Genomic DNA, 225,158 nt, shown 5'->3' with positions numbered 1-225,158 from the left:
GTCGATATCGGCGGCAAGATCGATGTCATGGAAGCCGATCTGCTCCAGCGCTTCCACCGCGAAGTCGCCGCGCTGCGAACCGACCCTGAGCTCCCGTGCCTTGACGATGGTGAGGTCGTCATAGACGGCATGCTGCCGTTTGAGCATGACCATCTGGTCCTTCAGCAGCGGCTTGATCCAGAGGAAACGGGTGGCACGGTCGCGATTGTATCCCGTCGTGAAGACACAATGCATCGGCTGTTTTTCGGCGAGGGTAAAGGCGCGCGCCCAGGGCATGATCTCCAGCGTGTAGTCGATGCCGGCGCGCTCTGCGACGAGCGTCATCTGGTCGACCGAGATGCCGGTGATCGCGCCGGCTTTTGTATAGTTGAAGGGCGCATATTCCTCGGTGAGGAGATGGATGGTCTGGCCGCAGGCGGACGAGAGCGGTGCGAGTGAGAGGCCGAGCAGCAGAAAGAGTGTCTTCATCATCCTGTTCCCGGCTGCTTCCTCAGGAGGCTACTTTTTGCGTGTGTGCGTCCGATGGCGGCAGTTCGTCCAGTTTGGCGAGAAGCGCTTCGAGCGGCAAGGGCCGGCTGAAAAGGTAGCCCTGGCCGAACTCGACATTCATGGCCTGGAGCATGAACCATTGCTCCTCGGTCTCGATGCCCTCGGCGACGACTGCGCAGCCCATCTGGTGCGATATGGTGCGGATGCCCTCCACGAGCATGCGGCTCTTGCGGCGCACGTCCTGCTGCTCGCTTGTCAGCGAGCGCGTGAAGGACTGGTCGATCTTCACGATATCGACCGGGAAGCGGTTGAGATAGCTCAGCGACGAGAAGCCCGTGCCGAAATCGTCGAGTGCGATGCGGCAGCCCAGGCCGGAGAGCGCATCGAGCACGGAGCGCACGACGGGATTGTCGAGCATCAGCACCGCCTCGGTGATTTCGACGACGATGCGCGAGGGCGGGAGGCCGGCCTCCATCAGGAGCGCTGCGACGCGCGACGGCAGCGCCGGTTCGAACTGCAGCGGAGAGAAGTTCACCGCGAGATAGCTTTCGCCCAGCCCTTCCAGCTTCGAGATGGCGGACAGATGGGCAATGGCCCTGGAAAGAATGCGGTCGCCGATCCGGCCGATCGAACCGTTTTCCTCCGCGATGCCGATGATGTCGGCAGGGGAGAGCAGGCCACGTTCGGGATGGTTGAGGCGCATCAGCGCCTCGAAACCGGCGACGCGCCCGTCCGATAGCGCGACGATGGGCTGGAGGTAAGCGTCGAACCAGTCCTCGCGCAGGCCCTGCTCGATGAACTGTTCGGTTTCCAGCCGCTTGCGGGCGATATCCACCATGTCGTTGTCGAAGAGCTGGACGCCGTTCTTGCCGCCGCGCTTGCGGGCATACATGGCCATGTCCGACTTCTGCAGGAGGCAGGCGGCCGTCGTGGCGTGATCGGGATAGACGGCGATGCCGATGCTCGCGCTGACATTCAGCTCCGCGCCGTTGATGATGAGTGGCGCGCGCATGCCTTCGACCAGCCGTTCGCTTATGTCGGTGGCGAGCCGGCAGGCGTCGGGCGCGCAGAGCAGGATGGCGAACTCGTCGCCGCCGAGGCGGGCGATGACGTCGTTGCCGCGCAACTGGCCCCGCAGGCGCTCCGCCATTTCGCGCAGCACCGCATCGCCTGTCGCATGGCCGAGATTGTCGTTGATCGACTTGAAGCGGTCGAGATCGACGAAGATGCAGGCGAGTTGCTGGCCCAGCCTGTCGGCATCGCCGATCAGGTCGTCCAGCACGATTTCGAAGCCCTGGCGGTTGAGCAGGCCGGTCAGATGGTCGGTGATGGCCTGCCGGTGATTGCGGTTTTCGGCGTCCTTCAGGCTGGTCACATCGGTCATGACGGAAAGCGACAGCGACGGCCGTTCGTCGCCTGTCGCCATGTCCGTTTCCAGGATGAGAACGTCGATCACGCTGCGGTCAGCGCGCCGGAAGCGCAGGGTGACCTCGCAGATGCCATTTCCTTCCGTCTGCGCGAGATGGCGCTGGTTATAGGTGTCGCGGCAATCCTCGACGAGGAAATCGGTGAAGGCGCGGCCGATCACGTCGTCGCGGGTATAACCGGTGGCCGTCAGCCAATAGTCGCTCACGGCGGTGATGCGGCCTGTCGCATCGATGGAGAACAGCATGGCCGGGGTAAGATTGTAGATTTCTGTCGTCCGTGCGTGGGCAAGCTTCAGCTCGGCGTCCTCACGTTCGAGTTGGCTCTGCATCTCGTTGAAGTTATGCGCGAGTGCCCCCATCTCGTCCTTCGAGGTCCAGTCGACATGATGGCGCGAGCCAAGGCGGCGCGTCGCTTCGATTGCCGCCGTCAGGCGCATGAGCGGGCGTATGATGGTGATCCGGTTGCCGATGATGGCGGCGGTGAAGAGCGTCGCGACGGCGAAGAAGAAGATGGCGAAGATCGCCATTTCGTCCTTGCTGAAGCGGGAAAGCAGGCCCTGCTTTTCCAGCCAGATTTCCGCCGTGCCGACCTTCTTGATGCCGTCGCTGGCCCGGTAGAGGATGTCCGCATTGACGACGGAGCGCGCGTCCTCGATGGCGGGACGGTCCGCGGGCCGGCTGATGTCGATCATCTCGCCGGTGTCGCGCACGCGCACGAAGCTGATGTCGGTATTGCCTTCCAGGGATGCGACGATCTGGGCAACGCTGTCGAGATCGAAATCCCACACCGGCTTTCCGAGCGTTTCGACATTGGCCCTGAGCAGGGCTTCGGTGCTTTCCGTTCGTTCGCGGGCGACGCGGTCGGACGACAGGATGAGAAAGAGGACGAAAAGCGGTGCGACGAAAACCAGGAGCGCACCGATAACGATGGCAATGAACCGGCTCTCCACCGAATGCATCTTCATGCCGGTTGCTCCCCCGCCGGTCTGCGAAGCCCGCCCGTTATGTCTTTGGCTTTCGTCATGCCGGTCAGCGTTTCACCAAAAACTTAAAGGTTGCTGAAATATCCGTCAGTAAAAGTGCCGATAATTCAAACTTGCCAGATGTTTGGGCCAAAGAAAAACCCCGCCTCCTGGGAGACGGGGTTTTCTATTAGAGGCTGCTTCCGAGAAAAGCTTATTCCTCGGTCGCTTCCACTTCTTCTTCTTCTTCAACGCCGGCAGCCGGGACAGCGATCGTCGCGATCGTGAAGTCACGGTCGGTGATGACGGGGCTCGTGCCCTTCGGCAGCTTGATGTTGGAGATGTGGATGCCATCGCCGACCTTGAGGCCGGTGAGGTCTGCCGTCAGCGAATCCGGAATGTTGCCGGCCAGAGCATGCAGCTCGACAGCGTGGCGAACGATGTTCAGGACGCCGCCGGCCTTGATGCCCGGGGACTTCTCTTCGTTGATGAAGTGAACCGGAACTTCAACGACGACGTGGGTGTTGCCCGAGACGCGCAGGAAGTCGACATGCATGGTGAAGTCGCGGACCGGATCGAGCTGGTAGTCCTTCGGGAGAACCTTGATCTTCTCGCCGTTGACGTCGATCGTGGCGACGGTCGTCTTGAAGCCGCCGGCGTAGATGCGCTGGGTGACTTCCTTCGTGGAGATGGCGATAGCGAGGGGGGCCTGCTTCTCACCATAGATGACTGCCGGGATGAGACCGTTGCGGCGAAGTTCACGGGAGGACCCCTTACCAACCCGTTCGCGCGTTTCGGCCTTAAGCTCGTAGGTATCGTTGCTCATGGCAAAACCTTTCATGTGTTACTGGAGAGTTTTCCCCGGCAGGCGTCTTCGCCGGCCGCGCAAAACTTGAGGATTTCGTGAAAGCCTCATCCGCGTTGCCTCCAAGGGTGTCTACGCGGACGGGGGCTCGATAAACGAGAATCCCCGGAAATGCAAGGCCGCGACCGGATTGACACATCCCCGCAGTATATGGAAGTTCCGCCCAGTTCGTTTTTGGCAAGGAGACCATGATGATAAGACAGACCCTGATGGCTTCGGCCGCCGTTGCGCTCGTTTGCGCAGGCACGGTCCATGCCCAGGAGGTTTCGGTGTCCGAGGCCGCAAACATCCAGAAGCGCCTGACGCATTACCTGCCGAAGGACCTGGTCGATGCCGGCATGGTCACGGTCCGGGCCGCGACGTCTTTCTACGAATTGCGCTTCGATCCCGCGCCGCTTTTGGCAAAGGCGAAGAACGGGGCGCTCAATGTCGAAGGCCTGAAGCCGATGGTTTCCCATCTGCGGCCGATGCCCGAGGGGACCTACCGCATCGAGTCGAACGACAGCCTCGACATCAAGGGCACGATCGACACGCCGGCGGACGCCACGTCCTTTTCCTACGTGATCGACTCCATGAAGCTCGACGGGATCTATGACCCGGAGATCCTCTACTTCACCTCGGCCGACTGGTCGGCCAACAAGATCGCCTTCTCCAGCATCACGCCCAAGGAAAGCGTTTCGGCGACCTTCGGCCAGTCGGTGATGTCGGTGGCGACGGAGAAGAAGACTGCCGATACGCTCGACATTTCCACGAAGGGCGTCATGCAGGCCTTTGCGGAGACCATCACCAGCAAGGATTCCGGCAAGGTGGATATCAGCGCCGACAAGGTGGATATCGACGTCAGCATGGACGGTGCACGCTACAAGACGGTGCAGGACATTGTCTTCTTCATCCTCGACAACATCGACAAGCCTCAGCTCGACCCGCCTGAAACCGCGCGTCTCAAGCAGCTCCTTCGCGATTCCCTTCCGGTCTTCGACAATCTGAAAGAGACGATCCACGCTTCCAATGTTGCCATCGGCACGGACAAGGGAAATTTCGGCGCCGATGGTCTCGTCTATAACATCGACATGAACGGCGTCGCGCATTCGACGCGTGTCGGCTTCGGCATCGATATCGACAAGCCGAAGCTTCCCGCCGGTGTGGTGCCCGCGGCCTTCGAGAGCGCGGTGCCGGAACACGCGACCTTCAAGATGGCCGTCGCCAATCTCGATCTTGCCGGCGCCGTCACCTACATGCTCGACCATGGCGACTTCTCCAAGAAGGAGCCGTTCACCCCTGAGCAAAATGCCGAACTCGGCCGCATCGTGCTGCCCGACGGCATGATGACGTTCGAGCTCGAGGATGTCTCGGCCGTTTCGCCGATCTATGACGTGCGCCTCACCGGGACGATGCAGGTCCATATCGAGGACAAGGACCGCCGCAAGGCCGACCTGACGCTGACGATGCGCAAGTTCGACGAGACGGTTGCCTACCTCCAGAAGAATGCGGCGATCGTTCCGGAATTCGGCCAGGCCTCCTTCGGGCTCCTGATGATGAAGGGTCTGGCGCGCGATGCGGGCGACGGGGCGCAGGCCTGGGATGTCACGGTCGGCGAGGACGGCAAGGTGCTGATCAACGGCCGCCCGTTGCCGTTCCAGCCGTAATTAGCGCCGGCGCCGGGCCATGAGATGGGCGAGGCCGAGCATCAGCCCGCCCGCCAGCAGGCCCCAGAAGGCGCCGGAAATGCCGAGGAACGACACGCCGGAGGCGGTGACGAGGAACGTCACCGCCGCGGCTTCGCGGCCCTCCGGCTCGCGGAAGGCGTTGAGCGCGGAAGCGGCAAAGGCGCTGATCAGCGCAAGGCCGGCGACGGCCTGGATGAGGATCGGCGGGGCCAGCGCGACGAAGGCCGTGACCGCACCGGCCGCCAGCCCGAAGATCACATAGAAGACACCGGCATTGATCGCCGCCCAGTAGCGTTTCGCCGGGTCCGGGTGCGCATCGCTGCCCGCGCACATGGCGGCGGTGATGGCGGCGAGATTGACGGCATGGCCGCCGAAGGGGGCGGACAGCAGCGAGAACGCACCCGTCACGGCAAAGAGCGGCCCGGGTTTCGGCTCGTAGCCGTTGACCTTCAGCACGGCGATGCCGGGAATATTCTGCGAGGCCATGGTGACGATGAAGAGCGGCAGGGCGATGCCGACCAGCCCGGCCATGGTGAAGGATGGCGCGACGAGTTCGGGTTTCGGCAGCAGCGATGCGGCAAGGCCGCTCAAGGCGCCGTCCGGGATGTCGACGCCGAAGGCCAGCACCGCGATGAAGGCGACGAGCGCGGCCGGCACGGCGTAAAGCCGGTTGATGCTGCCGACGATCGCCCAGGCGAGCACGATCGGCAGGCCGAGCAGCGGATCGAAGGCGATGGCCTTCACCGGGGCGAAGCACAGGCCGATCAGCACGCCCGCCAGCATCGCATTGGCGAGCGTTGCGGGAATGGCGGCGACCATGCGGCCGAGCGGCTTCCACAGGCCGGCGATGACGATCAGCAACGCACAGATGATGAACCCGCCCACCGCCGTCGAGAAACCGCCTTCGATGGCGCCTGACGTCGCGAGCAAAGCGGCGCCGGGCGTCGACCAGGCGATGGATACGGGCAGCCTCGTCGCGACGCTGAGCACGATGGCGCACAGGCCCATCGAGACGGAGAGCGCCATCAGGCCGGAGGCGGCTTGCGCCTCGGTGGCGCCGACCCCGGTGAGACCATGCAAAACGACGGCGAAGGAACTGGCGAAACCGACAAAGGCAGTGAGAAGGCCCATGAAAAGGGCTTGGGCGGAAAAATCGCGAAACATGGCAGGATCGATGCTGGAAAAGGATATGCACTGGTAACAGGCGGCGGGACGGTTGGAAACAGCCTTGTTGTGCGGGTCCCCGCTGCCCATATCCGTGTTGAACCTTCGTTCCGCTGGACCTTTCGCTGCGAACGGTTCTATAGTTCGCGGCATTGTATTCCAGTGCGACGGTCGGTCGGAAGCTTTCGGGAGGAGAGCCGATGCCTGTGCGTTTCGATCACGCGGATCATGTCCAGACCGTGGTGGCCCATGCCTCGGCGGCTGCCAATTCACCCGTTGCGGCGTCCTGGCGGCGTTGCCTGACGCTGCATGGACTGTCGCCGGAAGAGGCGCGCGTACCTTGGCGGCTGACCGAGAGCGAGTTCCGGCAGGCCCGGTCCCGCTCCAGCGATCTCATCGAGGAAGCGCGCGGCGAAATCGACCGCCTGTTCGCCACCGTCGGCAAGGCCGGCTGCTGCCTGCTCCTGACCGACGAGAACGGCATTGCGCTGGAACGGCGCGGTGCCGCCGGGGACGACCGCGATTTCCGCGGCGTCGGCCTCTGGTCCGGCACGGTGTGGAGCGAGGCGAGCGTCGGCACCAACGGCATCGGCACGGCCCTTGCCGACGAGCGCGCGGTCCTCATCCTGCGCGACCAGCATTTTCTGTCGCAGAACACCCGGCTTTCCTGCACCACGGCGCCGATCCGCGACCACACGGGCCGCATTGCAGCCGCCATCGATATTTCCACCTGCCGCGACGACGCCAATGAGATGACCATGTCGATCCTCTCGCAGGCCGTGCGCGATGCCGCCGCACGCATCGAGGCCGGGCTGTTCCGGCGCGCCTTCTCCGCGGCCCGCATCCTGCTCGTGCCCGTGGAGGGCAGGGCCTCGCCGGCGCTCCTGGCCGTCGACCGCGACGATCTGGTGCTCGGCGCGACACGCGCGGCCCGCCAGGTGCTCGGGCTCGACGACCGGCGCATCGCCACCGGCATTGCCGCCTCCGACCTTCTGAAAGAGGATCGCGTGGAGGAGGGCCGGGATCTCGACGATGCCGAGCGCGCGGCGCTTCGCCGCGTGCTGACGCGTGCCGGCGGCAATGTCAGCCATGCGGCCGATCTGCTTGGCATCAGCCGGGCGACGCTCTACCGGAAGATGAAGAAGCTCTCGATCAACTGATGCTGCGGCGCAGCACAGCCTGCCGCATTGCCCTGTCTCAATTCTGAAACAGTCGCGCCGGCCATCGGCGCCGTCTCCCTATCGCGAAAGGGCAAAGCACCGCACCATTCCTCCCACGGCCCATCCGGGCCCTTCATGGGAGGAATGACAATGCTGCATCAGAAGATCGTCGAGAATCCGTACAAGGCGAAGTACGGCAATTTCATCGGTGGCGAGTGGAAGGAGCCCGTCGCGGGCCGCTACTTCGACAACATCACGCCGATCACCGGCGGCAAGCTCTGCGAAGTCGCACGCTCCGACGCCGCCGATATCGAGCTGGCGCTCGACGCCGCCCACGCCGTCAAGGACAAGTGGGGCCGCACCTCTTCGACGGAGCGCGCCAATATCCTGATGAAGATCGCGCAGCGCATGGAGGACAACCTCGATCTGCTTGCCCGCGCCGAGACCTGGGACAACGGCAAGCCGCTGCGTGAAACCATGGCCGCCGACATTCCGCTCGCCATCGACCACTTCCGCTATTTTGCCTCGTGTGTACGTGCGCAGGAAGGCACGATCGGCGAAGTCGACCACGACACGATCGCCTATCACTTCCACGAGCCGCTCGGCGTCGTCGGCCAGATCATTCCCTGGAACTTCCCGATCCTGATGGCCGCCTGGAAGCTCGCGCCGGCGCTTGCCGCGGGCAATTGCGTGGTGCTGAAGCCCGCCGAGCAGACGCCGTCCTCGATCCTCGTCTGGGCCGAGCTGATCGGCGATCTCCTGCCGGCCGGCGTGCTCAACATCGTCAACGGCTTCGGCCTTGAGGCCGGCAAGCCGCTCGCCTCCAACCCGCGCATCGCCAAGATCGCCTTCACCGGCGAGACGACGACCGGCCGCCTGATCATGCAATATGCCAGCCAGAACCTCATTCCGGTCACGCTGGAGCTGGGCGGCAAGTCGCCGAACATCTTCTTCGCCGACGTGATGAACGAGGACGACGACTATCTCGACAAGGCGCTGGAAGGCTTTGCGATGTTCGCGCTCAACCAGGGTGAGGTCTGCACCTGCCCGAGCCGCGCGCTCGTGCATGAAAAGATCTACGACCGCTTCATGGAAAAGGCCATCAAGCGCGTCGAGAAGATCGTGCAGGGCAATCCGCTCGACACGGCGACGATGATCGGCGCGCAGGCGTCGTCCGAGCAGCTGGAGAAGATCCTGTCCTATATCGACATCGGCCGGCAGGAAGGCGCGGAAGTGCTGACCGGCGGCGGCCGCAACGATCTCGGCGGCGATCTGGCCGGCGGCTACTACGTGAAGCCGACCGTCTTCCGCGGCAACAACAAGATGCGCATCTTCCAGGAGGAAATCTTCGGGCCGGTCGTATCGGTGACGACCTTCAAGGACGATGCGGACGCGCTCGCCATCGCCAACGACACGCTCTACGGCCTCGGCGCCGGCGTGTGGAGCCGCGATGCCAACCGTTGCTATCACTTCGGCCGCGACATCCAGGCCGGCCGCGTGTGGACCAACTGCTACCACGCCTATCCGGCGCATGCCGCGTTCGGCGGCTACAAGCAGTCGGGCATCGGCCGCGAGACGCACAAGATGATGCTCGACCACTACCAGCAGACCAAGAACATGCTGGTCAGCTATTCTCCCAAGGCGCTCGGCTTCTTCTGAGCCGCCGCCGGCCTTCTCCTATCCCCCCGGGGAAGGCAACCGCAGGGCAGGGCGCTTTCTCCGTAACCTGCCTTCTCCCTCTCTCCGGGTTTCCGGAGGGAGGGAAACCTGTTTCGGGAGGTCACGATGACAGACATGCCAGAAGCCATCACGCAGCCGCGGGTCGTTGCGACCGACGCGGCGCTTGCGCTCATCCGGGAAATCCAGGCGGATTATCCCGATATCCTCTTCCACCAGTCGGGCGGCTGCTGCGACGGCTCGTCCCCCATGTGCTATCCGGCTGACGACTACATCGTCGGCGACCGCGACGTGAAGCTGGGGGAGATCGGCGGCGTGCCCGTCTATATCAGCGAGAGCCAGTTCGACGTGTGGAAGCACACGCAGCTCATCATCGATGTCGTGCCCGGGCGCGGCGGCATGTTCTCGCTCGATAACGGACGGGAGAAACGCTTCCTCACCCGCTCGCGCCTGTTCGACGGTGGCGAGGCCTGCCCGCTGCCGCCGCGCTGAACACAAGAAAAAGCCCCGCCTTGCGGGCGGGGCGTGCTGTCTGTCGCGTCAGGTCGTGATCAGTAAGCCTGGCATTCGCCGGGCCGGACCACGCGATAACCTGCGGCATCGGCCGAGCAGGAATTGCCGAAGGTCTTCAGGTCGCGGCCGCGCTGAGCGCAGACCGGATTGTATTCCATCGTGCACATGCGCTGGCCGCCGCCGACATTGCCACCGCCCCAGTCGTTGTCACGATCGCGGTCACGGTCACGATCGCGGCCCGGGCGGTCGCGTCCGCCGCCGTCGCCCCGCTGGTCGCCCGGCCGGCCGAACTGGCATTCGCCGCGGCCCATGATGTCATAGCCGCTCTTGCGCGCCTCGCAGGCGTTGGCGAAGGTCTGGCGATCGCGTCCGCGCGCGCCGCAGACCGGTGCATATTCGCGCGTGCAGGCACGATCCGGATCGGGATAGGGCTCCGGACGGCCGCCATCGCGACGGCACTCGCCGGGGCCGGCGACGCGGTAGCCGCTTTCACGTGCTTCGCAGGCATTGGCGAAGGTCTGGAGATCGCCGCCGCGTGCGCCGCAGACCGGGCGGTACTCCCGCGTGCAGGCCTGCGGGCCGGGGCGGTAACCCCCGCCGCCCTGATCGACGTCGACCTGGCAGGCTGCGAGCGTGCCGGCCGCAAGAAGAATGGCGATGCGTCCGGCAAGCCGGCGAAGGAAAGGCGACGTCACGGTCATGGACTCCTCCTGTGAGACTGATGGAACCTAGCGCAGATTCGGCGGACGCAAAATCGGGTTCTGCGCGCAAAGACGCCGGAGACGAAAAGGCCCGCGCAACCGGATGCCGGTGCGCAGGCCTGAAGGGGAGAGGGGAACCGTATCAGTCGAAGAGGCTGGAAACGGATTCTTCAGCGCTCGTGCGGTTGATCGCCTCGCCAAGCAGGTTGGCGGTCGAGATGACGCGGATATTGTGCGCGGACTGCACGGCCGTGGTCGGCTGGATCGAGTCGGTGATCACGAGCTCCTTGAGCTTCGACGAGGTGACGCGGGCAACCGCGCCGCCCGAGAGCACGCCATGTGTGATATAGGCGGTGACGCTGGTCGCACCGTTCTTCAGCAGCGCTTCGGCCGCGTTGCAGAGCGTGCCGCCGGAATCGACGATATCGTCGATCAGCAGACAGTCCTTGCCGGTCACGTCGCCGATGACGTTCATGACCTCGGACTCGCCGGCGCGCTCGCGGCGCTTGTCGACGATCGCCAGCTGGCAATCGAGCCGCTTGGCGAGCGCACGCGCACGCACCACGCCGCCGACGTCGGGCGAGACGACCATGACGTTTTCGAGATTGTAGTTTTCCTTCACGTCGCGCGCCAGGATCGGCACGGCGTAGAGGTTGTCGGTCGGGATATCGAAGAAGCCCTGGATCTGGCCGGCATGCAGGTCCAGCGTGAGCACGCGGTCGGCGCCGGCTTCGGTGATCAGGTTGGCGACGAGCTTGGCGGAGATCGGCGTGCGCGGACCCGGCTTGCGGTCCTGGCGGGCATAGCCGAAATAGGGGATCACGGCCGTGATGCGGCGCGCCGAGGAGCGGCGCATGGCATCGATCATGATCAGCAGTTCCATCAGGTGGTCGTTGGTCGGGAAGGAGGTGGACTGGACGACGAAGACGTCCTCGCCGCGCACGTTCTCCTGGATTTCAACGAAGATTTCCTGGTCTGCGAAGCGTCTGACCGTGGCGCGGCCAAGCGGAACATTCAGATAATTGCAGATCGCTTCGGCCAGAAGCCGGTTCGAATTGCCCGCGAAAACCTTCATTTATGGTCCGCCTGTTATTCTGCTGATGGGGGGCCTTTAAGCGGCAAAAACTGCGAATGCAAGGCCCCAAGCGGCTTGAAAAAGCGATTCTTCGCATTTCGCTGTGATTTACCGTTTCGAGGGTCTTAACCGGGCGCGGCGTTGCGCCAGTCGAGATACTGGCGAATGGTTTTCTGCGCGATGGCCTCCATCGTCCGCGGGGGGACAGCCGCCCAGGGATCGGATTGCGTGCCATCGACGCTTTCCTGGCCCTGGATGCGATGCAGCCGCGCGCCGGAGCCGTCCAGTACGTCCCAGACATAGATGACGGTGGTCTTGCCGGCGTCGTTCATCGCCGAGAAATAGCCCTTGAGGATATGGTTTGCGGAAGTGTCGGAGGCGCTGCGGATCGTCAGCCCGCTGGAACGGGCTTCCGTCCCCAGCCGTTTGGAGAGCGGCGTCACGGCCTGCACCGGTGCGCCGATGATCGGCAGGAAACGGATCGTCTCGCCGCCCGCGGCCTTGGCCGGCGGAAGCGCCGCAAGCTCTTCCGCGCCTTCGGATGTCTCCGCCGCGAGCGAACGCTGCGCGGCCGTGCGGCTCAGTTCCGCTTCCGTCGTCGAGACGCTTGCGCCGCCCTGGTTGCGCGCAAGCGCATCGGCCTGGCCCTGAAGGGTGCCGGCGGTATCCGCGCCGGTCGAGCCGCCGCCGATGCCGGGCGAGGCGAACGCCGTTTCCGCGGATGTGCCCGCCACCGGGCCGGTATCGGCGCTCATCCGGTCGAGATCGCTCTGGGTGACCGGCGGCGAATTGAAGTTTCCCCCGACATCGGCGCGCGGGATCAGCGCATCGGTGCTGTTGCAGCCGGCCAGGATTGCCATGAGGCCGATCAGTGCCAGCCGCTTGTTCAGCTTCTGCATCGTCATCGTCCGTGTCCTGCGGAGGTGGTGCCCTCCGTTCCCCGCATCGAGTTATGCGGGATGGCTCCGGGCCCTGTCAATTACAGGATGTTGCCGGTGAAAACCCCGTCAGACCTCGATGAAGTCGAGCCCGTAGCGCGACAGGGCCTTCGGCGTGTCGGTCGTCGTCAGGTATGTCTGGCCGAGCGTCATCGCGGTGCCGCTGTCGGAATCGAACAGCAGCGTGTGCACGAACAGCGACATGTTCGGCTCGATCTCCTGCGGATTGCCGAGCAGGAAGGACTGATGGTCCATCCAGGAGGGGGCAAAACGCGCGCCGACGGAGTAACCGCACGTGTTGAGCCGGTGGCGCGCAAGGCCGCGCTCGTCGATGAGCCGGGTGAAGGTCTCGAAGACCGTGCCGAAGGTGTTGCCGGGCCTGAGCACCATTTCCATCGCCTGCAAGGCCTCGCGGCAGGCGCTGTAGAGTTCGCGGTGGCGGCTCGTCGGCTCGCCGACGATGGCGGTGCGCATCATCGGCGCATGGTAGCGTGCGCTCACACCGGACCATTCGAGCGTCAGCTGGTCCTGCGCATCCAGCCGGCGCCGGCCGGATTTCGACCGGCAGAGCAGGGCGTCGGCGCCCGAGCCGATGACGAATTCGTTGGCGGCATAATCGCCGCCGCCGGCCAGCACCGCATTCTGCAGGGCGGCGAGGATCGCCGCCTCGTCGGCGCCGGCGGCGATCAGCGGGCGCGCGGCATCGAGCGCATCGTCGGAGAGGGCTGCGGCGCGCTCGACATAGGCGATCTCCGCCGGGCTCTTGATGAGACGCAGGCGGCTGACGATGCCGGACGCATCGACGATCTCGCCGAAGCTCTGGAGCTGGTTGTCGAGCAGGCGGGTGTTGCGGCCCGTCAGCCCGTGCGTGTCGTATTCGATGCCGATGCGGCAGCCGAGCAGGTCGAGATCCGAAAGCAGGTTCTTCAGGTCCATCGTCGGGTCCGCATTGACGCGGTCGACCCAGATCTCGATCTTTTCGATATTGGAGGTGTGGCGGGCCTGGCGCAGGTCGGCCGAGCGCGTCAGCAGCACCATGCTGCCATCGGCCTTCACGACGAGCGTCTGGAAGAAGCAGTAGCCGAAGGTGTCGTAGCCCGTCAGCCAGTACATGCTCTCCTGCGCAAAAAGCAGGACGGCGTCGAGCTTGTCCTCCCGCATGCGTGCGGTGAGCCGCTGGAGCCGGTTGGCGTATTCCTCGCTGTCGAAGTGAAGTGCCATGGCGGTGTCTCCCTCGTCTTCGTCTGTTGTTTGCGCTTCAGCCCGCGATCATGATCGCCGAAATCTGGCGGCCGTAATCGGGCTCCTGCCGGTGCGTGGTGCGCCGATAGGAGAAGAAGCGATCTTCGTCGGGATAGGTGCAGATGTCGAGATTTTCGGCCGTCACGCCGGCGTCGTTAAGGCGCTGCGTGGTGAAGGCCGGCAGGTCGAACATGCTGTGGCCGGGTTTCTCCGAAGGCGTGAAGTAGCGGCCGTATGCCGGATCGACGGCCAGGAAGCGCTCCACGAATTCCGGGCCGACCTCGTAGTTTTGCCGGCCGATCGAGGGGCCGAGGCTGGCGACGATGGCGTCACGGCGTGCGCCGAGCGCCTCCATGGCGGCGATGGTGTTTTCCAGCACGCCGAAGAGCGCGCCCTTCCAGCCCGCATGCGCGGCGCCCACGATGCGGGCCTCCGGATCGCAGAACAGGATCGGGCCGCAATCGGCTGCGAGAACGCCGAGCACGACGCCTGGCGTGGCCGTGACGAGCGCATCGGCTTGCGGGCGGCTGCCATCATAGCCGGCATCGACGGTCACGACATCCGGCGAGTGGACCTGGTGCACCGTCGCGAGCCGGTCTGGTTCGACGCCGAACCAGCGGGCGACACGGGCGCGATTCTCCTGGACGTTCTCTCGCGCGTCGTTCGAGCCGAGGCCGACATTGAGGCCGCGATAGATGCCTTCCGAGACGCCGCCGGCGCGCGTGAAGAAGCCGTGGCGCACCAGGTCTCCGGCGCGTTCGGCGATCAGCGGGCTCTGGATCGGGGAGGGAAGCGCTTGGTCCTTCATGGTCTCTCGGCTGGGCTTGGAGGGGCCGCCAGGCAAGGAACTCGGCCGGGGCATGCGGGGTGCAAATCGGGCCGGATGTTGTCCGCCCGAGGCCGGCCTGTCAATCCGGCTGGCGGAACGGAAACAGTGCAAGCGGTTCGCTGCCGACCGCCAGGACCTTGAAAAGATCGCCCATTCGGCCTGCGCCGGAACCGGCGAGACGAGCAACATCGTTCAGAATCTGCTGCTGCGCCGCCTCGTCGCGATTGCGCCCGAGCGCGGAGGCGCGCTCGCCGATGCCGAGGCCGACGAGGAAATCCCCCTGGTGCAACATGCCGTGAATGTGGAGGCCGGAGGCCGCCGCGGCAGCCGCCAGACGCTCGAAATCCACGTGGCTCGTCAGGTCCGCCTCGCCGGGATGGGCAAGCGGCGGATCGAAATCGTGCTTGAGGACAGCCTGCAGCGTATCGCCGAATCCGCTGACGAAGTGACCGTAGTCGATGATGAGGGCGGTGCCGCCGAAGCGGGCGATGCGCTCGCCGATCGTCGCCATCACCGCCTCGCGCGCCGGGGCGATCTCGAAGATCGTGCCGTTCGCGACCGTCTTGTGATTGTCCGGCAGCAGCGCGGGGTCGATGCCCGCGACGCCAGCGGCAAAGGTGAGTTCGTCTTCGGCATCGAGCCCGACCAGGCGTTCGCGGAAGCCGGTGGGCGTCTTGACGAACTGGCGGATGGGAATGGCGTCGAACAGCTCGTTGGCCGCGAGCAGAACGAAGCCGTCGGGCAACTCCTCGAAACTGTCGTGCCAGCTGACGCGGCCGGCATGAAGCCCAAGCGTCTCCTGCTGGATTTCGCGCAGCCTGGGGCTCGTCTCCACGAGGTGGAAGGTCGCGCTCTCGTAGAGCTGCGGCGCCAGCTTGGCGACGACGCGCAGCATGTCGGACATCATGGTGCCGCGGCCGGGGCCGATCTCGGCGATGCGCACCCGTTCCGGCCCGCCATGCTTCTGCCAGGCATGCACGAGGAAGATGCCGAGCATTTCGCCGAAGAGCTGGCTGATTTCAGGCGCGGTGACGAAATCACCGGCGCGGCCGAACGGGTCCCGGGTGCGATAGTAGCCATAGTCCGGGTCGGCGAGGCACAGCGCGAAATAGTCCGTGATGCTGATCGGACCGTTGGTGTGGATCAGCGCCTTGATCTTGCGGGCGAGCGGTGTCGGCATGGTGTTGATCCGTTCAGGCGCTGGCCGGCTCGGCCGGGCGCGCGCGCAGGATGGCCCAGATGCCGAGCGCCAGCATGGGCAGCGACAGCACCATGCCCATGGTCAGCCAGCCGCCGAAGAGATAGCCGAGCTGCGGATCCGGCTCGCGGAAGAATTCGACCGTGATGCGCGACAGGGCATAGCCCGAGACGAAGATGCCGGTCACGAGGCCCGGCCGCTTCAGCGCGCCGAAGCGATAGATCGCAACGGCGATCACGGTAAGCAGCACGATGCCCTCCAGCCCGGCTTCGTAAAGCTGGCTCGGATGGCGGGCGAAGGGACCGGCCTCCGGAAAGATCACCGCCCAGGGCGCATCCGACAGCCGCCCCCAGAGCTCGCCGTTGACGAAGTTGGCGATGCGGCCGAAGAACAGGCCGATCGGCACGACGGCGGCGACGATATCGAACAGGCTCCACAGCGGGATCTTGTGACGCCGTGCGAAGAGGATCATGGCAAGCGTCGTGCCGGCGAAGCCGCCATGGAACGACATGCCGCCTTTCCACACCTGAAGGGCGCGCAAAGGGTCGGCCGCGACATTCGGGAAATCGTAGAACACGATATAGCCGATGCGCCCGCCCAGAATGATGCCGACGGCGGCCCAGACGAGGAAGTCGTCTAGCTGGACGCGGGTGATCGGCGCTTCGCCCGCCCACAGGCGCGGCGTTTCGATCAGCCTGCGGGCATAGAGCCAACCCAGCATGATGCCCACGACGTAGGCGATGCCGTACCAGTGCACGTCGACCGGGCCGATGGAGAAGGCGATCGGGTCGATTTCGGGATAGGGCATGATGGCAAAGAGCTGCGCGATATTGGTCAAGCGTGGAACATCCTCGTTTCGGGCGGAAGATGGCGAGGCGTTGCGGCAGGGTCAAGGCGGGAAATGGCGATTGCCGGCGCCCGTCCCGTCCCTGGCAGAGCGATCCACCGGAATCCGCTTGCAAGCGGCGGTCCAAGACCCTACCTCAAAGACAGAATGCGGGCGCGAGCGCCTGCCGCAACCATCGACACCCGAGGAGGGAAGGCCCATGACCACCGGTGCGAACCGCATTTTCGACGATTTCGCCAAGCTGATGACCGATGCCGCTGGAGCCGCCCAGGGCATGCGCAAGGAAGCCGAAACGATGTTCCGCGCGCAGGCCGAACGCTTCATCAACGGGCTCGACCTCGTCAAGCGCGAGGAGTTCGAGGCGGTGCGCGAAATGGCCATCAAGGCACGCGATGAAAACGACGCGCTTTTGAAGCGGCTCGAAGCCCTGGAAGCGCGCCTCAACGCGGGCAACTGAACCGTTTCGCGACAGGTTTCGACAGCACGGACTCGGTTGGCGTGATTCACATCGCGCCAACCGTTTTTTTTAATAAAATTTTTACCCCTGTGGACACTTGCGAAAAGCCCTTTTGGCAGAGTCTCTTAAGCGCTCGACCTGAATCTTTTTCGGAGCCGCTTTCCACAACCGTCCGGGGAAAACAGGTGCTCAGGGGCTGGCGTCGTGACTCCGCCGTTATACACTGATTTTAAATGATGATTCGAAACAGGCGGCGCAAGCTTCGGACAGGGTAGGTCGTCCAGTCTGCGTGCAGTGCCTAGCAATCATTCAGTGTTGTATCCGGAGTAAGGTTTGCCGCGTCGTGTGTGTGAGCGCGATGATGCATGCCTGCCGGCCTTGAAGGTGACGCATGAGCCTTATGGAATTGGATATCGGGCGCCAGTCCAACCCGGTCGACATGATCGAATTCGTCGCGGCGAACAACGACTGGACGTTCGAGCGGTCGGGCGAAGACGAGATCGCGATGACCGTCGAAGGCAAGTGGACGGACTACCACGTCTCCTTCTCCTGGATGGAGGAATTCGAGGCGCTGCACCTGGCCTGCGCCTTCGACATCAAGGTTCCCGAGAGCCGGGTCAACGAGGTCATGTGCCTTCTCTCCCATGTCAACGGACAGGTGCTGATGGGGCATTTCGACCTCTGGCGTCGCGAGGACGTGGTGATCTTCCGCCAGTCGCTGCTGCTTGCCGGCGGCGCGGAGCCCACCAACCAGCAGGTCGAGGTGCTGCTCTCCAGCGCGCTCGAATCCTGCGAAGCCTATTTCCAGGCCTTCCAGTTCGTCGTGTGGTCGGGCATGGATGCCCAGTCCGCCGTCGACGCCGTGCTGTTCGAGACGGTCGGGGAGGCCTGATCATGAGCGTGGCCGCGAGCGGACCGATCGTTCTCATCGGCGCCGGCAATATGGGCGGCGCCATGCTCGCGGGCTGGCTGAAGAGCGGTATTTCCGGCGCGTCGGTCATCGTCATCGATCCCGGCCCGCAGCCGGCCATGGCCAAGCTGATTGCCGATAACGGCGTGCGCCACGAGACCGCGGCCCCCGGGGGCGTCAAGGCCGGTGTCGTCTTCGTCGCGGTCAAGCCGCAGGTCATCGATCAGGTTCTGCCGCCGCTCAAGGGATTGGTCGGCCCCGAGACGGTCATCGTCTCCGTGGCCGCCGGCAAGACCATCGCCAATCTCGAAAGCCATCTCGGCGAGGCCGCCACCGTGCGCGCCATGCCGAACACGCCGGCCATGATCGGCCGCGGCGTGACGGGCGCCTACGCCAATGCGCGCGTGACCGATGTGCAGCGCGATTTCGTGCATGCCCTGCTCAAGGTCAGCGGCCCGGTCGAATGGGTCGCCAGCGAGGGCGATATCGACGCCGTCACGGCGGTTTCGGGCAGCGGCCCGGCTTATGTCTTTTATCTCGTCGAGTGCATGGCAGAGGCAGGCCGCAAGGCGGGCCTGCCGGCGGACCTCGCCATGCGCCTCGCACGGGAAACGGTCGCGGGGGCTGGTGAACTGCTTCACCAGTCCCCCGACGACGCCAGCCGCCTGCGCCAGAACGTGACCTCGCCGGGCGGCACCACCGCTGCCGCCCTTTCGGTGCTCATGGCAGACGACGGCATGCAGCCGCTGTTCGACAAGGCGATTGCGGCGGCGCGCAGGCGCGCGGAGGAACTGGCGGGTTAAGCCGTTTTCCTGAATCGCGGGAATCGGTTAGTCCGTTCTTTTCATCCGGTTCCTTGCGGACTTCATGTTCCCCGGGAATTGCACTGAACGATTGCAGGATCTTTCTCCATGACCGAGACCATTGCCTATGCCGATTTCGAGCGGGTCGATATTCGCGTCGGCACCATCATCGAGGCGCTGCCGTTTCCCGAGGCGCGCAAGCCCGCCTACAAGCTGACCATCGACTTCGGCCCTGAAATCGGCACGAAGAAATCGTCGGCCCAGATCACCGTGCATTACACGCTGGAACAGCTGGTCGGACGCCAGGTGCTTGCCGTCGTCAATTTCCCGCCGCGCCAGATCGGGCCCGTCCGTTCGGAGGTCCTGACACTCGGTTTCGAGGATGAAGCCGGCGCGATCGTTCTGGCCGGCGTGGACCAGCCGGTGCCGAACGGCAAGAAGATGTGCTGACACCGTTTTAGTGAATGTCGCGTGAGAGCGGCGGGCCCAGCCGGAAATCCGTGAACGCGGCTTCGAAGCCCTCGCGCTGCGGCGAGCAGGCCGTGACGCCGACCGAGAGATCGGCATATTCCACCGGGAAATAGGCGAGGCGGGCCATCCGCCATTCCACCATCGCGTCGGTCCTGTACTGGATGAAGAGCGCATCGCCATTGCGCGTGACGCGGACGGAAATCAGGTCGAAATCATCTTCGATGCGGAAGGCCGACCAGTCGGAATGGCCGCGCGTGACGACGACGCTGAAATGCTTCGCGCCATCGGTGAACTCGATGCCGCATTTCACCCAGGCCGTTTCATCGTGGCGGATCATCAGGCCGGCCTGGTCGTAGAGCGTTTCGTAGCGGCCGCGAAAGGTTGTTTCCAGGGTGAAGTCGCCGGACCATCGGCGGTGCAGGAAATGGCCGCTGTCGGGCTGGAATCCGTAGTAGGTGCGCTGCCAGAAGTCCGTCTTGAGGCCGGTGCGTACATGCAGGCTGCCCTCCCGCACGTCCGCGGCGGGCGGCGGATTGAGCCAGACGAGATCATCGAACGGGGCTTTGCTCATCGGGTCTTCCTGTCAAACGGGAACGCGGATCGTCACGCGCAGCCCGCCCAACGGGCTGTCCGAGAGCGTGACATTGCCGCCGTGGCTGCGGGCGATATCGAGCGCGATGGCAAGGCCGAGACCGGTGCCGGAGGCATCGAGGTTGCGGGCCTCATCGAGGCGGAAGAACGGCTTGAAGACGTCCTCGCGGACGTTTTCCGGAATGCCGGGGCCATCGTCGTCGACGGTGATCGTCAGCCATTTCGCGCGATGGCGCGCCTCGACATGCACGGTCTTCGCATAGCGCAGCGCGTTGGAAACGACGTTGCCGACGAGGCGCGTGAAGGCATTGGGCCGCACCATGATCTCGTCGTCGCCGTCGATCGCGCTGGAGAAGGCCCGCTCATGCAGTTCGGCTTCGAGCGATAGCCGATCTATGAGGTCGGAGAGGCGCAATTTGCCGACATCCTCCTCCGCGTCGCCGCGCGCGAAGGAGAGGTAGCCTTCCAGCATGGTCTGCATGTCCTCGACATCCTTGCCCATCCCCTGAAGCTCGGGTTTGTCGCCGGCCAGCGCCAGTTGCAGCTTGAAGCGCGTGAGGATCGTGCGCAGGTCGTGGCTGACGCCCGTCAGCATGGCGGTGCGCTGTTCGATCTGGCGCTCGATGCGTTCGCGCATGAGAATGAAGGCGAGGCCGGCGCGGCGCACTTCGTCGGCGCCGCGCGGCGCGAAACTCTCCGGCATCCTCTGCCCCTTGCCGAAGCTTTCGGCCGCCTGCGCCAGGGCGAGGATGGGACGGATCTGGCCGCGCAGGAAGAGGATGGAGATGAGGATCAGCACCAGCGACGCCCCGACCATCCAGAGAAGAAAGATATGGGTGTTCGACGCGTAGGCCTGGTTTCGCCGCGCATAGACGCGCAGTATCTTGTTGTCGAGCAGGATGCGGATCTCGACGACCTTGCTTTCGCCGACGGTGTCGATCCAGAACGGACGCCGGATCTGGCGGACGATCTCCTCGCTCAGGATCTCGTCGAGGATGTTGAAGAAGGGCTTGCTGCGCGGCGGCGGCAGCGTCGTGCCCTGCTCGACGGAGATGATCAGCTCCAGTCGCTCGCGGGCGATGCGGGTGATCTCGGCATAGTCGTCGTCCTGCGGATAGGTCTCGATCAGGTCGATGATCGCGGCAATGTCGCGGGTGACGGCCATGGAGAGGCGCTGCGTGACGAGCTGCCAGTGGCGTTCCATGAACACGAAGGCGACGACCGCCTGGAGAAGCACCATCGGCAGGATGATGATGAGCAGCGAGCGGGCGTAGAGGCCGGTCGGCATCTGGTGGCGCAGCCAGCGCGTGAAGCGCTTCCAGCCGGCGGACGGCGCACGCTCGATATCCCGCCGGAAAGCCGAAAACAGGGTCATGTGGCCACACTCCCCGACGGACCGCGCACGGTCAACCCTGCTCCACGCTCAGGCGATAGCCGATGCCGCGCACGGTCTGGAGCCAGACCGGATTGGACGGGTCTTCCTCGATCTTGCGGCGCAGGCGGTTGATCTGTACGTCGATGGTGCGCTCGCCCACCTCCGTCTCCTCGCCGATCAGCTCGTGGCGCGGGATCGTTTCGCCGGCGCGCTGGGCAAAGAGCAGCATGATGTCCTGCTCGCGGTCGGTGAGGCGGATGGGGTCGCCGCCGCGCTTCAGTTCCTTGCGCACGATGGAGAAGGTGTAGGGGCCGAACATGACCTGCTCGATCTTCGGCCCGGCGGGGGCCGCATTGCGCTTGAGGATGTTGTTGATGCGCAGCACGAGTTCGCGCGGCTCGAAGGGTTTGGACAGGTAGTCGTCCGCGCCGGCTTCCAGACCCTCGATGCGCGCGCGGGATTCGGCGAGCGCCGTCAGCATGAGGATCGGCACGGGCCGGATCTCCCGCAGGCTCTTGGTGAGCGACAGGCCGCTTTCGCCGGGCATCATCACGTCCATGATGATGAGGTCGAAGTCGAGGCCGCGCAGCTTGCGTCGCGCCTCGTCGGCATCTGCCGCCACGGTGACGCGGAAACCCTGCTCCACGAGGTAGCGGCCGAGAAGGTCGCGGATGCGGGTGTCGTCATCGACGACGAGAAGGTGGGAAGCATCGTCGGAAGGCGCGCCGGCAGCCGTCATCGTCTTCAATCTCCTGAAACCGGTCAGTCGCTCTTGGCATTCTGCATGCCGGCGAGGAACCGGATTACGGTGCGCCGATCGTCCGGCCCCATTTTCTCGAATGCACGGGCGATGCGGCGGGATTGCGGCTCGGCCAGTGCCAGCGCCAGTTCCCGCCCGGTGCGGGTGGGGTAGAGCTTGCGCTGGCGGCGGTCCTCGGGGCCTGCCACCTGGTGGATATAGCCGGAATCCACGAGCTGCTTCAAGACGCGGGCCAGGCTCTGCTTGGTGATCTTCAGCGTGTCGAGGAGATCGGCGACGGTCATGCCGGGCTCGCGGTTGACGAAGTGCACGACGCGGTGATGGGCGCGCCCGAAGCCGCTCTTCTCGAGAATGGCGTCTGGATCGGAAACGAAGTCGCGATAGGCGAAGAACAGGCCTTCGATGATCTCCATGTCGATGCGGCCGTCGCCGGTCATCGCGTCCTCGTGCAGCTCGTTCTTGCCGTCTTTGTCCGGCATCTGTCGGGCCACGGTGTCATTTCCTTTCATGTCGCCTCACCCTTGCGTAATATTCGGCAAGATATGTCAGCTTTGTTGACATATTTTTCCGCGATTGCTAAGGGTTCCCATCGTTTTTGCGGTCCCGGGGCACCGTTGCGCGGTGTTTGCCCGATTCTCAATCTGGACTACCTTTCCACTCAGGTAATCCCGCCGTTTCTGGTTAGACCGCAATTGGCGAAACAATCAACAGAAAGAATGGCGTGAGAGCGCCGGAGGATGACACGATGGCAGTTCCCTTCGATCAACTGGATGGACAAATCTGGTTCAACGGTGAGTTCGTCGACTGGAAGGATGCAAAGATCCATGTGCTGACGCATGGCCTGCACTATGCAAGCGCCGTGTTCGAGGGCGAGCGCGCCTATGGCGGGCGCATCTTCAAGCTGACCGAACATAACCAGCGCCTGCACGCCTCCGCCGAAATTCTCGGCTTCAAGATTCCCTATTCCGTCGAGGAGCTCGATGCCGCAAGCGTGGAACTCCTGAAGCGCCAGGGTTTCTCCGAGGCCTATGTCCGCCCGATCGCCTGGCGCGGATCGGAAATGATGGGCGTTTCGGCGCAGAACAACCGCATCAACGTCGCCATCGCCATCTGGCAGTGGGGCAGCTACTTCAATCCGGCCGAAAAGCTGAAGGGCATCCGTCTGGACATCGCCGAGTACCGCCGTCCCGACCCGCGGACCGCGCCGTCGAAGTCGAAGGCGGCCGGCCTCTACATGATCTGCACCATCTCCAAGCATGCCGCCGAGGCCAAGGGCTATGCGGATGCGATGATGCTGGATTATCGCGGCCAGGTGGCCGAGGCGACCGGCGCCAATATCTTCTTCGTCAAGGATGGCGTCATCCACACGCCGACACCGGACTGCTTCCTCGACGGTATCACGCGCCGCACGGTCATCGGACTGGCCAAGCGCCGGGGCTATCAGGTCGTCGAGAGGGCGATCATGCCGGAAGAGCTGTCGGACTTCTCCGAATGCTTCCTGACCGGTTCGGCCGCCGAAGTGACGCCGGTTTCCGAAATCGGCCCCTATCGCTTCACGCCTGGCACGATCTGCGAAACGCTGATGAACGACTATATGAAGGAAGTCTATCCGGTCGCTGCGGCTGCCGAGTAATCTTTCAGCCAGTCATCGCATGCAAGTCGGCGGCCCCTGCGGGCCGCCGTTTTCTGTTCTGCGCTCAGGCCGCTTTCTTGCCGAGAACCGCGCCGACGATCGCGGTGAGCACGCCACCCCCGACCAGGCCGCCGATACCGTTGGCGACCAGGCCGCTCAGACCTGCTTCGCCGCCGAGCAACTGCAGCAGCATACCGCCGCCGACGCCGCCGATGGCGCCGACAATGGTGCGAACGATAACGCTGACGGCCGCCTGCTTCAGGGCCGCACCGGCGGCGTTACCTCCGACGGCGCCGGCAATGAGCTGCGTGATAATGGGCATCAATGCTTCCATGGAATTCCCCTCCTGATCGTCCGCCGAGGGTTACCCCAGGCGGACAGGTTGCCCTCGGACCGCAGCCCCCTCGGGACGCGCCCCGCGCCGATAGACTCGGCAGTCGAAAGGTGCGGCCAATTTTGCGGCCTGTCAATTTATCCGTGTGAGCTGCATGGCGCATTCGCCGTGAGGTGCAGGGAAGATCCCCTGTATCCGCAGGAACAGGCACGTTTTGCGCATCGTCGTAAAGGACGGTGGAACAAAGATGCCGCACGGCTATTTCCTGAGCACAATCAAGGAGACGGACAATGCTTTCCAAGACAACGACGCCGCAGGATACGGTTGCCCGGGGGCTGCGGCCGGTGGTTTTCCTTTATGCCATGCTCAATATCGTTGTCGCCACGGTTCTGCTCTCGACCGTCTCGCTTTCGCCCGTCGCCGGCCCCGCCGAAGAAATGGCAAGCCTGCGCTGACGTCCCGCTTGGTGTGAAGCGCCCCTTCCAGCTATAGGTGGGGCAAGCGGCAACCAAGCGAGGACCCCATGGGCATGCTTCAGGCGGGCATCATTCCCGTCACCCCCTTTCAGCAAAACTGCACCATCCTGTTCGATACGGAGACCAAGCAGGGCGTCGTCGTCGATCCGGGCGGCGATGTCGATGCCATTCTGCGAACGGTCGAGGAGAACGGCATCACGCTGACGGCGATCTGGCTGACGCATGGCCATATCGACCATGCGGGCAGTGCGAAGGAACTCAAGGAAGCGCTCGGCCTCGACATCATCGGCCCGCACAAGGACGACCTGCCGTTGCTGCAGGCGCTGGAGACGCAGGCGCAGCGCTTCGGTGTGGAAATGAAGGTCTCGAACGTCGTTCCCGACCGCTGGCTGGAAGACGGCGACACCGTTTCCCTCGGGGAACACGAATTCGAGGTGTCCCACACGCCCGGCCATGCGCCGGGACACGTCATCTACTTCAACCGCAAGCAGCGCTTTGCCCATCTCGGCGACGTGCTGTTCCAAGGATCGATCGGCCGGACGGACCTGCCGGGCGGCAACCATGAGCAGCTGCTCCAGTCGATCCGCGACAAGGTGCTCCCGCTCGGAGACGACGTCGGGTTCATGTGCGGACACGGACCGGGCGGCCGTATCGGCGAGGAACGACGGACCAACCCGTTCCTGCGCGGGCTCTGAAACGAAAACGGGCGCCGTCAGGCGCCCGTTTTTCTTCATGTGCGTGATGTCAGCCCGCGGTGCAGAAATGCTCGCGGCCGTCATAGCCGACGAAGGTGCCGCTCTGCGGGTCGAACGAGCGATAGCGGCGTGCGCAGTAATCGTACCAGGACCGGGTCCAGGGCTCGTAGCTCGGGGCCGGACGGTAGATCACGCGGCGCTCGGGTTCCGGATAGTATTCCGGCTCGACATAGCGGCGCTCGATGTAACGCGGTTCGTCGTAGCGGGGCTGGGAGGCGATCGCGCCGCCGATGATGACGCCGGTGGCAAGACCGAGCGCGCCGCCGATGAGGGCGTCGCGGTCACGGTGGCGGCGGTGTTCACGATAGCCGCCGTCGCGCCAGTAGCCGTCGCGGTCGCGCGCCTGGGAAACGCCGGCAGTTGCGGTCAGCGCCGTCGCGGCGACGGCAACGGACAGGACCAGGGCCTTCATTGTGTTCTTCATGGCATCGTTCCTTTGGACGCCGGCTTTTGCCGGTCGATGACAATACCAAACTAGACGATTTTGGCTGAACGCAGGCTGAACGAAAAAACCCGGCATCACTGCCGGGCTCCAACTCAAAAATCCTGAAATAACCGGTTCAGCCGGCAATCTCGAGGTTGACCGCCTTCGGGCCTTTGCCGCGGCGATCAGGTTCCGTGTCGAAGCTTACCTTCTGGTTTTCGGAAAGGCCGTTCAGGCCGGAAGCCTGTACAGCAGAGATGTGTACGAAAATATCCGCACCACCATTGTCGGGCTTGATGAAACCAAAGCCCTTCTCAGTGTTGAAGAATTTTACAATGCCAGTTTCGGCCATGCGTCAGGTCCTTTTCTCTCTGCCCGTATATTGGCGGCGGGCAGAACGTCAGTTTTGCCCCGAAGGGCGTTAGGCAGGCAGTTCTCGAGGTTGAGGAAAGGGTCCTGTTTTCACCGCAGCCAGCCAACCATATGACCCTGGGATCATCCAGATGTTGACTGCCCGGAATTATTTCGCGTCTCCGGCGCGCTTTTATTAAAGGTCTTCCCGTGTCCGCAAATTGCCCGAACAAAGGAAGATTGATGTGTTTGTGGCAAATTGGCAAGCAAAAGTTTTGGCGGGCATTTGACATGCCTCACTTTGGTCAAATTGCGGGCGATTGCCGAAAAAGTCGCCGCCTTCCATGATGGGGCAGGTTCCCGGCCAAATCTATATTGTGCGGCTGCGGGAAACCGCCGCCTCATACTTCGGCGGGCATGTCCCGGCGACGGTCGCGCAGAAGTTCCGGCACCAGTTCCACAGCAAGCATGGCGAGGAAGATGATGCCGCAGCCAATATAACCCGCCGTGCTGATGGTCTCGCCGAGCAACAGGACGCCGAAGAGCGCCGCGAAGAGCGCCTCGCTGGACAGGAAGATCGCCGCCTGCGGCGCGGTCGTGTAGCGCTGGGCAATGTTCTGCACGATGAAGGCGAGGCCGCTGGAGAACAGGCCGGCATACAGGATTTCCGGCAGCGCGCCCGTGATGGCGGCGAGGCTGATGGGCTCGAACAGCGCACCGACGGCGCAGCCCAGCGCCCCGCAGATGGCGAACTGGACGAGCGATAGCGCCAGCGGCCGCCCGGAGCGCCCGGCGAAGACGCCCACGCAGATCATCTGGACCGACCAGAGAACCGCGCACAGGATGGTCAGCATGTCGCCGACCGTCAATGCCGCAAGGGTGCCTCCCGACAACAGGAAGATGCCGACGGACGCCATGACGGCGGCCGGCCAGATGACCCAGTGCGGCCGGCGGCGCAGTATCAGCACGGTGAGAATGGGCGTGAAGACCACATAGAGCCCGGTGAGGAAGCCGGAATTGGTGACCGTCGTCGTGAGCAGGCCGACCTGCTGGGAGCTGGCGGCGGCGAAAAGCGCAAGGCCCGTCAGCACGAAGCCGGCCATGTCCCTGCGGCTGACGGGGGTCTCGGCGCGCATCTGTTCCCATCGGGCGAAGGGCAGGGCGACGAGGGTTGCCACCGCAAAGCGCAGGCCGATGAACCAGATCGGCCCCAGCGTCTGCATCGCGGTCGACTGGGCGATGAAGCCCGCGCCCCAGATGGCGCCGGCCAGCAACAGGAGAAGGTTCGCCTGAACGCGCGTCATGTCATTCCACCCTGATGGAGGTAACCGGCGCGGAAGGCGCCCTTCATCCTGCTAGCAGGCGCCCGTTTTTTGGGCAAGGGTGGTGGTTCAGTCCGTGGCTGCGGCTCGTGACACGCGCAGCAGGGCTCCGTCATCCTCGTCGGTCAGAAGGAGAAGGGCTCCATCCGGCGCGACGACGACATCGCGGATGCGGCCGAACTCCCCGCCGAACATGCGCTCCTCCGAGAGGATCGCGCCGTTTTCGTCGCGCTCCAGCCGGGCGACCAGCTGATAGGTGAGGGCGGCGACGATCAGGTTGCCGTCCCATTCGGGGAACATCGCGCCGCGATAGACGGCGATGGCGCCGGGTGCGATGGAAGGGTCCCAGTAATAGAGTGGCGGCTCGTAGCCGTTGGCCGTCGAGCCGAGCTCGAATTCCGCGCCGGAATAGTGCCGGCCGTAGGAGACGCGCGGCCAGCCATAATTGTATCCGGGCCGCGGATTGTTGATCTCGTCGCCGCCGCGCGCACCGTGTTCGGCGGTCAGCAGCGTGCCGTCCCTGGGATCGATGGCGATGCCCTGCGGGTTGCGGTGGCCCTTCGACCAGATTTCCGCCAGCCCGTCCGAGCTTCCGAGGAAGGGATTGTCCGCGTGGGGTGTGCCATCGGGATTGATATGCAGGATGGCGCCGGCATGGTCACGCGGATCCTGGGCGCGTTCGCCTTCGCCACGGTCTCCGATGCCGAAGAAGAGGCTGCCGTCGCCGGCAACCGCGATGCGCGAGCCGAAATGCTGGCCGCGCGTCGTCAGGCGGCTCATCTGGAAAATGCGGGTCGTGCCTTCGAGCCGGGTTGCGTCTTCCGACAGCCGCGCCCGGGCGACCGCGGTGCCGGTGCCGCCATCGCCGCGCGTGCTATAGGTAAGGAAGAGAATGCGGCTGGTCTCGAAATCGCGCGCAAGGGCAATATCGAGCAACCCGCCCTGGCCGTTCGTCGCCACGTCCGGCACGCCGGATATGGGAGGGGAAATCCTGCCGGACTGCACCCGCCGCAGCGCGCCGCCCTTTTCGGAAACCAGATAGCTGCCGTCCGGCAGCACTTCGACGGACCAGGGATGATTGAGGCCGCTTGCGATGGTTTCGACGGCGAGCGGCGCCTTCTTGCTGGGAATGATGCGGGGCTCGGCCGAGGCCGGCGCGAGAGACAAGGGCAGCGCGGCCACAAGGGCGAAGGCCGCCCCACCCCATATGCCTATCCTGCGTCCCTGCCGTGCCTGCATAGCCATCTCCCGCGTCTCGCCGTTACCTGACCCAGAGCCGTGCGGCTTGCAAGAGCGGCGGCAGCCGGCGTGTCACTTTTGCGCGGGCTGGACCTGCTGGGACGCTGCATTGCCGATGCCCGAGGTCTTGATCGTGTCGAGGGCGACGGCGGGCGGCGACATCAGGCTGACCACCATGAGCACGCACGCGGCCAGCGCCGTCATGGCGATGAGGAACATGGCGCGCGATTCGCGAAGCTTTGGCGACTTGGCCGGCTTGTCTTCATCCAGAAACATGGTTGTCCCCTGTCTTTGCTTTTTCCTTGAACGGCGTCCAAAAGGCCTGCCGAAATCGGCGCGACAAGGACCGAATTGCGGCAAGGCCCGACATTTATTGTGGCGGAAAAAAGGCATGGTAAAAATGTCACGTTTCCAAATGCTTCAGGCGAATAGAAGAACTGTCTGCGCCGTCTTAGACACCCCTTCTGCCGAAGTGCCGCACGGGCCTTGCGATACGGTTTTCAACGGGCATGACGGCGTCGGAAATGGCGGCGGGCTGGTCCGCCGCGGGGCGGTCCTCGCCGATATCAGGGAAGGTCGTGTTGAAGTGCGTCGGGGCCAGCTCCGGCCTGGCGAGCAGGAAGCCCTGCATCAGCGGGCCGCCCATCTCGCGGCAGAGCGCCATGGTCTCCGGCGTCTCGATGCCGCCGACAATGGCCTCGATGTTCCTGTCGGCGAACTGGCTTATCATGACGCGCAGGAGCGCCAGGCCGGCGGAGTTTTCCGCAAATTCGTGGAGCCATGACGTGTCGAAGGCCACGAATTGCGGCTTCAGGCGCTCAAGGCGGGCAAGATCACGGTCATCGCCGGTATATTCGTCGATGGCGATGGAGAAACCGGCCTCGTGCAGCCGGTCGGCAAAAAGCGCAAGGGCCTCGGCATCGTCGCCAGGCAACTGACGGATCTCGCAGGCGATCCGTTCGGGTGCGATGCCCGCCTCATGGGCGGCAAGCCGCAGCCACTCCACCTCCTGGCGCATGGCGTGCGGCGCACGATAGAGTCCGGAATGGACGCTCATGATGAGGGCGGCGTCACGCCGGCCGATCAGGCCGGCATTGAGAATGTGAAGGCTGCGGCACAGACCGTCGACGGCGGTGCGCTCCTCCTCCGGCACGCCCTGGAAGAATTCTCCGGGAGACGTCGGCGTGCCGCCGGCGCTGGCGCGGATCAGCCCCTTGAAGGCCGCGATCTGCAGCCGCCCGTCCGGATGTTCGCGGAAGATCGGCTGGAGCGCCGATTGCAGGAGATACGGGCCGTAGACGGCGCTGTAAGCACCGTCGGCCTGCCGCACGAGATTGGTGAAGATGCTTCTTTCGCCCATGCACAGCACCATCAACAGGAGGGCCATCGACCGGCGGAGGATAGGGCCAATCCGTTAAGGCCTGCTTAATCCTTCGCGTCAAAATCTCATCCTTTTCCGTCGTCTCAACCTTTTGGTGTTTGCACTTTCCCGCTTGCGGGCGATCCATTCGCTTTTGTGATGAGGTGCATGAAATTTTACGCGAAAGCCCGGTTTTCCTGCTTTTTTTCGATCGCGTGCTTGCAAGACCGGCGCAGTTTCGACATAGACCTAACCGCTATGGAGCCCGGCGCTCCGGGTCCATGGCGTCAAGCCGTCTTTGAACCCGATGAGGACATCTCCATCATGGCCTTTCTTGCCGACGCCCTTTCCCGTGTGAAGCCCTCCGCCACCATCGCCGTTTCCCAGAAAGCGCGCGAGCTGAAAGCGAAAGGCCGCGATGTCATCGGGCTTGGCGCAGGCGAGCCGGATTTCGACACGCCTGACAATATCAAGCAGGCCGCCATCGACGCGATCAACCGCGGCGAGACGAAGTACACGCCGGTTTCCGGCATCCCGGAATTGCGCGACGCCATCGCAAAGAAGTTCAAGCGGGAAAACAACCTCGACTACACCGCCGCGCAGACGATCGTCGGCACCGGTGGAAAGCAGATTCTTTTCAACGCCTTCATGGCCACCATGAATGCGGGCGATGAAGTCGTTATCCCGACACCTTACTGGGTTTCCTACCCGGAAATGGTGTCGCTTTGTGGCGGCACGCCGGTCTTCGTCGCGACGACCCAGGAAAACAAGTTCAAGCTGAAGGCGGAAGACCTGGAAAAGGCGATCACGCCCAAGACCAAGTGGTTCATCTTCAACTCGCCGTCCAACCCGTCGGGCGCCGCCTATAGCCACGACGAGCTGAAGGCGCTGACCGACGTGCTGATGCGCCACCCGCATGTCTGGGTGCTGACCGACGACATGTACGAGCACCTGACCTATGGCGACTTCAAGTTCGCCACCCCGGTCGAGGTCGAGCCCGGCCTTTATGACCGCACGCTCACCATGAACGGCGTCTCGAAGGCCTATGCGATGACCGGCTGGCGTATCGGCTATGCGGCCGGCCCGCTCAACCTCATCAAGGCCATGGACATGATCCAGGGCCAGCAGACCTCCGGCGCGTGCTCGATTGCACAGTGGGCGGCCGTCGAGGCGCTGAACGGCACGCAGGACTTCATTCCCGAGAACAAGAAGATCTTCGAAGGCCGCCGCGATCTCATCGTCTCCATGCTCAACCAGGCCACGGGCATCGAGTGCCCCTCGCCGGAAGGCGCCTTCTATGTCTATCCGTCCTGCAAGGGGCTGATCGGCAAGACCGCGCCGTCGGGCAAGGTCATCGAGACGGACGAAGACTTCGTGTCCGAACTGCTGGAAGCGGAAGGCGTCGCCGTCGTGCACGGTTCGGCCTTCGGCCTCGGCCCGAACTTCCGCATCTCCTACGCGACGTCGGAAGCCCTGCTCGAGGAAGCCGGCAAGCGCATCCAGCGCTTCTGCGCAGCCTGCAAGTAAGCCTCCAAGGCCGTCAACCTATCCTCCGTCATCCTCGGGCTTGACCCGAGGATCCATCCACATCCACTGAGTTTGCCGCGTGGATCCTCGGGTCAAGCCCGAGGATGACGGGTGGTGGGAAGGCAACGGCGTCATGTCCAGGGTTCCCATTGTTGCGGCCCCTTTTCATAGCCCGATCAGCGTCAGCATGACGAAGGTGGCGAAGAGGATGAAATGCGTCATCCCCTCGATGGCGTTCGTCTCTCCATCGTTGAGGTTGATGGCGGCGGCGATGAGCGTGATGGTCACCATCACCGTCTGGACCGGCGACATCGCCATGATGAAGGGCTGGCCGGTATAGAGCGCGATGGCCTCCATCACGGGCACCGTGAGGATGACCGTCGACAGCGAGGCGCCCATGGCGATGTTGACGACGGACTGCATGCGATTGGCCAGCGCCGCGCGCAGCGCCGTCAGGATTTCCGGCGCGGCCGAAATCGCGGCGACGATCACCGCCATCAGCGCCGGCGGCGCGCCGGTGCCCTTGAGTCCGGCGCCGAGCAGCACGGACATCACTTCCGCCATGGCGCCGATCAGCACCACGCCCGCGATGATGACGAGGATGGAGACGGTCGCGGATTCCTCTTCCTCCGGCGGGCCGCTTTCGGGGTGCTCCTTCCGCTCGGCGCGCGGATAGGCATAGCTGAAGAAGTAACTGTGCGCGCCCACCTGCATGCGCAGGAACACGGCATAGAGCGTGATCATCGCGCCGATGGTGAAGAGGGAATAGAGGTGCCAGCTTTCGCGCGGCACGAATTCCGGCACCACCATGGAGATGCCCATGGCCGTCAGGATCATCACGCCGTAGGTCTTGCCGGAATCGTCATTATAGGGTTGCTCGCCGTGGCGGATGCCGCCGAGCAGGGCGGCAAGCCCGAGAATGCCGTTGATGTCGAGCATCACGGCGGCGTAGATCGTGTCGCGCACGAGCGTGGGGGAGGTCTCGCCCTGCATCATGATGGCGAGGATCACCACTTCCACCAGAACCGCCGACAGCGTGAGGATCATCGTGCCGTAGGGATCGCCCACCTTCGAGGCGAGGATTTCGGCGTGATGGGCCACGCGGGTGGAGACCAGCACGATGACCGCGATCAGCGCGAAGGCGGCCGCCAGCATCGCCGGACGTCCCATCTCCAGCAGGCTGTGTTCCGTCGCATAGGCAAGGATCGCCGCGGCGAGGCCGGCAAAGAGGAAACGTTCCTTGGTGAGGCTGGAAAGCATGGGCGGACGGCTCCGTGGCAGATGATCCATCGGTAGATGTAGCCGTGCCGCGCGAAAAGAAAACGCCCGCGTGCTGCGACGCGGGCGTTTTCTCGTGAGTAAATGACGGGCCAGAGGACGTTGGCCCTCAGGTTATGGCCTCAACCGGTCAGGCGACGTTTTCCAGCGCCGGATAGTCGGTGTAGCCCTTCGCGCCGCCACCGTAGAAGGTATCCTTGTCCGGCGCGTTGAGAACCGTGTCGTTCTTCAGGCGCGTCACGAGGTCGGGGTTGGAGATGAAGAGCTTGCCGAAAGCGACGAGGTCTGCCTTGCCCTCCTCGATCGCATCGATGGCCATTTCGCGGTTATAGCCGTTGTTGACCATCCAGGCCGCCGTGCCCCCTGCGGCCCGGTAGGCGGCGCGCAGCGCGTCGTAATCGAACGGGGCGTCACCCTGCTGGAAATCGCGCGGACCGCCCGTGGCGCCTTCGATGACGTGGATATAGGCGAGGCCGTGGCGCGCGAGCCCTTCGACGACATGGGTGAAGAGCGTCTGCGGCGCCGGATCGAAGACGTCGTTGGCGGGCGTCACCGGCGAGATGCGGATGGCGGTGCGCCCGGCGCCGATTTCGGAGGCGATGGCATCGACCACCTCGAAGAGGAAGCGGGCACGGTTTTCGATCGAGCCGCCGTAGTCGTCGCCGCGCTGGTTGCTGCCCGAGCGCAGGAACTGATCGATCAGGTAGCCGTTGGCGGCGTGGATCTCGACGCCGTCGAAGCCGGCTTCGATCGAGGCGCGGGCGGCGCGGCGGTAGTCTTCCACGATGCCGGCGATCTCCTCGCGGGCAAGCGCCCGGGGCTCGGATGTCTCGGCGAAGGAGCCGCTGCCGTCGGCATTGATGAGGTAGGTCTTCGACTTGGCCTGGATGGCGGAGGGGGCGACCGGCTTGCCGCCGTTCGGCTGCAGGCTGTCATGGGAGACGCGACCGACATGCCACATCTGCACGACGATCTTGCCGCCGGACTTGTGCACGGCATCCGTGACCTGGCGCCAACCGGCAAGCGCTTCCGGCGTGTAGAGGCCCGGCACGTCGGCGTAACCCTGGCCCTGCTGGCTGATCGGCGTGCCTTCGGTGATGATGAGGCCTGCCGATGCGCGCTGCTCGTAATAGGCGGCGTTGAGCGTGTTCGGCACCGCGCCCGGAGAGCGGTTGCGCGTCAGCGGCGCCATGACGATACGGTTGGCAAGCTGGATGTCGCCGATCTTGATAGGGTCGAAGAGCGAGGTCATGGAGTATCCTTCTTCTGGCTGGATGCCGGCTCGAGAGTGCTGTTGATGTGGTGGAGAAACGCCGCGATCTTGTCTTCGTCGCGTCTGAAGAACACCCACTGGCCGACCTTGCGCGTCGTCACGAGACCGGCGCGCTGCAATGTGGCGAGATGGGCGGAAACGGTGGATTGCGAAAGATCGCAGCGCTTTTCGATCTGTCCGGCGCAGACGCCGAAATCCAGCGGATGCTCCTGACCGGCGAAATAGGCCTGCGGCTCCTTCAGCCAGGCAAGGATCTCCAGCCGCGTGGGATGGGCAAGCGCCTTCAGGATCTCGTCTGTGTCGGTTTCGGGGGCGGTCATGCCTGTTGCGTCCGATCGGTGTATATCGCTTTTATCCGATATTGGGATCGTGTTTGCGCGATACAAGGGGCAGGGCAAAAAAAGAGGGCCACAAGCATAAGCCTGGGCCCTGCAAAGTTTGAAGGTCAAGAACCTCCAGAGGGGAACAGCCAGCGCGCGGTACTGGGAGGAGAAAGACCGCAAGTGCGTTGGCTGAGATGAATATGGGGCAGCGCTTGCGTTTCTTCAAGGCAAACGCGTGCCAAGTTTTGCGAGAAACTTGGAAATTCCAACTTGGTTAACGAAAGGCAAAAAAAGAGGGCCACAAGATCAACTTGGGCCCTTTATAGTTTTGAAGGTAATAAAACCTCCAGAGGGGAACAGCTGGTGCGGTGGCACTGGGAGGAAAAAGCCACCGAAATGCATCAGCTGGGCGCGATATGATGGTTTTTTGAGCAAGCGGCAACCATTTTATGTGCATGCCAGCCATGCATGAGGCGCAGGTCTTGCTCAGAAGTTCCAGTTGCGCGCCTTGGCGACGATGAAATCCCTGAAAACCTTGAGTTTCGCCGAGTTCTTCATTTCACTTGGATAGCAGAAATAGGTGTCGAAGGAGGGAATATCCGCGCTCAGCGGAAGCTGAAGCAGCCCCGGGTCGCGTCCGACGATGTAATCGGGAAGCATTGCGACGCCTATACCCAGCAGGCAGGCGCGCTTGATCGAGGTCTGGCTGTTGATTTGCAGGATGGAGGGGCGGGGATTGTCCGAATCACGCCCGGCGATCTCCAGCCAGTTGACGTCGAGCAGGTAGTTGGGCGCCGGCTCCCCGAAGGTGATGATCCTGTGATTGTCGAGGTCGTCGATCGACTGCGGTTCGCCGTAGCGGTTGATGTAGGACGGCGCGGCATAGATATGCATGTGCACCGTGAAGAGCCGCCGCTGGATGAGATCCGACTGCTGCGGTTCGCGCAGGCGGATGGCGCAGTCGGCGTGGCGCATGTTCACGTCCAGCTCCTCGTTGTCGAGGATGAGCTGGACCTGCATGTCGGGATAGAGGGCGAGGAATTCCTGCACCTTGTCGGTCAGCCAGCCCTGACCGAGGCCGACGGTCGTGGTGATGCGCAGCTTGCCGCTCGGCTTTTCGGTGTTTTCCGTCAGCTGGACGCGCACGCCTTCGAGCTTCATCAGCACGTCATGTGCGGTGCGATAGAGGATTTCGCCCTGCTCGGTGAGGATCAGCCCGCGCGCATGGCGGTGGAACAGCTTGATGCCGACATCCTGCTCCAGCGCACTGACCTGCCGGCTGATGGCCGATTGAGACAGGTGCAGCTTGTCCGCCGCATGCGTGAACGAGCCGGCCTCGGCCGCGGCGTGAAATATCCGCAGCTTGTCCCAATCGAGCGGCATTCTATCCCCCATAAGTCCCTCCTGCGGGCAGACGACGTCTCCCGCTCGGTCGCTGATTCAACTGTTCCCACGTGGGAGGTCGGATGGTGCCCGCCTCCCTTGGTTGGCGGCTTCTACTCGGCCGCAATTGCGACAGGCATATGACCTGCAAGGTACTTTTCGGTTTCCAGGGCGGCCATGCAGCCCATCCCGGCGGCCGTCACGGCCTGGCGATAGATGTCGTCGGTGACGTCGCCTGCGGCAAAAACGCCCGGCACGTCCGTCGCCGTGGAATCGGGTGCGGTCCACAGGTAGCCGTTCGGCTTCAGGCGCAGCTTGCCCTTGAAGAGTTCGACGGCCGGCGCATGGCCGATCGCCACGAAGACGCCGTCGGTCGCCATGTCACTGATGTCGCCCGTCTTGACGTTGCGCAGGCGCACGCCGTTGACGGAGGCCGGCATCGGCGGCTTGGGGTCCGCGCCGAGATATTCCAGAACCTCGTGGTCCCAGACGATCCTGACGTTCTCCTTGGCGAAGAGGCGCTCCTGCAGGATGCGCTCGGCCCGGAAGGTGTCGCGGCGGTGCACGACGGTCACGGTTTTTGCGAGGTTGGCGAGGTAGAGCGCTTCTTCCACGGCCGAGTTGCCGCCGCCCACGACGATGACGTCCTTGTTGCGGTAGAAGAAGCCGTCGCAGGTCGCGCAGGCCGAAACGCCGAAGCCCATGAACTTGTGTTCGGTCTCGATGCCCAGCCACTTGGCCTTGGCGCCGGTGGCGATGATCAGCGCGTCGGCGGTCCATTGGGTGCCGCTGTCGGTGGAGATGCGGAAGGGGCGCACGTCGAGGTCGACATTGGTCACGAGGTCGTTGACGATCTCGGCGCCGACATGGCTCGCCTGCTTAAGCATCTGCTCCATCATCCACGGGCCCTGCACCGGATCGGCATAGCCGGGATAGTTTTCGACATCCGTGGTGATCATCAGCTGGCCGCCCTGTTCCATGCCGGCGATCAGCACGGGTTCCAGCATGGCGCGGGCCGTGTAGATGGCGGCGGTGTAGCCGGCGGGGCCGGAGCCGATGATCAGCACCTTGACGTGGCGCGAATTCGCGGTGGCGGCGGACATGGTCGTTCCTTCCGGGGCATTCTGCCCCAATCGGCCCGCCGCGCGGCGTCGTCGCGCAGGCCAAGGCCAGCATTATCGATGTTCAGCTCTCATTTATGAGGGGACTGCCGCGAGTTTCAAGTGCGCGCGGGCCGTTGCCAACAAGCAAGCGGACCCCCGTGACATATTTGTGCCTCTTGCAGTAACAATGTTGCGCTGTTGCGCCGATTCGGATCACTTCCGGTCGCCCTCCCGAAAGGTCTGTAAATTTCCATGTTTCGTGCCGAACTCGATGCCATCGACATCCGTATCCTGAAGGAGCTTCAGGCGGATGGCCGGATGACCAATGTGGAGCTTGCCGCGCGCGCCGGCATTTCCGCGCCGCCCTGCCTGCGCCGCGTGCGCAAGCTGGAGGAGGCGGGTATCATCGAGGGCTATACGGCACTCCTGAACGCGCCGGCGCTCGGCTACGATCTCGTCGCCTTCTGCATGGTCGGGCTCAAGCACCAGTCGGAAGCCAATCTCAAGGCCTTCGCGGCGGCCACCGGCGAATGGCCGATGGTGCGGCAGGCCTGGATGGTGTCCGGCGACAGCGATTACCTGCTGCACTGCGTGGCGGAAAACCTCACCCGCTTCCAGGATTTCGTTATCGAGGAACTGACCGCCAATGCGCAGGTCGATACGGTGCGCACCATGCTGACGATTCGCCAGGTCAAGAAGGTCGGGCTGGTTGCGCTTTAAGCCGGCTCAACGGCCGATCGCGCGGGCATAGACCTCGCCCAGCCGCCGGGCTTCGTTCTCGATCGCAAAATGGGTCGCGACATGGCGCCGTGCCCGTTCGCCGGCGGCCTCACAGCGGGCATCGTCGTCCAGCAGGGCCGCAGCCGCCGAGGTCATCGCCGACAGATCATTTGCGGCGATGAGCGTGCCGGTCTCTTCCGCGCCGCGCACGATCTGCTCGCTGAAGGCCCCCACATCCGTCGCGACGACGGGAACGCCGCTTGCCATCGCCTCGAGCGGGGTGAGGCCGAACCCTTCCCATCGCTGTGGCGCGATGAACAGATCCAGCGCCCGGTACCAGTCATTGATATTGGTGTGCTCGCCGACGAAGAGGATGCGGTCGGACAGGCCGGCATTCTCGACCTTGCGCTTCAGTTCCGCCTCGAAGGCGACGTGCTGCGGCGTGGTCCGGCCCGCGACGATGGCCGACCAGGCTGGCCGTTGCGGCAGCAGCGCGATCATCGCATCGACGAAGAGGTCGGTGCCCTTCTGGTGGCGCACGCGGCCGAAGCAGCCGACGAATTTCCGGCTTCCATCCAGTCCGCAGGCCTTCTTTGCCGCGGCCTTGTCGGCCGGCGGCGAGAAACGGGCGATATCGATGCCGTGCAGGACGACGGTATTGGGGACACGCAGATAGGATGCCGTCTTTTCGCTGGTCGCGACGACCGCATCCATCTTCGAGACGAGGAAACGGGTCCAGCCGCTATGGGCACGCTGCGAGGCGGAAGTGAAGACCAGCCTGAGCTTCATGCGCAACAGATCGCGCATCAGAATGCCCGGCAGCATTTCGAGATTGCGCCGGGCGTGCCAGACACGGAATGGCTTCTGCGCCGGCGCCTTCCAGAGGGAAAGAAGGTGGCGCCAGCGCATCGACGGCAGGCTGGCGGGCAAGCCAGGCCCGAGGGTGGAAACCTTCTGGCCGAGCCGGTTCTGTACGGGGACAAGCTGGATGATCGTGGACGTCACGCCGGACAGCCGCCGCTTGAAATTCGGCGCGATGACCTCGACGTCCTGCATGTCCTTTATGTATGCCATGGAAGGAGGGTTCAGCCCCAGGTCACGGCGAGGATTTCGTAGGCCTTGGCGCCGCCGGGAGCGTTCACCTCGATCGAGTCGCCGACTTCCTTGCCGATGAGGGCGCGGGCGATGGGCGAGGAGATGGAAATGCGGCCCTGCTTCACATCGGCTTCCTGGTCGCCGACGATCTGGTAGACCTTTTCCTCCTCGGTGTCCTCGTCGACCAGCTTCACCCGTGCGCCGAACTTGATCTTGTCGCCGGACATCTTGGAGAGGTCGATGACCTCGGCGCGGGCGACGAAATCCTCCAGCTCCGTGATGCGGCCTTCATTGTGGCTCTGGGCTTCCTTGGCCGCGTGGTACTCGGCGTTTTCCGACAGGTCGCCATGGGCGCGCGCCTCGGCAATCGCTTCAATGATTCGCGGACGCTCTTCCTGCTGACGCCAGCGCAGTTCCTCCTGCAGCTTGACGAAACCGCCCTGAGTCATCGGCACCTTTTCAACCATCTTTATCCCGTCCTTCAGAGTGCGCCACGCGGATTTCGACCCGCGTGAACGCAAAAGAAAACGGTCTCCGGAGAAGAATCCCCGGAACCGTCTGAAACATTCGAACGCCCCTTATAACAGATTGACTGTTCCGAAAGCCAGTTTTTTTGCCGCAGGGGGAAGACGTTCACCGGTCGGAACATTCGCGCAGGGCTTCCGTTAGCCGTTCAGGCAGGAGGCGACAATGGCCATTGACGACACGATTCATCTGGAAGGCAGGATCAACGCACACAGGCGCCTGCTGGTGGAACTCATCTCCGTCATGGCCGCCATTCCCGCGGCGCGCGAGGCGCTTGTCGCCATGGCGCGCGACAATGAAACGGTCATCGACCACGAGGAAGATCCGGGCAGCGACCCCGATCCGGCCTTCGCCGCCCAGCAGATCGCCGATGACGAACTGCGCGCGATCCTCAAGGCGGCGATGGCGCGTCTCGAAACCAGATTGTGAGGAAAGACCATGAGCGTGATGCACAAGATATCCGGTTATTTCAAGCAGCTCGCCGGCGAGGTTTCCGGCAGTCAGGCGCTGCATGACGAAGGCCGCCGCGAAGCGGGCTACCGGGAAAAGGATGAGCAGGTGGTTCCCGTCGCGCCCGTCGCCGTTGCCGGTTCCGGCGATGTGGTATCCGCGCAGACGGGGCGCAGGACGATGGTCGAGGCCGATGCCGCTCCGCAGTTCGCCGTTTCGCAGGCGGGCAGCACCAATGACGGCGTTGTAAGCGCCAAGCCGCGCGTCATCACCGGCAGCGACGATGCCACGGCGCATCGCACGCCGCCCGGAACGCCGGCGCCGGATGCGGATTGGTCGGCCGGCTTCGACGAAAACGCACCGCGGCAGGATAGGCAAGCACCGGTTGCGGATTATTCCGATGTCGAGCAGCTGAAGCTCTACCGGCTCGTTCCGGTCGCGGCGGCTTCCGATACCAACTGGGACAACGCGCCCAACCAGGGTGAAGTCGTGGTGCGCGCCCGTTCCAGCGGCGATGCGCGTGTCGTGGCGGCGGAAGCGGAGCTGGATTTCACAGAAATCGATGCGCTTCCCGGCGACGGCAATTCCACGACGTCGTCGAGCGCCTTCCGCAACGAGAAGCTCTACACCGTCATCGACGAGACGAACCCGTCCTATTCGGTCGACGGTCCGCGCGGGGTCGTCGACGGCACCGTTCGCGTCGACAATATCCGCCCCACCCAGCTTTGAGGAGGCTGTCATGACGCCCCACCAATCCGCAAGAACGGCTGCCAAGCAGCGCGATATCCAGGAGGATGTGGCCAAGGCCGACCGCAAGGGCGGCAGCCAGGAGCCGGAGGCCATGCAGGCCGGCGCGCGCCTTTATCCCGTGCCGCCTTTTCCCGGGCAGCACCAGCCGAAACCCGGCGTGGAGGCGGAGCTCGATCCGCCACCGATGTATGATGCGCCCTTCTACAAGGGATCGGGCAAGCTGGAAGGGAAGGTCGCGCTCATCACGGGCGGTGATTCCGGCATCGGCCGGTCTGTCGCCGTGCTCTATGCGCGGGAAGGGGCTGATATCGCCATCTGCCATCTCGCCGAGGGCCGGGATGCGAAAGACACCATCGCCGCCGTGGAAGCCGAAGGGCGCCGTTGCATCGCCTTTGCCGGCGACGTCAAGGACAAGGCGTTCTGCGTTCAGACGGTGAAATGCGTGGTGCGCGATCTCGGCCGGCTCGATGTGCTCGTCAACAATGCCGCCTTCCAGGTCCACAGCAAGGATATCCTTGACCTCACCGAGGAGCATTTCGACGAGACCCTGAAGACCAATCTCTACGGCTACTTCTATATGGCGCAGGCCGCCATTCCCCATATGGAGCCGGGCTCGGCGATCATCAACACGGGCTCCGTCACCGGGCTTGAAGGGTCGAAGGACCTCATCGACTACTCGACGACGAAGGGCGGCATTCACGCCTTTACCCGTTCGCTTGCCAGCCAGCTGGTGCCGCGCGGCATTCGCGTGAACGCGGTCGCGCCGGGACCGGTCTGGACGCCGCTCAACCCCTCCGACAAGGAAGCCGAGGATGTCTCGAAATTCGGTGCGCAGACGCCGATGAAGCGGCCCGCCCAGCCGGAGGAGCTTGCGCCCGCCTATGTCTTCCTCGCGTCGCCGCAGTGCTCCAGTTACATCACCGGCGAGGTGCTCCCCATCGTCGGCGGCTATTGAGCCGCCGACCCCGCCGTTTTCCGTTGACTCACTTCATTAGAACATATAGTGAACAAATATGAAGAAATCGCTGCAGGAACGTTTGGCCATTCTTTCGGATGCCGCCAAATACGATGCCTCTTGCGCATCGAGCGGAACGGAAAAACGCGACTCCGTGAAGTCGGGAGGCCTCGGCTCCACGGAGGGGGCGGGGATCTGCCATGCTTATGCGCCGGACGGACGGTGCATTTCGCTCTTGAAGATCCTGCTCACCAATTTCTGCGTTTTCGATTGCGCCTATTGCATCAACCGCTCCTCCAGCAATGTGGAGCGCGCGCGCTTCACGCCGGACGAGGTGGTCTGGCTGACGCTGGAATTCTACCGGCGCAATTATATCGAGGGGCTGTTCCTGTCGTCGGGCATCATCCGCTCGCCCGATCATACGATGGGGGAAATGGTGCGGGTGGTGCGTGACCTGCGCACCGTGCACGGCTTTCGCGGTTACATCCACCTCAAGTCCATTCCCGATGCCGCGCCTGAGCTCATCGAGGAGGCGGGGCTCTATGCCGATCGTTTGTCGCTCAATATCGAGCTGCCGACGGATGCCGGAATCGGGCGTTTCGCGCCGGAAAAGCGGCCAGACGGCATTCGGCGTGCCATGGGCGACCTGCGCCGCAAGATCGAGGCGGCCGGCGAACCGACGCTGCGCACGAAGCAGCGCAAGCGGTTCGTGCCCGGCGGCCAGAGCACGCAGATGATTGTCGGTGCCGACGGCGCCGATGATGCGACCATTCTCAAGACCAGCGCGCGGCTTTACGGCAGCTACGGGCTGAAACGGGTCTATTATTCCGCCTTCAGCCCCATTCCCGATGCCTCGCGTGCGCTGCCTCTGATCAAGCCGCCGCTGGTGCGCGAGCATCGGCTGTACCAGGCGGACTGGCTCTATCGCTTCTACGGCTTCGGGGTAGACGAGATCACCTCGGCAACCGGCGGCATGCTCGATCTCGACATGGATCCCAAGCTTGCCTGGGCGCTCGCCAACCGTGCGCGCTTTCCCGTCGATGTGAACCGGGCGGAGCGCGAGATGCTTTTGCGGGTTCCAGGCATGGGCACCAAGACGGTGACGGCCATCCTGTCCAGCCGGCGTTTCCGGCGCCTGCGGATGGAGGACCTGGCACGGCTCGGCGTTTCGCTGCGCAAGGTGCGCGCCTTCATCGAGGCGGAAGGCTGGACGCCGCGGCACCTTGCAGACCGCGCGGACCTGAAGACGCTGTTTGCGCGCAAACCGGAACAGCTTTCGTTGCTCTGATGCACACGATCCCTCTCCTTGGCCGGGGTGATTTTTCCGAATGGCGCGATGCCGCGCGCGCACTCGCTGCCGCCGGCATCTCGCCGCGCGAGGTCGACTGGCGGGTCAACGGATCGGAAGAGCTGTTCGAGGTCGCGGCCCCCGAATTGCCCGCGCCTTCAGCCACGGCGCCGCCGCTCACCGTGCCGCCGGCCTTCCTGCCGCTGGCCGAGGCGGTCGTCTGTCATACGGAGCCGGGCCGGTTCCATCTGCTCTACCGGCTGCTCTGGCGGCTGCAATCCGACAAGCGGCTGCTGGAGCTTTCGGCCGACAAGGATGTCGCCTGGGTGCGGATCCTGGCCAAGAACATCCATCGCGACAGCCACAAGATGACGGCCTTCGTGCGTTTCAAGGAAATCCCCGGCGGGGTGGAGGGGCGGCGGCGCTTCTTCGCCTGGTTCGAACCGTCGCATTTCATCGTGGCCCGCACCGCCCCCTTCTTCCGGCGGCGCTTTGCCGACATGGACTGGATCATCGCCACGCCCAAGGGGACGGCGAGCTGGGATGGCGAGAGCCTGATCTTCGATACACGTCCGGGCGACAATCCCGGCCATGGCGACCCGACGGACGATCTGTGGCGAACCTATTATGCCAGCATCTTCAACCCGGCGCGGCTGAAGCTGAAGGCCATGCAGGCGGAGATGCCGAAGAAATACTGGCGTCATCTGCCGGAAGCCGACCTGATCCCGGAACTCATCGCCAATGCCGAGGCGAATGTGCGCGCCATGGCCGAGCGCGCGGCAAGCGACCCGCCGCTCTTCCACTATCGCCTGCGCGAGAATGCGCCGGCGCTGCCGCAGATCGTGCCGGCCGAGGCCGACACCATCGAGGGGCTACGCGAGGAGGCGCGCCGCTGCCAGCGTTGTCCATTGCATTGTACGGCCACCCAGACCGTGTTCGGGGAGGGGCCGCCCGATGCCCGCATCATGATGGTCGGCGAGCAGCCGGGCGACCAGGAGGACCTGGCCGGCCGCCCCTTCGTCGGCCCGGCGGGCAAGGTGTTCGACGCCGTGTTGAAAGAGGCCGACATCGCGCGCGATACGCTTTACCTCACCAATGCGGTGAAACACTTCAAATACGAGCCGCGCGGCAAGCGCCGTATCCACCAGAAGCCCGACCGCAACGAAATCGAACATTGCCGCTGGTGGCTGGCCAAGGAGGTGGAGCTCGTCAAGCCGAAGCTCATCGTGGCGCTCGGCGCCACCGCCGTCTTTGCGCTCAGCGGCGAACGCAAGCCGCTCAGCCAGTTGCGCGGCAAGCCGATCACCATGCAGGGCGAGGTCGTGCTCTACCCGACCATCCACCCATCCTTCCTGCTGCGCCTGCCGGATGAAGCCGAACGCAAACGGCAACACAGCCTCTTCATCGAGGACATGCAGATGGTGCGGCATCTCTCGGAGACGATGGCGGCCTAGGTGGCCGATCCATATCGTTGTGGCAGTTATCCTTGGGAGGCGCTTACCCCCTCATCCGGCCTTTCGGCCACCTTCTCCCCACGGGGAGAAGGGGAAATGAGACGTAGCATCCTTCTCCCCGGCGGGGAGAAGGTGCCGGAAGGCGGATGAGGGGCCGGTTCGGCCCGCCTTGTTGTCAGAAATACGCCTGCAACGGACGCACTTCGAGCTGGCCCTGCTTGAGGGCCTGGATGGCCTGGGCGGCGGCAAGCGCGCCGGCCATGGTCGTGTAGTAGGGCACCTTCTGCATCAGCGCGGCGCGGCGCAGCGACTTCGAATCGGAAATCGCCTTGTTGCCGTCGGTCGTGTTGATGACCAGCTGGACCTGGCGGTTGCGGATGGCATCCTCGATATGCGGACGGCCTTCCTGCACCTTGTTGATCTTGATGGCCTCGATGCCCTTTTCGGCGAGGAAGCGGGCGGTGCCCGACGTTGCCATCACCTTGAAGCCGATGCCCGTCAGGATGTTGATGGCGGCGAGCACGCGGTCCTTGTCCTCGTCGCGCACCGACACGAAGACCGTGCCTTCGCGCGGCAGGTCGACGCCGGCGCCGAGCTGCGACTTGGCGAAGGCCAGCGCGAAGTCGGTGTCGAGGCCGATGACCTCGCCGGTCGAGCGCATTTCCGGGCCGAGCAGCGTGTCGACGCCCGGGAAGCGGGCGAACGGGAACACGGCTTCCTTGACGGCGATGTGCTTGAGGTTGCGCGGGTCCGGCTTCTTGCCATAGGCGGCAATCGCCGCGTCGAGGCCTTCACCGGCCATGACGCGGGCGGCGATCTTGGCGATCGGCGCACCGATGGTCTTGGCGACGAAGGGCACGGTGCGCGAGGCGCGCGGGTTGACTTCCAGAACGTAGATCGTGCCGTCCTTGATGGCATATTGCACGTTCATCAGGCCGCCGACATTGAGCGCCTTTGCAAGGGCTTTCGTCTGGCGCTCCAGCTCGTCGACGATCTCGTTGGAGAGCGTGTGGACCGGCAGCGAGCAGGCCGAGTCGCCCGAATGGATGCCGGCTTCCTCGATATGCTCCATGATGCCGGAGACGAAAACGTCCTTGCCGTCACAAAGCGCGTCGACGTCGACTTCCACGGCATTCGACAGGTAGCTGTCGAAGAGCAGCGGGTTCTTGCCGAGCAGCGTGTTGATCTGGCCGGTCTTGTCGTTCGGGTAACGCTGCTTGATGTCCTCGGGCACCAGTTCCGGCACCGTGTCGAGCAGGTAGGTCTGCAACATCGATTCCGAATGGATGATCTGCATGGCGCGGCCGCCGAGCACGTAGGACGGGCGCACGACCAGCGGGAAGCCGATCTCGCCTGCGATCAGGCGGGCCTGCTCGACCGAGTAGGCGATGCCGTTGTTCGGTTGGGTCAGGTCGAGCTTCTGGAGCAGCTTCTGGAAGCGATCGCGGTCTTCGGCCAGGTCGATCATGTCGGGTGCGGTGCCGAGGATCGGGATGCCGTTCTTTTCCAGCGCTTCGGCGAGCTTCAGTGGGGTCTGGCCGCCGAACTGCACGATGACACCGACGAGTTCGCCATTGGTCTGCTCGGCCTTCAGGATCTCGATCACGTCTTCGGCCGTCAGCGGCTCGAAGTAGAGACGGTCCGACGTGTCGTAGTCGGTTGAGACGGTTTCCGGGTTGCAGTTGACCATGATCGCCTCATAGCCGGCATCCTTCAGCGCGAAGGCGGCGTGGCAGCAGCAATAGTCGAACTCGATGCCCTGGCCGATGCGGTTCGGGCCGCCGCCGAGGATGACGACCTTCTTGCGGTCGGAAATGCCGGCTTCCGAGCGCGTGGCGCCGGCGAATGGCGTCTCGTAGGTCGAGTACATATAGGCGGTCGGCGAGGCGAATTCGGCGGCGCAGGTGTCGATGCGCTTGAAGACCGGGCGTACGTCGAGGCCGTTGCGGAGTTCCGCGACTTCCTTCGGACGCTTGCCCGAGAGCGTGGCGAGGCGGGCGTCGGAGAAGCCCATGGCTTTCAGCATGCGCAGGTTTTCGGCGTCCGCGGGCAGTCCGTGCTCGCGGATGCGCGCTTCCATGTCGACGATGGCCTTGAACTGCTCGAGGAACCACGGGTCGATCTTGGAGCCTTCGTGCACTTCCTCGAGCGACAGGCCGAGGCGCAGCGCCTGGGCGACCATGCGCAGGCGGTCCGGCGTCGGCGTGGAGATGGCGGCGCGGATGGCGTTCTTGTCGTTGCCGTCGCCGAGGCCGGGGATCTCGATCTCGTCCAGGCCGGTCAGGCCGGTTTCGAGCCCGCGCAGCGCCTTTTGCAGCGATTCGGCGAAGGTACGGCCGATGGCCATGACCTCACCGACCGACTTCATGGCGGTGGTCAGCGTCGGCTCGGCGCCGGGGAACTTTTCGAAGGCGAAGCGCGGGATCTTCGTCACGACATAGTCGATCGACGGTTCGAAGGAGGCCGGGGTCGCGCCGCCGGTGATGTCGTTCTCCAGCTCGTCGAGCGTGTAGCCGATGGCGAGCTTGGCCGCGATCTTGGCGATGGGAAAGCCGGTGGCCTTGGAGGCCAGCGCCGACGAGCGCGAAACGCGCGGGTTCATTTCGATGACGACGAGGCGGCCGTTCTTCGGGTTGACGGCGAACTGCACGTTCGAGCCGCCGGTCTCCACGCCGATCTCGCGCAGAACCGCAATCGAGGCGTTGCGCATGATCTGGTATTCCTTGTCCGTCAGGGTCAAGGCCGGCGCGACGGTGATACTATCGCCCGTGTGCACGCCCATCGGGTCGATGTTCTCGATGGAGCAGATGATGATGCAGTTGTCCGCCTTGTCGCGGACGACCTCCATCTCATACTCCTTCCAGCCGAGCACGGATTCTTCGATCAGCACTTCGGTGGTCGGCGAGGCGTCGAGGCCGGAATTGACGATCTCGAAGAATTCCGAGCGGTTGTAGGCGATGCCGCCGCCGGTGCCGCCGAGCGTGAAGGACGGGCGGATGATGGCGGGCAGGCCGATCTCGTCGAGCGCCTGAGCGCCGATCGCCATGGCGTGGCTCATATAGCGCTGCTTGCGGTCGGTCTCGCCGAGGTTCCACTGGTTTTCCAGCTCGTCCAGCGCCTTGTCGAGCGCATCGCCGGACAGTTCGGCCTTGAGCTTGGCGCGCTCGGCCTCATGAACCTTGCGGTCCTGGTCCTTGATCTCGGTGGCGTTGGCGAGCAGCGACTTCGGCGTTTCCAGGCCGATGCGGGCCATGGCTTCGCGGAAGAGCGCGCGGTCCTCGGCCATGTCGATGGCGGCGGGCTTGGCGCCGATCATCTCGACATTGTAGCGGTCGAGAACGCCCATGCGCTTCAAGGAGAGCGCGGTGTTGAGCGCCGTCTGGCCGCCCATGGTGGGCAGCAGCGCGTCCGGCCGTTCCTTGGCGATGATCTTGGCGACGACCTCGGGCGTGATCGGCTCGACGTAAGTGGCGTCGGCCAGGCCCGGATCGGTCATGATCGTTGCCGGGTTGGAGTTCACGAGGATGACCCGGTAGCCTTCCTCTTTCAGCGCCTTGCAGGCCTGCGTGCCGGAATAATCGAATTCACAGGCCTGACCGATGACGATCGGCCCCGCGCCGATGATGAGGATCGATTTCAAATCTTGGCGCTTGGGCATATCTCTATCCGTTCTTCCGCTTTGCCGCGTGCGCGAAAAACCGGCATGGCGATGGGTTCACCGGGCCGGGCGCGCAAAAGTGGTCTTTCAAGGCTAGAAGCGGCTTATAGGCAAATGCAGGGGCGAGCGGAACCCCGAAAATTGCCCCGTCGACAGGAAAAATGCGGCGCGCCGGATCAGCCGCTCGGGGCGGCGGCGGGAGGGCGCGCGCTCCCCGCGCCGGAGCGGGGAGCGGCTGGCCTCAATTCTTCGCCAGAATGGCCGGCAGTTCGGCGAGGATGCCGTCGCGGGCGCGCAGGCTGGTGCGCGGTTCCTCCTTCTTCTCGTCCTGCAACAGACGGGCGAAAACGACGGTGCGGTCGTCGCGCCGCGCCCAGCCGACATACCAGCCCCAGGGCCTCGCATAATCGAAATTGCCGTCCGCCTTGCGGGGATAGGCCATGCCGGTCTTGCCCTGCACGCGCCAGCCGTCGGCAATGTCCTTTCCTTCGACGATCTCCATGGCCGCGTCCATGGCATCGGCGGAGACGGGCAGTTCGTGATTGACGAGCTTGGCCAGGAACGCGACCTGCTCGCGCGGCGATATTTTCAAAGAGGACGCGATCCAGGCCCGCTCCAGCCCGTTGTCCTTGCCGGGATCGCCCGTCATGTCGCCATTGCCGTAGCCGAAGGCATCCGCATAGTCGCGCAGCTGCTCGTAGCCGAGGAATTCGGTAATGCGCTGCGAATACCAGACGACCGAAAATTCCATCCAGCGCTTCGGCGTTGTCGGCTGGCGCCAGTTGTCGCCGCCCCAGTCCGGATAGCCCTTCATGAAGGGCAGGACCGGTTCCTCCGCATTTTCCAGAAAGCCGGCGTCGTAGCCCATCACGGCGAGCGGCACCTTGAAGGTGGAGGCGGGCGTCACGCGCGTCTTGCAGTCGCCCTTCTCCAGAATCACCGCGCCGTCTGCGGCATCGGTCACGATGGTACAAATAATGCGGGCTTCGGCCGGCGTGCAGAGGCTTGCAGCCAGCAGGGCGCTGGCCGCGAAAAGACGGATATCCATCACGGTTTCCTTGAATTCTGAATGACTTGCGTATTGTGGATAGCAATGATCTGATGCCGGGACAAAAGATCAATACTGGTCTTAGCCATTAGGAAAATTGGGGCATTGCCATGGTTCGGCCCTATCTGCCGCTGAACGCCTTCCGCGCCTTCGAGGCGTCGGCGCGCCATCTGTCCTTCACGCGCGCCGCCATCGAGCTGAACGTGACGCAGGCGGCGGTCAGCCACCAGGTGAAGAGCCTGGAGGAACAGCTGAACGTCGTGCTCTTCAAGCGGCTGCCGCGCGGGCTGATGATCACCGCGGAGGGCGAGAGCCTGTTGCCGGTGCTGCGCGACAGTTTCGATCGCATGGCCGATGTCGTGGAGCGGTTCCGGGGCGGTCATGTGCGGGAAATCCTGACGGTCGGCGCGGTCGGCACCTTCGCCGTCGGCTGGCTTCTGCCGCGCCTTGCTGCATTTCGCGAGCGCCATCCCTTCGTGGAAATCAGGCTTTCGACCAACAACAACCGTGTCGACCTCGCGGCCGAAGGGCTCGATTTCGCCATCCGCTTCGGGGCGGGCGCGTGGCACGGCACGGATGCCGTCAGGCTGTTCGATGCGCCGCTTTCCGTGCTCGCCATCCCCGCCATCGCGCGCGGGCTGAAAACGCCGGAGGATCTGCTCGGCCTGACGCTGCTGCGCTCCTATCGGCGGGACGAGTGGACACGCTGGTTCGAGGCCGCCGGCCTGCCGCGCACCCCGCCGCCGCAGAACGCCATCGTCTTCGACACCTCGCTTGCCATGATGGAGGCGGTGCTGCAGGGGGAGGGCGTGGGCCTTGCTCCGCCGCTGATGTTTTCCCGGCTGCTTTCGGCCGGCACCGTCGTCCAGCCCTTCGACACCAGCGTCGCGCTCGGCAGCTACTGGCTGACCCGCCTGCAATCGCGCAGCCTCACCCCCGCCATGTCGGCTTTCGCGGCATGGCTGGAGGAGACCGTGGCGGCCGAGGCGCTTGCCTAGGCTCGACGTCCTGGCATGACCAGCACCTTCACCTCTCCCGGCCGCGGCGGGTTCGCCAAAGCGTCCGGCAGGGCATCGAGGCCGATGCGGCGCGAGATCAGCGGCTCGACCCGGATCGTTCCCTCCGCGATCAGGGCGGCGGCGCGGGCATGGGTATCGGGATTGAGGAAGGCGGTCAGCACGCGCACTTCCCGGAACAGCAGGTCGAAAGGCTCGATGGCGACCGCCTCGCCCTGCGGCATCACGCCGAGAATGACGACGGTGCCGCCGTTGCGCGCCAGTTTCGGCGCGTCCGCCATGGTCTCCGCCACGCCGGCGCATTCGATGACGACATCCGCGCCGCCGGGAAGCAGGCCATCGGGACCGCCGATACCCTCGATGACATGGCCGCTGCCGGGATCGAAGGACGCGGTTGCCCCGGTTGCTTCCGCCAGCTGACGGCGTGCGGCCTGGCGGGTGACGAGGACGACGGATGTCGCGCCCGCCAGCCTTGCGAGCTGCACCACCAACATACCGATGACGCCGCCACCCAGCACTATAACGGAACCGCCCGGCCGGATGCCGGCCATGTCGATGCCGTGCAGGCAGCAGGCCAGCGGCTCGCAGAACGCGCCATGTTCCGGCGGCAGGGACAGCGGCAGTTCATGGGCCTGCCTTTGCGGCACCAGCACATAGTCCGCAAAGCCGCCGTCGCGGTGGATGCCGATGGCCTCCAGGTTCTCGCACAGATTGATGCGGCCGCGCCGGCACTGCACGCATCGCCCGCAATGGATGTTGGGATTGCCGGTGATGCGCATGCCGGGGCGGAAATCGATGACGGCCTCGCCGACGGCCTCCACGATGCCGGAGAATTCGTGGCCGAGCGTCACCGGAGGCCTGCAGGGGAACGTGCCGTGCAGGAGGTGGCGGTCGGTGCCGCAGATGCCGGCGGCTTCGACCCGCACGAGCAGTTCGTCCGGGCCGGGTGAGGGCGTTTCCACCGCGCGCACGTGAAATTCGCCGATCGCTTCGAGCCGCGCCGCCTTCATGCCGTCCTCCCTTTTCCTCGCCGCCGATTGGATCGGGGAAGGCGCGCGCGGTCAAGTCATGTCAGGTTGCGGCGGCGCTCCAGTTCGGCCTCGGTCGGCGTGTCGAACTCGAAGGAGCCGGTCGCGACATCGCCGGCGCGGGTATAGCGGCTGATGACGATGCCGTTCTGGCTCGTCCTGGAGCTTTCAAGGGTGAGGGCGCGCGGGAAGGAGGCATCCCCGAAGAGGCGCTTGCCCTTGCCGAGGATGACGGGGAAGACGAAGACGTTGATCTCGTCGACAAGGTCGTTTTCGAACAGGGTCCTAAGGAAATCGGCCGAGCCCTGCGTGAGGAGATCCGGCCCGTCGCCGCCCTTGAGCGCCTTCACGGCCGCGACGGCATCGGCGCCGAGCGTCCGGCTGTTCTGCCAGGTCGTGCGGAAGGCCGGGTTGCGGGTCGCGACATATTTGGTCACACGGTCGAAGAGCGGGCCGATCGGGTCGTTCGCATCCGCATAGGGCCAATGGGCCGCGAAGATGTCGTAGGTCTTTCGGCCGAGCAGCAGGTCGAAGGGGCGGGCGAACAGCTCGTCGATGACGGCGCCCGCCGTCTCGTCGAAATAGGGCGCGACCCAGCCCCCGAAGCGGAAGCCGCCGATGGGATCCTCCTGCGGCCCGCCCGGCGCCTGCATGACGCCATCGAGACTGATGAATGCACTGACGATGAGCTTTCGCATGGGGTTACTCCTGGCCCTGATCGATGGATGATATCCAAAGACGATCGATGCGGCGACTGGCCGACAGGGTCGACGAAAAATCTTTGCAGTGCCGCTTCGGAGACGGCGCCGGGCGCTCGCTTTTCGTTTTGCAAGCGGGCCCGGCACGCCCTATAAGCTGTTGCTGAGGAACGAATTCGTGTCGTGAACGTTCGTCGCCAATTCAATGCGGGGAAATGCGCCATGGAATGGAAAGGTCGTCGCCAGTCGGACAATATCGAGGACCAGCGCGGAGCCGGGCCTTCCATGGGTGGCGGCAACCCGTTCGGCCGCGGCGGCGGGTTCCGCATTCCCATGGGCGGCGGGCGTCGTGCCGGCGGCGGCATGAGCATCGGCACGATCATCTTCCTCGTGGTGATCTATTTCATCTTCAAGGCCATGGGCATCGACCTGCTGCAGGTCATGGGCAATGGCGGCCAGGTCAGCGTGCCGGGTGTCGAGCAGACGGAAAGCGCCAACCGGCGCACCTCGCCGCAGGAAGAGGAAACCAAGGCCTTCATGGCGACGGTTCTGGCCGAGACGGAAGATACCTGGAACGGCATCTTCCAGGCGGCCGGCGAGCGCTACGAGGAGCCCAAGATGGTGCTCTTCTCCGGTTCGGTCCAGTCAGCCTGCGGCTTTGCGTCGGCGGCATCCGGCCCGTTCTATTGCCCCGGCGACCGCAAGGTCTATCTCGACATGAGCTTCTTCGACGAGCTTGCCAGCAAGTTCGATGCGGCCGGCGATTTCGCCCAGGCCTATGTCGTCGCCCATGAGGTCGGCCATCACGTGCAGAACCTCACCGGCGTGCTGCCGCGCTTCAACCAGCAGCGCCAGCGCATGAGCCAGGAGGAAGCCAACCAGATGTCGGTCCGCGTCGAGCTTCAGGCGGATTGCTATGCCGGCATCTGGGGCAAGTACACGCAGCAGAAGGGCCTGCTGGATGCGGGCGACCTCGACGAGGCGCTGAACGCCGCCACCCAGATCGGCGACGATACGATCCAGAAGCGCATGCAGGGCTATGTCGTGCCCGAGAGCTTCAACCACGGCACGTCCGAACAACGCCGCCGCTGGTTCAAGCGCGGCTTCGATACCGGCCGCGTCGATCAGTGCGACACCTTCAAGGGCGACGTCTGATCCCGTCGATCCATCGTCAACGAAAACCCTCCGGTCTGCCTGGCCGGAGGGTTTTTTCGTTGGAGCGGCCGGCGATTTGCGATGTTCATGGATTGTTTCGCCCGGAAAACTGAAATAGAAGTCGCGGCCTGACATTTCCGCGCCCGATGGCGGGTGTTTTCGTTCGAGGTCTCTTCATGGTCGATGCCAGGTCCACCCGGCGCGGGCTCTTTCTCGTCTTCATGATCATGTTCCTCGACGTGATCGGCATCGCCATCGTCGTGCCGGTGCTGCCCACCTATCTGCATGAACTGACCGGCGACGATATCAGCCAGGCGGCCATCGACGGCGGGTGGCTGCTGCTCGTCTATGCCGGCATGCAGTTCCTCTTCGCGCCGCTCATCGGCAATCTCTCGGATCGCTTCGGGCGCCGGCCGGTGCTTTTGGCCTGCATCCTGACCTTCGCCGTCGACAACCTGATCTGCGCGCTGGCGACGAGCTACTGGATGCTGTTTGCCGGCCGCGTGCTGGCGGGCATCAGCGGAGCGAGCTTCTCGACGGCCGCCGCCTTCATCGCCGATGTCTCCGACGACGAGACGCGGGCGAAGAATTTCGGCCTGATGGGCATCGCATTCGGAACCGGCTTCGTGATCGGACCCGTGATCGGCGGCGTGCTCGGGGAATTCGGCCCGCGCATCCCCTTCTACGGCGCCGCCGCGATCGCCTTCCTCAATTTCGTCGCCGCCTGCATCCTGCTGCCGGAAAGCCTCGCGCCGAAGAACCGCCGCCGGTTCGAACTCGCCCGCGCCAATCCGCTCGGCGCGCTGCTTCAGATGCGCAACCATCCCGGCGTGCTGTGGGTGGGCGTCGTGCTGTTCTGCTACGGGCTGGCGCATGCCGTCTATCCGGCCGTCTGGCCCTTCGTCGCCGCCTTGCGCTACGGCTGGAGCGAAGGCCAGATCGGCCTGTCGCTCGGCGTCTTCGGCATCGGCGGGGCGCTGGTCATGGGCTTCGTGCTGCCGCGCATCGTGCCGCGCATCGGCGAATACCGCACGGCGGTCGTCGGCATCTGCTTTTCCGTCCTCGGCCTTTGCGGCTATGCCGCGGCCTGGCAGGGCTGGATGGTCTATGTGGTGATCGTGCTGACGGCGCTCGAAAGCCTCGCCGACCCGCCGCTGCGCTCGATAGCGGCGGCACGCGTTCCGCCATCCGCGCAGGGCGAGTTGCAGGGTGCGCTCACCAGCATATCCAGCATCACCACCGTCATCGGTCCGCTGCTCTTCACCCAGGCCTTCAGCTACTTCACCGGCCCGAAGGCGCCGGTCACCTTTGCCGGCGCGCCCTATGCGCTGGCGGCAGCGATCCTGTTCATCGGGCTCATCGTCTTCATCACGACGTTGCGCGGCGCGGGCGCGGGCCCAAAGGCGAAAACGGCGCCGGAAACGGCTTGAAGGCGCTTTCAATCGTGACATTTCGACGAAAACCGTGCGGAAGCGGCCTGTTTCGGGCCGCTTTTCGTCTTTTTGATCAAAGCATCAATTCTATTCGATTGATCGCGGGCGGGACTTGTGATCGGAAGCGATGCGAAAGTGAGAACCATCATGGACACCGCATCGCATCATGCCGACAACAGCTGGCGCGCGCATTTCCGCGCAACCTTGACGCTTGGCGTGCCGCTGATCGGCGCCCAGCTCGCGCAGCTCGGCATCCACACGACCGATGTTGTGATCCTCGGCCGGCTGGGTGCCGCGCATCTCGCGGCCATCGTGCTGGGAAGCCAGTTCTTCTTCACGCTGTTCATTCTGGGTTCGGGCTTCGCCAATGCCGTCATGCCCATGGTGGCGCAGGCCTATGGCCGGGGTGACACCGTGTCGGTGCGCCGTGCCGTGCGCATGGGCATGTGGGTGGTGCTGATCTATGCCGCACTGATGATACCCATCTTCTACAATGCGGAGCGCATCCTGCTCTATGCCGGCCAGAAGCCCGAAGTGGCGGCGCTCGCCGGCAGCTACCTGAAGATCGCCCATTGGGGCATGGCGCCGGCACTGCTCTTCATGACGCTGCGCGGGCTTGTCAGCGCGCACGGCCGTGCCGGCATCGTGCTCTATGTCACGATCGTCATCCTCACGGTCAACGCCTTCTTCGCCTATGCGCTGGTGCTCGGCCATTTCGGCTTTCCGGCCTGGGGCATCGAGGGAGCGGCCGTGGTCTCCTTCGGCGTCAACCTTCTCAGCTTCGTGCTGATTACCGCCTATATCCAGTCGCGGCCCGCCATGCGGCGCTACGAGCTCTTCGTGCGCTTCTGGCGGCCCGACTGGGCCGCATTCCGGGAGGTCGTGCAACTGGGGCTGCCGATCGGCCTGACCATGCTGGCGGAAGTAAGCCTCTTCACCGGCGCCTCGCTTTTGATGGGCCGTCTCGGCACGCTGGAGCTTGCCGCCCACGGTATCGCGCTTCAGCTCGCCTCGCTCGCCTTCATGATCCCGCTCGGACTGGCGCAGGCCGGCACGGTGCGTGTCGGCGTGGCCCATGGGCGCGGCGATCGTCTGGGTGTGGTGCGTGCGTCCTGGGCGGTGCTCGCCGTCGCCGCGACCATCGCTGTCTTCGGCGGCCTGCTCTTCGCGCTCGTTCCGCGCGAACTCGCCGCTGTCTTCCTCGACAAGGCCGGCAAGGATTCGGCGGCGGTGCTGGCGATCGCCGGCCCCTTCGTGGTGGTCGCCGGCCTCTTCCAGCTGGTCGACGGCCTCCAGGCCATCGCCGCCGGCCTGCTGCGCGGTCTCAAGGACACGCGGATACCCATGGTTCTGGCGCTCATTTCCTACTGGCCGATCGGCTTCCTCTGCGCATGGTTCCTGGCCTTCCCGGCGGGCTTCGGCGGGGTCGGCATATGGTTCGGCTTCGTCAGCGGGCTGGCCGCTGCCGCCGTGCTGCTCAACTGGCGCTTCTACCGCCTCGTGCGACAGCGGGTCTGATGGACGGCGCGCACTGACGGGTATTCACAAACTGAAAAGGCCCCGGACATGTCCGGGGCCTTCCTGTTTCCGTAGGTCGGAACCTTACGCGCGTTCCGGCAGGGCTTCCTCGCCCTTCTTCGCGCGCACCAGATTGATGAAGCGGCGGAAGAGGTAGTGGCTGTCCTGCGGGCCGGGGGAGGCTTCCGGGTGGTGCTGCACGGAGAAGACCGGCTTGCCGACGAGGCGCAGGCCGCAATTCGTGCCGTCGAACAGCGAGACGTGGGTTTCCTCCACGCCGTCGGGCAGCGACGACGAGGCGACGGCGAAGCCGTGGTTCATCGAGACGATCTCCACCTTGCCGGTCGTGTGGTCCTTGACCGGGTGGTTCGCGCCATGGTGGCCCTGGTGCATCTTCTCGGTGGTGGCGCCGACGGCGAGGCCGAGCATCTGGTGGCCGAGGCAGATGCCGAAGATCGGCAGGTCGGTTTCGATCAGTTTCTTGATGACCGGCACGGCGTATTCGCCCGTCGCGGCCGGGTCGCCCGGGCCGTTGGACAGGAAGATGCCGTCGGGCTTCTGCGCCAGGACGTCATCGGCGCTGGAGGTGGCGGGCATGACGGTGACCTTGCAGCCGAGGCCGGCGAAGAGGCGCAGGATGTTGCGCTTGACGCCGTAGTCGAGGGCCACGATGTGGTACTTCACGTCGCTGTCGGCGAGGTTTTCATAGCCTTCGTTCCACACCCACGGCTTCTCGCTCCAGCGCGAGGACTGGCCGGAGGAGGCGACCTTGGCGAGGTCGAGACCGACAAGGCCGCTCCATGCCTTGGCTTCGGCCTTCAGCGTCTCGATGTCGAAGACGCCGTTCGGGTCATGGGCGATGACGGCGTTCGGCGCGCCGTTCTCGCGGATCCAGGCCGTCAGCGCGCGGGTGTCGATGCCCGAGAGGCCGATGATGCCGCGGGCCTTCAGCCAGGCGTCGAGGTCCTTGGCCGAGCGGTAGTTCGAGGGATCGGTGATGTCGGCCTTGAAGATGGTGCCGACGGCGCCGTGGCGGGCGGCCGGCGTCAGGTCCTCGATATCCTCGTCATTGGCGCCGATATTGCCGATATGCGGGAAGGTGAAGGTGACGATCTGCCCGAGATAGGAAGGATCGGTCAGGATTTCCTGGTAGCCCGTCAGCGCCGTGTTGAAGCAGACTTCCGCGGTCACCTTGCCGGTGGCGCCGATGCCCTTGCCTTCGATGACGGTGCCGTCGGCCAGCACGAGCAGGGCGGTCGGCTTTTCAGAGGTCCATGCGGGGGTCGAGGTCATGTTCATCCCGTTTCCGGCACCGGACGCCGCCGGCTTGAAAGCCGCGGGGCCAGGCACCATTTGAGGTCGCAGGCAAGGGCGCGCGGAAACCCGCGTTGGTTCGCCCTGATTGCCAAATTTCGTGCAGGTGCCGGAAAATAGACAAAGCGGATGGCGGGGTCAACCGCCGCCTGTGGATTGCGTGGAATTATAAAGCGTTTTGAATCATGCGCTTACGCAATCCGTTTGCGGTCGGGCCCGTTGCCGGTCTATGAGCATGCACAATCGAACGACGACAAGGGCCTGTCGCGCATCCGGCGCCGGCGGCCTTTCATGGAGAAAATGATGCGCGAAATCTTCGCAAACGACCTGAAGGAAGCCCTCAAGGCAAAGGACGCCTGCCGTGTCTCCACGCTGCGCCTGATCCAGGCGACGCTGAAGGACCGCGACATTGCCAACCGCGGCGCGGGCAAGGGCCCGGTCGAGGACGACGAAGTGTTGCAGATCCTCGCCAAGATGATCAAGCAGCGCGAGGAATCGTCCAGGATCTTCGCCGATAACGGCCGCCCCGAACTCGCCGCGCAGGAACAGCAGGAAATCGCCGTCATCAAGGGTTTCCTGCCCGAGCAGCTTTCCGACGAGAAGGTGCGCGAACTGATATCGGGCGTCATCACCGAGATCGGCGCGCAGGGCCTGCGCGACATGGGCAAGGTCATGGCCGTGCTCAAGGAGCGCTATCCGGGCCAGATGGACTTCGCCAAGGCCTCCGGCGTGGTGAAGGACCTGCTGAAGTAAGACGGGAAGGGCGGCTTGGGCCGCCCTTTTCCTTTGTGCCGCCGCCTGTGGATTGCTGTGGGTGACGGACTATCGCTGGCGGCGGGGCGTCCGCGTGGTTATATGAACCTCGACCGAGGTAACCATGCGCTTTTCCAATGCCTTCCTAGACGAGATCCGTGACCGCGTTCCCATTTCGGACGTGATCGGCCGGCGCGTGACCTGGGATCGCAAGAAGACCAATGTTTCGCGCGGCGATTACTGGGCCTGCTGCCCGTTCCACGGCGAGAAATCGCCGAGCTTCCACTGCGAGGATCGCAAGGGCCGCTATCATTGCTTCGGCTGCGGCGTGTCGGGCGATCATTTCCGCTTTCTCACCGATCTCGACGGGCTGTCCTTCCCGGAGGCCGTCCAGCAGATCGCCGACCTCGCCGGCGTGCCCATGCCCCAGCCCGACCCGCAGGCGGAGCAGCGGGAAAAGGAGCGCATGGGCCTCGTCGAGGTCATGGAGATGGCGACGCGCTTCTTCGAGGACCAGTTGCAGACCCCGGCCGGCGCCAAGGCGCGCGCCTATCTGCGCGACCGCGGCCTGACGGGGCGCACCATCGAGACGTTCCGCCTTGGCTATGCGCCGGAAAGCCGCAATGCGCTGAAGGAGCATCTGGCGCGCAAGGGCGTGCCGAAGGAGGCGATCGAGGCCTGCGGGCTCGTCGTGCACGGGCCCGAAATCCCCGTTTCCTACGACCGTTTCCGCGACCGCATCATGTTTCCCATCCATTCGGTGCGCGAGAAGGTCATCGCCTTCGGCGGCCGCGCCATGTCGCCGGATGCGCCGGCCAAGTATCTCAATTCCAACGAGACCGAGCTCTTCCACAAGGGCAGCGTGCTCTACAACCATGCCCGCGCCCGAAAGGCCGCGCAGGGGGCCGGCCGCGTCGGCAATGCCGGCCAGGACGACCGGGCGACCGGCACGATCATCGCCGTCGAAGGCTATATGGATGTGATCGCGCTCCATCAGGCCGGCATCGAGAATGCGGTGGCGCCGCTCGGTACGGCGCTGACCGAAAACCAGCTCGACCTTCTGTGGCGCATGACGCCGGAGCCCGTGCTGTGCTTCGATGGCGACGGGGCGGGCATCCGTGCGGCCAACCGCGCCGCCGATCTCGCCCTGCCGCTCATCAAGCCGGAGCGCACCGTGCGCTTCGCGCTTTTGCCCGACGGCAAGGACCCGGACGATCTGGTGCGCCATGAAGGCCGCGCGCCCTTCGACAAGGTCATGGCCAGCGCAAGGCCGCTCGCCGACATGATCTGGAACCGCGAGGTGCAGGGCGCGAATTTCGACACGCCGGAAAGCCGCGCGGCACTGGAGGCGCGGCTGCGCCAGGTCACGGCCGTCATCGCCGACGAGGACGTGCGCCGCCATTACCAGCAGGCGATGCGCGATCGGCTGAACAGCTTCTTCCGCCCAGTGCCGCGGCAGGGCGGCGGCAATTTCGGCGGCAACCGCCAGCAGAGGGGCGGCGCGCGTGGCGGCCAGCAGCGCAATGCGGTTGCGACGGGTATTTCCGACCGGCTTGCCCGCTCGGCGCTGGTGCGCGGCGCGCAGGAACTGCCGGCGCTGCGCGAGAGCGTTCTGGCGCTCACCGTCGTCAACCATCCCGGCCTGCTGTTCAGCGATTACGACGATATCGCCAGCATCGAGTACGACAACCGCGATCTCCAGCGCCTGTGGTCGGCGCTGCTCGGCATTGCCGGCTCCGTCGGCGCGCGGCTGGAGCGCGACCGGCTGATCGAGGATCTCGAAACGGCGGGCTTCGAGGCGCTGCTCAAGGGGCTGGAACAGCAGATCCGCAATTCACGCCTGTGGACCGCGACGGCCGAGGCCGCGCCGGAAGATGCGCGCGAAGGCTATCTCCAGGCGCTCGCCCTGCACAAGCGCACCCGCGCGCTGCTCTGGCAGCGCCGCGAACTGGAGCGGGAACTGGCCGTTTCCACCGAGGAGGGCGACGACGAGCGCGTGCCCCAGATCCTGCGCGCCCTTCAGGAGGTGCAGCTGGAGACCGTGCGCATGGAGAACCAGGAAGCCATCATCGAAGGCTTCGGCGTGCTCTCCGGCCGCGTGAAGGGGCCGGCCGGCAAGTAGGGGTAAACGACCTCGCAAAGGTTGCCTCCCCACGCTGCAAACCCCATAGTCCGCCGTGAACGAAACGGGATTCGCATGCTCGACACCTCCACCGCAACCGCCCGCCCATCTCCCCTCGACGTGTTGAAGCGCGTCTATGGCTACGATGCCTTCCGCGGCAAGCAGCAGGCGGTGGTGGAGCATGTCACGGATGGCGGCGATGCGGTCGTGCTCTTCCCCACCGGTGCTGGCAAGTCCCTGTGTTTCCAGATCCCGGCGCTGTGCCGCGATGGTGTGGGGATCGTCATCTCGCCGCTGATTGCGCTGATGCGCGATCAGGTGGAGGCGCTGAAGCAGCTTGGCGTCAGGGCGGCGGCGCTCAATTCCTCGCTGTCGCGCGAGGAGTTTTTCGCCGTGCGAGATGCCATGCGCGCCGGCGAGCTCGACATGCTCTACGTCACGCCGGAGCGCATCGTCACGGATGGTTTCAGCGACCTTGTGGCGGGCGCCCGCATCGCGCTCTTCGCCATCGACGAGGCGCATTGCGTCTCGCAGTGGGGGCATGACTTCCGGCCGGAATACCGCACGCTCGGCATGCTCGGCGAACGTTATCCCGGCGTGCCGCGCATCGCGCTGACGGCGACCGCCGATCCGCATACGCGCGAGGACATCATCGAGCGCCTGGGCCTCGACAGCGCGGAGGTCTTCACCACCAGCTTCGACCGGCCGAACATCTCCTACGAGATCGCCGAGCGCGACCAGCCACGCCAGCAGCTCCTGCGGTTCCTTTCCAAGCATCAGGGCGAGAGCGGCATCGTCTATTGCCTGTCGCGCGCCAAGGTCGAGGACACGGCGGAGTGGCTGAACACGCAGGGCGTGCGCGCGCTACCCTATCACGCGGGCTTCGACCGGGCGGTGCGCGATGCCAACCAGGATGCGTTCCTGAAGGAGGAAAACCTCTGCCTCGTGGCGACCGTCGCCTTCGGCATGGGCATCGACAAGCCGGATGTGCGCTATGTCGCGCATCTCGACCTGCCCGGCTCGGTGGAGGCGTACTACCAGGAGACCGGCCGTGCGGGGCGTGACGGCCTGCCGTCGGATGTCTGGATGGCCTATGGCATGGCCGATGTCGTGCAGCGCCGCAAGATGATCGACGAGGGCGGGGCGGCCGAGGAGATCAAGCGCATCGAGCGCGCCAAGCTGATGTCGCTGCTGGCGATCTGCGAGACGGCCGGTTGCCGCCGGCAGGCGATCCTTGCGCATTTCGGCGAGAGCCATGCGGGCCGCTGCGGCAATTGCGATACCTGCCGCAATCCGGTCGAGACCTGGGACGGCACCGAGGCGGCCATCAAGGCGCTGGCCGCGGTCTACCGCACCGGCGAGCGTTTCGGCGCTGCCCATGTCATCGATGTGCTGGTGGGCGCCGTCAACGAAAAGACGGAGCGTTTCGGCCATACCGAAATGCCGGTTTTCGGCGCGGGCAAGGACGTTGCCAAAAGCGTCTGGCAATCGATCTTCCGCCAGCTCATGGCCATGGGGCTGGTCAGTGTCGACCATTCGGCCTTCGGCGCGCTGAAGCTGGAACCGGAGGCGCGTGCCGTCTTCCGTCGGGAGCGGGAGGTGCTTTTGCGCAAGGACCGGCCGCAGACCGGCCGAAAGGCCCGGGCGGGGGGATCGCCCGCGTCGCGCGAACGCTCCAACCTCAGCGGTTCCGACCTGGCGCTGTTCGAGGCACTGCGCGCCGAGCGCCTGGCCATCGCCAAGGATCTCGATGTTCCGCCTTACGTCGTCTTCCCCGACACGACGCTGATCGCGCTCGCCCGCGAACGTCCGGCCGATCTGGAGGAGCTTCTGGATATTCCGGGCATCGGCGTCTCCAAGCGCGATCGCTTCGGCGAGGCCTTCCTGGCCGTCATCGAGGATTTCGCCGGTTAGAGCATTTACAGCCGAAGCGGGATCGCTTCGGCGTCGGACAATGCGGCAAAGAAGCTACATCCTGACCGTCATGCCGCCATCGATGACGAGCACATGGCCGTTGACGAAGGAGGCGGCGTCGCTGGCAAGGAACAGGGCGGCGCCGGTAATCTCGTCGGGGCGGGCCCAGCGCTGGACGGGAATGCGCTGGCGCACGAAGGGCATCAGCTCCTCGTTGGCGGCCATCGCCGCGTTGGTCTCGGTCGCGAACCAGCCGGGCGCGATGGCATTGCTGGTGATGCCCAAGGGGCCGTAATCCACGGCCATGCTGCGCATGAGACCGGTCAGGCCCTGCTTGGCGGCGGGATAGACCCCGTCATTGGGCATGGCGACATGCCCGCCGATGGAGGTGACGGCGATGAGCCGGCCGTGGCCGTTCTTCTTCATCAGCGCGGCGGCGTCGCGCGAAAGGCTGATGGCGGCCGAGAGGTCGGTGAGGATGAGGTCGTCGATGGCGGCGTCGTCCATGTCCGCGAGGGCGCGCCGGTCGCGCGCGCCGACATTGTTGACCAGCACGTCCAGCCGGCCATGCCTGGTCTCGATGTCAGCGAGCGCCCTGCGCTGGGCCGCCCGGTCGGCGATGTCGAAAGCCGCAGCGGAGGCCTGGCCGCCGCCGGCGGCGATCCGGGCGACGGCCTCCTCCAGTGTCGCGGCGGTGCGTCCGCTCACGACGACATGCGCGCCGGCCTGCGCCAGCCCCAGCGCGATCTCGAAGCCGAGCCCGCGGCCGCCGCCGGTGACGAGCGCCACACGACCCTTCTGGGAAAACCGGTCCAGTATCGTCATCGCCCCAACCCCCGTTGTTCCCGCCACCGGACAATGGGAATGCCGGGCTGTCAAGCCTGCTCTGGTCACCGGCCCGCCATGGTGACTGCCGTCACCCCTCGCTTTTCCGCATGTCGAAAACGCGTTATGTCCTTTCTCTGAAAGGATCCGCGATGGCTCAGAACATCTATGACCAGCCTGCTTTCTTTGAGGGATACAGCAATCTGCCCCGTTCGCTTTACGGACTTGCGGGTGCGGCAGAATGGGGCTCGGTGCGGGCGATGCTGCCGGACCTCGCGGGCAAGCGTATCGTCGATCTCGGCTGTGGCTTCGGTTGGTTTGCGCGTCATGCGGCGGGCGAGGGCGCGCAGAGCGTGCTGGGCCTCGATCTCTCGCAGAACATGATCGCCCGCGCGCGCGCCGAAACCACTTCACCGGTCGTGCGCTACGAGATCGCCGATCTCGACCGGCTCGACCTGCCGGCGCAGGCTTTCGATCTGGCCTATTCGTCGCTCGCCTTCCACTATACCGCGGATTTCGAGCGGCTGGTTCGCACGATCCATGCCGCGCTGGTGCCGGGCTCGGATTTTGTCTTCACCATCGAGCATCCCATCTTCATGGCGCCGTCCGCGCCCGATTGGGCCGAGGTCGGTGGGAAAACGATCTGGCCGGTCGATGGCTACCTTGTCGAAGGCCAACGCACGACAGATTGGCTCGCCGAGGGGGTCGTCAAATATCATCGCACGCTGGGCACGACGCTGAACGCGTTGATCGCGGCGGGCTTCACGCTTCGCCATGTCGAGGAATGGCGGCCGAGTGCCGCGCAGCTCGCCGAGCATCTGGAATGGCGGGTCGAGCTTAACCGACCGATGTTCCTGCTGATCGCCTGCGGGCGTCCCTAAGCATCCATCCTGAGAGGACCGAGCCATGAAAAGACTGAAATTGCCGCTCGATGGTGCCTGCCGTTGCGGGCGGGTCAAAATTCGCGTGAGTGCACCGCCGCTGATCACAATGGCCTGCCATTGCACAGGCTGCCAGCGCATGTCGGCCAGCGCCTACTCGCTGAGCGCAGCGATCCCGACTGAAGGGTTTGCCGTTATTGCCGGCGAACCCGTCGTTGCCGGTGCCAGTCCGCATATCGGGCATCATTTCTGTCCGGATTGCATGACATGGATGTTCACGCGGATGCCCGGGCTGGATTTCTTCGTCAACGTTCGGCCGACCATGCTGAACGATGTGGCGTGGTACAGTCCCTTCGTGGAAACCTACACGAGCGAGAAACTGGCCTGGGCAACGGTCCCTGCCGTGCATAGCTATACGAAATTTCCTGAAATGAGCGAGATGGAGCCTCTGATCGCCGCCTATGCGGCCAGCGTCGCCTGATCCGCCGAATGTCCTTTCCAGCCGTGAGTGCGCGACCATGACGTCCACCTTTATCACCCATCTGCAATCCGAGATCGAGGGCCTCAAGGCTGGCGGCCTTTACAAGTCCGAGCGTGTCATCACCTCCAAGCAGGCCGGCGAGATCGCGGTCCAGTCGGGCGAGCGGGTGCTGAACTTCTGCGCCAACAACTATCTCGGCCTCGCCGACAACGCGGAACTGGCCGAAGCCGGCAAGGCGGCGCTCGACCGCTACGGCTACGGCATGGCCTCGGTGCGCTTCATCTGCGGCACGCAGGAAGAGCATAAGCAGCTGGAGGCACGCATTTCCTCCTTCCTCGGGCTGGAAGACACGATCCTCTATTCCTCCTGCTTCGATGCCAATGGCGGCCTGTTCGAGACCCTGCTCGGTGAAGAGGACGCGATCATCTCGGATGCGCTGAATCACGCCTCGATCATCGATGGCGTGCGGCTCTCCAAGGCGAAGCGATTCCGTTACGCCAACAACGACATGGGGAGCCTTGAAGAGGAACTGAAGAAGGCGGAGGGCAGCCGCTTCAAGATGATCGCCACCGACGGCGTCTTCTCCATGGACGGCATCATCGCCAATCTCGGCGGCGTCTGCGACCTCGCCGAAAAATACGGCGCGATGGTCATGGTCGATGACAGCCATGCCGTCGGTTTCGTCGGCAAGCATGGGCGCGGCTCGGCCGAACATTGCGGTGTTGAAGGCCGCGTCGATATCATGACCGGCACGCTCGGCAAGGCGCTGGGCGGGGCCTCGGGCGGCTATACGTCCGGCAAGCGCGAGGTGGTCGAATGGCTGCGCCAGCGCTCGCGGCCCTATCTCTTTTCCAACACGCTCGCCCCGGTCATTGCCGCCGCCTCGCTCAAGGTCTTCGATCTCATCGACCACGGCGATGCGCTGCGCGCGCGCCTCAATGCCAATGCGGACCTCTTCCGCAGCGAGATGACGAAGCTCGGCTTCACGCTGGCGGGCGAGGGGCATCCCATCATTCCCGTCATGCTCGGCGACGCCGCGCTGGCGCAGGAAATGGCGAGCCGCATGCTGGCGAAGGGCGTCTACGTCATCGGCTTCTCCTTCCCCGTCGTGCCGCGCGGGCAGGCCCGCATCCGCACCCAGATGTCGGCCGCGCACAGCGAGGCGGATGTCCGCAAGGCTATCGACGTCTTCGCTGAGGTGGGACGCGAACTCGGCATTATTTGAACTGTCTTCTGAATCCCTTGCGGAGGTTTCGTCATGTCGAACATGATGCGTGCGCTGGTTAAGGCAAAGCCCGAGGTCGGCCTGTGGATGGAGCACGTGCCCGTGCCCGAGGTCGGCCCGAACGATGTGCTGATCCGGGTCAAGAAGTCGGCGATCTGCGGCACGGACGTGCATATCTGGAACTGGGATCACTGGGCGCAGAAGACCATTCCGGTGCCCATGGTCGTCGGCCACGAATTCGTCGGCGAGATCGCCGAGATCGGCTCGTCCGTCACCAAGTACAAGGTCGGCGAGCGCGTCTCGGGCGAAGGGCATATCGTCTGCGGCAAGTGTCGCAACTGCCGCGCCGGGCGCGGGCATCTGTGCCATTACACGAAGGGTGTGGGCGTCAACCGGCCGGGCTCGTTCGGCGAATTCGTCTGCCTGCCGGAATACAATGTCGTGCCGATCCCCGATGACGTGCCCGACGAGGTGGCGGCGATCTTCGATCCGTTCGGCAATGCCGTGCACACCGCGCTTTCCTTCGATCTCGTTGGCGAGGACGTGCTCGTCACCGGCGCCGGCCCGATCGGCATCATGGGCGCGATGGTCGCCAAGCGGTCGGGCGCGCGCAAGGTCGTCATCACCGACATCAATCCCGTCCGCCTCGAACTCGCCCGCAAGGTCGGCATCGATTACGTCGTGGATGCATCCAGCCAGGACCTCGCGGACGTCATGACGCAGATCGGCATGACCGAGGGCTTCGACGTGGGGCTGGAAATGTCGGGCGCGCCGCCGGCCTTCCGCTCCATGATCGACACGATGAACAATGGCGGCAAGATCGCCATCCTCGGCATCGCGCCTGAAGGTTTCGGCATCGACTGGAACAAGGTCATCTTCAAGATGCTGACGCTCAAGGGCATCTATGGGCGCGAAATGTTCGAAACGTGGTACAAGATGATCGCTTTCGTGCAGGGCGGCCTCGACCTTGCCCCGATCATCACGCACAGGATCGGGATCGACGACTTCCGCGACGGCTTCGAGGCGATGTGCTCGGGCAATTCCGGCAAGGTCGTCATGGACTGGTATTGAGGCTTGCCACGCGGGCGGCGAACACAGGCAGGGAGGAGACGCGATGAGGTATGAGGGAAGCTGCCATTGCGGCAACATCGCCTTCGAGGTGGAGGGCACGTTCGACAGCGGGCTCGACTGCAACTGTTCCCTGTGCCGGCGGCGTGGCGGGCTGCTGGCCTTCGTTCCGGCGGAAAACCTGCGGCTGACGACGCCGCGCGAGAACCTGTCGACCTATACGTTCAACCGCCACGTCATCCAGCATCACTTCTGTGCCAATTGCGGTATCGCGCCCTATGGCGAGGGCACCGACCCCAAGGGAAACCGCATGGCGGCGGTCAATCTGCGCTGTCTTCCGGCAATCGACATCGAGGCGCTGACGATCACAAAGGTGGATGGGCGTTCCTTCTGACCTTCTGAAGCGAATCGCCTTGGCCGGATCGCCGGACATCAGGCGTTGGCAGGCCCTTGTCTTTGGGCGAAGAGCGCCTACATGAGGGACAATCACCCTGCTATGCCGGCTTTCCCGCCTAGAAACCCGAATCGTAGGCTTTTACGGGTTTTTTGCCGGAAAAGCTTGACGCAACCGAAAATTCTGGGAATCACCATTGTTGGCGAGCAAGGAATGGGTACGGCTATCGGGAAGTCATGCAGTCGTGTCGCCTCGGCGGCGCGTTCACAAGCCCGCAGGCCGGGCGTGGTTAATCGGGATTTAATTGTCCATCCGTTAGGTCAGGGATGCTGATTCGCGGTAACGCACGCCGAAGGGCGATCGGCTGCGGACCCCCAACCGCTTGGAAACGGATATTCAGGAAAGCGACAGAGTAAATGGCGACGAAGGTCAAAGAGAACGAGGAAGTCGAAAACGAACGCGAAGGCGCATCCGACGGCCCTCTTCTCGATCTTTCCGATGATGCCGTCAAGAAGATGATCAAGGCCGCCAAGAAGCGCGGCTATGTCACGATGGATGAGCTGAATTCCGTTCTGCCCTCCGAGGAAGTCACTTCGGAGCAGATCGAGGACACCATGTCCATGCTCTCCGACATGGGCATCAACGTCATCGAGGATGAGGACGCCGAAGAGGCGGCCCAGGGCGGCGACGACGAGGCGAGCGACGACGACAACGACGGCGAGGGCGGCGAGCTTGCCCCTTCCGGCGGCACCGCGCTTGCGACTGCCAAGAAGAAGGAGCCGACGGACCGTACCGACGACCCGGTGCGCATGTATCTGCGCGAGATGGGTTCGGTGGAGCTCCTGTCGCGCGAAGGCGAAATCGCCATCGCCAAGCGCATCGAAGCCGGCCGCGAGACCATGATCGCCGGCCTCTGTGAGAGCCCGCTGACGTTCCAGGCCATCATCATCTGGCGGGATGAACTCAACGAAGGCCAGACGCTGCTGCGCGAGATCATCGATCTCGAAACCACCTATTCCGGTCCGGAGGCGAAGGCCGCCCCGCAGTTCCAGTCTCCTGAAAAGATCGAGGCGGACCGCAAGGCCGCCGAGGAGAAGGAAAAGAACCGCAAGCCGCGCGCGGCAAACGATGACGACATCACCAATGTCGGCGGCGAGGGCCAGCCGGCGGAAGAAGAGGAAGAGGACGACGACGAGTCGAACCTTTCGCTCGCCGCCATGGAAGCGGAACTGCGTCCGCAGGTCATGGAAACGCTCGACACGATCGCCGAGACCTACAAGAAGCTGCGCAAGCTGCAGGACCAGCAGGTGGAAGCCCGCCTGCAGGCCACCGGCACGCTCTCGCCTGCCCAGGAGCGCCGCTACAAGGAACTCAAGGACGAGCTGATCACGGCCGTCAAGTCGCTGTCGCTCAACCAGAACCGCGTCGACAGCCTTGTCGAGCAGCTCTACGACATCTCCAAGCGCCTGATGCAGAACGAAGGCCGCCTGCTGCGCCTGGCCGAAAGCTACGGCGTCAAGCGTGACTCGTTCCTCGAGCAGTATTCCGGCGCGGAACTCGATCCGAACTGGATGAAGTCGATCGCCAACCTGTCGGCCCGCGGCTGGAAGGAATTCGCCAAGAGCGAGAACACGACGATCCGCGACATCCGCCAGGAGATCCAGAACCTCGCCACCGAGACCGGCATTTCGATCGCCGAATTCCGCCGCATCGTCTCGATGGTGCAGAAGGGCGAGCGCGAAGCCCGCATCGCCAAGAAGGAGATGGTGGAAGCCAACCTCCGTCTCGTGATCTCGATCGCCAAGAAGTACACGAACCGCGGCCTGCAGTTCCTCGATCTCATCCAGGAAGGCAATATCGGCCTCATGAAAGCGGTCGACAAGTTCGAGTATCGCCGCGGCTACAAGTTCTCCACCTACGCGACGTGGTGGATCCGTCAGGCGATCACCCGTTCGATCGCCGACCAGGCCCGCACGATCCGCATTCCGGTGCACATGATCGAGACGATCAACAAGATCGTCCGCACCTCGCGCCAGATGCTGCACGAGATCGGCCGCGAGCCGACCCCGGAAGAACTGGCCGAGAAGCTCGCCATGCCGCTCGAAAAGGTCCGCAAGGTTCTGAAGATCGCCAAGGAGCCGATCTCGCTGGAAACGCCTGTCGGCGACGAAGAAGATTCGCACCTCGGCGACTTCATTGAGGACAAGAACGCGCTGCTGCCGATCGACGCTGCCATCCAGGCGAACCTGCGCGAGACGACGACGCGCGTTCTGGCCTCGCTCACGCCGCGCGAAGAGCGCGTGCTGCGCATGCGCTTCGGCATCGGCATGAACACCGACCACACGCTGGAAGAAGTCGGCCAGCAGTTCTCGGTGACGCGCGAACGTATCCGCCAGATCGAGGCGAAGGCGCTGCGCAAGCTCAAGCACCCGAGCCGCTCCAGAAAGCTCCGCTCGTTCCTCGACAGCTGAGCCTGTCCTGAACCGTTCAAGGGCCCGGTCGTTCTCGCGACCGGGCCTTTTTCGTTTCCGGATCGGGCCGGGCGGACAAGAGGCATGCTTTCATGCCCAAAGCATGGGCAAAAAACCTGCCTGCGGTTGCCTCGGGGCGGTCGCCGTGCAAGGTTCCCTGTGACTGCGAAGGAGGTGCGGATGCGCGATCGGTTGTGGTCTTTTCTCTTGTCGTTCTCCGTGGTCGGCCTCCTGCTCGGCACGCTGTTCTTCGCGGTTTCGCTGACACCGAGCCTTTTGCCGCGCACCTATGTCACGCAGGGCATTCTTTCCGGCGTCGCCATGGCCTGCGGCTATGGACTGGGCGTCGCGCTTGCCGCGCTCTGGCGCTGGTTCGAGCTGCCGGTGACGCAGGGGCCGGTGCGGCTGTGGCTTCGGGTCGCGGCCGGCGCGTTCTGCGCCATCGTCGTGCTCGTCTTCCTCTGGCGGGCGGCCGAGTGGCAGAATTCCATCCGCACGCTGATGCATCTGCCGCCGATCGAGACGGCGCATCCGTTCTATGTCGGTGCCATCGCGCTCGGCATCTTCCTGCTCCTGCTTGCCGTCGGCAAGCTCTTCGCCCTCGTCGTGCGGCTCATTGCCAGCACGTCGCGTGTCGCCGCGCCGCGGCGGCTCTCCTACGTCATCGGCACGGCGCTTGCCGCCACGCTGTTCTGGACCATGGCCGACGGGTTGCTGCTGCGCTTCGTGCTGCACACGGCGGATTCGTCCTTCCGGCGGCTCGACCAGGTCATCGAGCCCGATACGGAGGAGCCGTCCGATCCGCTGAAATCGGGAAGTGCCGCCTCGCTGGTGCGCTGGGACGCGCTTGGCCGCATGGGGCGCTCCTTCGTGGCAAGCGGTCCCTCGGCGCAGGACATCGCCTCCTTTACCGGCAAGCCGGCCGTCGAGCCGCTGCGCGTCTATGCCGGGCTCAATGCAGCGGAGACGCCGGAGGCGCGTGCGAAGATCGCGCTCGACGAGCTGATCCGCGTCGGCGGCTTCGAGCGCTCGACGCTGCTGGTCGTGATGCCGACCGGCACCGGCTGGATCGATCCCGAGGCTCTGGATACGGTCGAGTACCTGCATCACGGCGATATCGCGAGCGTCGCCATCCAGTACTCCTATCTCGCAAGCTGGCTGTCGCTGATCGCCGAGCCGGATTATGGCGCGGAGGCGGCCCGCGCGCTGTTCCGCGCCGTCTACAATCACTGGACGACGCTGCCGAAGGGCAGCCGTCCGAAGCTTTATCTCTACGGTCTCAGTCTGGGTGCGCTGTCGTCGGAGCAGTCGGCCGAACTGTTCGAGGTGATCGGCGATCCCTATCAGGGGGCGTTGTGGGCGGGACCGCCGTTTCCAAGCCGCATCTGGCGCAAGATGACCGCCGACCGCAATCCCGGCACGCCGGCCTGGCTGCCGCGCTTCCGCGACGGTTCCTATGTGCGCTTCACCAGCCAGAAGAACGTGCTGCCCGAGGCCGGCGACCATTGGGGGCCGATGCGCATCGTCTACCTGCAATATGCCAGCGATCCCGTGACCTTCTACGATCCCTATTCGCTCTACCGCCAGCCCGCCTGGATGGCCGTGCCGCGCGGGCCGGATGTCTCGCCCGACTTCCAGTGGTATCCCGTCGTCACCTTCCTGCAACTGACGCTCGACATGGCGATGGCCACCACGGCACCGATGGGTCTGGGCCATGTCTATGCCGGCGAGCACTATATCGACCCTTGGATCGCCGTCACCGATGTGCAGGACTGGAGCGATGCCGATATCGCACGCCTGAAGGAGAAGTTCCGCGCCGGGCGATAAACGCTTCAAGGGATGAGGGGCAGCATCCTCTTCACAAACAAAAACGCCGGGGCAGGGCCCCGGCGTTCGCATCTCCAGATCGCGCCGCTTACTCAGCGGAGACGATCTTGCCGTCTTCCCACTTGAAGAGCGAGAAGCTCTGCGAGGTGAGGTCGCCGGTTTCGCCGTAGGTCAGCTTGCCGATGGCGGTCGGGATCTCTTCGCCCGACTTCAGCGCGGTCGCGACAGCGGCCGGGTCATCGGCACTGCCGGCCTTCTCGATGCCGGCCTTCAGCACTTCCACGGCGGCATAGGCATTGAGCGTGAAGGCTTCCGGCGGGATGCCCTTTTCCTTGAGCGCGGCGACGGCGGCCGAGGAGTCGGGGTTCTTCAGCGCATCGGATGCGTTGGTAAAGATCGTACCGGCAGCGGCTTCGTTGCCGATCGCCCAATATTCGCTGTTCGACAGGCCTTCGCCGCCGATGATGGTGGCGTTGACCGAGAGGTCCTTCAGCTGGCGTGCGAGCAGGCCGCCTTCCGGGTGGTAGCCGCCGAAATAGATGACTTCGACGCCATCGGCCTTGAGGCGGGTGAGCAGCGAGGAGAAGTCCTTCTCGCCCGGCGTGACGGAATCATAGAGCGCCTCGGTGATGCCGCCGGCATTGATCGCGGCCTTGAACGCATCGGCAAGGCCCTTGCCGTAGGCGCCCTTGTCGTGGATCACGGCGACCTTCTTGTCCTTCAGGTTCTTCAGGACATAGGCGGCGGCGACTTCGGCCTGCTGGTCGTCGCGGCCGCAGGTGCGCAGCACGTTGGTGAGGCCGCGGGCCGTAAGATCCGGAGCGGTGGCGGTCGGCGTGACCATCAGGATGCCGTTTTCGGCCAGCACGTCGGAGGCCGGGATGGCGACGCCCGAGGTGACCGGGCCGACCACGAAGCGGATGCCTTCGCCGACGATCTGGTTGGCGGCCGAAACGCCCTGCTTGGGCTCGCCGCCGTCATCGGCCAGTTTCAGCACGACCTGTTCGCCGAGGATGCCGCCGTTCTTGTTGATCTCGGCGACGGCTGCTTCCGCACCGTTCTTGACCTGGTCGCCATAGGCCGCGACGGGGCCCGTCAGCGGGGCGATGAGGCCGATGACGATATCGGCGTGCGCAAGCGGTGCGAAGGCGACGGAAGCGGCGAGCAAGGCTCCGGCGAAAATGGGCTTCTTCATGATTTTCTCCTCAACGGGGGCCATTGGGGCCCGGTTGCAAGCGCCCGTGCGAACGGATGGCGTTGGCCGAAAATCCGGTTGCAGGGCCGTGTTCAGCGGGTCCGGAACAATCGTGCGCGAGAGGCCGGCTAGCTATGGATTGATTAGGCCGCGAGGGCAAAAAGAGCAACAAAATAATGCATTTGCATCTTTGATGGGCGGATCAGCCGCGTAGATGGAACGGATATGCGGCAATTGAATCAAAACGAATTGTTAAGATTTACGATTTATAAATATCCGCGATTTTTGAGGAACTGCGATGCGTTGCGTATTGATCGTCGTTCTCCTGCTGCTTGCCGGTTGTGCGTCTGTCCCCAGGCAGACACAGAATGCCTGCGCGATCTTCGAGCAGCGCGATGGACTTTTCGATAACTGGCGGAAAGCCGCCTATGGCGCCCAGCGGGAATACGGCGTGCCCGTGCCCGTGCTGATGGCGACGATCTATGCCGAATCCGGTTTCCGGCACAATGCGCGCCCGCCGCGCACCAAGCTCTTCGGCTTCATTCCGTGGAAACGCCAGTCGACGGCGCTCGGCTTCTCGCAGGCGCTCGACGGCACCTGGAAGCGCTACCAGCGCGAGACGGGCCGCTGGTCGGCCAAGCGCACCAACTTCAACGACGCGATCCGCTTCATCGGCTGGTATCACACCGAGAGCAACCGCCGGAACGGCATTGCGCTCAACGACACCTACCGCCTCTACATCGCCTATTACCACGGACATGCCGGCTATCAGCGCGGCAACTGGAGCGGCACGGCGAAGGCCGGCGCGAAACGGGCCTCGACCATGGCGTCGAACTACGCCCGCCAGCTGAGATCCTGCGGCGGCTGGTAGGCCGCCGTCGCAAGGCGCCAGAAAAAATTCATTCTCCTGTCGGATCGGGGTCCGGCCCGACGTCCTTGTTCTGTGTGAACAGAAGGAGAGACGCGCATGACCTATATTGACGGTTTCGTGCTGGCCGTGCCGAAGGCCAATATCGAGGCATACAAGGAGATGGCCCGAACCGCCGGCGATGTCTGGAAGGAACTCGGCGCCGTCGACTATGTGGAATGCATCGGCGACGACGTGCCCTATGGCGAGCTGACCTCGTTTCCCCGCGCCGTGCAGGCGCGCGACGACGAGGTGGTGATCTTCTCGTGGATCACCTACGCCTCCCGGGAAAAGCGCGATGAGATCAATGCGAAAGTGATGAAGGATCCGCGCATGCAGGGGGACGCATGGAAGGAGGTCTTCGACGGCAAGCGCATGATCTATGGCGGCTTCCGGCCCTTCCTCGAATTGTGAAGACCTGCGGGCTGCGCTACTATCGTGCCAACAGGCAGAAAGGACGCAGCATGAACCTCTATTACGCGATCGTCGGCGAAACGACGGATACCAATATGGGTCTCGCCCGCTTCATGGGCGTGATCGTGGTGTTCATCGTGCTGGGCGGCGGGCTGTCCTGGCTCATCGGCTGAGGCTGCGTTCGTCGTGCCGCAACGGCTGATCGAGATATCCACGCGCGGGCAGGGGCTCTACGAGTTCACCCGCGAGGTCGAGGCTTTCGTTCGTGAGGCCGGCGTAACGGAGGGTCTTCTGACCGTCTTCGTGCGCCACACCTCCTGCTCGCTGCTGGTCCAGGAGAATGCCGATCCCGACGTGCGGCACGATCTCGACCGGTTCTTCCGCCGGCTCGTGCCGCCGTCCGACGATCCCTCCATGCGCTGGGTCGTCCATACGATGGAAGGGCCGGACGACATGCCGGCGCATATCAAGGCGGCGCTCACGCAGGTCTCCATCTGCATTCCCGTCATGGCCGGGCGGCTTGCGCTCGGCGCCTGGCAGGGGTTTTATCTCTTCGAGCACCGTGACCGCCCGCACCGGCGCGAGATCGTGCTGCATCTCAGCACCTGACGGGAACCCTTTTCGGGCTCGTCCGTTTGGCGCCTTGCCCACCGGAGAGGAGACCCCCATGGCCGATATGACAGACCTTGCCCGCACCGTCATCGCCGCGCTGAACGCCCGTGATTTCGCCACGCTTTCCGCCCGCGTGCAGGAGGATGTCGTGCTCTCCGGCATCGGCGAGGGCAGCGACAACGGCCGCGAGGCGCTGCGCGACCGCTTCGCCCGCTATTTCCAGTCATCGGACGAGACCTATGCCGACGCGCTCGTCATGAGCGATGCCGGCGGCCAGGCCGTGGCCATCCGCGTGACGGCGCATGGCAAGACGGCGGGCGGCAGCGCCTATTCGCGCGAAAAGATCGTGTTCCTGGAGGTCGATGAGGGCGCGATCACCCGCATTGCCCTGTTCAACGGTTCATGAAGTTGAACGCAAGCTGAACGGACGATTCCATTTGCGTTCAGCATCGCCGCCATAAGGTGTTCTCAATCGCCGGCGAGAAAAGGTTCTGCCGGAGCCAACAGGAGCCTCTCATGAAGACCTTTCTGACCAAGACCATTGTCGCCGCCGTCCTCGGCCTCGGTGCGCTGACCGCTTCTGTTCCGGCCGCCTCGGCTGCCGGCCTCAGCGTGACCATCGACAACGTCGGCTACCGTAACGGTTTCCTCCAGGTCCAGCAGGGCTGGGGCGATGATGGCGACTGGGATCGCCGTGACCGGGGCGATCGCTGGGATCGCCGCGACGACCGCCGTCATGGCGATGGCTGGGGCCGTGGCCGCGGCCGCTGCGCGCCGGGCCTTGCAATCGAGAAGGCGCGCGATTTCGGTATGCGTCGCGCCAGCATCGCCGACATGTCGCCGCGCCGCGTCGTGGTCGAAGGCTTCCGCCGTGGCGAATACACCCGCATGGTCTTCGCCAACGAGCGTGGTTGCCCCGCCATGTGGCGCCGCTGAACAGCTGCGGGGCCGGCGTGACGCCGGCTCCCGCGAGGAAAGCTGTTCGCCTCGTCACCCCCGGCCGGCGGACGGCCTGCCCTCCCGACACCGTCGGGAGGGCTTTTGCGTTTGCACGCACCTGATATGCGCCCCGATTCTTCCGACAACGAAAAAGGGCCGGTTTCCCGGCCCTTCCGTCATGTCTGCAAGCCTGTGAGGCCTCAGTTGTTCAGCGCGAAGGTCACGTTGACGGTGACCGAGTAGCTGTTTTCGCCGGCCGCGATCGGCACGGCGCCGGCGGCGGCGAAATCCTTGGCCATGGTGCGGGCGATCGGCATCGCCTCGGCGCGGTAGGAGGTTTCGGAAATCTCGATCACGCGGCCGAGGCCCACGCCGGCGGCTTCCGTCAGTTCCTTCGCCTTGGCGACGGCGTTCTCGACGGCCTTCTTGCGGGCGGCGCTCACGGTTGCTTCCGGCTTGTCGTTGACGAAGCGGATGCCGCTGCCCTGGTTGGCGCCGAGCGTCACGGTCTTGTCGACGATCTCGCCGAGCTTGGACAGGTCGCGCACGCGCAGCGTCACCGTGTTGGTGACCTGGAAGCCGATCAGCACCGGCGGCGGGTTTTCGCCCGTCGAGCTCTGCGGATACTGGTACTGCGGGTTGATCATGAAGCCGGAGGTCTGCACGTCGCGTTCCTCGATGCCGGCTTCCTTCAGCGCGGCGAGAATCTCGGCCATTGCCTTGTTGTTGGCGTCGAGCGCCTCGCGCGCCGTCTTGGCGTCCTTGACGACGCCGAGATCGACCACGGCCATGTCAGGGGCCACTTCCGCGCTGCCTTCACCTGTCACGATGATGGTCGCCTCGCGCGGCTTCGAGGCGGCGTCCTGGGCCCACGCGGCGAGCGGGAGCGCGGTGGCGGCAGCAAGCGAAAGGGCGAACAGGCTGGCAGCCGTGCGACGGCCGGTGATTGCATGGAACATGCTCGAATATCTCCTGATGATTGTGTCCCTTGCCGTGTTCATCGTCGTTCATTGTGTAGAGATTACGGCAGTGCTTGTGAGAAAAGACTATTTCGTCTAGACGGTTAACACCGTCGGCCGCCATTGACCGACGAACCCCCGCCCACATGGCCGGGAAGGGCCTGTAGCTCAATGGTTAGAGCCGGCGGCTCATAACCGCTTGGTTGGGGGTTCGAGTCCCTCCGGGCCCACCATTTCCCATTATCCAATGTCGTCCAAGTGGTCTCCGAGCACCATTTCAGGAATATCATAGAGAAGTCCCCGCCGCCGACGGCTACAAGACCAGGTTCGGCTTCGGCGACCGGTTTTTTCTTCACGATGAAAACCACAGGACGGTCCACGCCTCTCTCATCAGCCTGGGGATCGAGTTCGCCATTCCGCAGGCCTTCCGCCGTTTCCTCCGTCAGCGCGCCTGAGCCAGCGCGACGGCGTCGGCTCCTGCGGGGAATCGAAGCTGCTTGCCGGTCTCGTGGACGGCCTGCCAGATCGCTTCTGCAACATCGTTTTCCGTCGTGGTCAGGGACGGATTGGCGAATGCTTCTAGGATCGGCCGGGCGAAATCTGCATAGCCGCCGGGAAGGAGGTCCGAGACGGGAACGATGGCATTCGCCCCGAACCGGGTGGTCGGCGCATAACCGGGCTCGACGAGCTTCACCCGCACGTCGAAATAGCCGAGCTCATGCGCAAGCGAAGCCGAGAAGCCTTCGATGGCCTGTTTCGTTGCGGTATAGGCCGCCGCGAGCGGGAATTCTCCCAAAGCGACGCTCGACGTGACGTTGATGATGGTGCCGGACCGACGCTCGCGCATCTGCGGGATGACCGCCTGGCACATGGCCATGACGCCGATCGTGTTGGTCTCGATGAGCTGCCGGACGAGGGACATCGGCATCGCCTCGAATGCCCCGACACCGCCAAGCCCGGCATTGTTCACGAGAACGTCGATTGGACCGGCGGATTCGAAAAGGCTGGCGATGCTGTCGGGGCAGGTCACATCGAGCGGCAGCAGGCGCAGCCGTTCGTTTGCCGCAAAAAGCGATGGGTCCGGGCGCCGCATGGTCGCCAGGACATTCCACCCGCGGGACAGGAAGTGTTCGGCGGTGGCCTTGCCGTAGCCGGATGATGTGCCGGTAATGAGGATGGTCTTCGTCATGTCGGTCTCCTTGGTTTCGGTGAGACAGCAATAGACAATCGCGGGAAGACAATCTATAATTCTACGTCTAGGAAATTTTACGGATCGTCCAGATGGACCCGCTCAGTGATATCGTCGCTCTCCTGCGGCCCAGGGCCGCGATCGCGAAGCCCATTTCCGGGCGCGGCCGATGGGGCGTTCGTTACAGGGCCTATGACGCGCCCGGATTCACGCTCGTGCTCACCGGGGAAGCCTGGGTCGCGTTGGGCGACCGGGAGCCGCTTCGCATTGCCGAAGGCGACTTTCTGCTTTTGCCGACGACGCCGGCGTTTTCCCTGTACAGTGAACCCGGCGTCGCCTGCATTCCCGCCGAACCTCTGGCGGAAGCTGTCCGCCATGGCGAGCAGGACGGTGCGCCGGACTTCGCGGCGCTGGGCGGGAGCTTTTCGATCGAGAGCGTCAACGCACAGCTGCTGCTCACGCTGCTGCCCGACGCGATCTTTATCCCTGCTTCGGCGGGGCGGGGGACGCGGTTCGGCCGCATGATCGAACTCTTGTCCGAGGAGTGCATGGCTGATCATCCGGGCAAGGAACTGGTTATCCAGCGCTTGCTGGAAATGCTGCTGGTCGAGGCGCTGCGGTGGGACGTCGGCGGCGACACCGCGGCATCGGCGAACCTGTTGAACGGGCTGCGCGATCCCGCCATGGCCCGTGCCCTGCGCGCCATCCACGAGGATGTCCGCACGCGATGGACGGTCGCCGAACTCGCTGGAATAGCCGGCATGTCGAGATCGGGTTTCGCCGCGCGATTCAACGAGGTTGTCGGTTGCGCGCCGATTGAATATCTCGCGCGCTGGCGCATCGCTATCGCCAAGCAGGCACTGTTGAGCGGCGCAAAGTCGCTCGACAGGATCGCGGATGAAATAGGTTACGAATCCGCCAGCGCGTTCAGCACGGCGTTCAGCAAGCGGCTCGGCTGCTCTCCGGGCCGGTTCGCGAGACGGCATGCCGTCAATGCGGGCGGCGGCATGCCGGCGGCCTCGTAACGCTGCCGCCTGGCGGAGAGGGACCACCGGCTGTTGCCGGTGGTCGAGAGTTTACAGGCAATCTGCCGAGCGACGACCGTTGCCGGTTTTATCGTACCGACAGCCAGTACCGGTGAAGATCATCGATCCGTTCGCTGGTCATGATCGGCATCGCTTGCTTCAGGCGGTCCTCCGGCCAGTCCCACCACCGCATCTCCAGGAGCAGCGCGATCTCCCGTTCGGCGAAACGCTTCCGGATCACCTTGGCGGGATTTCCGCCGACGATGGCGTAGGGTTCCACGTCCTTCGTCACGAGGGCCCGTGTCCCGATCACAGCGCCATCACCGACCTTGACGCCGGGCATGATGATCGCTTCGGAGCCGATCCAGACATCGTTGCCGATAACGGTGTCTCCGGCGGGAAGATAACCATTTGCCGCGCCTTCGAATGCCGCCACCTCCGACATGAAGAAGAAGGGGAAGGTGCTGATCCATTCGTGTCGGTGGCCCTGGTTGCCCGCCATGATGAAGGCTGCGCCGGAACCGATCGAGCAGAAGCTCCCGATGATCAGCTTGTCCGCGCCCTCGTCAGGCAGGAGAAAGCGTGCGCAGTCATCGAAGCTGTGGCCGTGGTAGTAGCCGGAATAGTAGCTGTATCGTCCGACGATCAGGTTGGGATTGGTGACCTGCTTGTCGAGCGTCACGCCTCGAAAGGGGCTTTCGAAAAAGTTTTCCATCTGTGTATCTCTGCATATGAACCTTCGTTTCCGCTTGCCTGGGCAAGCGGATGCGAGACGCGAACCCTGCAGGGTTCGCGTCGAAGCTCCTCGCGTTCAGCGGGAGCTAGATGCAGGGAATACTCGCGGCCTTGATCATGGGGTTTTCTACCGCACATTTTCATGCCAGCCAAGGGCGCTCTTGCCGCGATGCGCTTCCAGAGGGATGTCGTCTTTCAGCGCGTACCGATCAGGACACCGGTCAAGGCCCAGGTTGATCTTGTTTGCCATTCGCGAAATCCCGTGCAGCCTTGATGAAGGCCGTGAAAGCAGCCGGCGGATTCTTCCTTCCGGGATAGTAAAGGGCCAGAGGCGCCAGGGCCGGGGTCCAGTCCTCGAGGACGCGGACAAGCCGCCCGGCTGCAATGTCCTCGCGCACGTCCGCCTCCATGACATATCCGAGGCCGATGCCGTTCTGGGCCGCGATCCTGACGAGGCTTGACTCGTCGAGGGTGATCGCGCCCTGCACATCGATCTGGACGGCTTCTCCATCCTTCTCAAATCGCCATCGGAACAAGGCATTGTTCGGCAGGCGCGCCCGGATGCAGCGAAACCGGTACAGGTCCGCCGGAACGGTCGGCGCGCCGTGCATGCGGAGGAACGCGGGGGACGCCACGACCGCATTGCTGCGCTTCAATCCGAGCGGCACGGCAATCATGTCGTTCGGCACCAGGTCCGCGGGCCTCAGTCCGAGGTCGAACCCGGCCGCGACGATGTCGACCAGCCGCCCCTCCGTGACCAGGTCGATATGCACCCGGGGATGGCGCTGCAGGAACGAGAGGATGAGCGGCTCCATCACCTCCCGGGCTGCCGTGGCGAACGCATTGATGCGCAGTGTCCCGGTCGGAACCTCCTGGAGCGACTGGGCAGCCAGCATGGCGTCGTGGATGTCGGTCATCGCCGGACCGACCCGTTCGACGAAGGTCTTTCCCGCATCGGTCAGCGAAACGCTTCGCGTTGTCCGGTTGAAGAGGCGGATGCCGAGGCGTTGTTCGAGTTTTGCGATGGAATTGCTCAATGCTGTAGTCGATATGCCGAGATCGAGGGCGGCCGCTCTGAAAGAGCCCAGGCGGGCGATGCTGAGAACGGCATCGAGTTCGGCAAGAACGGATCGGGTCATTGTCCCTCTTTTCGCAACGTCTCATCCTCCTTTGTCCCGCTTATCCTGTCAATGAGGGTGGTCTACCTTTGGGCCAGTCGATCTCAAACGGAGGTCGAACGGGAGCCGAAGCGCTCAGACGGGACCAGGAGAAATCGCATGACAATCAAATTACCCAAAGCCATCGAAGCCTATTTCGAGGCGGACCGGACAGGTAGCCCGGATGCGATCGCCGCCACATTCACCGAAAACGGTGTCGTGAAGGATAAGGGCAAGACCCATAAGGGACGTGAGGCCATCCGCGCGTGGATGGCCGACGAGGCCCAGCAGTACAGCTACACCGTCGAGCCCTTCCTGATCACCACCGAGAACGGAAAGACCCAGGTAACGGCGCACGCGGCTGGCGACTTCCCCGGCAGCCCGATCGACCTGCGGTTTTTCTTCGTCCTCGCGGGCGACAAGGTATCGGAACTGGAGATCACCGTATGAGCGATTTTCTCTCCCTGGAGGGCCGCAGGGCCCTCATCACCGGCGGCACCTCGGGGGCAGGCGCGGCAACCGTGTCGCTGTTCAAGGAACTCGGCGCGCGCGTGCTGACCACTGCTCGTTCGAAGCCGAAGAACTTCTCCGGTGCGGTATTCGTCGAAGCCGACCTGACGACCAAGGACGGTGTCCGAACGGTCGTCGATGCCGTGGCTCGGGAGCTTGGCGGGCTCGACATCCTCGTGAATGTGCTGGGCGGTTCGTCCGCGCCTTCAGGTGGCTTTGCCTCGCTGAGCGACGAGGAGTGGGACAAGGAATTCAACCTCAATTTCTTCCCGGCGGTCCGGTTGGATCGCGCGCTCATTCCCGGAATGATCGCGCAGGGACACGGCGTCGTCATCCATGTCACATCGATCCAGAACCGGCTGCCTTTGCCGCAGGCGACGACGGGTTATGCTTCGGCCAAGGGCGCTCTCAACACCTACAGCAAAAGCATCTCGAAAGAGGTTTCGCCGAAGGGCGTGCGCGTCGTGCGGGTGTCTCCCGGCTGGATCGCCGATCCGGGCTCCAATGGCCTGGCTCTGCGCATAGCCGAGGAAGCGGGCATCAGCTATGACGAGGCGGTTCAGGTGATCATGAACACCCTTGGCGGCATCCCGCTGGGAAGGCCCGCCGCACCCGAAGAGGTCGCCGACCTGATCGCCTTCCTTGCCTCGGACCGCGCATCGTCCATCACCGGGACGGAGCATGTGATCGACGGTGGCACCGTTCCCACGGCTTGAAGACAGGGGATTTGCGGCAGCCGCAACTCCACGTCCCGACGGAATGTAACGGGATCAGCAGCGGCCGGGGAGGGCACTCCGCCCCGGCCGCCCATCCGACGCCCGAACTCGCTGCGGCGCTAAAAAGGATGGCCGAGCAGTGGAACCGATTGGTTTATGCGATAAGGTGCCGACAGCGGCCGGCAGGCCGGTGTCATGAGGAGAGCATTGCATGAAGGATAGACAGTTCGGGCGCACGGGCCGCGTGGTCTCGGAGATCGGGTTCGGAGCCTGGGCCATCGGTGGCGCCTGGGGGGACGTTTCGGAGGAGGAGGCGCGGGGCGCGTTGCATGCGGCGCTCGATGCCGGCACGACCTTCATCGATACGGCCGACGTCTATGGCGACGGCCGCTCGGAGCGCATCATCGCGGACGTGCTGAAGGCGCGCGGCGGCGAGCGGCCCTATGTGGCGACCAAGGCCGGGCGTCGCGCCGTGCCCCATGTCGCGGACGAATATAACCGCAAGAACCTGACCGCCTTCGTCGACCGTTCGCTGCAGAACCTTTCGACGGATTGCCTCGATCTCGTGCAGCTGCATTGCCCGCCGACCGAGGTCTATTACCGACCCGAGGTGTTCGGCATCCTCGACGACCTCGTGCAGGCGGGCAAGATCCGCAATTACGGCGTCTCGGTCGAGAAGGTCGAGGAAGCGCTGAAGGCGATGGAATATCCCGGCGTCGTCTCGGTGCAGATCATCTACAACATCTTCCGCCAGCGCCCGGCCGGCCTGTTCTTCCGCGAGGCGAAGGCGAGGGACGTGGCCGTCATCGTGCGCGTACCGCTCGCCTCGGGCCTGCTGACGGGCAAGATGAACGCCGCCACGCAGTTCGCAGCCGACGACCATCGTGCCTTCAACCGGAACGGCGAGGCCTTCGACAAGGGCGAGACCTTCTCGGGCGTGCCCTATGATGTTGCGCTGGACGCCGTCGAGGCGGTGCGCAAGCTGGTGCCCGACAATGTCACGATGGCGCAGTTCGCCTTGCGCTGGATCCTCATGGAGGAGGCGGTGAGCGTGGTCATTCCGGGCGCGAAGAATGCTGCCCAGGCGAAGGCCAACAGTGCGGCGAGCGACGTGGCGGCGCTGCCGGCCGAGACGATGGAGGCGCTGCGTGCGCTCTATCGCGAGCGGATTGCGCCGCACGTGCACCAGCTCTGGTAGGCATCGGGCAAGACGGGCGGCGGCCGGAGAGCGCCGCTGCCTGACCTGCTCCGCCGGTCCTGTCGCGGCTCAGAAGTTGAGGAACTGCCTGGGGTCCTGCCGCGCGCGCATCAGGAGGTCGAGCTCCCGCTTGGACGGGCCGAACTTTTCGAAAAGCCGTTCGGCTTCCGTGTGCGAAAGCCCGTAGGCCGTTCGAAAACTGTCGAGTGTATAGCGTTCTCCCGAAAGCCGCCGGTGATCGGGAAAGAGTTTAGACTGTTCCTGCATTTGCCATCGTGCCCAAACAAGGTTGCGTGCCCTTTCAACCGGTTGGGGCAGCGATTGTTCCGGGCGTCCGCCGCAAAATCGCGGGCCGATACGGGGCGCGTGGCCGCACGGCGAAGGTTGCCGCGCCGCATCGCGATTCGGCCGCAATCGGACCGGAGAATTGCCGCATGAACCGTCGCCTCGTGACGGCTCCGACCGCACGACGGCCGCCGCCGAGCGGCGCCATTGCCCGCGGCGCTCGGCGCAGCGGCCCGGATTCTTCGCTGAACGGACGCCGTATAAGGCCCCTTCAGGGTGATTTCGCGTGAACGAATATGCTCGCGAAAGCAGGCTTGTCCCCGTTGTCTGTTCCATGTGCCGGGTCTTTCGCGATGCGGCTTTTGCCCTATCCCGGCTGAAAGGGAACCGGTTTTTCAAACGTGTCGAGCATTGTTGACTAACTCTAGTAATTCCCTAGGCTTTTGGCAGAAACGCACAGGAGGTTGGACATGTCTATTTTGGTGAAACGGGTAGGGGCCTTGCTCCTGGGTGTCGGGTTGGCCTTTGGCAGCGTCACGGCGACATGGGCGCAGACGACGCTGCTCAATGTGTCCTACGATCCGACCCGCGAACTCTACAAGGATTACAACGAGGCGTTCGCCAAGCACTGGAAGGCCGAGACCGGCGAGGATGTGACCATCCAGCAGTCGCATGGCGGCTCGGGCAAGCAGGCCCGCGCGGTGATCGATGGGCTGGAGGCCGATGTCGTGACGCTGGCGCTGGAGAGCGACATCAACGCCATCGTGGAAAAGACCGGCAAGATCAACAAGGACTGGCGCACGCGCCTGCCCAACAATTCCTCGCCCTATACCTCCACGATCGTCTTCCTGGTGCGCAAGGGCAATCCCAAGGGCATCAAGAACTGGGGCGACCTGGTGAAGGGCGACGTGCAGATCGTGACGCCGAACCCGAAGACCTCGGGCGGTGCGCGCTGGAACTACCTCGCCGCCTGGGCTTGGGCCAATGAGGAATTCGGCGGCGATCAGGACAAGATCAAGGCCTATATCGCCGACCTCTACAAGCGGGCGCCGGTGCTCGACACGGGTGCGCGCGGCGCGCTGACGACCTTCGCCCAGCGCCAGATCGGCGACGTTCTGCTCGCCTGGGAAAACGAGGCCTATCTGGCCGGTGCCGAGTTCGGCGCTGACGCCTTCGACATCGTCGCCCCGCCGATCTCGATCCTCGCGGAGCCGCCGGTCGCCGTGGTCGACGGCAATGTGGATGCCAAGGGCACGCGCAAGCAGGCCGAGGCCTATCTGAACTACCTCTATTCCGAGGAAGGCCAGAACATCGCGGCCAAGCACTTCTATCGCCCGTCCAAGCGCGAGGTGGTGAAGCCGGAGTTGCTGCAACAGCTTCCCGAGATTAAGCTGGTCACCATCGACGACCCGATCTTCGGCGGATGGGCCAAGGCGCAGCCCGAGCACTTCGGCGATGGCGGCGTCTTCGACCAGATCTACAAGCCGGGGAACTGAGAACCTTGACGACGACTGCTGCTGCTTCCGGGCGGTGGCGACTGAGACAACCGAGCGTCATTCCGGGTTTCGGACTGACGCTCGGTTTTTCGCTCGCCTATCTCACGCTCATCATCCTTATTCCGCTTGCCGGCCTCGTCTGGCGTTCGGCGTCCCTGTCGGGCGCTGAATTCCTCGGCATCCTTTCCGATCCCCGAACGGTCAATGCGTTGAAGGTCTCCTTCGGCACCGCCTTCATCGCGGCCATCGTCAATGTGGTCTTCGGCGTCATCGTCGCCTGGGTCATCGTGCGTTACGAGTTCCCCGGCCGGCGCATCGTCGATGCGGTCGTGGACCTGCCCTTCGCGCTGCCCACGGCGGTTGCCGGCATCGCGCTTGCCGCGCTCTACGCGCCGAACGGCTGGATCGGCCAGATCCTCAACGTCGTCGGCATCAAGGCGGCCTTCAACCCGACGGGCATCGTGATCGCGCTGGTGTTCATCGGCCTGCCCTTCGTGGTGCGCACGGTGCAGCCGGTCATGGAGGAGATCGACAGCGAGATCGAGGAAGCCGCGGCGACGCTCGGCGCCAACCGTTTCCAGACGGTGTTCCGTGTGCTGCTGCCGGGCCTGGCGCCGGCCATCCTCACGGGGTTCGCGCTCGCCTTTGCGCGCGGTGTCGGCGAATACGGGTCCGTCATCTTCATTGCCGGCAACATTCCCTATGTGTCGGAAATCGCGCCGCTGCTCATCGTCATCCGGCTGGAGGAGTTCAGCTACGGGGCTGCGACCGCCATCGCCACGATCATGCTGGCGCTGTCCTTCGCCATGCTGCTGGTCATCAACCTCATCCAGGCGTGGAGCCGCAGGAGATACGGTCATGGCGCATAAGTCTTCCCGCCGCCTGCGCTCGCCCACGACGGAGGCGCCCGCCGCCCGCTACACGCTGATGGCGCTGGCCTTCCTCTTCCTGACGCTCTTCCTGCTGTTGCCGCTGGTGGCCGTGTTCATCGAGGCGTTCCGCAAGGGCACCGCGGAGTTCCTGGCGGCCTTCGGCGATCCCGATACGCTGGCCGCCATCCGGCTGACGCTGCTGGTGGCCGTCATCGCCGTGCCGCTCAACCTGGTGTTCGGCGTGGCGGCGGCCTGGGCCATCGCCAAGTTCGAGTTCAAGGGCAAGGCGTTCCTGACCACGCTGATCGATCTTCCCTTCTCGGTCTCGCCGGTCATTTCCGGCCTCGTCTATGTGCTGCTGTTCGGCGCGGGCAGCGTGCTCGGGCCCTGGCTGAAAAGCCACGGCATCGAAATCCTCTTCGCGGTGCCGGGCATCGTGCTCGCCACCATCTTCGTGACCTTCCCCTTCGTGGCGCGCGAGCTTATCCCGCTCATGCAGGAGCAGGGCACGGGCGACGAGGAGGCGGCATTGTCGCTCGGCGCGAGCGGCTGGCAGACCTTCTGGTATGTCACGCTGCCCAACATCAAGTGGGGCCTGCTCTACGGCGTGCTGCTCTGCAATGCGCGCGCCATGGGCGAGTTCGGTGCGGTCTCGGTGGTCTCGGGCCATATCCGCGGCCTCACCAACACGATGCCGCTGCATGTGGAGATCCTCTACAACGAGTACAATTTCGTCGCCGCCTTCGCGGTGGCGTCGCTGCTCGCCGCACTCGCGCTCGTCACGCTGATCGTCAAGACGGCGCTCGAACTTCACTACGGCGCGGAAATCGCCGCCGGCCGCAAGCATTGATCTGAAAGGCACGCCCGCAATGGACGTCAGTGTAAAAAACCTTCGCAAGGAATTCGACCGCTACCCGGCGCTGCACGATGTCTCGCTCGACATCCGCTCCGGCGAGCTGATCGCGCTTCTGGGGCCATCCGGTTCCGGCAAGACCACCCTGCTGCGCCTCATCGCCGGCCTTGAGCAGCCCACGCTCGGCAGCATCCATTTCGGCGACGAGGATGCCTCGCACAAGACCGTGCAGGAGCGCAATATCGGCTTCGTGTTCCAGCATTACGCCCTGTTCCGCCACATGACGGTGGCCGACAACATCGCCTTCGGGCTGACGGTGCGTCCGCGCGGCGAGCGGCCGCCCAAGGCGGAAATCCGTCGCCGCGTGAGCGAGCTTCTGGAGATGGTGCAGCTTTCGGGGCTTGAGAAACGCTATCCCAACCAGCTGTCCGGCGGCCAGCGCCAGCGCGTGGCGCTTGCCCGCGCCATGGCGATCGAGCCGCGCGTGCTGCTGCTCGACGAGCCGTTCGGCGCGCTCGATGCCAAGGTGCGCAAGGAGCTGCGCCGCTGGCTGCGCGAGTTCCATGACCGCACCGGCCACACCACCGTCTTCGTGACCCATGACCAGGAGGAAGCGCTGGAGCTCGCCGACCGTGTCGTGGTGATGAGCCAGGGCAAGATCGAGCAGGTCGGCTCCTCGGACGACGTCTACGACCGGCCGAATTCGCCCTTCGTCTTCTCCTTCATCGGCGACAGCGCGAGCGTGCCGGTCAGCATCGTCGACGGCTCGGTGCGGTTCCGGGGCGACGAGATCGGGGTTGCCGCGCCTGCGGGCGATATCGCGAGCGGCGAGGCGACGCTGTTCTTCCGCCCGCAGGACGTGGCCGTCGTCACCGATCCGTCCGCACCGGCGCTGGAAGGGCGCGTCGTGACCTCCCGGCGGCTTGCCGGCACGCGCATCGCGGATCTGGATATCGGCGGGGCGGACGACCCGCTCCATGTGGAGATCGAGGTGCCGCTGGATGCGCAGGCGGCCAATGGCACGTCGATCCGCTTCCGTCCGCTCCGCTTCAAGCTGTTTGCGAAATAAAGGAAGGGACCGGCTCAGTCGGTCCCCGTTCCGAAGGCCTGCCGCAGCGCCTCGTCATGCGAGCGCAGGGATGGACCCTGCGCGAGCGGTATGATCAGGACGAGAACGACCAGTGTCGTGATGAAAAGCGCCCCCGGCAGCAAGAACCTCGATTTCACGCATCACCTCATATCTGCACGCGCCCCTTTTTCCCGCTCAACCTGACAGAGGGCTGAATGGGCGGGGCGGCATTCGTTCAGCCGTCTGTCAGCTTGCATGGGCAGGGAAGGCGTCAGGATGGCGGAGCGCGCATGCGCGTTTGCCGGATGGACGTGAAAGGATAGACCATGCGCGAAGGAAGCGGCCGCTTCACCCTGTGGCGGCCCGAATTGGGAAGCGTCACCGTCAGCATTCTGACGGCGATTTACCTGCTGGCCCTGACGAACTGGAGCTTCTGGTCGAAGGGCTGGCTCTATCTGCAAGGCCGGCCGACGACCTTCGCCTCCATCGCCATCGGCGTCACCTGCCTCTACATCGCGCTCTGCGTCGCCGTTTCGGTGAAATACGCGATGAAGCCGATCTTCATCGTGCTCATTCTCTGCGCGGCGTCGGGCGCGTGGTTCATGGACCGCTTCGGCGTCGTCATCGACATCGAGATGATCCGCAACGCGGCACAGACCAACAGCTCGGAGGCGGGCCACCTCGTCACGCCGGGCTTCCTGCTGCACATGTTCGTCTACGGCGTCCTGCCGTCGCTTCTCCTGATCTGGGTTCGGGTGCGCCACAGGACCTTCTTTGCGAAGGTGCGCGGCAACCTCGCCGTCATCGCGCCGGCTCTGGTCATCGCGCTCGTCGCCGGCCTGTCGCATGGCCGCATCTATGCCGCCACCGTCCGCGCCCATCACGACTGGTTCGAGACGCTCAATCCCTTCGTGCCGCTCGTCACGGCCATCCAGTATGCCGCCGGCGAGACGAGCGACAGCAACATCGTCGCCGCCCCCCTGGGTGAGGACGCCCATGTCGCCGACAGCCCGCTTACCGAACGCAAGCCGCGCCTGATGATCGTGATCGCCGGCGAAACGGCGCGCGCTGAGAATTTCTCGCTTGGCGGATATGGCCGCAACACCAATCCCGAGCTTGCCAAGCAGGATATCCTGTACTTCCCGCAGACATCGAGCTGCGGCACGGCGACCGCCGTTTCGCTGCCCTGCATGTTCTCGGTCTATACAAGGGCGGAATACACCCATCGCAAGGGGCTGGAGACGCAGAACCTCGTCGACGTGCTCGGCCATGCCGGCGTCAACGTCGAATGGTGGGACAACAACACCGGCAGCAAGCAGATCGCCAGCCGCATCAAGGAGCTGGAACTGTTCAAGAGCGGCATTCCCGGCCTGTGCTCCGGCGAGGAGTGCCGCGATCAGGTGCTGCTTGACAATCTCGATGCGTTCATCGGGTCGGTGAAGTCGGACACGGTTCTCGTCCTGCACCAGATCGGCAGCCACGGGCCGGCCTATTACCAGCGTTATCCGGAGGAGTTCCGCCGCTTCACGCCGGAGTGCCGCGCCGCCGATTTCTCCGAATGCAGCCGCGACGAGATCGTCAACGCCTATGACAATTCCATCGCCTATACGGACCATATCCTGTCGACCGTCATCGACAAGCTGCGCGGGCAGGAGGATCGCCTCGATGTCTCCATGCTCTACATGTCGGACCACGGTGAATCGCTTGGCGAACTCGGGCTCTACCTGCACGGCACGCCCTACATGATCGCGCCCAGCCAGCAGACCCATGTGCCGTTCGTGCTGTGGCTCGGCAAGGATGAAAAGGCCGCCTATTCCGCGGATTGCCTCAAGGCGGAGACGGAAAAGCCGCAGTCGCACGACAACCTGTTTCACACGGTGCTCGGTATGATGCGGGTGCAGACCAATGTCCGCGACCCCGCGCTCGACCTCATGTCGGCGTGCCGGCGCCCCGGCGCCATCAGCTGAAACGGAGGTGATGGCGAGGCGCGCCGCATCCATGTATTCTCCGGATTCGGAAGGCGGGCGAAAACGCGCCGCTCACAAACGGAGAGCGCGGCGCTTGAGGGTTCTGCTGATCGAAGACGATGCCGTCCTGGGCGAGGCGGTGCGTGATTACGTCGCCGGCCTCGGCCATGCGGTGGACTGGATGCAGACGCTGGAGGACGCGCGGTCGGCGGCGGACGCCGTGGCCTACGATCTGCTTCTGCTCGATCTCAGGCTGCCCGACGGCAGCGGGCTGTCGCTGCTGACGGCGCTGCGCCGCGCAGGCGCGACCATGCCGATCATCATCCTCACCGCGCATGACCAGATTTCCGACCGCATCGAGGGACTGAACAGCGGCGCGGACGATTATCTCGTGAAACCGTTCAATCTCGGCGAGCTCGGCGCGCGCATGCTGGCCGTCACGCGGCGCTATTCGGGCGCCGCCGTGCCGGTCGTGGCGGCCGGGCCGCTGACGATCCAGCTCGCCGACCGGCGCGTGCTGCGCGAAGGCGAAGCCATCGATCTTTCCAGCCGCGAATGGGCCGTGCTTGCGCGCCTTGCGGCGCGCCCGGAGGCGATTGTCTCCAAGGGGCAGATCGAGGAAGCGCTCTATGCCTTCGGCTCGGAGATCGAGAGCAATACGGTCGAGGTCTATGTCAGCCGGCTGCGCAAGAAGCTCGGCAAGGATTGCGTCGAGACGCTGCGCGGCATCGGTTACAGGCTCGGCCGATGAGAGGGATCAACAGCCTTGCCGGCCAGCTCATGCTGTGGATCGCCGGCACCATCACCCTTCTCTGGCTGGTCGCCGTGGCCTTCGGCGCCTTCGTCATGCGCGAGGAATTCGGCGAGATCTTCGACGGCGTCCTGCAGGAGACGGCCGAACGGCTCGTGCCGCTCGCGCTGGACGATCTTCTGGCGCAGGCCAAGGCGGGTGCGGCGCTGCGCCGGGGCTCGCTGCCGGCCGAGCCGGGCGAGGGCAACCTGACCTACCAGGTCCGCGACGGTGCCGGAAACGTGCTGCTCCACTCCCATGCCGCAGCCGAAAAGGCGTTTGACGCGCCGCTGGAGACGGGGTTCTCCGAGGGCAGGGACGGTCGCGTCTATACCGCCTCGGATGAGGACGGCACGATCTTCGTGCAGGTGGTCTATTCCGCGGACGAGCGGCAGGAGGCGGTGATGGAGGGCTCGCTTGCGCTTCTCCTGCCGGTGCTGCTGATCGTTCCGGTCACGCTTCTGGCCGTATGGTTCGTCGTGCGGCGCGTGCTGTCGCCGGTGGAGGCGCTGCGCGCGGCGATCGGCGAGAAGGACGGCGGCAACCTCGCGCCCATCGAGGAGGTGACGCTTCCGCGTGAGTTGAAGCCGATCCAGCGCTCGGTCAACCTGCTGCTCGCCCGCCTGCGCGCCGTCATCGACGCCGAGCGCGAATTCACCTCCAACAGCGCGCATGAACTGCGCACGCCGCTTGCCGGCGCGCTCGCCCAGACGCAGCTCCTCCTCTCCGAACTGAGGGACGGCCCCGCGGAAACCCGTGCCCGCCAGATCGAGGCCGCGCTGCAAAGGCTGACGAAGCTCACCGAGAAGCTGTTGCAGCTCGCCCGCGCCGAGGCCGGCGTCGGCGTGACGGAAGCCACATTCGACGTCGCCGATGTTGTCAATCTCGTCGTCACCGATTTCCAGCGCGCTTCCGAAGACGCCACACGCATCCGCCTGCACGGCAATGTTTCGGCCGTTCTCCTGCGCGCCGGCAATGCCGACACCTTCGCCATCGTGTTGCGCAATCTCGTGGAGAACGCGCTTCTGCACGGACGCGACGGCGAACCGGTCGATATCCACATCGCGCCGACCGGCAATGTGCGCATCGTCAACGCGGCGCCGGTCATGAGCGCCAACGAACTTGCGGCCCTGCGCAAGCGCTTTTCCCGCGGCAAGACGCTCGCCGCCGGCTCGGGGCTCGGGCTTTCCATCGCCGAGCGGCTTCTGTCGCAGATGCGCGCCAGCCTTGTGCTCTCCTCGCCCGCACCGGGCCGCTCGGATGGCTTCCAGGCGGAGATCGTGTTTCCCGTCCCGGATTGATGCCCGGTTTGCCCGGTTCTGTTTTCTTTTCGAACATCCTCGTTTCCCGGCGTTCTCTCCTGGAGCACCGGCGCGACCCTGTGAGATATTTTCGCGTATCATGTGAGAAAAATGTGGCTTTTTGCCATATTTTGTGGTTTTCTGTTTTCATAATCAAAAATGGTGGGGAACATGGGACGCAAACCGGAAGACTATGCGCGCCTGCTTGCCAGCGCGCTTTGCAAACTGCATGCAGCAGAGAGCGGCGGGGCACTCCCTCTGATTTCTGAAAACAGTATCCGCGTCATCAGCGAAACCTTCGCGGCAGCCATCGATGAAGCGCGGAAAATCTATATAGAACAGGATCTTGTGGCGCGGCGTGAACGCCACGAGCGCATTCACCTGCATTCCTGATCCGGTGCCGGCGGTCCATGACCGTCATGTCCCGCGATGACTTTCCCATCGCCCTGCGCTAGGTGTTCGCGCATCGAGCACGGCGATTGCGGGGAGAACGGATATGACGGACTGGGGCAGCAGGGGCACGGGCAGGGGCAGGGTCGCGCTGGTCACGGGCGGCGGCACGGGGATCGGCCTTGCCATCGCCCGCGGGCTGAGCGCGGAGGGCTATGCCGTGATCATCACCGGCCGGCGCGCCGCCGTGCTGGAAAAGGCGGCGGCGGAGATCGGCGCGGAGACCGGCCATGCCGTACGTGCCATCGTCTGCGATGTCGGCGATCCCGTGCAGGTCAAGGCGACCTTCACCGAGGTGAAGCAGGATTTCGGGCGGCTCGACCTGCTCGTCAACAATGCCGGCTCCAATGTCTCGCCCGCACTTCTGGAGGACATTCCCTTCGAGGAATGGACGAGCATCCTTGCCGCCAACCTCACCGGCGCGTTTCTCTGCACGCAGCAGGCGTTCCGCCTGATGAAGGACCAGAGCCCGCGCGGCGGGCGCATCATCAACAACGGCTCGATCTCCGCCACCACGCCCCGGCCGAATTCGGCGCCCTACACCGCGACCAAGCACGCCATTGCCGGCCTCACCAAGTCGACTTCGCTCGACGGGCGCAAATACGATATTGCCTGCGGCCAGATCGATATCGGCAATGCCGCCACCGACATGACCGCGCGCATGAGCACCGGCGTGTTGCAGCCCAATGGCGAGACGGTGAGCGAGCCCACCATGTCGGTCAAGCACGTCGCCGATGCGGTGATCTACATGGCGAGCCTGCCGCTCGATGCCAATGTGCTCAACATGACCGTCATGGCGACCAACATGCCCTTCGTCGGTCGCGGATAGCGAGGCGTCAGCGCCGCGGCTCTCCGCCTGCGGCATAGACCGTCTTCTGCTGGAACTTGAAGACGTGGCCGCAACGGCAGCGGATCATGTGCTTGTCGGGATATTTCGATGCCCGCTCCGTCATGAAACCGCGCGGCAGTTCGTCCACCCTGAAATCGGGGTCCTTGCGCGTCGGCATGTCGTCTTCCGACACTTCCGCATAGCCGGAATGGCCGCACATGGCGCATTCGAGTTTGCGCGAATAGCGGTCGCGGGCGGCCATGGGAACTCCTTCGTCGGATCTGATTTGCCGTTAATAGGCAGCGCGCGGGTCTGTTTCAATGCTTCATGCCGCAAGAAGCGCCTGAAGGATGGAGATGATGCGCCGATGCTGGTGCGCATGGCGGGTGCGCACGTTCACCGCGGCATAGACCGGCTGGAGGATGGGCTCGGCGCCCTCCACACGCTGCACCGTGCCGGCGCGCACCAGCCGCTCGGCGTCGGCCCGCGTCACGAAGGCGGAGCCGCCGAGCTTCTGCATCAGGGCGAGGATCGCCGTGGTCTCGCCGCTGGCGATCGGCGCCGTCGAGAGATCCGGATGGGCCTGCCGGTGCATCCGGTCGAAGGCAGGGGAATAGACGGCCTGGATGTAATCGTCCGGCCGCACGTCCTCGATGCGGCGCACCCGGTTGCTCACCATCTCGTAATGCATGTCGCCGATGCGCTCATAGTGCAGGTCGGGCAGGTAGTGCGGGGTGAAGAGGATGGCGAGGTCGAGGTCGCCGGCACCGAGGTCGCGGTTCATCTGGCTGGAATAATCCACCTCCAGATAGATGGAGGTGGCCGGCAGTTCGCGGCGCACCGCAGACAGCCAGTCGCCGGCATAATGGGCGGCGAGATCGTGCTGCAGGCCGATGCGCATGGAGCGCTCGTAGGCGCCGGCCGTCTCCACCGCGCGCGTGGCCTCATGCCATTGATGTTGCAGGGCTTTCGCATGGTCGAGAAAGCGCAGGCCCGCGGCCGTCGGCTGCGTTCCGCCCTTGTTGCGGGCAAAGAGCTTGCGCGCGAACAGCGCCTCCAGCGCATTGATGCGATGCGTGACCGTGGATTGCGTGACGTTCAGCCGCTCCGCCGTGCGGTTGAAGTTGCGGGTTTCCATCAGGTCCAGGAATGTCTCGATCAGAACGATTTGCATGAAGGCGCCGTCTTTTCCCGAATGTTTCGAGGAAATGTAATCGGTGCTTTCGATTAATAAAGCAAAATCCGCCGGGTTGCCGCCTTTCGCTTTGATTGCCAAAAATCAAGCGCAAAGAAGGGGAACGAGAATGTCCGCACTGCCAAGCCATGCCCGCGTCGTCATCATCGGTGGAGGCGCCGTCGGGGCGTCCGCGCTCTATCATCTGGCCAGGGCCGGCTGGACGGATTGCGTGCTGCTCGAAAAGAACGAGCTGACCGCCGGCTCCACCTGGCATGCCGCCGGCAACGTGCCGACCTTCTCGTCCTCCTGGTCGCTCATGAACATGCAGCGCTATTCCGCTTCGCTCTACCGCGAGCTGGGCGCGCTCGTCGATTATCCCATGAACTACCACGTCACCGGTTCCATCCGGCTTGGCCATTCGAAGGAGCGCCTGCAGGAGTTCAAGCGCGTCGTCGGCATGGGGCGTTATCAGGGCATGGACCTCGATATCCTCACGCCCGACGAGATGCGGGGAAAATACCCCTTCCTCGAAACGCACGACCTGACCGGCGCGCTTTACGATCCCTATGACGGCGACATCGACCCCGCGCAGCTGACGCAGGCGCTCGCCAAGGGCGCGCGCGACATGGGCGCGAAGATCTTCCGCTTCTGTCCCGCCACCGGCGCGCGGCGGGACGGCGACGAATGGGTGATCTCCACGCCGCGGGGTGAAATCCGCTGCGAGAAGGTCGTCAATGCCGCCGGCTATTATGCCCGCGAAGTGGGAAAATGGTTCGGCCGCGACGTGCCGATGATGGTGATGAGCCATCAATATATCCTGTTCGAGGAAATTCCCGAGCTGGCGGCCTGGTCGAAGGAAGCCGGCCACAAGCTGCCGCTGCTGCGCGACGTCGACTCGTCCTACTATCTCCGGCAGGAGAAGACGGGCATGAATCTCGGCCCCTATGAGCGCAACTGCAAGGCGCATTGGGTGACGCCGGATGATCCGATGCCGGACGATTTCTCCTTCCAGCTCTTCCCCGACGATCTCGACCGGCTGGAATGGTATCTCAACGATGCCGTCGAGCGCGTGCCGATCCTCGGCACGGCCGGCCTGTCGCGCATGATCAACGGTCCCATTCCCTATGCGCCCGATGGCAATCCGCTGATCGGCCCCATGCCCGGCGTGCCGAACGCCTACGAGGCCTGCGTCTTCACCTTCGGCATCTGCCAGGCCGGCGGCGCCGGCAAGGTGCTGGCCGAGTGGGTAACGGAAGGCGAGACGGAGTGGGACATGTGGTCGTGCGATCCGCGCCGCTACACCAGCTTCGCCGCCGACAAGGACTATTGCATAGCCAAGGGCATGGAAATCTACGGCCACGAATATGCCATGCACTTTCCCAAACACGCGTGGCCGGCCGGCCGAAACAGGAAACTGTCGCCGATCCACGATCGCATCACGGCGCTCGGCGCGCAGTTCAAGCCCTACAATGGCTGGGAACGCGCCATGTGGTACGCCAAGCCCGGCGACGACACATCGGAGGAATCGACCCAGACCTGGAACCGCGAGGGGCCATGGCGGCCGCGCATCGAGGAGGAGTGCCGCGCCGTTACCGAGGCCGCCGGCATTCTCGATCTTCCCGGTTTCTCACGCTACCGCGTGAAGGGCGAGGGGGCCACGGCCTGGCTTTCCACGCTCACCACCGGCAAGCTGCCGAAGCCCGGCCGCATCGGCCTTGCCTATTTCGCCGACGACAAGGGGCGCATCGTCACGGAAATGTCGGTCATGATGCTGGCCGAGGATTTCTTCTTCCTCATCACGGCTGCGACCGCCCAGTGGCACGATCTCGAATGGCTGCAAAAGCATCTGCCCGACAATGCCGCCTTCACCATCGACGACGTGACCGACGCCTTCTCCTGCCAGATTCTCTCGGGCCCCAGTTCCCGCGCCATCCTTGCGAACGTTTCGGACGCCGATCTTTCCAAGGGCTGGCTGACGCACCAGAGCTGCCAGATCGCCGGTCGCTGGTGCCAGCTGGTGCGCGTCTCCTTTGCCGGTGAGCTCGGCTGGGAAATCCACACGAAGATCGAGGATACCGCCGTCATCTTCGACGCGGTGTGGGAAGCGGGTCAAAAGCACGGTCTCAAACCCTTTGGCATGGAGGCGCTGGACAGCCTGCGCATCGAGAAGGGCTACCGCGCCTGGAAGGGCGATCTTTCGACCGATTACACCGTCCTGCAAGGCGGCCTCGACCGCTTCGTCGATTGGGCGAAGCCCGATTTCAACGGCAAGGCGGCGCTGGAGCGCGAGAAGCAGCAGGGCGTCACCAAGCGTTTCGTGCTTTTGACGGTGGAGGCCGGCGACTGCGACGCGCCCTACATGTCGACGCTCTGGCATGGCGGCAACGTCGTCGGCGAGACCACGTCCGGCAACTGGGGCTACCGTGTCGGCAAATCCATCGCGCTCGGCATGCTGCGCGCCGATCTCGCCGTAGCCGGCACCGAAATCGAGGTGGAAATCTACGGCGACCGCTTCAAGGCGGTGGTCCAGCCCGACGGGCCGCTCTTCGACCCCAACAATGAAAGACTGCGTGCATGAGCAAAGCCATTCCCTCCAAGGCGCGCGCCGTCATCATCGGCGGCGGCGTGTCCGGTTGTTCCGTCGCCTATCATCTCGCCAAGCTCGGCTGGACGGATGTGGTTCTGCTGGAGCGCAAGCAGCTGACATCGGGCACGACGTGGCATGCCGCCGGTCTTATCGGCCAGCTGCGCGCCTCGCAGAACATGACGCGGCTCGCCAAATATTCGGCAGACCTCTACACCAAGCTCGAGGCCGAGACCGGCATCGGCACGGGCATGCGCCAGTGCGGTTCCATGACCGTGGCGCTGACGGACGAGCGCAAGGAAGAAATCTACCGCCAGGCCTCGCTTGCCCGCGCCTTCGATGTGGACGTGCGCGAGATCACCGTCGACGAGGTGAAGGCGATGTATCCGCACCTCAACACGGCGGATATCAAGGCAGCCGTGCATTTGCCGCTCGACGGCCAGTGCGATCCGGCCAACATCGCCATGGCGCTGGCCAAAGGCGCTCGGCAGAACGGTGCGACGGTTTTCGAAGGCGTCAAGGTCACGTCCGTCGAGACGAAGGACGGCCGCGTGACGGGCGTCATCTGCGAGCAGAACGGCGAGACCTTCACCATCGAGACCGAAAACGTCGTCAACGCCGCCGGCATGTGGGGGCGCACGCTGGCTGACATGTCCGGCGTTACGCTGCCGCTGCATGCCTGCGAGCATTTCTACATCGTCACCGAGCCGATCCCGAACCTCCAGCGCCTGCCGGTTCTGCGCGTGCCGGACGAGTGCACCTATTACAAGGAAGATGCCGGCAAGATGCTGATCGGCGCTTTCGAATTGAAGGCCAAGCCCTGGGGCATGGACGGCATTTCGGAAGATTTCTGCTTCGACCAGCTGCCGGAGGATTTCGATCACTTCCAGCCGATCCTCGAAAACGCCATCAACCGCATGCCGATGCTGGAGACGGCCGGCATCCACACCTTCTTCAACGGTCCGGAAAGCTTCACGCCCGACGACCGCTACTATCTCGGCGAGGCCCCGCAGCTGAAGGGCTACTGGGTCGCGGCCGGCTACAATTCCATCGGCATCGTCTCCTCCGGCGGCGCCGGCATGGCGCTGGCGCAGTGGATGAACGACGGCGAGCCGCCCTTCGATCTCTGGGAGGTGGATATCCGCCGCGCGCAGCCGTTCCAGAAGAACCGCGCCTATCTCAAGGACCGGGTCTCCGAAACGCTCGGCCTGCTCTATGCCGATCACTTTCCCTATCGCCAGATGGCGACCGCCCGCGGCGTTCGCCGTTCGCCCATCCACGAGCACCTGAAGGCCCGCGGCGCCGTCTTCGGCGAGGTCGCCGGCTGGGAGCGCGCCAACTGGTTCGCGAAAGAGGGCCAGGAGCGCGAATACCGCTATTCCTGGAAGCGGCAGAACTGGTTCGAGAACCAGAAGCAGGAGCATCTGGCTGTCCGCAACGGCGTCGGCCTGTTCGACATGACGTCCTTCGGCAAGATCCGCGTCGAGGGCCGCGATGCGCTGGCTTTCCTGCAAAGACTCTGCGCCAACCAGATGGACGTCGCCCCCGGCAGGATCGTCTACACCCAGATGCTGAACGCCCGCGGCGGCATCGAAAGCGACCTGACTGTGACGCGTCTCTCGGAGACCGCCTTCTTCCTCGTCGTGCCCGGCGCGACGCTGCAGCGCGACCTTGCCTGGCTGCGCAAGCATCTGCAGGACGAGTTCGTCGTCATTACCGATGTCACGGCGGCCGAGAGCGTGCTGTGCGTCATGGGGCCGAAGGCGCGTGACCTCATGCAGAAGGTCAGCCCGAACGACTTCTCCAATGCCGCACATCCCTTCGCCACCGCGCGGGAGATCGAGATCGGCATGGGCCTCGCCCGCGCGCACCGCGTCACCTATGTCGGCGAGCTCGGCTGGGAGCTTTATGTCTCCACCGACCAGACGGCCCATGTCTTCGAGGCGCTGGAAGAGGCGGGCGCGGATGTCGGCCTGAAACTCTGCGGCCTGCACACGCTCGACAGCTGCCGCATCGAAAAGGCCTTCCGCCATTTCGGTCACGATATCACCGACGAGGACCATGTGCTGGAAGCCGGTCTCGGCTTTGCCGTGCGCACGAAGAAGGGCGATTTCATCGGCCGCGACGCGGTGCTGCGAAAAGAGGAGGAGGGCCTGAAGCGCCGCATGGTGCAGTTCCGCCTGACCGATCCGGAGCCGCTGCTCTTCCACAACGAGGCGCTGGTGCGCGACGGCAGGATCGTCTCGACCATCACGTCCGGCAATTACGGTCACTATCTCGGCGGCGCCATCGGCATGGGCTATGTGCCCTGTGCAGGCGAGAGCGAAGCCGATATGCTCGCCTCCCGTTATGAAGTCGAGATCGCAGGCGTGCGGGTTAAGGCGGAAGCCTCGCTCGTGCCGCTCTACGATCCGAAAGCCGAGAGAGTGCGCGCGTGACCAGCCTCGCCGACCGCCATCGCCGTTTCCACGATCTCCACCAGTCGGGCTGCTTCGTCATCCCCAATCCCTGGGATATCGGCTCGGCGCGTTTGATGGCGGCGTCCGGCGCCGTGGCGCTCGCCACGACCTCGGCGGGCTTTGCCTTCACGCTCGGCCGGCCCGACATGGGCCGCGTCAGCCGCGAGGAATCGCTCAGGCATGCCGAGGAGATCGTGCGCGCCACGCCGCTGCCGGTGTCGGGCGATTTCGAGAACGGCTTTGCCGATGCCCCTGACGATGTCGCCGAGACGATCCGGCTTGCGGCCGAAGTCGGCCTGTCCGGTTGCTCCATCGAGGACACGCAGATGGTGGATGGCAACCCGGCCTATGCGTTCGATCTTTCCGTCGAGCGCATCCGCGCCGCTGCGGACGCCGCCCGCTCGCTTGGCCGGCCTTTCATCCTGTGTGCCCGCGCCGATGGCGTGATGAACGGCGTCTACGATCTCGACGAAGCGATCCGCCGTATCCAGGCTTTCGAAAGGGCCGGCGCGGATCTCGTCTATGTGCCGGTGCCGCCGGGCGAGGCGGAGCTGCGCCGCGTCGTCGGCGCCGTGTCCATCCCCGTCAATGCGCTGGCCGCCGGGCCTTTGCGCGCGCTCACGGTGCCCGACTTCGCCGCGATCGGCGTGCGCCGCATCTCGCTCGGCTCGATGATCGCGCGGGTCACCCACGCGGCGATTGCCGAGCAGATGGAGGCGATCGTCCGGGATGGCAGCTTCGCCAAGCTGTCGGCCGCCGCCTCGGGCGACCGCATCAACGCCATGCTGATCGCCGGCGCGGGCTGAACCCTATCGCGTCGCCGCACGCACATCGCGCACGCCGAAATCCCATTCGGGCGCCGTCACGGGCGTCAGGTCGCTGCCGGGGAACACGGCGAAGGTGGTGAAGTCCTGGGTTTCCCCGGGCAGCACGCGCAGCACGACGAGCGCATCGTCGCGGCCGACCTGCCGGCAGGCGCCACCGGGGCAATCCGACAGCACCATGTCGAGCCGGAAGGACTGCATGGGGCTCGCCCCCTTGTTGGCGACGCGGCCCGTGACACGATAGCTCGTCTTCGTCTGGCCCATGGTGGCCTGCATGTCGGAAAGCTCGATCATATCGGCGACGAGGACGGACGTCGCCACGTTTCCGGAAACCGGCTCGCCGGTCGGAATGCGGTCCTCGCGCAGCCAGATCAGCAGGGCCGAGACGAGGCCGATGGCAACCACGATGGTCAGTGCGGGTTCGACCCAGCTTTGGAAGCGCCGGAAGCGCAGCGCGAGATAGAGAATTGTCGCCGCTGCGACCGCAAATGCCCAGATCATTCAAGTCCTCCTGAACCTGATATAGCCTCTGCCATCCGGTCCCGAAAGGGCGCGCGTGGTCAATTCGGCTTGAGGTCGATCCAGTAGGCGCCGTCGAAGGGCACGGCGGCGAAGCGCGCATTGATTTCCTTGAGGGTCGCGGCGGGATCGACGTCGGTGAAGACGTCCGGCCGCAATCGCTGCGCGAAGAATTCGGCGGCGACGATATTGAGCGGCACGGCGTTGAAGAAGTTCCACAGCGCATGCACCCGCCCTTCGCGCACGGCGCGCAGGCTGGCGAGATGCGGCGCCTCCACCAGGCGGGCCAGCGTCTCGCGCGCCCGCTCGGGATCGACGCCCGGGCCGACCGTCAGCGACGTATAGGCGCCATCGGGCAGGGCGGTGGCGATATAGACGTCGGGATCGGCGCCGATGACGAACTCCGCGCTCACCGTGCCGCCCTGCCGCGGCAGGTCGGCTGCGATGTTGCGGCTGCCGGTGATGGCGAGGAATTCGCCCAGGCCGCCGGTGCCGAAGGCAAAGCAGCATTTATCCGGGTTCGGCAGCCCGTCCATGAACACGGTGGGACCGGGCTCGGCATGGGCCGCGGCGGCGTCGCGGATGCGCTTCACCCGCGCCTCGTAGAAGTCGGCGAAGGCGTTGGCCTGGTCCTCACGGTTCAGCACCCGGCCGAGAAAACGCATGTTGCGCGCGGTGTTCTCCAGCGCATCGCTGTTGAAATCCACGACGATGACGGGCACCCCGGCCTGTTCGAGGAAGCCGATCGCCTGCCGGCCCGCATCCGTGTCGGCCTGCCAGTTGGCGAGGATGGCGAGATCGGCGTTCAGCGACAGCAGCGCCTCGAAGGATACCGATATGCCGTCGCCGATGACGGGCACCTTTTCGATAGCGGGGAATTTCTCCTTGAACCGGGCATAAAGGCCGGACTTGTCGCCCTTCATGTCGCCGGCCCAGCCGGCGAGAAGGCTGACGGGATCGGGATGGATGAGCGACAGCGCCACGAGATCGAGCCCGGTGCCGAGCAGGATCGCCTTCGGCGCGGCGGGGATCGTCACCTCCCGGCCGAAGGAATCCGTCACCGTCAGCGGATACTGCACCTCCGCGCGCACGGGCAGGGCGGCGAGCAGCAGGAAGGCCAGAAGGGCAAGGGCACGTTTCGTCATTGTTTTCTCAGTTCCGGCAGGGCGCAGAGTTCGCCGCAGGCCGGAATGCCCGGCAGCATGTAGCGCAGGCAGCAGACCTTGCGGCGGCAGTGGATCGCCTGCGCTTCCACGTCGTGGCGCAGGCATCCGTAGAAGGGATTGCGGCTGCCGTCGGCAAGGTGCTGGCAGGCGAAGAGCGGGCGCGACGGCCAATGGTCGTCGCGCTCGGGCTGCGAGCGGTCCGTCGTGTTGAAGGCGTAGTCGATGTAGACGGCGGCGTTGGTCCAGGCGAGCCGCGCGGCGATGCCGGCCTTTTCCTTCAGCGCGTTGACGACCGGCGCCAGATGCGTCTCCACCAGCGGCGCGACGACATCGAGCAGAGCGCCGTCCTCGCTCCATTCGCCTTCGTCCGGCAGGCCGAAGGCACGCGGCAGGCCGTCTTCGGCAAGCGCGATGGTCATGGTGTCGATGGAAACGGGCAGCCGGGTTTCCGCGCGCCGCGCCACCACATAGGGAATGTTGAGCGCCGAGAAATAGTAGAGCGACCAGTAGGAGGCGACCGCGCGGCGGTCTGCGGCCGGGTGGTGCGCCGCATAGCGTTCGAGCGCGTCGCGCAATCCGTCGCCGCCCAGGAAGTCGCGAAGCGGTATCGCGTCCTCAAGATCCGACGACAGCATCATCTTCTCGCCGCACCAGGCTTGCTCGCCCGAAAAGATCGCCTTCAGGCCGGGCGCGAACGCACCGGCACCCTGCATCGTCGTCCCCGCCGTCATGCCGCCTCTCCGGCGGCCGGGCGCTGCCGTGTCACGGTGCGGAATATGTGTGGGTGGGGCATGAGGATGACAGGCGATCGCGGGTTATAAGGTGATCGCTTTTATCATCTTTATTGCCGCCGTCACACCCCGGAGCGCGGAAAATCGCGCCCCGGGGCCGCGGGGTTCGTCAGACCACGGCACTGCCGGCCATCAGCGCCAGCACGATGAAGATGAGGAAGATCACGAGGGCGATGGCGAAGAGGACCTTCGAGATCGTCGCGGTCGCCGACGACACGCCGGAAAAGCCGAGGAAGCCGGTGATCAGCGAGATGACGAGAAAAATCAGAGCCCATTTCAGCATGGAAGTACCTCCTGTCGCGTCTCGCAAAGACGCGCGAGAGGCAAAAAGGTTCCAGGGTCGCGGATACCACCCTCTCGACCTCACCCGTGATTGATCATCACATGCCGAACGGCCGTATAGTCCTCCAGCGCATAGATCGACATGTCCTTGCCGTAGCCCGACTGCTTGACGCCGCCATGCGGCATCTCGTTGGTCAGCATGAAGTGCGTGTTGATCCAGGTGCAGCCATATTGCAGGCGCGAGGCCGCGGTCATCGCCTTGCCGATGTCCTTCGTCCAGACGGAGGAGGCGAGGCCGTAATCGCTGTCGTTCGCCCAGGTGATCGCCTGGTCGGCATCGGAGAAGCGCGTGACGGAGACGACGGGGCCGAACACCTCGCGGCGGACGATCTCGTCCTCCTGGGTGGCGCCGGCCACCACCGTCGGCTGGAAGAAGAAGCCGTCGTCGCTGCCGGCGTGGCCGCCGGTGGTGATCTCGATATGCTTCACGTCGGAGGCGCGCTCCACGAAGCTCGCCACGCGGTCGCGCTGGCGGCGCGAGATCAGCGGGCCGATCTCGTTCAGCGTGTCGTCGGGGTCGTTGTACCTGATGGTGGAGACGGCGGCGGAGAGGTCGGCGACCAGCTTCTCGTAGATGCCGTCCTGCGCATAGATGCGGCAGGCGGCCGTGCAGTCCTGGCCCGCATTGTAGTAGCCGAAGGCGCGCACGCCCGCGACGACCGCTTCCAGATCGGCATCGTCGAACACCACGACCGGCGCCTTGCCGCCGAGCTCCAGATGGGTGCGCTTCACGGTCTTGGCGGCGGCGGTCAGCACCTTCTTGCCGGTGGCGATGTCGCCGGTGATCGAGACCATGTTGATCTTGGGGTGATTGATCAGCGTGTTGCCCACCGTCTCGCCGCGGCCGAGCACGATGTTGACCACGCCTTCCGGCAGGATATCGGCAAGCAGCCTCGCCATTTTCAGCGCCGTCAGCGGCGTCTGTTCGGAGGGCTTGAAGACGACGGTGTTGCCGCCGGCAATGGCGGGCGCGAGCTTCCAGGCCATCATCATCAGCGGATAGTTCCACGGCGCGATCGAGCCGACGATGCCGATGGGGTCGCGGCGCACCATCGAGGTGAAGCCGGGCAGGTACTCGGCGGCAACCGGCGCCTGCAGCGAGCGGATGGCGCCGGCGAAGAAGCGCCAGCAGTCGACGATGGCGGGCAGCTCGTCGTTGCGGGCGGCGTTGATCGGCTTGCCGCAATTCAGCGCTTCGAGTGCCGCGAAGGCGTCGGCATCCTTCTCGATGGCATCGGCGATCTTCAGGAGATAGGCGGAGCGCTCGCCGGGCGTCGTCTTCGCCCAGGAGACGAACGCCTTTTCGGCAGCGTCGACGGCGGCGTCGATCTGCGCGTGGGAGGCCTCCGGCAGGTCGACGATCTTGCCGCCGGTCTTCGGGTTCAGGATATGCTCTTCCGCCTCGGTGCCGGCTTCGAAACGCGCGCCGATCAGCATCTGGGTGTCCATGGCATGTTCTCCGTTGTTGACGGAGCGAATCGCGAATGGCGAGTAGCGAATAGGATTACCGGATATGCAGTCTGGAAGTCCCTATTCGCTATTCGCCACTCCCTGTTCGCTCAGATTCACTTCCCGCCGCCGGCGACCTGGTCGCCGTCGCGGGTGAGGTAGTAGGCGCCGAGGATCGGCAGGAAGGTGACGATGACGACGACCATGGCGACGACATTGGTCACCGGGCGCTGGCGCGGCCGCACCAGTTCCTCCAGCATCCAGATCGGCAGGGTCGATTGCTGGCCGGCGGTAAAGGTCGTCACGATCACCTCGTCGAAGGACAGCGCGAAGGCGAGCATGCCGCCGGCCAGAAGTGCCGTGCCGATATTCGGCAGGATGATGTAGCGGAAGGTCTGGAAGCTGTCGGCGCCGAGATCCATCGAGGCCTCGATCAGCGAGCCGGAGACGCGCCGGAAGCGGGCCACCGCATTGTTGTAGACGACCACGACGCAGAAGGTCGCGTGGCCGAGCACGATGGTCCAGAAGGAGAAGGGGATTTCCGCAAAGGAGAAGGCCGAGCGCAGCGCGATGCCGGTGATGATGCCGGGCAGCGCGATGGGCAGGATGACGAGCAGCGAGATCGTCTCGCGGCCGAAGAACTTGGTGCGGGAAACGGCGGCGGCGCAGAGCGTGCCGAGCACCAGGGCGATGGCCGTCGAGATCGCGGCAACACGCACGGAAAGCCCGAGCGCCTCCCACACGTCCGGCCGGTTCCAGGTGACGGCGAACCATTTGAGCGTCAGCCCCGGTGGCGGGAACTGGTAGCTCTTCTCCTCCGTGGTGAAGGCATAGAGGAAGATCAGCAGGATCGGCAGATGCAGGAAGGCAAGGCCGGCGCCGGCGGCGATCTTCAGGCCGAGGGGTGCGGACGTGTTTTGGTCAGAGCGCATCGAAGGCTCCCTGTCGCTTGGCCATCCACAGATAGAGGCCCATGATGACGATCGGCACGACGGAGAAGGCGGCCGCCAGCGGGATGTTGCCGGCCGTGCCCTGCTGGGCATAGACCGCCTGGCCGATGAAGAGCCGCGACGAGCCGATGATCTGCGGGATGATGTAGTCGCCGAGCGTCAGCGAGAAGGTGAAGATCGAACCGGCGATGATGCCGGGCAGGGCCAGCGGAAACAGCACGAAGCGGAAGGTCTGCGCCGGGTTGCCGCCAAGATCGGCCGAGGCCTCGATCAGGTTGCCCGGCACGCGCTCCAGCGCCGCCTGGATCGGCAGGATCATGAAGGGCATCCAGACATAGATGAAGACGATGAAGGTGCCGGTATAGCTGATCGACAGCGAGGACCCGCCGACCACCGGCAGCGCCAGCCAGGCATCGAGCAGCCACAGCAGGTGCAGCTTGGCGAGGAACCAGGTGAGGATGCCCTCCTTCGCCAGGATCAGCTTCCAGGCATAGATCTTGACGAGGTAGCTCGACCACAGCGGCAGCATCACGCCGAGATAGAAGATCACCTTCCATTTTCCCCTGGCGTAGCGTGCCGCGTAATAGGCGATGGGGAAGGCGATGACGGCGGAGGCGAGGGTCACCATCACGGCCATGACGACGGTGCGCAGGATGATGTCGAAATTCGACGGGATGAGCAGCTGCCTGTAGGTGGAGAGCGTGAACTCGTAGTTGATCAGCCCGGAAAAGTCGTCGATCGAGAAGAAACTCTGCAACAGCAGCGCGATCAGCGAGCCGAGATAGATGATGCCGAGCCACAGAAGCGGCGGCGTCAGCATCAGGAGCAGCAGTATCCCGGGTTTGCGCCAGAAGAGGTCGGAGAGCCGGCCGGCAAGGCCGCCGCGGCGCGCGAGGATGGAGGTGTCGGCGACCGTGCTCATCACGCGCCATCCATCGTATGCAGGTCTTCCGGCAGGAAGGAGAGCGTGACCATCTCGCCCTGCGCCGGCACTGCGACGGCGGCGGGCAGCATGGCGGCGATGCGGGTGCCGTTGGCGTCGACCGTCACGCGGTTGGCGGCGCCGAGGAAGCTTGCGGCGGTAACGCGGCCGGAGACATGCTTGCGGCCGGGGCCGTCGCCGAGCGCGATCGCCTCGGGCCGAAGGCTGGCATGGTGGCGGCCGAAGCCGAGCATGTCGACGAAATCGGGCGGCAGCACGTTGGACGAGCCGACGAAATCGGCGACGAAGCGCGTCGCCGGGCGCTTGTAGACCTCTTCCGGCGTGCCGAGCTGCTGGATCTTTCCGTCGTTGAAGACGGCGATGCGGTCGGCCATGGAAAGCGCCTCGCCCTGGTCGTGGGTCACGAAGACGAAGGTTATGCCGAGCGATTTCTGCAGGGCCTTCAGCTCTTCCTGCATCTGCTCGCGCAGCTTGAGGTCGAGCGCGCCGAGCGGTTCGTCGAGCAGCAGCACGCGGGGGCGGTTGACCAGCGCGCGCGCCAGCGCCACGCGCTGCCGCTGGCCGCCGGAAAGCTGGCCGGGCCGGCGCGTGCCGTAGCCGGGCAGCTTCACCATGGCGAGCGCCTCTTCGGCGGCCTTCAGCCGTTCGGCCTTGCCGACACCCTTGACCATCAGCCCGTAGGCGACGTTTTCGAGGATCGAGAGATGCGGGAAGAGGGCATAGTCCTGGAACACCGTGTTGACGTTGCGCCGGTAGGGCGGCACGCCCTCGGCCGTCTCGCCGAAGATCTCGATATGCCCCGCCGTCGGCTGCTCGAAACCGGCCATCAGGCGCAGGCAGGTCGTCTTGCCGGAGCCTGATGGACCGAGCATCGCGAAGAACTCACCCTCGGCGATGGCGAGGTCCACGCTGTCGACGGCGCGCACGGCGCCGAAATGGCGGGACACTTGCTGGAACAGGACGGCGGTCATGGAGGCTCCCGGTGGTTTTGGACGATGGGCGAAACGTCCATCGCGTGGAGATCATGGGCAGGAAAACGGCGCAGCTATCCGATCTCCAAAAGAATTGGGGCGTAGCATACGGAACTGTGAGGGCCGTTTTGCCTCCTTCTCCCCCGCGGGGAGAAGGTCGCGGCAGCGGGATGAGGGGGTGGCGCAGACGACCGACGTCGTGCAAGCCCCCTCATCCGACCCTTCGGGCCACCTTCTCCCCGCAGGGGAGAAGGAAAGAACAGCATCGCCGTACCTCTTCAATCGCCCGCTTTTCGCGGAGGAGATCGAGAGAGGACGTGCTCACCGCCCGCCGATCACGCCGATATAGTCGGAGACCCAGCGGTGGTAGGGCACGCATTCGCCCTGGCTTTCGCACTTGGTGACCGGCGTGCGCCAGAAGTGGATCTTGTCGAAGTTGTCGAAGCCGTTGGTCGCGCACCCTTCGTCGGTGAGCAGCGCATTGCCCTTGCAGGCCGCAGGCACCGAGGGAACCGCGCCGAACCAGGCGGCGGCGTCGCCCTGCACCTTTGATGACAGCGAGTGTTCCATCCACATATAGGCGCAGTTCGGGTGCTGGCTTTCGGCATGCAGCATGGTCGTGTCCGACCAGCCCGTGACACCCTCTTCCGGGAAGGTCGAGGCGATCGGCTGGCCTTCGGCCTTCATCAGGTTGACCTGGAACGGCCAGGAGCCCGAGGCGACGACACCTTCGTTCTTGAAGTCGTCGATCTGGATCATGGCGTCGTGCCAGTAGCGGCCCACCAGCGTGCGCTGCACGCGCAGGAGGTCGAGCGCCGCCTTGTACTGGTCCTCGTTCAGCTCGTAGGGATCCTTGATGCCGAGTTCCGGCTTGTGCGCCATCAGGTACTGCGCGGCGTCGGCGATGTGGATCGGGCCGTCATAGGCCTGCACGCGGCCCTTGTTGGACTTGCCGTCCGGCAGCGTCATCTCCTCGAAGACGACCTTCCAGCTCTTCGGCGCCTCGCCCTTGAAGGCTTCCGTGTTGTACATCAGCACGTTCGGGCCCCAGAGATAGGGGGTGCCGTAATGCACGCCGTTCACCGTGTGCCACGGCGCGTTCTGCAGGCGCTCGTCGATGGTCTTCCAGCTCGGGATGAGGTCGGTGTTGATCGGCTGGACGCGCTTGCCGGCGACGAGCCGGAGCGAGGCGTCGCCGGAGGCCGTGACGAGGTCGAAGCCGCCTTCGTTCATCAGCGCGACCATCTCGTCGGATGTCGCGGCGGTCTTCACCGTCACTTTGCAGCTCGTCTTCTTTTCGAAATCGGTGACCCAGTCATAGGCCTTATCCGTCTCGCCGCGCTCGATATAGCCGGCCCAGGCGACGATCGATACCTCGCCTTCGCCCGCTCCAAGCGCCTTCAGCGGCTCCTGGGCGACGGCGGATGTGACGAAGGCGAGCGAAAGGGTAAGCGCGGTGCAGGAATGCAGAAGTCGCGTCATGACAGTCTCCCGGTTTGGTCCGCATTCAGCGGTATTGTTCCCGGCGGAAAAGGTGCCGCGCTTTCGTCGCTTTCGCAAATTCATTAATCAGAATGTCGGTATCGGAAATTCCGAAATCGCTGAGGGGTACGCATTCGAGGTGATGGCATAGGAGGTGCGTGCGGAGCCATGGATCCTCGGGTCTAGCCCGAGGATGACGGAGGGGAGGTGCTGATTACCCGTCGATGCTATGTGCTGCGGCAAGCGGCTGCGTCGCTTTGAACTTGCCCTTCTCTTCCGCCATGGAAGGGAGATGTCGATTTCCCGCTCGTGTAACGGTACGGCAGACGGTGCGCTGCTTTTCCCTCGACTTCTCTTCTGGCGTCATCCTCGGGCTCGACCCGAGGACCCACAGCCGCATGCGCCGCCGTCCTCGCCGCCCCTCATCCGGGGACGTAAACGTATCGCGCCCGCTGATTTCCCTGCGAAATCCGCTTCCAATTTCCCCGCCGTCTCCAGCCATGCCTACAATCCTCTCATCCCGCCCTCGGATACACCGCAAGGCGTTGCGGCGAGGCGGGGTCGGCGCGGGGCTTGGGGGGATGACGCGAAACCTCATGCACCGGGCCTGCGGAAAATGGTCTCCCTCCGGCGACACGGGGGAAGCGGCGGGATGTCGGACCGATCCTGTCGTTTCATGCCCCGAACGGCGCGCCGGGCGTGCCTGTGCGGCACACAAGGGGATCGGGATTGGCGGATGCGTCGGCATCGTCCGCCGGCATGGAGAAAGGCCGGGAGGTGGAGACACCTTCCACGGAGCGCCAAGGCGTGTGCTCCGGTTGTCAAACGGCACTGCCCATTCCGGAAACCGGCGAAGGACACCGCCTTTTCGATCCTTGCAGAGAGACCGGAGTTGCGGGCAAAAACCGCCGAACGGGGCGCCGGAAGGTGTCACCTATTCATTCTCAGTCGAGGCAGCTTCCGGCGCCCCGTCCGACATCTTTCGACACCCGGTGCGCCCGCACGCGGGTCCGTCACCGCATGCCGTGAAGGCCGCTACCGTCCGCGCCCGCTTCTGAGCGCCTCGGCCAGTCCCACGAAGTCGCGCGCGGCCTGCGGCATGCCGGAGCCCTTGCGCCAGACCATGCCGATCTGCACCACGGGCAGGGCGCCGGAGACGTCGCGGCTTTCGATGCGGTCGCCTTCCAGCGACCAGGGGCGATAGACGAGGTCGGGCAGAAGCGCGATGCCGGCGCCCGTCGCCACGAGGCTGCGCACCGCCTCCACCGAGCGTGTGCGGAAGGCGACATGCGGGCGCGCGCCGAGTGCGGAGAGAAGCTTGCCGGTATTCTCCTCGATTTCATCCACCGTCAGCATGATCAGCGGTTCCCTGGAAATATCGCTGACGGAGATGATGTCGGCCGAAACGAGCGGATGGCCGATCGGCAGCCACAGCCGATAGGGCGATGTCTCGATGATCTCGGCCTGCAAGGCCATGCGGTCGCGCAGGTTGGAGATGACCATCACCGCCACGTCCAGCTCGCCGCCCACCAGGAGATGTTCGAGATAGGAGCCGTTGTCCTCGATGGCGCTCACCTCGATGCCGGGAAAGGCGCGGCGGTAGCGCGAGAGCAGATCGGAGAGCACGTAGCCGGCGACGAGCGAGGTCACGCCGAGATTGAGCTTGCCCCGCTCGGGCGTGCGGTTGTCGGAGAAGGAGCGGCGCGCATCCGAAACGTCGGCAAGGATCTTCGTGGCGTGGCGCAGGAACTGGTGGCCGTTATGCGTCGTGGTCAGCCCGCGCGGATGACGGTCGAAAAGCTCCACGCCGAGATCCGATTCGAGCTCCTTGATCGCCTCGGTGATCGAGGATTGCGAGATCGACAGGTTCTGCGCCGCGCGCGTTACAGAGCCCTGTTCCGCGACGGCGACGAAGTACTGCAATTGCCGGAAGGTGAAAGCCATGGCCGCGAGTTAATACGGCCGGCATCGGCGGCGCAAGGCGCCTCGTCATTGTACACATCGCCGTTGCGCCCGATGCATTCCCCTGCACCCTTTCCTGCGATAAGCTTTGGAAAGAGACTGCGACAGGAGAGACCATGCCGCCCTTCGAGACATTGCTAGCGTTTTTCCTGACCACGGCGGTCTTCGCCTATGTGCCGGGCCCGGCCATGCTCTATGCGACGGCGCAGACCATCGCGCGCGGCCGCTGGTCGGGGCTGATGGCGACCCTCGGCATCCACCTTGGCGGCTATGCGCATGTCATCGCCGCCGCGGCCGGCCTTTCGGCGCTCTTCCATGCGGTGCCGTCGCTCTATCTGGCGGTCAAGCTTCTCGGCGCGCTCTATCTCGTCTGGCTCGGCATCCGCATGTTCCGCGCGCGGGTGGAGGCGCAGCCGGAGGTTTCGGCCGAGGACATGCGCAGGCGCGGCTGGCGCGCCTTTGCCGAAAGCGTCTCCGTCGAGGTGCTGAACCCCAAGACCGCGCTGTTCTTCCTGGCGTTCCTGCCGCAGTTCGTCGATCCCGCGGCCGCTTTGCCCGTGTGGATGCAGCTTTTCATCCTCGGCGCCGTGGTCAACCTGATGTTCACCTCCGCCGATGTGGTCTGCGTGCTGCTGGCGGGCGCGCTCGCCACGCGGCTGAAGGGCTCGGCACGGGTGCAGAAGGGGCTGCAGCGCGCCGGCGGAACCATCCTCGTCGGGCTCGGGCTGAACCTTGCCCTGCAGAAAAGCTGAGCGGGGCCGGGATGAGCGAACGCCCCATGCCGAGCGAGGAAGGCATCCTCGCCTTTCACAAGCGCTGCGAGGATTTCTATCCGGCCGATGCCGTGGATGCGGATATCGTCCAGCAGCGCGCCTGGTACGATGCGCTCTGCGCCGCCTTCGATGCGCCGGCGCCCGCGGGCATGATCAAGCAGGATGGCATGGTGGCCGGCCGCATTCCCGTGCGCCGCTACCGGCCGGCGGCGGTCACCACCGATACGCGGCTGTTCTACATCCATGGCGGCGGCTTCGTCGTGGGCTCGCTCGACAGCCATGATGCGATCTGCGCGGAGATAGCGGAGGCGGCCGGGGCGGAACTTCTCGCCGTCGACTACCGTCTTTCGCCCGAGCATGTCTGGCCCGCCGCCTTCGAGGATTGCTGGGCGGTGCTTGTCGATCTGCTTTTGAAGCCGGGCGGCATCGTCGTCATCGGCGACAGCGCGGGCGGCAATCTGGCGGCCGGCATCGTCATGAAGGCGCGCGACGAGGGGCTGAAGGGCATCGTCGGGCAGGCGCTGGTCTATCCCGGCCTCGGCGGCGATCTCGTCTCCGGCTCCTATGTCGAGATGGCCGAGGCGCCGGGGCTGACGACGGCCGATGTCGCCTATTACCGCGATATCTACAAGGCGCCGGACGATGCGCCGCACGCTTTCCCCTTGCAGGCGCAGGACCTTTCCGGCCTGCCGGCCACGTTCATCACCGGCGCTTATTTCGATCCGCTGCGCGACGATGCGCGTGCCTATGCGGCGCGTCTTGCGCTGGCCGGCGTGCCCGTGGAATTCCGCGAGGAAAAGCAGATGATCCATGCCTGGCTGCGCGCCCGCTTCATGAGCGAGGGCGCGAAGGCCGGCTTTGCGGCGCTGTGCGATGCCGTGCGGCGGATGGCCCGGCCGTGAGCGGCGTCAGCGATCTTGCCGCGCTGATCGAAACGATGGAGCCGGTTCTTGTCGAGGGCCGTTTCGTCTATGCCAGCGTGCCGGCGGGTGAACTCGCTGATTATCTCGGACGTGCGCCGCTCGGCATGTTCCGCGAGCAGGAGGGCGTGACGCTGATCCTGCCGGCGGAGGCGGCCGCCGATCTCACCGTCAGCCCGCCCATGCGCATGATCACGCTGACCGTGCATTCCTCGCTTGCGGCCGTCGGCCTCACCGCCGCCTTCGCCACGGCGCTCACGGCCGAGGGCATCAGCGCGAACGTGGTTGCGGGCTACCATCACGACCATATATTCGTGCCCGAGCGGCAGGCCGAACAGGCGCTTGCCGCCCTGCGGGCGCTGTCCCGCCGGGCGCGTGAAAAGGGAGAAGCAGGATGATTCTATTGCGGTTTGCCGGTCTCGGCGTGGTTCTCGGGCTTTCGGCGCTCGCCCAGCCATCCTTCGCCAAGGACGCGGCGCCCATCCCGTCCTGCGCCATGTCCGGCTCCAAGAGCGTGTTCATCGGCGGCGCGCCGGCGCTGCGGCTGTCGGACGTGGTGAACTGCCCGCCGGAGCTTTACGAAATCGTGCCCAGCATCATGATCGAGGGGCAGCCCATGGTGAAATTCCGCTCCGGCGCCGGCGAAAAGGGCAACTGCACCGCAAGCGGCGAGGAGACCGTGATGGCCGAAGGCGGACAGACCAGCCGCCTCGGCGACGTCTCCTGCTCGCAGAATTGAGGGACATCAGGCCTCGGCGGTCCTGAAACGGAAACGGGCGGCCCGAAGGCCGCCCGCCTGGATCAGTTGCCGGCGCTTTCCATGCGCCGTGTCGACAGCACCTTTTCCAGCCAGCCGATCTCCATTTCGGGGACGGATTTGAGGAGAAGGTCGGTATAGTCGTCGAAGGGTGGTGCCAGCACCTTCGATTTCGGGCCGAAGCGCACGAGCTTGCCCCGGTGCATGACGGCCACGCTGTCGGCGATCGCGCGAACGATCGCGATGTCGTGGGTGATGAACATGTAGGAGACATGCGTCTCGTCCTGAAGCTTCAAAAGCAGCTTCAGGATGCCCTCGGCCACCAGCGGGTCGAGGGCCGAGGTCGGCTCGTCGCAGAGGATGAGCTCGGGCTGTGCGGCAAGTGCGCGGGCGATGGCGACGCGCTGCTTCTGGCCGCCGGACAGTTCGGCCGGGTAGCGGTCGGCAAAGCGGCCGCCCATCTCGATCTGCTCCAGCAGTTCCTTCACCCTCTCGGTCTTCTTCGCGCCGCGCAGGCCGTAATAGAAGGTGAGGGGTCGGCCGATGATGTCGCGCACCGTCTGGCGCGGGTTCATCGCGGTATCGGCCATCTGGTAGATCATCTGGATGCGGCGCAGCTGGTCGTTCGTCCGGCCCTTCAGCGCCTTGGGCAGCACGGTGCCGTCGAAGCTGATCGTGCCGTCCTGCGGCGGCAGGAGGCCGGTGATGACGCGGGCGAGCGTGGACTTGCCCGAACCGGATTCACCCACCACCGCCAGCGTCTGGCCCTTCGGCAGGTGCAGCGAGACGTTCTGCAGCACCTTGAAGCCGTTGGAATAGCCGGCGGTGATGTTTTCCACCTTCAGCAGCGTGTTCGTCTGGTCGGGCGCCTCGTCGCGGGCGGTGCCGCGCACATTGACGAGTGCGCGGGTATACTCCTCCTTCGGCGCCTCGATGATGTCCTTCACCGAGCCGTATTCCACCATCTTGCCATGCCGGAGCACGAGGATGTCGTCCGTGATCTGGGCGACGACGGCAAGGTCGTGGGTGATGTAGAGGGCGGCGGTGTTGGTCTCCTCGATGGCGTGCTTGATGGCGGCCAGCACATCGATCTGCGTCGTGACGTCCAGCGCGGTGGTCGGCTCGTCGAAGACGATGAGCTCGGGATTGGGGCAGAGCGCCATGGCGGTCATGGCACGCTGCAGCTGGCCCCCGGAGACCTGGTGCGGATAGCGCTGGCCGAAGGTTTCCGGGTTCGGCAGGCCGAGCACCTTGAACAGGTAGAGCGCCCGCTTTTCCGCTTCCGCACGGCTCATGATGCCGTGTTTCAGCGAGGCCTCGATGACCTGCTCGCCGAGCCGGTGGGCAGGGTTGAAGGCCGCGGCCGCCGACTGCGCGACGTAGCAGACCTTGGCGCCGCGCACCTTGCGGATGCCCGACGGCGAGAGTCTGAGGAGGTCTTCGCCGTTCAGCTTGACCTCGCCGCCGGTGATGCGCACCCCGCCGCGACCATAGGCGAGCGCGGTGAGCCCGATGGTCGACTTGCCGGCGCCGGATTCGCCGATGAGGCCGAGGACCTTGCCTTTCTGGACGTCGAAGTTGACGCCTTCGACAAGGGTGACGGTCCGCGGCGCTTCGCCGGGCGGGTAGCTGGTGGCCTCGATCTTGAGGTTTCGGACGGACAGAAGATCAGGCATCGCCGCGCCCTCCCTTGAGGCTGGAGGTTCGTTTCATCAGCCAGTCGACGACGAGGTTGACGCAGATGGCCAATGCCGCAATCGCCCCGCCCGGAATGAGGGCGGCGGAAATGCCGAAGATGATGCCGTCCTTGTTGTCCTTGACCATGCCGCCCCAGTCGGCGGCCGGCGGCTGGATGCCGAGGCCGAGGAAGGAGAGCGTGGACAGGAACAGGATCGAGAAGGCGAAGCGCAGGCCGAATTCGGCCAGGAGCGGCGACAGCGTGTTGGGCAGGATTTCCTTGAAGATGATCCAGCCCGTGCCTTCACCGCGCAGCCGCGCGGCCTCGACAAATTCCATGACGGCGACGTCGAGCGCCACGGCGCGGCCGATGCGGTAGACGCGGGTGGAATCCAGGATCGCCATGACGAGGATGAGGATCCAGAGCTGCTGCGGCAGGACGGCCAGAACGACGAGGGCGAAGATCAGCGTGGGGATCGCCATCATCAGGTCGTTGAAGCGCGAGAAGATCTGGTCGATGAACCCGCCCGTCACCGCCGCGATGAACGACAGCAGCATGCCGAGCGAGAAGGAAAGCACGGTCGCCGCCAGCGCCACGAAGATGGTGGTGCGGGCGCCGAAGATCAGGCGCGAGAAGAGATCGCGTCCGAGGTTGTCGGTGCCGAGCAGGTACTGGCCACCCATCGGCTCCCAGACGGAACCGACGATCTGGCTTTCGCTGTAGGGCGCGATGAGGGGGGCGAAGATGGCGCAGAACAGGGCAAGCGCAATGCCCAGGATGCCGATCCACGCGCTGACGGGAATGGAGCTTAGTCTCATCGCGGATGCCTCAATCTGGGGTTCGCGATGATCGCAAGGATATCGGCGAACATGTTGAGGAAGATGTAGAAGGCGGCGAAGATCAGGCCGCAGGCCTGGACCACGGGCATGTCGCGCACCGTCACGGCGTCGACCATGTACTGGCCCATGCCGGGATAGACGAACACCACCTCCACCACGACGACGCCGACCACGAGATAGGCGAGGTTGAGCGCGATGACGTTGATGACGGGGGCGACCGCGTTGGGCGCCGCATGCTTTGCGATGATGCGCAGGCTGGACAGGCCCTTGAGCTCCGCCGTCTCGACATAGGCCGAGGACATCACGTTGAGGATCGCCGCGCGTGTCATGCGCATCATATGGGCGAGGACCACGAGCACGAGCGTCGCCGTGGGCAGGGCGATGGCCGACAGCCGCTGGCCGAAGGTCATGGATTCATAGACCGTCGCAGGGAAGGTCGCGACCCCCATCTGCACGGCGAAGAACAGGATCAGCAGGTAGCCGACGAAGAACTCCGGCAGCGAGATCGCCGCCAGCGAGACGACGTTGATGATCTTGTCAGGCAGGCGGTTTCGGTATTGCACCGCCAGCATGCCGAGCCCCACGGCAAGCGGCACCGATATGATGGCCGCGAAGAAGGCGAGGAAGAGGGAGTTGCCGAGGCGCTTGCCGATCTGCTCGCTCACGGAGTTACGCGAGGCCCAGGATGTGCCGAAATCGCCCTGCAGCGCGCCGCCGAGCCACTGGAAGTAGCGCGTGGTGGCGGACTGGTCGAGGCCGAGTTCCTTGCGGATGTTCTCCACCGCCTGCGGTGTTGCGGACTGGCCGAGATAGGTCGTGGCGAAATCGCCCGGCAAGGCTTCCACGCCCCCGAAGATCATCAGGGACACGGCGAAGAGCAAGGCCACGCTGAGGGCGAGGCGTTGCGTGATCAGGGCCGCGAGCGGGCTGCTCTTGGCGAATTTCGCCCAGATGGACGGCCTGGCTTCGACAAAAGGGGTTCCAGAGGACGCAACCGACCCGGCAGCGCCGGCAGACTGCGGGCTATCGCCCGCAGCCGCCGTTGCCGTCAGTTCCGGACCGTGCGCCGGTCCGCCGCCGGTCATCAGGCTTCGAGCCACACGCGGGTGGCGACATAGCCGTTCGACATGTCGTTGCCGATGTCGTGCACGTAGCCCTTCACGCTCTTGCTGGAGGCGTTCACGAAGTCGTTGAACATCGGCAGGATCAGGCCGCCTTCGTCACGCACCATCATGGCCATGGTGCGGTACATCTCCTTGCGCTTGGCCTCGTCGAGTTCCGAACGCGCCTCAAGCAGCAGCTTGTCGAAGTCTTCGCGCTGGAAGCGCGTGTCGTTCCAGTCGGCCGTCGAGAGATAGGCGGTGGAGTACATCTGGTCCTGGGTCGGGCGGCCGCCCCAGTAGGAGGTCGAGAAGGGCTGGACGTTCCAGACGTTCGACCAGTAGCCGTCGCCCGGCTCGCGCTTCACCTCGATATCGATGCCGGCCTTCTTGGCGCTCTCCTGGTAGAGGACCGCCGCATCGACGGCGCCGGGGAAGGCGACGTCGGAGGTGCGCAGCAGGACGGAGCCGCTGTGACCCGACTTCTTGTAGTGGAAGGCGGCCTTGTCCGGATCGTAGGCACGCTGTTCGATGCCTTCGGGGAAGAGGGCGTAGGTCTCGTTGATCGGGAAGTCGTTGCCGACCTTGCCGTAACCGCCGAGCACCTTCTCCAGCATGGTCTCGCGATCCATCGCGTATTTCAGGGCCATGCGCAGGTCGTTGTTGTCGAACGGCGCCGTGTTGCAATGCATGATGAACACGTAGTGGCCGCGGCCGGAGGTGGAGAGGATATCCACGGTCGGTGCGCGCTTCAGGAGGTCCACGGTCTTCGGGCTGACGCGGTTGATGTAGTGGACCTGGCCGGAGGACAGCGCGGCGATACGGGCGGTGGCGTCGTTCATCGCGATCATTTCGACCGTGTCGACATAGCCGCGGTCCTGGCGCCAGTCATCCTTGTTGCGCTCGAAGGTGGCGCGCACGCCCGCCTCGAAGTTCACGACCTTGTAGGGGCCGGTGCCGATCATGGCGTTCGGATCGTCCAGGCCGCCATTCGGCTGGATGATCAGGTGGTAATCGGTCAGAAGGAGCGGCAGGTCGGCATTGCCTTCCGACAGGACGAGCACGAGCTTGTCGCCGTCGGCCTTGATTTCCTTGATCGACTTCATGACGCCGAGCGCGCCCGACTCCGATTTCTCGTCGGTGTGGCGCTGCAGGGTCTTGATGACGTCGTCGACGGTCAGTTCCTTGCCGTCGTGGAACTTCACGCCCTTGCGGATGGTGAAGGTCCAGGTGGCGGCGTCGGCGGACGGCTCCCAGGATTCGGCAAGGGCCGGAACGGGCTGGCCGGTCAGCGGCTCGGATTCGACGAGCATGTCGCCCCAGTTGCGACCGACGACGAACATGAACTGCGACAGCGCTTTGGCGGGATCCTTCGAGTCGGTGGCGGCAGCGCCTTCCAGGCCGAGCTTCAGGTTGCCGCCGCGCTTGGGCTCCTGCGCGCGGGCTGCGGTGTCGAACATCGTGCCGGCGGCGGCAAGCGTGATGCCGAAGGCCGCGGTGCGGCCGAGGAACTCGCGGCGGTTCATCTTGCCGAGCGTGACCTGGCTCGTGAGGTATTTGGTGTAATCAGTCATTCCCCTGTTCCCTTTGCTGTGCTCGTGCGGGCGAGCATTTGTCGTTGTGATTGGCAGAATTTCTGTTTTTGGCTTTTAAATCAACCGTGCAGGCCGGTTTTTATCCCGGTGCCGGCGCATTCACCGGTTTTGCGAAAACCTGTCGTCGTTACCGCGAAGCGGATCCTCCTTCTGCGAATTTCGATGCCTGATGCATGGTGGGCATGAAAAATTTCTTAATTCTTTTCAAGTGTTTATGCTTATGAACGTGGCCGGCCCCGATCAGGGCCGGCCACCGGTTTTCTCATCGTCCCTTCCAGACGGGGTCGCGTTTCTCGGCAAAGGCGCGCGCGCCCTCGAGCTGGTCCTCGCTGGAATAGAGAATATCGACCGTCTTGAACTGCCGACGGGTGATCCTGTTCATCGTCGTCTGGAAGGTTTCACCCTCGGCGGCGCGCACCACTTCCTTGATGGCGGCGTAGACGAGCGGCGGGCCGCTTTCGAGCAGGCGGGCGAGCTCCCAGGCCCGGTCCATCAGCGTGTCGGCGGGCAGCACCTCGTTGACGAACCCCCACCGGTGCGCCTCCTGCACATCGAGCCAGCGACCGGTCAGGAGCATGTCCATGGCGATGTGGTAGGGGATGCGCTTGGGCAGCTTGATGGAGGCGGCATCGGCCACCGTTCCGGAGCGGATTTCCGGCAGCGCGAAGGTGGCATGCTCGGCGGCGAGGATCAAATCTGTGGAAAGTGCGATTTCCAGCCCGCCGCCGCAGCAGATGCCGTTCACCGCGCAGATGATCGGCTTGTTGAGGTCGCGCAGCTCCTGCATGCCGCCGAATCCGCCGATGCCGTAATCGCCATCGACGGCATCGCCCGCGGCGGCGGCCTTCAAATCCCATCCCGGACAGAAGAATTTCTCTCCCGCACCGGTGATGATGGCGACGCGCAGGCTGTCGTCATCGCGGAAATTCGCGAAGATTTCGCCCATGATGCGGCTGGTCGCAAGGTCGATGGCGTTCGCTTTGGGGCGATCGATGGTCACTTCCAGGATGCCGCCTTTGCGGCGTTGCAGTATCGGTCCGGTCATGGGTTCTCCCTCAGACGGATCAGTGCGTCGGCTGCGACGACACCGTCGCCGGCAGGCAGCACCATTATGGGATTAACGTCCAGTTCTTCGATTATTGAAGCGTTTGAAACGACATAGGATGCCGCTGATGCGACGGCGGCCACGAGGGCGTCGAAATCTCCTTTCGGTCCGCCGCGATAGCCGTTCAACAGCTTTGCAATCTTGAGGCGATCGATGGATTCCCGGATCGCCTTCTCGTCGGTCGGCAGGGTCAGGATGGCCGAATCCTCGATGAGTTCGACGAGGATGCCGCCGGCCCCGATGGTGAGGACCGGTCCCGCGACGGGATCGCGCATGGCGCCGATGATGAGTTCGGCGACCGGCTTGCCGACCATCTTTTCCACCAGGAAACCGGAGGCGACGCCGGCCATGGCTTCCGCAGCCTGCATGACGGCCTCGCCGCTTTGCAGGTTGAGCTTCACCGCGCCGGCCTCCGTCTTGTGCGCCACGCCGAGGCCTTTGAGCACGACGGGAAAGCCGAGCGTTTCGGCCGCGTCGGCGGCGGCTTGCGGCGTTTGGGCGGTCAGGCCCTTCGGCACGGTGAGGCCATGGGCGGCGAGCGCCTGTTTGGCCTCGTGTTCGGTGAGCGTGATGGCGTCACCCTCGCCGGCGGCGCTCTTGAGGAGCGGCGCCGATTGCGGCCTGGACCAGGCCTCGCCGATGCCGGCGGCGGCATCGGCGGCGGCAAGCGCCTCCTCTATGCCGTAGAAGGGAACCACGCCGTTCCGCATCAGCATTTCGGCGGTCGCCTCCGGCATGTTCTCGCCCATGGAGGCGACGATGCCGGCATTGGCCCCCGTCGCCTTCGATGCATCGATGACGGCGTGGCAAGTGGTCGTCCAGTCCTCGGCATCGCAGCGATCGAGGCGGGGGAAATCGAGCACGACGAGGTTCAGGGCGTAGCCACCCTGCATCATGGTGGTGAAGGCGGCCGTCTGCTTCTCGCGGTTGCCCCAGACGAAGGTGTGGTAGTCGAGCGGGTTGGAGATCGTCACCATCTGGCCGAGCGTCTCGCGCAGCGGCTGGCACTGGAAATCCCTGAGCGCGCGGTAGTTCACCTTGCGCTTCACCCCGGCATCCGCCATCAGCGAGGCCTCGCCGCCCGAGCAGGACATGGAGGAGATGTCGTGGTTGGGAAGGGGGCCGGCGACATGCAGCAGCTTCAGCGTTTCCAGAAGCTCCGGCAGCGTCTCGACCCGGCCGATGCCGAGGCGGGCGAGCAGGGCGGAGGAAACGGCGTCGTTGCCGGCCAGCGATGCGGTGTGCGAGACGGTCGCAAGCTGCGCCTGCTCCGACTTGCCGACCTTCAGCGTCACGACGGGCTTCTTCAGGTCGCGGGAGCGGACGGCGAGGCGCTCCAGGGATTCGAGGCTGTCGAAGCCTTCGATATGCAGGCCGACGGCGGTGACGCGCGGGTCTTCCAGCACGGCGCAGGCGAGATCGGCGAGGCCGGTCTGCGCCTGGTTGCCGGCCGTCAGGATATAGGCGAGCGGCAGGCCGCGCTGCTGCATCGAAATGTTGCAGGCGATGTTGGAGGACTGGGTGAGGACGGCCACGCCCTTTTCGATGCGCAGCATGCCGTGCTGGTCCGGCCAGAGCAGGGCGCCGTCGAGCATGTTGATGAAGCCGTAGCAGTTCGGCCCGAGGATCGGCATGTCGCCGGCTGCGTCCACCAGCGCCTTCTGCAGGTCGTCGCCATCGGCGAGTTCGCTGACGGCCTCGCGGAAGCCGGAGGCATAGCAGACCGCGCCGCCGGCACCGCGCGCGGCGAGGTCACGGATGATGCCGATGGTCAGCTCGCGGTTGACGCCGACGAAGGACGCATCCGGCGCGCCGGGCAGTTCGGCGACGGAGCGGTAGCATTTGCGGCCGAGGATCTCGTCCTCGCGCGGGTGCACCGGCCAGATCTCGCCGGAAAAGCCCATCTTGTCGCACTGGAAAATGACCCGCCGCGCCTCCTTGCCGCCGAAGACGGCGATGGATTTGGGCCGGATCAGACGGTCGAGGGAACGGGTCATCTATGGCTACGCTCCCAGTGGCCGCAGCAGGTCGCGGCTGATGATGTGGCGCTGGATTTCCGAGGTGCCGTCCCAGATGCGTTCCACGCGCGCATCGCGCCAGAAGCGGGCGAGCGGCAGGTCGTCCATCAGGCCCATGCCGCCGAAGATCTGGATCGCCTCGTCGGTGACGCGGGCGAGCATTTCGGTGGCATAGACCTTGGCCGAGGCGATCTCGCGGTTCGACGGCAGGCCCTGGTCGAGCCGCCAGGCGGCGCTGAGCGTCAGCAGGTCGGCGGCGTCGATTTCGGTGATCATGTCGGCGAGCTTGAAGGACACGCCCTGGTTGGCGCCGATCGGCTTGCCGAACTGCTTGCGCTCGGCGGCATAGTTGAGCGCGTAGTCGAAGGCGCGGCGGGCGCGGCCGACGGAGGTCGCGGCGACCGTCAGGCGCGTCGCGTAGAGCCAGTCGTTGGCGATGTCGAAGCCCTTGTGTACCTCGCCGAGGATCTGGGAGGAGGGCAGGCGGCATTCGTCGAAATTCAGGATGCAGTTCTTGTAGCCGCGGTGCGAGACCGAATTGTAGCCGTCGCGGATCTCGAAGCCCGGCGTGCCGCGGTCGACGAGGAAGCAGGTGATCAGCTTCTTCTTGCCGCGCGGCGTGTCCTCTTCGCCCGTCGCGATGAAGACGATGACGAAATCGGCGATGTTGGCATGGCTGATGAAGTGCTTGGTGCCGTTGACGACCCAATCGTCGCCGTCCTTGCGGGCGAAGCACTTCATGCCGCGCACATCCGAGCCAGCATCGGGCTCGGTCATGGCGAGTGCGTCGAACTTCTCGCCGCTGACCGCCGGCAGCAGGTATTTCTCGCGCTGCTCGCCTTCGCAGGCCATCAGGATGCCGGAGGGGCGGCCGAAGAAGACGGTGAGCGCCATGGAGCCGCGGCCAAGCTCGCGCTCGACCAGCGTGAAGGAGGTGTGGTCGAGACCCGCGCCGCCGACCTCTTCGGGGAAGTTGCAGCCGAAGAAGCCGATTTCCTTGCACTTGCGCGCGATCTCCCGGCCGAGCTCCGGCGGCACATGACCGGTACGCTCGACCTCGTTTTCATGCGGATAGATTTCCGTTTCCACAAACAGGCGGACCGTGTCCACGATCATCTGCTGTTCGTCGGTGAGTGCGAAGTTCATGGCTGTGTTCTCCCCTCAGAGAATGTTTTTGTCTGCCCGGTCGCAGCCCCCTCATCCGCCTGCCGGCACCTTCTCCCCGTTGGGGAGAAGGGGATGTCGCGGGACTGTATTTCCCCTCCTTCTCCCCGACGGGGAGAAGGTGCCCGAAGGGCGGATGAGGGGGCTGCCGGCATCGTTCATTTTTTCTGCCCGACACTCCGGCCGGCACCTTCCGGCACCGGGAGCGTCGCGTGGGCGTCGGCGATCGGCTTGATCTTCGCCAGCACCTCGGCCGGCGCCTCGACGCTCTTGCCGGCCTTCGAGTCGACATGGACCATCATCTGCTCGGCGGTGGCGATGACATCGCCGGTCGCCGCGTCGTGGATGCGGGTGAAGAAGTGCAGGCGCTTGGCGTCGGACGAGAGAAGCTGGAGCGTCGTATAGAGCGCCTGGCCGAGCTTGCCTTCGCCGAGATGGCGGATGTGGGTTTCCACCGTGTAGTAGCTGTGGCCGGCCTCGACATAATCGAAGTCCACGCCGATGAGGCGAAGCAACGCATCCGAGGTGTCGCCGAACAGCTGGAGATAGCGATGCTCGGTCATGTGGCCGTTGTAGTCGACCCAGGCGGCGTTGACCTTGGTGTCGAGCAGGCGCAGCGGTTCGGCTGCGGAGACCTCGACCTTGGCCTTGCCGGCCTTGGCCCACAGATGCGCCTCGAATTCGGCGAGCAGCTTGCCGGAGCCCCAGCCCTTGCCGTCGTCGCCGGCCTTCAGCGCATGCATGATGCCGACGAGGTTCTGGTCGCGGATGCGCTCCAGCTCACGGATGCCGCGCGCGCCGGACTGGGCGTCCGACTGGTTGGCGATCTTCTCGACCAGTTCGTCGTTGAGGTCGACGACATCGGTGAGCTTCGTCCAGGGCCAGGAGAGGCAGGGACCGAACTGGGCGAGGAAGTGGCGCATGCCGGCTTCGCCGCCGGCGATGCGATAGGTCTCGAACATGCCCATCTGCGCCCAGCGCATGCCGAACGAATAGCGGATCACGTCGTCGAGCGTCTCGGTGTCGCAGATGTCGTCCTTGATCAGCCAGAGGCCCTCGCGCCAGACGGCTTCCAGCAGGCGGTCGCCGACGAAGGCCTCGATCTCCTTGTTGATGATGACGCCCTTCATGCCGATCGGCGCGAGCTTGGCCTTGGCGTCTTCCAGCACCGCGCGCGCCGTCTTCTGGCCGCCGACGAGTTCGGCGAGCGGCAGGAGATAGACGGGGTTGTAGGGATGCGCCACGAACAGGCGCTCGGGATGCTTCATGTCGCGTTGCAGGTCCGTCGGCATGAGGCCCGACGTGGAGGAGCCGATCAGCGCCTTGGGGTCGGCGGCCGCATCGATCTGGTTCAGCACGCCGCGCTTCAGCTCCAGGCGCTCGGGCACGCTTTCCTGAATCCAGTCAGCGCCTTCGACGGCTTCTTCAATGCTCCTGGCGAAGGTGACCTTTCCCTTCGGCGGCAGCGGCGCCATGGTGAGCATGCCATAGGCGCGCTCGGCATTGGCCATGACTTCGCCGATGATGCGTTCGGCTTCCGGGTGCGGATCGAAAATCTTCACGTCGATGCCGGCCAGCGCGAAACGCGCGACCCAGGCCCCGCCGATGACGCCGCCGCCGATGCAGGCGGCCTTGTGGATGGTGCTCATGCTGTCGTTCCCTCGTGTTTGTCTGCGGGGTGGCTACCCCCTCATCCGCCTGCCGGCACCTTCTCCCCGGCGGGGAGAAGGGGATGTGGCAACGCCGTATCCTCCCTCCCTTCTCCCCTCGGGGAGAAGGTGCCCGAAGGGCGGATGAGGGGGCTGGCGCTGCCGTTCCCGTCAACCGCGCGGCGCGCGCTTCGTCAGTTTCAGCTTCTCGCGCACTTCGGCCGGGCCGATGATGCGCGCACCCATGCTTTCGACGATGGTGACGGCCTTTTCGACGAGCTGCGCATTGGTGGCCAGCTGGCCCTTGGCGACGTAGAGGTTGTCTTCCAGGCCGACGCGGACATTGCCGCCGGCAAGCACGGCCGCGGCCGGATAGGCCATGGCGTTGCGGCCGATGGAGAAGGCCGAGAACGTCCAGTTGGACGGCACGTTGTTGACCATCGCCATGAAGGTGTTGAGATCATCAGGCGCGCCCCACGGAATGCCCATGCAGAGCTGGATGAGGACCGGATCCTCGATCACGCCTTCCTCGACGAGCTGCTTGGCGAACCAGAGATGGCCGGTGTCGAAGGCTTCGATTTCCGGCCGAACGCCGAGATCGGTCATCATCTTGCCCATGGCGCGCAGCATCGACGGCGTGTTGGTCATCACGTAGTCGCCGAGCGAGAAGTTCATGGTGCCGCAATCGAGCGTGCAGATTTCCGGCAGGCATTCGGCGACATGGGACACGCGCTCGGTGGCGCCCACCATGTCGGTGCCGGCGGGGTTGAGCGGCAGCGGCTGCTCGGTGCCGCCGAAGATCATGTCGCCGCCCATGCCGGCGGTGAGGTTCAGCACCACGTCGACCTCGGCATCGCGGATGCGCTCGGTCACTTCGCGGTAGAGGTCGTTGCGGCGGCTGGGCGCGCCGGTTTCGGGGTCACGCACATGGCAGTGCACGACGGCGGCACCCGCCTTGGCGGCATCGATCGCGGATTCGGCGATCTGCTTGGGTGAGCGCGGCACGTGCGGCGACTTGCCGGCGGTATCGCCGGAGCCGGTGACGGCGCAGGTAATGAAGACGTCGCGGTTCATCGCAAGAGGCATTCTCGTTCTCCCAGTATTCTCGTTAAGGCCATTACGAGCCAAGAGAAGGCGCAATGCTTTCACTTTTCAGATCCATCCTTGACAATTTAGGAGGTGCATTTGCATGCTTGCGTCATGCTCGATCTCTCCTCCGATACGCTCGACATCGATCTTCTCATCCTGCCCGAGACGAACCTCATCCTCGTCGCCTCGGTCATCGAACCCCTGCGCGCGGCCAACCGCATTTCCGGCCAGGCGCTCTATCGCTGGCGGATGTTCTCGCCGGATGGCCACCCCATCGAGACGCGCAGCCGCATTCCCGTTCCCGTCGACGGCGTGTTCCGGCCGGAAAAGGAGACGGCGCCGCTCTTCGTGCTGTCGAGCTATCAATGGCAGATGAGTGCGACGCCCCTGTTGCGGCGCCAGCTTTCACAGACCGCGCGCTACAGGACGATGATGGCGGGCATCGAATCGGGCAGCTGGCTGCTGGCGGAGGCAAGCCTGCTCGACGGTTCTTCCGTGACCATTCACTGGGAGGACATGGAGGAATTCGCCTCGCGCTATCCGCAGATCGCCGTGATGCGGGAGCGCTATGTCATCGACGGCAAGCGCATCACCTCCGGCGGCTCGCTGCCGACGCTCGACCTGATGCTGGAGATCATCCGCCGACGGCAGGGCTATTCGCTGGCGCTGGAGGTGTCGCGGCTCTTCATCTACGAGCATGAGCGCACGGGCGGCCTCTTGCAGGTGCCGGCGCTCGGCAACATGCGGGTCGCCGACCAGCGCGTCAGCCAGGCCGTGCGGCTGATGGAGGAGACGGTGGATGCGCCGCTGACACTGGCGCGGCTGGCCAGGCGCGTCGGCATCAGCGCGCGGCACCTGCAGGACCTGTTTCAGGAATCGATGGGCGTGGCGCCGCACCAGCACTATCTGGCGCTGCGTCTCAACGCGGCCCGGCGCAAGGTCATCGAGACCAAGGCGGAGTTCGCCGATATCGCGGCGCTCACCGGGTTCAACTCGTCCTCCGCCTTCTCGCGCAGCTACCGCGCGCACTATCACGAAAGCCCGACGGAGACGCGGCGGCGGTTGCGGGCGGGCGTGAAGGTTTAAGGGGCGCGCCGCGACAGGATGGGGATCACCGTTTCCGCCGCCTGGCGGGACAGCGTGTCGCGCGGCCAGACGAGACTGAGCGATTGGCGGTAGGCCGGGCCAAGCGGCAGCAGCACCGGCGGCGGACGGATATTGGCCAGCGAGTTTTCCGGCAGGATCGACAGGTGGCCGTGTTTCAAGACGAGGTTGATGATGACGGGAATGGAATCCACCTCCACCAGCGTCAGGCGCGCCCGCTCGGCCGGCGTGAGCGTCGCCTCCAGAAAATGATCCGTCATCTGGCGCAGGCCGCTGCGCGGGCTCGGCACGGCAATCGGCTGGCGCCGCAGAAGGGCCGCGAGATCCTGGCCGTCGTGTTCCCTCAGATCGCGAGGGGCGGCGAGGGCGAGCGGCGACTGGTCGATCAGGCAGCCGTCGAACTCCGCCGGATAGCGGTCGGTATCGAGCAGGATCAGGTCGAAACGGCGGTTCTTGAGGCCGGAAATGAGTTCGTCGGCCGTCGTCGAGGACAGGAAGAGCGGCTGGCGCGGGCGGGCGGCGCGCCACTCGACCGCCAGCCGCGCCAGCATGCCGGCGATCTCGCTTTCATGGCCGAAGGGGATGATGGCGCCGAGCCGCCAGGTGGCGGCGCTGCGCCGGAAGCGTTCCGTCGATGCGGCGGCCAGCGTTTCCCAGGCGGCCGTGATGCGCTCGGCAAGCGCAAGCGCTTCAAGGCCCTCGGGCGTGCAGCCGATGCCCTTGGCCGAACGGTCGAGCAGCGTGCAGCCGATGGCCTTCTCCAGATGCGCGAGCTGGCGGGTGAGCTGAGGCTGGCCGAGGCCGTGGCTTCTGGCGGCGGCATTGATGCTACCGGCCTTGGCCGCAGCGGCGAAGCGGGTGAGCGACGCCAGCGGAATGGCGTGCCCGCCCGGTGTTCCCTGTCCGAGGGACAGAAGCGCTGCGGCGGCGCGGGCGATCTCGGCAAAATGCGGCAGGCGGTTCTCCGCCTCCAGCGTCGGCACCAGCGCCTGCCCGTCGCGACGCACCAGCGGCACCGAGAGCGCCGCTTCGACGCGGCGCAGCGCGGCGCTCGCGCTGGAGGCCGGACGGCCGGCGCGGGCGGCTGCCCTGCGGATGCCACGCTGTTCCAGTATGTCATGCACGAGGCTGAGGGTGGCCAGATCCACGGGGCGCTTCCGTTTGCAGGATGATGTTCGGTTTATAGCATAGACCGTGCGGATTTTGGGATATCTGTTTGCGCCCTGTTGCGCTTAACATCCCTCGCGTAGTTTTCTGCCATTCCAGGAAAGGCCGTGCGGCTTTTCCGACGCTGCTTTCGATACAGGCTTGGGGACATGCTCGCTTCTGCCGATACGCTCTATCTCACCGGCCAGCCGCTCGATTTCGCCACGTTGGAGGCGATCGGTCGGGCGGCCCGGCCATCGGTGGCTTGCGAGATGGGCATGGGCCGGGTCGCGAGCGCGCGGCATGTCGTGACCGACCGGCTCGCCACCGGCCTGCCGATCTACGGCGCCAATACCGGCGTCGGCTCGATGAAGGACAAGCTGTGGACGGCGGACGACCTCGTGGAGTTCAACAACAGCCTCGTCAGAGCGCATCATTTCGGCACGGGCGAGCCCTTCACGCTGCCGATCGTGCGCAAGGCGATGGCGATCCGGGTGAACACGGCGCTCGGCGGCTATTCCGGGTGCAGCCCGGAGCTGATCGACGCGTTCCTGGCGCTGCTCGAAAAGGATGTCGTGCCGGTGGTGCGCCGGCACGGGTCCATGGGCTGCGCCGATATCGGCCTGATGGGCCAGATCGCCGCCGTGCTGACGGGCGAGGGCGAGGCCTGGTATCGCGGCGAGCGCCTGCCGGCCTCCGAGGCGCTGAAACGGGCCGGATTGAAGCCCCATCACATGCAGCCGCGCGATGCGCTGGCGGCGCTCAGCGTCAACGCCATCTCGCATGCCGCCGCCGCCGACGTGGTGCGCGAGGCGGCCAAGGCGATCCGCAATCTCATGGTGACAGGCGTTCTCTCGTCGCTGGCGCTCGGCGCATCCGCCGATCCGTGGCGGGTCGCCGCGCGCCTTTCGGCCCATGGCGAGGCGATGGCCGGCCGCTGGTTCGAGGCGCAGGCCGCCTCCGGCCACTGGCCGAAGCCATCGGCGATCCACGATCCGCTCAGCCTGCGCATGACCGCGCAGGTCTTCGGCGCCTGCCTCGATACGCTGATGAACGCCGCCGAGCGCATCGTCGAGGCGACCGCCCAGTCGGATGACAACCCCGTCGTCATCGACGGCGTGATCATGGCATCGGGCGGCTCGCTGCCGCTCTCCACCACGCTCTATGTGGAAGCGGCGCAGACGGGTTTTGCGCATCTTGCCCGCAACGTGCTGAACCGCTGCGTGCTGCTCGCCAACGGCGTGCGCCGCAACCTGCCGGTCAATCTCGTGGCGCCCGGCGAGGCGGCGACGGGCTTCGGGCCGCTGCTGAAGCTCGCCGTCGAGCTCTACATGCGCATCCAGTCGCTGGCGGTGCCGATTTCCGCGCAATCCATCGTCGTGGCGGGCGGGCTGGAGGAGGAGGCGACCTTCCTGCCGCTGATCGTCGAGCGCATGGAAAGCCAGGTGCGCGACCTTCGCCAGCTTGCCGCGCTCGAAGCCATGCTGTCGGCACAGGCGGTGGATCTTGCGGGCGACAATGTCGAGGGCGTGGCCGCCATCGCCTATCAGCGCACACGCGCCATCAGCCCGTTCTACCGCAAGGACCGGCCGCTTTCCGCCGAGATCGAGGCGCTCGACCGCGATCTCGCCTGCCCGGATGCGCTGGCCGCCTTCCTGGACATGGCACCCATGGCGGATTTCGACACCTTCTTCGCCCTCAAAGCCTGACGGAGACACGACATGGCCGATTTCGATCTCGTTGTGAAAGGCACCGTCGTCCTGGCGGACCGCATCGTCGACGGCGGCCATGTCGCGGTCCGCGACGGCAAGGTGGTGCATGTGGGACAGGGCGCCATGCCGGCGGCGAAAGAGCGGCACGACCTCTCGGGCGCGCTGATCCTGCCCGGCGCCATCGATGCGCAGGTCCATTCGCTCTCGCAGAAAGACCAGGAGGATTTCATCTGGTCGACGCGTTCGGCGGCGGCGGGCGGCGTCACCACCATCGTCGACATGCCCTATGACGAGGGTAACCTCGTCTGCTCGGCCGAAGCGGTGAAGATCAAGGTCGATCATGCGTCGCCGCAGGCGCGCGTCGATTTCGCGCTCTATGGCACCGTCGATCCCGAGGAGGGGCCGGCCCGCATTGAAGAGATGGTCGAGGCGGGTGTCGCGGCCTTCAAGTTCTCGACCTTCGGCACGGATCCGAAGCGTTTTCCCCGCATTCCCTCCGCGCTGCTCGAAGACTGCTTCCGCGCCATCGCGCCGACGGGGCTGACGGCCGGCGTACACAACGAGGACGACGAGGCGGTGCGCGCGGCCATCGCGAAGGTCAAGGCGGCCGGCATCACGGATTATCGTGCGCACGGCCTGTCGCGTCCGCCGCTGACGGAACTGCTCGCCTCCAACCAAATCTACGAGACGGGGGCGCAGACCGGGTGCCCGGCGCATGTCGTGCATTGCTCGCTCGGCCGCGGTTATGAGATCGCTAGCGCCTATCGTGCGCAAGGTTTTCGCGCGACCATCGAGTGCTGCATCCACTATCTGACGCTCGATGAAGAGAACGACGTGGCCCGGCTCGGCGGCAAGGCGAAGATCAACCCGCCGATCCGCCCGCGCGCCGAGGTGGAAAAGCTCTGGAGGCATGTCGCGGAAGGCAATGTCACGCTGGTGTCGACGGATCATGTCAGCTGGTCGGAGGACCGCAAGACCAACCCGGACATGCTGGCCAATGCCTCCGGCGTGCCGGGGCTGGAGGTCATGGTGCCGCTCTTCGTCAAGGGCGCGCTGGAGCGCGGCATACCGCTGACGCGCGCCGCCGAACTGATGGCGCTGAACCCGGCCCGGCACTTCCGCCTCGACCATGCAAAGGGGGCGCTGGAAGCCGGCAAGGATGCCGACATCACGGTGCTGACGCCCGAGCCCTATACCTATGACGCGGCGGCAAGCGGCAACAATGTCGTGGGGTGGTCGCCCTATAACGGTATTCGCCTGCCGTGGCGGGTCTCGGGCACCTATCTGCGCGGGAAACTCGCCTTCGACGGCGCGAAGGTGCTTGCCGAACCCGGCACCGGCGCTTTCGTTCGGCCGCTGCCGACGCTCGTTTCCACGGGAAGCTGACGATGGCCCGTTCAACCAATCTGCCGGTCGATCCCGCGCGCATCGCTGATGTGATCGACGGGCTTGCCCGGCTCACCGATCCGGGACGGCCTTATACGCGGCGTGCCTTTACCGCTCTGTTCCCGGCAGGGCGGGATTTTCTCGAAGGCGCGTTCCGCGCTGCGGGGCTCGAAACGCGGATCGACGCGGCGGGCAACCTTGTGGGCCGCCGGCCGGGCCGCACGCCCGGCCGCGGCACCATCATGCTCGGCTCGCATTCCGACACGGTGCCGGATGGCGGACGCTATGACGGCATCGCCGGCGTTGCAGTGGCGCTGGAAGTGGCGCGCGCGCTGGCCGACCAGGGCATCGAACTCGACCACGACCTTGAGGTGGTGGATTTCCTTGCCGAGGAAGTCTCCGTTTTCGGCGTTTCCTGCATCGGCAGCCGCGGCATGGCCGGCGTGCTGCCGGAGGACTGGCTGGAGCGCGAGACCGGCGGGCTGACACTGGCGCAGGGCATCCGCGATGTCGGTGGCGATCCCGCGCGCATTGTCGCGGAAGCGCGCCGGGACATCGCGGCCTTCCTTGAGCTGCATATCGAGCAGGGCCCGGTGCTGGAGAGGGAAAAGCTCGACATCGGCGTGGTGACGGCGATTGCCGGGATCACGCGCATCGAGATCATCGTCGAAGGCCGCGCCGATCACGCCGGCACGACGCCGATGGGCGCGCGGGCGGATGCGCTGGCGGCGGCCGCCCGGCTCGTGACGGGCATCGAGGCGCTGGCCAGATCGTTCTCCGAAGGGCCAAGCCATTTCACCGCGACCGTAGGCGAATTTTCCATCGAGCCGAATGCCGCCAATGTCGTGCCGTCGCGGGCGCGCCTGCTGATCGACGCGCGCGCCGAAGAGCGTACGACCATGGATGTGTTCGCCGCCTCCGTGGACCAGCTCGCCGAACAGATCGCGCGGGAGACGGGTACGGTCATCGCTGCGCCGCGGCGTCTGTCCGACAACATGCCGACACCCGGCGACCCGCTGCTGCTGGATGTGCTGGACGCCGCCTGCGAGGCGGTGGGTGCCGGGCATCGCCGCATGGCCTCCGGTGCCGGGCACGACACGGCCTTCATGGCGAAGGTGACGCGGGCTGCGATGATCTTCGTGCCGTGCCTCGGCGGGCGCAGCCACGCGCCGGAGGAATTCGCCGAGATCGACGACATCGCGCTCGGCGCGGCGGTGCTTTTTAACGCAGTGATTCAGCTGGATGAGAAACTGATTCAGGAGAACGCCTAATGGGCCGGATTTTAAAGGAAAAAGACGTCGAGGCGGCTGTCCGGGGCGGCTCGGTCTATGCCGCCGGCGGTGGCGGCTGGGCCGACCATGGGCGCATGCTGGGCCATGCTGCGGTTTCCATCGGCAAGCCGGAACTGGTGTCCATCGACGAACTCTCCGACGATGACTGGGTGGCGACGGCCGCGGCCATCGGCGCGCCGGCCTCGACCACGCCGTGGGAAATGCGCGGCGTCGATTACGTCAAGGCGGTGGAACTGCTTCAGGACGCGCTCGGCGAGAAGGTCGCTGCGCTGATGGTGGGGCAGAACGGCAAGTCATCGACGCTGAACGGCTGGCTGCCGTCTGCCATCCTCGGCACGAAGGTGCTGGATGCCGTGGGCGACATGCGCGCGCATCCGACCGGCGACATGGGCTCGATCGGCATGGCCGGCTCGCCCGAGCAGATGATCCAGACCGCCGTTGGCGGCAATCGTGACGAGAACCGCTACATAGAACTCGTCGTGCGCGGCGCCACCGCGAAGGTCTCGCCGATCCTGCGCACGGCCTCCGACATGTCGGGCGGCTTCATCGCCTCGTGCCGCAACCCGCTGCGGGCTTCCTATGTCCGCAGGAACGCGGCGCTCGGCGGCATCTCGCTGGCGCTGAAACTGGGCGAGGCGATCCTGGCGGCAGAAGGCCGGGGCGGCGCGGCGATCATCGACGCCATCGTGAAGACGACGGGCGGCGCCATCCTGACCGAGGGCACGATCACCGACAAATCCGTGGTCTACACGAAGGAGGCCTTCGACATCGGCACGGTGACGCTCGGCAAGGGCGACACGGCTTCCGTGCTGCATGTGATGAACGAATACATGGCGGTGGAATCCGCCGACGGGACACGGCTTGCGACCTTCCCCGACGTCATCACCACGCTGTCGCCCGAAGGAGAGCCGCTGAGCGTCGGGCAGCTCGAGGTCGGCATGACGGTCTTCGTGCTGCATGTGCCGAAGTCGATCATCCCGCTCGCATCGAGCGTGCTGGATCCCACGGTCTATCCCTCGGTGGAGAAGGCGATGGGGATCGAACTGGCGCGGTATGCGCTGGAGACGGTGGTTTGAGAGAAGAGGGGGTAAGCCTCCGCACGAACATATGAGGAAACACCCATGCCGAAGCCGAATTCACGCCACCCGAACTACCCCATCCCGTCGGGCCCCGTGCTGCGCGCCAAGGGCTGGCGGCAGGAAGGATTGCTGCGGCTGCTCGAAAACGTGCTGTCGGTCGGCGAGGACCCCGACAATCTCATCGTCTATGCCGCGCTCGGCAAGGCGGCGCGCAACTGGGCGGCGCACAGGGCCATCGTCAAGGCGCTGAGCGAGATGGAGGAGGACCAGACGCTGGTCATCCAGTCCGGCAAGCCGGTCGGACTGCTCAAGACCCATGCCAAGGCGCCGCTCGTCATCATGGCGAACTGCAATATCGTCGGGCAATGGGCGAAAGCGGAAGTGTTCTACGAGCTCCAGCGCAAGGGGCTGATCTGCTGGGGCGGACTGACGGCCGGCGCCTGGCAGTATATCGGCAGCCAGGGCGTCATTCAGGGCACCTATGAAATCTTCATGCGCATTGCCGAAAAGCGCTTCGGCGGCAGTCTTGCCGGCCGTTTCATCCTGACGGCCGGGCTTGGCGGCATGGGCGGTGCGCAGCCGCTTGCCGGCCGCATGGCCGGAGCGGCCATCCTCTGCGTCGACATCGACCCGGCACGGGCGGCGGCGCGCAAGGCGGTCGGCTATCTCGAACATGTCGCGCCGGATCTCGATACGGCGCTCGCCATGATCGATGCGGCGGTGAAGGAAAAGCGCGCCACCTCCATCGGCCTCGTCGGCAATGCGGCGGAGGTCTACCCCGAAATCGCGCGGCGCGGCATCGTGCCCGACATCGTCACCGACCAGACCTCGGCGCATGACCTCGTCTACGGTTATGTGCCCAAGGGCATGAGCCTCGACCAGGTGAAGGGCCTGCGTGATGACGGACAGGGACAGTTGATGGCGGCAAGCCGTGCTTCGATCGTCGAACATGTCTCGGCCATGCTGGAATTCCAGAAAAGGGGCTCGGAGGTCTTCGACAACGGCAACCTCATCCGCACGCAGGCGCGGGAAGGCGGCGTGGCCGATGCCTTCGACATCCCGATCTTCACGGAAGCCTATCTGCGTCCGCTGTTTGCGCGCGCCATCGGTCCGTTCCGCTGGATGGCGCTGTCGGGCGAGGAGAGCGACATCGCGCGCATCGACGATCTCGTGCTGGAGATGTTCCCGGACAATTCGATCGTCACCAACTGGATCCGGCTTGCGCGCGAAAACGTCCCCTTCGAAGGTCTGCCGGCGCGCATCGCCTGGCTGGGGCACGGCGAGCGCACCGCTCTGGCCTTGGCGGTCAACACGCTGGTCGGCGCGGGCGAGTTGAAGGGGCCGGTCGCCTTTTCGCGCGACCATCTCGATGCCGGCGCCATGGCGCATCCCAACATCATGACAGAACGCATGAAGGACGGCTCCGACGCCATCGCCGACTGGCCGTTGCTCGATGCCATGCTGCTCTGCTCGTCCATGGCCGATCTCGTGGTCGTGCATTCCGGCGGTGGCGGTTACGCGGGCTACATGACGAGCTGCGGCGTGACGCTGGTGGCGGACGGAACGGACGGCGGGGCCGAACGCCTCGAACACGCCCTGACCAACGACACGTCGCTCGGCGTGATCCGCTACGCAGATGCGGGCTATGACGAGTCGTTCGACGAGATCAAGCGGAAGGGCATCGGCCATATCGCGCCGGGATGATTTGGCATGTCTGCTCCGCGGCCTTCAGGCTGTTTGGAGGGATTAATAACAATTGTCAGAAAACGCGAGGCATTCCGCCTTAAGTGACTGAAATGTCTCAGTCAGCTGTAAACGTTGCATTTAACATTTCGCGGTAATCTTCCGTTAGTAATTCCGTCCCTGCAGCGAGAGGGCGGGCTCCGGTTAGTTTTGCGTGCGAGTGCCTATGCGTCTTTCGATCCTTACGGCGGCCCTCCTTGGCTGTGTTACCCTGGCGGGCTGCGCGTCGAGCGCAGGTCCCGAAACGGTCCTGTCCATCAAGCCGTCGCGCGAGACGACGAGTTCGGTCAAGGCGACCGGGCCGGTGCCGGAAGTGGCGGTCGGCCAGGGCAAGGTGAAGGCCGAGGGTGCCAGCGAAATGCTCGCCTGGGCCGGGCCGGTGCCGGGAACCCAGGTCTTCGAAAGCGTCACCGAAAAGGCGGTGCGTCCCACCGCGCGCCCTGAAGAGGGCGCGGTAACGGCCGAGATGCCGTCCATCGGCAAGCTCGGAAAGCGGTCCCGCATCTACAGCCAGCAGTTCCGCGATGCCAAGCCGATCAATTTCGGCAAGCGCGCGCCCAAGCACTATCAGGTCCACGGTGTCGACGTTTCGCGCTGGCAGGGCGATATCGACTGGGTGAAGCTGCGCACGCAGGGCGCCAACTTCGCCTTCATCAAGGCCACCGACGGCGGGGACCACACCGACCCGATGTTCCGTCACAACTGGCGCGCCGCCAAGGAGGCGGGCATCCGCCGCGGCGCCTATCACTTCTTCTACTGGTGCCGCGTGGCCAGCGAGCAGGCGGACTGGTTCATCCGCAACGTGCCGAAGGACCCGGACGCGCTGCCGCCCGTCATCGATGCCGAATACAACGGTGAATCGAAGTGCAAGCGCCGCCTGACGCGCGCGCAGTATGTCGAGAAGATCCGTGTCTTCGCCGAGCGGCTGGAGCGCCATTACGGCAAGCGGCCGATCATCTATACCGCGCCGGACTTCTACGCCGACAACCTGTCGGGCGAGCTGAAGGAATATCCGTTCTGGCTGCGCTCGGTCGCCGCCCATCCGTCGGTTCGCTATCCGAACCGCCGCTGGCTGTTCTGGCAGTATTCCGGCTCGGGCCTGTCGCATGGCGTGAGCGGCAAGATCGATCTCAACGTCTTCGTCGGCAGCGAGAACGACTGGCACAACTGGCTTGCCGGCCAGTCGACCTGAGCGTTTTGCGGCCGCTGCCGTGTCGTCACGGCAACGGCGGCGACGGTAACGCTGTGCATCCCGAAGATGTGATCTTCCAATTGCTTGCCGCCGGCATCGCCGTTGGCTAGCGATCCTGCATCCATACGGGATTTGCAGGAGTTGTTTCCAGAAATGTCTGAGATCGGTGTCTTCTCGCGCAGGGCCTTCCTCATGGGGGCTGCAGCGACGCTGGCGGGGTGCGCAACCACGCAAGGCGGCGTGAAGAACGTGCCCGTTCCGCAGAGGGTCAGCTACCCGATCGTCCCGGCGACGGACGAGGAGCTTGCCGCGCGCTATGCGGCCGTCGAGGATGGCGGGCATCTCATTCCCGCGATCCCCTACAAGGAGATCGACCCGAAATACTATCGCCAGCGCGTGAAGGATCCGACCGGCGAAGCACCGGGCACCGTGGTCGTGGATACGCCCGGCCGCTTCCTCTATCTGGTCGAGCCCGGCGGCACGGCAATGCGTTACGGTGTCGGCATCGGCCGCGACGGCTTTGCCTGGGAGGGCGAGGGCATCATCCACTGGCGCCAGCCCTGGCCGCGCTGGAAGGTGCCGGCCGACATGATCGCGCGCACGCCGAGCCTTGCCCGGTATTCCGTCGAGAACGGCGGCATGGATCCCGGTATCAAGAACCCGCTCGGCGCGCGGGCGCTCTATATCTTCCAGGACGGGAAGGACACGCTCTACCGCCTGCACGGCTCGCCGGAATGGAAATCGATCGGCAAGGCGACCTCGTCGGGCTGCGTGCGGCTGGTCAACCAGGACGTGATCGATCTCTACAAGCGCGTGCCCTATCACGCGCGAATCGTCGTGCATCAGGGACCGCTGGGCTCGGTCTGAGGCCGGTTGCCGCTCAGGCGGCCTTGAACCGCGCCATGATCTCGGCGCGGGCCGGATCGGTGAGCGTGACGGCGGCGCCGAATTCGAGCGGCGTGAGGGCGGCCTCGTCCGGATAGACGATCCTGTTGCCGGTGATTTCGGCCGGCAGCAGGGCGACGACGCGGCTGTCGGTGGCCGGGGTGCCGTTGGCGATGTGCTCGCGCACCGCATTCTGCGGGTCCATCAGGAAGTTCAACAGCGCGTAGCCGGCCGGCTTGTTGGGCGCATTCTTCGGAATGGCGTAGAAGTCCGACCAGATCTCGCCACCGTCCGAACCGAGGGTGAAGGCGATCTCGGGCACGTCGCGATTGAGCTGCGCGCCGTCACTGGTCCAGCACATGGTCATCCAGGCATCGGTGCCGCGCATGGGGGGCTGATAGTCGCTGGTGACGGTATAGAGATGCGGCTTGACCTCAAGCAGCAGTTCCTCCGCCTTGGCAAGTTCCCCGGGCTTCACCGAGTTGAAGGAGAAGCCGAGCGAGACGAGGGCGTTGCCGATGGCGGTGAGCTGGTAGTCGTGCACGATCGCGCGGCCGTCCGCCTCGTCCATGGCGGCTGCGAAGAACTCCTTCCAGCTCGTGACCTTCACCTTGTCCGTGTTGTAGGCGATGCCGGTCGTGCCCCAGTTCTTCGGCAGCGCATAGACCTTGCCCTCGGCGGTGCCCTGGCTGGTGAAGCGGGCATTCTGGGTGCCTGCATCGAAATTCGGCAGGCGGGGCAGGTCGAGCGGTTCGATCAGGCCGAGGCGGGCATAGGTGGAGATCGTGTAGTTGGTCGGCACGAACAGGTCCCATCGGGCGCTGTCGGCTCGAAGCGCCTCCAGCATCTCCTCGTTCGAACCGAAGATGTTCACCTCTACCGCGACGCCCGTGGCAGCGGTGAAGGCCTCGAACGTCGCCGGGTCGTGATAGTTCGGCCATGTCGCGATCGACATGCTCGATCCAAGATCGTCGCTCGCATGGGCGGCCGATGAGAACCCCGGCTGGCGGGCAAGAACGGCGGCGGCAAGGCCAAGGCCGGTGACACCCAGGAAATGGCGCCGGGTGATCGAGCCGCGCTTGAGGCGCATGAAGGTGTCCGTCAGCGCGCCGGCCTCCATCGCGTCATGTTTGCTGAACCATTTCGACATCGCGCTGTTCCCCTGCCGTTAAGTCGGCCTCGCTGCCACGGGCCGGAAGGACGGGCATGCCGGTGGCCGCCGGAAACGAGCCCGCGCAACAGGCGGTCGCACGCATGGTAAGCCGGGAGAGGTGATTTATCCGTAAATCGCGCACCCCACATTGGGACTTGTGCGGTGCAGCGAGCATGCCGGCGGGATCGTCCGGCACGGCAGCGCGCGGCGTTCGGGACCATCGCAAACCCGGCCGACGCCGGGTCTGCTCTTGTCATTTCAACGCGTTATCGCCATGCGCTGGCAGGACGATTCCGGTCGTTGATGCGTCGATTCAAGCGACGGCGGCGAGAGCGGCCTGCGCGCGGGCGTCGATGATCTGGCGCGCGGCGTTGGCGGCTTCCTTGCCCTTGATGACGAAATGATCGCGGAAGAAGGCGATATGCGCTTCCGATTCCTGGAAGTTGTGCGGCGTCAGCACGGCGGAGAGAACCGGTACATTGGTATCGAGGCCGACGCGCACGATGGCATCCACCACGGTGCCGGCGACGAAATCGTGGCGGTAGATGCCGCCGTCGACGACGAGCGCGACGCCGAGAATGGCGGCATATTTGCCGGTGCGGGCGAGCAGCTGGGCATGGAGCGGAATTTCAAGCGCGCCCGGCACGTCGATCACGTCGACATCCTCGGCGCGGCCGCCAAGCGCTTTCCATTCGGCGACGAAAGAATCGACCGCCTGATCGACGATGCCGGCATGCCAGCGGGCGCGGATGACGGCGATACGGGAGGAGGGGGTGGCATTCGCATTCATGTCTAGGCCTTTCAAGGGTTGAGCCATTTTTCAACGGTCCCCTTGGGCGAACATGCAGGTTGTCCGCCAGCGCGGCGGTGGTCCTGCTTGCCCTCTTTCATCCGGACTGTGACCGTCGGCTCCGGCATCGCACCGGATCTGCTGACCCTTCCATTTGCGGAAGGCGCTCGCGGGCTCCCGGATTGCTCCGGATACCGCCGGTGGGGAGTTTCACCCCGCCCTGAGAACATCAGGACCATAACGGGCAAACGCCCGCGGATCAAATCCGCGGGCGACGCAAAGAGCGACTTTCACGACAGAATTTTCCAACCTTCGCCGGAAGGCTGGAATGAACGGCTAGTCGCGGATAATGAGCAGGTCGCTTGCCACGAAGCGCAGCGTGACCGTCTCGCCCACCACCGGGGGCACGAGGCCCGGGCTGTTGAACATGTCGAAGGAGATGATGCTTTCGCCGACCTTCATGCGGGTGCGGATGACCGAGCCGAGGAAGTTGGTGGAGACCACCTCGCCGGACAGCGCGGTATCGCCCTTGGCATCCGGCGCGATCGATCCGGCCTCGGGGCGCAGCGCCAGCGAGATCGTGTCACCCGCCTTCACGTCGCCGAGCGGTTCTCGCAGGGTGACGCCCTGGTCGCCGATCGACACGCGGTTGGAGGCGGGATCGACGACCTTCGCCTCGATGAGGTTCAGCGTGCCGACGAAGTTGGCGACGAAGCGCGTGGCGGGGCGGTTGTAGATGTCTGCGGGCGCGCCGATCTGGTCGGCGCGGCCGGCATTCATGACCACGATGCGGTCGGAGATCGACAGCGCCTCTTCCTGGTCGTGCGTGACGAAGACGGTGGTGATGCCCAGCTGCTGCTGGATCATGCGGATCTCTTCGCGCAGCGATACGCGGATCTTGGCGTCGAGGGCCGACAGCGGCTCGTCGAGCAGAAGGACCTGCGGCTTCGGTGCGAGCGCGCGGGCGAGCGCCACGCGCTGCTGCTGGCCGCCCGACATCTGGTAGGGGTAGCGGTCGGCGAGGTGGTCGAGCTTGATGAGGCCGAGCATTTCCTTGACGCGCTGGTCGATCTCCGCCTTGGGACGACCGGCGACCTTGAGGCCGAAGGCGACGTTTTCGGCGACGTTCATGTTCGGGAAGAGCGCATAGGCCTGGAAGACCATGCCGATGTTGCGCTGGTTGGGGCGCAGGTTTGCCTGGCTCTTGCCGTTGATGGTGATGGTGCCGCCGGAGGGCGTCTCGAAGCCGGCGATCATGCGCAGCACCGTGGTCTTGCCGCAGCCGGACGGACCGAGGAACGAGATGAACTCGCCCTTCTCGATGGACATGTTGAAATCCTTGACGACCTGAACGGGGCCGAAGGACTTCTGGAGGCTGGTGAGGGTCAGGAAGCTCATAAAGGGTCCTTAGGCGGGGCTTTGCGCGCCCTTCTGGAAACGGGAGACAAGCTGGATCAGGCCGAGGCAGCCCCAGGTGAGGACGAAGGACATGACCGCGAGTGCCGCGGGCTCATAGGCGCGGTTGGCGCCGAGCAGCTGCATGTACGGGCCGAAGGCCGGGCGATTCAAAAGGGCGGCCATGGTGAACTCGCCGATGACGATGGCGAAGGTCAGGAAGGCGCCGGAGAGAACCGCGACCAGCACATTCGGCAGGATGATCTTGGCGAGGATCGTCGTCCAGCCGGCACCGAGGCTCTGGGCGGCCTCCGTCAGCGTGGCGATGTCGATGGCGCGCAGGCCCGTATCGACGGAGCGATACATGTAGGGCAGCGCCAGCGTGGCATAGCCGAACATCAGGAGGATGTTGGTGCCTGTGATCGATCCCGTCAGCGGCAGCCAGCTCGATGTGTTGTAGAGCCTGATATAGCCGAAGACGATGACGATGGCCGGAATGACCAGCGGCAGCAGCGTGACGAACTCGATATAGGGCCGAAGGCCGGGCAGCTTGAGGCGGACCCAATAGGCCGTCGGCACCACCAGCACGACGCCGAAGACGATGGTCGCGAGCGCCATCAGGATGGAATAGGTGAAGGTCTCCTGGAAGCGCGGATCGCCCAGCACGACGGCATAGGCATCGAGCGAATAGACGCCGCGGCGCATCTTCAGGGAGAAGTTGGTCATGCCGATCAGCGGCAGGATGAAATAGAGCAGACCGAAGATAAGGGCGCCCCAGGCCCAGAACTTCTTCATTTCAGCCACCTTTCGCTGCGCGCACGCAGCCATATGTAGATGGTGTTGGCGACGCCGGTCACGACGATCATGCCGAAGGCGAGGGCATAGCCGAGATGCGGGTTGCCGAGCACGTCGCCGCGGATCTGCGCGAAAAGCAGGATCGGCACGATGGACAGCGAGGAACCGGTGAGCGCGATGGCCGTGGCCACAGCCCCGAAGGCATTGGCGAACAGCAGTGCCAGCGTTCCCAGGAACGACGGCAGCAGGATCGGGAAGGCGACCATGCGCCAGTATTGCGTGTTGGTGGCACCGAGGATCTGCGCCGCCTCACGCCACTCGCGCTTCAAGCCGTCGAGCGCCGGCGTGATGATGAGGATCATCAGCGGAATCTGGAAGAACAGATAGGTGATCGTCAGGCCCCAGAAGGACAGGAGATTGAAGCCGAGCGCGCGCAGGTTGATGCCGAACTGGGTCTGCAGGAACACCGTGATGAGGCCGACGGGGCCGAGCGTCGCGAGAAACGCGAAGGCGAGCGGCACGCCGGCGAAGTTGGAGGCCACGCCGGAAAAGGTGAGAAGCGGGCTGCGGATCCATTTCGGCAAACCGCCGAGCACGGCGGCGGCCGCGACCGAAAAGCCGATCAGGCAACCGAGCAGGGCCGAGGCGATGCTGATCTTGATCGAGATCCAGTAGGCCGACATGATCGAGGTGGTGAACAGGCCGCGGATATTGTCCAGCGTGAAGCTGCCTTCCGGCGTCTGGAAGGCGCCGATGACGATGCGCATCGTCGGCATGATCAGGAACAGCAGGACGAAGATCGCGAACGGCAACGCGCCCAGCCAGTGCAGCGGGAGGCGGAACGGTTCGCGCGTCGGCTGTCGGGCGGCTGAACTGTCTGATGGCATCACGATGACCTCGAAGGGGTTGCCGCACGGGCGGACCACAGCCATCGCCCCGGCCGGACAGCCGGGGCGATGGAGAGTGTTGCTTACTGCACGTTCGCGCCGACGACGCTGTCCCATGCGCCGGTGACGGCAGCCTTGTTGGCGTCCACTTCCTCGAGGGTTGGGAAGTAGGCCTTTTCATAGGATGCAGCCGGCGGCAGGGCATCGATCAGGTCCTGCGGAACCTTGCCGGCCTTGACCATGGCGTTGAAGCGTGCCGGATGGCAATAGCCCTTAAGCCAGCCGAGCTGACCGTCGTCGGAATAGAGGTGTTCCATCCACAGCTTGGCCGCGTTCGGGTGCGGGGCATAAGCAGAAATCGCCTGGACGTAGACGCCGGCGAGAACACCCTTTTCCGGAACCACGACCTCGGTCGGCGGGTTGCCGTTCAGCGTCTTGGCCCAACCCAGCGCGTTGTAGTCCCATGCGATGACGATCGGGGTCGAGCCCTGCGCCAGCGTGCCGGACTTGCCGATGACGGGGACGAAGTTGCCCGCCTTGTTCAGCTCCGCAAAGTAGGCGAGGCCTGCCTCACCGGCTTCCTTGCCGGACTTCGCGTCCTTGGCGAGACCGGCGGCGAGAACGCCCAGGATGGCCTGGTTGGAGGCGCGCGGGTCGCCGGCGAGAGCGACCTGGCCGGCATATTCCGGCTTCAGGAGGTCGGCCCAGTCCTTCGGCGTGTTGGGGACAAGGTCCTTGTTCACCAGGAACGACATCACGCCGTAGTAGTCACCGTACCAGTAGCCTTCGGCGTCCTTGATCGTGTCGGGGATTTCGTCCCAGGTCGAGACCTTGTAGGGCTGCAGCAGGCCTTCGGCCTTGGCCTGCGGGCCGAAGGCGAGACCGACGTCGATCACGTCGGGCGACTGCGGGCCCTTGTTGTCCTTGTTGGCCTTGATGGCTTCGACTTCGTCGGCCGAACCGGCATCCGGGTTCAGTTCGTTGACCTGGATTTCCGGATACTTCGCCTTGAAGGAGGCGATGACGTCACCGTAACCGCACCAGTCGTGCGGCAGGGCGATGGTGGTCAGCATGCCTTCCTTCTTGGCAGCTTCGATGAGCTCGGCGCTCGGCTCGGCAAGGGCGAGCGAGGGAAGGGCGATCGCAAGCGCTGTGGAGAGCGAGAGCAGACGTTTCGTAGATGACATCACGGGTGTTCTCCTTTTGTGTGTCAGTCAACTTCGGCGAAGCTGATACTGGTGGCGCGTGAACCTTATGTGACAGTTCCGTATCGCTTTTTTCTTTTGTTTATCGTGGTTTGTCCGGCACCTCCGGCCGGGGCTTGCGAAAAAGCCGGCTGGCCTCGAACAGGCCCTCCAGCGTCTTCATTCGGTCGCTGGTTTCCTCCCAGCCCGAACTCTGGACGGCCTCGATCAGCGCCTCGATGATGAAGAGCGTGACGACGGAGGAATCCCAGGCCGAGGGTGCCTCGATATGCACGCGGAATACCTTCGCGGCGGCCTTGGCCACGGGTGACGCCCATTGATCGGTGAAGAGCACGATCTCGACGCCGCGCTCGCGTGCCACGCGGCCCAGCGTCTCCATCTCCTGCTCGTAACGGCGGATATCGAAGATCACCAGCACGTCGCCGGCCTTCATGTTCAGAACGTAGTGCGGCCAGGACGCGGGGTTGGCGGCGATCTGCGTGACGTTCGGGCGGATGACCTGAAGATGCGTGAAGAGATAGTCGGCCAGCGCCTTCGTGATGCGCCCGCCGATGATGTAGATGCTGCGCTGGCGGTCGGCCAGAAGGGCGCTCGCGCTGTCGAAGTCGGCGGTCTCCACCTGCGAGAGCGTCTGGCGCATGTTGTTCATGATCGCATCGGCGAAGCGGTTGAGGATATGCGTGCCGGGCGCATTGGCGGCCCAGCGGTCATGCTTGGTGATGGGGTTGGAGAGCGTCGCCTCCAGCTCGTGGTGCAGGCGCGCCTGAAAATCCGGGAAGCCGCGAAAGCCCAGCTTCTGCACCATGCGGGCGACGGTGGGCGTCGAGACGCCGGCATTGTCCGCCACCGTGGTGATGCTGCCCAGCCCGGAGACCGGGTAGTTGTCGAGCAATGATGTGGCGAGCTGCCGTTCGGCGCGCGTCAGCGCATCGAAGTGGGCAGAGATCACATCCGACACCGTCATGGATGCTTGATTGAGTGTCAAATTTTTCCCCTGCAGCCCCGGTCTCCGCCGGGGTTTCGACGATAAAACGCCCTGTTACAATGCGAGTCAAATGTTTTTTTGAAGAGATTTTTTCACACGGCGGTTGACAGCGGCTGTCCAGTGAAGAATTCTTTTCAGCAACGAAAAAAGCCGGTCGAGGGGATCAGGCTATGGGAATTCTGACTGGAGAGGAGGGCGACCCTGTCGCCCTGGAGAATGCTGTTGCGCAGGGCCCGGTGATCCTGGTGTGCGAGCATGCATCGCGCCAATTGCCGGCCTCGCTCGGCACGCTCGGCCTTTCCGCCGAGGCGCTTGCCAGCCATATCGCCTGGGATCCGGGGGCACTCGCCGTTTCGCGGCTGATGGCGGAGCAACTCGACGCCACGCTGCTGTTCCAGCGCTTCTCCCGTCTCGCCTACGATTGCAATCGCCCGCCGGAATCGCCGGCGGCCATGCCGGCAAAGAGCGAGGTCTTCGACGTGCCGGGCAATGCCGGACTCGACCAGGCGGCGCGCGATGCCCGCACGCGGGCGCTCTACATTCCCTTCCGCGACCGGCTGCGCGGCCTCGTGGAGACGCGGATCGCAGAGGGCAGGCCGCCCGTCATCGTGACGATGCACAGTTTCACGCCGGTCTATTTCGGCAAGCCGCGCGATGTCGAGATCGGCATCCTGCACGACGCCGATACGCGCCTTGCCGATGCCATGCTGGCGGCCGCTGGCACGGACGGCCCCTATACCATCCGCCGCAACGAGCCTTACGGCCCCGAGGACGGCGTGACGCATACGCTTCGCGAGCACGGCCTGTCCAAGGGCCTGCCCAACGTGATGATCGAGGTCCGCAACGACCTCATTCAGAATGAAGCCGGCCAGAAGGTCGTGGCCGGCTATCTTGCGGGACTGCTCGGCGCGGCCCTGTCGGCAATAGAATAAAAAAAGACCGGGGAACGAACGGCCCGTGGAAACGGAACTGAACACGAACTGGAGAGGCGAGGCGAATGCTTGCGTTTTCGCATTTGAGGAATGGGCCGGCTGAAAATGCCGTTGCTGCCGACGGAGGCGGAAACCATGCCTGATGTCATCAAGAGCTATGTGCGCTTCGTCGACACGTTCAACCGGCGTGTCGGCATTTTCGCGATGTATCTGATCTTCGCGATGTTTGCGATCCTCCTGTACTCGTCGCTGTCCAAGGCCTTCCGCCTGCCGGCGAACTGGACGCTCGAATCCGCGCAGTTCACCATGGCCGCCTATTACATGCTCGGCGGCGCCTTCGCCATGCAGACCGGCGATCACGTGCGCATGGACCTGTTCTACGGCACCTGGTCGGCCCGCAAGCGGGCGATCTTCGACATCGTGACCTCGGTTGCGCTGATCGTCTTCCTCGGCTTCATGCTCTATGGCGGCATTTCGAGCACGACCTACGCCATTCAGTTCAACGAAAAGAGCTTCACCGCCTGGGCGCCCTACATGGCGCCGATCAAGATCGTCATGACATTCGGGGTGTTCATGATGCTCGCGCAGTCGCTCTCCTCGCTCTTCAAGGATATCGCCGAATTGCGGGGAAGGCCGATCGCATGAGCTATGAATTCATCGCAATCACGATGTTCGCCGGCATGATGGTGCTGCTGCTCACCGGGCAGCGCGTCTTCGCCGTGATCGGCTTCGTCGGCGTCGTGGCCGCCTTCCTGCTGTGGGGCGAGGGCGGCTCCGAGATGGGCTTCTCGTCCGCCATGAAGCTCGTCAAATGGTATCCGATGCTCACGGTGCCGATGTTCGTGTTCATGGGCTACATGCTCTCGGAATCGGGCATCGCCGAGGACATGTACAAGGCCATTCATGTCTGGATGGGGCCGATCAATGGCGGTCTGGCGCTCGGAACCGTCGGGCTCATGGTCATCATCTCCGCCATGAACGGCCTTTCCGTCGCCGGCATGGCGATCGGCGCGACCATCGCGCTGCCGGAACTGCTGCGTCGCGGTTATGACAAGGTCATGATGACGGGCGTGGTGCAGGGCGGCTCGACGTTGGGCATCCTGCTGCCGCCAAGCGTGGTGCTGGTGCTCTACGGCATGATCGCCCGTGTTCCGGTCGGCCAGCTCTGGCTTGCCGGCCTTCTGCCCGGTCTGATGATGGCGGCGCTGATGGCGATCTACGTCTATGTGCGCTGCCGCGTGAACCCGGCGCTCGGTCCGGCGTTGCCGCTCTCGGAGCGCAATGTGCCGTTCCGCGAGAAGGTGCGGCTGCTCTCGGCGGGCATCGTACCGCTCGGCATATTCGTGCTCATGATGTGGCTGTTCCTCAGCGGGATCGCGAGCCTTGTCGAAAGCTCGGCGGTCGGCGCGATCTGCTCGGCGCTCGTCGCCTGGTGGCGCGGGCGTCTCAGCGCCCGGCTGTGGAACGACGTGCTGCAGAAGACGCTCGGCATCACCTGCATGTTCATGTGGATCCTGATCGCTTCGCTCTGCTTCGGCGCCGTGTTCGACGGTCTGGGCGCGGTCAAGTCGATCGAGCGCTTCTTCCTCGGCGATCTCGGCCTGGAGCCCTGGCAGGTGCTGGTGCTGATGCAGCTTTCGTTCCTGATCATGGGGATGTTCCTCGACGATACGGCGATGCTCGTCATCGTCGCGCCGCTCTACATCCCGCTGGTGCAGAAGCTGGGCTTCGATCTCGTCTGGTATGGCGTGCTCTACACGATCACCTGCCAGATCGCCTACATCACCCCGCCCTTCGGCTACAACCTGTTCATGATGCGGGCGATGGCGCCGCCCGAGATCGGCATGCGGGACATCTACAAATCGATCTGGCCCTTCGTCGGCATCATGGTGGCGAGCCTGATCATCATCGGCGTGTTTCCCGACATCGCGACGTGGCTGCCGAACAACTATTACAGCAAATAACCGGATTTCCGGCGGCGCACGCCGCCGGGCATTCGATGGACTTTGGACGAGGCCGATAGAAGAACGATGATTTTCCGACCGGAATGAACGGCCGTTTCCGGCAAAACCAAGATGTAGAACCAGAGGGATAGAGCTATGACAAACAGACGGCAATTTCTGACGCGTGCCGGCGCGGCCACCATCGGTGCGGCCGGCGCCGCAACGCTCGCGGCACCTGCGGTCGTGAAGGCCCAGACGGCCATCAAGTGGCGTTTCCAGACCTATGCGGGTGCGGCACTCGGCGAACACGTCACCAAGCCGATCATCGACGCCATCAATGCGACGGCGCAGGGCGAGCTGGAGATCGAACTGTACTTCGCCGACCAGATCGTTCCGACGGGCGAGCTTTTCCGCGCGCTCCAGGCCGGTACGATCGACGCGGTGCATTCCGACGACGATTCCATGGCTTCGCCGGCGGATGTCGCAACCTTCGGCGGCTATTTCCCGCTCGCCACCAAACAGATCCTCGACGTGCCCGTGCTGTTCAAGCAGTACGGTCTCGCCGATATCTGGAAGACCTCCTATGAAAAAGTCGGCGGCGTCGTCTGGCTGTCGTCGTCGGGCCAGGACCCGTGCCACTTCAACACCAAGAAGGCGATCACCTCGCTCAAGGATCTCGAGGGGCTGCGTCTCTACACCTTCCCGACCGCGGGCCGCTTCCTGACGCAGTTCGGCGTCGTGCCTGTCACCATTCCCTATGAGGATGCGCAGGTCGCCGTGCAGACGGGCGAACTCGACGGCATGGCCTGGTCGGGCATCACCGAGGACTACACGGTCGGCTGGGCCGACGTGACCGACCACTTCCTGACGAACAACATCTCTGGTGCGTGGATCGGCTCGTTCTTCGTCAACGAGAAGAAGTGGGCCGAACTGCCCGATCACCTGAAGAAGCTGGTCATGACGGCCATCGAAGCCGGCAACAACTACCGCGACCAGTGGTACTGGGGTGGCGAGGCGAAGCTGCGTGCCGAGGGCACCAAGCTCAAGCTCACCAGCATCCCGGCCGCGGAGTGGAAGGCCGTCGAAGACGCGGCGAAGGTGTTCTGGAAGGAAATCGCCGAACAGGGCGAGACGGCCGCCAAGGTCGTCAAGATCTTCGAGGAATACAACGCCATCATCAACAAGGCCGGCCCGCCCTACGTCAACGGCTGATGATATCAACGCTATCGAACCGGGCCTGCCAAGGCCCGGTTCATCACCATGACATAACCCCGCAGGACCGCCCCATGACGACGACCTACACGTTCGATGATCTCAAGAAGGATGTGGCCGAGGGCCGTATCGACACCGTGCTCGCCTGCCTTGTCGACATGCAGGGGCGCCTGATGGGCAAGCGGTTCCACGCGCAGTACTTCGTCGACAGCGCTTACGAGGAGACGCACAGCTGCAACTACCTGCTGGCGACCGACATGGAGATGGAAACCGTCTCGGGCTACAAATCCACCAGCTGGGAGGCGGGCTACGGCGACTATACGATGAAGCCGGACCTTGCGACGCTGCGCAAGCTGCCTTGGCTGGAGGGCACGGCGATGGTGCTGTGCGACGTGCTCGACCACCATACCCATGAAGAAGTGCCGCATTCGCCGCGCGCCATCCTCAAGAAGCAGGTGAAGCGGCTGGAGGCAATGGGCCTCAAGGCCTTCATGGCAAGCGAGCTCGAATTCTTCCTGTTCGACCAGACCTACGACCATGCCCGCGAGAGCGGCTATCGCGATCTGCTGCCGGTCAGCGGCTACAACGAGGACTACCACATCTTCCAGACCACCAAGGAAGAGGATGTGATGCGCGCGTTGCGCAACGGCCTGCAGGGTGCGGGCATTCCGGTGGAGAACTCCAAGGGCGAGGCCTCGGCCGGTCAGGAGGAGATCAACGTGCGCTATGCCGAGGCGCTTACGATGGCCGACCGGCATTCGATCATCAAGAACGCCACCAAGGAAATCGCCTGGCAGCGCGGCAAGGCCGTGACGTTCCTGGCCAAGTGGAACTACAACGCCGCCGGCTCCTCCTCACATATCCACCAGTCGCTGTGGAGCCTCGACGGCAAGGAGGCGAAGTTCTTCGACGGGCAAGCCAAATACGGCATGTCCGACCTTATGCGGAACTATGTCGCCGGGCTGCTCGCCCATGCCAGCGAGATCACCTATTTCCTCGCGCCCTATATCAATTCCTACAAGCGCTTCGTCGCCGGCACCTTTGCGCCGACCAAGGCGATCTGGAGCAAGGACAACCGCACGGCGGGCTATCGCCTGTGCGGCGAGGGCACGAAGGCCATCCGCATCGAATGCCGCGTCGGCGGCTCCGACCTCAATCCCTATCTGGCGATGGCAGCGCTGCTCGCCGCCGGCATTGCCGGCATCGAGCAGAAGCTGGAACTGGAGGCGCCTTTCGAGGGCGACGCCTATGGCGGCAAGGACATTCGCGAGATCCCCAAGACCCTGCGCGCGGCCACCGCGGTGCTGAAGGGCTCGAACATGCTGCGCGAGGCCTTTGGCGACGAGGTCATCGACCACTATGTCCGCGCGGCAGAATGGGAGCAGGAGGAGTACGATCGCCGCATCACCGACTGGGAGGTGGCGCGCGGCTTCGAGAGGGCGTAAGGCTCAAGCCAGTCAAGGTCGAACCGGCGCCGGCGCATAGCCCTTCAGGGATATTTGCCGCGTGGCTGGATCGGCTATTGTCCGGCGGAAAGTTCATATCTGAAACAGGAAATCGATCATGACTGTGATCAAATGCATATCCCCCGTGAACGGCTCGGTTTACGCCGAGCGTGAGGCGATGCCGCTGGCAAGCGCACAGGCGGCCGTGGCCCGCGCGAAGAAGGCGCAGAAGGCCTGGGCGAAGCGCCCGCTCGACGAACGTATCCAGCTCGTGCTGAAGGGCGTTGCCCGCGTCAACGAGATGGCCGACGAGATCGTGCCTGAGATCGCCTGGCAGATGGGCCGCCCGGTCCGTTACGGCGGCGAGTTCAAGGGTTTCAACGAGCGCTCCAACTATGTGGCCGAGATCGCCGGCTCGTCGCTGGCGCCGATCGTCATCGAGAATTCCGAGCGCTTCGAGCGCCGCATCGAGCGCGAGCCGCACGGCATCGTCTTCGTCATCGCGCCGTGGAACTATCCCTACATGACGGCGATCAACACGATCGCGCCGGCGCTGATGGCCGGCAATGTCGTCATCATCAAGCATGCCGCGCAGACGCTGCTGGTGGGCGAGCGCCTCGTGCGCGCCTTCAACGAGGCCGGTGTGCCGGAAGATGTCTTCCAGAACGTGTTCCTCGACCATGACACGACCTCGGCGCTGATATCCGGCAACGCCTTCGACTTCGTGAACTTCACGGGCTCCGTCGAAGGTGGCCGCGCCATCGAGCGCGCCGCCGCCGGCACCTTCACGCCTGTCGGTCTCGAACTCGGCGGCAAGGATCCGGGCTATGTGATGGAGGACGCCGATCTCGACGCCGCCGTCGACACGCTGATGGACGGTGCGACCTACAATTCGGGGCAGTGCTGCTGCGGCATCGAGCGCATCTATGTCAACGAGGCGCTCTACGACGAGTTCGTCGAGAAGTCGGTGGCCTGGGTTTCCAACTACAAGCTCGGCAACCCCTTGGACCCGGAAACGACGCTCGGCCCGATGGCGCACAAGCGCTTTGCCGCGACCGTGCGGTCGCAGATCGCCGACGCCGTCTCCAGGGGCGCCAAGGCTCTGGTCGATCCCAAGCTGTTTCCGGCCGATGACGGCGGCGCCTATGTCGCCCCGCAGATCCTCGTCGATGTCGATCACTCCATGGAATTCATGACGGAAGAGACGTTCGGCCCGGCCGTCGGCATCATGAAGGTGAAGAGCGACGCCGAAGCGCTCGCCCTGATGAACGACTGCAAGTACGGCCTCACCGTCTCGCTGTGGACGAAGGACAGCGAGCGCGCCGCCGCCATCGCCCGCGACCTGGAGACCGGCACGGTGTTCCAGAACCGCGCCGATTATCTCGATCCGGCGCTGTGCTGGACGGGCGTGAAGGAAACGGGCCGCGGCGGCTCGCTCTCCGTCATCGGCTTCCACAACCTGACCCGCCCGAAATCCTACCACTTCAGGAAAGCACTCGCATGACCATTACCGCCAACTGGAGCTATCCGACCGCGATCAAGTTCGGGGCAGGGCGCATCAAGGAACTGGCCGACCATTGCAAGGCCGTCGGCATGAAGAAGCCGCTGCTGATCACCGACCGCGGTCTTTCGACCATGGCGATCACCCAGGGCGCGCTCGACATTCTCGATGCCGCAGGCCTCGGCCGGGCGATGTTCGCGGAGGTCGACCCGAACCCGAACGACAAGAACCTCGAAGCCGGCGTCAAGGCGTTCAAGGACGGCGGCCATGACGGCGTCGTCGCCTTCGGCGGCGGCTCCGGCCTCGACCTCGGCAAGGCCGTCGCCTTCATGGCCGGCCAGACGCGGCCCGTCTGGGACTTCGAGGATATCGGCGACTGGTGGACGCGCGCCAATTCCGACGGCATCGCGCCGATCGTCGCCGTGCCGACGACGGCCGGCACCGGCTCGGAAGTCGGCCGCGCCTCCGTCATCACCAATTCCGAGACGCACACCAAGAAGGTGATCTTCCACCCGAAGTTCCTGCCGTCCGTGACGATCTGCGACCCGGAACTGACTGTCGGCATGCCGAAGGTCATCACCGCCGGCACCGGCATGGACGCCTTCGCCCATTGCCTGGAAGCCTACAGCTCGCCGTTCTACCACCCGATGAGCCAGGGCATCGCGCTGGAGGGCATGCGTCTCGTCAAGGAATACCTGCCGCGCGCCTACAAGGATGGCACCGATATCGAGGCGCGCGCCCATATGATGTCGGCCGCCGCCATGGGTGCGGTCGCCTTCCAGAAGGGGCTCGGCGCGATCCACTCGCTGTCGCATCCGGTCGGCGCGATCTACAACACGCATCACGGCATGACGAATGCCGTCGTGATGCCGCCGGTCCTGACCTTCAACCGCCCGGCCATCGAGGCGAAGATCGCCAGCGCCGCCGCCTATCTCGGCATTGCCGGTGGTTTCGACGGTTTCTTCGACTACGTGCTCCGGCTGCGCGAGGAGCTCGGCGTTCCCGACAAGCTCTCGGCGCTCGGCGTCGGCACGGACCGTATCGACGAAATGGCGGAGATGGCGATCGTCGATCCCACCGCGGGCGGCAACCCGGTGGAACTCACGCTCGAGGCTGCCAAGCGGCTCTTTATCGAGTGCATCTGACTTCTCACCCGTGAGATTTAATAGAAGCCCGGAAAGCCTTGGTTTTCCGGGCTTCTTCGTTTTTCCGGCCGGGTTTTCGGCCGTCTGCCAATTCCTGGCGGGGCGGATATTTGCATTTCGTTAACCCTGTTTTGAAAGATTCGATTAACCGACGCCATTTCCTTCCGGCGCCCTGAAGAGAGCGATGACGCCGCTCGCCCGCATCGTAAGAGGAACGCCATGCCAGTCATCACATTCGCCAATGCCAAGGGCGGCGCGGGCAAGACCACCGCAGCGCTGATCCTCGCGACCGAGCTTGCAAACCAGGGATATCGCGTCACCATCCTCGATGCCGATCCGCAGCGCTGGATCAGCCATTGGCACGATGTGACCGGCCGCCAGCGCAACATCGACGTGATCTCCGAGGTGTCGATGGCATCCCTTCAGGGCCACATCCGCGAGAACCGGGATACGACGGACTATTTCATCATCGACCTCGCCGGTGCGCGCGATGCGCTCGTGGCCACCGCCATCGGCCTGTCCGACCATGTGATGATCCCCGTGCAGGGCTGTGCGATGGATGCGCGTGGCGCCGCGCATATCCTCGACCTGCTGGGCCAGCTTGCCGAGAAGGCGGGCATCCGCATCGCCCATTCCGTGGTCCTGACGCGCATGAACGCACTGGTGACCACCCGCGCCATGACCGCCATCAAGGCGCTGTTGTCGGCCAAGGGCGTGCATGTGCTGGATACGCCGATTGCCGAGCGCACGGCGTTCCGCGACATCTTCGATTGCGGCGGCACGCTCGCCACGATGGACCCGGCAAAGGTGAGCAACCTCGACAAGGCGCGCGAGAATGCACGGCTTCTCGCGCTGGAGGTGCTTCGGCTCGTTCCCGCGCGCCGCCGCAGGGCGGGCGCTCTGTCCCGGCTGGCGGCGTGACCGGAAATCTTGATGGAATTGCAGGACCGGCTGCGACGATTTGTGCAGCCGGATCATACGGATAATCGGGTCGCGCGGTAATCAACAATTTACCATGCATATCTAAGAGTGGCGCATCAGAAAGCCATCCACGGAAGGCCTTGTGCCTTCTGAAAGACCCATGATGGGTCGCGGACGCGCGCATGCCGTGAGGCCTGCCGTCCCGATGGAACCGTGCCGCTTTCACATTCTCCATTTTCTCCGGGGTTGTTTTCAGAATGAAGTCCTTATCGCCCGCTGCCGGACCCAATCACGATATTGCCCGCCGTCTCGATTACCTCGGCCTGGACGCTGCCGCGCTGGAACGGCTGCGCAGCCTGAAGCCCTTCATCGAGAAGGAGCTCGGCCCGGCACTGGACAAGTTCTATTCCGTCGTGCGCAACAGCCCGGAGGTGAACCACCTCTTTTCGAACGACGCCCACATGAACCGCGCGAAGAATGCGCAGCTCGGGCACTGGGCCAATATCGCCGCCGGCGATTTCACCGCCGATTACGCCACCAAGGTCACGACGATCGGGCATGTCCATGCGCGCATCGGGCTCGAGCCGCGCTGGTATATCGGTGGCTACGCGCTGATCATCGAGCATCTGCTGACGGAGTCGGTTCGTTCGCTCTGGCCGAAGAAGGGGCTTTTCGCGCGGGCGGAAATCGCGCCTGACGAATTTGCCGCCCGGATCAGCAGCCTCGTCAAGGCGATCTTCCTCGACATGGACCTGTCCATCTCGGTCTATATGGACACGTCCGACGTCGCCAAGCAGCAGGCGGTGCAGGCGCAGGTTCTCGCCGAAGAGCGCCAGCTCGTCAGCGATGCTTTCGGCGCGGCACTGAAGCGCATTTCGGACGGCGACCTGACCGCGCGCATCACCGGTCCGCTGCCGGAAGCCTATGGCGCACTGCGCGAGGACTTCAATCACGCCATTTCGGCCCTGTCGCAGGCCATCGGCAATATCGGCGTCGGCGCGGGATCGATCCATCTGAGCGCGCGCGAAATCGCGTCTGCGTCCGACGATCTTGCCAAGCGCACCGAGCGGCAGGCCGCCAATCTGGAGGAGACGGCGGCCGCCGTCGAGCAGGTCACGACCACCGTCCGCCAGACCGCGCAAAGCGCCAACGAGGCCAATGCGCTAGTCATGGCCGCGCGCGACAACGCGCAACGCAGCGGCGAGGTGGTGGAAGAGGCGATCTCCGCTATGGGCGAAATCCAGGCGTCGTCCGCCGCCATCGCCAACATCATCGAGGTGATCGACGAGATCGCCTTCCAGACCAACCTGCTGGCGCTCAATGCCGGTATCGAGGCCGCGCGCGCGGGCGAAGCGGGTCGCGGCTTCGCGGTGGTGGCTTCGGAAGTGCGCGCACTCGCACAGCGCTGCGCCGAGGCGGCAAAGGATATCCAGGATCTCATCGCCAAGTCCCATGGACAGGTCGAAGGCGGTGTGCGCTCGGTCAACGAAGTGGCCCAGTCGCTGCGCCAGATCGTCTCGCAGGTCGTGGAGGTGAGTTCGGTGTTCAACACCATCCGCGCCAGCACCGCCGAACAGGCAACCGGCCTCCAGGCCGTCAACCAGGCGGTCAATGCGATGGACCAGATCACCCAGCAGAATGCCGCCATGGTCGAGCAGGCCAATGCCGCCAGCCAGGCGCTGACGCAGGAGGCGGCCTCCATCGCCGCACAGCTCTCCACCTTCCGCACCGATGGCACCGCACGGCCGGCGCAGGGCTCGGGCTATACAAGGGCGGCGTGAACCACACCCTTCAACGAAAGGCCGGGCAAGGACCCGGCCTTTTTCATTTCTGCATGCGCGTCTTCAGAAGGTCCATCAGCTTGCCGTTCCGCGGCAGCGTATCCGCCTTGCCCTGGCCGGACAGCCAGTAGAACTGGCCGGGCTTCACCTTGGGCGGCAGTTCGTAATCCATGCCGTCCCATTCGTCTTCGCGGAAGGAATAGAAGGCCCAGTGGCCGCCACGCGCTTCGACGGCATCCATCACGTCGGTGAGATAGGTGCCGCAATCCGCCCACAGACGCATGCAGCCGAACTCCGCGGCGACGATGCGGGTCGCCGGCAGCCCTTGGGATTGCGCCCAGTCGAAGGCCGCGCCGATGTGGCGGGCGACGGCATCGCGATCCCATTTCTGTTTGCCGCCGGCATAGGTCGTCTCGACACCGGGATAGGAAAGCGGGGTGTCGCGCGTCATGTTGGGCGCGCTGGTCGCGTCATAGGGCTCGTACATGTGGAAGGCATAGAGCACCTTGTCGTCGTCCAGTGGCGTGGGCCATGCTGCGAGGGAGCGCGGACCGGCATAATAGCCGCTGTCCACCATGACCGGGGTGACGGGGTCGACGGTGCGGATCGCCTCGATCAGCCGGGCGTAGAGTTTCGGCAGGTCGCGCGGCGTGTTCGCGTGCTTGGCCTGCCAGGCAAGAATGTCTTCCATCGTGCCGTTTTCAACGAGACCGGTCGTCTTTTCCGGCGCCGGCTCGTTGAGGAGATTGTAGGCGGCGATGGCGGGGTGATCCTTCAAGGCTTGCGCAAGGTCGCGCCAGAAGGCGACGGCCTGGTCGGCAAAGGCGGGATCCGACCAGAGCCGGTCATCGAATTTCCCGTCGTTCTGCTGCTTCCAGCGCGCACCGGGAAGGCTGAGCGGCGTCACCACGACCTTCAACCCGGCAGCATGTGCGGCATCGAGGGTGGTGAGGAGCTCGGCGAGGTCGGCGTGCGGAAGGCCGGTGTAACGGTCGGCGTCGCCGAGCAGGAAGTCGCGGCCTTCGCCTTTCCACTTGCTGAAGGTGAGGCGCACCCAGGTCGCACCGGTGGCGGCCAGCGCCTTGAAATAAGCCGCGTCCGGGGCGGCCGTATTGAAGCTGTTGCCGCCCTTTCGCGGAGCATCCCAGAAGGTCATGAGATCGGCGGCGGCGGCCGGGAGGGGGAGCGTGGCGGCAAGCGCGAGGCTGATCAGGGCCGGACGGAGTTTTGCAAACATGGATCACCGAAGAAGGGCTTTCGTCCGTTTCGGACGATCTAAGCGCTCTCTCGGGGTGAAATCGGGCGATTTCAGGTCAGGTGATGGCGGGTTCTTGGTTTCCCCATCACGCTTTGAACGAAAAAGCCGGCCAGGAGGCCGGCTCATTTCTTCCGTCGCTTCCCGATCCGTCAGTCGACGAATTCGACCGTGACGCCGGCGCTCGTCATCTTGGCGAGCTCGGTGGCGTCCCAGTTGGTCAGGCGGATACAGCCGTGGCTCTGGGTCTTGCCGATCTTCGACGGTTCCGGCGTGCCGTGGATGCCGTAGGTCGGCTTGGACAGCGCGATCCATACCGTTCCCACCGGGCCGTTCGGGCCGGGCTGGAGGGTAAGCACCTTGTCGTTGCTGCCCTGCTTGAAGTTGATCTTCGGATTGTAGGTGTAGCCCGGATTGAGCGCGATGCGCTCGACCGTGACCGTGCCGGACGGCGAGGGCGTATCGGCCGAGCCGATGCTCGCCGGATAGGCGGCGATCAGCGTGCCATTGGCATCATAGGCCAGCACCTGCTTGCGGCCCTTGTCGGCGAGGATCTTGGCCACCTTGCCGGTCTTCGGCTTGCCGATGTCCACGACCTTGACGATCGTGCCGGGAATGGTGAAATCCACACCCGGATTGATCTCCTTCAGATAGGCCTCGTCCATATGGAACTTCTCGGCCAGCATTTCCGTGGTCGAGGTGAAGGACAGGTGCGGAAGGGCCGCCTTGTGGGCGTAGTCTTCCGGGATGGACGCCACATAGGGACCGGCCGCATCGGCGGCGGTGATCTCATAGGTGGTGAAGGCCATGCCGCCGGACAGGCGCAGGCGTTCCAGAATGTCCTCTGTATTGTTCGGGTCGAGCGTGTCGCCCGTCGCGTTCTGCCAGGCCTCGATGGCCTTGGTGACGTTCGAGCCCTTCTTGCCGTCGATGACGCCGGGCGAGAAGCCCTCGCGGTCGAGGAAGACCTGGAGCGCCGTGACCTCGTTGGACGACATCTTGCCAAGCGCGGTGGCGGGCGCGAATTTCGGGCCGGGCACGAACTCCTGGTTCGGATCGGCCGGCAGGGCGGCCATGTCGTCGTTGTCGTTGAATTCGGGCATGGCCTGCGAGCCGCCGAAATCGGCATTGGGCAATTGCTGGCGCTCGATATCGCCCGGCAGCGCCTCACGCATTTCCGGTACGGAGCCCGTCGTCACGTCGTCGCCATAGTCCGAGCCGGGTGCGGGCGGAAAGTATTCCGGATTCGTTTCGTCATAGCCGCGCACCGGGCGATAGCGGTCGCGACGGGGACGATAGTCGTCGCCGCGGGCGAAGTAGCTGTCGGCCGGCATGGCGGTGGCGATGACCTCGCCCCACGAATCGACCAGCACCGAGCGGCCGCGATTGTCGCGCGTCCAGCGCACGCTGCCATCGTTGGGAACGTAGTCGAGAATGTCGCCATCGGGCGAAACGAGAACCGTATCGCGCGAAAGCTGGTGCTGCTGCGCGGCGGCGGGCAGGGTGGCGATTCCGAGCACGGAGATCGCAGCAATAAGCGAAATGCTTGATTTCAGTATCGATTTCACGGTCTCAACCTGCCAGACTGCATATATCGCGCGGACGGAACACTTGAATTCAGACCTTAATATGGAAAATCTAAATTGATGGTGAACGTAACGTCAACACAGCATGCAAATAGTTGTTACCAGGGCAGCGAGCCGCCAGAAATCTGCGGGCCGGTCCGTGCTGCCGGTGGCGTTGTGTGACTGTTGGCACTAGCATCCCGTTCTCCTCAATCCCGGCCGGAGCCAATCATGACTTTCGCCCTGACCGCCTCGACGGAAGACAAGGCCTTTCATCTCGAGCTGACGCCGCAGTCTGCACTCGACGTCGGCGCTGCCGTCTTCCATGGCGTGGACATCACCCCCGGCACGGCCATACCGTCCGACGGCGATCCTCGCATTGATAAGGCGCTACCGGGCTTTTTGTTCACCTGCGGGCCCGACCATATCCGCCACCCCGTGCCGGTCGAGGGGGCGACGGACGGCCGCCGCTATCCGTTGCACGGGTCGCTCTCCTCTCATCCCGCCCGCGATATCCAGATCGAAGCGGATGAGGGCGAGGTGGTCTGCGAGGGGCATGTCGATGTCGCGCTGGCGCATGGCGGGACGGCGGCGCTTTCGCGCCGCTGGCGGGCCGACAGGCTTACCGGCCACATCACGCTCGACGATCTCGTGACCAATACCGGTGAAACGTCCTGGCCGCCGTTTGCCATGTACCACATCAATTTCGGCACGGGCCTGTTCGATGCGGATACGCGGCTGACCGGCGCGATGCTGCCCGGCGGCAGCGTTCCCTGGCGCTTCGAGGACGGCGACATGCGGATCTTCTGCGTGCCGACGGCAGAGACGGCCGCGCATGGCTGGGCCGAGATATCGGTCGGGCCGATCACCGCGCTTGGCGGACGCAGCGTGCATATCCGCTTCCGGACCGATACGCTGCCCTGGCTCCAGGTGTGGCGCAACCAGTCGGCCGGCTGCGCCGTGCTCGGCATCGAGCCGGTATCCCATCGCCTGGCCGCACGCGAGGCGCTGATCGCCAGCGGCGAGGCGCCGGATTTTGCGCCCGGCGAAAGCGTCGGCTATGCGCTCTCCTTCGAGGTGCGCTAGCACGCGCGATTGACGCTCCCGCGGCACGGGCTTAAACGGTGATCGCATCTTTTTGGGAAAGGACACGTCCATGGATATCCGCGAGATCAACGACGAATATTCCGTTTCCGGCCAGATCACGGTCGAGGACCTCGACGCGATTGCCGCCATGGGTTTCAAGTCCATCGTCTGCCACCGCCCCGACCACGAGGAACCCGGCCAGCCGGAATTCTCGGCGATTGCCGCGCGCGCCAGCGAACTCGGCATCGAGACGGCCCATGTGCCGGTCGGCCCGATGGGCGTGACGGTGGAAGCGGTGCAGGGCATGGTCGATGCGCTCGACGAGCTGCCGCGCCCCATGCTCGGCTATTGCCGCTCGGGCATGCGCTCGACGAAGACCTACGAACAGACCCAGCACATTCGCGGCTGAGGGCGCGGTACGAGGGGTCTTTTACGCCCGCTCCAGACTACTTCCCGCCCCGGATATCCGAGAGCGTACGCATCGGCGTGATCGCTTCCGGGTCGAGCTTCACCTCGATGATCGCCGGCTTGCCGCTGGCGCGGGCGCGCAGGAAGGCCGGCGCGAAGTCTTCCGTTTTCTCCACCGTCTCGCCATGGCCGCCATAGGCGATGGCGAGTGCCGCGAAGTCCGGGTTGGTGAGGTCGGTGGCGCTGACGCGGCCGGGATATTCCCGCTCCTGATGCATGCGGATCGTGCCGTAGATGCCGTTGTTGACGACGACGGTGATGATCGGCAGGCCATAGCGCACGGCGGTCGCGAATTCCTGGCCGTGCATCATGAAGCAGCCATCACCGGCAAAGCAGACGACCTCGCGCCCGGGAAAGAGCTGCTTGGCGGCGACGGCGGCCGGCAGGCCGTAGCCCATCGAGCCGGAGGTCGGCGCGGCCTGCGTGGCGAAGCGGCGGAAGCGGTGGAACCGATGCACCCAGGTCGCGTAGTTGCCCGCGCCGTTGGTGAAGATCGTGTCCTCCGGCGTGTTTTCCTCGATCCACGCCATGATCGGGCCCATCTGCACGTCGCCCGGGCCCGTCATCGGCGGCGTCGACCACTTCAGATAGGCCTCATGCATCGCTGCGGTGCGGGCCGCCCAGCGCGGGGCGGTTTTCGGAGCGAGACCGTCCAGCGCGGCGACGAAATCGTCGGGCGCGGCGCAGATGGCGAGGTCCGGCCGATAGACACGGCCGAGTTCGGACGGATCGGGATAGACATGCACCAGCGTCTGCTGCGGATAGGGGCTTTGCAGCAGGCTGTAGGTGGATGAGGGCATTTCGGAATAGCGGCCGCCGAGAAGCAGGACGAGGTCGGCTTCGCGGATCTCCTTGCCCAGCGCCGGGTTGATGCCGATGCCGGAATCGCCGGCATAGTTCGGATGCAGGTGATCGAACAGCATCTGCCGGCGGAACGAGCAGGAGACCGGCAGCGACCAGCGCTCGGCGAAGGCGGCGACATCCGCGACGCTCTCCTGCGACCAGCGCGTGCCGCCGAGAATGACGAGCGGTCGTTCGGCTTTTTCGAGCAGGGCGGCGAGTTCGGCCATCTGTCTTGGGCCGGGATGGGCTTCGACCGGCATATAGGCCTTCGCGTCCACGGCCTCGACCGCGTCCCTCAGCATGTCCTCCGGCAGGGCGAGCACGACGGGGCCGGGGCGGCCGGAGGTCGCGATGGCGAAGGCGCGGGTCACGAATTCCGGGATGCGGCGGGCGTCATCGATCTCGGCCACCCATTTCGCCACCTCGGTAAAGGCGCGGCGGTATTCCACCTCCTGAAAGGCTTCTCGTTCGCGCGCGTCGCGCTGCACCTGGCCGATGAACAGGATCATCGGGATGGAATCCTGCCGGGCGATGTGCAGGCCGGCAGAGGCATTGGTGGCGCCCGGTCCGCGCGTGACCATGCAGATGCCGGGTTCGCCGGTAAGCCGGCCCCAGCAATCGGCCATCATCGCCGCGCCGCCCTCCTGGCGGCAGACGAGCACGTCGATATCGGTATCATGCAGCGCATCGAGCACGGCGAGATAGCTTTCGCCCGGAACACAGGCAACGCGTTTCACGCCATTGGCAACGAGGGCATCGACGATCAGCTGGCCACCGGTCTTCATGCGTTTTTCTTTCCCGTTTCAAGGATGCCAAGTTCGGCCATCACGGCCTCGGTGTGCTCGCCGAGCCGCGGGCTCGGCCTGTCGTAGACGAGCGGCGTGCCGGAAAAGACGATGGGCGTGCGCACGCCGGGAATGACGTTGCCGTCCGCATCCGGCAGGTCGACACGCAGGCCGCGCGCCTTGACCTGCGGATCGTCGAAGGTCTCGGCAATCGAATTGATCGGCCCGGCGGGCACGCCGTCCCGCTCGCAGGCGACCAGGAGCTCGGCCTTGGCGATGGTCGCCGTCGCGGCGGTGACGCGGCGGCGCACCTCGTCGCGGTTTGCGACACGCGCGCGGTTGGTGGCGAAGCGCTCGTCGTCCGCCATGCCTTCGAGCTTCAGGATGCCGCAGAGCTTGCGGAACTGCCCGTCATTACCCACCGCCAGAATGACATGTCCGTCCGATGCCGGCACGACCTCGTAGGGCGAGATATTGGGATGGGCGTTGCCGAGCCGCGTCGGCGCCGTGCCGGAGGCCAGGAAATTCATGTTCTGGTTCGCCATCACGGCGGACTGCACGTCAAGCAGCGCCATGTCGATGTGCTGGCCCTTGCCCGTCTTCATCACATGGATGAGGGCGGCCTGGATGGCGGTGACGGCATAGATGCCGGTGAAGATATCGGCGATGGCGACGCCCGCCTTCATCGGCTCGCCGTCCGGCGCGCCGGTGACGGACATGAAGCCCGACATGCCCTGCACGATGTAATCGTAGCCGGCGCGTGCGGCATAGGGGCCGTCCTGCCCGAAGCCGGTGATCGAGCAGTAGATGAGCTTCGGGTGCCGTTTGGCGAGGCTCGCATGGTCGAGCCCGTATTTCACGAGGCCGCCCACCTTGAAGTTTTCGATCACCACATCCGCCGTGGCGATGAGGCGGTGGACGGTGTCGCGGCCTTCCTCGGTCTTCAGGTCGACGGCGATGGAACGCTTGCCGCGGTTGGTGGAATGGTAATAGGCGGCCGACAGGTTTTCGCCGTCCTTGCCCGTCACGAAGGGCGGGCCCCAGGCACGGGTATCGTCGCCGCCATCCGGGTTCTCGATCTTGATGACATCGGCGCCCAGATCCGCCAGCATCTGCCCGGCCCAGGGGCCGGCAAGGACCCGCGCCAGTTCGATGACCCTGATGCCGGCAAGCGGCAGGTTCGACTTGTCCATGGTGCACTCCTCCGCGATGGCCGCATGCATGCACCCATCGGGCTTTTCGCCTGTTTTCCCCTGGATAACAAAAAGCCCGCGGGCCGCATAGCGGCGGGGACATGGCAGGTGATGACGGCTCAGACTGACTTGATGCCTGCCGCGCGCGCCGCATTTTACTTTCGTCAGATCGGCGTGTTGACCGTCGGGATGGTGGCGGTCTTGCCGACCTGCCGCTCGCGCCAGATGACATAGAGGCCCGAGCCGATGATGATGGCGATGCCGAGCCATTTAATGGCGTCGGGCAGATGATCGAACACCCACCAGCCAAGCACCGTCGCCGAGACGATCTCCAGATATTGCAGCGGCGCGAGCGTCGAGGCCGGCGCGGAGCGGTAGGCATAGACCCCGAGCACGCCGGCAATGGTGGCGGCGATGGCGGCGCCGGCAATGTAAAGCGTGTTCTTGAGGTCCGGCATGACCGGGGTCAGCATGCCGATGCCGAGGCTGTTGCCGACGGCAAGCAGCAGGCCGGCGAACAGCGCACCCCAGAAGCCGGCATAGAACTGCATGGACCAGGGATCCTCCTTCTGGGCAACGAGCCGTGTCAGCAGAAAGAAAAGGGCCAGCGAGAACGCCGCGACGACAGGCATCAGCGCGATGAGGCCCACCTCCTGCAGACTGGGCCGGATGACGAGCAGCGAGCCGAAGAAGCCGACGGCGCAGGCCGTGTAACGCCGCCAGCCGATGGTTTCCTTCAGCACGATCGACCCGAGGATCGTCAGGATGATCGGCTCGACGAAGAAGATGGCAATGGCATCCGCCACCTCCATGACGGCGAGCGCCGTGACGAAGCTGATCATGGTGATCGCCATGAGCAGGCCGCGGGCCGCATGCAGGCCCATCTTGCGCCAGGTCACATCCAGCAGGGTGCCGCGCATCAGGCAGATCGGTGCCAGCACCACCATCTGGAAGAGCAGGCGCACGAAGGTGATCTCGGTGGCCGGCACGGCGGTGACGGCGAGCTTGGCGAAGATATCGATGACCGGGGACACCAGCACCGAGAGAACCATGAGGAAGAGGCCGAGGCTGACCTCGTTGCGCAACGGCATTACGGCAGACGTGCTCATGCGGCTTCGGGGCTCCGGCGCTTGGTCTCCGCCACGCGCCGGCACCAGCCGGCAAAGGCGTCCACGGCCGGGTCGCGCAGGGGCGCAATCTCGTTCAGCGTCTCGTGGCGCATGCCGGGATAGACTGTTGTCGTCACGTCCTCAAGCCGCGATTTTTCAAGTCGCGCTGCGAAGGCGCGCGTCGCCTTGCCGTTCTCCGTCGCCGGATCCTCACCGCCGCCGACCAGGTGGATCGGCAGGGATTTCGGCAGGCGGCCGAGCCCTTCGGCGGACGCATCGGCGAAGGTGACGGCGAAAATGTCGAGCCACATCGAGACATTCACATCGAAGCCGCAGAGCGGATCGGCGATATAGGCATCCACCGCGGCGGCATCGTGCGACAGCCAGTCGAAGGGCGTGCGCGCGCCGGCGATGCGCTTGCCCCAGGCGCCGAAGGTGAGGCGGGGCAGGATGCCGCTCGGCACATCGGACCCCTTCAGCATGCGCTCCGCGGCCAGCACGACCTGCGCGACCCGCCCGGCCAGCCCCGGCTCCAGGTTGGAATTCCACACGGCCAGCGCATCGATATCGCCGGGACGCGCCTCGGCATAGGCGAGCGCCAGCAGGCCGCCCATGGAGTGGCCGAACAGCACGACGGGCAGGCCCGGATGCCGGCCGATGGCCAGGTCGCGGACCGCGCGCATATCCTCCAGCACGCGGTCGATGCCGTTCTTCGGCGCGAACTGGCCGCGCGGCGCATCGCGCGCCGTTGTATGGCCGTGGCCGCGATGATCGTGTGCATAGACATGGAATGCCTCGTCCGCCATGCGCGTCGCGAAGGCGTCATAGCGGGCGCTGTGTTCGGCAAGGCCGTGGCTCAGGAGCAGGATGCCGCGCGGCTTGCCGCGCGCCGGCGCATGGCGCAGCGCAAGCGTCGCACCGCTCGGGCTGTTGAGCGTCTGGACTTCGGAAAACACGGCCATTCCTCCCGTTTGTCTAGAGGTCAACGTGATTTGCGCAGGAAAGACAATGGGATGCGACGTGTATTTTCGTCAACGCTCGCGTTTATCGCGATTTTCATTCTCTGGGGTTGCATTTTCATGATTTTTGGTTGCATATGATCTTGTTTTGTTCTCATCAAGGGAGCCCGTCATGAAGACGATCGTCGCCTTGCCTGTTCAGGCCGCATTATCCCTGTTCATCGCCTGCCTTCTGGTTTTCGCGCCGGCCGCCGCATGGGCGCAATCCGTGCCCGCCAAGGGCGGCACGCGAGAGGTCCTGTCCGTCGGCTGGCAGGCCGGCTATTGCGCGGCGCGGCCGAAGAGCAAGGGCTGCATCGGGTTTTCGGCTTCCACCGGAGCGGCGCAACGCTTCTCGCTGGTCGGCCGTTTCCAGCCGCGCAAGAGCTATTGCGGCGTCGAGGCCGCGCTCACGCAGAAGGCGAAAAAGGGGACATGGACCGATCTGCCCGAGGTCACGCTCGCATCGGCGACCAGAGACCGCCTTACGGCCGCCATGCCGGCCGTGCGATCCGGTTTCGACCGCAGGCTTTGGCTGAAGAGCGGCAGCTGCGTCGCGGCGTCGGCGGAAGCCTATTATGCCCGGTCGCTGGACCTGCTCGACCAGCTCAACGCATCGCCGGTGCTGACGGTCTTTGCCGGCAAGGCCGGCGGCACGGTCACGCTGGCGGAGGTGCGCAAGGCCTTCGATGCCGCCTTCGGCTCAGGCGCCGGCGAACGTGTGCGCCTGACCTGCCGCAAGACCGGCAACCGCACCGTGGTCACCGGCCTGACCATCGGTATCGCGGCCGGCGAGGGGGCGCTTCCAGCGCTGATCGCAGACGCCAAGCCCACGACGTCGCGGTGCACGGAGGGTTGGACGGGCGCGGCGACGGCCGACAGGGCGGTCCTGCAATAGACGCCGGCCGATCGCATGGGGCTGTATGCGCTGGCTTCAAGAGATTGCCGCGGGCGGATAATTCGCCTACATAGCGGGCAAATTTGTCCGACCCGGAGCGCGTTTGCATGGCACGTCAATTCATTTATCACATGTCGGGGCTCAACAAGGCCTACGGCGCCAAGAAGATCCTCGAGAACGTCAACCTGTCCTTCTACCCGGATGCCAAGATCGGTATCCTCGGTCCCAACGGTGCGGGTAAGTCGACCGTTCTGCGCATCATCGCCGGCAAGGACAAGGAATATACCGGCGAAGCTTGGCTCGCCGAGGGCGCGACCGTCGGTTACCTCGAGCAGGAGCCGCAGCTCGACCCGGCCAAGACCGCCTTCGAAAACGTGATGGAAGGCGTGGCCGACAAGCAGGCCGTGCTCGACCGCTACAACGAACTGATGATGAACTACTCCGACGAGACGGCGGACGAGGGCGCCAAGCTGCAGGACATCATCGACAGCCAGAACCTCTGGGACCTGGAGCAGCAGGTCGAGATGGCGATGGAGGCCCTGCGCTGCCCGCCGAAGGATGCCGATGTCACGGTGCTGTCGGGTGGTGAACGCCGCCGCATCGCGCTCTGCCGCCTGCTTCTGTCGCAGCCGGACCTGCTCCTGCTCGACGAACCGACCAACCACCTCGATGCCGAAACCATCGCGTGGCTGGAAAAGCACCTGCGCGACTATCCCGGCGCCGTGATGATGATCACCCACGACCGCTACTTCCTCGACAACGTCACGGGCTGGATCCTGGAGCTCGACCGCGGCCGCGGCATTCCCTACGAGGGCAACTATTCCGCCTACCTGCAGGCCAAGGCCAAGCGCATGCAGCAGGAGTCGCGTGAAGAAGCCGGCCGCCAGAAGGCGCTGTCGCGCGAACAGGAGTGGATCGCCTCCAGCCCGAAGGCCCGCCAGGCCAAGTCCAAGGCCCGTATCAAGGCCTATGAGCAGCTGGTCGATGCCGCCGAGAACATCCGGCCCGGCGACGCGCAGATCATCATTCCGGTCTCCGAGCGCCTCGGCAACGTCGTCGTCGAACTGGAAGGCATCAAGAAGGGCTTCGAAGGTCGCACGCTGATCAACGACCTGTCGATCAAGCTGCCGCCGGGCGGCATCGTCGGCATCATCGGGCCGAACGGCGCGGGCAAGTCGACGCTGTTCAAGATGATCACCGGCCAGGAGCAGCCGGATGCGGGGTCCATCCGCATCGGCGACACCGTCCATCTCGGCTATGTCGACCAGAGCCGCGACACGCTCGACCCGAACAAGACCGTCTGGGAGGAAATCTCCGGCGGCGCGGAAGTCATCAAGCTCGGCAAGTTCGACATGAACAGCCGCGCCTATTGCGGCGCCTTCAACTTCAAGGGCGGCGACCAGCAGCAGAAGGTCGGCAATCTCTCGGGCGGCCAGCGCAACCGCGTACACCTCGCCAAGATGCTGAAGGCCGGCGGCAACGTGCTGCTGCTCGACGAACCGACCAACGACCTCGATACGGAAACGCTGGGTGCGCTGGAAAGCGCGCTCGAAAGCTTCGCCGGCTGCGCGATCATCATCAGCCACGACCGCATGTTCCTCGACCGTCTCGCAACGCATATCCTCGCCTTCGAAGGGGATGGCCATGTCGAGTGGTTCGAAGGCAACTTCGAGGACTACGAGCAGGACAAGGTCCGCCGCCTCGGTCCCGATGCGCTCAATCCGGGCAGCCAGGCTTACAAGCGCCTGACGCGCTGAGCCTGCTGCCGCCACGTTTGAAAAACCCCGGTTCTCCGGGGTTTTTCTTTGCCGTCGATAATGGGAAGATCCGTATCCGGCCGGGCGGCACGCCGCCGGTCCTGCGACGATCAACGGTGGGGCGGGTTTGCGCGGGGCAGGTTCCTGTGGATTGGCTCTTGCAAGCAGCGGATTAATCACATAAACATATCTTTATGTCTTGATTGGAAAAGCCATGGGCGACGCGCAGAAACTCGGACTTGATGACATCGTGGAGATCCTGAAGGCCGCCGGCGAGCCGACGCGCCTTCGTCTGCTTGCGCTGCTTTCCCATGGCGACCTGACCGTGACGGATCTCACCGACATTCTCGGCCAGTCCCAGCCGCGCATCTCGCGTCACCTGAAGCTTCTCGCCGAAGCCGGGCTTGTCGATCGCTATCAGGAGGGGGCATGGGCCTTCTTCCGGCTCAGCCAGGGCGGCGCGGCCGTGGCGCTGGCGCGCCAGCTGCTTGAGACGGCCGATGGGGCGGACGCGGTTCTGGCGCGCGACGACGAGCGGCTGCGGGTGCTGAAGAAGGTGCGGGCCGACAAGGCGCAGGCCTATTTCAGCCGCAACGCGGCCGACTGGGACGCGATGCGCCGCCTCCATGTCAGCGACGCGGAGGTGGAGGCGAAGCTTGCCGCGATGATCGGCACCGAGCCGGTCGATGCCTTCCTCGACCTCGGCACCGGAACGGGCCGCATTCTCCAGCTGTTCGCAGGGCTCTACCAGCGCGGCGTCGGTGTGGATGCCAGCCGCGACATGCTGGCGGTGGCGCGCGCCAATCTCGACCGCGCGGGCATCACCAAGGCGTCCATCCGCCACGGCGATATCTTCAACCTGCCGCTCGAGCGCGACGAGTTCGACGTGGTGACGATTCATCAGGTGCTGCACTTCCTGGAGGAGCCCGAGGCGGCGATCGCGGAAGCGGCGCGCATGCTCGCACCCGGCGGCCGCCTTGCCATCATCGACCTCGCGCCGCACGGGCTGGAGCACCTTCGGAACGACCATGCCCATATTCGCCTCGGTTTCTCGCACCAGATCCTTGCCGACTGGCTTGAGAAGGCAGGGCTCGCCGTCGAGGAGATCGTCGATCTGAAGCCCGCGCATTCGGCCGCCGATGCGCTGACCGTGACCATATGGCTTGCCCGCGACCGGCGTGAACCGGCGGCCGGCAAGATCGCCATCCGCAGAAGGAGTTGACATGACCAAGGCGACCGACAATGCGTCCCGGGGGCCGTCCCGCAGCGACATCCGCCTGTCTTTCGAGTTCTTCCCGCCCAAGACGGCGGACGCGGAAAAGCAGCTCTGGGAAACGGCCACGCAGCTTTCGGCCTATGATCCGGCCTTCCTGTCGGTGACCTATGGTGCCGGCGGCTCCACCAAGGTGCCGACGCTGGCGACGGTGCGCCATCTGCTCGGGATGGGGTTGCCCGCGGCCTCGCATCTCACCTGCGTCGGCGCGACGAAGGAAGAGGTCAACGCCGTCGTCGCGGAGTTCCAGGCCATCGGCGTCAAGCATTTCGTGGCGCTGCGCGGCGATCCGCCGGGCGGCGTGGGCACGGCCTACCAGCCGCATCCGGGCGGCTATGCCAATGCGGCGCAGCTGGTCGCTGGCCTGCGCGGCCTTGCCGATTTCGAAGTCTCCGTCTCCGCCTATCCGGAAAAGCATCCGCAAAGTGCCGATGTCGCGGCCGATATCGACATGCTCAAGCGCAAGGTCGATGCGGGCGCCACGCGCGCGCTGACGCAGTTCTTCTTCGACAACGACCAGTTCGAGCACTACCTGGAGCGCGTGCGCCGCGCGGGCATCACCATTCCGGTCGTGCCGGGCCTGCTGCCGGTGCACAATCTGGCGCAGGTCCAGAAATTCGCAGGCATGTGCGGCGCCACGGTGCCGGCCTGGCTTGCCGAGCGCCTGTCGCCTGTCGACGACAAGCCGCAGGAGCGCACGGCCGTCGCCGTCGAACTTGCCGTGCGCCAGCTCGAGGATCTCATTTCGCGGGGCATCGACGAGTTTCATTTCTACACGATGAACCGCGCCAATCTCGTCTCCGCGGTCTGCGACGGCGTGGGCCTTGCGAAGGTCGACCGCCGTCCGGCTGCCGGCGCCGCGGCCTGACCAAACGCCGCCTCATTCCCCGAAACGAAAAATGCATGGCAACCGTCTCCGGGCCATGCATTTTTTCAAAAGGTTCCGGCAGGGATTTCTTGTTGTAGCCTGCCGCTCTGGTTGCGCTTGATCGCCTCAGATGAAGATCATCGTTGCGACGAAGAGGAATGCTGCACTGATCATCAGAACATTCAAGGAATGTGTGAGTCCCATGGCGACCTCCTTGCGTTAACGGTTCGATATTACGACCGAAAAAACCGGATTGAAAAGGTGTTTTGTTGCTGCGATGCAACATCGGTCCTGCGGCAGTCGGTTATTCACAGGCCTAACATATTGTAATTTATGCGCAAAAGCACTCGCCACAAAAAATTCACAATCCCTACCAAATGACGAATGCCGGCAATGTTCATTTACCAGTGTGGCGCAACCGTGGCGTCGAAGGGCTGCGTATTTCGCAAAACGGTGCTGAAAGCCCTTTGTTCCCCGGGGGGTATTAACGTTTTGGAAACCGGGCGAACAGGCGGCCGTCGAGAACCACGAGGCCGAGCAGGACCAGCGCCATTCCCAGCATTCCGAGCGGCGTCAGCCGTTCGCCCAGGAAGACGGCGCCGAGCAGGATGGCGCTGGGCGGCACGAGCAGGGTGACGAGAGAGGTGTTGGTCGCGCCGGCCGCCGCCATGATTCGGAAGAACAGGATGTAGCCATAGGCCGTGGAAAGGAGCGCCAGCGCCAGAACGGCAAGGATGGCGCCGGTTGGGGGCAGGGGAAGCTGCCAGGGGGCGTCGAGGGCGAGCGAGACCGGCAGCATGAGCAATGTGGAGGCCGTCAGCTGCCCGGCCGCGATGACCGGCGGGGCGGTGCCGCGGAAACGCTTGCCGTAGGTCGCAGCGAAACCGTAGGACACGGCGGCGAGCACGGGCAGGACGACGGCCCAGAGCGGCGGGCCGCTGTCGCCGGTGAACGGTGCGAGCGCACGCGGGCCGATGAGGACGGCGGTGCCGGCAAGGCCGATCAGGCACCCGGCGATCTTTGCCGGCGACAGCTTTTCGTCCGCGGTCATCCGGTTGGCAATCAGCACGGTGAAGATCGGCGTCGTCGCGTTGAGGATGGAGGCGAGGCCGGCGCCGATCTGCGTCTGGCCGAGAAAGATCAACATGTGCGGCACGGCGTTGTTGATGAGGCCGAGCAGCAGGAACGAGCGCCAGCGGGCGCGCAGCGTGGCGTAGATCGAAAAGCGGCCGGCGATGTAGATGTGCAGGGCGACGGCGGCGATGGCCACGCGCAGCAGGACCAGCGTGGCCGGCGGCACGTAGGGCACCGCGACGCGCGCGAAGAAGAACGAGCCGCCCCAGATGAGGCCGAGCAGGCTCAGGAGCCCCCAGGTGGCTGCAGACATGCGTGTCAAAGCCGTTGATGCCTGCTGTGCCATCGATTGTTCCAGGTGCCGGGACGAGAACGAAGCGGCGCTGCCGGGATGGGCCGGCAGCGCCGCTCAGGTCTTGCAAGTCCTAGCGCAAGGGATGGCGCTGCGCCACCCGATTTCGTCAGAGTGCGGCCAGCAGTGCAGGCGTCGCCCAGCCATCGGCGGGCATGCCGAGGCGCAGCTGTTCCTTCTGGATCGCCGCGCGCGTGCCGGAGCCGAGAATGCCGTCGATCTTGCCGACATCGTGGCCATGGGCCTGGAGCTTCGCCTGAAGCTCCTTCATGGCGTCTTCGGACAGGCCTTCGTCGGGCGTGCCGCGCTCATAGGGCGGGGCACCGGCCAGGCGCGTGGCAAAATAGGCCGCCGACGTCGTGTAGATGAAGGACTGGTTCCAGGCGAGGTAGATGTTGAAGTTGGGATAGGTGATGAAGGCGGGTCCCTTGCGGCCCTGCGGCAGCACGAGCGAGGCTTCGAGATTGCCGAAGGCGGTATCGCCGTCGCGCGGCTTCACGCCGAGGGCGAACCAGTCCGACGCCTTCATGCCCGGCTGAAGGCCGGTCTTCTCGAAGGGCAGGACATCGGGAACGGATACTTCCTGAATCCAGGGCTGCCCCTTCACGAAGCCGAGATGCTGGATGAACTTTGCCGCCGTCAGGATGGCGTCGGGCGCGCTCTGCTTGACATTGACGTGGTTGTCGCCATCGCCGTCCACGCCGAACTCGATGATATCCTTCGGCAGCATCTGCACCTGACCGATCTCGCCGGCCCAGGCACCCGTCGTGCCGTTCGGGTCGAGGTCGCCGTGGCCGACCATCTCGATGGCGGCGATGAGCTGCGGGCGGAAGAGTTCGGGGCGGCGGCAGTCATGCGAGAGCGTGACCAGTGCGTTGCGGGTGTTGAAATCGCCCTGCACCGCGCCGAAGTCCGTTTCCATGGCCCAGAAGGCGGCGATGACGGGGCCGGGCACGCCGAATTCCTGCTCGGCGCGGCCGAACACGGCCGCAAGGTCGTTCAGCTTCTTGCGGCCGATATCGAGGCGCGACTGGCTGACCGTGCGCTTGGAGAACTCCAGGAAGGTCTGGCGGAAGACGCCCTGCGCGCGGTCGCGCGACAGGACCTTCTGGTCGATGGCGGCGCCGGCAAGCGCGCGGTCGGCCACGTCGGCGGAGACACCGCGCGTGAGCGCTTCGGCCTTCACGCCCTCCAGGAAGGCGCCGAGATCGCCGCCGCAGGCCGCTGCCGTCTGGGCCTGCGCGCCTCCGGCCAGCAGGAAGGCCGTCAGGCTCGCCGCGAGTGTCGTCTTCAGGTTCTGCCGCATCTGGTGCTCCTTGAGTGCGCTGCCCTTCTCAAACATAGGGCTGTAACATAGGGCCGGCTGTCTCAGATGAATGTGACGGAAGCAAGAAGAAAAAGGCAAGCCCGCAGGCTTGCCGCGATTTCCATTGTGCGTGTTGCGCGCTCAGCGGGAAACGGAGGCGACCCACTTGTTCCAGTTCTTCGCGGAACCGGCGAAGACGTTGATATCGGTGTTGCCGGAAATGCCGGGCACGACGCCGGTCGAGGTATATTGCCAGAAGGCCCATTTGCGCGCGGGGTAGATGTTTTCCGGGTGGTTGGCGACGGAGCGCAGCCAGAAGTGATAGCCTTCGAAATGGCCGACGAGATTGTCGCGGTGGAAATCCACGGTCGTATAGATGATCGGCCGCTTGCCGTAGTGGGCTTCGAGACGATCCATAAAGCGTTTCAGCACCGTGCGCACCTCGTCTGCCGGCGGCCGCAGCTTGCAGGTCGGTGAGGCGGCGTTCCACTCGGCGTCCAGCACGGGCGGAAGGTGCACGGCCTCCTTCGGCACATTGGCGATGAACCAATCCGCCTGCGCATCCGCCGTCGAGCAGAAATAGTAGAAATGGTAGGGCGCGTGGGCGACGCCCGCGGCCTTTGCGCCGCGCCAGTACTCGGCGAAGCGGCTGTCGAGACGATCGGTGCCTTCGGTGGCCTTCAGGAAGGCGAAGGAGACACCGCCGGCCTTGGCGGCGCGCCAGTCGATATCGCCGTTCCACTTGGAAACGTCGATGCCGTGGACTTCATGGCGATGCGGGTTGCGCGCGCCAAAATCCTGCGGATCCTTGTCCTCGAAGCGCGGCGGAACGGACGCGGTGACCCCGAGATCGTAGTCGGTGGTGGAGCAGGCTGTGGCGAGAAGGGCGAGCGGCAGGAGGGCCAGAATGAACCGACGCATGAGTGTCCCGTGGTTGCGCGTTTACCGATCCTGCCTCGAAAGGGGCCGAGCGTAAAGAGCAGCGCGCGAGACGGGTCAACGACCTGTCGCATATCCTGGTAAAATTACGGTTAGCGGAGCGTTAAGCCGGGGCGACGGGTCGCCCCGGCTTCAACCTCAGAACTTCATGCTGACACCCACCATGACGGAGTGCGTCTTGAAGTCGCCGCGCACGCCCGCCGCATCGAAGACGTCGGACTTGCCGTAGTCGCTGTAGCGATATTCAACACGGCCGACCACGGAATCGGTGAAGGCCTGTTCGACACCGGCACCGATCGTCCAGCCATGGAGCGTGTCCTTTTCCCGAACGCCGGTCGTCTCGTTTTCCAGAGCGGCGTTGGTGAAGGCGTAACCGCCCGTGCCGTAGATCAGCGTACGGTCGATGGCGTAACCGAGACGCGCCCGGACCGAACCGCCCCAGAGGGTCTCTGTCTTGAACGTATCGCCGCCAACGTCGAAGCGGTCGTCGTTGAAATCATGCTTCACGTCGGCTTCGACACCGTAGACGAAGCCGTTGTTGAAGAAGTTATAGCCGGCATAGGCACCGACGGCCCAACCGTTGAGGTCATGGTCGAACAGGGACGCGCCGGTCGCGGCCGAGGAGTAATCGGCTCCGGTCCAGCCGTAGCCGGTGTTCACACCGACGTAAAAGCCGCCCCAATCGTAGACGCCGGCGACTTCCGTGATCGGCGTTTCCACAGGCGGTTCGGCGACCGCCATATCAGCGGCAAAGGCCGGCAGGGCGCCAGCGGTAACGATGATGCCTGCGGCACCGAGGATCATGGATTTCATGTAAGGGTCCTTCCCACTCTATGGTCGCGCGAAGCCCCGCACGCGAATGACAACACCCCCCAAACGCCTCACGGCCGGCTTGGTTCCGAGAAAAATTCTCCCCGTGAATTCTTGTGGTGCGGACGCCAATACACTCTTAACACTCTGTCATCCTTTGTCGGCTAGAACCGTCATGCGCCTCGATGTGGCTGGGCGCGTCTGTTGTCATGATAACAACGGTTTAGGGTGCATGATGTTCAAAACCTTGTCGCCAGGGATCGAGCGGCGCTATGCGCTGGCCGGATCGGTCTTCGGTGCCTTCCTGCCAACAATCTGCCTGGTGGCGGATCACGTCACCCGAACCGAGATGCAGGAAAGCCTCTTCAACCTTTCGGCGCCGACCGCGACGGCGCTGGCGCTGATGCCCGTCTTTTTCGGGGTGGGATTCTACCAGATCGGCCGATCCAAGGCGCAGCTGATGCGCGAGCTCAACCAGCGGCGCCAGACGGAGCGGCTGTTGGCGCATGAGGCCCATCACGATCGCCTCACGGGGCTTTCGAACCGATCCTGTCTCGAACGCGATATCCTGGCCCTCGTTGAGGCGAGCGGAAAGGGCGCGCACGCTGCGCTGCTGCTTCTCGATCTCGACCGCTTCAAATTCGTCAACGACAGTCTCGGTCACGATGCGGGCGATCTTCTCCTGGCGACAATTGCCGGCCGGCTGACGCATGTGCTTTCCCCGGCTGCGCGGGTGTATCGGCTGGGTGGCGACGAATTCGTCGTGACGATCCCGGGTAGTCCTTCGCAGGGCAAGATCGAGGACGTCTGCCGCACCATCTGCCGTCTTTTCGATATGCCGATGGACCTGAAGGGGAAGCGCGTGACGAGCGGCTGCAGCATCGGGGTCGCGTTGATCGCCGATGGGAGCAGCACGGCAGCGGAACTGCTGAAACGAGCGGACGCCGCGCTCTACCAGGCCAAGGCCATACCGGGAAACAGCTACCGCTTCTTCGATGCGGCACTTGCCGCCGACATAGCGGCGGGTGCGGCCATCGAACGCGATCTCGCCCGGGCAATCGATGCGGAGGAATTCTTCCTCGAATACCAGCCCATCGTCGGCGTCGAAAGCGGTTCGGTCCGCGCCTTCGAGGCGCTGCTGCGCTGGCGGCACCCGCAGAAGGGCATCACCGTCCCCGACGCCTTCATTCCCGCCGCGGAGAAGACAGGCCTCATCCTGCCCCTGGGGAACTGGGTGATGCGCGAAGCCTGCCGTCAGGCCAGCGGATGGCCGGCCCCCACGGGTGTCGTGGTCAATGTGGCGACCGCCCAGTTCCGCGACAGGGCGTTTGTGGATCATGTCATGCATTGCCTGACCGAGACCGGACTTGCACCCGGCCGCCTCACCGTGGAGGTGACGGAATCGGTGTTTTCGACGGATGACATGGCCGTCCGCGAGGGGCTTCGCGCGCTGCGTGCCCACGGCGTTCGCGTCGCGCTCGATGATTTCGGCCTCGGCTTCTCGTCGATCAACAACCTGCGCACATTCCCGATCGACCAGTTGACCGTCGACCGCTCCTTTGCCCGCGCGATGATGGAGAACAAGCGCGAGGCCGACCTCGTCGACATCATTCTCAAGCTCGGGCAGGCCTTTCAGGTGACGACGACGGTGAAGGGTATCGAGTCGGAGGAGCAGCTCGACTTCATCCGCCAGCGTGGTGCTTCCGAGGCGCAGGGCTATCTGATCTCGGCGCCGGTGCCCGCATCGGAGGTACCTGCAATCCTTGAGAGGCCGAAAAGCCGGCTTTCGGCCTGACTGTCACGTCTTCGAAAGGTCTTTCCATGACGGTCAAATCCTGATTGTGTCCGCAATGAAAGGAGAGGCTGCATGAGACGATTCTACAGGCGTCTGGCCTGGACGATCTCCGCGCTCGCATTGTTCATGGCGGTCGCGGCGAGTTGGCTCATCGTTTCGCCGCCGGCACTGCTCAGCGTCGGCTCCGGCTATGCCGCCAAGATCGTCTGCTCCAACACGTTCATCGCCGGCCGCGACCCTGTGGCTGTGTTGAACGAGGACGTGCAGGCACCGGGCCATCCGCTGCTCAAGCTCATGCGGCAGGACGTCGATCTCCAGGAAAAGACCGTGACGACCCGGCTTCTCGGCCTTTTCGCACCCGGCTATGCCGCATGGCATGCGGGCTTCGGCTGCACGGGGGTGCCGGACGGCGACTTTCAGGCGGCGCGCCAGGCCGTCTCCGATGTGGCTCTTGCCTCCATTCCCGTGGGCGATCCGGCCATTGCTTGGCCGGAAGGCGAGGGCGTGGCGCAGGACGGGCGCATCGCCGCCCTGCTTGCCGATCCGGAACTGACAGGGCCCGGCATGCGGGCGGTGGTCGTCGTGCATGACGGCCGGATCGTGGCGGAAACCTATGGCCCGGGCTTTTCGGCGCAGACACCGTTGCTCGGCTGGTCCATGGCGAAGTCGGTCAATGCCGCGCTCCTCGGCAGGCTGATGCAGGCGGGCGCGCTGTCTCCGCGGATATCAGGCCTGTTTCCCGAATGGCAGGGCGATGCGCGCTCCGCCATCACGATCGCCCAGCTGCTCGCGATGGAAAGCGGGCTTGCCTTCAATGAGAGCTACGGCTCCGTCACCGATGTCACGCGCATGCTCTTCCTCGAGCCCGACATGACGCGTTACGTCATCTCGCTGCCGATGCAGGCCAATCCGGGCGAGGTCTTCAACTATTCCAGCGGCACGTCGATGCTGCTGTCGCGTCTGTGGATGAGTGCGGCCGGCGGACGGGCGCAGGCGCTTTCCTTTCCGTCGCGGGCGCTGTTTGCGCCGCTCGGCATGGCGAGCGCGGTTCTGGAGCCGGACGAGACGGGCATCTTCGTCGGCTCTTCCTACATGTATGCCACGGCGCGCGACTGGGCACGCTTCTCGCTTCTGCTGCTGAACGACGGGGTCTGGAAGGACAGCCGCCTGCTGCCCGCCGGATTCGTGACCGCCATGGCCACGCCGACGGAGGCCTCACGGGGCGCCTACAGCCATATGCAGACCTGGACGAAGGGGCCGGGCGAAAAGACCGACGCGGAATACGGCCTCCCGCCGGGCTCGTTCTGGATGCTTGGGCATGACGGCCAGTCGGCCGCCATCGTGCCGGCCCGCGGCCTTGCGGTGATCCGGCTGGGTCTGACGCCGTCGAAACTCGGCTATCGGCCCCAGCCGCTGGTCAGGCGCATCCTCGATGTGCTGGATGCGTCGGGCGCTAAGGCGGATCAGCCGCCGACCTGAGCGATCCAGTCGTTGAGGTTGTAGGTGTTGGTGATGCGCGCGACCTTGCCGTCGCGGATTTCGAAGAAGGCGCCGGCGGGCAACACATAGGTCTGGCCGTTGGCTTCCGGCAGGCCCTCGTCCGTTGCAAGATACTGGCCGTTGACGACGAATTCGGCCGCACCGCGCGTGCCGTCCTCGTTCGACATGATGACGATGTCGGTCAGCGTTTCACGATAGCTGCGGTTCATGTGCGCCATGAAATCGCGGAAGGCGTCCTTGCCGACCTGACGTCCGCCTTGGTTGATATCGTGGACAACCTCATCATGCAGGAGGTCGAAGAAGGCCTCCATGTCCTGCCTGTTGAAAGCGTCGTAATAGGCGCGGATTGTCTCTTTTGCTGGCATGTCATCCCTCATATCTTTATCTCCTGGCCGAAGCCGCCCGACTTATAGCACTGTTCAAGCCTCTGGGAACATTCGCGTATCATGCAGATCAAGATTGTCCATGGCGATGCCGTGACGCCCCACATCGCCGACCTTGCCCGCCTGCGCATCGCGGTGTTCCGCGCCTTTCCCTATCTCTACGAGGGCAGCGAAGACTACGAGGCCTCCTACCTCGCGACCTATGCGAAATCGCCCGAAAGCCTGTTCGTGCTGGCGCTCGACGGGGACCGTATCGTGGGCGCTTCGACGGGCGTGCCGATGACGGATGCGTCCGGTGAATTCAAGGCGCCGTTCATCGATGCGGGCATCGATCCGCAGACGGTGTTCTATTTCGGTGAATCCGTGCTGCTGGACAGCTATCGGGGCAGGGGGCTCGGCGTGCGTTTCTTCGAGGAGCGCGAAGCCTATGCGCGGCGTCTGGGGCGGTTCGACTGGTGTGCCTTCTGCGCCGTCGAGCGCCCGGCCGATCATCCGCTGCGCCCGGCCGGCTATGTGCCGCTCGATGCATTCTGGGGCAAGCGTGGCTATGAGAAGCGCGCGGACCTGCGCACCATGCTGTCCTGGCAGGATATCGGCGAGGCCGAGGAGACCGAAAAGCCCATGACGTTCTGGCTGAAGCCGGCGCTCTAGCTTTTTGTTTTTTCACATTGTCCGACGCCGAAGCGAACGTGCTTCGGCTGGAAATGCTCCAGGGCCGCTGCTTAGCGCAGGCCGGTCTCGTCAAGCAGGCCCTTGCGCTTGGCGTGATAGTAGTAGCCGGCCGCATAGAGGCGCACGGCGCCGTCATTCTTGTCGTCGGCGACCAGCCAGGCGCCGCGAAGGTACTTGCCGGCATATTTGATGTTGGTTTCGGCGTCGAACAGGCCCTCGGCCGGGCCTTCGTAGCCCATGCTCCTGGCCGTCGCGTACTTGATCTGCATCAGGCCGTAGTGGCCGCGGTTATAGGCTCTGGGATTGTAGGTGCTTTCGCGCCTGACGACACGATGCAGAAGCGATTCCGGGATGCCGTAGAGGGTGGCATATTTCGTGATGATGTCGTCGATCGGCGTGCCGGACTTCCTGAAGGGCTGTTCGGCGCGCGGCACGACGAGGCCGGTCTGCGTGGTCAGCACCGCGTTGCTGATCGTCGGCTTGGCCAGCGGCACGATCTTGTGCGTCGCGACAAGCTGTTCCAGGCCTTCCGGCTCACCCGTGTCGAAACCGGGTTCCATGACGGAGACGCCGATGACCGTATCCGTCGCCTGCGGCATGTCGGCGACGGCGATCACGCCGCCATTCGTCTGGCCGGCAAGCGCGGCCGTCGCGGCGGCGGCACCGGTTACCGCCTTCGTCTCCGTCAGGGCGGAGACGGGGGCATTTTCCGTTACGCCTGCCACGGCGATCGGGGTCGGCAGCGCCATGGCGGTGTTTTCCGTGCCGGGCTTGGCGACGGGCAGGACGGCGTAGGCCACTTCCGTCGTCGCGCCGTCGGTGGCGGCAAGTTCCGTCGTCGTGGCTGTCGGCGTCACTGTCTTCGCCGAGGTCGCATCTTCGGCGACGCTGGCGCAGCCGGCGAGCGTCACGAGGAGGCCTGCACAGGCGAGCGCAGGGATGCGCGCCGAACGGAAAACGGGGGTATCAGCCATGATCGTCGTACTCGGTTTGCCGGGATGCGGGGCGCCGGAACGCCCCTGCTTTTGCAAATCAATCGGCCGTGGCCGTCAGACGCTCTTAACCGATCAGGCGCGATGCGGCAACCCGCCCGACCGGAACAGCCCTAGGCGGACGTCCGCTTGAGGCCTGCCGTCAGCAGTCCGGCGCCGATGAGCAGCGTCCCGCCCGTGCGATTGACGACCTTCTGGACGGAGGGTTTCCGGATGGTTTTGCGGGCGGCCGCAGCCACCAGCGCATAGGTGAAGGCGTTGAGTGTCGCCAGCACGAGGAAGGTGATTTCGAAGATCACCATCTGCGGCAGGACGGGCCGGGAAAGATCGAGGAACTGCGGGAGAAAGGCGACGAAGAACACGATGCTCTTGGGGTTGAGCGCGGTGACGACATAGGTGTGCGCGAAGACGCGCAACGGCTTTTCGTCTGCGGGTGCGGCGGCATCCGCGCCCGCTGCGACCGGTGCGCGCCACAACTTGATGCCGAGCCAGACAAGATAGGCGGCACCGATCCATTTGAGCACGGTGAAGATCGCCGCGGAGGTGGCAAGCAGCGCGCCGAGACCGAGCATGGAGGCGGTCATGGCGGTAAAGTCGCCAAGGGCCACGCCTGCGACGGTGGCGCCCGCGGTGCGGCGTCCGTGTCCCAGCGCGTAGGAAATGACCAGCAGGATCGTCGGGCCGGGAATGGCCAGCATGACGGCGGATGCGGCTGCGAAGGCCAGCCAATGTTCGAAAGACATGAAAAACTCCCCGGATCGATCTCGATCCGGGGAGCAAGCCATCGCCCGTTCGGGACGTCAAGCGGGTTTTAGGCGGCGGGCTTCCACTTCTGGCCGATCACGTCCATCACCTCGCCGAACCACTTGGCAGAGGTGTCGAAGTGCTTGCCGCCCTTGATGCGCGGGAACTCGATGGTGCGCAGCCGCCCACCCTGGCCCTCGTCATGGCCGGTGACGCCCGAGACCTTGTTCAGCGCGCTCTCCACGGCAAGGTCGGTCATGCTCTGGATCAGGCGAAGATCGTCGCGGTTGGCCGGTGCCGAGCGGGCATAATAGCCCGACTTCTGCACCATGGAGCGCTCGGCGCCCAGGAGCGCTGCGAACTGCTTGGAGAACCAGTTGCCGACATTGATCGTGTCGATCTTCACATGGCCGAAGGCGTCACGCTTGACGGTTTCGCCGGCGGCTTCCCGTTCGGCGACGATGGCGTCGAGGCAGGCGCCTTCCGACACGAAGAGCGTGACGAAGCCGGTGCGCTCCATGATCGATTTCAGGCGCTCGGCCTCAGCGGCCAGATTGAAGTCCATTTCCGGCAGGTAGAGGCCGTCGATGTTCTTCATCTGCGCATTCATCATGAAGCCGTCGACATATTCGTTGGCGCTGGTCTTCTGGATATAGGCGCGTGCGGTCGCGGCGGTGAGCCAGCCGCTGTGGCGACCCATCACTTCGTGCACCACGAGCGTCTTCGGCGCCGCGCTCTGCTCGTTGCTGACATTGTCGAAGAAGCCGGCGCCGACTTCGGCCGCCGTCCAGGCGCCGAGCGACTGGCGGATCGGAACGACGTCGTTGTCGACGGTCTTCGGCAGGCCGACCACGGTGAGATTGTAACCGTTGGCGCCGAGATAGGCGGCGAGGTCCGCCGCCGTCGTGTTGGTGTCGTCACCGCCGATCGTGTGGAGAATGGTGACGCCGTCCTTGGCGAGCCGTTCGGCGGCAACGCGCAGCGGATTTTCGCCTTCCCTGACGAGGCCGCGCTTCACGCAGTCGGCGGTGTTGGTCAGCTTCACGCGGCTGTTGCCGATCGGCGAGCCGCCGTAGCGGTGCAGGAGAGGGGCCTTCTCGCGCATCTGCGGCGTGATCTCGATGCGATCGGCGAGCAGCAGGCCCTGGTAACCGGAGCGGTAGGCGATGAGCTCGATATCCGGCGCCACATCGCTGTAGCGTTCGATGAGGCCGCCGACGGCGGACGACAGGCAGGGCGCGAGCCCGCCCGCGGTCAGCATTGCGACTTTCTGCTTGGCCATGATTCCTCCTCGGCTTCTGCACGTCTGGTGGGTTGGCGTTGCTCGTAGCGCAGAATCCCCTTCAAGGGAAACGGCGCGGCGAACTTATCCGCACTCCATGACGGATTGTCTTCATCGTCCACAGGCGTCGGCTCGGCGTCCATAAAATTCGGATGACCCACTTAATGAGGGTCATCAAAATTTATTTATCCTGCCGTTCCTGCCTTGCTTTCCCTGCAATTGTCTGATCAAGATCACCTTATGTTCCAGAATTCGCCAAGTTGCTTCATCAGTGCCGTGTGGGATCGCCTCGTCGGCATGGTCTCGGATGCCGCCAGCAATGTGCTGACGGGCGTGGTCGAGGCCGTGCGTACCCTGTTCGAGGGCGACCCGGAAACGCGCCGGCAGGTTGCCTTCTCCGTCGCGATGATCGCGCTTTCGGCCAAGATGGCGAAGGCCGACGGCGTCGTCACGACCGCCGAGGTCGATGCGTTCAAGGATATCTTCAAATATCCTGACAATCAGGCGGCCAATGTTGCGCGCCTCTACAACCTCGCGCGCCAGGATGTCGCGGGTTACGAAGCCTATGCCGAGAAGATGAAGGCGCTTTGCGTCTCCTGCGAGAACAATTGCCCGATCCTCGAGGACATCATCGACGGTCTCTTCCATATCGCGAAGGCCGATGGTCTCATCCATGAGAACGAGATGGCCTTCCTGCAGCGCGTCGCCGATATCTTCGGCATGGCCGAGGATCGCTTCGAGCAGATCACGGCGCGGCATGTCCATGTCAGCGGCCGCGACCCCTACAAGGTGCTGGGCGTCAAGCCGAGCGACGATTTCGCCGATATTCGCAAGCGCTACCGTGTGCTTGCTTCGGAGAACCATCCTGATAGGCTGGTGGCGCGTGGCGTGCCGGCCGAGTTCCATCAGATTGCGAACGACCGCATGGCCGCGCTCAACGCTGCCTATGAGGCGATCGAGAAGGAACGCTGCGCTGCATGAGCGCATTCACATGTGACTATGCCGGCGCGGCCCCCGCGCCGTCGCCGAACTTCGGCGAGCGGGCGGGCGGGCGCCGCCCTGACATCATCCTCCTGCATTATACGGGCATGGAAACGGCCGAAGGCGCGCTGAAGTGGCTGCGTGCGCCCGAAAGCCAGGTGTCCTGCCATTACTTCGTGCATGAGGACGGGCGCGTCGAGCAGCTCGTGCGCGAGGCCGATCGCGCCTGGCATGCCGGCAAGAGCTTCTGGAAGGGCGAGGTCGACATCAATTCGGCCTCCATCGGCATCGAGATCGTCAATGCCGGCCATCCCGGCGGCCTGCCGGATTTTCCCGAAAAGCAGATCGACGCGGTCGTGGAACTGTGTCTCGATTGTGGCCGAAGGTGGGATATCGCCCCCGAACGGGTGCTCGCGCACAGCGATGTGGCCCCCATCCGCAAGGTCGATCCGGGTGAAAACTTCCCCTGGCAGCGGCTTCACGCGGGCGGGGTCGGGCACTGGGTCGAGCCGTCCCCGATCGCCGGCGGCCGCTTCTTCCAGAAGGGGGATGCGGGCCAGCCCGTCGAGGCCTTGCAGACCATGCTGTCGCTCTATGGTTATGCCGTTGAAATCGATGGGATTTACTCGGAAAAGACCGAGGGCGCGGTGGCGGCTTTCCAGCGGCATTTCCGGCCCGTACGGGTCGACGGAATTGCCGATTTCTCGACCATCGATACGCTCCACAGGCTGCTCTCCGCGCTGCCGCGTCTGGGCGCCTGAAGCCATATCCCTCTCTCCTAATATTACAGAATGTAACGGAAGTTTACCGTTTCGCCACATCCTGACCCGATTGGGGATGTTCTTTCCGCTTGCGTTCGTTGCAGCGCAACATGCGGTCAGGGCCTGATCGCTATCAACAAGGATCAAGACGTTTGCGCGGGATGCGCGGCCTGATCGCCGCGCGTCCAAGGCTCTGCCTTTGCGCCTTTTGGAGACGATAACTCGATGAGAAGACTTTCTGCTGCCTTCAGCGCGGCCTGCCTTTTTGCGTCCGTTTTTTCCGCCGGGATGGCGCATGCGGGGCCGGGCGGCTTTCCGACGGGCGGCAACGAACCCGCTTTCCAGACCTCCGCGAAAGACAAGGCCGACACGGTCAAGAAGGCGAAGAACGAGCGGGCCGACACCGCCAAGAAGACGCGGAAGGTTTCCGGCAAGCGCAACAAGCAAAGGGCCGGCGCGGGCAAGGGCGACGTCGTCGTCGGTACGCTGAAGACCTATCGCAGCACCGCAGGCTATCCCAAGGCGGAGAACCCGCTGGTCGCCGGCGTCAAGACCGCGGGCTATTCCGGGCTGATCCAGACCTACGCGAAGACCTATGGCGTGCCTGTCGATCTTGCCCATGCCGTTGTTCGCGTCGAGAGCAACTTCAACCCGCGGGCGCGTGGAAGCGCCGGCGAGATCGGCCTCATGCAGATCAAGCCGGCGACGGCGCGCATGATGGGCTATCGCGGCGGCGCCAAGGGGCTCTACGACCCGGAAACCAACATCAAGTTCGGCATGAAGTACCTTGCCATGGCTCATGAACTGGGCGGCGGCACGGTCTGCGGCACGATCCTGAAATACAATGCCGGCCACGGCGCCAAGCGCATGAACCCCGTCTCCAAGCGCTATTGCGGCAAGGTGCAGAGCTACATCGACTGATGGGTGGAAAAGTCCTTTCTCTCCTTGCTGGAATCGGCGCGCCGTCATGCTATGCCTCTGGCAAAGAGTAGGGCGGCACATGGTTCGGCATTTCGATTTCGTGGTGGTGGGAAAAGGCATGATGGGGGCAGCCGCGGCGCGGCACCTCGCCAGGACGGGGGCGACGGTCGCGCTCGTCGGGCGCGGCGAGCCGGCCGACTGGCAAAAACATGACGGCGTCTTCGCCAGCCACTACGACAGCGGCCGCATCACCCGCACCATCGACAGCGATCCGGACTGGGCTTTGCTCGCCCGACGGTCGATCGCCCGGTACCGGGATATCGAGGCGGAGAGCGGCGTCGGCTTCTACAGCGAGGTCGGCTGCCTGATGACAGGCGCATCCGGCGGTAGTTTCGTCCGGTCCGTGGAGGATGTCGCCCGGCGTTATGCGCTGGAGGCTCCCTCGCTGGACCGCGACGCGTTGCGTGTCCGCTTTCCGTGGTTCGCGCTGCCGGAAACATCGGTCGGCGTTTTCGAACCGACGGGCGCGGGGCATATCGATCCGCGCAAGCTTGTCGCCGCCCAGGTCGCATGCTTCGAAAAGGCCGGCGGGGTTTGCATCGAGGATGATGCCGTCGCCGTGACCGACGTCGGCGACCGTGCGTCGGTCGGCCTGAAATCCGGCGGCGCAGTGACCGGCGACCGGGTGCTTGCCGCCGCCGGCGGCTTCTCGCGTGCTCCGGGGCTTCTGCCTGATCGACCCGACCTCGTCGTGCGGGCCCGGACCGTCGTCCTGGCGCAGCTGACGCCAGAGCAGGCGCAGACCTATCGCGACATGCCGTCATGGATCGACGAGAGCGGCGACCCGTCCGAACACTTCTATTTCCTGCCGCCCATCACCTATCCCGACGGCAACAGCTATCTCAAGATCGGCGGCGACCCGACCGATATCGAGGTTGAGGAGCAGGGCGCCATCGTGGACTGGTTCCGGGGTGAGGGAAATCGTGAGGCCGGCCAGCACCTCAAGGCGCTGTTGATGCGGTTCATCCCGAATCTGGAGCCGGTGCGCATGCTTTCCGCACCCTGCGTCACCACCTTTACGGTGCACGGCTACCCCTATGCCGGTTTCGTCGAAGGCGAGCGCATCGCGCTTCTGACCGGCGGCAACGGGGCGGCGGCGAAAAGCTCCGACGAGATCGGCCGCATCGGCGCCGACATGCTGTTGCGCGGGCGCCTGGACGAGCCGGACTACCAAACCGACTTCGCCGTCCATTTCCGCTCATAAGAAAACCGGCGCGTGCCTTCACCGGAATCGCGCCATGCCTCTGGTGTTTCATGCCGGCATGGGCTAGTCAGCGCCTGCCAGTTGGCCGGGCAGCCGCGCCTTGCAAGGGCCGAAAGGCCGCAGGGTGAGGAAAGTCCGGGCTCCACGGAAACACGGTGCCGGATAACGTCCGGCGGGGGCGACCCCAGGGAAAGTGCCACAGAAAGCAAACCGCCTTCCTTGGAAGGTAAGGGTGAAAGGGTGGGGTAAGAGCCCACCGCGTGCATGGCGACATGGACGGCACGGTAAACCCCACCGGGAGCAAAACCGAATAGGGATGACGCGGAGCGCGCAAGCGCTCCAGCCTGTTTCCGGGCCGGTCATCCGGGTGGGTTGCAAGAGGCCGGGCGCAAGTCCGGTCCCAGATGAATGGCTGCCACGTTCCGGCGAAAGCCGGAGCCTTACAGAACCCGGCTTACAGGCCAACTGGCAAATTCTCTTCCCAGGCCACGATGCGCGGGCGTCCCGGATGGGATGCGCCGCCCATTCAAGGTTGTGATTCGCAGCTGATTTGCCTGCCGCAGCACTGCCGCTGCCCGGCTTTTCGACGAAATATTCCGGATGTAATAATTCGTGATTACAAACGTCGGTCTGCTTGCGCAAGGGATCGGCCCGCGAGCGGAAACATGCGCGCTTTCAAATGCCTCCGCGCCGTTTCCTGTTTTGTTCCGAGTCACGCTTTTTAACGTCATGTTAACCCTTCCTCTCTAAGGTTAACAAACTGTTTTTACGTGCGAAAAATTGTCCGCAAGAGCGAGGTTTCCCAGCCGGTGCCAAGGCACGCACCGGCATGCATCCGACGGTCCAAAGAGGGGAAGTGAGGTTCTCTTCCCATTGACGCCCATATGGTCCCATGGTATCCCAAAATCACACTGCACGAGGACGCATGAGCGTCCGATCATCGCAAAGTCTAGTGGCAAACCGGCCGGGGACGGTGCGGCGCGCAAGCGTTGCATCAGGGTTGGTGCATGGGCGTTGTTTTGTATCGGTAGTGCCGGGGGGCATGCACAGCGTCCCGGCTTTGGAAGCGGCTGTATCGCGTCATGAACCGGTTCCTGTCGAATGCGACAAACAAGATCGATGCCAAGGGGCGGGTTTCCGTGCCTTCGGCCTTTCGTTCCGTTCTGTCGCAGCGAGACATCCGGGATCTGTATTGCTTCCAGGATTTCCTGTTTCCGGCGATCAGCGTCGGCGGGCTGGATCTGCTCGATCGTTTCGAGCGCCAGATCGTCAGCGAGGATGCGTTTTCGCCGTTGGCCAATCAGATGTCGCTCCTCATTCACGGGGGCGGGGTCTTCATGAAGCTCGATTCGGAGGGGCGCCTGCCGGTCACGGATTTCATCCGCGACTATACGGGGATCACCACGGACGTGACCTTTGTCGGTCGGGCGGATCATTTTCAGCTCTGGGCACCGCAGGCATTTCAAGCCACGCAGGCGGCGGCCCGGGAAGAGTTCAGAATGCGAGGTCTGGGCTCGGGGTAAGACGGAGAGACGGGATGGCGGCGGATCTTGGCGGAGGCTCTTTCGAGGCCGATGGCGGACCGGTCCGTCACATCCCGGTTCTTCTTTCCGAGGTGATCCAGGCGCTGGCGCCGAAGCCCGGCCAGACGATCCTCGACGGCACGTTCGGAGCGGGCGGCTATACGTCGGCCATTATCGCCGAGGGCGCCAACGTCATCGGCCTCGACCGCGATCCGAATGCGATTGCGGGCGGGCAGGAGCTGGTCAAGGCATCCGGCGGGCGCCTCACGCTCATCCATTCGCGCTTTTCCGAACTTGCCGAGCATGCGCCCGCGGGCGGCCTCGACGGTATCGTGCTGGATATCGGCGTTTCCTCCATGCAGATCGACGAAGCCGAGCGCGGTTTCTCCTTCCAGAAGAACGGCCCGCTCGACATGCGCATGTCCGCCTCGGGCGTCTCGGCGGCCGATGTCGTCAACCGCGCCAAGGTCTCGGACCTCATCCGCATCTTTGGTTTTCTCGGCGAGGAGAAGCAGGCGGGGCGCATCGCCCGCGCCATCGAGCGGGAACGGGCCAAGGAGCCCTTCACGACGACGCGCCAGCTCGCCAACCTCATCGAACTGACCACGCCGCGCAAGGCCAAGGACAAGATCCATCCCGCCACGCGCGTTTTCCAGGCGCTGCGCGTCTTCGTCAATGACGAACTGGGCGAGCTTGCCCAGGCGTTGCTGGCGGCCGAGCGCGCGCTGAAGCCGGGCGGGCGGCTGGTCATCGTCAGCTTCCATTCGCTGGAAGACCGGATCGTCAAGAAGTTCTTCCAGGATCGCGCCGGCAAGGCGGCCGGCTCGCGGCATCTGCCCGAGGTTCACGACCGCGCCGCAACCTTCACGCCAGTCGGGCGCCCTATGGTCGCCGCCAGCGACGAGGAAAGCGTGGTCAATCCGCGCGCCCGGTCCGCGAAACTGAGAGCGGGCGAGCGCACCAGCGCCCCTGCCGGGACAGATGACCTGTCCATCTTCAACCTGCCAAACCTTGCCGCCCTCGAAAAGATGGGAAGCTGAGCCATGTTCCGTACCCTCGATGTCGTGATGATCGCGGTGATGACCGCCGCAGCCACCGTCACCTACTCGATCAAGCATCAGGCCGAGAACAAGCGCGAGGAGGTGCGTAAGCTCGATGCCGAGATCAAGCTCGAGGAAGACACGATCGACCTTCTGAAGGCCGACTGGGCGCTGCTGACCCAGCCGAACCGGCTGACGCGGCTCGTGAAGGCCTTCGAGGCCGACCTCAAGCTCGTGCCGACGGAATCGACCCAGCTCGCCCAGCCGAACGAACTGCCCATGCCGACCGCCGAGCTGCCGGCGCTCGAGCCGGAGAAGGACGACAAGGTGGCGAAATCCAACAAGAATGGTTCCGCTACGGACACAATCCAAACCGGATCGGTGGCACGCTGATGTCGTTTCTCTCCCGCATCATGGACGTCAAGAGCAAGGCGCACTTCAATGCCGGCGGCAACAACAACCGCACGGGTGGGTCGGCCTTCGAGGGCACGCGCAAGCGCTCGGGATCGCAGGCCCGCAGCCGCGTCGCGGTCATCATCTGCTGCTTCGGCGTGGCCTATGCCGCCATCGGCGGCCGTCTTGTGCAATACGGCATGGCCTCGTCTGAAACGACCTCCAGCATCGGGCCTGCCGATCACCTGATGGCGTCGCGCCCCGACATCGTCGACCGCAACGGCGAGATCCTCGCGACCGACATCCGCACCGTCTCGCTCTATGCCGAGCCGCACAAGATCGTCGATGCCGACGAGGCCGTCGAAATGCTCGCGACGGTCCTGCCCGATCTCGACCGGCGCGGCATCTACCGCAAGCTCACCTCGAAATCCCGCTTCCAGTGGCTGAAGCGCCAGCTCACGCCCAAGCAGCAGAGCCGCATTCTCGCGCTCGGCATTCCCGGCGTCGGCTTCCGGCCGGAGAAGCGCCGCTTCTATCCCGGCGGTGCCACGGCCTCGCATATCGTCGGCCACGTTAATATCGACAACCGCGGCATTGCCGGCATGGAGCGCTACATCGACAGCCAGGGGCTGGCCGACCTTGCCGCCATCGGCATGACGAGCGATGCCAAGCTGGAGCCGGTGCGCCTGTCCATCGACCTGCGCGTGCAGGCCATCGTGCGCGACGTCGTCAAGGACGGTATGGAGAAGTACAAGGCGCTCGCCGCCGGGGCCGTCGTTCTCGACGTGAACACCGGCGAAGTCCTCGCCATGGCCTCCTATCCCGATTACGACCCCAACAATCCGGCCGAAGGCGCCAAGGAAGGCTGGATGAACCGCATGTCGAACGGCACGTTCGAGATGGGCTCCACCTTCAAGTCCTTCACCACGGCGATGGCGCTCGATTCCGGCAAGGTGAAGATCACCGACAGTTTTGACGCGCGCGCGCCCATCCGTATCGGCGGCTTCACCATCAAGGATTTCCACGGCAAGCACCGGGTGCTCTCGGTTCCGGAAATCTTCCAGTATTCCTCGAATATCGGTACGGCCAAGATGGCCGATGTCGTCGGCATCGAGGCACACAAGGAATTCCTGACCCGGCTCGGGCTTCTGACGCGCATGGAAACGGAGCTGCCCGAGGTCAAGACGCCGAGCCAGCCGCGCGAATGGAAGAAGATCAACTCGATCACCATCTCCTTCGGCCACGGCGTTTCAACAACGCCGCTGCAGACGGCGGTGGCCGGTGCCGCGCTCATCAACGGCGGCAGGCTCATCAATCCGACCTTCCTGCCGCGCACCCGCGAGGAAGCGGACGAGATCGCCAAGGCGGTCATTTCGCAGAAGACCGTGGACAGCATGCGCTACCTCTTCAAGCTCAATGCCAATGACGGCTCGGGCCGCCGGTCGCTCGTGCCGGGCTTCAATGTCGGCGGCAAGACGGGCACGGCCAACAAGGTGGTGAACGGGCGTTATTCCAACACGCAGAACTTCAACGCCTTCCTGTCCGGCTTCCCGATCGACGATCCGAAATATGTCGTGCTGACCTTCATCGACGCGCCGCAGACGGGCGAGGGCGGTGGCCGCACCGCCGGCCTCAACGCCGCGCCGATGGTGGGCGAGATCATTCGCCGTTCCGCCGCTCTTCTCGGTGTAAAGCCGAAATTTGGTGAGGACGGGTCTGCCTTGCTTGTGTCTTATTGAATCGGGAAGACGAGGCGCCGATTCGAGACGGACCGGCGCCAACGAAGATTGCAGAGCGGACAATGAAGATCAGTGACCTCGCCGGAACCGACATCGACACCCTGGGCACCGCCGCCGCGACTGATGTAAGCGGCATTACCAGCGACAGTCGAACGGTGAAGCCCGGCGATCTCTTCGTTGCCCTTTCCGGCAGCAAGGCCGATGGCAGCCGCTTCATTGCCGATGCCGTCGCGCGCGGCGCCGCCGCCGTGGTCGTCGCCGAGGGCACAACCGCCGATGTCCCGGTCCCCGTCTTTCCGGTCGCCGTTCCGCGCCGTTTCCTGGCGCTGGCCGCCGCGCGCTTCTACGGCCGACAGCCGGAAACCATGGTTGCGGTGACCGGCACGGCGGGCAAGACCTCGGTCGCCTCCTTCACGCGTCAGATCTGGGCGCATGCTGGCCATGCCGCCGCGATGATCGGCACGACCGGTGTCGTGGCGCCCGGCCGCAACGATTACGGCTCGCTGACGACGCCCGATCCGGTCTCGCTGCACAAGCTGCTCGCCGAACTTGCCGATGCCGGCGTGACCCATGCGGCGATGGAAGCCTCCAGCCACGGCCTCGACCAGTCGCGCCTCGATGGCGTCAAGCTTGCCGCCGGCGGCTTCACCAATCTCGGCCGCGACCACATGGACTACCATCCGACGGTCGAGCACTACATGGCCTCCAAGATGCGGCTGTTCGATGCGCTTTTGAAGGCGGGCCAGCCTGCGGTCATCTATGCCGATGACGAGTGGTCGGGCGTGGCGATCGACGCGGCGCGCAAGGCCGGCCTCGACGTGCGCACCGTCGGCCGCAAGGGAGATTTCCTGACGCTCAAGCGCGTCGAGCATTTCCGCCACAAGCAGACCGCCGAAATCCATGCCGGCGACGAGATCCACGAGGTTCACATCCCGCTGGCGGGTGATTTCCAGGTGGCGAATGCGCTGGTCGCGGCCGGTCTCGCCATGTCGACGGGTGTGCCGGCCGCCACCGCGATGGCCGCGCTCGAAAAGCTGGTCGGCGCTGCCGGCCGCCTCGAACTGGTCGGCCATGCGAAGAACGGCGCGCTCGCCTATGTCGACTATGCCCACAAACCCGATGCGCTGGAGAATGTGCTGACCTCCGTTCGTCCGTTCACCACAGGCCGCGTCGTCGTGGTGTTCGGTTGCGGCGGCGACCGCGACAAGGGCAAGCGCCCGATCATGGGCGAGATCGCGACGCGCCTTGCCGATGTTGTTATCGTCACCGACGACAATCCGCGTTCCGAGGTTCCGGCCGTTATCCGCTCCGAGATCATGGCGGCGGCGAAGGGCGCGACGGAGATCGCCGACCGCGCGGAGGCGATCCGCAGCGCCGTCGGCATGCTGCAGCCGGGCGACACGCTGATCGTGGCCGGCAAGGGACATGAGGAAGGGCAGACAGTGGGCGCCGTCACGCTTCCGTTCTCCGACCATGCGGAGCTGCGCAAGGCGCTGGAGGGCCTCTCCCGGTGAACTGGCTCTGGACGACTTCCGATCTGATCGCGGCCATGCATGGCAGGCCGGTGGGCAACCTGCCGCAAGGTGTCACCGGCATTTCCATCGACAGCCGCGCCATTGCCCAGGGCGAGGCCTTCTTCGCCATCAAGGGCGACCGCGTCGACGGACATGATTATGCAAGCTTCGCCGTCGCCAACGGCGCGTCCCTGCTCGTGGTCAGCGAAGGCAAGCTGCCTGCGCTCGGGCGTCTCGTCACCCCCATGATCGTGGTGCAGGATGTGCTTCAGGCGCTGGTCGATCTCGGCTGCGCCGCACGTGACCGCACGGCCGCACGGATCATCGCCGTCACCGGTTCCGTCGGAAAGACGACGACGAAGGAAATGCTGCGCCAGGCGCTTTCCCCCTCCGGCAGCGTGCATGCTTCCGTCGCCTCCTTCAACAATCACTGGGGCGTGCCGCTGACGCTTGCCCGCATGCCCGAGAACACCGACTACGGCATTTTCGAAGTCGGCATGAACCATGCCAACGAAATCCGCCCGCTCGTCTCGATGGTGCGCCCGCATATCGCCGTCATCACCACCATCGCGCCGGCTCATCTCGGCAATTTCCGCAACCTTGAGGAGATTGCTGCCGCGAAGGCGGAAATATTCGAAGGGGTGGTGCCCGGCGGGCACGCGATTCTAAACCGCGACAACGCGCAGTTCGGCTTTCTGGAAAAGGCGGCACGCGCGGTTGGCGTCGCGCATATTCACAGCTTCGGCGCGGCCGCCGATGCCGAGTTCCGGCTGCTCGATTTCATCAGCGGCCCGGAGGGCGGGCTGTTGCGGGCTGCCGTTGGCGGCCAGACGCTGGAAGTGCCGATGGGCGCGCCCGGCCGGCACATCGCCGAGAACGCCGTTGCCGTGCTCGGCGCCGTGCATCTTGCCGGCGGCGATATCGAGAAGGCGATGGCCGGGCTTGCGACGATGCAGCCCGAAAAGGGCCGCGGCCGGCGCTACCAGCTCGCCAAGGACGGCGGGTGGTTCACGCTGATCGACGAAAGCTACAATGCCAATCCGGCGTCCATGGGGGCTGCCATCGCCTTGCTGCGCGATACCGAACCCTATGGCGGCGGCCGGCGCATTGCCGTGCTCGGCGACATGCTGGAAATGGGCGAACATTCGCAGGCCGTTCATGCCGGGCTGGCCGCGCCGCTGCTCGAATCGGGCATCGGCACGGTCTGGCTGGGCGGCCCCGACATGGCGGCGCTGCGCGATGCGCTGCCCGAGGGCATCGAGATCGAATACCGCGACACTGCGGATGCGCTTGCGCTGCATGCGGTGGAAAGCGTGCAGCCGGGCGACGTTCTCGTCGTGAAGTCGTCGAAGGGGACCGGCTTCAGCCGCATCGTTGCGGCGCTGCTTGACAAATATCCGGCATTCTCCGAGAGGGAACGCCAAAGTTGATGTGAGGTTCGGCCGGGCTTTCGCCTGCCGGACCTTCTTTTATGGAATCTGCTTCTCCTGCGCGGTCGGTCACGCCGCGGATCGATCGGGGAACCTGTTGGGGAAAGGGTGACAATGCTCCTTTGGCTCGTCGAGCTGGCGAACACCGTGCCGGTGTTCAACCTGTTCCGGTACATCACGTTCCGGACCGGCGCCGCGCTGTTCACCTCCGCCACCATCGTCTTCCTGTTCGGGCCGATGATCATCTCCTCCCTGCGCATCCGCCAGGGCAAGGGCCAGCCGATCCGCGCAGACGGGCCGCAGACGCATTTCAAGAAGGCCGGCACGCCCACCATGGGCGGCCTGATGATCCTTGCCGGGATCGTCGGCAGCGCGCTGCTCTGGGCCGACCTTTCCAACGTCTATGTCGTCGCGACGCTGCTCGTCACGCTCGGCTTCGGCGCCATCGGCTTCTATGACGACTATCTCAAGGTCACCAAGCAGACGGACAAGGGCTTTTCCGGCAAGGCGCGCCTCGGCCTGGAATTCCTGATCGCCGGCATCGCCACCTATTTCATGATGCGCGCCACGCTGTCGGCGGGAACCGCCGGCTCCACCTTCGGCTCGTCCATCACCTTCCCGTTCTTCAAGGACATGCTGGTCAATCTCGGCATCTTCTTCGTGCTGTTCGGCGGCTTCGTCATCGTCGCGGCCGGCAACGCGGTCAACCTGACGGACGGCCTCGATGGTCTTGCGACCGTTCCGGTGATGATCTCGGCGGCGTCCTTCGGCGTCATCGCCTACCTCGCCGGCAACGCGGTGTTTGCGAACTATCTGCAAATCCATTTCGTGCCCGGCACGGGGGAACTCGCCGTCGTGCTCGGTGCGGTCATCGGCGCGGGCCTCGGCTTCCTGTGGTTCAATGCGCCGCCGGCCGCCATCTTCATGGGCGACACCGGCTCGCTGGCGCTGGGCGGCCTGATCGGCACCGTCGCCGTCGCCACCAAGCATGAGATCGTCATGGCCATCATCGGCGGCCTGTTCGTCATGGAAACGCTGTCGGTCATCATCCAGGTCGCTTCGTTCAAGCTGACCGGCAAGCGCGTGTTCCTCATGGCCCCGATCCACCACCATTTCGAAAAGAAGGGCTGGACCGAAAGCCAGGTCGTGGTGCGTTTCTGGATCATCGCGGTCGTGCTGGCCCTTGTCGGCCTCTCGACACTGAAATTGCGGTAAGAGCCGATGATCCCGGTCACCACCTTCAAGGGAAAGACGGTCGCGCTCTTCGGGCTCGGCGGCTCGGGCTTGGCGACGGCCATGGCGCTCGCCGCCGGCGGGGCCGACGTCGTGGCCTGGGACGACAATCCGGCCAGCGTCGAAAACGCCGCGACAGCAGGTATCAGGACCGGCGACCTGCGCACGCTCGACTGGGCGCGCGTCGATGCGCTGGTGCTGTCGCCCGGCGTGCCGTTGACCCACCCCAAGCCGCATTGGAGCGCCGATCTGGCACGCGCGGCAGGGGCGGAGATCGTCGGCGACATCGAGCTCTTCGCGCGTGAGCGCCGCGCCCATGCGCCCGATTGCCCCTTCATTGCGATCACAGGCACGAACGGCAAATCCACGACGACGGCACTGATCGCGCATATCCTCAAATCAAGCGGCCGCGATACGCAGCTCGGCGGCAATATCGGAACGGCCGTGCTGACGCTCGATCCGCCGAAGGCCGGGCGCTTTTTCGTGGTCGAGTGCTCGTCCTACCAGATCGACCTTGCGCCGACGCTCGATCCTTCCGCCGGCATCCTGCTCAACCTGACGCCCGATCATCTCGACCGGCACGGCTCCATGCAGCACTATGCCGAGGTCAAGGAACGGCTGGTCGCCGGCAGCCGGACGGCCGTTGTCGGTGTCGACGACAGCCATTGCGCGATGATTGCCGACCGCATCGAGCGGACCGGCACGAAGGTCGTGCGCATTTCCCGGCGCAATGTGCTGGCCGACGGCATCTATGCCGATGGTGCGCGGCTGATTGCGGCGCAGGGCGGGGCGACGCGGGAGATCGCCGACCTCTCCGCCATACAGACCCTGCGCGGCAGCCACAACGCGCAGAACGCGGCAGCGGCGACCGCGGCGTGCCTTGCCGTCGGCGTGAGCGAAGACGAGATCCGCGCGGGGCTCACGACCTTCCCCGGGCTGAAGCATCGCATGCAGCCGGTCGGCCGCAAGGGGGACGTGCTCTTCGTCAACGATTCCAAGGCGACCAATGCGGATGCCGCCGCACCCGCGCTGTCGAGCTTCGAGCGCATCTACTGGATTGCCGGCGGCGTGCCGAAGGAGGGGGGCATCACCACCCTCGGCGGCTTCTTTCCGCGCATCGCCAAGGCCTACCTGATCGGCGAGGCTGCGCCAGCCTTTGCGGCGACGCTCGGCGACCGGGTTCCCTTCGAGATTGCCGGCACGCTGGAGCGTGCCGTCGCGGACGCGGCTGCCGATGCCGGGCAGGATGCAGGCGGCCCCGTTGCCGTTCTGCTGTCCCCGGCTTGCGCAAGCTTCGACCAGTACAAGAACTTTGAAGTCAGAGGCGATGCCTTCGTGAAGCACGTCGCGGCGCTGCCGGGCGTGTCCATGCTGGTCGAGGTTTAGTGACGATGTCGGGCACCACCTCTCTTCCGTCATCTCCGGGGTCAAACCCGGGGATGAGGGAGGAGAGGGCTGCGGACCCGAAATCCTTCAACGAGGGGATTTGATCATGGTAAGTCGCGCCGAACGTGGTGCATTGGCGGACTGGTTCTGGACGATAGACCGGTTCTTCCTCGCGGCCTTCATCCTCCTGATGGGGCTCGGGTTCATGCTGTCCTTCGCGGCGAGCCCCGCGGTTGCCGAACGCATCGGCCTCGACAGTTTCCACTTCGTCAAGCGACACGCCTTCTTCCTGCTGCCGTCGATCGTCGTGATGTTCGGCATTTCCTTCCTCTCGCCGCGCCAGGTGCGGCGCGCGGCGATGATCCTTCTCGTCGCCTCGCTCGCCGCCATGGTGCTGGCGCTGTTCTTCGGCGTCGAGGTCAAGGGATCGCGGCGCTGGCTCGCCATCGGCAGCCTGTCCGTGCAGCCGTCGGAATTCATGAAGCCGGCCTTCGTCGTCATCTGCGCCTGGCTCTTCTCCGAGCACGCACGCCAGCCGGAAATTCCCGGCAATCTCTTCGCCATCATCCTCTTCGGCATCGTGGCGGCGCTGCTCATTGCCCAGCCGGACCTCGGCCAGACGGTGCTGACGGCGGCGGTCTGGGGCGGCATGTTCTTCATGGCCGGCATGCCGTGGCTGTGGATCATCATTCTCGGCGGCGCTGCCGTCGGCGGCCTTCTGACGGCCTACACGCTGCTCCCGCACGTGGCGGCCCGTATCGACAAGTTCTGGACGGGCGAGGGCGACACGTTCCAGATGGATACGGCGCGCGAGGCCATCATCCGCGGCAACTGGTTCGGCCAGGGGCCGGGCGAGGGCACCGTCAAGCGCATCATCCCCGACAGCCATACCGACTTCATCTTCTCGGTCGCGGCCGAGGAGTTCGGCATCATCTTCTGCATGGTCATCGTGCTGATCTTCGCCTTCGTGGTGATGCGCGGCCTCAATCATGCCTTCAAGGAGCGCAACGATTTCACGCGCTTCGCCGTCGCCGGCCTCGTGCTGCAGATGGGCATCCAGTCGATGATCAACATCGGCGTCAATCTCGAACTCATGCCGGCCAAGGGCATGACCCTGCCGCTGATCTCCTATGGCGGTTCGTCCATGGTGGCGATCTGCGTGACGGCCGGCTTCATCCTGGCGCTGACCCGCCACCGCCCGGAAAAGCGCGCGTCCGAGCGCAGCCTCTTCCGCGGGGGTATCGTGGCGGCGGCCGAATAAGGAACAGGCATGAGCAAAGGCATCGTTCTTCTCGCCGCCGGTGGTACCGGCGGCCATCTTTTTCCCGCAGAAGCGCTGGCCCATGAACTGAAGGCCGGCGGCTGGTCGGTCCATCTCGTGACCGACAGCCGCGCCGAGCGCTTTGCCGGCAAATTCCCCGCCGACGAAATCCACATCGTGCCATCGGCGACGATCGGCTCGAAGAACCCGGTCAGCGTCGCCAAGTCGCTGTTCACGCTGTGGAAGGGCATGCGCGCCGCGCGCCGGCTTCTGGCGCGGCTGAAGCCGAAGGTCGTCGTCGGCTTCGGCGGTTACCCCACCGTGCCGCCGCTTCTGGCAGCGACCGGGATGGGCATCCCCTCGATGATCCACGAGCAGAATGCCGTGATGGGCCGCGCCAACAAGGCGCTCGCCAACCGCGTGCGCGCCATTGCAGGCGGCTTCCTGCCGGAGACGGGCGGCCCCTATGCGGCAAAGACCGTGACGACGGGCAATCCGGTACGCCCGGCCGTGCTGGAGGCTGCCGCGGTCCCCTATACGCCTTCGACCGACGGCGAATTCCGGCTCGTCGTGTTCGGCGGTAGCCAGGGCGCGCAGTTCTTCTCCAAGGCCATTCCCTCGGCCATCGCGGCGCTGGAGCCGCAGGACCGCGCGCGGCTGAAGATCACGCAGCAGGCGCGCACGGAGGACAAGGACGAGGTGGTGCGCAGCTATGCCGATCTCGGCATTCCCGCCGATGTCTCGCCCTTCTTCAACGACATGGCGGCGCGCATCGGCGCCGCCCATCTCGTCATCAGCCGGTCCGGCGCCTCCACGGTATCCGAGCTTTCGGTGGTCGGCCGTCCGTCCATCCTCGTGCCCTATCCCTATGCGCTCGATCACGACCAGGCCGCCAACGCCGCGGCCCTGGCGGGTGCCGGCGGGGCCAAGGTGATCCCGCAGGCGGAGCTTTCGACGGAGCGCCTGGCGCGGATCGTCTCGGGCGCCATGCATGATCCGGCCAAGATGGCCACCATGGCCGCGAGCGCCAGAAATGCAGGAAAACCGGACGCCACGCGCTTGCTCGCTTCCATGGTAGAGGCTATTGCGGGCGGCAAGACGATTGCACAATTCAAGGGAGAACGGCCATGAAGATGCCGCAGAGCATAGGGCTCGTTCATTTCATCGGCATTGGCGGCATCGGCATGAGCGGCATCGCCGAGGTGCTGCACAATCTCGGCCACAAGGTGCAGGGCTCCGACCAGGCAGACAGCGCAAACGTGCAGCGCCTGCGTGAGAAGGGCATCGAGGTCTTCGTCGGCCACAAGGCGGGAAATCTCGGTGAGGCGGAAGTGGTCGTCGTTTCCACCGCCATCAAGAAAAGCAATCCGGAATTGATCGCGGCGCGCGAAAAGCTGCTGCCCGTCGTGCGCCGGGCCGAAATGCTGGCCGAGCTGATGCGCTTCCGCAATGCCATCGCCATCGGCGGCACGCACGGCAAGACGACGACGACCTCGATGGTCGCAACGCTGCTGGAGGCCGGCGGCCTCGACCCGACCGTCATCAATGGCGGCATCATCAACGCCTATGGCACAAACGCCCGCATGGGCGAGGGCGAGTGGATGGTGGTGGAGGCCGACGAATCGGACGGCACCTTCCTGAAGCTTCCGGCCGATATCGCCATCGTCACCAATATCGACCCCGAGCATCTCGACCATTACGGCAATTTCGATGCGGTTCGCGCCGCGTTCCGCCAGTTCGTCGAAAACGTGCCGTTCTATGGTTTCGGCGTGATGTGCCTGGATCATCCCGAAGTGCAGGCCATGGTCAGCCGCATCGAGGACCGCAAGGTCATTACCTATGGCGAAAACCCGCAGGCGGATGTGCGTTTCGGCAATATCCGCATGGACGGTGCGACCTCGGTCTTCGACGTGGAGATCCGCCGCCGCCGCACCGGCCAGGTCATTTCGCTGAAGGACCTGCGTCTGCCGATGCCGGGCCGGCACAATGTTTCCAATGCGACGGCGGCGATTGCGGTCGCGCAGCGTCTCGGCATCTCGCCGGAGCTGATCGCCAAGGGGCTTGCCGGCTTCGGCGGCGTGAAGCGCCGCTTCACCTTCACGGGCAGCTGGAACGGCGTGAACGTCTATGACGACTACGGCCACCACCCCGTCGAGATCAAGGCCGTGCTGCGCGCCGCGCGCGAGGCCTGCGCGGGCCGAATCATCGCCGTGCACCAGCCGCACCGCTACAGCCGCGTCGCGAGCCTCTTCGAAGAGTTCGCCGGCTGCTTCAACGACGCCGACAGCGTGATGATCGCGCCGATCTATGCGGCGGGGGAAGACCCCATCGAGGGCGTGACGGCGGAAGAACTGGTTTCCCGCATCAAGTCGGGCGGGCATCGCGATGCGCGCGTGCTGGCTTCGCCGGATGCGCTGGCCGGTATCGTGGCCGGCATTGCAAAGCCCGGCGATTTCGTGGTTCTCTTGGGGGCTGGCAGCATCACGCATTGGGCGCAGGCGTTGCCGCGGGAATTGGCAGGCATTTCGGGTGAGGTGGCATGAAGCGGGTTGATGGTGCGAAACTTCTGGCGTCGTTGGGTGAAGGCATCAAGGAGGTGCGCGGACGCCTGACACCGGATGCACCGATGGAGCGTGTCACCTGGTTTCGCGCCGGCGGCCTTGCCGAGCTGATGTTCCATCCGCACGATGTCGAGGATCTCGTCGCCTTCCTCAGGCTGCTTCCCGAAGAGGTGCCGCTGACGGTGACGGGCGTCGGCTCCAACCTCCTGGTGCGCGACGGCGGCATTCCCGGCGTCGTGATCCGCCTTTCGGCCAAGGGCTTCGGCGATGTCGAGCTGGCCGGCGAAAACCGTATCAAGGCCGGTGCCATCTGCCCGGACAAGAACATCGCGGCCATGGCGCTCGACCACAACATCGCGGGTTTCGAATTCTACTATGGCATTCCAGGCTCCATCGGCGGCGCGCTGCGCATGAATGCGGGCGCCAATGGCGGGGAGACCAAGGATCTCGTCGTCGAGGTTCACGCCGTCGACCGCAAGGGCAACCAGCACGTGCTGTCCAACGCCGACATGGGCTACAGCTACCGCAAGTCGTCCGCATCTGGTGATCTCATCTTCACCCATGCCGTCTTCCAGGGGCAGGCGGGCGAAAAGGACGAGATCCGCGCGAAGATGGACGCCGTGCGCCAGCACCGCGAGACCGTCCAGCCGATTCGCGAGAAGACCGGCGGCTCCACCTTCAAGAACCCCGAAGGCCATTCGGCCTGGAAGCTGATCGACGAGGCGGGATGCCGTGGCCTGATGATCGGTGGCGCGCAGATGTCGCCGATGCACTGCAACTTCATGATCAATACCGGGCAGGCGACGGGCTACGAGCTGGAATATCTCGGCGAGACCGTGCGCAGCCGCGTGTTGGAGCATTCCGGCATCATGCTGCAATGGGAAATCAAGCGCCTCGGCAACTTCATGCCCGGTTACGAGGTGAAGGAATTCCTCGGCCGCGCCACGGCCTGAAACCCTCTTCCTGAACCGATTGCGCGCATATAGTGATCGCGTGCCTGGCATTTTACCCGTTCAGCTTGCGTTCATGCGCAATTTCCGAAATCTTTAGCCCTGCGTGGTGATCGCGCGGAGTGATTCCGGATTTTCGGAAATGGGACAGGGGGTCCTCATGTTCAAGAAGCTTTCAGCCGAGTTTCTCGGCACGTTCTGGCTCGTCTTCGGCGGTTGCGGCAGCGCGGTGCTGGCTGCCGCTTTCCCGGAGGTGGGCATCGGCCTGCTCGGCGTGGCCTTCGCCTTCGGCCTGACGGTGTTGACCATGGCCTACACCGTCGGGGGCATTTCCGGCGGGCATTTCAATCCGGCCGTCTCCGTGGGGCTCACGGTCGCCGGCAAGTTCCCGGTATCGAGCCTCGTGCCCTACATCGTGGCGCAGGTCGTGGGTGCGGTGGCGGCTGCGGCGGTGCTCTACCTCGTGGCGTCCGGCAAGGCCGGCTTCACGGCGGGTGGTTTTGCATCGAACGGTTACGGCGAGCTGTCGCCCGGCGGCTATTCGCTGACGGCGGCGCTGGTCATCGAGGTGGTGCTGACGGCGTTCTTCCTCCTCATCATCCTCGGTTCGACCCATGGCCGTGCCCCGGTAGGCTTTGCGCCGATTGCCATCGGCCTCGGCCTGACGCTGATCCATCTCGTGTCCATTCCGGTCACGAATACCTCGGTCAATCCGGCGCGCTCCACGGGTGTCGCGCTCTTTGCCGAGACGGCGGCGCTGTCGCAGCTCTGGCTGTTCTGGGTGGCGCCGATCCTCGGCGCGGTCATCGGTGCGGTGATCTGGAAGGTCGTCGGCGAGACCGATTGATCCGCAGACATAAGAAACCCGCCGCGTTCGACGCGGCGGGTTTTCGATTCAGGCCCTGCGAGAGGGTCGGGTCAGACTTCTTCCTTGCCCGAGAGCAGGATGCAGGCCAGCGTGATCGCGGCGGAAATGCCGAGATAGTAGCCGACATGGGTCATGCCGTAATTGGCCTGGAGCCAGGTGGCGATGTAGGGCGCGAGCGATGCGCCGAAGATGCCTGCGAAATTGAACGTGATCGACGAGCCCGTATAGCGCACCTTGGTGGGGAAGGGCGCGGCAAGCGCCGTGCCGATCAGGCCGTAGGTCATGCCCATCAGCGCCATCGCGAAGATCACGAAGATGAAGATGCCCTGTTCGCCGCTGGTCATCAGGCCCGGCAGGAAGAACGAGAAGACGCCGATCAGGATGGTCGTGAGGATGAGCACCTCGCGGCGGCCGAACCGTTCCGCCAGCTTGCCGGCGACCGGAATGAACAGGCCGAAGAGCACGGAGCCCAGGATCTGCACCTCAAGCGCCTCGAGGAACGGGATGTTCAGGACCTTGACGTTGTAGGACAGCAGGTAAGCCGAGCCGATATAGAACAGCACGAAGGTGGCCAGCGCCACGAAGGTGCCGAGCACGAGGCTGCGCTTGTGGTTGCGGAAGAGTTCCATGACGGGAACTTCGACGCGTTCCTGCTTGTCGATCGCCTTCTGGAAAGCAGGCGTTTCCGTGATCGACAGTCGAACCCAAAGGCCGACGACGATCAGCAGGATCGACGCGACGAACGGGATGCGCCAGCCCCAGGCGAGCAACGCTTCCTGCGACATGAAATGCAGCAGCAGCCAGAACACGCCCGACGACAGGAAGAGCCCGATGGGCGCGCCGAGCTGCGGGAACATGCCGTACCAGCTGCGCTTGCCCGGAGGGGCGTTTTCGGTCGCGAGCAGCACCGCGCCGCCCCATTCGCCGCCAAGCCCGAAGCCCTGGCCGAACCGGCACAATGCCAGCAACAGCGGGGCCAGCACGCCGATCGTCTCGTAGGTCGGCAGGAGGCCGATGATAACGGTCGATACGCCCATCGTCAGAAGGGCGGCGACGAGCGTGGTCTTGCGGCCGATGCGGTCGCCGTAGTGTCCGAAGACGATGGCGCCGAAGGGGCGGGCGAAGAAGGCGATCGAGAAGGTCGCAAAGGACGCCAGAAGGGCCGTCGTCGGATCGCTGTTCGGGAAGAACAGCGTCGGGAAGACCAGAACTGCGGCGGTGGCGTAAACGTAGAAATCGAAGAATTCGATGGTCGTTCCGACCAGGCTTGCAAATAGAACACGCGCTGGAGAATTGAGGCCGGCGCGGTTGGACTGCGTTGCGGTCGGCGACCCTGTGTGGAGTGTTTCACTCATTGGGGGTGCCTTTTTAATGTTTTTTCTTGCCGTCGTGGGAGGCAGCGGGGCGTTCCTACGCCACGTGGCCGGCCGATGAAACAATAAAAATGCGTCCGGCATCAAAGAATCATACTTTTCTTTCCTTCGCCGCGATGCCCGCATTTACCAAGGCGTTGGGCCCGATGACGTCATGCTCACACCCGAAGCCGCGGGCACTCTGTCGTGCGGTTTTTCTTGCATGGTGAGCAAGGCTCTGATTCTAGAGAGAGAATCGTAGCGTGGCTTGATTCGGGACAGGAAAATTTGATCCACGGTGCGTCCGGTTAACGAAAGTAAACGCTTCATTAACCTTAATGGCGCTCTAGTGGTCCTCACGCGACTCGCCGAAGCGGACCCTGACGAAATCAGGTCCACGCAAGCAGCGCGGAGCAGAATGCGGAATTCAGTTGGGGGTTCTATGAGCGTAAAGCATGTCGCGATGCTGATGGGTGGTTTTTCGTCGGAACGGCCGGTGAGCCTTTCGTCGGGCAACGCCTGCGCCGACGCGCTTGAGGCCGAAGGCTACAAGGTCACGCGCGTCGATGTCGGTCACGACGTCGCAACCGTTCTTGCCGAGCTGAAGCCGGATGTCGCCTTCAACGCGCTGCACGGGCCGTTCGGAGAGGACGGCACCATCCAGGGTCTGCTCGAGTTCCTGCAGATCCCCTATACCCATTCCGGCGTGCTTGCCTCCGCGCTCGCCATGGACAAGGCGCAAGCCAAGATCGTCGCCAAGGCCGCCGGCATTCCGGTCGCCGAGCAGCGGCTGATGAACCGTTTCGATTTCACCTCCGCGCATCCGCTGACGCCGCCCTATGTGGTGAAGCCCGTACGCGAGGGCTCGTCCTTCGGCGTCGTCATGGTCAAGGAAGACCAGTCGCACCCGCCGCAGATCATCACCTCGGAAGAATGGCGCTACGGCGATGCGGTCATGGTCGAGCGCTATGTCTACGGTCGTGAACTGACCTGTGGTGTCATGGGCGATGTCGCGCTCGGGGTCACGGAAGTGGTGCCGCAGGGCCACGCCTTCTACGACTATGATTCGAAATACGTGAAAGGTGGCTCGAAACACATCATTCCGGCGCAGATTTCACCGAATATTTACCAAAAAGTACAAACACTCGCACTCAAGGCGCATCAAGCGATCGGGTGCCGTGGCGTCAGCCGTTCCGACTTCCGCTACGACGACCGTTTTTCAGAGAATGGCGAGCTTATCTGGCTGGAGATCAACACCCAGCCCGGCATGACCCCCACCTCCCTGGTGCCTGAAATGGCCGTCCATGCCGGCCACTCTTTTGGTGAATTCTTGAGTTGGATGGTGGAGGACGCGTCGTGTTTGCGTTGAGCGCCAAGAAGAGCAGGGTGCGCCCCGTCGGTCTTCCGGAAACGGAAGGCGGTCGCGTGCTGCCACGCCCGCTGCGCCGTATCGTGCGTTTCCTCGTCAGCCTTGCGGCTGGCCGCATCCATATTCCCCGCCACACCGGCAGCATCGCCACCGCACTGTTTCTCGGCGCGACCGGCTTCTACGGCATGTCGCTCGGCGGTCACTCGCAGGATTTCGCCCAGGCCTCGACGACGGCGATCGGCTTTGCCATCGAGGACGTGAAGGTTTCCGGCAATCGCGAGACCTCGGAAATCGATATCCTCGAGCGCCTCGGGCTGGACGGCACGACCTCGCTCGTCGCGCTCGACGTCAAGGATGCGCGCAAGAAGCTCAGCGAACTGCCCTGGGTCGAGGATGTGTCGGTGCGCAAGGTGTATCCGGGCACGATCGAGATCACGCTGAAGGAGCGCGAGGCTTTCGGCATCTGGCAGCATGGCAGCGATCTGTCGCTGATCGAGAAGAACGGCAGCGTGATCGCGCCGCTTCGCGACAACAAGTTTTCCACGCTGCCGCTGTTCGTCGGCCGCGATGCCGAGACGGCCGCCGCCGGCTTTTCCGACGAGTTCGACAACTGGCCGGAGATCAAGTCGCGCGTGAAGGCCTACATCCGCGTCGCCGGCCGCCGCTGGGACCTGCGTCTCGACAACGGCATCGTCGTGAAGCTGCCGGAGCACAACGTGCCCCGCGCCATGGATACGCTCGCCACGCTGGAAGCGGAGGAAAGCATCCTGGAACGCGATATCGCGGCTGTCGATCTGAGGCTTGAGGACCGCACGACGGTGCGTCTGACGGAAGGGGCGCTCGAACGTCGTAACAAGATGGTCGAGCAGAGGACAAAGGACCTGAAGAAGGCAGCGAAGCGCACATGAGCATTTTCGGTTCGTCCCATTTCGGCCTGCCGCGCTTGAAGCCGCTTTCCTCGAAGCGGGCTCACGTCGTTTCGGTCCTCGATATCGGCTCCACCAAGGTGGTCTGCATGATCGGCCGGTTGACGCCGCGCGCCGAGAGCGAGATCCTGCCGGGCCGCACCCACAATGTCGAAATCATCGGCATCGGCCACCAGAAGTCGCGCGGCGTGAAGAACGGCGTGATCGGCGATCTGGATGCGGCTGAAAGCGTGGTCCGCCTTGCCGTCGACGCGGCCGAGCGCATGGCCGGCCTCACCATCGAGAGCCTGATCGTCAACGTGTCCGCCGGCCGCCTGCAGAGCGACGTCTACACCGCGACCATCGATCTCGGCGGCCAGGAAGTCGACGCCAACGACCTGCGCAAGGTGCTTGCCGTTGCCGGCCACCAGTCGCTGCGCCAGGACCGCGCCATCCTCCATTCGCTGCCGACCGGCTTCTCGCTGGACGGCGAGCGCGGCATCCGCGATCCGCTCTCCATGTTCGGCGACGTTCTGGGCGTCGACATGCATGTTCTGACGGCCGAGCGTTCGGCGCTGAAGAACCTCGAACTCTGCGTCAACCGCGCCCACCTTTCCGTCGAGGGCATGGTGGCGACGCCCTATGCGAGCGGCCTTTCGGCGCTTGTCGACGACGAAGTCGAACTCGGCTGCGCCTGCATCGACATGGGCGGCGGCACGACGACGATCTCGGTCTTTGCCGAAGGCAAGCTCGTCCATTCCGACGCGGTCTCGCTCGGCGGCCACCACGTCACCACCGATCTCGCACGGGGCCTTTCGACCCGTATCGAGGATGCGGAGCGCCTGAAGGTCGTGCATGGCTCGGCCTTGCCGAATGCCGGCGACGAGCGTGACATCATCACCGTTCCGCCGATCGGCGAGGACGACCGCGACCAGCCGACCCATGTGCCGAAGTCGTTGATTTCGCGGATCGTGCGCGCCCGGATCGAGGAGACGCTCGAACTCATCCGCGACCGCATCCAGCGCTCGGGCTTCTCGCCGATCGTCGGCAAGCGGATCGTGCTCACGGGCGGCGCAAGCCAGCTGACGGGCCTGCCCGAGGCAGCGCGCCGCATCCTGGCGCGCAACGTGCGCATCGGCCGCCCGCTCGGCGTCTCCGGCCTGCCGACGGCAGCCAAGGGACCGGCTTTTTCAACGGCGGTGGGTCTGATGATCTACCCGCAGGTCGCGGAACTGGAAGAACACGCTGTGCAGGGCGGCATGCTCTCGCAGCTGACGGGGGGTAATGGCCGCATCGCCCGCATGGGACAGTGGCTGAAGGAAAGTTTCTGACGGGTTTGCCGGAGGCGTAGCGAGTGCCGGGAAAGACCGACAACTGAGTTTTGGGAATAGACCGGCTGGGCGAAGCGGCCGGAAACGAAAGGAACACTGCAATGACTATCAAGCTCCAGAAGCCTGACATCACCGAGCTGAAGCCCCGCATCACCGTCTTCGGCGTCGGTGGCGGTGGCGGCAACGCCGTCAACAACATGATCACCGCGGGCCTGGAAGGCGTCGACTTCGTCGTTGCCAACACCGATGCCCAGGCGCTGACCATGACCAAGGCTTCGCGGATCATCCAGATGGGTGTCGCCGTCACGGAAGGCCTCGGCGCCGGCTCGCAGCCGGAAGTCGGCCGCGCAGCCGCCGAAGAGTGCATCGACGAGATCATCGATCACCTGAACGGCACCCACATGTGCTTCGTCACCGCCGGCATGGGCGGCGGCACGGGCACGGGTGCGGCGCCCGTCGTCGCACAGGCCGCCCGCAACAAGGGCATCCTGACCGTCGGCGTCGTCACGAAGCCGTTCCACTTCGAAGGCGGCCGCCGCATGCGTCTGGCCGAAGAAGGCATCCAGGAACTGCAGAAGTCGGTCGACACGCTGATCGTCATCCCGAACCAGAACCTGTTCCGCATCGCCAACGACAAGACGACCTTTGCCGACGCCTTCGCGATGGCCGACCAGGTTCTCTATTCCGGCGTTGCCTGCATCACCGACCTGATGGTCAAGGAAGGCCTCATCAACCTCGACTTCGCCGACGTCCGCTCGGTGATGCGCGAGATGGGCCGCGCCATGATGGGCACGGGCGAAGCCTCGGGCGAGGGCCGCGCAATGGCCGCCGCCGAAGCTGCGATCGCCAACCCGCTGCTCGACGAAACCTCGATGAAGGGCGCCCAGGGCCTGCTGATCTCCATCACCGGCGGCCGTGACCTGACCCTCTTCGAAGTCGACGAAGCGGCAACCCGTATCCGCGAGGAAGTCGATCCGGACGCAAACATCATACTCGGCGCTACCTTCGACGAAGAGCTCGAAGGCCTGATCCGCGTCTCCGTTGTTGCAACCGGTATCGATCGCGCGGCCTCGGAGGTGGCTGCACGGAATGCTGACTTTCGCAACCTCAGCAAGCCGGTAGTTCGCCCGTCCGCCGCCATCCAGCCGCAGCCCGTCGCCGCAGCACCCCAGCCGGTCAGCCAGCCGCAGCCCGTGCTGCAGCAGCAGCCGGTCGCCCAGCAGCCCGCCGTCGACCCGATCGCCGAAGCCATCCGCGCCTCGGAAGAAAGCCTCGATCGCGAGCTGTCCATTCCGATGACGCGTCCGGCCGCGGTCCAGCAGGCTGCCGTGCATCAGGAAGAGCCCCGCCTGCAGAACCGCATCTTCGCGGCTCCGGCGGAAGCCCCGGCCGTCCAGCGCGTTGCACCGGTGCAGCAGCAGGCGCCCGTCATGCAGCAGGCTCCGGTGATGCAGCAGCGCGTCGAGCATGCCGCCCCGATCATTCGTCAGGAGCCGCAGTCCATGCGCATGCCGAAGATCGAGGACTTCCCGCCAGTCGTGCAGGCCGAGATGGACCACCGCGCTGCCCAGCAGCCGGCCGCCCATCACGAAGAGCGCGGCCCGATGGGCCTGCTCAAGCGGCTGACCTCGTCGCTCGGCCGTCATGAGGAAGCCCACCCGGCCCAGGAGCCTGCTCCCGTCGCCCAGCAGCAGCAGCGCCGCCCGCTGTCGGCGGAGGCAAGCCTGTATGCGCCGCGTCGCGGCCAGCTCGATGACCACGGCCGCGCCAACCCGCAGCCGCGTGCCCTGCACGAGGACGACCAGCTGGAAATCCCGGCCTTCCTGCGCCGCCAGTCGAACTGAGGCGCAACGGCTTTGTAACAGATGCCCGGATCATCGATCCGGGCATTTTTGTTTCCTGATTTCTTTCAAGGACTTGCGATGCGGATTTTGCGTAACAAACCGAAAGAAACAGTGATTTGTATGATGACGACCGGCCGACTAAATTCAGGCTGGGCAAAGGGGCAGCAGGAATCACGCCACGGCATGGCCGCGCGCAACGAAACCTTCAAACGTTCCGGCAGGCTTGTCGGCGAACGCAAGGCGTTCAGCCGCGGTACTGTTCGGCCCGCGAATTGAAATGTCGGCGATGAATGCGCCGAGACTAAGACGAGGCGAATGCACATGACGATGCTCGGTTTCCAGACGACGATTGCGGCCCCGGTGACGATTTCCGGAACGGGCGTGCATTCCGGCGCGGCCGTGTCGATCACCCTGAACCCGTCGGAGGCCGACAGCGGCATCCTCTTCCAGCGCCTGCACGATGACGGCACCGTCAGCGAATACCGCGCCGTCTCCTCGCAGGTCGGCAACACGGATCTTTGCACCGTTCTCGGTTTTTCCGCCGCGACCTCCATCGCCACGGTCGAGCATGTCATGGCCGCGCTTTACGCGCTCGGTCTCGACAACCTGCTCGTCGAAGTGCACGGCTCGGAAATGCCGATCATGGACGGCAGCTCGGCCCCCTTCATCGATGCCATCGATCAGGTCGGCATCGTGCCGCTTTCGGTCAAGCGCCGCTATATCCGTGTCATCAAGCCGGTTCGCGTCGATGCCGGTGCGTCCTGGGCCGAGTTCTCGCCCTATGACGGCATGCGATTCGAAGTCGAGATCGATTTCGATTGCCCGCTGATCGGCCGTCAGGCCTGGAAGGGCGACATGACGCCCTCGACCTTCCGCAACGAGCTTTCCCGTGCCCGGACCTTCGGCTTCATGCGCGACGTCGAGCGTCTGTGGGCCTCCGGCCATGCGCTCGGCTCGTCGCTGGAAAACTCCGTCGTCATCTCCGACGACAACACCGTGATCAATGTCGAAGGCCTGCGCTACGCCAAGGACGAGTTCGTGCGTCACAAGACGCTGGACGCCGTTGGCGACCTGGCGCTGGCCGGCGCACCCTTCATCGGCCGCTACCGTTCCTATCGCGGCGGCCACAAGATGAACGCCTACGCGCTCAAGGCGCTGCTCAGCGATCCGACGGCCTACGAGGTGGTCGAAGATGCCGGGTCGCGTTCGCGTCCCGGTCAGCGTGAGCTGGTTGCGGTCAATGCGCCGGAATTTGCGCCCTGGGCTTTGTGAGGCCGGGGCGCAATTAAGCCTTTCTCCCGTCACGACTGCCATAAAAATGCGTTAATGCGCCGGCATGGCGTTGCGATCTTCACGCTTTTGGAGATACAACGCGGGGCGCATGTGCGGCCCGCCCGCATTTGGTGCCGTTGAACTGGGATTGTCTCATGGTTGTTGCAGGATCTGTTGGTGTGAAGAAGACGGCACGTATTGTCTATCTTACGCTTTTCGCTACGGCGGCGTCTGTCGTTCTTTCCGCCTGCCAGTCGGACCCGGACATCGACATCACCAAACTGACGGGCGAAACCGAATCGTCCCAGACGCTCTACAACCAGGGCCTGGCGAACATGAACGCCGGCAAGGTGGGCGAGGCTGCCCGCAAGTTCGAGGCCGTCGACCGCCAGAACCCGTTCTCCGACGAGGCCCGCAAGTCGCTCGTCATGCTGGCCTTCACGAATTACCGTCAGGGCCGCAATGAAGAAGCCATCAAGGCGGGCAAGCGGTATCTGAGCCTCTATCCGGGGTCCGAGGACGCCGCCTATGCGCAGTATATCGTCGGTCTCGCCTACTGGAAGCAGATCCCGAGCGTGACGCAGGACCAGCGCGCCTCGCAGCAGACGATCGAGGCCATGCAGGCCGTCGTCGACAACTATCCGAAGTCGGAATATGTCGAGGACGCCCAGGCGAAGATCCGTTTCGCCCGCGACCAGCTCGCCGGCAAGGAAATGCAGATCGGCCGCTACTATCTCGAGCGCAAGGAATATATCGCGGCGGCCAGCCGCTTCCGCGTCGTCGTCGAGAAGTACCCGATGACCAACCAGATCGAGGAAGCGCTCGCTCGTCTCGTCGAGACCTATTACGCGATGGGCGTCGACAGCGAGGCGCAGACGGCGGCCGCCGTTCTCGGCCACAACTATCCGGACAGCCAGTGGTATTCCGACAGCTACAAGCTCTTGCAGACCAAGGGCCTGGAGCCGCGCGAAAATTCCGGCTCGTGGATCGCGCGCGCGGGCAAGAAGCTGATCGGGGCTTGACGCCGGCCCGGTTGAGCGGAAAGTGTGCGACAGTTCTGCGTCCGGAATCGCGATAACAAAGAGATCTGACACGGTATGCTGGCGCAGCTATCGATCCGCGATATCGTCCTGATCGAACGGCTCGATCTTGCGTTCGAGCCGGGCCTGTCCGTGCTGACCGGCGAAACGGGTGCCGGTAAATCCATTCTCCTCGACAGTCTTTCGCTGGCGCTCGGCGGGCGCGGCGACGGTTCGCTGGTGCGCCACGGAACCGAGCGCGGCCAGGTCACGGCGGTTTTCGACGTGCCGCTTGATCATGCCGCGCGCGCGCTGCTGCGTGAAAACGGGATCGACGACGACGGCGACCTCATCTTTCGCCGCCAGCAATCGGCCGATGGGCGCACCAAGGCCTTCGTCAACGACCAGCCCGTCTCCGTGCAGCTCATGCGGCAGGCGGGGCAGCGCCTTGTCGAGATCCACGGCCAGCATGACGATCGCGCACTGGTCGATACGGATGCGCATCGCCTGCTGCTCGACGCCTTCGGCGGTCTCAACGATGCAGCTGCCGATGTCGGCAGGCTTTATCATCAATGGAAGGACGCCGAGCGCACCCTGCGCCGCCATCGCGATAAGGTGGAGGCCGCCGCCCGCGAGGCGGATTACCTGCGGTCCTCGGTCGAGGAACTCGAGGCGCTGTCGCCGCAGGATGGCGAGGAGGACGCGCTGGCCGAGGTGCGGTCCCGCATGATGAAGGCCGAGCGTATTGCCGGCGATATCAGCGAGGCGAGCGACTTCCTCAACGGCAATGCATCGCCCGTGCCGTTGATCGCCTCCATGGTGCGGCGGCTGGAGCGCAAGAGCCATGAGGCGCCCGGTCTGCTGGAGGAAACCGTCGAACTGCTCGACCAGGCGCTGAACCACCTGTCCGATGCGCAGATGGCCGTCGAGGCCGCGTTGCGCAAGACGGAATACGATCCGAAGGAACTGGAGCGGACGGAGGAGCGCCTTTTTGCGCTGCGCGCGGCCGCCCGCAAATATTCGGTGCCCGTTACGGGACTGCCGGCGCTGGCGGCGAAGATGATCGCGGATCTCGCCGATCTCGATGCCGGCGAGGAGAAGCTGGTGCAGCTCGAATCGCGGCTCACGGAGGCGCGGGCGGCGTTCGAGATCACCGCGCGTTCGCTTTCGGAAAAGCGCCATCGCGCCGCCGAGGCGCTTGCCGCGGCCGTGATGGCGGAGCTGCCGGCCCTGAAGCTCGAGCGGGCACGTTTCACCGTCGAAATCACCACCGACCCCGAAGGCGGCGCGGAGGAGGGGATCGATACGGTCGAATTCCACGTGCAGACCAATCCGGGCACGCGGCCAGGCCCGATCATGAAGGTGGCGTCGGGCGGCGAACTCTCGCGTTTCCTTTTGGCGCTCAAGGTGGCGCTGGCCGACCGCGGCTCTGCCCCGACCCTCGTCTTCGACGAAATCGACACCGGTGTGGGCGGAGCGGTGGCCGATGCCATCGGCCAGCGGCTGAAGCGGTTGTCCTCGACGGTTCAGGTCCTGTCCGTCACGCATGCCCCGCAGGTGGCAGCGCGCGCGGCAACGCACCTTCTCATCTCCAAGGGGCCGGTCGAAGGCAGCGAAACGGTCGCCACCCGCGTCGCCCGCATGGACGACGGCGCGCGGACCGAGGAGATCGCCCGCATGCTGGCTGGCGCATCCGTGACCGAAGAGGCGCGGGCCGCCGCGGCCCGTCTGCTTTCCGGTGGCGGCTGAGGGGCGATCCCACCCGCACTCCCACCTTTTCTTTCGCCAACTTTGCTCTAAAACCGGTGGCAGAATCCGGAGCATGTCATGGCCAACGCGAAAATCCCTGTCGAGACCCTGACCGAAGAAGAGGCCGCGGCCGAATTGGCCAATCTTGCGGCGGAGATCGCGCGCAACGACGAGCTGTATCACGGGCAGGATGCGCCGGCGATCTCGGACGCGGACTATGACGCGCTGAAGCGCCGCAACGAGGAGATCGAGGCGCGCTTTCCCGCCTTGGTGCGCGATGACAGCCCGTCGCGCCGCGTCGGTGCAGCGCCGCTTCCCACCTTCGCGCCGATCACCCATTCGCGTCCGATGCTGTCGCTCGACAACGCGTTCTCCGACGAGGACGTGCGGGATTTCGTCAACAGCGTCTATCGTTTCCTGGGGCGTCTGCCCGACGAGACGATCGCCTTCACCGCCGAACCGAAGATCGACGGCCTGTCGATGTCCATCCGCTACGAGAACGGTCGCCTGGCATCGGCGGCCACGCGTGGCGACGGAACGACGGGCGAGAACGTGACGGCCAACGTGCTGACCATCGGCGAGATACCGAACCGCCTGCCGGCCGGCGCGCCCGATGTCGTGGAGGTGCGCGGCGAGGTCTACATGGCCAAGAGCGACTTCCTGGCACTCAACGAGAAGATGGCGGCCGAGGGCAGGCAGACCTATGTCAATCCGCGCAACACCGCGGCGGGGTCGCTGCGCCAGCTCGATGCGAGCGTGACGGCAAGCCGAAAGCTGCGCTTCTTCGCCTATGCCTGGGGCGAGATGTCGTCGATGCCGGCCGATACACAGTTCGGCATGATCGGCGTGCTGAAATCATGGGGCTTCCCGGTCAATCCGATGACGCAGCGCCTGACCCGGGTGGAGGATATCATCGCGCATTACCGGGATATCGGCCTTGCCCGGCCGGATCTCGACTACGATATCGACGGCGTCGTCTACAAGGTGGACGAACTGGCGCTGCAGGAGCGGCTGGGCTTCCGGTCCCGCTCGCCGCGCTGGGCGACGGCACACAAGTTCCCGGCCGAGCAGGCCTTTACGATTGTCGAGAAGATCGACATCCAGGTCGGTCGCACGGGCGCGCTGACACCCGTCGCGCGCCTGACGCCGGTCACGGTCGGCGGCGTGGTCGTCACCAATGCGACCCTGCACAATGCGGATTATATCGAGGGCATCGGCAACAGCGGCGAACGCATCCGCCCCGAGGGGCACGATATCCGCATCGGCGATACCGTCATCGTGCAGCGTGCCGGCGACGTGATCCCGCAGGTGCTCGACGTGGTGATGGAGAAGCGTCCATCGGATGCGGCGTCCTATGTCTTTCCCAAGACGTGTCCGGTCTGTGGCAGCCATGCCGTGCGCGAACGCCACGAGAAGACCGGTCGGCTCGATTCGGTGACGCGTTGCACGGGTGGCTTCGTCTGCCGCGCGCAGGCCGTGGAGCACCTCAAGCATTTCGTGTCGCGCAATGCCTTCGATATCGAAGGGCTGGGCGCCAAGCAGATCGACTTCTTCTTCGAGGCGGAGGACGAGGCTCTGCGCATCCGCACGGCGCCCGATATCTTCACCCTCCGGCAGCGGCAGGAGGCGTCGCCTCTCGCCAAGCTGGAGAATATCGACGGCTTCGGCAAGGTCAGCGTGCGCAAGCTTTTCGATGCGATCGATGCCCGCCGGTCGATCGCGCTCAACCGCTTCATCTATGCGCTCGGCATCCGCCATGTGGGGGAAACCAACGCCAAGCTGCTGGCGCGCGCCTATGGCACCTACGATGCCTTCGCGACGGCGATGAAGGAGGCCGAAAGCCTGTCCGGCGATGCGTGGAACGACCTCAACAATATCGAGGGCATCGGCGAGGTCGTCGCGCGCGCCATCGTCGAGTTCTACAAGGAGCCGCGCAATCTCGATGTGCTCGACCGGCTGCTGAAGGAAGTCACGCCCGAGGCGGCGGAAGCCGTGGTCGTCTCGTCCAGTCCGGTGGCGGGCAAGACCGTCGTCTTTACCGGTTCGCTGGAAAAGATGACGCGGGACGAAGCCAAGGCCATGGCGGAGCGTCTGGGCGCGAAGGTCGCCGGTTCCGTTTCCAAGAAGACCGATCTCGTCGTGGCCGGGCCGGGAGCGGGCTCCAAGCTCGACAAGGCGCGCGAATTCGACATCGAGGTGATCGACGAGGACGGTTGGTTCGAACGCATCAAGTCGTGACCGTCAGGGCACGGTGACGATCGAACCGCGGACCAGGAAACGGTCGCCGAACGTCATCGGCACGCCTTCGCCCTCGTTATAGTCGACGGTGCCGCCGAGATAGGCGTGCATGTGCAGATGCGGCTCCGACGAATTGCCGGAATTGCCGACCTGGCCGACCGTCTGGCCGGCGGTTACCTGTTCTCCCGCGCTGACGGCGATCGACCGGGGTTCCAGATGGGCCAGAAGGACGCGCACCGAGCCGCAGGCGAGGATGACATGGTTGCCGGCCGGCTCCTTAGCGTTCGTTTCCCCGATCGCATTGTCCGCGACGCCGTCATGCGTGGAAATGGCGATGCCGCTGCACGGGCTTTTCACCGTCCTGCCGAAAATCACGTAATCGGCAAGCGCGCGCGGCATGAGGCCATCGGCACGCGCGCCGAGCCTGTTCAGCGCGACGATGTCGAGCGCGAAGCGCTGGCTCTTGTCGTTATGATGGTTGTTGATCGACGTCGTGCTGCCGCCCTGGCCGATATAGTATTCGCCGCGATCGAAGGGAAACGCGAGGTCGACGGCGGTTTCGTGGTAGCCGTAGCCGGACAGGCCGCGCATCGCGAGCGCCAGGAAGAAGACGCTCATGGCGGCGGTGAAACCGTGTACGCGCACGGGGGAGGCGGCGGTGTTCCACGGACGGTTGCGAACGCGCATGAACGACAGGAAGGCCGCAAGGGCGAAGACGGCCGGCAGGATGACCGTGAGCGTAACGCTGAGAAAATCCCAGCGCCCCAGAACCGTGATGAAGACAAGGTAGCATGCGCCGTAGAACACGCGCATGAACCACGCCAGCTGGTCGGGTGGGCGTGGCCACCAGAGCCAGATCAGGAAGAAGGCCGGAAGGAAGACCTGCGTCGTCAAGAGGATGGCTAGCGAAAGCTGCATGAGTCAGACCTTGGCGATTGGCCAGGTCTCGCTGATGTCGGACCCCGGCAATTGTCTGGTTCAATACGCGCCAAAGGGATTGGTTCCGCTTTTCGCGAATCTATTCCAAGGCTTGCCGTCGTTTTTTAAGGGCTGGTATAACCCGCCGGTTGAATCGACATTTCGCCCGCGGCCGGATCGTTGCGGAAGAAGATGGCCCCCTCGGTCTTCGACTGCGCCGCGACATAGTCGAAAACGACGGGATTCTCCTCGATCACGCGCCCGTCCTGGATGATCCGGCCGATCACGGTGACGGCCGCGGCTGTCGTCGTGCCGGTATTGGCGATGTCGAAGGCCACGCGGTAGCCGCTGGCGGCCCGTTCCGTCGACACGACGTGGATGGAAAGATCGGGGGGCGTTGTCGGGCGCATGATCGCCTCCCAACCCAGCCAGCCGAGCATGCCGGCCACGAGGAGCGCGGAGACGACACCGGTCAGCCACTCGATCCAGTGCGGATCCTGTCGTTCGCGCTGACGGCGGTTTTCCTGTTTCGTCATGGCATTCTCACAGAATCAACCGTGCGCCGGCAGCGCCGAGCGCGGATGGAAAGCCGAGCACGATCACGGATACCATGATCTCGATTGCCGAACTGTCGCCGAGGCGCTCGAATATCCAGAGCGCCAGCACGCTGACCGCCAATGCGACGACATAGCCGGGCAGGGTGAAGCGCACGAAGGCGTGCCACCATGGCGTTTCAGGCGAAAGCTCGTGCCCGCCGATGAAGGATACGGCATAGACCAGGCCGTGCATCAGCGCGATGGAGAGGAGCGAGACGACGAGAGCGTGCCAGATGGTCATCTTGTAGGCCAGCACCATCATCTCGTCGGTCGGCGCGATGTTGAGCGACAGGAAGAGCGCGCCCACGCCCATGAGGAAGAGCTCGCTGTGATAGGGCGTTGCCTTTTCCTCGGTGTCGTCGTCCTCGTTGCCGAGCTGGCTACGTCCGAGCATGGCGCCGATGCTGGCGGGGACCGATTGCAAGGCAATCTTGCCGATGAGTTCGCTTGCCGACATGTCCCCGCGCAGAAGGCCGAGCGCGGCGAGCACGATGATGCTGGTCAGGATGCCGATACCGTAGGCGACGACCGCGTCGCGCGCGGCATCGCGCCAGCTCACGGTTTTCTCAAAGCCGATGCGGTGCGCCAGAACGACGAGAAGCGGAATGTTGAGGATGAAGAGCAGCAGCAGCCGCTCGCGTGCCATGTAGAAGCCGAGATACCACATTTCCATGGTCATCAGCATGGGCAGTGCGAAGAACAGTGCGCTTGCGACCCCACGGCCGAGGCCCGTTATGAAACGGCTGAATTCGCTTTGATCGTCTTCGGCGGATGCCGTCCGGTCTGTCATCGCGCTTCCCCCACAGAAGTGCGACGGTAACGTGGTGCGGACCCGAATGTTCCGCACCACGAAGGTTCTAGCTGCGATCCGTCTTCTTGAACTTCGGCTTCTTGGGGCCGCCTTCGGGCTTGGCGAATTTCTCGTCGCGCTTGCCCTTGAAGGGCTTCGGTCCGCCGAAAGGCTTGCCTGGTTTCTTGGCGGCGTTGTCGTCGCGGTCCTTCCAGTGGGGCTTCGCGCTCGCACCTTCGGCCTTGGAATCGGGCTTCTTGTCGAAGTCCTTTTTCTTGCCGAAACCCGGCTTTTTCTCGAATTCGCCGCGCGGTTTCCAGTCGGCGCGGCGCTCGCCGCGGAACGGCTTGTCGTAGCGTTGCGTCTTTTCGCCCGGCGTGCGCTCGTAGTATTGCGGCGTGAGGTCGGGCATGCCGTCAAGAACGGTCACGCGGACACCGCGTTCCAGCATCTTGTCGGGGCCGAGCGCGCCGAGGAACGCGTCGGAGGCATCGGCGGAAAGCTCGATGTACGTCTCCTCCGGCTGCATCTTGATGGCGCCGATCTCGTTTTTGGTGAGGGCGCCGTTGCGGCACAGCATCGGGATGAGCCAGCGCGGCTCGGCGCGCTGCTTGCGGCCGACGGAAACGGAGATCCACGTGCTGCGGGCAAAACTGTCGCGCGGGCGTTTGGTCTCGGCCGGGATCGCATCGTTGCTGCGCTCGCGCGGCTTGCGCTGCTCCAGCGAGACTTCGACCAGATCCTCCGGCGCAGAGCGGCCGGCCTTGAAGTAGCGCGCGACGGCGGCGGCGAGCTGACGGGCATCGAACTTGCCAACGAGCGCATCGATGGTCTCGATCTCGTCGTCACCGATCGTATCGGTCAGCGTCGTGTCGGCAAGCAGGCGCTCGTCGTCGCGCCGCAGGATTTCCTCGGCAGAGGGCGGGGTCGCCCAGTCGGCCTTGAGGTTGGCAGCCTGCAACAGGCGCTCGGCCTTGCGGCGGGCGCTGAGCGGCACGATGAGCGCGCTCACGCCCTTGCGCCCTGCGCGTCCGGTACGGCCGGACCGGTGGAGCAACGTTTCCGGGTTGGTCGGCAGATCGGCATGCACGACCAGTTCGAGGTTCGGCAGGTCGATGCCGCGGGCGGCGACGTCGGTCGCGATGCAGACGCGGGCGCGTCCGTCGCGCATGGCCTGCAGCGCGTGCGTGCGCTCGTTCTGGCTGAGTTCGCCCGAGAGCGCGACGACCGAGAAGCCGCGATTGTTGAAGCGGGCCGTCAGGTGGTTCACGGCCGCGCGCGTCGAGCAGAACACGATGGCGTTCTGGGCATCGTAGAAGCGCAGCGTGTTGATGATGGCGTTCTCGCGGTCGGCGGGCACGCAGAGCAGGGCGCGGTATTCGATATCGACATGCTGCTCGCGTTCGGCGGCCGTCGAGATGCGCATGGCATCGCGCTGGTAGTTCTTCGCGAGCGCTGCGATCTCCTTCGAGACCGTCGCGGAGAACATCAGCGTGCGGCGTTCTTCCGGTGCAGCTTCGAGAATGAATTCGAGGTCTTCGCGGAAGCCGAGGTCGAGCATCTCGTCGGCTTCGTCGAGCACGACGGCGCGGATGGCGGAGAGATCGAGGTTGCCGCGCGTGATGTGGTCGCGCAGGCGGCCGGGCGTGCCGACGATGATATGGGCGCCGCGCTCCAGCGCGCGCCGCTCGTTGCGCACGTCCATGCCGCCGACGCAGGAGGCGATGACCGCGCCGGTCAGTTCGTAGAGCCATTCCAGCTCGCGCTTGACCTGCATGGCAAGCTCGCGCGTCGGCGCGATGACAAGCGCCAGCGGGCTTGCCGCGCGGGCGAAGCGCTCTTCGCCTTCAAGCAGCGTGGGCGCGATCGCAAGGCCGAAGGCAACGGTCTTGCCGGAGCCGGTCTGGGCGGACACCAGCGCATCGGCATCGCCGATCTTGGGATCGGAGACGGCGATCTGCACCGGCGTCAAAGTGGTATAGCCGCGTTTTTCCAACGCCTTTGCCATCGCCGGAGCGAGGCTGTCGAAACTCGTCATGTGGGGTCTTCCGGAATTCGGGTTTAGCGGCGATCTTGCGCCGCACTCTCAAGCCCGCGGGTGACGAGCATGTTGACGCGCTCTCTACTGGTCAAAGGGCGAAATGTACAGTGCGCAAAACGCAAAGCTGCCCGTCAGGCGGGCAAAGCGTGCCAAATCCGTTTGCCGATTGTCTTTTTGCGCTGCACAAGATAGAAAATGCCGCCCCGGAAGCGCTCCAGAGAGAATGCACCTGGGATCGCCCGCGGGAGAGGGTGAGAGCAAGGAGGAACCGGCGATGCAGACCTTTACCACCATCGCGGAATTGCGGGCGGCTCTTGCGCCGCACCGGCTGGACGGCCGGACCATCGGCCTCGTCCCGACGATGGGCTATCTTCATGTCGGCCACATGGAGCTGGTCCGGCGCGCGCGCACCGACAACGACATCGTCGTCGCCACCATCTTCGTCAATCCCCTGCAGTTCGGCGCCAACGAGGATCTGTCGCGCTATCCGCGCGATCTCGCGCGCGACCAGGCCATGCTCGAGGCGGAGGGTGTACATTATCTCTTTGCGCCCGGCGTCAAGGACATGTATCCGCAGCCGATGGAGACGGTGGTCGACGTGCCGAAGCTCGGCGCCGAGCTGGAAGGCTCCGTTCGTCCCGGGCATTTCGCGGGCGTTGCCACCGTCGTCACCAAGCTTTTCAACATTGCAGGGCCGGACCGTGCCTATTTCGGCGAGAAGGATTTCCAGCAGCTCACGATCATCCGCCGCATGGTGGCCGATCTCGCCCAGCCGGTCGAGGTGATCGGCGTGCCGACGGTGCGTGAGGCCGACGGGCTCGCCTGTTCCTCGCGCAATGTCTATCTCTCGCCGCAGGAGCGTGCCGCCGCGGCCATCGTGCCGCGGGCGCTGGACGAGGCCGAGCGGCTGGTTGCCGCCGGAGAGACGGATGCGCGAAAGCTCGAGGCGGCGGTGCGCGCCTTCATCCAAGGCGAGGCGCTGGCCGAGCCGGAAGTCGTCGCGGTTCGCGACCCCCAGACACTGGCCGACGTCGCGACCATCGGCGAAAAGCCCGTTCTGCTGCTGCTTTTCGTTCGCTTCGGCAGCACGAAGCTTCTCGATAACCGGGTCCTCGGCCCGAAAAATGCAATGCTTGAACATGCAAAGAAGGTAGCGTGACATGAGCGTACACACCGCCAAGCGCCGTTTGGCCCCCGCCGACATCAAGGCCCTGAAGGGTGAGCGCCCCATCGTCAGCCTGACCGCCTATACGACGCCGGTCGCCAAGCTCATGGACCAGCACGTCGATTTCATGCTGGTGGGCGACAGCCTCGGCATGGTGCTGTACGGGCTTGATTCCACCGTCGGCGTGACCCTGGAGATGATGATCGCTCACGGTCAGGCCGTCATGCGCGGTTCGTCGAACGCCTGTGTCGTGGTCGACCTGCCGTTCGGCTCCTACCAGCAGTCGAAGGAACAGGCCTTTGCCACGGCCGCCCGCGTTCTCAAGGAAACTGGCTGTTCCGCGATCAAGCTCGAAGGCGGTGCGGAGATGGCCGAGACGGTGCATTTCCTCACCCAGCGCGGCATTCCGGTGCTTGGCCATGTCGGCCTGATGCCGCAGCTCATCAACACGACCGGCGGTTATCGTTCGCTCGGCCGCAACGACAAGGAAGTCGAGAAGATCCGCAAGGATGCGGCCGCCATTGACGATGCCGGCGCGTTCGCCATCGTCATCGAGGGCACGGTCGAGCCGCTGGCGCGCGAGATTACCGGCGCGGTCAAGGTGCCGACCATCGGCATCGGCGCATCGCCGGCCTGCGACGGCCAGGTCCTGGTGGTCGATGACGTGCTCGGCATCTTCACCGATTTCAAGCCGCGCTTCGTCAAGCATTTCGCCAATCTTGCGCCGCTGATGAGCGAGGCCTTCGCGACCTATGCGCAAGAGGTGAAGGCCCGAAGCTTCCCTGGTCCGGAGCATACGTTCCAGCTCAAGAAGGGCTGACCGCCGGTCTTTTTCGGCTCGACTATCGTTCAACGGCGTTCGTGCATCGCCGTTGAACGATCAATCCCGTTGAACGGATCATCAGCCATATTGGTTTGTGAGCGGGGCTTCGCTGCTCTATGGCTTGCAGATTCCCAAGAGAGCGGACTCATGACTCCCGAAACGAAAGAAGAATTCCGCGATGCCCTCCGTCGCGGCAGCGCGGTTGCCATCGCGGCCGCCCCGTTCGCCGTGCTGTTCGGCGCGGTCGCCGTCGACAATGGCCTGAGCATAGCCGAGGCGACCTTGATGAGCGCGACGCTCTATGCCGGCGCCAGCCAGCTGGTTGGCGTGGAGCTGTTCAACCATCATGTCGCGCCCTGGCTCGTCGTGCTGTCGATCTTCGCCGTGAACTTCCGGCACGTGCTCTATTCCGCCGCCATCGCCCCGCATATCCGCCACCTGACCTTCTGGGAAAAGGCGACATCGCTCTTCCTGCTGACCGATCCGCAATTCGCCGAAACCGAGCGGCGGGCCGACAGGGGCATCCGCGTCAGTTATCTCTGGCTGATGGTGCTGGGCCTCAGCGTCTACGTCCCGTGGCTGTTCCTGACCATTCTGGGGGCTTTCCTCGGCAACCTGATCGGCGATCCCAAGGCCATCGGCATCGATGTTCTGCTGCCGGTTTATTTCATGGGACTGGTGCTGGGTTTCCGCAGCCGCGCGAACTGGCTGCCCGTGGTGCTGGCCTCCGGGGCGGGCTCCATCCTCGCCCTGCATTTCGTCGGTTCGCCCTGGCATGTCAGCCTCGGCGCTCTGGCGGGCATCATCGTGGCCGCGCTCCTGCCGCTCGATAACGCCGAAGCGCCGGCCGGCGACGTCGTCGAAGGGGAGGCGTGACATGGAAAGCCTGTTTCACACCCAGACGCTGCTCATCATCGCCGCAGGCGCCATCGCGACCTATCTCACGCGCGTCGGCGGCTATGTCTTCATCACGCGCATGAAACGCATTCCGCCGCGCGCGGAAGCGGCGCTCAACGCCGTGCCGGCCGCGGTCCTGACCACGCTGGTCGCGCCGGCCGCCATTACCGGCGGCTGGGACGTCAGCCTGACCATGGCGATCGCTTTCCTCGTCGGCCTTCGCCTGTCGCTGCTGCCGATGCTCGCCGTGTGCTGGATCGTGGTCATGGTGATCCGTCACCTCATCGTCTGATCGGGGCCGTCGCCTTTTCGAGCCAGGCTTTCGTCGCGTCGTCCGTGAGGAGCGGCGCGATCTTTTCCCGCGTCTGGGCATGATAGGCGTTGAGCCAGTCCAGCTCCTCGTCCGTCAGGAGATGCGCGAGAACGAGCCTGTTGTCGATCGGGCAGAAGGTCAGCGTCTCGAAGCCGAGCATGTGGATATCGCCGCCCGCGACGGGCGCGGCGGGCAGGACATGCACGAGGTTTTCGATGCGGATGCCGAAGGCGCCGGGACGATAGTAGCCGGGCTCGTTCGACAGGATCATGCCGGGCAGCAGCTCCTGCGTCGCAAGCCGCGAAATGCGCTGCGGACCTTCGTGCACCGAGAGGTAGGAGCCGACGCCGTGGCCGGTGCCGTGGGCGAAATCCGCGCCCGCCTTCCACAAGGCGATACGGGCGAGCGGATCGAGATCGCAGCCGCGCGTGCCCTTGGGAAAGCGGGCGAGGCTGATGGCGATCATGCCCTTCAATACCAGGGTGAAGAAGCGTTTCTGCTCCTCCGGCACGTCGCCGATGGCGACGGTGCGGGTGATATCCGTCGTGCCGTTGACATATTGCGCGCCCGAATCGATCAGGAACATCGTTCCGGCCTCGATTGCCGTATCGCTGTCGGTGGTCACCCGATAGTGCATGATCGCGGCATGGGCGCCCGCGCCGGCAATGGTGTCGAAGGACACATCCTTCAGCGGGTTCTGGTGGCGCTCGCCCACCGTGCGGCGCGCCTCTTCCAGCCGTTTCGTCACGCTGATTTCCGTCTGCGAGCCGGGGGCGGTGCTGTCGAGCCAGGCAAGGAACTCCACCATGGCCGCGCCGTCCTGAAGGTGCGCGCGGGCGGAGCCCTGAAGCTCGACGGCGTTCTTGCAGGCGCGGGGCAGGCGGGCGGGATCCGCGGCTTCGACCAGCGTTCCCCCCTTGCTGCGCACGATCTCCGCCAGCGCGAAAGGCGCCTGGTCGGGATCGATCAGGATGCGCTTGCCGGCCGCCGCGAGCTTCGCGACCTCGTCGTCGAACTGCGAGGGCGGCAGGAGATCCGCCAGCTGCGTCAGGTAGGCCTCCGGCTCGATGCCCGTCTTGCGTTTGTCGAGGAAGAGCTGCGGGCGGCCTTCGGCGGGAATGATCGCGCGGGCGAGCGGGTGCGGCGTATGCGGCACATCGCTGCCGCGGATGTTGAAGATCCAGGCGATGGAGGAGGGGTCGGTGACGGCAAGCACGTCCGCTCCTGCCTTCGCCGTGGCCGCGGCCATCGTCACCAGCTTGTCCTTCGCGAGTTCTCCGGCATGGTCGATGTCCTGGATGACCACGCGGCCAAGCGGCTCGGCGGGGCGGCCGGTCCAGGCCCGGTCGAGAGGATTGTAGGGCAGGAACACGAGCTGGCCGCCAAGCTCTGCAAGGACCTTCTCCAGGCGGCGCACCTCGGCGCCGGTGTGAAGCCACGGATCGATCCCGAGACGGAAGCCCTTCGGCCCGTGGTTGCGCAGCCATAGATGCGGCGGTTCCCCGACAAGATCGCCGCCGGTGAAGACCGCGCCGTCGACCTGTTCGGCAAGTTGCGTGACATAGCGCCCGTCCACGAAGACGATCGCCTTGTCGCGCAGGACAAGCGCGATGCCGGCGGAGCCGGTGAACCCCGTCAGCCAGGAAAGCCGCTCGGCGGAGGCCGGCACGTACTCACCCTGATATTCATCGGCGCGCGGCACGAGGAAGCCATCGATGCCGAGCGCATCGAAGGTGGCGCGCAACGCGTCCACGCGCGCGCGGCCGAACTGGGGCGTGGAGGTGACGTCGAAACTCTGGAACATGGGGCTTCCGATGCGGCGTTGAATCGTGACCGGCAATCTATCCCATCGCCGGGTGGCGTCAAAGGCGGGGCGGTGGTTTCGCACGGGAGAGCGCGTAACTATGCGCTGCGTGCATGGCACCCATGCCCCATTAGCGCTGTCCAGTTTTTCGGAATCGTCTATAAGCGGCGCCAACGAAGCGAACACAAAACGCGCTTCAAGCGAAACGAAGTGAACTCCTCCTCCCACGCTTCGTATCGCGGAATAAATGCCGAAAGGCACAAAGCTAGGTGTTTCGATCAGGCGTCTTTCTGGTCACTCCTCCTCCCTCCTCCGGGAAGGCGTTCGGAACACGTAGGACCGCTTGAGCGCTCCTCCTCCTCAAGCTCGCGGTCTGGCCGGTTCGCCGGTCCAATAGGCGGTGCCTCTGGCACCGCCTTTTCTTTTGCCTGCTCATCAAAAACTTAAAGGGCGGGGAAATCCCCGCCCGCAATACCGTTCAGCGCCGGTTGTCGAGATGGATGGTGACCCAGCCTTCGCGCCATATCGTGCGCACATGGCGCAGGCCGAGGCTGTTATAGGCCGCCAGCACCTTCCAGCGCTGCGAGGCGAGGATGCCCGACAGGATGACATCGCCGCCCGGTGCGAGCTGGGCCGCGAGCTGCGGGGCCATGCGCATCAGCGGCCGGGCGAGGATATTGGCGATGATGAGGTCGAAGGGACCGTGGTGGCCGAAGGCGGTGGAATGGAAGCCGGGTGCCGTTTCCAGCGCGATGCCCGAGGCGATGCCGTTGAGGCGAACGTTCTCGCGCGCAACACGGGTGGCGATCGGGTCGATGTCGGTGGCCAGCACCGTGACGGGAGCGAGCTTGCGGGCGGCGATGGCGAGCACGCCGCTGCCGGTGCCGAGGTCCAGCACGCGCCTGACCGTACGTGCACGCATGACCTTGTGGATCACCTCCAGGCAGCCGGCCGTCGTTCCGTGATGTCCGGTGCCGAAAGCCTGGCCGGCATCGATCTCGATGGCGATTTCGCCGATACGCGCCGTGCCGCGGTCATGCGAGCCATGCACGACGAAGCGTCCGGCGCGAACCGGCTTCAGGCCTTCCAGCGATTTGGCGATCCAGTCGATATCGGGAAGTTCCTCGCGTTGGATTTGAACACCGGGGAAGTCGGCGGCGAGCAGGGCGGCGAACCGGTCGTAAACCTCGGCCTCGTCGGGCCGGAAGACGTAGACGGACGCTTCCCAGATGTCGTTCTTCTCGTCGATCTCCATCGTCGCGATGGCGAAGCCCTCCTCCTCGAAGGCATCGCTCATCAGCGCGAGCGCGTGCTCCGCCTGCTTTTCGGTGGTGGAAATGTAGAGGCGGATTTCGCTCACGGCTCGTGGTCCCTGTTGTTTGCGGACCGCCTAGCATGTCCGAAAGTCCAGGGCAAAGGCCGAATGGTCATCGCGTGATGAGGTTGGCCAGCTTCTGTTCCGCGGTCTCGGCATTCTCGCCATAGGCGATGGTGCCGACGAACCGGCCTTTTGCGTCGAGCAGGAAGACCGAGGCCGTGTGATCCATGGTGTAGTCGCCGTCGGGCTTGGCCTCGTCGAGCGGCACCTTGCGGTAGTAGACGCGGAAGCCCTTGGCCATGTCCAGCACCTTCGACGGTTCGCCGGAAATGCCCGTGATGCGCTTCGAGACGTTGCCGACATACTGGCCGATCAGCTCGGGCGTATCGCGTTCGGGATCGATCGTCACGAAATAGGCCTGGAGCTTCGAGCCATCCGGATCGACCTTGCCGAGCCAGCCGTTCAGTTCGAACAGCGTCGTCGGGCAGACTTCCGGGCAATGGGTGAAGCCGAAGAACAGCGCCGTCGGCTTGCCGGTGAAGGCCTTTTCGGTGATCGGCGTGCCGTCCTGCGCGACAAGCTGGAAGGGAACGCCGAAGGGCTCGCCGGCGATCTGGTCCTTGGCCCGCGTCATCTCCAGCGTCAGCCAGCCGAGCAGGCCGGCGACGAGCGCGACGGCGATCCAGAGTACGAGACGCAGGGTTTTCATGGCAATCCTTCGAGAGGCGGTATCGGCGCGTGTTCCCGCGCTTCTTAATCCCTAGTTCAGGGGCGCGCAAACGCGCCATTTGACGCAAGGGGAGACACCGGGGCGGCTCGCGCAATCGTGATCAGAAGCACCAGGCCATGCCGGATTCGGCAAGGCTGAGCAGAATCGCCGGCCCGTGCTCGAGCCAGCCCGCGAACGCCGCCGTTGCCGCCATGATGCTGAGCCCCAGCGCGATCAGCACGGCGGGAAGGAGCGTATATCTGCGCGCGGTATCCTTCATGGGCGCAGTATAGGCCAAAAGAGGGCATTTTCCAACCACGCACCGTGCGCACGCCGGCCTGCACAGCCGGAAATACCGTTTCAGGCGACGTTCCTTTAGTCTTTGTTTAATCTCTCTTTGCCACTTTCGAGCAACGCGCAAAGGGCGGCAAATCCGCCGGACATGAGGTCCGCCGTGCGCCGGAGACGGCGAGCTGCGCAATTCAAACCGTTTCCTTGTCTCTGGAAAGAGGTCCATCCATGTCCAATGCCATCAAGCAGTCCGGCGCCTATCTCGAAATCG

General features: G+C 64.7%; 210 protein-coding genes, 1 tRNA gene, 1 other RNA gene and 1 riboswitch (2 of these 213 running past the window's edge). Of the genes, 118 read left to right on the top strand and 94 right to left on the bottom strand.

Annotation, left to right across the window (positions count from 1 at the left end; translation table 11 throughout):
* The 3 genes from GR158_RS02365 to GR158_RS02355 all read right to left on the bottom strand — a co-directional run.
* A protein-coding gene (locus GR158_RS02365) for an ABC transporter substrate-binding protein (protein WP_160869699.1) crosses the window boundary here: on the bottom strand, positions 1-468 show its 5' portion. The gene continues 282 nt to the left of window position 1, outside the view; 468 of the gene's 750 nt are visible here — the first part of the coding sequence; it begins with the start codon at positions 466-468; the stop codon falls past the left edge of the window.
* Positions 469-490: 22 nt separating this feature from the next.
* Positions 491-2,875: a bifunctional diguanylate cyclase/phosphodiesterase gene (locus tag GR158_RS02360; protein ID WP_160869971.1), complete on the bottom strand. Its 2,385-nt coding sequence runs from the start codon at positions 2,873-2,875 to the stop codon at positions 491-493.
* 217 nt (positions 2,876-3,092) lie between these two features.
* Positions 3,093-3,704 carry a 50S ribosomal protein L25/general stress protein Ctc gene (locus GR158_RS02355; protein ID WP_160869697.1) on the bottom strand — a complete coding sequence of 204 codons (612 nt, stop codon included), beginning with the start codon at positions 3,702-3,704 and terminating at the stop codon, positions 3,093-3,095.
* Between the two features lie 230 nt (positions 3,705-3,934).
* Here GR158_RS02355 and GR158_RS02350 point away from each other — a divergent pair, with 230 nt between their 5' ends.
* Positions 3,935-5,389 (top strand): hypothetical protein, encoded by a 1,455-nt coding sequence (locus GR158_RS02350; protein ID WP_160869695.1) that lies wholly within the window; start codon positions 3,935-3,937, stop codon positions 5,387-5,389.
* Here GR158_RS02350 and GR158_RS02345 read toward each other — a convergent pair whose 3' ends face one another.
* Positions 5,390-6,574 carry a benzoate/H(+) symporter BenE family transporter gene (locus GR158_RS02345; RefSeq protein WP_160869693.1) on the bottom strand — a complete coding sequence of 395 codons (1,185 nt, stop codon included), beginning with the start codon at positions 6,572-6,574 and terminating at the stop codon, positions 5,390-5,392.
* Between the two features lie 200 nt (positions 6,575-6,774).
* Here GR158_RS02345 and GR158_RS02340 point away from each other — a divergent pair, with 200 nt between their 5' ends.
* The 3 genes from GR158_RS02340 (at position 6,775) to GR158_RS02330 (ending at position 9,903) form a co-directional block, all read left to right on the top strand.
* A complete protein-coding gene (locus GR158_RS02340; RefSeq protein WP_134647057.1) occupies positions 6,775-7,734 on the top strand; it encodes a helix-turn-helix domain-containing protein in 960 nt (319 codons plus the stop codon).
* 150 nt (positions 7,735-7,884) lie between these two features.
* Positions 7,885-9,393: an aldehyde dehydrogenase gene (gene adh / locus GR158_RS02335; protein WP_134647059.1), complete on the top strand. Its 1,509-nt coding sequence runs from the start codon at positions 7,885-7,887 to the stop codon at positions 9,391-9,393.
* Positions 9,394-9,528: 135 nt separating this feature from the next.
* A complete protein-coding gene (locus GR158_RS02330) occupies positions 9,529-9,903 on the top strand; it encodes a DUF779 domain-containing protein (RefSeq protein WP_134647254.1) in 375 nt (124 codons plus the stop codon).
* A gap of 59 nt (positions 9,904-9,962) precedes the next feature.
* Here GR158_RS02330 and GR158_RS02325 read toward each other — a convergent pair whose 3' ends face one another.
* The 7 genes from GR158_RS02325 to lgt all read right to left on the bottom strand — a co-directional run bounded on the left by GR158_RS02325 (position 9,963) and on the right by lgt (position 16,715).
* Positions 9,963-10,625: a Kazal-type serine protease inhibitor domain-containing protein gene (locus GR158_RS02325; protein ID WP_160869691.1), complete on the bottom strand. Its 663-nt coding sequence runs from the start codon at positions 10,623-10,625 to the stop codon at positions 9,963-9,965.
* 142 nt (positions 10,626-10,767) lie between these two features.
* A complete protein-coding gene (locus tag GR158_RS02320; RefSeq protein WP_134647063.1) occupies positions 10,768-11,700 on the bottom strand; it encodes a ribose-phosphate pyrophosphokinase in 933 nt (310 codons plus the stop codon).
* 125 nt (positions 11,701-11,825) lie between these two features.
* Positions 11,826-12,599 carry a hypothetical protein gene (locus GR158_RS02315; protein ID WP_160869969.1) on the bottom strand — a complete coding sequence of 258 codons (774 nt, stop codon included), beginning with the start codon at positions 12,597-12,599 and terminating at the stop codon, positions 11,826-11,828.
* 108 nt (positions 12,600-12,707) lie between these two features.
* A complete protein-coding gene (locus GR158_RS02310; protein ID WP_134647065.1) occupies positions 12,708-13,859 on the bottom strand; it encodes a Xaa-Pro peptidase family protein in 1,152 nt (383 codons plus the stop codon).
* A gap of 37 nt (positions 13,860-13,896) precedes the next feature.
* Positions 13,897-14,688: a peptidoglycan editing factor PgeF gene (gene pgeF, locus GR158_RS02305; protein ID WP_160869689.1), complete on the bottom strand. Its 792-nt coding sequence runs from the start codon at positions 14,686-14,688 to the stop codon at positions 13,897-13,899.
* A gap of 100 nt (positions 14,689-14,788) precedes the next feature.
* Positions 14,789-15,889, bottom strand: a complete 1,101-nt coding sequence (locus GR158_RS02300; protein WP_134647069.1) for a class I SAM-dependent methyltransferase — start codon at positions 15,887-15,889, stop codon at positions 14,789-14,791.
* A 13-nt stretch (positions 15,890-15,902) separates the two neighbouring features.
* Positions 15,903-16,715: a prolipoprotein diacylglyceryl transferase gene (lgt, locus tag GR158_RS02295; protein WP_160869967.1), complete on the bottom strand. Its 813-nt coding sequence runs from the start codon at positions 16,713-16,715 to the stop codon at positions 15,903-15,905.
* Between the two features lie 238 nt (positions 16,716-16,953).
* Here lgt and GR158_RS02290 point away from each other — a divergent pair, with 238 nt between their 5' ends.
* The 4 genes from GR158_RS02290 (at position 16,954) to GR158_RS02275 (ending at position 19,374) form a co-directional block, all read left to right on the top strand.
* Positions 16,954-17,211: an accessory factor UbiK family protein gene (locus GR158_RS02290; protein ID WP_134647071.1), complete on the top strand. Its 258-nt coding sequence runs from the start codon at positions 16,954-16,956 to the stop codon at positions 17,209-17,211.
* A gap of 391 nt (positions 17,212-17,602) precedes the next feature.
* Positions 17,603-18,103: a YbjN domain-containing protein gene (locus GR158_RS02285; RefSeq protein ID WP_134647073.1), complete on the top strand. Its 501-nt coding sequence runs from the start codon at positions 17,603-17,605 to the stop codon at positions 18,101-18,103.
* A 2-nt stretch (positions 18,104-18,105) separates the two neighbouring features.
* A complete protein-coding gene (gene proC / locus GR158_RS02280; RefSeq protein WP_160869687.1) occupies positions 18,106-18,924 on the top strand; it encodes a pyrroline-5-carboxylate reductase in 819 nt (272 codons plus the stop codon).
* Between the two features lie 108 nt (positions 18,925-19,032).
* Positions 19,033-19,374, top strand: a complete 342-nt coding sequence (locus GR158_RS02275) for a tRNA-binding protein (protein ID WP_134647077.1) — start codon at positions 19,033-19,035, stop codon at positions 19,372-19,374.
* Positions 19,375-19,381: 7 nt separating this feature from the next.
* Here the strand turns inward: GR158_RS02275 and GR158_RS02270 are convergent, their stop codons facing one another.
* Genes GR158_RS02270 through GR158_RS02255 form a run of 4 tightly spaced genes read right to left on the bottom strand, consistent with a single transcriptional unit; the run spans position 19,382 to position 22,612 of the window.
* Positions 19,382-19,966 carry a DUF1349 domain-containing protein gene (locus GR158_RS02270; protein ID WP_160869685.1) on the bottom strand — a complete coding sequence of 195 codons (585 nt, stop codon included), beginning with the start codon at positions 19,964-19,966 and terminating at the stop codon, positions 19,382-19,384.
* Between the two features lie 12 nt (positions 19,967-19,978).
* Positions 19,979-21,361 carry an ATP-binding protein gene (locus tag GR158_RS02265; protein WP_134647081.1) on the bottom strand — a complete coding sequence of 461 codons (1,383 nt, stop codon included), beginning with the start codon at positions 21,359-21,361 and terminating at the stop codon, positions 19,979-19,981.
* A gap of 31 nt (positions 21,362-21,392) precedes the next feature.
* Positions 21,393-22,100 carry a response regulator gene (locus GR158_RS02260; protein WP_134647083.1) on the bottom strand — a complete coding sequence of 236 codons (708 nt, stop codon included), beginning with the start codon at positions 22,098-22,100 and terminating at the stop codon, positions 21,393-21,395.
* A 23-nt stretch (positions 22,101-22,123) separates the two neighbouring features.
* Complete coding sequence (locus GR158_RS02255) at positions 22,124-22,612, bottom strand: MarR family winged helix-turn-helix transcriptional regulator (RefSeq protein WP_134647260.1); 489 nt, start codon at positions 22,610-22,612, stop codon at positions 22,124-22,126.
* 254 nt (positions 22,613-22,866) lie between these two features.
* On the opposite strand from GR158_RS02255, the gene GR158_RS02250 reads away from it, so the two are divergent.
* Positions 22,867-23,754, top strand: a complete 888-nt coding sequence (locus tag GR158_RS02250; RefSeq protein WP_134647085.1) for a branched-chain amino acid aminotransferase — start codon at positions 22,867-22,869, stop codon at positions 23,752-23,754.
* A 64-nt stretch (positions 23,755-23,818) separates the two neighbouring features.
* On the opposite strand, the gene GR158_RS02245 is transcribed toward GR158_RS02250, so the two are convergent.
* A complete protein-coding gene (locus tag GR158_RS02245; protein ID WP_160869683.1) occupies positions 23,819-24,088 on the bottom strand; it encodes a hypothetical protein in 270 nt (89 codons plus the stop codon).
* Positions 24,089-24,378: 290 nt separating this feature from the next.
* Between GR158_RS02245 and GR158_RS02240 the strand changes: the two genes are divergently transcribed.
* Together GR158_RS02240 and GR158_RS02235 are read left to right on the top strand one after the other, a co-directional pair.
* Positions 24,379-24,543, top strand: a complete 165-nt coding sequence (locus GR158_RS02240) for a hypothetical protein (RefSeq protein WP_160869681.1) — start codon at positions 24,379-24,381, stop codon at positions 24,541-24,543.
* Between the two features lie 74 nt (positions 24,544-24,617).
* The gene (locus GR158_RS02235) at positions 24,618-25,259 is read left to right on the top strand and encodes an MBL fold metallo-hydrolase (RefSeq protein WP_160869965.1); all 642 of its coding nucleotides are present in this window, start codon (positions 24,618-24,620) and stop codon (positions 25,257-25,259) included.
* 49 nt (positions 25,260-25,308) lie between these two features.
* On the opposite strand, the gene GR158_RS02230 is transcribed toward GR158_RS02235, so the two are convergent.
* The 6 genes from GR158_RS02230 to GR158_RS02205 all read right to left on the bottom strand — a co-directional run bounded on the left by GR158_RS02230 (position 25,309) and on the right by GR158_RS02205 (position 30,015).
* Positions 25,309-25,743 carry a BA14K family protein gene (locus tag GR158_RS02230; RefSeq protein WP_134647090.1) on the bottom strand — a complete coding sequence of 145 codons (435 nt, stop codon included), beginning with the start codon at positions 25,741-25,743 and terminating at the stop codon, positions 25,309-25,311.
* Between the two features lie 136 nt (positions 25,744-25,879).
* A complete protein-coding gene (locus GR158_RS02225) occupies positions 25,880-26,095 on the bottom strand; it encodes a cold-shock protein (protein ID WP_134647092.1) in 216 nt (71 codons plus the stop codon).
* Between the two features lie 400 nt (positions 26,096-26,495).
* On the bottom strand, positions 26,496-27,398 hold the full coding sequence (locus GR158_RS02220) for a DMT family transporter (RefSeq protein WP_134647094.1): 903 nt from the start codon (positions 27,396-27,398) through the stop codon (positions 26,496-26,498).
* An 87-nt stretch (positions 27,399-27,485) separates the two neighbouring features.
* A complete protein-coding gene (locus tag GR158_RS02215; RefSeq protein ID WP_246665508.1) occupies positions 27,486-28,655 on the bottom strand; it encodes a PQQ-dependent sugar dehydrogenase in 1,170 nt (389 codons plus the stop codon).
* Between the two features lie 72 nt (positions 28,656-28,727).
* Entirely contained in the window at positions 28,728-28,931 is a 204-nt protein-coding gene (locus GR158_RS02210) for a hypothetical protein (RefSeq protein ID WP_134647098.1), read from the bottom strand.
* Positions 28,932-29,106: 175 nt separating this feature from the next.
* Positions 29,107-30,015, bottom strand: a complete 909-nt coding sequence (locus tag GR158_RS02205) for an EAL domain-containing protein (RefSeq protein WP_160869677.1) — start codon at positions 30,013-30,015, stop codon at positions 29,107-29,109.
* A gap of 324 nt (positions 30,016-30,339) precedes the next feature.
* On the opposite strand from GR158_RS02205, the gene GR158_RS02200 reads away from it, so the two are divergent.
* Positions 30,340-31,542: a pyridoxal phosphate-dependent aminotransferase gene (locus tag GR158_RS02200; RefSeq protein ID WP_134647101.1), complete on the top strand. Its 1,203-nt coding sequence runs from the start codon at positions 30,340-30,342 to the stop codon at positions 31,540-31,542.
* A gap of 165 nt (positions 31,543-31,707) precedes the next feature.
* Here the strand turns inward: GR158_RS02200 and GR158_RS02195 are convergent, their stop codons facing one another.
* The 5 genes from GR158_RS02195 to trxB form a co-directional block, all read right to left on the bottom strand.
* A complete protein-coding gene (locus tag GR158_RS02195; RefSeq protein ID WP_160869675.1) occupies positions 31,708-32,802 on the bottom strand; it encodes a calcium:proton antiporter in 1,095 nt (364 codons plus the stop codon).
* Positions 32,803-32,950: 148 nt separating this feature from the next.
* Positions 32,951-34,072, bottom strand: coding sequence for an alkene reductase (locus GR158_RS02190; protein WP_160869673.1), 1,122 nt, complete (start codon positions 34,070-34,072; stop codon positions 32,951-32,953).
* Positions 34,069-34,413: a helix-turn-helix transcriptional regulator gene (locus tag GR158_RS02185; protein ID WP_134647107.1), complete on the bottom strand. Its 345-nt coding sequence runs from the start codon at positions 34,411-34,413 to the stop codon at positions 34,069-34,071. Before GR158_RS02185 ends, GR158_RS02190 begins: the two co-directional genes overlap by 4 nt.
* A gap of 489 nt (positions 34,414-34,902) precedes the next feature.
* The gene (locus GR158_RS02180; protein WP_134647264.1) at positions 34,903-35,799 is read right to left on the bottom strand and encodes a LysR family transcriptional regulator VtlR; all 897 of its coding nucleotides are present in this window, start codon (positions 35,797-35,799) and stop codon (positions 34,903-34,905) included.
* Between the two features lie 113 nt (positions 35,800-35,912).
* Positions 35,913-36,902, bottom strand: a complete 990-nt coding sequence (trxB, locus tag GR158_RS02175; protein WP_160869671.1) for a thioredoxin-disulfide reductase — start codon at positions 36,900-36,902, stop codon at positions 35,913-35,915.
* Between the two features lie 252 nt (positions 36,903-37,154).
* Here trxB and GR158_RS02170 point away from each other — a divergent pair, with 252 nt between their 5' ends.
* Entirely contained in the window at positions 37,155-37,622 is a 468-nt protein-coding gene (locus tag GR158_RS02170) for an Lrp/AsnC family transcriptional regulator (RefSeq protein WP_134647111.1), read from the top strand.
* 6 nt (positions 37,623-37,628) lie between these two features.
* On the opposite strand, the gene GR158_RS02165 is transcribed toward GR158_RS02170, so the two are convergent.
* Both GR158_RS02165 and greA read right to left on the bottom strand, forming a co-directional pair.
* Entirely contained in the window at positions 37,629-38,696 is a 1,068-nt protein-coding gene (locus GR158_RS02165; RefSeq protein ID WP_202402117.1) for a glycosyltransferase family 4 protein, read from the bottom strand.
* 11 nt (positions 38,697-38,707) lie between these two features.
* A complete protein-coding gene (gene greA / locus GR158_RS02160) occupies positions 38,708-39,184 on the bottom strand; it encodes a transcription elongation factor GreA (protein WP_134647113.1) in 477 nt (158 codons plus the stop codon).
* Between the two features lie 223 nt (positions 39,185-39,407).
* Here greA and GR158_RS02155 point away from each other — a divergent pair, with 223 nt between their 5' ends.
* The 5 genes from GR158_RS02155 to GR158_RS02135 all read left to right on the top strand — a co-directional run bounded on the left by GR158_RS02155 (position 39,408) and on the right by GR158_RS02135 (position 44,139).
* Positions 39,408-39,671, top strand: a complete 264-nt coding sequence (locus GR158_RS02155; RefSeq protein WP_134647115.1) for a hypothetical protein — start codon at positions 39,408-39,410, stop codon at positions 39,669-39,671.
* A gap of 432 nt (positions 39,672-40,103) precedes the next feature.
* Positions 40,104-40,421, top strand: coding sequence for a hypothetical protein (locus GR158_RS25590; protein WP_134647268.1), 318 nt, complete (start codon positions 40,104-40,106; stop codon positions 40,419-40,421).
* A gap of 10 nt (positions 40,422-40,431) precedes the next feature.
* Positions 40,432-41,397, top strand: coding sequence for an SDR family oxidoreductase (locus GR158_RS02145; RefSeq protein WP_160869669.1), 966 nt, complete (start codon positions 40,432-40,434; stop codon positions 41,395-41,397).
* A 58-nt stretch (positions 41,398-41,455) separates the two neighbouring features.
* Complete coding sequence (locus GR158_RS02140) at positions 41,456-42,685, top strand: putative DNA modification/repair radical SAM protein (RefSeq protein ID WP_160869667.1); 1,230 nt, start codon at positions 41,456-41,458, stop codon at positions 42,683-42,685.
* Complete coding sequence (locus GR158_RS02135; RefSeq protein WP_160869665.1) at positions 42,685-44,139, top strand: UdgX family uracil-DNA binding protein; 1,455 nt, start codon at positions 42,685-42,687, stop codon at positions 44,137-44,139. Before GR158_RS02140 ends, GR158_RS02135 begins: the two co-directional genes overlap by 1 nt.
* A 175-nt stretch (positions 44,140-44,314) precedes the next feature.
* Here the strand turns inward: GR158_RS02135 and carB are convergent, their stop codons facing one another.
* Positions 44,315-47,797 carry a carbamoyl-phosphate synthase large subunit gene (gene carB / locus GR158_RS02130; protein ID WP_160869663.1) on the bottom strand — a complete coding sequence of 1,161 codons (3,483 nt, stop codon included), beginning with the start codon at positions 47,795-47,797 and terminating at the stop codon, positions 44,315-44,317.
* Positions 47,798-48,038: 241 nt separating this feature from the next.
* Positions 48,039-48,845 carry a class D beta-lactamase gene (gene blaOXA, locus GR158_RS02125; RefSeq protein ID WP_160869661.1) on the bottom strand — a complete coding sequence of 269 codons (807 nt, stop codon included), beginning with the start codon at positions 48,843-48,845 and terminating at the stop codon, positions 48,039-48,041.
* Positions 48,846-48,955: 110 nt separating this feature from the next.
* Between blaOXA and GR158_RS02120 the strand changes: the two genes are divergently transcribed.
* The gene (locus tag GR158_RS02120) at positions 48,956-49,843 is read left to right on the top strand and encodes a LysR family transcriptional regulator (RefSeq protein WP_134647126.1); all 888 of its coding nucleotides are present in this window, start codon (positions 48,956-48,958) and stop codon (positions 49,841-49,843) included.
* On the opposite strand, the gene GR158_RS02115 is transcribed toward GR158_RS02120, so the two are convergent.
* Positions 49,840-50,871 (bottom strand): zinc-dependent alcohol dehydrogenase family protein, encoded by a 1,032-nt coding sequence (locus GR158_RS02115; protein WP_160869659.1) that lies wholly within the window; start codon positions 50,869-50,871, stop codon positions 49,840-49,842. The two genes, GR158_RS02120 and GR158_RS02115, sit on opposite strands and share 4 nt — an antisense overlap.
* Before the next feature lie 56 nt (positions 50,872-50,927).
* Entirely contained in the window at positions 50,928-51,587 is a 660-nt protein-coding gene (locus GR158_RS02110; RefSeq protein ID WP_160869657.1) for a dihydrofolate reductase family protein, read from the bottom strand.
* 222 nt (positions 51,588-51,809) lie between these two features.
* Between GR158_RS02110 and GR158_RS02105 the strand changes: the two genes are divergently transcribed.
* From GR158_RS02105 to GR158_RS02095, 3 genes are all read left to right on the top strand, one after another.
* Positions 51,810-52,742, top strand: coding sequence for a neutral zinc metallopeptidase (locus GR158_RS02105; RefSeq protein ID WP_134647132.1), 933 nt, complete (start codon positions 51,810-51,812; stop codon positions 52,740-52,742).
* 176 nt (positions 52,743-52,918) lie between these two features.
* Positions 52,919-54,172 (top strand): TCR/Tet family MFS transporter, encoded by a 1,254-nt coding sequence (locus GR158_RS02100; RefSeq protein WP_160869655.1) that lies wholly within the window; start codon positions 52,919-52,921, stop codon positions 54,170-54,172.
* A 150-nt stretch (positions 54,173-54,322) separates the two neighbouring features.
* Positions 54,323-55,693, top strand: a complete 1,371-nt coding sequence (locus tag GR158_RS02095; RefSeq protein ID WP_160869653.1) for an MATE family efflux transporter — start codon at positions 54,323-54,325, stop codon at positions 55,691-55,693.
* Between the two features lie 84 nt (positions 55,694-55,777).
* Here GR158_RS02095 and carA read toward each other — a convergent pair whose 3' ends face one another.
* Entirely contained in the window at positions 55,778-56,986 is a 1,209-nt protein-coding gene (gene carA, locus GR158_RS02090) for a glutamine-hydrolyzing carbamoyl-phosphate synthase small subunit (protein ID WP_160869651.1), read from the bottom strand.
* Between the two features lie 324 nt (positions 56,987-57,310).
* On the opposite strand from carA, the gene GR158_RS02085 reads away from it, so the two are divergent.
* The 3 genes from GR158_RS02085 (at position 57,311) to recQ (ending at position 61,796) form a co-directional block, all read left to right on the top strand.
* On the top strand, positions 57,311-57,760 hold the full coding sequence (locus GR158_RS02085; protein WP_134647140.1) for a GatB/YqeY domain-containing protein: 450 nt from the start codon (positions 57,311-57,313) through the stop codon (positions 57,758-57,760).
* A 124-nt stretch (positions 57,761-57,884) separates the two neighbouring features.
* The gene (dnaG, locus tag GR158_RS02080; protein WP_160869649.1) at positions 57,885-59,882 is read left to right on the top strand and encodes a DNA primase; all 1,998 of its coding nucleotides are present in this window, start codon (positions 57,885-57,887) and stop codon (positions 59,880-59,882) included.
* Between the two features lie 75 nt (positions 59,883-59,957).
* A complete protein-coding gene (gene recQ / locus GR158_RS02075; protein ID WP_134647144.1) occupies positions 59,958-61,796 on the top strand; it encodes a DNA helicase RecQ in 1,839 nt (612 codons plus the stop codon).
* 54 nt (positions 61,797-61,850) lie between these two features.
* Here the strand turns inward: recQ and GR158_RS02070 are convergent, their stop codons facing one another.
* Positions 61,851-62,621, bottom strand: coding sequence for an SDR family oxidoreductase (locus GR158_RS02070; RefSeq protein ID WP_160869647.1), 771 nt, complete (start codon positions 62,619-62,621; stop codon positions 61,851-61,853).
* A 152-nt stretch (positions 62,622-62,773) separates the two neighbouring features.
* Here GR158_RS02070 and GR158_RS02065 point away from each other — a divergent pair, with 152 nt between their 5' ends.
* From GR158_RS02065 to GR158_RS02035, 7 genes are all read left to right on the top strand, one after another.
* Positions 62,774-63,502 carry a bifunctional 2-polyprenyl-6-hydroxyphenol methylase/3-demethylubiquinol 3-O-methyltransferase UbiG gene (locus GR158_RS02065; RefSeq protein WP_160869645.1) on the top strand — a complete coding sequence of 243 codons (729 nt, stop codon included), beginning with the start codon at positions 62,774-62,776 and terminating at the stop codon, positions 63,500-63,502.
* A 25-nt stretch (positions 63,503-63,527) separates the two neighbouring features.
* The gene (locus tag GR158_RS02060; protein ID WP_160869643.1) at positions 63,528-63,983 is read left to right on the top strand and encodes a GFA family protein; all 456 of its coding nucleotides are present in this window, start codon (positions 63,528-63,530) and stop codon (positions 63,981-63,983) included.
* Positions 63,984-64,020: 37 nt separating this feature from the next.
* A complete protein-coding gene (locus GR158_RS02055) occupies positions 64,021-65,208 on the top strand; it encodes a glycine C-acetyltransferase (protein WP_160869641.1) in 1,188 nt (395 codons plus the stop codon).
* A 33-nt stretch (positions 65,209-65,241) separates the two neighbouring features.
* Complete coding sequence (gene tdh / locus GR158_RS02050; RefSeq protein ID WP_160869640.1) at positions 65,242-66,279, top strand: L-threonine 3-dehydrogenase; 1,038 nt, start codon at positions 65,242-65,244, stop codon at positions 66,277-66,279.
* Positions 66,280-66,322: 43 nt separating this feature from the next.
* Positions 66,323-66,670 (top strand): GFA family protein, encoded by a 348-nt coding sequence (locus tag GR158_RS02045; RefSeq protein ID WP_134647156.1) that lies wholly within the window; start codon positions 66,323-66,325, stop codon positions 66,668-66,670.
* Between the two features lie 416 nt (positions 66,671-67,086).
* A complete protein-coding gene (rpoD, locus tag GR158_RS02040; RefSeq protein WP_134647158.1) occupies positions 67,087-69,141 on the top strand; it encodes an RNA polymerase sigma factor RpoD in 2,055 nt (684 codons plus the stop codon).
* Between the two features lie 180 nt (positions 69,142-69,321).
* On the top strand, positions 69,322-70,968 hold the full coding sequence (locus GR158_RS02035) for an alpha/beta-hydrolase family protein (RefSeq protein ID WP_160869638.1): 1,647 nt from the start codon (positions 69,322-69,324) through the stop codon (positions 70,966-70,968).
* Between the two features lie 88 nt (positions 70,969-71,056).
* On the opposite strand, the gene GR158_RS02030 is transcribed toward GR158_RS02035, so the two are convergent.
* Positions 71,057-72,163, bottom strand: coding sequence for a branched-chain amino acid ABC transporter substrate-binding protein (locus GR158_RS02030; RefSeq protein ID WP_134647163.1), 1,107 nt, complete (start codon positions 72,161-72,163; stop codon positions 71,057-71,059).
* Positions 72,164-72,461: 298 nt separating this feature from the next.
* Here GR158_RS02030 and GR158_RS02025 point away from each other — a divergent pair, with 298 nt between their 5' ends.
* From GR158_RS02025 to GR158_RS02005, 6 genes are all read left to right on the top strand, one after another.
* On the top strand, positions 72,462-73,034 hold the full coding sequence (locus tag GR158_RS02025; protein ID WP_134647165.1) for a transglycosylase SLT domain-containing protein: 573 nt from the start codon (positions 72,462-72,464) through the stop codon (positions 73,032-73,034).
* 96 nt (positions 73,035-73,130) lie between these two features.
* Entirely contained in the window at positions 73,131-73,484 is a 354-nt protein-coding gene (locus tag GR158_RS02020) for a DUF1428 domain-containing protein (RefSeq protein ID WP_160869636.1), read from the top strand.
* A 50-nt stretch (positions 73,485-73,534) separates the two neighbouring features.
* On the top strand, positions 73,535-73,657 hold the full coding sequence (locus GR158_RS25495) for a hypothetical protein (protein WP_256365802.1): 123 nt from the start codon (positions 73,535-73,537) through the stop codon (positions 73,655-73,657).
* Positions 73,658-73,670: 13 nt separating this feature from the next.
* A complete protein-coding gene (locus tag GR158_RS02015; protein WP_160869634.1) occupies positions 73,671-74,093 on the top strand; it encodes a secondary thiamine-phosphate synthase enzyme YjbQ in 423 nt (140 codons plus the stop codon).
* Positions 74,094-74,151: 58 nt separating this feature from the next.
* Positions 74,152-74,502: a nuclear transport factor 2 family protein gene (locus tag GR158_RS02010; protein WP_160869632.1), complete on the top strand. Its 351-nt coding sequence runs from the start codon at positions 74,152-74,154 to the stop codon at positions 74,500-74,502.
* Between the two features lie 110 nt (positions 74,503-74,612).
* A complete protein-coding gene (locus GR158_RS02005; protein WP_160869630.1) occupies positions 74,613-75,032 on the top strand; it encodes a hypothetical protein in 420 nt (139 codons plus the stop codon).
* Positions 75,033-75,235: 203 nt separating this feature from the next.
* On the opposite strand, the gene GR158_RS02000 is transcribed toward GR158_RS02005, so the two are convergent.
* The gene (locus tag GR158_RS02000) at positions 75,236-75,994 is read right to left on the bottom strand and encodes an SIMPL domain-containing protein (protein WP_134647175.1); all 759 of its coding nucleotides are present in this window, start codon (positions 75,992-75,994) and stop codon (positions 75,236-75,238) included.
* Positions 75,995-76,151: 157 nt separating this feature from the next.
* On the opposite strand from GR158_RS02000, the gene GR158_RS01995 reads away from it, so the two are divergent.
* Positions 76,152-76,227, top strand: a tRNA-Ile gene (locus GR158_RS01995).
* 209 nt (positions 76,228-76,436) lie between these two features.
* On the opposite strand, the gene GR158_RS01990 is transcribed toward GR158_RS01995, so the two are convergent.
* Complete coding sequence (locus GR158_RS01990; protein ID WP_160869628.1) at positions 76,437-77,183, bottom strand: SDR family oxidoreductase; 747 nt, start codon at positions 77,181-77,183, stop codon at positions 76,437-76,439.
* A gap of 92 nt (positions 77,184-77,275) precedes the next feature.
* Here GR158_RS01990 and GR158_RS01985 point away from each other — a divergent pair, with 92 nt between their 5' ends.
* Positions 77,276-78,208: an AraC family transcriptional regulator gene (locus GR158_RS01985; RefSeq protein WP_160869626.1), complete on the top strand. Its 933-nt coding sequence runs from the start codon at positions 77,276-77,278 to the stop codon at positions 78,206-78,208.
* A gap of 88 nt (positions 78,209-78,296) precedes the next feature.
* Here GR158_RS01985 and catB read toward each other — a convergent pair whose 3' ends face one another.
* Both catB and GR158_RS01975 read right to left on the bottom strand, forming a co-directional pair.
* A complete protein-coding gene (catB, locus tag GR158_RS01980; RefSeq protein ID WP_160869624.1) occupies positions 78,297-78,923 on the bottom strand; it encodes a type B chloramphenicol O-acetyltransferase in 627 nt (208 codons plus the stop codon).
* Between the two features lie 241 nt (positions 78,924-79,164).
* Positions 79,165-80,082 carry a LysR family transcriptional regulator gene (locus GR158_RS01975; protein WP_160869622.1) on the bottom strand — a complete coding sequence of 306 codons (918 nt, stop codon included), beginning with the start codon at positions 80,080-80,082 and terminating at the stop codon, positions 79,165-79,167.
* Between the two features lie 138 nt (positions 80,083-80,220).
* Here GR158_RS01975 and GR158_RS01970 point away from each other — a divergent pair, with 138 nt between their 5' ends.
* The 3 genes from GR158_RS01970 (at position 80,221) to GR158_RS01960 (ending at position 82,524) form a co-directional block, all read left to right on the top strand.
* Complete coding sequence (locus GR158_RS01970) at positions 80,221-80,550, top strand: nuclear transport factor 2 family protein (protein ID WP_134647185.1); 330 nt, start codon at positions 80,221-80,223, stop codon at positions 80,548-80,550.
* Positions 80,547-81,326, top strand: coding sequence for an SDR family oxidoreductase (locus GR158_RS01965; RefSeq protein WP_160869620.1), 780 nt, complete (start codon positions 80,547-80,549; stop codon positions 81,324-81,326). The genes GR158_RS01970 and GR158_RS01965 overlap by 4 nt, the downstream gene beginning before the upstream one ends.
* Before the next feature lie 211 nt (positions 81,327-81,537).
* On the top strand, positions 81,538-82,524 hold the full coding sequence (locus GR158_RS01960) for an aldo/keto reductase (protein WP_160869618.1): 987 nt from the start codon (positions 81,538-81,540) through the stop codon (positions 82,522-82,524).
* Positions 82,525-82,593: 69 nt separating this feature from the next.
* Here the strand turns inward: GR158_RS01960 and GR158_RS01955 are convergent, their stop codons facing one another.
* Positions 82,594-82,791, bottom strand: a complete 198-nt coding sequence (locus GR158_RS01955; RefSeq protein WP_134647191.1) for a hypothetical protein — start codon at positions 82,789-82,791, stop codon at positions 82,594-82,596.
* Positions 82,792-83,279: 488 nt separating this feature from the next.
* Here GR158_RS01955 and GR158_RS01950 point away from each other — a divergent pair, with 488 nt between their 5' ends.
* From GR158_RS01950 to GR158_RS01935, 4 genes are read left to right on the top strand one after another with little or no spacing between them, the layout of a single operon-like run.
* Positions 83,280-84,305, top strand: a complete 1,026-nt coding sequence (locus tag GR158_RS01950; RefSeq protein ID WP_134647193.1) for a sulfate ABC transporter substrate-binding protein — start codon at positions 83,280-83,282, stop codon at positions 84,303-84,305.
* A 5-nt stretch (positions 84,306-84,310) separates the two neighbouring features.
* Positions 84,311-85,174, top strand: coding sequence for a sulfate ABC transporter permease subunit CysT (gene cysT, locus GR158_RS01945; RefSeq protein WP_230640006.1), 864 nt, complete (start codon positions 84,311-84,313; stop codon positions 85,172-85,174).
* Positions 85,164-86,027 carry a sulfate ABC transporter permease subunit CysW gene (gene cysW / locus GR158_RS01940; RefSeq protein WP_134647197.1) on the top strand — a complete coding sequence of 288 codons (864 nt, stop codon included), beginning with the start codon at positions 85,164-85,166 and terminating at the stop codon, positions 86,025-86,027. The genes cysT and cysW overlap by 11 nt, the downstream gene beginning before the upstream one ends.
* A 19-nt stretch (positions 86,028-86,046) precedes the next feature.
* Complete coding sequence (locus tag GR158_RS01935; protein ID WP_160869616.1) at positions 86,047-87,099, top strand: sulfate/molybdate ABC transporter ATP-binding protein; 1,053 nt, start codon at positions 86,047-86,049, stop codon at positions 87,097-87,099.
* Positions 87,100-87,113: 14 nt separating this feature from the next.
* Here GR158_RS01935 and GR158_RS01930 read toward each other — a convergent pair whose 3' ends face one another.
* Positions 87,114-87,257 (bottom strand): hypothetical protein, encoded by a 144-nt coding sequence (locus tag GR158_RS01930; RefSeq protein WP_160869614.1) that lies wholly within the window; start codon positions 87,255-87,257, stop codon positions 87,114-87,116.
* Positions 87,258-87,425: 168 nt separating this feature from the next.
* Between GR158_RS01930 and GR158_RS01925 the strand changes: the two genes are divergently transcribed.
* The 5 genes from GR158_RS01925 (at position 87,426) to GR158_RS01905 (ending at position 92,436) form a co-directional block, all read left to right on the top strand.
* Positions 87,426-89,066 carry a phosphoethanolamine transferase gene (locus tag GR158_RS01925; protein ID WP_160869612.1) on the top strand — a complete coding sequence of 547 codons (1,641 nt, stop codon included), beginning with the start codon at positions 87,426-87,428 and terminating at the stop codon, positions 89,064-89,066.
* A gap of 94 nt (positions 89,067-89,160) precedes the next feature.
* Positions 89,161-89,817, top strand: a complete 657-nt coding sequence (locus GR158_RS01920) for a response regulator transcription factor (RefSeq protein ID WP_160869610.1) — start codon at positions 89,161-89,163, stop codon at positions 89,815-89,817.
* Complete coding sequence (locus GR158_RS01915; RefSeq protein WP_160869608.1) at positions 89,814-91,157, top strand: histidine kinase dimerization/phospho-acceptor domain-containing protein; 1,344 nt, start codon at positions 89,814-89,816, stop codon at positions 91,155-91,157. Before GR158_RS01920 ends, GR158_RS01915 begins: the two co-directional genes overlap by 4 nt.
* Before the next feature lie 171 nt (positions 91,158-91,328).
* Positions 91,329-91,550, top strand: coding sequence for a hypothetical protein (locus GR158_RS01910; RefSeq protein ID WP_134647207.1), 222 nt, complete (start codon positions 91,329-91,331; stop codon positions 91,548-91,550).
* Positions 91,551-91,653: 103 nt separating this feature from the next.
* Positions 91,654-92,436: an SDR family oxidoreductase gene (locus tag GR158_RS01905; RefSeq protein WP_160869606.1), complete on the top strand. Its 783-nt coding sequence runs from the start codon at positions 91,654-91,656 to the stop codon at positions 92,434-92,436.
* A 7-nt stretch (positions 92,437-92,443) separates the two neighbouring features.
* On the opposite strand, the gene GR158_RS01900 is transcribed toward GR158_RS01905, so the two are convergent.
* Positions 92,444-92,698: a hypothetical protein gene (locus GR158_RS01900; RefSeq protein WP_134647211.1), complete on the bottom strand. Its 255-nt coding sequence runs from the start codon at positions 92,696-92,698 to the stop codon at positions 92,444-92,446.
* A 63-nt stretch (positions 92,699-92,761) separates the two neighbouring features.
* Positions 92,762-93,610, bottom strand: a complete 849-nt coding sequence (locus GR158_RS01895; protein WP_134647213.1) for a LysR family transcriptional regulator — start codon at positions 93,608-93,610, stop codon at positions 92,762-92,764.
* Positions 93,611-93,740: 130 nt separating this feature from the next.
* On the opposite strand from GR158_RS01895, the gene GR158_RS01890 reads away from it, so the two are divergent.
* From GR158_RS01890 to GR158_RS01880, 3 genes are read left to right on the top strand one after another with little or no spacing between them, the layout of a single operon-like run.
* Entirely contained in the window at positions 93,741-96,191 is a 2,451-nt protein-coding gene (locus tag GR158_RS01890; RefSeq protein ID WP_160869604.1) for an FAD-dependent oxidoreductase, read from the top strand.
* Positions 96,188-98,635 (top strand): FAD-dependent oxidoreductase, encoded by a 2,448-nt coding sequence (locus GR158_RS01885; RefSeq protein ID WP_160869602.1) that lies wholly within the window; start codon positions 96,188-96,190, stop codon positions 98,633-98,635. The genes GR158_RS01890 and GR158_RS01885 overlap by 4 nt, the downstream gene beginning before the upstream one ends.
* Positions 98,632-99,462 carry an isocitrate lyase/phosphoenolpyruvate mutase family protein gene (locus GR158_RS01880; RefSeq protein WP_160869600.1) on the top strand — a complete coding sequence of 277 codons (831 nt, stop codon included), beginning with the start codon at positions 98,632-98,634 and terminating at the stop codon, positions 99,460-99,462. Before GR158_RS01885 ends, GR158_RS01880 begins: the two co-directional genes overlap by 4 nt.
* A 3-nt stretch (positions 99,463-99,465) precedes the next feature.
* On the opposite strand, the gene GR158_RS01875 is transcribed toward GR158_RS01880, so the two are convergent.
* The 10 genes from GR158_RS01875 to GR158_RS01830 all read right to left on the bottom strand — a co-directional run bounded on the left by GR158_RS01875 (position 99,466) and on the right by GR158_RS01830 (position 110,037).
* The gene (locus GR158_RS01875) at positions 99,466-99,981 is read right to left on the bottom strand and encodes a hypothetical protein (RefSeq protein ID WP_160869598.1); all 516 of its coding nucleotides are present in this window, start codon (positions 99,979-99,981) and stop codon (positions 99,466-99,468) included.
* Positions 99,982-100,040: 59 nt separating this feature from the next.
* A complete protein-coding gene (locus GR158_RS01870; protein ID WP_160869596.1) occupies positions 100,041-101,144 on the bottom strand; it encodes an ABC transporter substrate-binding protein in 1,104 nt (367 codons plus the stop codon).
* Positions 101,141-101,896: a siderophore-iron reductase FhuF gene (gene fhuF / locus GR158_RS01865; RefSeq protein ID WP_246665507.1), complete on the bottom strand. Its 756-nt coding sequence runs from the start codon at positions 101,894-101,896 to the stop codon at positions 101,141-101,143. Before fhuF ends, GR158_RS01870 begins: the two co-directional genes overlap by 4 nt.
* 169 nt (positions 101,897-102,065) lie before the next feature.
* Positions 102,066-102,239, bottom strand: a complete 174-nt coding sequence (locus GR158_RS01860) for a DUF1328 domain-containing protein (RefSeq protein ID WP_134647228.1) — start codon at positions 102,237-102,239, stop codon at positions 102,066-102,068.
* A gap of 80 nt (positions 102,240-102,319) precedes the next feature.
* Positions 102,320-103,747, bottom strand: a complete 1,428-nt coding sequence (locus GR158_RS01855) for a gamma-aminobutyraldehyde dehydrogenase (protein WP_160869594.1) — start codon at positions 103,745-103,747, stop codon at positions 102,320-102,322.
* A gap of 116 nt (positions 103,748-103,863) precedes the next feature.
* Positions 103,864-104,679 carry an ABC transporter permease gene (locus GR158_RS01850; protein WP_160869592.1) on the bottom strand — a complete coding sequence of 272 codons (816 nt, stop codon included), beginning with the start codon at positions 104,677-104,679 and terminating at the stop codon, positions 103,864-103,866.
* The gene (locus tag GR158_RS01845; RefSeq protein ID WP_134647234.1) at positions 104,669-105,619 is read right to left on the bottom strand and encodes an ABC transporter permease; all 951 of its coding nucleotides are present in this window, start codon (positions 105,617-105,619) and stop codon (positions 104,669-104,671) included. Before GR158_RS01845 ends, GR158_RS01850 begins: the two co-directional genes overlap by 11 nt.
* Entirely contained in the window at positions 105,619-106,611 is a 993-nt protein-coding gene (locus tag GR158_RS01840) for an ABC transporter ATP-binding protein (protein WP_160869590.1), read from the bottom strand. The genes GR158_RS01845 and GR158_RS01840 overlap by 1 nt, the downstream gene beginning before the upstream one ends.
* Positions 106,612-106,932: 321 nt before the next feature.
* Entirely contained in the window at positions 106,933-108,093 is a 1,161-nt protein-coding gene (locus GR158_RS01835; RefSeq protein ID WP_160869588.1) for an ABC transporter substrate-binding protein, read from the bottom strand.
* A 1,035-nt stretch (positions 108,094-109,128) separates the two neighbouring features.
* Positions 109,129-110,037 carry a LysR family transcriptional regulator gene (locus tag GR158_RS01830; RefSeq protein WP_134651242.1) on the bottom strand — a complete coding sequence of 303 codons (909 nt, stop codon included), beginning with the start codon at positions 110,035-110,037 and terminating at the stop codon, positions 109,129-109,131.
* A gap of 134 nt (positions 110,038-110,171) precedes the next feature.
* On the opposite strand from GR158_RS01830, the gene GR158_RS01825 reads away from it, so the two are divergent.
* Genes GR158_RS01825 through GR158_RS01810 form a run of 4 tightly spaced genes read left to right on the top strand, consistent with a single transcriptional unit; the run spans position 110,172 to position 112,487 of the window.
* On the top strand, positions 110,172-110,807 hold the full coding sequence (locus tag GR158_RS01825) for a LysE family translocator (protein WP_160869586.1): 636 nt from the start codon (positions 110,172-110,174) through the stop codon (positions 110,805-110,807).
* A gap of 11 nt (positions 110,808-110,818) precedes the next feature.
* A complete protein-coding gene (locus GR158_RS01820) occupies positions 110,819-111,730 on the top strand; it encodes an alpha/beta hydrolase (protein ID WP_160869584.1) in 912 nt (303 codons plus the stop codon).
* Positions 111,727-112,146, top strand: coding sequence for an ACT domain-containing protein (locus GR158_RS01815; RefSeq protein ID WP_160869582.1), 420 nt, complete (start codon positions 111,727-111,729; stop codon positions 112,144-112,146). The genes GR158_RS01820 and GR158_RS01815 overlap by 4 nt, the downstream gene beginning before the upstream one ends.
* Complete coding sequence (locus GR158_RS01810) at positions 112,143-112,487, top strand: PAAR domain-containing protein (RefSeq protein WP_134651234.1); 345 nt, start codon at positions 112,143-112,145, stop codon at positions 112,485-112,487. The genes GR158_RS01815 and GR158_RS01810 overlap by 4 nt, the downstream gene beginning before the upstream one ends.
* 62 nt (positions 112,488-112,549) lie before the next feature.
* Here the strand turns inward: GR158_RS01810 and GR158_RS01805 are convergent, their stop codons facing one another.
* From GR158_RS01805 to GR158_RS01790, 4 genes are read right to left on the bottom strand one after another with little or no spacing between them, the layout of a single operon-like run.
* Positions 112,550-114,181: an ABC transporter ATP-binding protein gene (locus GR158_RS01805; RefSeq protein ID WP_134651232.1), complete on the bottom strand. Its 1,632-nt coding sequence runs from the start codon at positions 114,179-114,181 to the stop codon at positions 112,550-112,552.
* Entirely contained in the window at positions 114,174-115,001 is an 828-nt protein-coding gene (locus GR158_RS01800) for an ABC transporter permease (protein WP_134651230.1), read from the bottom strand. The genes GR158_RS01805 and GR158_RS01800 overlap by 8 nt, the downstream gene beginning before the upstream one ends.
* On the bottom strand, positions 114,998-116,107 hold the full coding sequence (locus GR158_RS01795) for an ABC transporter permease (protein WP_160869580.1): 1,110 nt from the start codon (positions 116,105-116,107) through the stop codon (positions 114,998-115,000). Before GR158_RS01795 ends, GR158_RS01800 begins: the two co-directional genes overlap by 4 nt.
* Entirely contained in the window at positions 116,107-117,696 is a 1,590-nt protein-coding gene (locus GR158_RS01790) for an ABC transporter substrate-binding protein (RefSeq protein ID WP_134651227.1), read from the bottom strand. The genes GR158_RS01795 and GR158_RS01790 overlap by 1 nt, the downstream gene beginning before the upstream one ends.
* A 50-nt stretch (positions 117,697-117,746) precedes the next feature.
* Here GR158_RS01790 and GR158_RS01785 point away from each other — a divergent pair, with 50 nt between their 5' ends.
* Positions 117,747-117,887 carry a hypothetical protein gene (locus tag GR158_RS01785; protein ID WP_160869578.1) on the top strand — a complete coding sequence of 47 codons (141 nt, stop codon included), beginning with the start codon at positions 117,747-117,749 and terminating at the stop codon, positions 117,885-117,887.
* A 92-nt stretch (positions 117,888-117,979) separates the two neighbouring features.
* On the opposite strand, the gene GR158_RS01780 is transcribed toward GR158_RS01785, so the two are convergent.
* The 5 genes from GR158_RS01780 to GR158_RS01760 form a co-directional block, all read right to left on the bottom strand.
* A complete protein-coding gene (locus GR158_RS01780; RefSeq protein WP_160869576.1) occupies positions 117,980-118,762 on the bottom strand; it encodes a carnitinyl-CoA dehydratase in 783 nt (260 codons plus the stop codon).
* The gene (locus tag GR158_RS01775; RefSeq protein ID WP_160869574.1) at positions 118,759-120,819 is read right to left on the bottom strand and encodes an acetate--CoA ligase family protein; all 2,061 of its coding nucleotides are present in this window, start codon (positions 120,817-120,819) and stop codon (positions 118,759-118,761) included. The genes GR158_RS01780 and GR158_RS01775 overlap by 4 nt, the downstream gene beginning before the upstream one ends.
* A gap of 6 nt (positions 120,820-120,825) precedes the next feature.
* On the bottom strand, positions 120,826-121,986 hold the full coding sequence (locus tag GR158_RS01770; protein ID WP_160869572.1) for an acyl-CoA dehydrogenase family protein: 1,161 nt from the start codon (positions 121,984-121,986) through the stop codon (positions 120,826-120,828).
* Positions 121,987-122,162: 176 nt separating this feature from the next.
* On the bottom strand, positions 122,163-123,653 hold the full coding sequence (locus GR158_RS01765; RefSeq protein WP_160869570.1) for a carnitine 3-dehydrogenase: 1,491 nt from the start codon (positions 123,651-123,653) through the stop codon (positions 122,163-122,165).
* A gap of 171 nt (positions 123,654-123,824) precedes the next feature.
* A complete protein-coding gene (locus GR158_RS01760; RefSeq protein ID WP_134651215.1) occupies positions 123,825-124,739 on the bottom strand; it encodes a 3-keto-5-aminohexanoate cleavage protein in 915 nt (304 codons plus the stop codon).
* A gap of 114 nt (positions 124,740-124,853) precedes the next feature.
* Here GR158_RS01760 and GR158_RS01755 point away from each other — a divergent pair, with 114 nt between their 5' ends.
* Complete coding sequence (locus GR158_RS01755; RefSeq protein ID WP_160869959.1) at positions 124,854-125,828, top strand: GlxA family transcriptional regulator; 975 nt, start codon at positions 124,854-124,856, stop codon at positions 125,826-125,828.
* Here the strand turns inward: GR158_RS01755 and GR158_RS01750 are convergent.
* Positions 125,825-126,994: a LysR family transcriptional regulator gene (locus GR158_RS01750; RefSeq protein ID WP_160869568.1), complete on the bottom strand. Its 1,170-nt coding sequence runs from the start codon at positions 126,992-126,994 to the stop codon at positions 125,825-125,827. The genes GR158_RS01755 and GR158_RS01750 overlap by 4 nt on opposite strands.
* 168 nt (positions 126,995-127,162) lie before the next feature.
* Here GR158_RS01750 and GR158_RS01745 point away from each other — a divergent pair, with 168 nt between their 5' ends.
* The 7 genes from GR158_RS01745 (at position 127,163) to GR158_RS01715 (ending at position 136,263) form a co-directional block, all read left to right on the top strand.
* Positions 127,163-128,701 (top strand): aromatic amino acid lyase, encoded by a 1,539-nt coding sequence (locus GR158_RS01745; protein WP_160869566.1) that lies wholly within the window; start codon positions 127,163-127,165, stop codon positions 128,699-128,701.
* Positions 128,702-128,713: 12 nt separating this feature from the next.
* Entirely contained in the window at positions 128,714-130,090 is a 1,377-nt protein-coding gene (locus tag GR158_RS01740; protein ID WP_160869564.1) for a dihydroorotase family protein, read from the top strand.
* 2 nt (positions 130,091-130,092) lie between these two features.
* Positions 130,093-131,361, top strand: coding sequence for a Zn-dependent hydrolase (locus GR158_RS01735; RefSeq protein ID WP_160869562.1), 1,269 nt, complete (start codon positions 130,093-130,095; stop codon positions 131,359-131,361).
* On the top strand, positions 131,361-132,458 hold the full coding sequence (locus GR158_RS01730; protein WP_134651205.1) for a DUF917 domain-containing protein: 1,098 nt from the start codon (positions 131,361-131,363) through the stop codon (positions 132,456-132,458). Before GR158_RS01735 ends, GR158_RS01730 begins: the two co-directional genes overlap by 1 nt.
* Positions 132,459-132,503: 45 nt before the next feature.
* Positions 132,504-134,165 carry a urocanate hydratase gene (locus tag GR158_RS01725; protein ID WP_160869560.1) on the top strand — a complete coding sequence of 554 codons (1,662 nt, stop codon included), beginning with the start codon at positions 132,504-132,506 and terminating at the stop codon, positions 134,163-134,165.
* 205 nt (positions 134,166-134,370) lie between these two features.
* Positions 134,371-135,396: a GH25 family lysozyme gene (locus tag GR158_RS01720; RefSeq protein ID WP_160869558.1), complete on the top strand. Its 1,026-nt coding sequence runs from the start codon at positions 134,371-134,373 to the stop codon at positions 135,394-135,396.
* Positions 135,397-135,549: 153 nt separating this feature from the next.
* Positions 135,550-136,263, top strand: coding sequence for a L,D-transpeptidase (locus tag GR158_RS01715; RefSeq protein ID WP_202402116.1), 714 nt, complete (start codon positions 135,550-135,552; stop codon positions 136,261-136,263).
* 13 nt (positions 136,264-136,276) lie between these two features.
* On the opposite strand, the gene GR158_RS01710 is transcribed toward GR158_RS01715, so the two are convergent.
* From GR158_RS01710 to GR158_RS01680, 7 genes are all read right to left on the bottom strand, one after another.
* Positions 136,277-137,431 carry a PotD/PotF family extracellular solute-binding protein gene (locus GR158_RS01710; RefSeq protein WP_160869556.1) on the bottom strand — a complete coding sequence of 385 codons (1,155 nt, stop codon included), beginning with the start codon at positions 137,429-137,431 and terminating at the stop codon, positions 136,277-136,279.
* Positions 137,432-137,747: 316 nt separating this feature from the next.
* Entirely contained in the window at positions 137,748-138,224 is a 477-nt protein-coding gene (locus GR158_RS01705; RefSeq protein WP_134651195.1) for a 6,7-dimethyl-8-ribityllumazine synthase, read from the bottom strand.
* Positions 138,225-138,309: 85 nt separating this feature from the next.
* A riboswitch (FMN riboswitch) is annotated at positions 138,310-138,456 on the bottom strand.
* A 104-nt stretch (positions 138,457-138,560) separates the two neighbouring features.
* A complete protein-coding gene (locus GR158_RS01700) occupies positions 138,561-139,622 on the bottom strand; it encodes an ABC transporter ATP-binding protein (protein ID WP_134651193.1) in 1,062 nt (353 codons plus the stop codon).
* Positions 139,623-139,631: 9 nt separating this feature from the next.
* Positions 139,632-140,414: an iron ABC transporter permease gene (locus GR158_RS01695; RefSeq protein WP_134651191.1), complete on the bottom strand. Its 783-nt coding sequence runs from the start codon at positions 140,412-140,414 to the stop codon at positions 139,632-139,634.
* Positions 140,411-141,301 carry an ABC transporter permease subunit gene (locus tag GR158_RS01690; protein WP_160869955.1) on the bottom strand — a complete coding sequence of 297 codons (891 nt, stop codon included), beginning with the start codon at positions 141,299-141,301 and terminating at the stop codon, positions 140,411-140,413. The genes GR158_RS01695 and GR158_RS01690 overlap by 4 nt, the downstream gene beginning before the upstream one ends.
* An 83-nt stretch (positions 141,302-141,384) precedes the next feature.
* Positions 141,385-142,488, bottom strand: a complete 1,104-nt coding sequence (locus GR158_RS01685) for an ABC transporter substrate-binding protein (RefSeq protein ID WP_202402115.1) — start codon at positions 142,486-142,488, stop codon at positions 141,385-141,387.
* A gap of 100 nt (positions 142,489-142,588) precedes the next feature.
* The gene (locus GR158_RS01680; protein WP_160869953.1) at positions 142,589-143,470 is read right to left on the bottom strand and encodes a MurR/RpiR family transcriptional regulator; all 882 of its coding nucleotides are present in this window, start codon (positions 143,468-143,470) and stop codon (positions 142,589-142,591) included.
* 191 nt (positions 143,471-143,661) lie between these two features.
* On the opposite strand from GR158_RS01680, the gene GR158_RS01675 reads away from it, so the two are divergent.
* The 9 genes from GR158_RS01675 (at position 143,662) to GR158_RS01635 (ending at position 154,371) form a co-directional block, all read left to right on the top strand.
* Positions 143,662-144,423 carry an N-formylglutamate amidohydrolase gene (locus GR158_RS01675; RefSeq protein WP_134651183.1) on the top strand — a complete coding sequence of 254 codons (762 nt, stop codon included), beginning with the start codon at positions 143,662-143,664 and terminating at the stop codon, positions 144,421-144,423.
* A gap of 135 nt (positions 144,424-144,558) precedes the next feature.
* Positions 144,559-145,068: a TRAP transporter small permease subunit gene (locus tag GR158_RS01670; protein WP_134651181.1), complete on the top strand. Its 510-nt coding sequence runs from the start codon at positions 144,559-144,561 to the stop codon at positions 145,066-145,068.
* A complete protein-coding gene (locus GR158_RS01665; protein WP_160869552.1) occupies positions 145,065-146,387 on the top strand; it encodes a TRAP transporter large permease subunit in 1,323 nt (440 codons plus the stop codon). The genes GR158_RS01670 and GR158_RS01665 overlap by 4 nt, the downstream gene beginning before the upstream one ends.
* A 135-nt stretch (positions 146,388-146,522) precedes the next feature.
* A complete protein-coding gene (locus tag GR158_RS01660) occupies positions 146,523-147,578 on the top strand; it encodes a TRAP transporter substrate-binding protein (RefSeq protein WP_160869550.1) in 1,056 nt (351 codons plus the stop codon).
* A 74-nt stretch (positions 147,579-147,652) separates the two neighbouring features.
* Complete coding sequence (locus GR158_RS01655; protein WP_134651175.1) at positions 147,653-149,023, top strand: glutamine synthetase family protein; 1,371 nt, start codon at positions 147,653-147,655, stop codon at positions 149,021-149,023.
* Between the two features lie 118 nt (positions 149,024-149,141).
* Complete coding sequence (locus GR158_RS01650) at positions 149,142-150,527, top strand: aldehyde dehydrogenase family protein (RefSeq protein ID WP_160869548.1); 1,386 nt, start codon at positions 149,142-149,144, stop codon at positions 150,525-150,527.
* Positions 150,524-151,669, top strand: coding sequence for an iron-containing alcohol dehydrogenase (locus GR158_RS01645; protein ID WP_134651171.1), 1,146 nt, complete (start codon positions 150,524-150,526; stop codon positions 151,667-151,669). Before GR158_RS01650 ends, GR158_RS01645 begins: the two co-directional genes overlap by 4 nt.
* 219 nt (positions 151,670-151,888) lie before the next feature.
* Positions 151,889-152,590, top strand: coding sequence for a ParA family protein (locus GR158_RS01640; RefSeq protein ID WP_160869546.1), 702 nt, complete (start codon positions 151,889-151,891; stop codon positions 152,588-152,590).
* Positions 152,591-152,847: 257 nt separating this feature from the next.
* Entirely contained in the window at positions 152,848-154,371 is a 1,524-nt protein-coding gene (locus GR158_RS01635; protein ID WP_160869544.1) for a globin-coupled sensor protein, read from the top strand.
* A 43-nt stretch (positions 154,372-154,414) separates the two neighbouring features.
* Here GR158_RS01635 and GR158_RS01630 read toward each other — a convergent pair whose 3' ends face one another.
* Entirely contained in the window at positions 154,415-155,608 is a 1,194-nt protein-coding gene (locus GR158_RS01630; RefSeq protein ID WP_160869542.1) for a glycoside hydrolase family 5 protein, read from the bottom strand.
* Between the two features lie 170 nt (positions 155,609-155,778).
* Positions 155,779-157,194, bottom strand: coding sequence for a L,D-transpeptidase family protein (locus tag GR158_RS01625; protein WP_160869540.1), 1,416 nt, complete (start codon positions 157,192-157,194; stop codon positions 155,779-155,781).
* Between the two features lie 228 nt (positions 157,195-157,422).
* Between GR158_RS01625 and GR158_RS01620 the strand changes: the two genes are divergently transcribed.
* Both GR158_RS01620 and GR158_RS01615 read left to right on the top strand, forming a co-directional pair.
* Positions 157,423-158,277, top strand: coding sequence for a DUF4432 family protein (locus GR158_RS01620; RefSeq protein WP_160869538.1), 855 nt, complete (start codon positions 157,423-157,425; stop codon positions 158,275-158,277).
* A 70-nt stretch (positions 158,278-158,347) separates the two neighbouring features.
* Complete coding sequence (locus GR158_RS01615) at positions 158,348-158,686, top strand: TIGR01244 family sulfur transferase (RefSeq protein ID WP_134651159.1); 339 nt, start codon at positions 158,348-158,350, stop codon at positions 158,684-158,686.
* A gap of 37 nt (positions 158,687-158,723) precedes the next feature.
* Here GR158_RS01615 and GR158_RS01610 read toward each other — a convergent pair whose 3' ends face one another.
* From GR158_RS01610 to GR158_RS01595, 4 genes are all read right to left on the bottom strand, one after another.
* Positions 158,724-160,373, bottom strand: coding sequence for a thiamine pyrophosphate-binding protein (locus tag GR158_RS01610; protein WP_160869536.1), 1,650 nt, complete (start codon positions 160,371-160,373; stop codon positions 158,724-158,726).
* Positions 160,370-161,566 carry a CaiB/BaiF CoA-transferase family protein gene (locus GR158_RS01605; protein WP_160869534.1) on the bottom strand — a complete coding sequence of 399 codons (1,197 nt, stop codon included), beginning with the start codon at positions 161,564-161,566 and terminating at the stop codon, positions 160,370-160,372. The genes GR158_RS01610 and GR158_RS01605 overlap by 4 nt, the downstream gene beginning before the upstream one ends.
* Before the next feature lie 164 nt (positions 161,567-161,730).
* Positions 161,731-162,675, bottom strand: coding sequence for a DMT family transporter (locus GR158_RS01600; protein WP_160869532.1), 945 nt, complete (start codon positions 162,673-162,675; stop codon positions 161,731-161,733).
* A complete protein-coding gene (locus GR158_RS01595) occupies positions 162,672-163,631 on the bottom strand; it encodes an alpha/beta hydrolase (RefSeq protein WP_160869530.1) in 960 nt (319 codons plus the stop codon). The genes GR158_RS01600 and GR158_RS01595 overlap by 4 nt, the downstream gene beginning before the upstream one ends.
* A gap of 175 nt (positions 163,632-163,806) precedes the next feature.
* Here GR158_RS01595 and GR158_RS01590 point away from each other — a divergent pair, with 175 nt between their 5' ends.
* From GR158_RS01590 to metF, 4 genes are all read left to right on the top strand, one after another.
* Positions 163,807-164,571, top strand: a complete 765-nt coding sequence (locus GR158_RS01590) for a ribonuclease (protein ID WP_160869528.1) — start codon at positions 163,807-163,809, stop codon at positions 164,569-164,571.
* 107 nt (positions 164,572-164,678) lie between these two features.
* Positions 164,679-166,328 carry an energy-dependent translational throttle protein EttA gene (gene ettA, locus GR158_RS01585; protein ID WP_134651147.1) on the top strand — a complete coding sequence of 550 codons (1,650 nt, stop codon included), beginning with the start codon at positions 164,679-164,681 and terminating at the stop codon, positions 166,326-166,328.
* A gap of 214 nt (positions 166,329-166,542) precedes the next feature.
* Positions 166,543-167,550: a metalloregulator ArsR/SmtB family transcription factor gene (locus GR158_RS01580; protein ID WP_160869526.1), complete on the top strand. Its 1,008-nt coding sequence runs from the start codon at positions 166,543-166,545 to the stop codon at positions 167,548-167,550.
* 1 nt (position 167,551) lies between these two features.
* Positions 167,552-168,469, top strand: a complete 918-nt coding sequence (gene metF, locus GR158_RS01575; RefSeq protein ID WP_160869524.1) for a methylenetetrahydrofolate reductase [NAD(P)H] — start codon at positions 167,552-167,554, stop codon at positions 168,467-168,469.
* A 484-nt stretch (positions 168,470-168,953) separates the two neighbouring features.
* Here metF and GR158_RS01570 read toward each other — a convergent pair whose 3' ends face one another.
* The 4 genes from GR158_RS01570 to GR158_RS01555 all read right to left on the bottom strand — a co-directional run bounded on the left by GR158_RS01570 (position 168,954) and on the right by GR158_RS01555 (position 172,953).
* Entirely contained in the window at positions 168,954-169,889 is a 936-nt protein-coding gene (locus GR158_RS01570; protein ID WP_160869522.1) for a DMT family transporter, read from the bottom strand.
* Positions 169,890-170,004: 115 nt separating this feature from the next.
* On the bottom strand, positions 170,005-171,201 hold the full coding sequence (locus tag GR158_RS01565) for a lytic murein transglycosylase (RefSeq protein ID WP_160869521.1): 1,197 nt from the start codon (positions 171,199-171,201) through the stop codon (positions 170,005-170,007).
* A gap of 141 nt (positions 171,202-171,342) precedes the next feature.
* Entirely contained in the window at positions 171,343-172,122 is a 780-nt protein-coding gene (locus tag GR158_RS01560; protein ID WP_134651137.1) for a GH25 family lysozyme, read from the bottom strand.
* Positions 172,123-172,278: 156 nt separating this feature from the next.
* On the bottom strand, positions 172,279-172,953 hold the full coding sequence (locus tag GR158_RS01555) for an outer membrane protein (protein ID WP_160869519.1): 675 nt from the start codon (positions 172,951-172,953) through the stop codon (positions 172,279-172,281).
* A gap of 232 nt (positions 172,954-173,185) precedes the next feature.
* On the opposite strand from GR158_RS01555, the gene GR158_RS01550 reads away from it, so the two are divergent.
* Together GR158_RS01550 and GR158_RS01545 are read left to right on the top strand one after the other, a co-directional pair.
* A complete protein-coding gene (locus GR158_RS01550; protein WP_160869517.1) occupies positions 173,186-174,745 on the top strand; it encodes a bifunctional diguanylate cyclase/phosphodiesterase in 1,560 nt (519 codons plus the stop codon).
* Positions 174,746-174,817: 72 nt separating this feature from the next.
* The gene (locus GR158_RS01545; RefSeq protein WP_160869515.1) at positions 174,818-176,224 is read left to right on the top strand and encodes a serine hydrolase; all 1,407 of its coding nucleotides are present in this window, start codon (positions 174,818-174,820) and stop codon (positions 176,222-176,224) included.
* On the opposite strand, the gene GR158_RS01540 is transcribed toward GR158_RS01545, so the two are convergent.
* Positions 176,209-176,610, bottom strand: a complete 402-nt coding sequence (locus tag GR158_RS01540) for a ketosteroid isomerase-related protein (RefSeq protein ID WP_160869513.1) — start codon at positions 176,608-176,610, stop codon at positions 176,209-176,211. The two genes, GR158_RS01545 and GR158_RS01540, sit on opposite strands and share 16 nt — an antisense overlap.
* Positions 176,611-176,691: 81 nt before the next feature.
* Between GR158_RS01540 and GR158_RS01535 the strand changes: the two genes are divergently transcribed.
* Entirely contained in the window at positions 176,692-177,279 is a 588-nt protein-coding gene (locus GR158_RS01535) for a GNAT family N-acetyltransferase (protein WP_160869511.1), read from the top strand.
* Between the two features lie 71 nt (positions 177,280-177,350).
* Here the strand turns inward: GR158_RS01535 and GR158_RS01530 are convergent, their stop codons facing one another.
* From GR158_RS01530 to GR158_RS01520, 3 genes are all read right to left on the bottom strand, one after another.
* Positions 177,351-178,274, bottom strand: a complete 924-nt coding sequence (locus GR158_RS01530; protein ID WP_134649588.1) for a lytic transglycosylase domain-containing protein — start codon at positions 178,272-178,274, stop codon at positions 177,351-177,353.
* 131 nt (positions 178,275-178,405) lie between these two features.
* Positions 178,406-179,035, bottom strand: coding sequence for a LysE family translocator (locus tag GR158_RS01525; RefSeq protein ID WP_134649587.1), 630 nt, complete (start codon positions 179,033-179,035; stop codon positions 178,406-178,408).
* A 68-nt stretch (positions 179,036-179,103) separates the two neighbouring features.
* Positions 179,104-180,318: a pyrophosphate--fructose-6-phosphate 1-phosphotransferase gene (locus GR158_RS01520; RefSeq protein WP_160869509.1), complete on the bottom strand. Its 1,215-nt coding sequence runs from the start codon at positions 180,316-180,318 to the stop codon at positions 179,104-179,106.
* A gap of 240 nt (positions 180,319-180,558) precedes the next feature.
* On the opposite strand from GR158_RS01520, the gene GR158_RS01515 reads away from it, so the two are divergent.
* From GR158_RS01515 to aqpZ, 18 genes are all read left to right on the top strand, one after another.
* Positions 180,559-181,299 (top strand): DnaJ family molecular chaperone, encoded by a 741-nt coding sequence (locus GR158_RS01515; RefSeq protein WP_134649585.1) that lies wholly within the window; start codon positions 180,559-180,561, stop codon positions 181,297-181,299.
* Entirely contained in the window at positions 181,296-182,060 is a 765-nt protein-coding gene (locus tag GR158_RS01510; RefSeq protein WP_160869507.1) for an N-acetylmuramoyl-L-alanine amidase, read from the top strand. Before GR158_RS01515 ends, GR158_RS01510 begins: the two co-directional genes overlap by 4 nt.
* Positions 182,061-182,348: 288 nt before the next feature.
* A complete protein-coding gene (locus GR158_RS01505) occupies positions 182,349-182,981 on the top strand; it encodes a lytic transglycosylase domain-containing protein (protein ID WP_371731607.1) in 633 nt (210 codons plus the stop codon).
* Positions 182,982-183,060: 79 nt separating this feature from the next.
* On the top strand, positions 183,061-184,245 hold the full coding sequence (locus GR158_RS01500; protein WP_160869505.1) for an FAD-binding oxidoreductase: 1,185 nt from the start codon (positions 183,061-183,063) through the stop codon (positions 184,243-184,245).
* A 77-nt stretch (positions 184,246-184,322) separates the two neighbouring features.
* An RNA gene (rnpB, locus tag GR158_RS01495) (RNase P RNA component class A) lies at positions 184,323-184,718 on the top strand.
* Positions 184,719-185,327: 609 nt separating this feature from the next.
* Positions 185,328-185,768 (top strand): division/cell wall cluster transcriptional repressor MraZ, encoded by a 441-nt coding sequence (gene mraZ, locus GR158_RS01490; protein ID WP_134649582.1) that lies wholly within the window; start codon positions 185,328-185,330, stop codon positions 185,766-185,768.
* Between the two features lie 14 nt (positions 185,769-185,782).
* Positions 185,783-186,808 carry a 16S rRNA (cytosine(1402)-N(4))-methyltransferase RsmH gene (gene rsmH, locus GR158_RS01485; protein ID WP_160869503.1) on the top strand — a complete coding sequence of 342 codons (1,026 nt, stop codon included), beginning with the start codon at positions 185,783-185,785 and terminating at the stop codon, positions 186,806-186,808.
* Positions 186,809-186,811: 3 nt separating this feature from the next.
* Positions 186,812-187,201 (top strand): hypothetical protein, encoded by a 390-nt coding sequence (locus tag GR158_RS01480; RefSeq protein WP_134649580.1) that lies wholly within the window; start codon positions 186,812-186,814, stop codon positions 187,199-187,201.
* Entirely contained in the window at positions 187,201-188,940 is a 1,740-nt protein-coding gene (locus GR158_RS01475) for a penicillin-binding protein 2 (protein WP_160869501.1), read from the top strand. Before GR158_RS01480 ends, GR158_RS01475 begins: the two co-directional genes overlap by 1 nt.
* A gap of 62 nt (positions 188,941-189,002) precedes the next feature.
* The gene (locus tag GR158_RS01470) at positions 189,003-190,454 is read left to right on the top strand and encodes a UDP-N-acetylmuramoyl-L-alanyl-D-glutamate--2,6-diaminopimelate ligase (RefSeq protein WP_160869499.1); all 1,452 of its coding nucleotides are present in this window, start codon (positions 189,003-189,005) and stop codon (positions 190,452-190,454) included.
* Complete coding sequence (locus GR158_RS01465; RefSeq protein ID WP_160869497.1) at positions 190,451-191,884, top strand: UDP-N-acetylmuramoylalanyl-D-glutamyl-2,6-diaminopimelate--D-alanyl-D-alanine ligase; 1,434 nt, start codon at positions 190,451-190,453, stop codon at positions 191,882-191,884. The genes GR158_RS01470 and GR158_RS01465 overlap by 4 nt, the downstream gene beginning before the upstream one ends.
* A 114-nt stretch (positions 191,885-191,998) precedes the next feature.
* Complete coding sequence (gene mraY, locus GR158_RS01460; protein WP_134649576.1) at positions 191,999-193,099, top strand: phospho-N-acetylmuramoyl-pentapeptide-transferase; 1,101 nt, start codon at positions 191,999-192,001, stop codon at positions 193,097-193,099.
* A gap of 6 nt (positions 193,100-193,105) precedes the next feature.
* A complete protein-coding gene (gene murD, locus GR158_RS01455) occupies positions 193,106-194,503 on the top strand; it encodes a UDP-N-acetylmuramoyl-L-alanine--D-glutamate ligase (RefSeq protein ID WP_160869495.1) in 1,398 nt (465 codons plus the stop codon).
* Positions 194,504-194,609: 106 nt separating this feature from the next.
* Positions 194,610-195,764, top strand: coding sequence for a putative lipid II flippase FtsW (gene ftsW / locus GR158_RS01450; RefSeq protein ID WP_134649574.1), 1,155 nt, complete (start codon positions 194,610-194,612; stop codon positions 195,762-195,764).
* A 9-nt stretch (positions 195,765-195,773) separates the two neighbouring features.
* Complete coding sequence (gene murG / locus GR158_RS01445; RefSeq protein WP_134649573.1) at positions 195,774-196,895, top strand: undecaprenyldiphospho-muramoylpentapeptide beta-N-acetylglucosaminyltransferase; 1,122 nt, start codon at positions 195,774-195,776, stop codon at positions 196,893-196,895.
* Positions 196,892-198,307: a UDP-N-acetylmuramate--L-alanine ligase gene (murC, locus tag GR158_RS01440; RefSeq protein WP_160869493.1), complete on the top strand. Its 1,416-nt coding sequence runs from the start codon at positions 196,892-196,894 to the stop codon at positions 198,305-198,307. The genes murG and murC overlap by 4 nt, the downstream gene beginning before the upstream one ends.
* Positions 198,304-199,278 carry a UDP-N-acetylmuramate dehydrogenase gene (gene murB / locus GR158_RS01435; RefSeq protein ID WP_160869491.1) on the top strand — a complete coding sequence of 325 codons (975 nt, stop codon included), beginning with the start codon at positions 198,304-198,306 and terminating at the stop codon, positions 199,276-199,278. The genes murC and murB overlap by 4 nt, the downstream gene beginning before the upstream one ends.
* Positions 199,279-199,435: 157 nt before the next feature.
* Positions 199,436-200,122: an aquaporin Z gene (aqpZ, locus tag GR158_RS01430; protein WP_134649570.1), complete on the top strand. Its 687-nt coding sequence runs from the start codon at positions 199,436-199,438 to the stop codon at positions 200,120-200,122.
* Positions 200,123-200,193: 71 nt separating this feature from the next.
* Here aqpZ and GR158_RS01425 read toward each other — a convergent pair whose 3' ends face one another.
* Positions 200,194-201,498, bottom strand: coding sequence for an MFS transporter (locus GR158_RS01425; protein WP_134649569.1), 1,305 nt, complete (start codon positions 201,496-201,498; stop codon positions 200,194-200,196).
* A 439-nt stretch (positions 201,499-201,937) separates the two neighbouring features.
* On the opposite strand from GR158_RS01425, the gene GR158_RS01420 reads away from it, so the two are divergent.
* The 9 genes from GR158_RS01420 (at position 201,938) to ligA (ending at position 213,222) form a co-directional block, all read left to right on the top strand.
* Positions 201,938-202,864, top strand: a complete 927-nt coding sequence (locus GR158_RS01420) for a D-alanine--D-alanine ligase (protein ID WP_134649568.1) — start codon at positions 201,938-201,940, stop codon at positions 202,862-202,864.
* Complete coding sequence (locus GR158_RS01415; RefSeq protein WP_160869489.1) at positions 202,852-203,772, top strand: cell division protein FtsQ/DivIB; 921 nt, start codon at positions 202,852-202,854, stop codon at positions 203,770-203,772. Before GR158_RS01420 ends, GR158_RS01415 begins: the two co-directional genes overlap by 13 nt.
* Complete coding sequence (ftsA, locus tag GR158_RS01410; RefSeq protein ID WP_160869487.1) at positions 203,769-205,100, top strand: cell division protein FtsA; 1,332 nt, start codon at positions 203,769-203,771, stop codon at positions 205,098-205,100. Before GR158_RS01415 ends, ftsA begins: the two co-directional genes overlap by 4 nt.
* A gap of 101 nt (positions 205,101-205,201) precedes the next feature.
* Complete coding sequence (gene ftsZ, locus GR158_RS01405) at positions 205,202-206,944, top strand: cell division protein FtsZ (protein WP_160869485.1); 1,743 nt, start codon at positions 205,202-205,204, stop codon at positions 206,942-206,944.
* 21 nt (positions 206,945-206,965) lie between these two features.
* Complete coding sequence (locus tag GR158_RS01400) at positions 206,966-207,220, top strand: hypothetical protein (protein WP_160869483.1); 255 nt, start codon at positions 206,966-206,968, stop codon at positions 207,218-207,220.
* Between the two features lie 39 nt (positions 207,221-207,259).
* Positions 207,260-208,216 (top strand): UDP-3-O-acyl-N-acetylglucosamine deacetylase, encoded by a 957-nt coding sequence (gene lpxC / locus GR158_RS01395; RefSeq protein ID WP_134649563.1) that lies wholly within the window; start codon positions 207,260-207,262, stop codon positions 208,214-208,216.
* Positions 208,217-208,371: 155 nt separating this feature from the next.
* Complete coding sequence (locus GR158_RS01390; protein WP_160869481.1) at positions 208,372-209,238, top strand: outer membrane protein assembly factor BamD; 867 nt, start codon at positions 208,372-208,374, stop codon at positions 209,236-209,238.
* 75 nt (positions 209,239-209,313) lie between these two features.
* On the top strand, positions 209,314-210,984 hold the full coding sequence (recN, locus tag GR158_RS01385) for a DNA repair protein RecN (RefSeq protein WP_134649561.1): 1,671 nt from the start codon (positions 209,314-209,316) through the stop codon (positions 210,982-210,984).
* 78 nt (positions 210,985-211,062) lie between these two features.
* The gene (gene ligA / locus GR158_RS01380) at positions 211,063-213,222 is read left to right on the top strand and encodes an NAD-dependent DNA ligase LigA (protein ID WP_160869479.1); all 2,160 of its coding nucleotides are present in this window, start codon (positions 211,063-211,065) and stop codon (positions 213,220-213,222) included.
* Positions 213,223-213,225: 3 nt separating this feature from the next.
* On the opposite strand, the gene GR158_RS01375 is transcribed toward ligA, so the two are convergent.
* The 4 genes from GR158_RS01375 to GR158_RS01360 all read right to left on the bottom strand — a co-directional run bounded on the left by GR158_RS01375 (position 213,226) and on the right by GR158_RS01360 (position 217,564).
* The gene (locus GR158_RS01375; RefSeq protein ID WP_160869477.1) at positions 213,226-214,140 is read right to left on the bottom strand and encodes a M23 family metallopeptidase; all 915 of its coding nucleotides are present in this window, start codon (positions 214,138-214,140) and stop codon (positions 213,226-213,228) included.
* A gap of 125 nt (positions 214,141-214,265) precedes the next feature.
* Positions 214,266-214,676 (bottom strand): TIGR02588 family protein, encoded by a 411-nt coding sequence (locus GR158_RS01370; protein WP_160869475.1) that lies wholly within the window; start codon positions 214,674-214,676, stop codon positions 214,266-214,268.
* Positions 214,677-214,683: 7 nt separating this feature from the next.
* On the bottom strand, positions 214,684-215,526 hold the full coding sequence (locus tag GR158_RS01365) for a TIGR02587 family membrane protein (protein ID WP_160869473.1): 843 nt from the start codon (positions 215,524-215,526) through the stop codon (positions 214,684-214,686).
* A gap of 67 nt (positions 215,527-215,593) precedes the next feature.
* Entirely contained in the window at positions 215,594-217,564 is a 1,971-nt protein-coding gene (locus tag GR158_RS01360; RefSeq protein WP_160869471.1) for a DEAD/DEAH box helicase, read from the bottom strand.
* A 277-nt stretch (positions 217,565-217,841) separates the two neighbouring features.
* On the opposite strand from GR158_RS01360, the gene panC reads away from it, so the two are divergent.
* The 4 genes from panC (at position 217,842) to GR158_RS01340 (ending at position 220,744) form a co-directional block, all read left to right on the top strand.
* Positions 217,842-218,726: a pantoate--beta-alanine ligase gene (gene panC / locus GR158_RS01355; protein WP_160869469.1), complete on the top strand. Its 885-nt coding sequence runs from the start codon at positions 217,842-217,844 to the stop codon at positions 218,724-218,726.
* 1 nt (position 218,727) lies between these two features.
* Positions 218,728-219,552 (top strand): 3-methyl-2-oxobutanoate hydroxymethyltransferase, encoded by an 825-nt coding sequence (panB, locus tag GR158_RS01350; RefSeq protein ID WP_134649554.1) that lies wholly within the window; start codon positions 218,728-218,730, stop codon positions 219,550-219,552.
* A 150-nt stretch (positions 219,553-219,702) separates the two neighbouring features.
* Complete coding sequence (locus tag GR158_RS01345) at positions 219,703-220,431, top strand: AzlC family ABC transporter permease (RefSeq protein ID WP_160869467.1); 729 nt, start codon at positions 219,703-219,705, stop codon at positions 220,429-220,431.
* 1 nt (position 220,432) lies between these two features.
* The gene (locus GR158_RS01340; protein ID WP_160869465.1) at positions 220,433-220,744 is read left to right on the top strand and encodes an AzlD family protein; all 312 of its coding nucleotides are present in this window, start codon (positions 220,433-220,435) and stop codon (positions 220,742-220,744) included.
* Here GR158_RS01340 and GR158_RS01335 read toward each other — a convergent pair.
* From GR158_RS01335 to GR158_RS25070, 4 genes are all read right to left on the bottom strand, one after another.
* Positions 220,734-222,569 carry an aminopeptidase P family protein gene (locus GR158_RS01335; RefSeq protein ID WP_160869464.1) on the bottom strand — a complete coding sequence of 612 codons (1,836 nt, stop codon included), beginning with the start codon at positions 222,567-222,569 and terminating at the stop codon, positions 220,734-220,736. The genes GR158_RS01340 and GR158_RS01335 overlap by 11 nt on opposite strands.
* Before the next feature lie 478 nt (positions 222,570-223,047).
* Entirely contained in the window at positions 223,048-223,929 is an 882-nt protein-coding gene (locus tag GR158_RS01330) for a 50S ribosomal protein L11 methyltransferase (RefSeq protein WP_160869462.1), read from the bottom strand.
* A 67-nt stretch (positions 223,930-223,996) separates the two neighbouring features.
* Entirely contained in the window at positions 223,997-224,596 is a 600-nt protein-coding gene (locus GR158_RS01325; protein ID WP_160869460.1) for an SCO family protein, read from the bottom strand.
* A gap of 121 nt (positions 224,597-224,717) precedes the next feature.
* Entirely contained in the window at positions 224,718-224,894 is a 177-nt protein-coding gene (locus GR158_RS25070; RefSeq protein WP_167719105.1) for a hypothetical protein, read from the bottom strand.
* 221 nt (positions 224,895-225,115) lie between these two features.
* Here GR158_RS25070 and GR158_RS01320 point away from each other — a divergent pair, with 221 nt between their 5' ends.
* A protein-coding gene (locus GR158_RS01320; RefSeq protein ID WP_134649548.1) for a chemotaxis protein CheW crosses the window boundary here: on the top strand, positions 225,116-225,158 show its beginning. The gene runs 422 nt beyond the window's last position; only the first 43 of its 465 coding nucleotides appear in the window; its start codon is at positions 225,116-225,118; the stop codon falls past the right edge of the window.

The organism is Shinella sp. AETb1-6, from assembly GCF_009826875.1.
Taxonomy (GTDB): domain Bacteria; phylum Pseudomonadota; class Alphaproteobacteria; order Rhizobiales; family Rhizobiaceae; genus Shinella; species Shinella sumterensis.
The sequence above is the reverse complement of the archived record's forward strand: the minus strand, read 5'-3'. Positions and strand labels throughout refer to the sequence as shown.

What these genes read in the sequence shown, in the direction of transcription:
- GR158_RS02360 (WP_160869971.1), bottom strand. Translation starts at nt 2,875, where the DNA reads ATGCATTCGGTGGAGAGCCGGTTCATTGCCATCGTTATCGGTGCGCTC.
- GR158_RS02355 (WP_160869697.1), bottom strand. Translation starts at nt 3,704, where the DNA reads ATGAGCAACGATACCTACGAGCTTAAGGCCGAAACGCGCGAACGGGTT.
- GR158_RS02350 (WP_160869695.1), top strand. Translation starts at nt 3,935, where the DNA reads ATGATAAGACAGACCCTGATGGCTTCGGCCGCCGTTGCGCTCGTTTGC.
- GR158_RS02345 (WP_160869693.1), bottom strand. Translation starts at nt 6,574, where the DNA reads ATGTTTCGCGATTTTTCCGCCCAAGCCCTTTTCATGGGCCTTCTCACT.
- GR158_RS02340 (WP_134647057.1), top strand. Translation starts at nt 6,775, where the DNA reads ATGCCTGTGCGTTTCGATCACGCGGATCATGTCCAGACCGTGGTGGCC.
- adh (WP_134647059.1), top strand. Translation starts at nt 7,885, where the DNA reads ATGCTGCATCAGAAGATCGTCGAGAATCCGTACAAGGCGAAGTACGGC.
- GR158_RS02330 (WP_134647254.1), top strand. Translation starts at nt 9,529, where the DNA reads ATGCCAGAAGCCATCACGCAGCCGCGGGTCGTTGCGACCGACGCGGCG.
- GR158_RS02325 (WP_160869691.1), bottom strand. Translation starts at nt 10,625, where the DNA reads ATGACCGTGACGTCGCCTTTCCTTCGCCGGCTTGCCGGACGCATCGCC.
- GR158_RS02320 (WP_134647063.1), bottom strand. Translation starts at nt 11,700, where the DNA reads ATGAAGGTTTTCGCGGGCAATTCGAACCGGCTTCTGGCCGAAGCGATC.
- GR158_RS02315 (WP_160869969.1), bottom strand. Translation starts at nt 12,599, where the DNA reads ATGCAGAAGCTGAACAAGCGGCTGGCACTGATCGGCCTCATGGCAATC.
- GR158_RS02310 (WP_134647065.1), bottom strand. Translation starts at nt 13,859, where the DNA reads ATGGCACTTCACTTCGACAGCGAGGAATACGCCAACCGGCTCCAGCGG.
- pgeF (WP_160869689.1), bottom strand. Translation starts at nt 14,688, where the DNA reads ATGAAGGACCAAGCGCTTCCCTCCCCGATCCAGAGCCCGCTGATCGCC.
- GR158_RS02300 (WP_134647069.1), bottom strand. Translation starts at nt 15,889, where the DNA reads ATGCCGACACCGCTCGCCCGCAAGATCAAGGCGCTGATCCACACCAAC.
- lgt (WP_160869967.1), bottom strand. Translation starts at nt 16,715, where the DNA reads ATGCCCTATCCCGAAATCGACCCGATCGCCTTCTCCATCGGCCCGGTC.
- GR158_RS02290 (WP_134647071.1), top strand. Translation starts at nt 16,954, where the DNA reads ATGACCACCGGTGCGAACCGCATTTTCGACGATTTCGCCAAGCTGATG.
- GR158_RS02285 (WP_134647073.1), top strand. Translation starts at nt 17,603, where the DNA reads ATGAGCCTTATGGAATTGGATATCGGGCGCCAGTCCAACCCGGTCGAC.
- proC (WP_160869687.1), top strand. Translation starts at nt 18,106, where the DNA reads ATGAGCGTGGCCGCGAGCGGACCGATCGTTCTCATCGGCGCCGGCAAT.
- GR158_RS02275 (WP_134647077.1), top strand. Translation starts at nt 19,033, where the DNA reads ATGACCGAGACCATTGCCTATGCCGATTTCGAGCGGGTCGATATTCGC.
- GR158_RS02270 (WP_160869685.1), bottom strand. Translation starts at nt 19,966, where the DNA reads ATGAGCAAAGCCCCGTTCGATGATCTCGTCTGGCTCAATCCGCCGCCC.
- GR158_RS02265 (WP_134647081.1), bottom strand. Translation starts at nt 21,361, where the DNA reads ATGACCCTGTTTTCGGCTTTCCGGCGGGATATCGAGCGTGCGCCGTCC.
- GR158_RS02260 (WP_134647083.1), bottom strand. Translation starts at nt 22,100, where the DNA reads ATGACGGCTGCCGGCGCGCCTTCCGACGATGCTTCCCACCTTCTCGTC.
- GR158_RS02250 (WP_134647085.1), top strand. Translation starts at nt 22,867, where the DNA reads ATGGCAGTTCCCTTCGATCAACTGGATGGACAAATCTGGTTCAACGGT.
- GR158_RS02245 (WP_160869683.1), bottom strand. Translation starts at nt 24,088, where the DNA reads ATGGAAGCATTGATGCCCATTATCACGCAGCTCATTGCCGGCGCCGTC.
- GR158_RS02240 (WP_160869681.1), top strand. Translation starts at nt 24,379, where the DNA reads ATGCTTTCCAAGACAACGACGCCGCAGGATACGGTTGCCCGGGGGCTG.
- GR158_RS02235 (WP_160869965.1), top strand. Translation starts at nt 24,618, where the DNA reads ATGCTTCAGGCGGGCATCATTCCCGTCACCCCCTTTCAGCAAAACTGC.
- GR158_RS02230 (WP_134647090.1), bottom strand. Translation starts at nt 25,743, where the DNA reads ATGAAGAACACAATGAAGGCCCTGGTCCTGTCCGTTGCCGTCGCCGCG.
- GR158_RS02225 (WP_134647092.1), bottom strand. Translation starts at nt 26,095, where the DNA reads ATGGCCGAAACTGGCATTGTAAAATTCTTCAACACTGAGAAGGGCTTT.
- GR158_RS02220 (WP_134647094.1), bottom strand. Translation starts at nt 27,398, where the DNA reads ATGACGCGCGTTCAGGCGAACCTTCTCCTGTTGCTGGCCGGCGCCATC.
- GR158_RS02215 (WP_246665508.1), bottom strand. Translation starts at nt 28,655, where the DNA reads ATGCAGGCACGGCAGGGACGCAGGATAGGCATATGGGGTGGGGCGGCC.
- GR158_RS02210 (WP_134647098.1), bottom strand. Translation starts at nt 28,931, where the DNA reads ATGTTTCTGGATGAAGACAAGCCGGCCAAGTCGCCAAAGCTTCGCGAA.
- GR158_RS02205 (WP_160869677.1), bottom strand. Translation starts at nt 30,015, where the DNA reads ATGGGCGAAAGAAGCATCTTCACCAATCTCGTGCGGCAGGCCGACGGT.
- GR158_RS02200 (WP_134647101.1), top strand. Translation starts at nt 30,340, where the DNA reads ATGGCCTTTCTTGCCGACGCCCTTTCCCGTGTGAAGCCCTCCGCCACC.
- GR158_RS02195 (WP_160869675.1), bottom strand. Translation starts at nt 32,802, where the DNA reads ATGCTTTCCAGCCTCACCAAGGAACGTTTCCTCTTTGCCGGCCTCGCC.
- GR158_RS02190 (WP_160869673.1), bottom strand. Translation starts at nt 34,072, where the DNA reads ATGACCTCGCTCTTCGACCCTATCAAGATCGGCGACATCCAGCTTGCC.
- GR158_RS02185 (WP_134647107.1), bottom strand. Translation starts at nt 34,413, where the DNA reads ATGACCGCCCCCGAAACCGACACAGACGAGATCCTGAAGGCGCTTGCC.
- GR158_RS02180 (WP_134647264.1), bottom strand. Translation starts at nt 35,799, where the DNA reads ATGCCGCTCGATTGGGACAAGCTGCGGATATTTCACGCCGCGGCCGAG.
- trxB (WP_160869671.1), bottom strand. Translation starts at nt 36,902, where the DNA reads ATGTCCGCCGCCACCGCGAATTCGCGCCACGTCAAGGTGCTGATCATC.
- GR158_RS02170 (WP_134647111.1), top strand. Translation starts at nt 37,155, where the DNA reads ATGTTTCGTGCCGAACTCGATGCCATCGACATCCGTATCCTGAAGGAG.
- GR158_RS02165 (WP_202402117.1), bottom strand. Translation starts at nt 38,696, where the DNA reads ATGGCATACATAAAGGACATGCAGGACGTCGAGGTCATCGCGCCGAAT.
- greA (WP_134647113.1), bottom strand. Translation starts at nt 39,184, where the DNA reads ATGGTTGAAAAGGTGCCGATGACTCAGGGCGGTTTCGTCAAGCTGCAG.
- GR158_RS02155 (WP_134647115.1), top strand. Translation starts at nt 39,408, where the DNA reads ATGGCCATTGACGACACGATTCATCTGGAAGGCAGGATCAACGCACAC.
- GR158_RS02145 (WP_160869669.1), top strand. Translation starts at nt 40,432, where the DNA reads ATGACGCCCCACCAATCCGCAAGAACGGCTGCCAAGCAGCGCGATATC.
- GR158_RS02140 (WP_160869667.1), top strand. Translation starts at nt 41,456, where the DNA reads ATGAAGAAATCGCTGCAGGAACGTTTGGCCATTCTTTCGGATGCCGCC.
- GR158_RS02135 (WP_160869665.1), top strand. Translation starts at nt 42,685, where the DNA reads ATGCACACGATCCCTCTCCTTGGCCGGGGTGATTTTTCCGAATGGCGC.
- carB (WP_160869663.1), bottom strand. Translation starts at nt 47,797, where the DNA reads ATGCCCAAGCGCCAAGATTTGAAATCGATCCTCATCATCGGCGCGGGG.
- blaOXA (WP_160869661.1), bottom strand. Translation starts at nt 48,845, where the DNA reads ATGGATATCCGTCTTTTCGCGGCCAGCGCCCTGCTGGCTGCAAGCCTC.
- GR158_RS02120 (WP_134647126.1), top strand. Translation starts at nt 48,956, where the DNA reads ATGGTTCGGCCCTATCTGCCGCTGAACGCCTTCCGCGCCTTCGAGGCG.
- GR158_RS02115 (WP_160869659.1), bottom strand. Translation starts at nt 50,871, where the DNA reads ATGAAGGCGGCGCGGCTCGAAGCGATCGGCGAATTTCACGTGCGCGCG.
- GR158_RS02110 (WP_160869657.1), bottom strand. Translation starts at nt 51,587, where the DNA reads ATGCGAAAGCTCATCGTCAGTGCATTCATCAGTCTCGATGGCGTCATG.
- GR158_RS02105 (WP_134647132.1), top strand. Translation starts at nt 51,810, where the DNA reads ATGGAATGGAAAGGTCGTCGCCAGTCGGACAATATCGAGGACCAGCGC.
- GR158_RS02100 (WP_160869655.1), top strand. Translation starts at nt 52,919, where the DNA reads ATGGTCGATGCCAGGTCCACCCGGCGCGGGCTCTTTCTCGTCTTCATG.
- GR158_RS02095 (WP_160869653.1), top strand. Translation starts at nt 54,323, where the DNA reads ATGGACACCGCATCGCATCATGCCGACAACAGCTGGCGCGCGCATTTC.
- carA (WP_160869651.1), bottom strand. Translation starts at nt 56,986, where the DNA reads ATGACCTCGACCCCCGCATGGACCTCTGAAAAGCCGACCGCCCTGCTC.
- GR158_RS02085 (WP_134647140.1), top strand. Translation starts at nt 57,311, where the DNA reads ATGCGCGAAATCTTCGCAAACGACCTGAAGGAAGCCCTCAAGGCAAAG.
- dnaG (WP_160869649.1), top strand. Translation starts at nt 57,885, where the DNA reads ATGCGCTTTTCCAATGCCTTCCTAGACGAGATCCGTGACCGCGTTCCC.
- recQ (WP_134647144.1), top strand. Translation starts at nt 59,958, where the DNA reads ATGCTCGACACCTCCACCGCAACCGCCCGCCCATCTCCCCTCGACGTG.
- GR158_RS02070 (WP_160869647.1), bottom strand. Translation starts at nt 62,621, where the DNA reads ATGACGATACTGGACCGGTTTTCCCAGAAGGGTCGTGTGGCGCTCGTC.
- GR158_RS02065 (WP_160869645.1), top strand. Translation starts at nt 62,774, where the DNA reads ATGGCTCAGAACATCTATGACCAGCCTGCTTTCTTTGAGGGATACAGC.
- GR158_RS02060 (WP_160869643.1), top strand. Translation starts at nt 63,528, where the DNA reads ATGAAAAGACTGAAATTGCCGCTCGATGGTGCCTGCCGTTGCGGGCGG.
- GR158_RS02055 (WP_160869641.1), top strand. Translation starts at nt 64,021, where the DNA reads ATGACGTCCACCTTTATCACCCATCTGCAATCCGAGATCGAGGGCCTC.
- tdh (WP_160869640.1), top strand. Translation starts at nt 65,242, where the DNA reads ATGTCGAACATGATGCGTGCGCTGGTTAAGGCAAAGCCCGAGGTCGGC.
- GR158_RS02045 (WP_134647156.1), top strand. Translation starts at nt 66,323, where the DNA reads ATGAGGTATGAGGGAAGCTGCCATTGCGGCAACATCGCCTTCGAGGTG.
- rpoD (WP_134647158.1), top strand. Translation starts at nt 67,087, where the DNA reads ATGGCGACGAAGGTCAAAGAGAACGAGGAAGTCGAAAACGAACGCGAA.
- GR158_RS02035 (WP_160869638.1), top strand. Translation starts at nt 69,322, where the DNA reads ATGCGCGATCGGTTGTGGTCTTTTCTCTTGTCGTTCTCCGTGGTCGGC.
- GR158_RS02030 (WP_134647163.1), bottom strand. Translation starts at nt 72,163, where the DNA reads ATGAAGAAGCCCATTTTCGCCGGAGCCTTGCTCGCCGCTTCCGTCGCC.
- GR158_RS02025 (WP_134647165.1), top strand. Translation starts at nt 72,462, where the DNA reads ATGCGTTGCGTATTGATCGTCGTTCTCCTGCTGCTTGCCGGTTGTGCG.
- GR158_RS02020 (WP_160869636.1), top strand. Translation starts at nt 73,131, where the DNA reads ATGACCTATATTGACGGTTTCGTGCTGGCCGTGCCGAAGGCCAATATC.
- GR158_RS25495 (WP_256365802.1), top strand. Translation starts at nt 73,535, where the DNA reads ATGAACCTCTATTACGCGATCGTCGGCGAAACGACGGATACCAATATG.
- GR158_RS02010 (WP_160869632.1), top strand. Translation starts at nt 74,152, where the DNA reads ATGGCCGATATGACAGACCTTGCCCGCACCGTCATCGCCGCGCTGAAC.
- GR158_RS02005 (WP_160869630.1), top strand. Translation starts at nt 74,613, where the DNA reads ATGAAGACCTTTCTGACCAAGACCATTGTCGCCGCCGTCCTCGGCCTC.
- GR158_RS02000 (WP_134647175.1), bottom strand. Translation starts at nt 75,994, where the DNA reads ATGTTCCATGCAATCACCGGCCGTCGCACGGCTGCCAGCCTGTTCGCC.
- GR158_RS01990 (WP_160869628.1), bottom strand. Translation starts at nt 77,183, where the DNA reads ATGACGAAGACCATCCTCATTACCGGCACATCATCCGGCTACGGCAAG.
- GR158_RS01985 (WP_160869626.1), top strand. Translation starts at nt 77,276, where the DNA reads ATGGACCCGCTCAGTGATATCGTCGCTCTCCTGCGGCCCAGGGCCGCG.
- catB (WP_160869624.1), bottom strand. Translation starts at nt 78,923, where the DNA reads ATGGAAAACTTTTTCGAAAGCCCCTTTCGAGGCGTGACGCTCGACAAG.
- GR158_RS01975 (WP_160869622.1), bottom strand. Translation starts at nt 80,082, where the DNA reads ATGACCCGATCCGTTCTTGCCGAACTCGATGCCGTTCTCAGCATCGCC.
- GR158_RS01970 (WP_134647185.1), top strand. Translation starts at nt 80,221, where the DNA reads ATGACAATCAAATTACCCAAAGCCATCGAAGCCTATTTCGAGGCGGAC.
- GR158_RS01965 (WP_160869620.1), top strand. Translation starts at nt 80,547, where the DNA reads ATGAGCGATTTTCTCTCCCTGGAGGGCCGCAGGGCCCTCATCACCGGC.
- GR158_RS01960 (WP_160869618.1), top strand. Translation starts at nt 81,538, where the DNA reads ATGAAGGATAGACAGTTCGGGCGCACGGGCCGCGTGGTCTCGGAGATC.
- GR158_RS01955 (WP_134647191.1), bottom strand. Translation starts at nt 82,791, where the DNA reads ATGCAGGAACAGTCTAAACTCTTTCCCGATCACCGGCGGCTTTCGGGA.
- GR158_RS01950 (WP_134647193.1), top strand. Translation starts at nt 83,280, where the DNA reads ATGTCTATTTTGGTGAAACGGGTAGGGGCCTTGCTCCTGGGTGTCGGG.
- cysW (WP_134647197.1), top strand. Translation starts at nt 85,164, where the DNA reads ATGGCGCATAAGTCTTCCCGCCGCCTGCGCTCGCCCACGACGGAGGCG.
- GR158_RS01935 (WP_160869616.1), top strand. Translation starts at nt 86,047, where the DNA reads ATGGACGTCAGTGTAAAAAACCTTCGCAAGGAATTCGACCGCTACCCG.
- GR158_RS01925 (WP_160869612.1), top strand. Translation starts at nt 87,426, where the DNA reads ATGCGCGAAGGAAGCGGCCGCTTCACCCTGTGGCGGCCCGAATTGGGA.
- GR158_RS01915 (WP_160869608.1), top strand. Translation starts at nt 89,814, where the DNA reads ATGAGAGGGATCAACAGCCTTGCCGGCCAGCTCATGCTGTGGATCGCC.
- GR158_RS01910 (WP_134647207.1), top strand. Translation starts at nt 91,329, where the DNA reads ATGGGACGCAAACCGGAAGACTATGCGCGCCTGCTTGCCAGCGCGCTT.
- GR158_RS01905 (WP_160869606.1), top strand. Translation starts at nt 91,654, where the DNA reads ATGACGGACTGGGGCAGCAGGGGCACGGGCAGGGGCAGGGTCGCGCTG.
- GR158_RS01900 (WP_134647211.1), bottom strand. Translation starts at nt 92,698, where the DNA reads ATGGCCGCCCGCGACCGCTATTCGCGCAAACTCGAATGCGCCATGTGC.
- GR158_RS01895 (WP_134647213.1), bottom strand. Translation starts at nt 93,610, where the DNA reads ATGCAAATCGTTCTGATCGAGACATTCCTGGACCTGATGGAAACCCGC.
- GR158_RS01890 (WP_160869604.1), top strand. Translation starts at nt 93,741, where the DNA reads ATGTCCGCACTGCCAAGCCATGCCCGCGTCGTCATCATCGGTGGAGGC.
- GR158_RS01885 (WP_160869602.1), top strand. Translation starts at nt 96,188, where the DNA reads ATGAGCAAAGCCATTCCCTCCAAGGCGCGCGCCGTCATCATCGGCGGC.
- GR158_RS01875 (WP_160869598.1), bottom strand. Translation starts at nt 99,981, where the DNA reads ATGATCTGGGCATTTGCGGTCGCAGCGGCGACAATTCTCTATCTCGCG.
- GR158_RS01870 (WP_160869596.1), bottom strand. Translation starts at nt 101,144, where the DNA reads ATGACGAAACGTGCCCTTGCCCTTCTGGCCTTCCTGCTGCTCGCCGCC.
- fhuF (WP_246665507.1), bottom strand. Translation starts at nt 101,896, where the DNA reads ATGACGGCGGGGACGACGATGCAGGGTGCCGGTGCGTTCGCGCCCGGC.
- GR158_RS01860 (WP_134647228.1), bottom strand. Translation starts at nt 102,239, where the DNA reads ATGCTGAAATGGGCTCTGATTTTTCTCGTCATCTCGCTGATCACCGGC.
- GR158_RS01855 (WP_160869594.1), bottom strand. Translation starts at nt 103,747, where the DNA reads ATGGACACCCAGATGCTGATCGGCGCGCGTTTCGAAGCCGGCACCGAG.
- GR158_RS01850 (WP_160869592.1), bottom strand. Translation starts at nt 104,679, where the DNA reads ATGCGCTCTGACCAAAACACGTCCGCACCCCTCGGCCTGAAGATCGCC.
- GR158_RS01845 (WP_134647234.1), bottom strand. Translation starts at nt 105,619, where the DNA reads ATGAGCACGGTCGCCGACACCTCCATCCTCGCGCGCCGCGGCGGCCTT.
- GR158_RS01840 (WP_160869590.1), bottom strand. Translation starts at nt 106,611, where the DNA reads ATGACCGCCGTCCTGTTCCAGCAAGTGTCCCGCCATTTCGGCGCCGTG.
- GR158_RS01835 (WP_160869588.1), bottom strand. Translation starts at nt 108,093, where the DNA reads ATGACGCGACTTCTGCATTCCTGCACCGCGCTTACCCTTTCGCTCGCC.
- GR158_RS01830 (WP_134651242.1), bottom strand. Translation starts at nt 110,037, where the DNA reads ATGGCTTTCACCTTCCGGCAATTGCAGTACTTCGTCGCCGTCGCGGAA.
- GR158_RS01825 (WP_160869586.1), top strand. Translation starts at nt 110,172, where the DNA reads ATGCCGCCCTTCGAGACATTGCTAGCGTTTTTCCTGACCACGGCGGTC.
- GR158_RS01820 (WP_160869584.1), top strand. Translation starts at nt 110,819, where the DNA reads ATGAGCGAACGCCCCATGCCGAGCGAGGAAGGCATCCTCGCCTTTCAC.
- GR158_RS01810 (WP_134651234.1), top strand. Translation starts at nt 112,143, where the DNA reads ATGATTCTATTGCGGTTTGCCGGTCTCGGCGTGGTTCTCGGGCTTTCG.
- GR158_RS01805 (WP_134651232.1), bottom strand. Translation starts at nt 114,181, where the DNA reads ATGCCTGATCTTCTGTCCGTCCGAAACCTCAAGATCGAGGCCACCAGC.
- GR158_RS01800 (WP_134651230.1), bottom strand. Translation starts at nt 115,001, where the DNA reads ATGAGACTAAGCTCCATTCCCGTCAGCGCGTGGATCGGCATCCTGGGC.
- GR158_RS01795 (WP_160869580.1), bottom strand. Translation starts at nt 116,107, where the DNA reads ATGACCGGCGGCGGACCGGCGCACGGTCCGGAACTGACGGCAACGGCG.
- GR158_RS01790 (WP_134651227.1), bottom strand. Translation starts at nt 117,696, where the DNA reads ATGACTGATTACACCAAATACCTCACGAGCCAGGTCACGCTCGGCAAG.
- GR158_RS01780 (WP_160869576.1), bottom strand. Translation starts at nt 118,762, where the DNA reads ATGACCGGACCGATACTGCAACGCCGCAAAGGCGGCATCCTGGAAGTG.
- GR158_RS01775 (WP_160869574.1), bottom strand. Translation starts at nt 120,819, where the DNA reads ATGACCCGTTCCCTCGACCGTCTGATCCGGCCCAAATCCATCGCCGTC.
- GR158_RS01770 (WP_160869572.1), bottom strand. Translation starts at nt 121,986, where the DNA reads ATGAACTTCGCACTCACCGACGAACAGCAGATGATCGTGGACACGGTC.
- GR158_RS01765 (WP_160869570.1), bottom strand. Translation starts at nt 123,653, where the DNA reads ATGAGCACCATCCACAAGGCCGCCTGCATCGGCGGCGGCGTCATCGGC.
- GR158_RS01760 (WP_134651215.1), bottom strand. Translation starts at nt 124,739, where the DNA reads ATGCCTCTTGCGATGAACCGCGACGTCTTCATTACCTGCGCCGTCACC.
- GR158_RS01755 (WP_160869959.1), top strand. Translation starts at nt 124,854, where the DNA reads ATGCTCGATCTCTCCTCCGATACGCTCGACATCGATCTTCTCATCCTG.
- GR158_RS01745 (WP_160869566.1), top strand. Translation starts at nt 127,163, where the DNA reads ATGCTCGCTTCTGCCGATACGCTCTATCTCACCGGCCAGCCGCTCGAT.
- GR158_RS01740 (WP_160869564.1), top strand. Translation starts at nt 128,714, where the DNA reads ATGGCCGATTTCGATCTCGTTGTGAAAGGCACCGTCGTCCTGGCGGAC.
- GR158_RS01735 (WP_160869562.1), top strand. Translation starts at nt 130,093, where the DNA reads ATGGCCCGTTCAACCAATCTGCCGGTCGATCCCGCGCGCATCGCTGAT.
- GR158_RS01730 (WP_134651205.1), top strand. Translation starts at nt 131,361, where the DNA reads ATGGGCCGGATTTTAAAGGAAAAAGACGTCGAGGCGGCTGTCCGGGGC.
- GR158_RS01725 (WP_160869560.1), top strand. Translation starts at nt 132,504, where the DNA reads ATGCCGAAGCCGAATTCACGCCACCCGAACTACCCCATCCCGTCGGGC.
- GR158_RS01720 (WP_160869558.1), top strand. Translation starts at nt 134,371, where the DNA reads ATGCGTCTTTCGATCCTTACGGCGGCCCTCCTTGGCTGTGTTACCCTG.
- GR158_RS01715 (WP_202402116.1), top strand. Translation starts at nt 135,550, where the DNA reads ATGTCTGAGATCGGTGTCTTCTCGCGCAGGGCCTTCCTCATGGGGGCT.
- GR158_RS01710 (WP_160869556.1), bottom strand. Translation starts at nt 137,431, where the DNA reads ATGTCGAAATGGTTCAGCAAACATGACGCGATGGAGGCCGGCGCGCTG.
- GR158_RS01705 (WP_134651195.1), bottom strand. Translation starts at nt 138,224, where the DNA reads ATGAATGCGAATGCCACCCCCTCCTCCCGTATCGCCGTCATCCGCGCC.
- GR158_RS01700 (WP_134651193.1), bottom strand. Translation starts at nt 139,622, where the DNA reads ATGAGCTTCCTGACCCTCACCAGCCTCCAGAAGTCCTTCGGCCCCGTT.
- GR158_RS01695 (WP_134651191.1), bottom strand. Translation starts at nt 140,414, where the DNA reads ATGAAGAAGTTCTGGGCCTGGGGCGCCCTTATCTTCGGTCTGCTCTAT.
- GR158_RS01690 (WP_160869955.1), bottom strand. Translation starts at nt 141,301, where the DNA reads ATGCCATCAGACAGTTCAGCCGCCCGACAGCCGACGCGCGAACCGTTC.
- GR158_RS01685 (WP_202402115.1), bottom strand. Translation starts at nt 142,488, where the DNA reads ATGTCATCTACGAAACGTCTGCTCTCGCTCTCCACAGCGCTTGCGATC.
- GR158_RS01680 (WP_160869953.1), bottom strand. Translation starts at nt 143,470, where the DNA reads ATGACGGTGTCGGATGTGATCTCTGCCCACTTCGATGCGCTGACGCGC.
- GR158_RS01675 (WP_134651183.1), top strand. Translation starts at nt 143,662, where the DNA reads ATGGGAATTCTGACTGGAGAGGAGGGCGACCCTGTCGCCCTGGAGAAT.
- GR158_RS01670 (WP_134651181.1), top strand. Translation starts at nt 144,559, where the DNA reads ATGCCTGATGTCATCAAGAGCTATGTGCGCTTCGTCGACACGTTCAAC.
- GR158_RS01665 (WP_160869552.1), top strand. Translation starts at nt 145,065, where the DNA reads ATGAGCTATGAATTCATCGCAATCACGATGTTCGCCGGCATGATGGTG.
- GR158_RS01660 (WP_160869550.1), top strand. Translation starts at nt 146,523, where the DNA reads ATGACAAACAGACGGCAATTTCTGACGCGTGCCGGCGCGGCCACCATC.
- GR158_RS01655 (WP_134651175.1), top strand. Translation starts at nt 147,653, where the DNA reads ATGACGACGACCTACACGTTCGATGATCTCAAGAAGGATGTGGCCGAG.
- GR158_RS01650 (WP_160869548.1), top strand. Translation starts at nt 149,142, where the DNA reads ATGACTGTGATCAAATGCATATCCCCCGTGAACGGCTCGGTTTACGCC.
- GR158_RS01645 (WP_134651171.1), top strand. Translation starts at nt 150,524, where the DNA reads ATGACCATTACCGCCAACTGGAGCTATCCGACCGCGATCAAGTTCGGG.
- GR158_RS01640 (WP_160869546.1), top strand. Translation starts at nt 151,889, where the DNA reads ATGCCAGTCATCACATTCGCCAATGCCAAGGGCGGCGCGGGCAAGACC.
- GR158_RS01635 (WP_160869544.1), top strand. Translation starts at nt 152,848, where the DNA reads ATGAAGTCCTTATCGCCCGCTGCCGGACCCAATCACGATATTGCCCGC.
- GR158_RS01630 (WP_160869542.1), bottom strand. Translation starts at nt 155,608, where the DNA reads ATGTTTGCAAAACTCCGTCCGGCCCTGATCAGCCTCGCGCTTGCCGCC.
- GR158_RS01620 (WP_160869538.1), top strand. Translation starts at nt 157,423, where the DNA reads ATGACTTTCGCCCTGACCGCCTCGACGGAAGACAAGGCCTTTCATCTC.
- GR158_RS01615 (WP_134651159.1), top strand. Translation starts at nt 158,348, where the DNA reads ATGGATATCCGCGAGATCAACGACGAATATTCCGTTTCCGGCCAGATC.
- GR158_RS01610 (WP_160869536.1), bottom strand. Translation starts at nt 160,373, where the DNA reads ATGAAGACCGGTGGCCAGCTGATCGTCGATGCCCTCGTTGCCAATGGC.
- GR158_RS01605 (WP_160869534.1), bottom strand. Translation starts at nt 161,566, where the DNA reads ATGGACAAGTCGAACCTGCCGCTTGCCGGCATCAGGGTCATCGAACTG.
- GR158_RS01600 (WP_160869532.1), bottom strand. Translation starts at nt 162,675, where the DNA reads ATGAGCACGTCTGCCGTAATGCCGTTGCGCAACGAGGTCAGCCTCGGC.
- GR158_RS01590 (WP_160869528.1), top strand. Translation starts at nt 163,807, where the DNA reads ATGAAGACGATCGTCGCCTTGCCTGTTCAGGCCGCATTATCCCTGTTC.
- ettA (WP_134651147.1), top strand. Translation starts at nt 164,679, where the DNA reads ATGGCACGTCAATTCATTTATCACATGTCGGGGCTCAACAAGGCCTAC.
- GR158_RS01580 (WP_160869526.1), top strand. Translation starts at nt 166,543, where the DNA reads ATGGGCGACGCGCAGAAACTCGGACTTGATGACATCGTGGAGATCCTG.
- metF (WP_160869524.1), top strand. Translation starts at nt 167,552, where the DNA reads ATGACCAAGGCGACCGACAATGCGTCCCGGGGGCCGTCCCGCAGCGAC.
- GR158_RS01570 (WP_160869522.1), bottom strand. Translation starts at nt 169,889, where the DNA reads ATGGCACAGCAGGCATCAACGGCTTTGACACGCATGTCTGCAGCCACC.
- GR158_RS01565 (WP_160869521.1), bottom strand. Translation starts at nt 171,201, where the DNA reads ATGCGGCAGAACCTGAAGACGACACTCGCGGCGAGCCTGACGGCCTTC.
- GR158_RS01560 (WP_134651137.1), bottom strand. Translation starts at nt 172,122, where the DNA reads ATGCGTCGGTTCATTCTGGCCCTCCTGCCGCTCGCCCTTCTCGCCACA.
- GR158_RS01555 (WP_160869519.1), bottom strand. Translation starts at nt 172,953, where the DNA reads ATGAAATCCATGATCCTCGGTGCCGCAGGCATCATCGTTACCGCTGGC.
- GR158_RS01550 (WP_160869517.1), top strand. Translation starts at nt 173,186, where the DNA reads ATGTTCAAAACCTTGTCGCCAGGGATCGAGCGGCGCTATGCGCTGGCC.
- GR158_RS01545 (WP_160869515.1), top strand. Translation starts at nt 174,818, where the DNA reads ATGAGACGATTCTACAGGCGTCTGGCCTGGACGATCTCCGCGCTCGCA.
- GR158_RS01540 (WP_160869513.1), bottom strand. Translation starts at nt 176,610, where the DNA reads ATGCCAGCAAAAGAGACAATCCGCGCCTATTACGACGCTTTCAACAGG.
- GR158_RS01535 (WP_160869511.1), top strand. Translation starts at nt 176,692, where the DNA reads ATGCAGATCAAGATTGTCCATGGCGATGCCGTGACGCCCCACATCGCC.
- GR158_RS01530 (WP_134649588.1), bottom strand. Translation starts at nt 178,274, where the DNA reads ATGGCTGATACCCCCGTTTTCCGTTCGGCGCGCATCCCTGCGCTCGCC.
- GR158_RS01525 (WP_134649587.1), bottom strand. Translation starts at nt 179,035, where the DNA reads ATGTCTTTCGAACATTGGCTGGCCTTCGCAGCCGCATCCGCCGTCATG.
- GR158_RS01520 (WP_160869509.1), bottom strand. Translation starts at nt 180,318, where the DNA reads ATGGCCAAGCAGAAAGTCGCAATGCTGACCGCGGGCGGGCTCGCGCCC.
- GR158_RS01515 (WP_134649585.1), top strand. Translation starts at nt 180,559, where the DNA reads ATGTTCCAGAATTCGCCAAGTTGCTTCATCAGTGCCGTGTGGGATCGC.
- GR158_RS01510 (WP_160869507.1), top strand. Translation starts at nt 181,296, where the DNA reads ATGAGCGCATTCACATGTGACTATGCCGGCGCGGCCCCCGCGCCGTCG.
- GR158_RS01505 (WP_371731607.1), top strand. Translation starts at nt 182,349, where the DNA reads ATGGCGCATGCGGGGCCGGGCGGCTTTCCGACGGGCGGCAACGAACCC.
- GR158_RS01500 (WP_160869505.1), top strand. Translation starts at nt 183,061, where the DNA reads ATGGTTCGGCATTTCGATTTCGTGGTGGTGGGAAAAGGCATGATGGGG.
- mraZ (WP_134649582.1), top strand. Translation starts at nt 185,328, where the DNA reads ATGAACCGGTTCCTGTCGAATGCGACAAACAAGATCGATGCCAAGGGG.
- rsmH (WP_160869503.1), top strand. Translation starts at nt 185,783, where the DNA reads ATGGCGGCGGATCTTGGCGGAGGCTCTTTCGAGGCCGATGGCGGACCG.
- GR158_RS01480 (WP_134649580.1), top strand. Translation starts at nt 186,812, where the DNA reads ATGTTCCGTACCCTCGATGTCGTGATGATCGCGGTGATGACCGCCGCA.
- GR158_RS01475 (WP_160869501.1), top strand. Translation starts at nt 187,201, where the DNA reads ATGTCGTTTCTCTCCCGCATCATGGACGTCAAGAGCAAGGCGCACTTC.
- GR158_RS01470 (WP_160869499.1), top strand. Translation starts at nt 189,003, where the DNA reads ATGAAGATCAGTGACCTCGCCGGAACCGACATCGACACCCTGGGCACC.
- mraY (WP_134649576.1), top strand. Translation starts at nt 191,999, where the DNA reads ATGCTCCTTTGGCTCGTCGAGCTGGCGAACACCGTGCCGGTGTTCAAC.
- murD (WP_160869495.1), top strand. Translation starts at nt 193,106, where the DNA reads ATGATCCCGGTCACCACCTTCAAGGGAAAGACGGTCGCGCTCTTCGGG.
- ftsW (WP_134649574.1), top strand. Translation starts at nt 194,610, where the DNA reads ATGGTAAGTCGCGCCGAACGTGGTGCATTGGCGGACTGGTTCTGGACG.
- murG (WP_134649573.1), top strand. Translation starts at nt 195,774, where the DNA reads ATGAGCAAAGGCATCGTTCTTCTCGCCGCCGGTGGTACCGGCGGCCAT.
- murC (WP_160869493.1), top strand. Translation starts at nt 196,892, where the DNA reads ATGAAGATGCCGCAGAGCATAGGGCTCGTTCATTTCATCGGCATTGGC.
- murB (WP_160869491.1), top strand. Translation starts at nt 198,304, where the DNA reads ATGAAGCGGGTTGATGGTGCGAAACTTCTGGCGTCGTTGGGTGAAGGC.
- aqpZ (WP_134649570.1), top strand. Translation starts at nt 199,436, where the DNA reads ATGTTCAAGAAGCTTTCAGCCGAGTTTCTCGGCACGTTCTGGCTCGTC.
- GR158_RS01425 (WP_134649569.1), bottom strand. Translation starts at nt 201,498, where the DNA reads ATGAGTGAAACACTCCACACAGGGTCGCCGACCGCAACGCAGTCCAAC.
- GR158_RS01420 (WP_134649568.1), top strand. Translation starts at nt 201,938, where the DNA reads ATGAGCGTAAAGCATGTCGCGATGCTGATGGGTGGTTTTTCGTCGGAA.
- ftsA (WP_160869487.1), top strand. Translation starts at nt 203,769, where the DNA reads ATGAGCATTTTCGGTTCGTCCCATTTCGGCCTGCCGCGCTTGAAGCCG.
- ftsZ (WP_160869485.1), top strand. Translation starts at nt 205,202, where the DNA reads ATGACTATCAAGCTCCAGAAGCCTGACATCACCGAGCTGAAGCCCCGC.
- GR158_RS01400 (WP_160869483.1), top strand. Translation starts at nt 206,966, where the DNA reads ATGCCCGGATCATCGATCCGGGCATTTTTGTTTCCTGATTTCTTTCAA.
- lpxC (WP_134649563.1), top strand. Translation starts at nt 207,260, where the DNA reads ATGCACATGACGATGCTCGGTTTCCAGACGACGATTGCGGCCCCGGTG.
- GR158_RS01390 (WP_160869481.1), top strand. Translation starts at nt 208,372, where the DNA reads ATGGTTGTTGCAGGATCTGTTGGTGTGAAGAAGACGGCACGTATTGTC.
- recN (WP_134649561.1), top strand. Translation starts at nt 209,314, where the DNA reads ATGCTGGCGCAGCTATCGATCCGCGATATCGTCCTGATCGAACGGCTC.
- ligA (WP_160869479.1), top strand. Translation starts at nt 211,063, where the DNA reads ATGGCCAACGCGAAAATCCCTGTCGAGACCCTGACCGAAGAAGAGGCC.
- GR158_RS01375 (WP_160869477.1), bottom strand. Translation starts at nt 214,140, where the DNA reads ATGCAGCTTTCGCTAGCCATCCTCTTGACGACGCAGGTCTTCCTTCCG.
- GR158_RS01370 (WP_160869475.1), bottom strand. Translation starts at nt 214,676, where the DNA reads ATGACGAAACAGGAAAACCGCCGTCAGCGCGAACGACAGGATCCGCAC.
- GR158_RS01365 (WP_160869473.1), bottom strand. Translation starts at nt 215,526, where the DNA reads ATGACAGACCGGACGGCATCCGCCGAAGACGATCAAAGCGAATTCAGC.
- GR158_RS01360 (WP_160869471.1), bottom strand. Translation starts at nt 217,564, where the DNA reads ATGACGAGTTTCGACAGCCTCGCTCCGGCGATGGCAAAGGCGTTGGAA.
- panC (WP_160869469.1), top strand. Translation starts at nt 217,842, where the DNA reads ATGCAGACCTTTACCACCATCGCGGAATTGCGGGCGGCTCTTGCGCCG.
- panB (WP_134649554.1), top strand. Translation starts at nt 218,728, where the DNA reads ATGAGCGTACACACCGCCAAGCGCCGTTTGGCCCCCGCCGACATCAAG.
- GR158_RS01345 (WP_160869467.1), top strand. Translation starts at nt 219,703, where the DNA reads ATGACTCCCGAAACGAAAGAAGAATTCCGCGATGCCCTCCGTCGCGGC.
- GR158_RS01340 (WP_160869465.1), top strand. Translation starts at nt 220,433, where the DNA reads ATGGAAAGCCTGTTTCACACCCAGACGCTGCTCATCATCGCCGCAGGC.
- GR158_RS01335 (WP_160869464.1), bottom strand. Translation starts at nt 222,569, where the DNA reads ATGTTCCAGAGTTTCGACGTCACCTCCACGCCCCAGTTCGGCCGCGCG.
- GR158_RS01325 (WP_160869460.1), bottom strand. Translation starts at nt 224,596, where the DNA reads ATGAAAACCCTGCGTCTCGTACTCTGGATCGCCGTCGCGCTCGTCGCC.